We start from the raw sequence: 185,460 nt of genomic DNA, 5'->3' as shown, positions 1-185,460 counted from the left end.
TGAAAGCAACAGCTTCGCTCTAACCGCGCTCGCTGAACCAAATCCAAACTCCGAGCCATCGGTGTGGCTCTGTTTCTATGGGGTCGACCGCTTTTCTCGGTCGACTTCACCTAACACTGGGCGGCTCTCTATTTCTCCGCGGCGCTAATCTGCTTGCCCCAGACAGCAATGCCGCGGTCGCTCAGGCCAGTAACCACAAGTGCAGGCTGGCTTCGCTCCCAGTCCCAGGACGGGAGCAACTTCAGCTCTTCTGTGGAGGCTCCGCCCCACGGGCTTTCTTTCCACTCCAGCGTCAGTGTTTGTTTGCCGTCAAACGTCCATTTGCCTGAACCGTTTTCGCTTTTCAATTTGCCGTTGGCTTGCAAGGTGTAAGGCACTGCCTGTACCTGTCCGTCCACCGACGGATCAACAGCCAGACCTTCCCACTCCCCGGCAATCATCGACTTCGGTATGTCCTGTGCGTACTCCCCTGCATAACGTTCCGGTGATACAACAGGCCAGCCGTCCTTGGTCCACAGCATTTTACGTACATGCAAGTACGGCCAGTTTTTATCCGTCTCGCCTCTCGCATGATGCACGATATAATAATCGTCACCATCTTTAAGAACCGAGTTATGTCCTGGTGCAACCCAGCCCTCACCTTCGGTGAAGCGATAGCCACCCAGAATTTTGGTTCCTACTTCGTATTGAGGCAGATGCTCCGTATCCAGCATGTTCATGCCATTTACATCCGTATAGGGGCCTGTAATGGAATCAGCGCGGGCTACACGCACGTTATAATCTTCGAATAAAGAATCATATGAGACGAATAGATAATACTTTTTAAATTCCGGGTTATAGACAATATATGGCCCCTCCACCGCACCTTCTTCCGTAGCACGATCACGGGCAGCAATGCGGGTACCATACCCCTCTTCCTTGAACTTTCCGGTTTCCGGATCGAGAGGTGCAATGTATATCCCGTCAAAAAAGGAACCGTAAACCATCCATGAATTGCCTTCGGCATCCAAGACTGGATTGGCATCAATGGCATTCAACTTATCCTTTTCATTCTCGGATGTTTTAACAACCAATCCTTCATCTGTCCAAGGACCTTCCGGGGACGGGGATGTCTGCAAACCGATGGCCGACCGCGTGCTGCCAAAGGTCGAAGCCGAATAATACATTCGGTAGGTATCACCAACCTGAATCACATCCGGTGCCCACAGGTTAACTGCACCTGTCCAATCAAGCGCTTCCTTTGGGATACCTGGCAATGCTTGACCTACCCATTTCCAGTTAATTAAATCATCCGATTTGCGTACCATGACGCCCGGTTTCGCTTCCCCTGCTACACGAACGTCTGTGGAATAGACGTAATATCCCTGATCTGTTTTGATAATAGCCGGATCATGCGCATTGTTCACCGTCCAACGGGATTCGTCGTCCAGAATGGAGGTGTCATACAATTGAGTATCTTGGGGAGCATCCGGAAAGACTGGCGGGGAAACTGATTCCCCTGCTCCATCTCCAGAACAGCCTGTAGCCCCAACCAGCAGCATAAGCAACATGGAAGCAACAACTCCTTTTCCTGAATTCGTCCACCCGCGGAATATTCTCCGCTGATTCATCCTTTCACTCCAGAGATCGCTACCGATTCAATAATCTGTTTCTGGAAGATCAGGAAGATGATCAACACCGGCAGCAGCGCAACAATGGACGCCGCCATAATAAGCGGGTAATCCGTCTGGATCGCATACGTGGCATTGAAGTTCGCAATAACGAGCTGTAGTGTCTGCTTCTCTGGTGAATTCAGATAAATAATCGGTGCCAGATAATCATTCCAGATGCCCATGAACCAGAGAATCAGTTGAGCTGCAATCGCTGGTTTAATGAGCGGGAACGTAATGCTGGAGTACAGTCGGAAATAGGAGCTGCCATCAATTTTCGCTGCTTCAATAATGGCATCAGGTACACTAAGCAGGTATTGACGAAGGAAGAAGATCATAACGACGTTCCCAAATAATCCGGGAACGATAAGCGGCAAGAGCGTGTCCACCCAGCCCAGCTTGGAGAACATGATGAATTGCGGAATCATGACCGTCGGATACGGAATCATCATCGATGCGAGCAATGCAAGAAACAGTTTGTTTTTATGCGGAAATCTCAATTTGGCAAAAGCAAAGGCAGCGATACTCGACGTAAACGTCCCGACAACGGTAACACTGATCGCCACGATCAAGCTGTTTTTGATCCCGCTGAGTAACGGACCTGCTTCCCAGATTTCCTTATACTTTCCGAATTGGAACACTTCAGGTATCCACACGGGCGGAAGTGCGAACACATCCTGCTTCTCCTTCACAGAAGTGGACAACATCCAGATCAGTGGTGCAATCATCGCAATAGCACCAAGTGCCAAAACGATAAAAATGATAGAGTTCGTTAGTTTCCTCTTTTGACTGTAAGACATCTCCGGTTCACTCCTTTCCTAGACCATTAATCCCCATCATAGGCTGATTTTTCGTTCATTTTGAACTGCACCAAGGTAATGACAAAAATGAAAATACCAAGAATCATGGCCATCGCAGAGGCATAACCCATTTGCAGGTTACTGAATGCTTTCTGCCAGATGTAGAAGACAATCGATGCGGATGAATATTCAGGACCACCCGTAGGCGTCATAATGTTCATTTCAGTGAAGATTTGGGAACCACCAATAATATTCGTAACAACGAGGAAAAAGGTAACCGGCTTCACCATCGGCCAGGTGATGTTGCGGAAAATCTGGAACCCGTTCGCTCCATCAAGCTCAGCCGCTTCGTAATATGTACGTGATACACTTTGCAGTGCAGCCAGATACAATAACATCGTATAACCCAGACCTTTCCACACCGTCATAATAATCAGGGCCGGTTTAACCGTATCTTTGTTTGCGAGCCAGTTAGGGCCTTCAATACCGAACAGATCAAGGAATTGGTTCACTAATCCGTAATCCCCGTTGTACGCCCAGTTCCACATGATGGACACCGCTGCGAGGGAAGAAATGACCGGAATATAATAGATCACACGGAACGTTGTAGTGCCGGGAATTTTACGATTCAGACCCATCGCCAGCAGCAATGCAAGCAACAAACCAATCGGGATACCCAGCATCAGATAAAAGGTGTTGAACATTGCTTTGTAAAACAGATCATCCGTGAGCAAATCCTTAAAATTGGCTAAACCGATAAAGTTCATCTGTCCCAAGCCATCCCAATCCGTAAACGAACCGTACAAGGAATATAGGAAAGGGAACAGAACAAAGATCAGCAAACCAAGAACCGGAGGCAAAATAAACAAATATCCGTACAGCCTCTCTTTGCGATACAAACTAGATTTTGTAATCACTGCGCTCACCCCTGTTTCTAATATCAGCATGTTGCATGAATCGATACACGCCTGCTTGCTCGATCAATTCATGCAACATACCCGTATGGAATCCAAAATGATGCCAGCAGCGTGATAGCAGGCTGCTGGCACCGCCTTTTTTTGAACACGGAATCTATTACTCTATCCATTTGGTGGGCTGCTTCTCTCTAGAACCTACCCTTCAATCTTTTCAGTCACACTTCAGCATGTTGCAAAATGCTTATTTCTGAGATTTTTTCTCTTGCTCTACTGCTTTGTCCAACAGTTTCTGCATTTTTGGCTGCTGCTGCTTCACATATTCTGCGGCTGTAATCTTGCCATCCAGTACGGGCTGGATATCAGTGAAGAACAGGTCATACCATTCCGCATTGTACGTGTAGTTCCCTGGAAGCGCGCGGCCGTAATCTTCCACGATATCAATGAATTCCTGTTTGTTGGCCGGTTTCGTTGAAGTATCCTTGGCCCACTCGTCTGCCATATCAAGCAGATTCGGAATTTGTACTTTGGCATCAACCAACTGCTGCATGCCTTCTTTGGAAGCTGTGAGGTAATTAACCAATGCCGCAGCTTCTTCCGGATGTTTCGTTTTGGCCGATACACCGATACCGAGTGAACCGATCCACGTCGCTGATTTTCCGGTAGAGCCGGCAGGGAAAGGCAGCAGGTCATACTCGAAAGGCAGTTTCTCGAATGTACTCATATCCCACGGACCTACCGGGAAGAAAGCCATTTCCCCTTTCATCCAGCGTTGGTACGTATCCAATGTTTGCGCTTCCTCAATGGAAGGCGTGATTTTGTATTTGTTTTGCATGTCTGCAAAGAATTGCAGTGCTTCCGCAAATTTCGGATCATCAATGGTTACCTTTGTTTTGCTGTCATCCAACCAGTCTGCACCATTGCTCCATACAAAGGACTGCAGCGCCCATTGTACGTTGAAGCCTGTACCAAATACGTCCGGTTTACCGTCTCCATTCGTATCCTTGGTTGCTTGTTGGTTGACCTTGATGAATTCGTCCCATGTGTAAGGCTTGTCCTTATCAGGGAATGGGATGCCCTCTTTTTCAAATAATGTTTTGTTATAACCGAGTGCAAACGGACCCAGATCTTTCGGCATGCCGTAGAGATCGCCCTGACCTGCCATTTTGCCATCATAGCGATACAGATCCACACCATATTTCCAGATGTTATCCAGATCTACGTCCGCATTATTTTCAATGTAAGGTGTCAGGTTCATTAGCACATTGCTGTTCACATAGGCTTTCACATCACCAGGGTTAAAATAAAATACGTCCGGCAAGCTGTTGCCTGTAATGGCAGCTCTCAATTTTGTCGCATATTGATCTGCAGCTGTTACGATAATTTTGACTTTGACACCTGGATGCTCTTCTTCAAACTTTTTAACAACGGCTTGATATGCCTTTTGTTCATCTGTGCCACCACGGAACATGAATGTCAATTCCTTGTCCCCGCTTGATCCGCTGCTTCCTCCGCAGCCCGCAAACACGAGTGCACTTACCAGCATTAAAAGCATAAGTGTGACCAATCTTTTTTTCTTTACCATCTGAACCCCTCCTGATCTGGATTTGTAACCGTATTCAATTCAGTAAAATAAGATTTCTGTTGTTAAATTTATCAAATCCAGATCACTTTAGTCAATACTTTGTTAAAACATTTTATATTTATTTAAAACAAACTAGTAGGTTGGCCAGCCGCTGGAATCCCACAGCAGGTCGTTGATTAGCAGCTTCGGATTGCCATTATCATCAGCATCATAGGCGTGGCGCGCAATCACATTACCGTTATACACATCCTGACCGCCCGGTCCCTTCCATTTGACATTCCCCGAATCCAATAGGGTTCCGCCACCATTCAACATGTTCACACCGTTTTTGTCCACATACGGTCCTGTGATACTTGTCGAACGTCCATAGACCATTTTGTACGTGCTATTTACGCCCTGGCAGCAGGAATCAATGGAGGCAAACAAGTAATAATAACCGTTACGGTACACAATACTTGGTGCTTCGATGGCCCCGCCATTATTCGGACGCGCCGCAATGGAGGATATGCTTCCGGTCGGTTTCATTGTGTTTTTGTCCAGTTTCACAATCTTCAGACCGCTCCAGAAAGAACCGAAAGCCAGCCACGGGTTGCCTGAAGCATCGATGACCAGATTCGGATCAATAGCGTTATAATCGTTGGCGGTTGTGGTTTGAAGTACTAACCCCTCATCCTTCCACTGACCTGCTCCAATGCTGGTTGCAGACGCAAGCCCGATCGCAGATCTGTTGGAGCCAAAGGTAGAGATGGAATAATACAGCCACACTTTTCCGTTGTACTGCTCCACGTCAGGCGCCCATACTTCCAGACCGCTCTGTCCCGGAACGGCAGAGGCCCACCAGGAGGGCTTGCTCAGAAAAATCTGCGGAACACGATACCAGGAGGAGCCATTATCTGATTTCAGGACCTGAATGCCAGGACCTGTTGAGAAGGTATACCATGAGTTTCCTTCTTTGATGATGGATGGATCGTGGACGGCAATATCTCCGCTCAGATTCCAAAATGCCGCGAATGCCCGGGACTGACCCGCCAATAGCAAAACAAGTACAAGTAGTGCAGGTAATGCCCAACGTTTCTTCCTGAATCCTGTCATTCCTTTGAACTTTTCCAAATCGAATCCACCTCTCCTGATCAAATAGTTAATTTGGTTCATGAAGTATTAAATCAATTTAGGTATACTAGGATTATAAAAGCGGTTACATCACATTTCAATGGTATATTTCAAATATATATGAAATGATTTAAGTTATTTTCTAAAGTAAATATTCATCAATTTATGAATATTACGCCCATTTATGCTATGTATATAAGGGATTTGGCTTCCTTTACTCCGCCCTTCCCTTCCATCGGGTAATCATTTATAATTATCTAAAACAAACCATATAAATGTGCAAAAGCCTGGGTCAGCAGGGCTTTGTTCAGAACGTGGAAAGGAAAACCACCTATGATTTATATTAAAGATCTGATGTCTGGCGTTAATATTTTCAAGGCACTCAGTTCGGAAATTCGGATCCAGATCATTGAACTGCTTGCCAAGAACCAGAGTCTTAACCTCAATGATCTCGCAACCAAACTGGGGCTCAGCAATGGCGCCATTACAATGCATATTAAGAAATTGGAAGAAAGCGGTCTGATTGAGATCAATACTGCGGTTGGTAAACATGGAATTCAGAAGATATGTTATCTCAATGAGGAAAAATTAATGGTGGACCTGCGTTCACAGGAGATTTATAACCGATACGAGGTTGAAATTCAGGTAGGGCATTATAGCGATTATCAGGCAGCTCCTACATGTGGTCTCGCTACCCGGGACAGCATTGTCGGTGAGTTCGATGATCCACGTTACTTTGCTGATCCACTCCGTATTGATGCGGAGATGATTTGGCTAGCCGAAGGTTATCTCGAATATCGAATTCCCAACTACCTTAAGCCCAACCAAACGTTCAGCGAAATCCAGTTGTCCATGGAATTGGGTTCGGAGGCACCAGGTTTTTGCGACAACTACCCTTCGGATATTTATTTCTACGTTAACGGCATCGAGATTGGTTGTTGGACGAGCCCAGGAGATTTTGGTAATACCCGTGGTACGTTCAATCCGGACTGGTGGCCGCCGCATCTGAATCAATACGGGATGCTGAAACTGATCCGTATCACCCAAGAGGGCAGCTATATTGATGGATGCCGCATCTCCGATGTAACTCTGGACGAGATTGGCCTGGATTACAAAAGCGATATCCACTTTCGAATTGCTGTAACGGACGGACCAGTGAACAAACGCGGATTGACGATCTTTGGCAAAAATTTCGGCAATTATGGTCAGAATCTGCTTGCCCGTGTGCTCTATAATGTGCAAGAGGAATAATGACTTCATTACGAACACACCACGTTTATAACTTAAAAATTAATAAACAGCCGCCAAGCATTAATCTGGCGGCTATACTCCTTTCTATGACTTAACCTTCCCGAGACGCTCTGCATGTTCCCATAACCCCCTGCCACACCTCATATCCATGACCGTTTGGAGTGCCTCTAATGAACATACAAAACGACCGGTGGTACTTACCTTAAGGTAAGTACCTGTACTAAAAGTGCATACTTACATCCTGGCAATTCTCCCTTTATACTCAAGAAACATTATAGCTTAGAGAGGAAGAATTCATTTTGAAAACACTTGTCATCGTAGCACATCCCAACCCGGAAACGTCGGTCATCAACAAACGATGGATAGAAGAACTCCAACAATATCCAGAAAAATATACGGTACATGAACTTTATAAAGTTTACCCTGATGGACATATTGATGTGCAGCAAGAACAGCAGCTCATTGAAAGTCATGACCATCTTGTGTTGCAATTTCCGTTCTATTGGTTCAGCAGCCCACCTCTTCTTAAACAATGGCTGGATGAAGTTTTTACGTATGGCTGGGCTTACGGCTCCAAGGGGGACAAATTGCAGCAACGCAAAGTCGCTTTGGCCGTATCTGCCGGAATCAAAGAGGCGGATTACACGGAAGAGGGCAAATATCGCTATACCCTTGGACAACTGCTAACGCCTTTTGAGACGACTTTCTATTACTGCGATGCCGATTATCGGCCATTCTTTGCCTTCTACGGGGCAGAACATGAACCTACAGCAGATGAATTGGAACAAAGCGCACATAACTATTTACGTTTCATGGAGAACTTCTAAAGCCCACTCAGAGCAGATCAAAAAAGCAGTATCTCCAATTTTCAAGAGATACTGCATTTTGCTTTTTTAATCTCTCACAACCTGACCGTTAGCATTGTATTAACCCTGGGGCAGACGCCATATTGGCTTCTCCCCAATCACACATCATATCTAACAGTGGCATTATTGATTTTCCTCGTTCCGACAATGAATATTCAACTTTGGGCGGAATTTGGGGATATTCTTTGCGTAGAATCAGATCATGTTCCTCTAACTCCTTAAGCATGACGCTCAATGTTTTGTAAGAAATGGTACCAATGCTTCTCTTCAGCTCATTATGCCTCATCACTTTGTTTTCGGACAGCCAATATAGAATAACCATTTTATATTTACCGTTTACCAGGGACAGCGTATATCCAAAGCCGGTATCTTTTAGTGCCACTCCAGTTGGAACACAGGTTTCTCTCACACTCACCCCTCCTTCATTCGTTCATCACACCACAGCGGCATGTTATAGAGATTGCCTGTACGTTTTGGGAGAAATGCCATACATCTTTGTGAACTGCCGGGTAAAATAATTGCTATCGTTAAACCCGCATTCATAAGAAATTTCAGTAATGGACAGGTTCCCCTGTTTTAACAGATAACACGCCTTCTCCAGTCGCAGCTTCTGTAAATACGAGATGGGCGTCATCTGATAATAGGATCGAAAGATGCGATTCAGATGCCGTATAGAAACATTCGACTTCCCTGCAATCTCTTCCAAGGTCAGGGGTTCCAGATAATGATCCTCGATATAGGAAATGGCATTCGCCAGATGCATCAGATTAGTGCCCTCAATCCCCTTCTCCTGTGTCTCATAATGCCTCGACAGATAAACAACCATCTCCGTAAAACGGGAGATCAGCATCGTCTGATATCCTTGCTGTCTGCTTCTATACTCCTCAATCATGACAGAGATCAGTGATTCCACATACTCCAGATTGGAAATAGGCAAGGACATTTTACTCGGATAGGAGTGAATATTGCGATAAAACGGCTCCAATACAAACAAAGCCTGAAACCCCTTTGATTTTCTCAGATCCGGTCCGGCGGAAGCAAGCATTTCGGGTCTGAACATAATGTTGCATATCTGAAAATCATGAGGATCTCTGTAGGCATGCGGAGTGGAACCATTAATCACAAATACATTGCCTTTCTTAACAAAAAACTCCTCCGTATTAACAACATGTGTCGCATTGCCATTCAGGACAATAACAAGTTCCGAAAAGTCCACATGCTTATGAAGTTCGGTGTCTTCGTCATGTCCTCCATATTGAATGTAGAACGGAAATTCCAAATCAGCTGTAAACCAATTCAAATAGGCGTTGCTCAACAGTTCGCCTCCATGATTCATGTTGGAATGAATGTCTATATCATGCTACTCCATGACCGAAAAATCAAGGTTTGCCGATCATTGGTTCTCTATAATTCCTCATGTAGCGATGCAAATACAGCACAGATTGAGTGATTATTGTAAGCGAATTCAAGAAATTAACGAATAACATTAGGAGGTCATTATGGTTCATTCGATGAGAAAGATTGCAAAAGTTTCCGTTGCACTTACACTCTCATTAAGCTTGCTGACAGGGTGCAGTAGTGGCAATGAAAGCTCAGAAAACAAAGAAGGAAATGCCAGTGATACTTCGCCGATGACGTTGACTTTCTTTGGAGCAGATTCCAACGCGAACTGGAATAAGATGCAGGATGATGTCGGCAAGGAAATTACCAAGCAGACAGGCATCACACTGGATGCCGAATTCGCAGTATCGGACCCCGCACAGAGACTGGCACTGATCGCAGCAAGTGGTGATTACCCCGATCTGATCAGTCCCAAGGGGGATTTGGACAAATTGGTTGATGCAGGAGCAATGCTGGACCTTACTGATCTGATCGATCAACATGCCCCAAACATCAAAAAACTCTTCGGTGACCAAATCAAACGTCTGCGCTACAGTAACGACGATCCTTCCATCTATGTCATTCCTACCTACTCAGCCATAGACGGGGTCAACTTCGTGGCTGGTGCAGGTTTTGAGCTTCAGCATCGTGCTGTGCAGGAGGCCGGGTATCCTCAGATCAAGACACTGCAAGATTATGAAAATGTCATTCGATCTTATTTGGAGAAGCACCCTACCGATGAGAATGGTAACAAAAATATCGGCATGACATTAAACGCGGATGACTGGCACATTCAAATTACCGTGACAAATCCCGCGGCTGAGACTACTGGTAAATCCGGTGATGGAGAGTACTACATTGATCCGGAAACGCATGAAGCAACCTACCATTTCCGCACGGAAGGTGAGAAAGAGTACTTCCAATGGCTTAACCATATGTATAACACTGGGTTGCTTGATCAGGAGTCTTTTATTCAGAAAAACGATCAATATCTGGCCAAAGTCGCTTCTGGTCGTGTCATCGGTCTGATCGATGCAGACTGGGGCTACTCCGATGGGGAAAAGGCGCTGAAGGCTGCAGGAAAAAATGATCAAACCTATGGACATTATTCTGTCATGCTATCCGATCAATACAAGGATAACCGATACCAGTCCACTGGGTTCATGGCTGGCTGGGGTGTAGGCATAACTGAAAGTGCAGAAGATCCGGTCCGAGCCATTAAATTTCTGGATTTTCTCGCTTCCGAGGAAGGCCAAATCCTTAACTATTGGGGCATAGAAGGTAAGCAATATACGATGGAGGACGGTAAGCGAGTTGTACCCGCGGATGTGCAGCATCGCATTATTAATGACAATATCGCCTTCACCAGAGAATCCGGCGTAGGCCTTTACACCAATATAGGTGGTCATTACGGGGATGGCGCGAAAGACTCTACTGACAATTATTATACCAAGAACTTCCCGGAACAGATTATTGAGAATTATACAGATGTAGAGAAAGAGACCCTTCAAGCTTACGATGCAACGACCTGGATGGATCTGTTTCCGAACGAAAAGGATTTCCCGGTAAAACCATGGGGAGCGGTATGGAATATCTCTGTGCCAAGTGATGATGAAATCAACATTATAGCTAATAAAGTGAAGGATATTACATGGAAACAGATTCCGCTGGCCGTCATGGCGAAACCGGAAGAATTCGATGCCATCTGGAATGACTATCAGCAGAAGCTTGTTGATGCAGATGTCGAAAAAATGGAGCAGGGATTCACCAAATACGTCCAGGATCGCGTTAAACTCTGGAATGAATAGGAGCACTATATGATGTCGAACTACACCAATCCCGTGATTCCGGGCTTCTATCCAGATCCCAGCATCTGTCGGGTAGACGAAGATTATTACCTCGTAACCAGCACGTTTGAATATTTCCCGGGTGTACCCCTTTTTCATAGCAAAGATCTTGTGAATTGGCGACAGATTGGCCATGTACTCACTTCTGCCGAACAGCTTCCACTCTCCAAAGCGGGCAGTTCCGGAGGTATTTATGCGCCAACTCTACGCCACCATGATGGCTGGTTCTACATGACAACTACCAATGTAAGCGGAGGCGGCAACTTCTATGTACGAAGCATGAAACCTGAAGGACCTTGGTCCGATCCTATTTTTGTCGCCCAGGATGGCATAGACCCCTCCCTATTCTTTGATGATGATGGTCGTATTTACTTTCAATCCGCCTGTAATGGGAATGAAGGTGAGGGAATCTATCAATGCGAGATCGACATCTTGACGGGCAACAAGCTGACAGAGAGCCAGTTCATCTGGAAGGGAACTGGCGGTGCCGCACCTGAGGCCCCACACTTGTACAAAATAAATGGCCTCTACTATCTGATGATCGCCGAAGGGGGAACCGAATACGGGCATATGGAAACCATTGCACGAAGCACGGATCCATATGGGCCTTTCCATCCCTGCCCTCACAATCCGATCCTTTCGAACCGAAGCATGAAAAGCAGCATTCACGCCACTGGGCATGCCGATTTGGTGCAAGCACATGACGGAAGCTGGTGGGCGGTATGCCTTGGAATACGCCCAGCAGCCTACCCCTTGCGGCATCACTTGGGGCGTGAGACATTCCTCGCACCCGTGAACTGGACGAGTGAAGGATGGCCTATCATCGGTCATGACGGACATATTGAGCCTGTCATGATTGGCCCGCAGCTGCCTGAAGTCCAATGGCCCCACAAGGGAACCCGGGATGATTTCAATGTGTCCACACTTGGTCTGGACTGGATCTTCCTACGGAATCCAGCTCCAGATAGTTGGTCACTCACAGAACACCCGGGCCATCTTGTTCTGCGAGGAAACCCCGTATCTCTCAATGATAATGGAAATCCCGCCTTTGTAGGTCGTCGCTTGAGCCATTTCTTATGTAACTTGGCTGCCAAAATGAACTTTGATCCAACGCATGATGGCGACGAAGCGGGATTGACCGTCTATATGAATGAGAAATATCATTATGATCTGGCTATAACTCGGGTCAACGGTCACAAAAAAATGATATTCCGACGAACGGTTGGTACTTTAAGAACAGAGGTAATTCGGGACTGTGGAGCTGGACCTGCGATATTACAGATTCAGGCCCAGCGTGATATATTCACATTCTCCGTGCAGCAAGGTTCAACAACTGGCACTGTCCTCGGCTCGGGCGAAACCCATCTGCTCTCTACTGAAGTGGCGGGCGGCTTCACAGGAGTCATCATTGCCATGTATGCTCACAATCCATCAGGAGAAGATGCACCCAGTCTGTTCGATTGGTTTGATTATGAACCACTGGATTAAATAATCGTGTGACCTTCGAATATAAATGTACAAACTACAATATAACCTCTATTAAAATCATCCCCTTCAAGTTGATACTCTTTAAAAAGCCTTGTGTGGTAACATAAGGAAAGGAGTGAACTCGAAGGGGATTTTGCTATGGTTATCTACATCGATTCTCTCAAGAAACGTTCTGCATGACTCCCCTTAAATCTCAGAAAAGATTCATTGATTTATTAGAGAAGTTCTCCTAATATTTTTAGTAGGAACACCTAGTAGCTCGGCATCATGGTAATACTTCACTGTCTTTATGAGAGCGCTATCGCTGCAGCTCTAAAGAAAAACGGGAGGTTGCAGAGTATGAAATGGAATCACTTCAAGTCCAAGCTTCTGCTTAAGTACACACTATCCTATATCTCCATTTTCCTTATACCTCTTGTTATATTAACTATTATTATTTATCACAATGCTGTGGACACGCTCCGTTCAGAGATCGAGCAGACCAATGTCAATCAGTTGACCCAAGCAAAAACGGTCATTGATGACCGCATGAAGGAATTGCAGGACATCGCATTTCGTATCGCTTACGATGAGCAGCTGACCCGCTATTGGACTCACCATCCCTACTATAGCCGGGAATCGATTAGTGCTTTGGTCAAATACAAGGCGACCAGTTCCATTATCGATGAACTATTTCTGTTCTTCCGCGGAGATGATAACATCTACTCGTCTCAGGGCTCTGAGAACCTGGATGTATTCACGGGCCGCTACAAATTTAATACATGGAACAAAACGGACATGATCCGGGATTTGAATAACGTTCAGTTCCCCACGATACGACCAGCCGAGCAAGTCGTTCAAGGAACCAAAGTACCCAATTCCATGCTGGCCTACCTTGTACCGATTGCACCTAATAATACGCCTGCCCACGGCACTGTCATGTACTTGATTCACGAGTCCAATCTGACCGGATTGATTGATTCCATTCTCAGCGACTACCATGGGATGACTTATATTTTCGATAATTATGGGCAGGTGCTGGCCGCCAATTATAAAGGGGAAACCATTACCGAACAGGAAGTCAAATCTCTGTTTGAACTTGAGCCGGGAACCCACAGTCTCTCCTTAAATCAAGAACCGCATTCGGTTGTATCCGTCAAATCAGACGCGGGCTGGACTTATGTAACCGCTATGCCGAGCAATCAATTTTTTAGTCGAATCGTCCATATTCGTACCTTTGTTGTTCTTGTTTTCTCCTTCGTGGTCGTGATGGGCACCTTCCTTGCCATTATGTTGGCCCGAAGACAATACCATCCAATTTCAGACTTGATGGAGTTTATCCGTTTAAAAAATAATCCTGAACCTTCCACAACCAGCAACGAGCTGGAATGGATCAAGAAAACGCTGCATGATTACAGCCAGCGCGTGGACCTTCAGGAGCCCTACGCTCGTAATCATATTCTGCTCATGCTACTGAAGCATGGCCATACCGGAGAACTCCCTTCTGAGTTTACGGACAATCTCGGCATACGCTTTAACCGATCCCATTATTTTGTCATGACATTAGGATTGGAAATGTACGATTTTCCCAGCGGAGATCACCTCGAACAGCGTACTGTTATGCAGCTGATTAACGATATGGAACTGCCGGAGCTGTCTGCTTATGCTTACGGCGTGGAGCTTCCACAACCAGACCAAGTGGCCCTCATCGTCGGATTTGATGCCGAGGTAGGGTATGAATCCAGCTTGAATGCCCGTATGGAGTCTATTGTTGAATCACTGCAATCAATGATGGCAGATCACGTTGGAGTTGCTCCCGCAATCGGGATCGGCAACAACTACAGTTCTCCATTGCAGCTGAATCAATCCTACATTGAGGCATCAACCGCACTGGAAGCATCCATGCTCCACGGACAGGGCAGCAGCACCTTCTTCAACGCCCTTTCCGGCTCTAGTGAACAGGATTCTTCTTTCTGGGTACCTAAGGATGTGCTGCTTAAGCTGGATCAGAGCTTGAAACAGGGCAGTTACGATGTGGCGGTTCAGATGGTATCAACTGCGTTGAATACCTTGAAATCCGAAATGCCGTCTGTACCACTGCTACGATGCATCTGCTTTGATATTCTGAATACGATGCTCAAAACGGCCTCGGAGCTTGGCATTCATCATGTGGTTAATCAACTTCCAAGGATCACTTCCTACGATTCGTTGGAGGATTTGGAGAAAAAACTGAAAGGACTTGCCGCCGAAATCTGTGCTCATGTCGAGGCGAAGAGCGAGACGGAAGAAAGCTCCCTGATGGATGAAATCGTTGCTTATATTGATACCAATTACTCAGATTATGATCTCAGCCTGGGTACGATTTCATCGAAATTCACGATCTCTTCCTCGTATTTCAGCCGTTCCTTCAAAGAGAAGATCGGCATGAACTTTACCCAATATATCTGGCAGAAACGGATGGATGAAGTCATCCGGCTGCTGCTGCATACTAGCGATCCATTAAAAGATATCATCACACGCGTCGGTTATCTGGATACACCGAACTTCATCCGTAAATTCAAGAAAGAGACGGGTTATACCCCAGGGCAGTACCGCAAAATGCACCGTCCCAACGACTCCTCCGATTCCCCGGATGATGACGACGAGGAATGTCTTGGATAATGGATTCGTATAAAATAGAAACCTCCCCTGAACCTTTTGGTTAGAGGAGGTTTCTATTTATTTTCGGCCCGTATACACAATACGAATTGTCGAACCCGGCTCGCTTCTTCTATTTCTCTACCGGAACATCTTGAAGCCCTTGATGAATTGCACCCAGCAGACGATGGGTCGGATCACAGCCGTATTCCCAGAACATAATGCCGGCCAGGCCCTGATCCTTCACGTAATTGCATTTGCACTGAATTGATTCTTCATCATCATAAGAAATTAGGCTGGAACCGTTAAACAGGAACGGCGCGCAGGCTTCCTCATCCCAATAACGGATATAACCATTCTTATTGATGTACTTCGCTTGCAGCTCGGCAAATGCCGGACCGTAGCCGCCTGTACTACCGGCCATTTGGTGAAGGCCATGGTTTCGGTCAGGGACCTCAGTCCAGATCCGGGAGTAGAACGCAGCGCCGATTACGATCTTCTCTTTCGGAACGCCGGCGCGGATGAACAGGTTCACGGAAGCATCTGTACTAATTCGGAACAGATCCCCGGTTGGCGTATACAGATTCGTATGATGTCCGGTCAGAACCTGAAAACCGCCGCGCATATCATAGGTCATCAACTGCACAAAGTCCAGGTACTGCTGCACCTCAGCCATCTCTGTACCGTCTACGTAGTATTGATCAGCCCCTGCCGCAATGGTGAGCAGATAATGACGGCCATCCTCGGAGCCCTTGGCATCCAGCCTCTCCCGGATCGTCTTGAGAAGTAAGGTGAAATTCCGTTTGTCATCTGGACTGGATGCGATACCAGCTTCACCGTAAGAAGGATACTCCCAGTCCAGATCAATTCCGTCAAAAGGATAATCCTCCAGCACCCTAACCGCTGATGCAGCCATGCTGTCCCTCCCCGCATCGGTTGAGGCGGCCTCAGAGAAACCACCGGCGCTCCACCCGCCCACGGACAGCAGCACCGTTAGATTTGGATGCTTCTCCTTAATATTCCGGACAGCCTCTCCGTTTTTTAAATGCTCAATTGTGATTTCATCATTCTTGACATGACCGAAGGCTACATTCAGATGTGTTAACTTCAACAGATCCTCATCCGTCATGTCGGGAAGTACAGAATCAACGACATAACCAGCAGCAATATATTTCGTCATCCTCTTCACTCCGATCCATTCCATGATTGAGATATCGCAGCAGCAATCTGCAGAGCTTCCTTGCCTGTACCAATCTTGTACCCGGAGGCCGAATATCGAATTTGATCCTGATTATCCAGTACGAACAGATGCGGATAGCCCGCTTCCTGAGCGGCAGGTTTCGAAATAAAACTGGATAAGGACGCATAGCTGGAATCACGAACAAAAATCGTGCGTAGCGGCAGTTTCGGATAATTCACAGGGTCAAAGGAGGCGTTCCATTCCGTATCTCCGATCAGCAGCACGATTGGCACGCCCAGCTTATTAAGAGGCTCAGCGAGTTCACACAGCTCACGAATCAGATGTTTGGTCGGTTCCCGCTCCGGTTCAATCCAGGCAGCAATAGCTCCTTCTGATCCCAGAAGTTCCTCCAGTTGCACTTCAGAACCATCCAGATGAGTCAGCACACTGCCGGTTGTTAGTTTGCCCAGCACCGGGATGTCTACCTCCGTCTCGCGATAAGTCAGGACTACTTCAGCGGTGTCTCCAGCGCGAACAGTGCAGTAAATGAAGCGGACTCTTACCGTTCCATCTTTCAAACGGATGCCAGTCGTTAAACGATAAGCCCCCGGTTCAACCTCAAATGGATCGCTATAGACATCGGAATAACCATCCTGATAAATCAGCGTTTTGTACACCCCATCTTCCAGACGTGCCAATGTGAAATTCTCCGCATAGGATGCTGCCGGTGCATCCCCCTGAGCTTCTGAGTCCTTGAGGAGATGCAGCATTCCCCAGCTTGAGCTGTCCTCATTTCGAGAAGAGGTACGACCGAACACTGCATCCTCCCAACCTTGTTCACTCAGATACTGCGGTTTCTGCTCGCTCGGATGCAATCGGGCCGGAATACCCAAACTGCGGCACACGGCGACAAACAGAATATCCAGCGAAGGTGGGTCTCCCTTCATCAGACTATAAGTACCTACAGGGTTCCCCTTACCTTTCAGGTTAGGGAGATCCTCATAATACGAATAGTCCTGTTCCAGATTGCACGCAAGCATCGAAGGATCTTCCCTGAACGCCGCTGCTTCTTCCTCGGAATAAGCATTCTGGAATACAGATCGATAAGGCACCACCATTTCATAGGAGACCCGTGGGCACAGAATGTACTTCACAAATGTCTCCTCTGCCCATTGTCCACGCTGTGAAAGTGCACCAATAAGATGATCGTCCAATGTCAGCCGAAAAGTATCGATCAAGTCTTTTTCGTTCATCGACTCCAGCAACTGTAGTGGCCACTCACCAAATTCACCGGAACGTTCCTCTAGGAAAGCAGCGATTTCGCGGCTGTTGCCCCGTGCCTTCTGTAGAATATCCCGTACGCGCTCCGGAGGCAGTCCAGTTGTATGAGCCAATGCAAATGCATCTTCCTCACTCAGGAATGTATCCTCATATCCACTCCGAATCTTCGTACCTTCCTCCAGGCGGCGGTTGTGAGCCTGGATCTTCTCTTCCGGTAACGAAGCCACTACTTCTCCCTCCCCTTCTGGAGGAGGAACCATATCAAAATCCACGATCCCTGATGGCTGCTCTGATGAATCCAACACGATCTCAACATGATCGCTATCCTGAGCTTTGAATAGAATTTCACCCCACTTGCCACCACTAACCGCACGAATTAATAGGTCGCCATGACCCGTCTTAAAGGAAGCATCTCCCTGTGCATCAGTCTTGATTTCGGCGATGGGATAAAATTCAGCACTATTGTATAGCTCAAATCGGACACTCGCTTCAGGCACAGGCGCGCCCTGCTCATTTGTTACCTTCACGCGGATGGTATGCGCTGGCGCGTAGTTCTCCAGTAAATTGATCTCCGTATATCCCTTCTCGGAGAGTGTTATATCCTCCGGTCCCGGATAGTCGGCGAATATTCTCGTATTGATCAGCATGGCCCTACGGGCTGGTGGACTGAACCACCCTTGATTCAATCCGGCTTCCGGCTCACATGCCCCAATGTAATACCACTGGCCGTCCGCCCAGGCTTCTACCCAAGCATGATTGCTGTCACAGTGAGCCCAGCGTGGTGTGTAGACCTGACGGGCAGGTATGCCGATGCTACGAAGAGCGGCTACCGCCAGCGTGGATTCTTCTCCACAACGGCCGCGGGCATTTCGAATCATCGTCAGCGGCGATATCGTGCGCAGATCGCTGCCAATATAAGTCGCTTTCTCATGACACCAGTAATTGGTCTCCAGAATGGCATCCGCCATGGATAACTTCGCTGTCCGGTCAGCCAACTCGTCAAAGATAATGCCACGGAAATCTTCAATATTCTCTGTATTGATTCGATAGGGGAGTACAAAATGCAGAAACAGATGATCTGGTACACATCCCCCCCAAGGCACACGCTTGCGAATGTCCAGTGCCCGGCGCACATGACTGAGGAACAATTCCCCATCATAATCAGCCAAGTCGTTTACCGGCATGTAGGCATACACATATTTCAAAGCCCATTCCTCTTCTTCAGTTAAAGGCTGCTGAAACACATGAAACAGTTCATCTTTACGGGCATCCGCAAAGTTTAACTTCTCCTGGAACTTCTGCTCGATCCGCTCCAAGGACTGTGCATCCATCGAAAACACCAAGGTTTGGCTTGTCATAGGTGGCTCACTCCTTCCACAGCTTTCCGTCTTCCCGAATGCAGATTAAGGTAGTGCCGTCAGAGGAAGGCGTACTAATCTGGAATAGGCTACGGGTCGTTTCAATTACAGGCTGACAAATTAATGTTTCTTCACCCATGAGTAACTTCACATCCTGTGTAAATTCACCATGGGCTTCAAAATAATTGCGTTCACGGTAATAGAGTCTGCGAAGCTCCCATTTGATTCGTTCGTCTTCCGGCAGCTCAAAGGACTGATCCGTTCCGTCATCCGAAAATACGACATATCCCCATAGCTCCGGATAATGCATGTTAATAATACCCATGGGCGACCAGACCCAGTTGTCCTCCGGATAAGGTTTGCCTGTATCCGGATTCAGCACCTTGCGGTACTCCCCATCCTTCACTTCAGTCTGCCATTCCACTCGCGAGAAGTTGACACGCCAGAACTCGCCCGGTACAGGCGGACGATTGCCTTCGGCACATTCCTTCAGGCTGGTCCAGGGAATTGCCACCTCAACGCTCCATTTTCGGTTATCGGCGTCAGGTGTGTTCAGCTCCCCATCGATATGTACAGCTGTCTTAAGACCGCTGATATCCCAACCGTTGACCGGAGGCCCACCATCCCGATATGGCTTCACCAATAACAGGTCCCATACCGTATTGAGCGCATTGATCTCGAACTCATAATATTGGTGGGTATCCCCGTCGGGGTCGATAAAAATCTCAAAATCATTGTCATAGAAAATAACAGAATCCCGCTCGGTCAACGTAGCCCATATCTGATCTTCAATCAGTTCGGCAGCAAAGTAGAAATAGTCGTCGTCCCACAGCATTTTTACCCGAGTCTGTTTTCCGGGTTTCGGACGAAGATCCCCTTCGATATCAACGAAATCATCCGTCCAATCAGCTGCATCCCAGAATGCCTTATCTATGCGGCCGTCCAGCATCAGCGGTTCCTGCGCACGCTTGCATATATAATGTTTGGGAGCATACTCAATCTTCGGCTCAGGTACTCCACTTTGGTTCATATCGCTCTCTCTCCGCTTCATGAGGGAGGGCATGCATCTATAGGTGCATGCCCTCCCGTAATGTTAGTTATGAGTAACAACGGCTCCTGAACCGCCGTACATTTCCAGTTCCTCGTCGAATTCGAGCTTAAGAACCGTCACCTGCTCATGTGTGTCCTCAGGGGTCATTTGGATCCACGTTGTCCCCGGGATATTGAACCAAGGCACGCCCCCATGAATCTCATGGTTAAGTTCTTTGCCCGAATGCAGCACAGTAATCTTCTTGATCTTATTGCATAGTCCCTTGATGCATACATTCTCTTTTGGATCGTCATAAACAAACAGATACAATGCCTTTCTGTCCTCGGATACGGTGCTCCCCCCCAGATAATAGCGAGGCATAATACCTTCACCCGTTCCAAAAACGGCCTCTTCATGGGTTCGGATCCATGCTCCCAGTCCAAGCAGAATATCCTCCTGCCTCTTATCAATGGTGCCATCTTCGCGTGGACCGATATCCAGCAGCATGTTGCCCCCCATCGAAATACAATCACAGAACATCCGAATGATCTGATTTAACGATTTGTATTTATGGTCTGTTGGCACATAGCCCCATGATGTGTTGATCGTGGTGCAGAACTCCCATGGTCCCTCCGGTCTGGTAATCGGAATGCCTTGCTCCGGCGTTTTATAATCCCCATAACCTTGAAGGCGGGAGTTGATGATGACATCCGGGTTAAACGATTGCAGGTAATGCTTGAACTCCGGCAGATTCCACTGCTCGGCACTTCGCTCCCAGTCCCCATCGAACCACAGCAGGTCCACCTTACCGTAATTCGTCATGATCTCCCGAAGCTGGTGGTTATTGAACTCAAGGAATTTCTTCCACTTCTCCTGATCCTCAACACCATCCACAGGGCTTGAATGCCGATTGACACTGCTGAGATCCTCGGGTACTTTCCCACCTTCAAACACGCTAGGATAATCCGGGTGCGACCAATCAATCAGTGAAAAGTACATCCCCAGATGTATGCCCTTCTCCCGAATTGCTTCCGCATATTCCCTCACGAGATCCCGATTCGCTGGTGTCTGCTTAACGACATTGAGGTCACTATACTGCGTATCCCATAGAGCAACACCATCATGATGCTTCGTTGTCAGCACAGCATATCGGGCTCCGGATTTCTCAATCAAGTCCGCCCACTTCTCCGCATTAAACTTCGATGCCGTAAAGCCGTCCAGCTGCTTCATGTACTCTTCGTAGGAGATCCTTCCATTATAGAAGGACCACGATTCCGAAACCCCGTCCACAGCATAGATGCCATAGTGGATGAATATTCCCAGCTTGGCCTCTTCAAACCATTTCTGCATCCTTGTTCACACCTCTTTCTGGAGTCCTTGTTCTTATTGGCCTGTGTTCCAGCGATCGTACGCCCCTTGATACAGTTCAACGATACGGTCGCTGCCCATTTTTTTGATCTGTGCAATATACTTATCCCAATTCTCAAGCGGCTCTTGGCCTGTTACGAACTTCGCTTCCATCTGCTTGACGTACGTATCCAGATCAGATAATAAAGCGGTCGCTTCGCTTTGCTCTTCATTTGTTAAATAAACGTTAGGGAACGGTGATTTTCCGATAGGCACCAACTTCTCTTGATTCTGCTGGTCAAGCCATTCATCAAATTCGGTGCGAAGACCTTTTGCGATATCCGGATCATTAATACCGGGTGTCAAAATGCCATAGTTCGGTGTGATTTTACCGCGATATTCCTCACGATCCCCGCCACCAGGGACAGGCAGCCACTCTTTTACGAGATTTTCCTTGTCTTTGAATTTCCACAGCAGACCTTCAGGACCTTGATTGAACAGGGTCGCTCCATCATAGCTGTACATATAGTCGATCCAACGCATAGTTGCCTCAGGGGACGGGTTGCTGCTAGTAATAGCAAAGGTACCACGTGCCGATATGCCTGGGTGTTTACCGTATACAGGTGAGTCTGCGATCTCACTCTTCACCGGTGTCATTAGCGGATGCTTCGTGCTAGGCTCGCCGCCGAGTGTGAAGTATGGATGGTAGTCATTGAACAGCGCAAGCTTGTTGCTTTCGCCTTTTGCTTTTTTCTGATCGCCTGTTTGGGAGAAGGTCTCATGATCCAGCAAATCTTCTTTCCACAAGCGGTTCATGAACGTCAGATAACCTTTGTAGCCTTCTTCTTGATAAGGATAGTGAACTTTTCCGTCCTTATCCGCGTAGATTCCTTCGTTGTACATTCCCCAGAATCCGAAGAAATACATCCGAAGATCATCCAGTTTTACAGAAGTAAGCGGAATTTCATCTTGTTGTCCGTTGCCGTTAGGGTCTTCTTCCTTAACACGCTTCAGGTACGTATATAATTCTTCCGTAGTCTTAGGTTCCTCTACATTAAGCGCTTTTAGGAATTCCCCGTTATACCACATCGGGCCTCTGTACCACACGGCAGCCGTATCGATAAATGGCAGTGCATACATATGTCCGTCAGGCGTTGTAAATGATTTGCGAACATCCGGGTTTTCGTCGAGAATCTTCTTAATGTTCGGGGCATAGCCCTCATCAATGTATTTTTCCAGCGGGATCAGAATGCCTTGAGTCCCATAAGTAACCTGCTCAGCTGGCTTGAGATCCGCAGCATAGAACATATCCGGTAAATCGCCGCTCGCGAATACCAGGTTCTTCTTTGTTTCAAAGCTGTCGATCGGTGAAAGCTGGTACTCCAGCTTGATGCCTGACAATTTCTCCATCTCTTGCAGGACTGGCATCGTGTTCCAGTCGGCTACGCCCGCATCCTGGGACATGACCTTTAACGTAAGTGGTTTGTCCACAATCGGGAATCCTTCTTTTTTGACCCCTTCGACATTTGAAGTCGCAGAACCTCCATCTTCATTGGAACCACAAGCTGCAAGCAATGCTGCGGATAGGGTGAGGCAGAGTACAATGGATGAAGCCTTGCGAAGCTTTTTCATGACGACAACTCCCCTTTTTTAGTGTGGATTATGGTTTAAGATCATCCCTTAACGGAACCGATCATAACACCCTGCACAAAATAACGCTGAAGAAATGGATAAATCGCAATTACAGGTAAAGTTGAAACAATAATGACGGCATATTTGACCAGCGCAGCAATTTCCGCTTTGGAATTCATCGCCGTTGCGGAAGAGGTATCGATAGCTCCCCCGCCCTGTGCTGCCATCTCCTGAAGTACCAGGATTTGGCGCAGAAAGAGCTGCAGTGGATACTTCGAGGAATCATTTAAATAAATCATGGCACTGAAATAGCTGTTCCAGTGTCCTACGCCGTAGAAGAGCGCCATCACGGCAATGATCGGCATGGAGAGCGGAAGCACAATTCGGATAAACAACCGGGTGTTGGTACACCCGTCAATATGGGCCGCTTCCTGCAGCTCCTTGGGAATGGTTGATTGGAAAAACGTACGGCATACGATAATATTCCAGATGGATGCAGCTCCTGGCAGAATAAGCGCCCAAATGCTGTTCACCATCCCAAGATCCTTAACCAGCAAGTAGCTTGGGACAAGTCCTCCGCTGAAAAACATCGTTACCATAAACATTGCCATGAAGAATCCACGTCCAACAAAATCAGAACGGCTAAGCGCATAGGCTGCCGGAAGAGTGACCATCAGGTTGACGAGTGTACCTAAGACGGTATAAATGATCGTATTTTTGTACCCGATCCAGATGTTCGTGTTCTCAAACACACGGGCGTACCCTTCAAACGTAATTCCTTTGGGTAGCAACCACATCTCACCGGAGCTTACAAATTTGGGATCACTGATTGAGGCGCTAATGATGTATAACAGCGGGTAAAGCACAATGACGAGCGCTATCGTCAGATAGATGTAGTTGCACCATAAGAACACTTTATCGCTTCTGCTTTCCTTAACCGCGGTTGACATGTGTTTCCCCTCCTTTTACCACAAACTGTTTTCACTGGTGCGACGTGCAATTTGATTCACCGTAATCAGCAGAATCGCATTAACTACCGAGTTAAACAACCCTACAGCTGTGGAGAAACTGTACTGTGCATCGACCAGACCGGACCGATAGACAAATGTCGAGATGACATCGGATGAGCCCATGTTCAACGGATTTTGCAACAGCAAGATTTTCTCGAATCCGACGCCCAGAATACTGCCCATATTCAGAATTAACAAAATGGTGATCGTAGGGATAATCGCTGGAATGTTAATATGCAGAATCCGTTTAAACCGGCTCGCACCATCCACCACGGCAGCTTCATGCAGTTGAGGGTCCACACCCGAGAGGGCTGCGAGGTATATAATGGTACCCCAGCCTGCACTCTGCCAGACACCCGAGAGTACGTACACCGTCTTAAACCACGCAGGGTCCGTCAGAAATTGAGGGGCCTGAAATCCAAGAGCCTCCACCAAATTTACAATCATGCCTGACGAAGGCGACAAAAAGGTAATAATCATACCCGACATGACAACGACCGAAATGAAATGCGGTGCATAGGTGACCGTCTGAACGGTACGTTTGAAGAAGGAGTCCTTTACTTCATTGAAGGCTAACGCCAGAATGATGGGCAGCGGAAAACCTATAGCCAGCTCATACAGGCTGATGCTGAGAGTATTCCATAACAAATCCCAGAAATAATACGAATTGAAAAAGCGGATAAAATGATCGAAACCAACCCATGGACTTCCCGTAACGCCAAGCGTCGGGATAAAGTTTTTGAATGCGATTTGTATGCCGTACATCGGCCCGTAATGGAAAATCAGAAAGTATAGAAATGCTGGCGCGATAAACAGATACAACTCCCAGTTTCGAATCATCCTTCTCCCTAATTTATTTCTCTTGCGGTTCGGAATCGTGTGCACCGATAGGTTTTGCGACAAGGCGGACTTCCCTTCTGGCTGCATCAGTTGTTTCCTCCTTTTCTTAATGAAAATCCGTCCGTTTTGTAAGAAGAGCGAAACACTCCTGTTCAAATGTAAGGAATGAGTCCCGGACCACATTTCTATCATGCGAGGCCTTTATTTCTCTCGCGTTTTGGTAACGCTTACATACTGAGTTTATGAATCATTTCCGAATCCGTAAATATGCTATTTCGATCTTCACTCTTAAAAAACACGGAAAGTACTGTTACAACAGGGGTTTACGCTTTTATTTACAGCTTGTCATTGTCATTTTGGAGAAGTAAAACATGTGGAATTTGACCCATTTCTCTCTTGAAGTTGTCGTTTCGAGTAGCTTCGCATGAACTTGAGAGATGTCAGATCTGAATGAAAGTTGGGAAACAGACCTTAAAGTCAAAACCCACATATGTTTAGGAAAGAGATATTCCATGTGTGCAGGTCGTATTCTGAATTCACATCGGTCATACAGGTCGCAAGGTCTTAGCATGCTCTGCGCATCGCCATATTGAATGTAATAGAAGTTACTCTTCATTGCTACTGTGTTTCTCCCCCTTACTTATGCATTTGTCTTCCTTCTCTCTTGATGCTTAGAAAAAGTAATAAGGATAGATTTAATTCAATCACACAAATGTAATATTATCTACCATATATTTATCACCTGCATCAAGCTCGCTTATGGCTTGGCTTTATTCTATGAGTTTCTTCCCCACTCGGTAAATATGTCGTTTTTATCCTTGGCTGAAAGCACATAAGCACAGATAAACACTGGTTATATCCAGTCATATATGTTGATTTTGCACATGACATGAGGAGCTGGAGTGCATGATAATTTCCGGATCAGGCCAGAAAAAAAGCCGCTCCGTTAACACGAAGCAGCTTTATCGCCTATATAGATATTGATTTACATCTTAAAAACAACATTTTAATGTCATTAAATATTACACATTCTAACTTAATTCCATTTTTAAAATCACTTATAAGTCATCAAATGTGACATACAAAAATGGAATCAATACTTTTCAGTCGGACTAATCAAGATTCAGACTGAAAAACAGCCGCTCTCCCTAGGCAAGCTTTTTCATATCGATCGTCGTTTCCAGAAAAAAAGCGCGCTCCGATCAAGGATCGAGGCGCGCTGGCAAGGTTTGATTATTTTCCAGAAGGCTGTGCTTCTGCAGTGTATCCTGTTGGAATGTCTGTCTCTGCGGTTACATCGGTAATAACCATTGGATACATCATGTCCGGGTCAGGTTGGATAATGGTATACAGCACAATGGCACGTCCATCCTTCTCCAGCTTCACATCTTCAATCTTCAATCCATAACCAGGATGAGGCATTTGCGCGGTCAGTTTAACCTTTACCGTCTTGTCATCCACTTTGGTTGATGTCACGGTAGGCACAATCCCCTGTTGGCCTTCGCCTGGATTCGTTGGAGTCGGTTCCGTCGATCCGCCATTGCCGTGCTTATCTACAAATTCAAGTGCATTGAAGATCATGCTTGCAGCCTCCATACGGGTAAGTGACTGATCTGGACGGAAGTTACCGTCCTTATCCAGTTCAATGATGTCCATGTTCAGCAGATTCTGGACCGCAGATTTGGCGTCCTTACCGATTTTATTTTCGTCCTTAATATCATTATACAGCATGATCACCGGATATTCTCCGGTTGTATTAATGCCTTCAAGGAGCAAAATGGCAAACTGTTCACGCGTCATTTTGGCTTGTGGATTCAACTCCACCGGAATGGACAGACCATTCTGTGTTGCAGCCTGAACGGCATCGGCGTACCAGGCCGTGGGACTAATTTTATTTTGTGCCGCCGAGGCGGCAGCGTATTCATTTTTCAGACCAAAAGCGTTCACAATCAGTTGAACACCCTGTGGCTCGGACAATGCGAGATCTGGACGAAATAGATCCGCCGTTACTCCATTAACAACACCCTTGGCATGTAACGAGTCCACAATCGTTTTTTGTCCTTCATCTTTTACATCCGAAAATGCAAGTACCGATGCACCTCCTGCCGTCAAAGACACGCAGAGCGCAAGCGTTGCAGCCAATCCTTTTTTATGTTTCATTTCTTGGCACCTCCATATTTAGTAAACCCAATTTTTGACCTCTTCAATCCTACAGACGGGAGACTCTCCTGAAATGTTTCAGTAAAATCGACATCTGGTGAATAAATGACGGAAATACTGCATATATCCCTTACTCTGCGGGCGCTGATCTGCTTTCTTTCCATTATGCTTGCTTGCTTCGTTGACATCCTTACTGATTAGCGCAAAAATAAGAATAGAGATTTCTATCGAATGACGGATAAACAGCAAACCGGATCGCATAAAGTAAGAGGGCACGACGCGCTATTATCAGGTGTCGGCCCTTTTCTTGACTCCGATTCCAAACCAACTTTCACCCTGAACAAAGGAGAACAAATCTTATGTCCAAGAAAGGATTACTACGAGGCTATGTCATTGCTAACTGGCCCGTATATCTGTTCGCTGTACTACTGATTATTGCCTCCAATGTGGGTCAGGCGTCCTTGCCCCGAATTCTGGGCAGCTTCACGGATCAACTCATGCAGAACACACTTCAGATGAATACGGTCATCCGGTATAGCCTTTCGCTTTTGGCTATAGCCATCGCTTATAATCTGTTATTCGGTACTGGGCAATTCATGATCATGAAGCTTGGACGCCGCTTCGAATTCATGACACGTGAGCGCATTTTCGGCAAGTTTTCGGAGCTGAGTGAGCACTATTTCTCCAAACAGGGAAATGGGAAACTGCTCAGTTACGTCATGAATGATGTCACCTCTGTACGTGAAGCCATCTCCAACGGCGTCACCATGATGACCAATGCAACATTTCTATTATTATCTTGCATCGTGATGATGCTGCTCAGCGGAATCCCGATGAGACTTATTCTGATCAGTATTGTGCCGTTGCTGGCCATTCCCTTTCTGGTCGTTTTTTTCGGTCCGCGAATTCGCAAGCGCTCTCGTGATGTGCAGGATGCTCTTGCAACGATGACGGAATCCGCAGAGGAACAACTGGGTGGTATTCGTGTAACCAAAACATTTGCCATTGAAGACAGCGCCCGTGAACGTTTTGGATTCACAGTAGATGCAATCAAAAGCAAACAGCTGCGGCTTGTTCGTCTGTCCTCTCTATTTCAGGCCTTGCTACCGCTGCTGGGTGCCATTTCACTGGTTGTTTCCCTGCTTGTTGGCGGAATTTTGACGATGCAGAACTCCATTACACTCGGAAGTTTTGTTGCATTGACGTTATATTTGCGGATCATCATGGGACCGCTTCAACAAATCGGTAATGTGATCAATACCATGCAGCGTTCTGGAGCATCACTGGAGCGGGTAAATGATCTGTTGACGGAAGTGCCTGACGTGCGTGAGCTTCCCAATGCGACAAGTCTCAAAGCCGTGAACGACATTACGATAGAGAATCTGTCCTTTTCCTATCCCGGCAGTTTATCCCCTGCGCTCAAAAACATCAGTCTGAATATCCAGGCAGGCCGAACTGTGGGCATTGTGGGCAAAACAGGTTCTGGTAAAAGTACCTTTGTGAAGCTATTGCTGCGTACATATGAGCCGCCTGAAGGCACCATCCGTATTAACGGAACCGACATCCGGAAGCTGTCGCTGGAAAGTCTGCGATCCCGTATTGCCTATGTACCGCAGGATGGATTCCTGTTCAGTACAACCATTCGGGACAACATCGCTTTTAGCGACCGTGAGGTTCCGCTGGACACCATAGAGCACAGTGCACGACAAGCGATGATATACGAGAACATTATCCGGTTCCCTGATCGGTTCGATACCTTGCTGGGTGAACGCGGACTCACATTGTCTGGCGGTCAGCGTCAGCGCACCAGTCTGGCACGGGGGTTGATCAAAAAAGCGCAGGTACTCATTCTGGATGACAGTATGAGTGCTGTCGATGCCGTCACTGAAAGTGGCATTCTGCGCAGCCTGCGTGAGATTGGCAAAGGCAAAACAACGTTAATCATCTCCCACCGGATTAGCGCAGTCCGTCATGCCGACGAAATTATCGTTCTGGATGAAGGTCGAATTGCTGAACAAGGTACACATGCAGGGCTGATGGCCGCAAAAGGGTTATATGCTGCAACCTATCGTTTGCAGGAGGAGGGATTACATCATGACTGACCGTAACGCTGAAGTTCGTTCAGATGCAGGAGCACAAGCACCGTCAGGACATGGGTCCGGTTCCGATGCAGGCGCAGACCAGAGTAAGCGTACTTCCTTCAAAGCGATGATGTCCTACGCCAAACCCCATAAATGGGCCTTTGCAGGTATTTTTCTCTGTTCGCTGCTCGGCATCTCCGCCGATCTGCTTCAGCCTTACCTGGTGAAGATTGCGATCGATGATCATCTGGCCATTGGCCAAACCAGTGTAGGTTTCCTTGTCCAGTTGGCAGCCATCTTTTTGGGGCTGGCTGTAATCAGCTTTATTTTTACCTATGTACAAAACAATCTGCTGCAACATGTCGGTCAGAACATCGTCTCTCGCATTCGTAAAGACCTGTTCAAGCATATCTCCAAAATGTCGATGTCTTTCTTCGATCGCTTCCATATTGGCAGTCTGGTGACGAATGTATCCAGTGATACAGAAACGATCAGCAGTTTCTTCACTCAGGTACTGCTTAGTCTCATCCGGGATGGCATGATGCTGGTGCTCATTATCGTCTTTATGTTCCAGCTCGATCCGGTACTCGCAGGGTACTCTCTCATCGTATTGCCTGTGATCGCCATCGTTGCTGTGTTATTTCGGAGCCAACTGCGCAGGGCTTATCAGAATGCCCGAACTCGTCTCTCCCGTTTGATTGCATTTACGGCAGAGAACCTGTCCGGCATGTTTCTGATCCAGGCGTTCCATCAGGAAGAAGAGCAGAAGAAAAGATTCACGGAACAGAACCAACTTCACCTGAAGGCCAATATCACACAAGCCCGTTCCAATGTCATATTCAACCGGACGTTTGATATCCTTGGCAATGCGGCGCTCGTTATGATGGTTTGGCTTGGAGGACGTGCCGTGCTGGGTGAATCATTGCAGGTAGGTGTGCTCTATGCATTTATCAGTTACATCCGTCAGTTCTTCCAGCCGATTAACCAGATCACCATGCAGTGGAACACATTCCAGTCAACCACCGTATCCATGGATCGAATCTGGAACATTCTGAGTACCCGTCCGGAAGTCGCTGATCCCATACCCGGGACTGCCTCCACACTTGAACCACGGAACGTGATGGGACAGATTGATTTTAATGATGTTTCGTTCGGCTATCGGGCAGATCGCCCCCTGATTCAGCATATGAATCTGCATCTGTATCCAGGTGAAATGGTGGGCATCGTAGGCACTACAGGAGCTGGCAAAAGTACGTTGATCTCCCTGCTCAATCGCTTTTACGATGTGAATCAGGGCAGCATTGAGATCGATGGCGTAGACATTCGCCATTTCCCGCAAGCCAATCTTCATCGGATCGTTGGTCTGATCCAGCAGGAACCATTCCTATTCTCGGGCTCCATCATTGACAATGTACGAATGTTCCGCGAGGATATTACGAGAGAGCAGGCTATTCAGGCCTGTCGATTCGTCGGAGCACATGCGATGATTTCACGTTTGCCGCAAGGGTATGATACACGTCTTTCCGAACGCGGAAGCGGTCTGTCCGCCGGAGAGCGTCAACTGATATCGTTTGCCCGAATCGTGGTCTTTCAACCCCGAGTTCTTATCCTGGATGAAGCAACCGCGAATCTGGATTCGCATACCGAACAATTGGTACAACAGGCGCTGGAATCCGTCTCACAGGGAAGAACAACGATTGTCATTGCACATCGTTTATCTACAGTCATGCATGCAGATCGGATTCTCGTAATGGAGAATGGCGAGATTGTCGAGGAAGGCTCACATCAGAAGTTGATCGATGCTGAAGGGGTATATGCTGATCTTTACACCCATGCGCGTGAAGCCGGTAATGATTCAGCTATTTCCGGCTAGCTTATCGAACCAAATGGGTTAAATAAAGTTGAATGTGCCGCTCTGCGATGCAGGCGGCATGTTTGGTATATTTTCTGGGAAATGATGTTAAGGAGGCGTATTTATGAAACCTGAATTATATAAATCATCAGAGTCGAAGCTTGAGCATCGGCAGATTGCCTACCGCCGTTTCACGGCTATATGGAAAGGAGCACTTTGTCTTCTGTTCTTGCTGTTATGCGTTACCCTGTTATGGATCATCTATGACGATCATGCTGGACAACTGGAGACGTTGTATTATTCCATCGCAGCCATTCTTGGCATGTGGTTTATCGGGCCTTTATTTTTTATGTTTCTGTCCCGCGCAATCGCGAGTTCTTCTGTGTTGTTATCCTGGAATGATGAAGGGCTTCATCCCCTTAAACGGACCATTCCCTGGAATGAGATTCGTAAAATTGAGCTTGGCTCGCCCGCCTTCAGCAAATGGATATTATCTGCTTCCCCCATGATTGCCCTGTATTTGAAAGACGGCACCCGGCGTCACATCCAGACCGATCATTTGCTAACCAAAAAAGAGCTCAGTCAAGCAGTTGTCCTTCTGCAGAAGACGCTCCAAGAGAAACAGCACCAGGACATCTGAAATTCAGCTCACATCATTCCGACTTTTCGATACCAACAGACAGGTTCATTCTATAATTTCCATACGGCAAAATGGCTTCCAGCAAACTTCCAAGCTGCTCCATTGTTCCAGTGCGTACGATCATCAGATAACAGCCCTCTCCGCTGACACGGTGAACTTCCACGATGTCTTCACGCGCAGCCATAAATTCACGGAAGGCGGCATGTCGGTCGCCGGAATTCAGAAAAATCGTTACAAATGCCTGCAGGCCCAAGCCGAGGCGTTCCGGGTTCCATTTTACCGTATATCCTTCAATCACACCCAGATCATGCATCTTGCGTACTCTCGCACCTACAGCCTGTCCGGTCAAATGCACCTCTTCGCCGATCTCTTTGTGAGAGCGTTTGGCGTCCCGGATCAGGCTTTTCAGTATGCGTATATCTGTATCATCAATCGTCTCATTCATCTATTTTGCAATCCTTTCAACTTGAAATTAAAGTGGTCTGTTTTCTTTCAGCGTGTTATTTACGCCCATAAACGGGTTGTATAACATATAGGATAATAACATTAATTCCCGAAGGAGTGCAGGTTCAATGAAAATTCAATTGATTCGTAATGCTACATTATGGTTGGAATTTGGGGGTCTGAATATACTGGTTGATCCCATGTTGATGGATAAAGAAGTGATGCCCGCTTTTCCGAATACGCCCAATGAATTACGTAACCCAAGAGTCTCCTTACCCGAGACGGAAACGGATTATATGAATCCCGATCTGATGATCGTTACGCATACACACCCCGATCACTGGGATGAAGCAGCAGCGAAGCAGCTCCGTAAGGATGTACCTCTGTTGTGCCAGCCAGGAGATGAAGCCATGTTCACAGGAGCCGGATTTACTAACGTCACCGCCGTGGATGAGAAACACGAATATCATTCTGTCCGTTTTGCCCGTACTTCAGGACAACATGGAACCGGGGAAATCGGCGAACGTATGGGCAAGGTGTCTGGTTTTGTATTGGAAGCAGACGAAGAACCTGTCGCCTATATCGCCGGGGATACCATCTGGTGTGAAGAGCCAGCCGAAGCCATTCGTCAATATCAACCTGAGGTGATTGTGGTGAATGCTGGCGGTGCCCGCTTCCTGCAAGGAGACCCGATCACGATGGACGGACCTGATGTAGCTACCGTGAAACGCCATGCACCAGATGCGCATGTCATCGCTGTGCATATGGATGCCATTAACCATTGCATGATGTCCCGTGTGGACCTCGCCAGTTATCTGGCATCTGAACAATTGGACGGACAGGTGCTCATTCCACGCGATGGCGAGAGCTTTGTGTTTGGACCGGATACTGAATTGAAATAAAATTCATTGATGCGATGAGTGACTTTTAACAAACGGAGTCTTCTCTAGATCCTCTCCAAGGAACACGAAAAAAGCTGGATGCGATTCATGCGCATCCAGCTTTTATTTGCGTTTATAGTTGAGGAACACAGCAAGCCGAAGATAGTTCCGCCATCGGAGTGCTCAGTTAAACCTGAGTGATTCCCTCGACTCATTTCATCTACTATTGAACTTTCAATCGAATTACGTTCCACGAAGCTTTGGCCAAGCTTGCCGTGATCAATGTATCTGATACTTCTGCATCACCACGATTATGCGGAGCGACGCGATTCGGCTGTGCTGCGGTATTGGCTGCTTTTAGATCATCACTTTCCAGCACAATATGCTCAATCAACCGGCACTTCCCAAAGCTGCGCAGATCCACTTCAAGTGGAAGTGATTCTTCCAGATGACGGTTTACAGCGAAAACAGTTACTTCACCCTGCTCTTCGTTATGCACCGCAATACCCTCCAGATAAGGAACATCCGTAATTTGTTTAGTGTCATATTTCGGGGACTGGATCAATGGTACAAGTGCCGTTCCACGTCCAAACACGGAAGCATGCATAAACGGATAAAAGATTGTCTGTCTCCATGCAGCACCGCCATTATCCGTCATGATTGGAGCGATGACATTGACGAGTTGTGCCAGACAGGCCATCTTAACTCGGTCCGCATGTTTCAGCATGCTGATCAGCATACATCCCACAAGCAGTGCATCTTCATGGTTGTATACGTCCTCCAGCTGTGGCGGAGCAATCTGCCATGGGTCCAGCTTCTTGTCACTATCATTGGAGTGATACCAGACATTCCATTCATCAAAGGACAGGAACATCGTCTTCTTGCTGCGCTTCTTCGCTTTGATATAATCACAGGTCGCTTTTACCGTCTCAATAAAACGATCCATCTCAAGGGAACGCGCAAGGAATGTTGGCGTATCCTGCTCAGCATTACCGTAATACTGATGAAGGGACAGATATTCAACATGATCATACGTATGATCCAGTACCGTGGCTTCCCATTCCGGGAAGGATGGCATACCCAGGGATGAACTTCCGCAGGCGACCAGCTCAATCGTTGGATCTGTCCACTTCATCACTTTTGCCGCTTCAAGTGCAATCCGTCCATACTCTTCTGCTGTTTTGTGACCAATCTGCCACGGGCCGTCCATTTCGTTGCCTAGACACCAGGTTTTGATAGCATGAGGCTCCTTGTATCCATGTTTAATACGCAAATCACTATAGTAGGAACCTTCCGGATGATTGCTGTACTCCACGATGTTGCGGGCTGCATCTACACCCCGTGTTCCCAAGTTGACGGCCATCATGACTTCCGAATTCGCCTGTTTGGACCAATCCACGAATTCGTTGAACCCGAATTCATTGGTCTCGATTGTTCTCCAGGCGAGTTCCAGTCTGCGTTTGCGTTCTGACACAGGCCCAACCGAATCCTCCCAATTGTAACCGGATACAAAGTTGCCGCCAGGGTACCGCACAATCGGAACCTGCAACTCCTTAACCATCTCCAGCACATCTCCACGGAATCCCGCTTCATTCGCCGTAGGATGACCCGGCTCATATATTCCACCATATACGGCACGTCCCAGATGTTCAATAAATGAACCGTATAAACGTTTATCAACTACGCCAATTGTGAAATCCTTGTCTACCGTCATTTTTGCTTTTTCCATCGTGAAGTTCAGCCTCCTAAGATTAATATAAAAATTAATTGATAATCTATGGATCAATGTTCATATTTATATTAAAATCGATTATGGCACCAATTTCAACCTGAATTTTGCAAAATGTTATTCTTTTGACTGGATTTATGTTTAACTTAATTCTATAAATCAAAAATGGAGGAACAGATGTGATTAGAGCAAATACCGATACAGAATGGCTGCCTCTATACGAGGCACTTGCGAGTGAAGTCCGTCTGCAGATTATCAGGCTTGTCGCGGAGACCCCAATGAACGTGAAGGACATTGCCGCATCACTCGGCCTGAGCAGCGCAATTGTAACCATGCATGTTCGCAAGCTTCAGGATGTGGGCGTTATTCAGTCCAAAATGATTCGCAAGGATGGCGGCACGCACAAAATGAACAGCCTGGCCGTCGACTGGATTGGTATCTCCATGCCACAGGAAACGGGAGCTTCCCGCAAGCTTCATGAAGTGGCGATCCCTGTCGGACATTACACTCATTTTGATGTGTATCCAACTTGTGGTCTGGCTACATCCAGTCAGGTCATTGGACAATACGATGACCCACGCTATTTTCTGGATCCCGAACGCATGCATGCCCATATTCTCTGGTTTGGACGCGGATTCGTGGAATACAAAATTCCAAACTATATCTTGTCAGGCCAACAGATCAGTGCCATTGAATTATCACTTGAAATAGGTTCAGAGGCCCCTTCGGTCAACCCAAACTGGCCTTCGGATATTACCTTCATGCTCAATGGCATTCGACTAGGTGAATGGACAAGTCCTGGAGATTCCGGAAATGGACGAGGCATGTTCACCCCGGAATGGTGGAGCGACAGTGTGAATCAATACGGCATGCTCAAAGTGCTGCGGATTACCCATGAGGGCACTTTTATTGATGGACAGCTTATGTCCGAAGTTACGCTTGCCGATATTCCCGTGGAACGAAATCAGTGGACATTGCGCCTCTCCGTGGAGGAAGATGCGCAGCATGTGGGCGGGCTTACATTGTATGGTCAAGGATTCGGCAACTATGATCAGGATATTCTGTTCCGTCTGTACTATCAGGACTAATAAACAACAAAAAGAACCTTCCATCCCCCGTATAGGCAGAGATGAAAGGTTCTATATGTGTTCATTATTTAATAAGCATGCATGAACTTAAAGTGCACTTCCGCCAAACAGGAAACGGTACTCCCAATGTTTGCCGGAGATATCACTAATCGTTACACCGCCGCCGGCATTGGAATAGGTGTGCAGAATTTTGCCGTCACCCAGATAAATGCCCGTGTGGGTAATCGTAGCAGTAGATTTGTTCACACTGGAATATGATGAAGCCGAACTGCCTTTGTAGGACATAAAGTACATCAGGTCACCACGCTTCAGATTTTTCCAATTGGTCTGAACGGTACCGTTGGCTTTCACATAAGCACCTTGTTTACGTGAATCGGATGGAAGCTTGATTCCGAGCGCATCAATAAAGGCCTGGCGGACAAAGCTTGAACAATCGAACGTAGCCGTACTGTTACGACTTGCTCCAAACTCATAAGGCGTCCCCCAATATTTCATACCGGCAGCAATCACTTTCTCCACCGAAGCACTGCCTGTAACTGAACTTCCTGTTGTCGTGTTGCCTTTCACAGCTTGTGTATATTTTGAAGAAGAAGATATGTATCCTGTCCGGTTACCGGAGTCCGTAACTTTATACCAGCCTGATCCGGATTTTTGCAGTACCGTTACGGTCTCTCCTTTTGGCACCAAACGAACAATGCTTGCGGAAGAAGATGGCGATGTACGCAAATTAACTCCCCAGATGACTTTAACTTTTGAATTTTCAACTGCCGCTGCTGATGCAGGTGTCGTTAATGCTCCTGTGGTCAGACTTCCCATCAGCATCGTTGCTGTTACACTTGCAGTAATGATCTTGCTTTTCCAGTTCATGATGTCGTGTTCCCCCTGATGTTACAGAATTTTAACCTGGCCTCATTCGCCGGGCTTGCCCCATTGTAAAACGGGCTGTCCATAACGATCATCAGTCCAAAGTCCTGTATTCGATCAGGCAGGCTTGAGCACTAAGAATCAGGGAAACCTCTCACATCAGTTGGCTAAAACTGCCGTAAATCTCTTCTTTTCCAAAGGTTAAATTATTGTAACTATTTACTGCGCTTCGTTTTACGCAGAAAAGTGCCTTAAGCCAGGCATCACTTAGGACGTGAGTCAAATGACCTATATTTTAATATTTAAATTCTATATTTGGTAAACATTACTATGGTTCATTTCTCAGTTATGAGTACCTGTAATCCCAAAATCATCACAAAAAGCCGGAGATCTCTCCCCGGCTGTACTCTGTCTCCATATGAATTAATTATGGCTCAATACCCCAAGCGTTGACTCCGCCAATATAAGCGGTCACTTTGTCCCAGGCGCTAAAGGCTGTTTTGGAAACATCGAAAGAATAGTCATTAGTCTGATCAAAATTCGTCCAGTTGTTCTTCGAGAAGCGACCCTGGATAATTCCCGTCTCTGCTCCGGCAGCCAGGTTGCCTGCCCCGGATTTGAAACCAATCTCCAGATACGTATCCGCTGTCCCTTTAGCCGGATCTACCGTCACAAAGTGAGCTTCAACGTTGGCGCTGCCAATCTGAGCGTAATCACACCAGAAACTCAGATCGGATGCACTATCCTTCGTAAAGTAATACCGCAGCTTCACCTGGCTCAGATCCACTGCTGTCGTGCCTGTGTTCTTGATATTGAACTGCGGGGTCACCGCATTGCCTGACGTTCCTGAACCGCCATTGCGGTATTGCACTTCAAGTGCACCTGTTGTTACAGGAGGCGCTGTTGGTGTCACCGCCACTACATTGGACAAGGTCTGGCCGCTTGTATTCACTGCCACCACTCGGTAATTGTATGCGGTACCATTCACTGCCGTGGCATCCGTGTATGTCAGTGCCGTCAGACCTGTAGCCAGATCCGTATAGGTTCCACCTGCAACCGAGCGTTGTACCTTGTAACTTGCAGCTCCGGTCGATGCGGTCCATGTCAGTACAGCCTGATTATTGCCTGCCGTTCCTGTAAGGGTTAACACTCCCGGTATAGATATTCCAGCTTGCGGTGTTGCAGAGGCCTGAGCAGAAGGTGCAGATTCACCCGCCGTATTCACTGCGGTCACCACATAATAGTACGTTTTGCCATTGGCCAGTCCTGTATCTGTGAAGGTTGACCCGGTAACCCCCGTTGCTACTGAAGTATACGGGCCGCCGTTTACCTCCGCGCGTTTTACTGTGTAAGAAGCGGCACCAGTGGATGCAGTCCAGTTCAGAATAACCTGTTCACTGCCTGCTGCAGCTGTCAGACCAGCTGGAGCTCCCGGCACCTGAACTCCTGGGCTTCCGGCATCACCCAGGAGACGATCAAATTCACCATACGCGGTAGCCATATCCACCTGTGACCAGAAACGGTGGTACGTAAAGGTTGGTGCGCCATTTTCCCATTTTTTCGTTGTTGGATTATAAGACGTTTTGTACAGATTATCCAGATACGCCCATGCCGGATCTTGCTTGATGGCTGGACGCAGGTCAGAGTAACCAATGTATACGCCATTACCACCTTTGGCCGGGTCAGAAGGTACGCCGGCTGTACCCGGTAACGTGTTCCCCTGTCCGAAGGTTCCCGTCCAGTTCGCCGGAATGTAGATCTCTTTGGCGAAGAAGCGGAAGTAGTCTTTACGTACTTCTTCGGTGACAATCCCCACACCATCATTGTAATCCCAGGCTGTATTCAGCAGTTTCTCGGCCATGTCTTTGGCTTTCTGTCCTTTGGCACTGAGTACGCCGCCTTCCGCTTGAGTCCCTGCAGCAAAGAACGTCAGGGCTTTAATATAACTCCCCAGTACACCCGTATCCTGGGCAGGATCTTTGGTTACCACATGGAAATTAGGATTGTTCGTAAAGGAACTGAACCCGTTCCATTTATCCGGTTGCCCCTGCCATTCCTGGCTGCCTGGAATCCAAAATTCGCCAGGTGCAGGTGTTGTGGCAACCTGTGCATTGGTACCACCAAGAATACGCTGACCTGCCGCATTCAGATAATATCCTTCAGCATCCGTCACTGGACGCTCATCGACGAATACATAATCCTTGGCCCAGTCGACCCACTTGGTTATGACTTTTTTGGCCATTTCGAAGTTCTCGGAGCTGAGGTCCCCGCTCTCGGCAAGAATGTAATACATCTCGGCTACACGCTCCAGCGACCAAGCCTGGAAACCAAACCATGTGTTGGAGTCCGGGTCCCGGTATACCGGAGCTTCCTGATAAGCCATGTCGTAGAACGTACTTGTTCCGGCAGGATAAGCTTTGTAAGAGCCATCAAAACTGTTCGTCGCTCCACCACCAATTGCCCCTTCGTGAGACTGCAACCAGGTGTAGAACTCCAATTGGCGCTTCAGCGATGCATTCCAATCTGCTTTGGCTGTTGTCGATTTTGGAATCAGGCCGCCTGCCGGATCAGACAATGCATACGCTGCCACCGGATTCTGGTAAGCCTGATGCGTATGACTGGCTCCAATCCGCCATGCCCAGTTCCCACTCTCGCCAAGGCCGCCGCCCCATGAGGTATACCATGCCATCAGATACATATTAGAGTCTTTGCCTGTACCAGCAGTTGGTGTACCGTTCTTGGCACTTCCGATCTTCTGGAAGTACTTGTCATGCATCCCATAGCGCAGATAGTCACCCATCTTCTTCGCTTTGTCCAGATACGCTGTATTGGTGTAGCCCATCTCCTTCGCCCAATACAGTACCTGCACCGCACGCGCATCAGCATCCGTTGCGTTGGTATAACGCCACTGGGCTGCCGGAGCCTGGGTCTCCTTGGTGAACAGGCTCATGAAACCTTCGCCCGTTTTGCCAAACGTTTTATTGTCCTGGGATGGATGTGGGATGGCCTCCCACACAGACTCCTGCTCTCCACGTTGGAACGTATTCACGTAAGCCGCTGTATGATTCGGATTCAGCAGATTACCATAGCCGTACCAATTATCCACATCCAGCAGCCAATGCATCAGGTACGTCTGATTGTTGCCGTAGGAAGCTTTCAACTCAGCATCAAGCGGGTCTTTTCCTGCAGCATATTGACCGTTAATGGCAGATGGATATTGATCCGGAAAAGGTTTTTCTGCTGCATAGGTGGCCGGGCTGTTTGGATTGTAATAACTCATCGTAGGCTGCTCTTCCTTGCCGTCACCTTCATTGACAGGGATGATGTATTTCTCCATGCTGTCCCAAGCGGCTTCCAGTTTGGACCAATCACCCGTATAGTGACCGTACATCGTTTCCAGCCAGAGCCAGTAACTGTATGCCTCGGATGTCGTCATGTGCCCATAATCCGGTGCCTCGCTCATCAGCGTTTCAATGGAGTGATACGGAATGCCCTCTGGAGAAAAATAACCGTTCGTCGGGTCCTTCAGTTGATCATACAATTGCAAAAATCGAGCTTCGTTTATTCCGTCCGCCTGAGCATCAATGGTCTGCTCTTCGGCATAAACCGTTTGGGGACCCGCCCACAAGCCAGTGTACCCGGTTAACATAACGGTGCCTGCTAGCATGGCAGACAAACTTTTTTTCGCAGCTGATTTCAACATGTACATACCTCCCTGGAATGGTGAAATTCAATTAGAATTACTGTGGGTCTGCCCATGTTGTTGAACTCCCTTTTAGGTTACGGCTCCATGCCCCAGACTTTCGTATCTCCCTGAAACCCAGTTACCTGATTCCATGCGGTAAAAGCTGTCTTGGTTGCATCATAGGAATAGTCGTTGCTCTGATCGAAATTGCTCCAATTGTTCTTGGAAAAGCGCCCCTGGATCACGCCCGTCTCCGCTCCGGCAGCCAGGCTGCCAGCCCCGGATTCGAAGCTGATCTCCAGATACGTATCCGCTGTATCTTTTGCCGGAGCCAGCGTGACAAATTTGCCTTCAATATTGGCCGTGCCAATCTGGGCATAATCACACCAGAAGGTGAGATCCCCTGCACCATCCTTGGTAAAATAATATCGGAGCTTCACGGTACTCAGATCAATTGCCTGAGTGCCTGTGTTTTTCAGATTAAACTGCGGAGTCACCGCATTGCCGGAAGCACCTGACCCTCCGTTACGATATTGCACCTCAAGCGTGCCCGTCGTGGCCGGAGGCGCACTCGGTGTCACCGTCACGATGTTGGACAACGTCTGTCCGCTCACATTCACGGCGGCGATTCGATAACTGTACGCCGTTCCGTTTGCCGCTGTTGCATCAATATAATTCAAACCTGCCAATCCAGTTGCCACATCGGTATATGCACCGCCTACAATTGAGCGCTGTACCTTATAAGTCAAAGCTCCCGATGCTGCCGTCCAGGTCAGAATCGACTGGGCATTGCCTGCCGTACTGCTTAATGTCAGTGCGCCGGGCAGCGATGTTTCAGCCTGTGGCGTGGCAGAGACTTGTGCAGAACCGGGCGATTCCCCGGCTGAATTAACAGCCGTCACTACATAATAATAGGTCTTCCCGTTCGTGAGCCCCGTGTTCGTGTACGTCACCCCATGGACACCTGTCGCTATAGATGTATATGGCCCTCCATTCACCTCGGCACGCTTTACGGTGTACGATTCCGCCCCAGGAGATGTTACCCAGTTCAGGATGACCTGAGCATTTCCTGATACAGCCTGCACCCCCGAAGGTGTAACAGGAGTGACGACCGGTGTAACACCAGGTTCCTGACCGTATATTCGTATTCCCGCATCGTAGACTGGGAGATATACGCTCTTCGCCACATTGCCTGTGCCCAAGCCCTGGAATGAATGATCATTATTCGCATTCCAGGCGCCTTGCGGGCCGGTAATGCGGAACTGGACTTCTTTGCGATAATGTCCTTCCCCGCCTGGATATATCTTGGTTCCGGTAAAGTCCGCTGTAACAGCGTAGATTCGTTTCGTTGCATCAACCACAACTGGTTGGGATACGATAGCCCCCTCGGCGTATGCGGTTGTAACATGGACATCAGAAACGGTGTAACCTGCAGCGTATACTTCACTCAAATCCACGAAATAGCGAAATGACAACTTATCCCCCATCCGCGCAGGCCAGCCGGAACGATTGTTCAGTTGAGCCTTGATTTCCGTGTAATTGGAACCGGATGCCTTAACAGCAGCTTCGACAAAGAACTCATCCGTCTTTACTTCCGGAGACGGAAAATTCGCGATGGGCTGATCGTTCTGGCCGAATAACAGATTCATTTTGGCTAACGCGCCTGTAAAGCCTGCATTGTAATCGGTTGCCACCTCATTGCTGACATAGTCCCCAATGGAATCGGTATAGGCATCCGTTGCATCCGGTCCACCAACCATCGCGCCGTACAACGTGTGACGGTGCTCTGAAGGTACATTTTCATTGTTCGTCCATGAACTGTGGGAGGTCCGATGATGAGGGTGCTTAGGCGGATTCTGACCATAACCAACCACATAACTGCTTTGGCGAGGATTATCCCCCAGAATGTAGTTCATTTGAGAGACGGCAAAGTCCTGATACCTTGCTTTCTTCACCGGATCACTGACCCAGTCGGAATATACAAAAGCAATAAACGATGCATTCGCTGCATACCGGAGCGATCCCCAAGTATCAAGCCAGGCAAGCCCGCCCGGTGTATACTTGATCCTTTGTCCATTCGTGCCTACAGACCAATAATCCAGATTGCGCTCCGTGGATTGAATGAACCGCGTCGCTTCTGGCATGTTCAGACTCGACGTAATGCGGGCCAGCAGAATCTGGGCTCCGTAGTGTTTGTCATCCCAGCCTTGGGTCCAAGTATAGGCCCAGTTCCCGTTCTGCCCATCCGCCTGCCACAGATTCGCTGTAGCAATCGCCTTGGATAAGTAAGCGCTATCATTTGTCGCCATATATAACCATGTTGCTGCCCAGGCGAGCTCATCATAGTAACCTGTCCATGAATTGTAGAACGATTGGGCATCTGTAATGCAATCCGAATATTTGCCTCGATACGTATCCGCGAAGCTGTACAGTTCCTTGGCATGTTGGAGCAGTTTGTTGGCATAAGTCGGGTCACTGTCCCGGAACACAATGGATGAAGAAGCGAGTGCCGCTGCGGTTTCACCCGCCAGTTCGCTTCCCGGACAGGATGCGTCGATCTTATAAGCAGGACGGTTCATCTGCATCACTTCAGCCGGTCCCCACCAGGCATGGTCTGTATTGCCTGCTCCAACCTGTCCCCATAATTCATTTGGTTTCGTATGCGCTTTCACAAAATAGTCTGTGGCCCATCTCAAGTTATCCTTAATCTGCTCCAGTTGCCCTGCCTGCTCGTATCCCTCACGGTATTCCACAACAGACCAAGCTAACATCGTAGCCGAATAAGCCATAGGCAGACCAAATTTCACATGATCTCCAGCATCGTACCACCCTCCGGTCAAGTCAACCCCAACATCCGCTCCGTCATTTAATCCGGAATCACCACGCCATTCCACCCGATTGTCTTCCGGCAATTTCCCAGAACGCTGTGTTTCATAGAAATAAACTGCCTTCTGTAATGCCTCCGCATAGTTATGATTCCCGGCAGCCGCATCTGCCTTGCCATTCCATGCCTGTATGGATGTACTTCCTGCCAGTAGCCCTGCCGATAACGCGAGAATAGCGATTCGTCTCCACCAGCTTCCCTTCATCTTCAACCATTCATCTCCTTCTGCAATAATCGTCTCACATTTTTCAATTACACTGATGTAATGACCCGCTCCTTCCTATGGTGTGACTCCATGTATTTTCCACCATTAATTACCATTATAGCTTTTTACTTCAGTTGCAATATCAGCGCTGGTGACTTCTGAAATAACATTGTTGTGACATGTTTGGGTAGTGATATGACAAAAAAGACTGCCCCTCATATCGCATGAACGCAATATGAGAAACAGTCCTGGTATTTTGAATAAGTCGTGCTACAGGTTGCATTATGATCCATGGTACTATCCAGTCCGAACACCTGTCTTTTGGATCGTTTACACTCTGAATTTGTTGATTTGCTCCTGCAACTCTTCAGCCATTTTGGACAAAGAACCTGCGGATGAAGCAATCTCTTCCATTGAAGCCAGCTGCTGCTGGGTTGCGGCAGATACATTATGCACCCCACCTGCTGCTTCTCCAGCGATGTTAGAGATCTGATCCACATACCCTACAACTTCATTTGTACTTGCTGACATTTCCTCTGAACCTGCAGATACTTCCTGGATTTCACCAGCGACCTTGTTCACTGCATCCGAAATCTGCTCAAAGGCTTGTCCAGCCGCTGTTACAATCTCAATGCCGGCTTCCGTTTCATTGCTGTTCACTTTCACAGCCTGCACGGCATGATCTGTATCCTTCTGAATCAATTGGACTATATCCGTAATCCGTTGCGCGGATGTAGAAGACTCCTCTGCGAGCTTCCGTACTTCTCCGGCTACGACTGCGAAACCACGTCCGTGCTCACCTGCACGTGCCGCTTCAATTGCTGCATTCAATGCAAGCAGATTGGTCTGACGGGCAATATTGTTGATAACCTCGGTAATGGTACCAATCTCTGCGGAACGTTCTCCCAACCCTGTAACCAGTTCTGTCAGTGATGCAATGGAGTTGCGAACAGATCCCATCTGTTCAACAGCCTGCTGAATAATCATATTTCCTTCGGCTGACTGATTCGCTGCATCAACAGCAGATACGGATACACTTTGAGCAAGCTCAGCAATTTGTTCCGAACCAAGAGCCATCTCACTCATCGCCTGTGAAGAACGTTTCACCATATCTACTTGATCCGATGTACCTACAGCCAATTCCTCAACCGTCTCGGAGATCTGTTCCGACGCCCTTGTATTCTGCTCAGCACTCGCGAGAAGTTCTTCCGAGGAAGCAGCTACCTGTTCGGATGTCATCGATACGGATTGAATCATCTCCCGCAGGTTGCCAGTCATCACATTGAAGGAATCGGCCAACGTTCCCAGCTCATCCTTGTTCTTGAGAACAATCTTCTCACTGGTCAAATCCCCATCTGCAATCAACATCGCTGCTGCATTCATCTTCTGAATTGGACGTGAGATGATACTTGCAATGAAGAAGGCAATAAACATGGCGACCAGGAAAGCAACAATGGTTACCCCCAAAATAACATTAAATGCTTTTTCGGCCAGTTCAACCGATGCATTCGTTGCCGAATCAGAACCCTGATTCCCCATCACAATCAATTGGGCAATCGTATCGTTGGCGGTATACCACAAAGAATAAGCTGCCGTGTGCAGTCTGCTGGCCTCGTCATAATCATTTTTCAATCCCAGCTCAATGAATTCAGGCATTTTGGCCAAATAAGCGTCATAGTTCGTGCTAAATTCTTTGTAAAGCTTCATTGCTTCTTCATTGCTATCTATAAATGAGAGCAATTGTTTTCGTTCATCCTCAATTTTGGCAAGGAGCTGATCCAGCGCTTCATTCATTTTGGCAGTTTCATTTTCATCCTGCTCAACAATGACGGCAAGAGCGAGGCGCTCTACATCGGAAACATCACCATTCATTTGACCCAACAGAGATACACTTGGCATCCACGTTTTGTCAACATCATCCGCTTTGCTGGACATGCCATGAATTTGGGTCAACGCGTAAATGCTGACAAAAGCCAGAAGTGCCACCACAATCAGAAATCCGGTCAGTAATTTCATTCGAATTGTCAATCTTAATTTCCCCATCATGCTTCCCTGCGCGTCTTTCATGTTCCCCACTCCTCAACTAGTACATATTTATAATATATCGACACGTATCGCCATGAATTGTAGATATCAGAATTCGATTTTTGTAAATTTCAGTTAACTTCGAAATAAACACAAAAAAAGCCTTAAGTCTTTGGCTCACCAATGACTTAAGGCTTCCATATACGAAACTTCTCTTCCAATCCCTACTATATTCAACCGTTTCTAACGAAAAATTCGACGATGAATGTTAATGAAAAAATCGGGAATCGACTTGGTATAATTACGCGTAGCAATCAAGATTACACTAACCAGACTACCCAGAATGAATCCGCCCAGAATATCCCCAGGGTAATGTACACCAACATAGACACGCGAGACTCCTGTCAGCACAGCAAGCAACAGCATCCACATTCCGAAGCGACGTCCGATAAAAAATGAAGCTGCAGCCAGCGCAAATACGAAGGAGGCATGTTTACTTGGGAAAGATGGATCTGGCACATGCGGAACCAGTTGATTCACCGTGCCTTCCATGAACGGTCTGGGATGACCTACCACAGGTGAAATTCCCCATTTTGCCAGAACAAGTGCTACGATCGAAGCTACACATGCATAAAACACAATTCGTTGCTTCGACGGATTGCCAAGAAACCACACAATCACAAGAAGCCCTATCATAACCCAAACGGCATATTCAGATGATGTAATCATAAACCAGTCCAGAAACGGAATACGATCAGCAAACTGGTTGATCCAATTAAATACAGATTGATTCATAACAGTCGTTTAATACCTCCATTACACAAAACACGATTATTTTTTACATAATAAATATACACTAACTATTTGTCAAACATGTCGCCTAGTAACCGAACTTTCGAAATCAAAGAGGACATTTCTCTTACTTTTTGTTAAACTAGTTTGGGTTACATAATAGTTCATTCATAGAAAGGTGAAGATTATGCTTAAGAAATGGTTATGGGGAACATCCCTAACCCTGGCACTTGCCATAGCCGGTGTCATTGTATATTACGGATACTCGATCGTTCATTTTGCCAATAGCATCTCAACTGCTTCCGAGACTTCCACTTCTGACACAAACCAAAATACGGACACTCCAACCACTCCTGTTCCTAAATGGGAAGGGAAGGAACGAGTTAACATTTTGCTGCTTGGCGGTGACACCAGAGGGGATGATGCCGGCCGTTCAGATTCGGTCATGGTCGCTTCCATTGATCCGGTATCCAAGAAAGCCCATCTATTCTCTGTTCTGCGTGATACATATGTAGACATTCCGGGACATGGCAAAAGCAGGCTCAACGCAGCCTTCTCTTACGGAGGAGCGGAATTAACCAAACAAACGGTTGGTGACTTGCTTGGCATCCCTATTCAGCACTACGTGTATACCGATTTTATTGGATTCATGGCGCTGGTTGATGCTGTAGACGGAATCGATATTGATGTGGAGAAAGACATGTATTATACCAGCAAAGCAGATAAACATATGTACGATATCGATCTCAAAAAAGGACTTCAGCATATGGACGGTAAGACCGCCCTGCAATATGTCCGGTTCCGGCATGATGCCACATCAGACTTTACGCGTACCGAACGGCAGCGGATTTTCATGACTGAGCTAGCCAAGAAGATGCAAAGCACGACTTCACTCTTCAAGATTCCTGAAATATTGGAAGCTGTCGCTCCATATATCGAGACAGACCTCAGTCCAACACAGATGTTAAAATTAGCTTCGCTCGGATTCGATATTAATGTGAATGAAATCGATAAACAGCAGATCCCTCCTAACAAGTTGCTTACCAATGAGCTTGCAGGTTCTGCCCAGGTACTCGGTGTTAATAAACCGAAACTCCAAGCATACATTCAGAATTTATTTGAGGAAGATGCAAAATCTTCAGACGATGAATCAACAAAAGTACAAGACTTAAACTAAAAAGGAATGGAAACAAAATGAGGCAGGTATCGCAAAGATACTTCGACAAAAAGATGGCTGCTGCCATCTTTTTTTGTACCTATTTCCTCCATTTAATGCAGTCTTAATGTTCAACAGGTACCCTTAAATGATGAATTCCGGTTACACGAAGGAGGAATACACGTGAATAAACCGCGAATCGTGGAATGGACTCAACTGCGCGGCCTTGCATTTCTCGCCATTGTGATGCAGCATAACATTGCAGAATATATATATCGCGCTGACATTGAACAACCTGATTCCATCATGCTGACCATGATTTATCATCTGACTCGTTTTGGTACGCCGACATTCGTCTTTCTGTCCGGTGTAATGCTGTTCTATCATCATAGTCATACCAAGCCGGATTACCCCAAGTTTATCCGTAAGCGGTTTGGAGATATCTATGTGCCCTTTGTGGTATGGACGTTTATCTATTGGTTGTTTGTCCGGGTATTCACACCCGAGTTCTGGCTTTCGGGTATGCCAGACTTCCGCAGTCTTGTTCGTGAACTGTTCCTCCCCCAGACGGGATACCATCTGTGGTTTGTGATTATGGTGTTTCAGTTCTATATTCTGTTTCCCCTGTTTCTTGCGGGAGCCAAGTTCATTCGGAAACGTATTGAAAAAGTTACACGCTTCACCCCGATGCAATCCGTCGTCACGCTGATTCTCATTGGGATGGCATTATACACTTTACTTATGAAATGGTCCTACTACGATATGGGCGGGTGGACAGCTTCCTTACCCCAACCTTGGTTGGGTTTGCTGCAATATCGCTCTTATTCATGGGTTATGTACTGGTTTTACTTTTTGCTGGGCGCAGTCTGTGCCTGGTCAGTGGATAGTTGGAGAAGTTGGACCGCAAAAGTATTGCCCTGGATGGTCTGTCTGTTTATCGGCATGTACATCTGGCTTGGGTATGATGTGCTGCGAGGGTCCGGCGATGTCGTTAACCTGAATATATCAACCTATCTGAAGCCAACAACATTCATCATCATCATGGCCCAGATGTTCATGTTCTATGGGTTCCTTGTACTGCTGCGAGGCAAAGATACACCATTTCAGCGTCTCCTGACGTGGATTGGCCGATATTCCTTTGGTGGCTATCTGGTTCATGCACTGGTTATCTACTGCATCGCGTATATTACCCGGCCTCTTACATTAACTGATTGGCATCTTCCGGTTACATTGCTTTCGTTTCTGGTCACCGTGGCAACGTCTCTTGCAATCAGCTGGGGACTTTCCCAACTTCCTGGTTCTCGCTTCACCATAGGTTTACAACGAAAGAAACACCTAAGTCCCCGTTTACGTGATACTGTTTCGGCGGGCAGAACAAGTTCGCCCGAGCGTAGTCCGTCAACTAGCGCCAATCGCAGTCCGGAAACCAGCTAATCCTGATTGAATATAGAAAGAGCGTCTCCCTTCGTGGAAGACGCTCTTTTTCACTTCACTTCTGTGGAAGCGGATCGACCAGGTACAGGTTCGTGAGGACCAGGAGCTTGATGTGCATGGCCCTTCTGATTAACGAACCTTTTCAGGTCACCCGTCAACTGCTCCTTCAACTTGTCTACCAACTGCGTTTCACTGATGCCTTTTGCCTGAGCAATCTCAGCCAGTGATTTCCCGCTTTGAAGCTGCTGATGGAGCTGCTCTGGGGTGATGCCGAGAAAACGTGCAATAGCGCCCTTGTCCATCATTGGATGTCTGTTGCCGTGGTGAGCGAACTCACGTCTTAACTCCCGAAGTGGTGTGTTGATTACCTTCTTCAGCTTCGTATCCATACCTGCTTTGGCTGCTGCTGCCTGCTCTTTCGTGAGACAGCCTTCTTCGGCTGCTTTATCCAATCGCTGAGAGAGCGAAGGCTTCAGCTTCTCCAACAATTGATTTTCACTAAGTCCCTTACGTTCCTTGGCAATCTGAGTCAACGTCTTGCCAAGCTCCATTTGTTCCTTTAAATCACGGAGCCCAATACCGAGCAGATCTGCGGTTTCTCCAATCATAAACAGGCCATGACCTGCTTGCATGCAAGGCTTCGTCTGGTTTGTAGAGGAGGATGGTGTTGCCACATGATCTTCAACAGATCTATTCGGATCAGCGGATGCCGTATAGCCGGTTGATGCTGTTATAAATACGGCTGCCAATCCGGCTGCCATCCATTTTTTCCATTTGTATTTCATTTCTCTTCTTCCTTTCATATGTCAAAATCCTGTGCCCTCTTAGTTTGAGCCTAACTTCCGCTTTTTTATGCCATAAAAATACAAAATGTCATAGTTTTTTTCACAATTCATCACAAAACATCCTATTTTTTTCAATTCATTTCCGGTATACTGAGAGTAACTTCATGATCTAGTCGAAAAGTCCTTAATTACTTTATTATGGGAAGGGCGTAACCAAACGATGCGGAGAGAATGGTTTGATCCGTTTAGATCCGATGTGGAGGTGGTGTTCGCTGCAGCAGAGCAGCTGGTACAGAAATATCCTGAACCAATGTCAGAACATGCACTAGAACAACTTCATTTGGTCAATCCTTTGTTACGAGATTCGGGTCACAGCTACATCGGCTACATTATTCCTTTGTGGATGCAGCTCTCGGATGGTCTACCTCCAGAGAAGGCACACAAACTAAGTACTGCTTGTCTCCTGCATATGCTATATTTTCTGAATCAGGATGAAGTTATGGACGAGCAGCCAGAAGATGTGACACTGAAATTATCACTGGGTAATCTTTACTACGTGGATGCGATCTGTGTCTATTCAGAGCTATTCAGCCTTTCTTCCCCGTTCTGGACGTATTTCAGACAGTATGTGGAGGATTGGGCCATGAGCGTCACCGGTGAGAACTCCATAGACTATTTCAAGAGAAACCCGCTATTAATCGCCCAAAAAGCCGCCCCACTTCAACTTGGAGCTGCGGGCTCACTCCTTCTTTTGGAACAGGAGCATCGGATTACTCCGGTATGTTCTGCCGTCAACATTGCACTGATGACTCTCCAGATGACAGATGACTTCACAGACACGAAACAAGATGCTGTGCACGGAAATTACAACAGCTTCCTCTCCCACATATCCGCAGCACTGGAACATAACTACCCAGCTCATCCTGTAAGCGAACGTGTACATGATAATGTTTACAATACCCAATTGATGAACTCCTATGTAGACATTGCTCAACAATATAACATCAGACTGACATCTTCTAACTCGGGAATTTCGCATCTCGAAGCATTTAATTCCTACTTATGCGGCATTCTGGGACAAACTGTTCACGATATCGAACAACACAAAAAAATGCTTTTTCAAGGCGGGTTTCATTACTGGATCAGCGAGAAACAACATTTGTCCTAATCACCAAAGAAGAGCTGGTACAGTTGAATTTTAAATATGAAGGGAATGTTGACGATGATGGTATCAGAGAAAACGTTGCACGAGGATATTATTGAAAAGGCCTGGACTGATGAGCACTTCAGACAACAACTGCACTCCAACCCGAAGCAAGCGCTTCGCGAAGCATTTGGCATTGATATTCCTGAACATATTCAAGTCCGTACTGTTGAAGAACAACAGAACGATTACGTTCTCGTGATTCCTCCCAATCCATCCAAAGTGGATTATGACGTCAATTGCGGACCGTGGAGAAGCTAAACGGATTAAATTGAATATGTAATTGAACAACATCAGGGGTAGCGAACAAAAAAAGCCATCGTACACTTCTGCCGCTCGTCATTCGACGAACGCAGCAAAAGATACGACGGCTTCTGTTCCTACCCCTTTTGTGCTTGTAAAGCTGATCTGCCCATGCATGGCTTCAACGATTCGGAAAGTCACCATCATTCCAAGGCCTGTCCCCTTAATTTTATTCGAGAAATATGGCTCCCCAAGCCGGACCAGCGCTTCCTCATCCATGCCCTCTCCATTATCTCTAACATGTACCTTAACGATCCCATCCTGGGCATAAGCCCAAATATCGATCTGACCCTGTCCTTGCAGAGCTTCTATACTATTCTTAATAATATTAATAAAAGCCTGTTTGAACTTGGAGGAGTTCCCTCTAATCCATAGATTGGGCGGAATGTCAGTTGTTATTTTGCCGCCTTCCAGATTAGCCATCGGTACAAGAATACCCTCAATATGATTAAATTCGTCCGCGATATTCAAAGAGACAATATGATCGAACTCCGGTTTGGCAAACGTGAGGAAATCGGTAATAATGCCGGATGCCCGATCGAGCTCCTCCAGAGCTATCCGCACATACCCTTTGTTTTTGTTGTCTTCCTGCTCTGTCATGAGCTGAAGGAATCCTCGTGTCACCTGCAGTGGATTACGAACCTCATGAGCAACCGAGGCAGCCAATTCGCTTATAATCTCCATTTTCTCGGAACGCTGCAACTCATTATTAAACAATTCCAACTCTTTTGAGTATTCAAGCACTTTGGTATGTTTTTCAGCAAATCGGCTTCCCAGTATGGCAATAAGTGAGATAATAAAAGCAACCATGGACCATTTCCACCATATCAGATGATATGTTCCATTACGCTGGTAATACCACAGTAGTTCAGCAACACTGATTAATGCAAATGTGCCGAATCCCGTAGCCAGCAAAAGAGCTTCCCGGCTCCGTTGAAGCGCTTTGGCGATGGTGCCGATCATCAAGATGCTCAACAGGATAACGAGAACAAATCCAATTACATTCTGAACCAACAAAGTATAGAGCATGTCCCATTGACCGCCTGAAATAAAATCAATCATCAGGGCAGCCACAGCTACTACAGAATAGATGAATTGGAATTTTCTTAGTTTGGTAAAGATGCCATAACGACCTGGTCCGATAATTTGTTCAAAAAAATAACAGAGTGCAGGCATGCCCATCAGCATAGCCAGGTCAAACAATACGGAATACAGATTACCGTAAACCTGATAGAACGTATATAAAAACTGTGAATAGGTGATAATCATCGTTCCAATAGAACCCATCACGATACATAGCGAAATCCACAACCCTTTATGGAATTTCCCCAGGAAAAAAGTGCAACTCAGCATCGTTAGAGCCGTGAACACAAAGGTCGCTCCCAATATTACATCAAGCAGACCATTGTGAATGTATTTTTCCTGTAATGTAGCATAAGGCCCAACCTGAACTGTTCCATAAATGCCAAGTCTGCCTTTTTCATTCTCGGACCATACATACAGTCTGCTACCTGAATTCTCACTCGAAAGGGGCAACAACACAGCGTTGTTATCATAATTGTAATGATAATTCTCATAAACCCTACGATCGTCCAGATAGATTACAATGTGGTTCCCTTTAATATTCTCAAAACGGATTGCCGAGCTATCTTCGTTTATTTTAGGAATGGTCACGCGTGTCCACATGGAACCTGAAGGGGCTTCTACGCTGCTATATTCCAGCTTTTCTGCACCTTGCTTCTCCCAGATCTCCTCCGAACCTTGAACCTCACTGATGAATCCCTGATCGTGTACGTTCCCCCATTTTACTTCCCATCCCGTAATGGATACAGGTTTGTCAACTTCTCCTGCAGTCGCTGAGACGAAATCATGCGGCAAGCAAAGAATATTCAACATACTTATCCATAAGATGATGATAGCTTTGGGCACATTTTTCATTCACAGCACCTCAAAGTTTCTTATTTTCTCTATCCCCAAGTTCTCTCATTTATCATTCGCCACAGTTTGACGTGTCACCTTCTTGTAGGGAAATGAAAATTCACATTTTAGTAGATTTATAGTTTTATTTCCATTTTATTGATAGAATCCGTGTTTTTTCTCCATTATCCGCGCAGGTCTTCGTACTGGTTCTCAATCATTTCGCGCTCTTTCTGCTCAACCTTTGTTCGATATTCCAACCACTGCTCCGTTTCCTCATCTTCATAGATCGTCCATATATCCGAGAAAAGATAATCCCGCAACTGGACAATCTGTCCTGACCATATCCCGCCTACCCAGAACAGCCCGTCCGGACGACGTATAACGGTACGTGAAAACCCGGGGGTAGACGCTTTTTGCCCGACTCGGATTTGAGTAATCATATTGCCCAGCGTAAACCAATTCAATTGGAATCCCTCCCTCTTATATCCATGTTTCATCATATCATAGGCCAAAGATGAAAAGCTGTAAAACTGACCTGTGCGATTCAATCATCCCTATCGGGTGTAATGGTTCCTCAAAGCAAACACATACTATTGAGGAGTGATTCAAATGAATGAGCCACACAGAACGGTAGAGGTAGAACATAAGGATGTCCAACACAAATCGGATTCAAGTATGGTCGCTTCAACGTTTATCAAGTATGCGGCTTATATCATTATTTTCTTTGGATTTCTGTATTTTCTGGTCAAATATGTATTTCCTAAATTTTAAAGCGTATACGTTGAATCTGTAATCCGTACATTATTCACTTTCATCTTATATTCATATTTTGGGAACACAAGGGAATCATACTAGGCAAGATTACAACGTTAGCCCTTTGGGTAACTACCGAATAAGAACCTTTACTAGATAACTGCCCAATCAAACAAACAACCATTAAATATAATCCACTAAAAAGGAGTGCTACTTATGTCAGACAGACCGATTAGTAATGAAGAGAGCGAACGTTACTACGACCGTTATCAGAGGTCACGTGATATTCCACTGGAAACTGAAGTTCCTGAAGGTGACATAGATACCTTTGATGAAGTTACGGGAAAACGTATCGATACTGAAAATACAGTGAATCCCCCATTTGTAACGGCTACAGAAGAGCCGGTATTGGAGTCACGGACAGCGGAGCCTGCACTTGAATCCGTACCTGATGCTGATCTAATTCAACCGAATAGTCCGGTTGATCCTGCCGCACCCGACCCCAATGCTCTTCACGGGACGGACCTGCTAAACGGCGCTGGGGCAGATGCGAAACCAGAGAACGACATTCCACCACGGCGCTAATCCTCTTGTCACAGCATGAATTAGGAGGTGCAGTCACGATGAAGGATAATCACAAGCGACAAGTACATGAGCCCGAAAATTTGGTAACCGAGCGGGATATTGATCCGAATTTTGGATTATTCACGGAAGACTCCTTTCCGGAAGCACTGGCGGATGAGGATCAACTTGATGCTGTTGAACATGCCATTCCGAAAGAGAACGTTGAAGGGGTTGAAGTTCCCCGAAAAGATTCATCCTCGGATAAATAAGAACGCATTACAGATTCTTTAAGGGTATAAGAAACCTCTTTGGTTAGAGGTTTCTTTTTGCTTTAATTTCGCTAGCAACAAAGACTGTATCCAAAAAAAGAGATGGCTACCGTATCCGTACGGTGCCATCCCTCGCTCTGATATCCGATAAACCATTTAACGTTTTACGTTATTGATTACTTCGCCAAGGGTTTGCCCGATCCCGGCAACTTCTCCTCCAGTCGGGACCATTTCGCCACAATGGCGGTAATTAGCAGCGCCACTCCATTGATGATAAAAATCCAACGAATCGGAAACCAACCACCCAGAACACCACCGATTATCGGCCCCGCCATCGTACCGATTTGAGAAGCCGACTGATTCAGGCTGAATGCTCTTCCCCGGAAGCCAGGTTCAGTCACTTGCACAATCATTGCATTAATCGCCGGGAACACCGCAGCAAAGAATAATCCATACACAAAACGCAAGATGCCGAATCCAATATAGCCTGTAGTGAAAAACTGCAGCAGGTTACCGATCGCCCCACCAACGAGGCCAATGATCAGTACTTTGCCATATCCGATTCGTGAACCGATCTTGCCCCAACGCGGCGCCATAATAACCGTAGCTACACCAACTGCAGAGAAAATAATACCCGAGCTGAGAGAAGCACGATCGGGCTGAATGCCCATTTCCATCACGTATACGGTCAATAATGGCTCCAGAATCATCACGGAGAAGGTACATATGCCCATCATGCCAAGCACCGTAATAAACAATCGATTGGCCCTGGCTTCACGGATGTCATCCATCACATGAGAACGTGCCTTGTTCCGGTTGAAGTTCTCTTCTTTGACCCAGAAGGTTGCGATCAACGCCGAGACCAATACTACGATGCTGGAAAATAAAAACGCATTCCGGTTGCCATAATAGTGGCTTACGACCCCGCCAATTAACGGGCCGATTATACCTCCTGTTGCGCCGGCTGTTGACATGATACCAAGCGCATACCCTGTCTTCTCTTCCGGTGTATTGGTACCGACCAGTGCAATCGCCGCCGGAACAAACCCCGCAAGCAATCCCTGAAACAAACGAACCACGATTAGCGAATAGGGGTCCTGCACAAAATAATTGATCAAATACAAAACCGCAAGGCTGTATCCCGACCGGATCAGCATTGGCTTGCGCCCGTATTTGTCAGCCAGTGATCCCCAGAAGGGAGACACCAGCGCACTTGCCAGAAACGTGATGCCAAAGGCAAGCCCTGACCAGAACTCCAGGTGATCACGAACGCCCAGATCGCCACTCAGAAACAAAGGCAGAAATGGGATGGAGATTGAATAAGCGGTGCTGCAAAAAAACACACCAATCCACAAAATCACCAGATTACGCTTCCACGAGAAGTCCATATACCCGCACGCCCTTTCCGTTAATGACGTCGGGACTGCCGTGTATTGGAGCGGACGGAACAGACCCGTACGTCCCTGACTGCGGAAGCATTTTCCTTATTTTACACCTCTGTAAGCATTTACACCATCCCTTATCGCCCATAATATCCTGCCTTGCATTGCCATCTTGTCCGCAAAAACGGTATGATAGTTGAGGGATTATCCGAAAATAATTCTGACAAAAATATATTATGCAGAGATGCAAGGGGGAACGTTCTCATGTCTTTTCGGTGGAAAAAAACAACAGCTGTGTCGCTGGTTCTAGCGATGCTGCTTATCGTCATTAGTGGTTGTGGACGCCCTTCAAGCGGCGCAACGGAAGCCGTCCCAGCACCGCCTGAAGGGCCAAATCCAGTGGCCACAATTGAAATGCAAGATGGGCAGAAGATCGTCATTGAACTATATCCCGAAATTGCGCCAAATACCGTGTACAATTTCATCTCACTCGCCAATAAAGGTTTCTATGATGGCCTGAACTTTCACCGTGTTATCCCAGGCTTTATGATCCAGGGTGGCGATCCAAACGGTGATGGTTCGGGCGGCCCAGGATATACCATTAAAGGTGAGTTTACATCTAATGGTCACAAAAACCATCTGAACCATACTCGTGGAGTGATTTCAATGGCGCGTAAATCCGATAATCTGGACTCCGCAGGTTCCCAGTTTTTCATCATGTTAGCGGATGCTGATTATCTCGATAATGCCTATGCCACATTCGGTAAAGTTACAGAAGGTATGGAAGTCGTTGATGGAATCGCTGCTCAGGAAATAGGCGCACAAGACAAACCGGTTACCGATCAGGTGATGAAAAAAGTCACTGTTGACACCCACGGTCTGGAATATCCAGAACCGGTAAAAATGCCTTAACCTTTGGAACAGATCTTAGTTATCCATCTTGATTCATAACCTGTAAGACAAACAAAAGCTCTGTCCTGCGTATTCACGCAAGGCAGAGCTTTATTCAATGTTAGCGTTTACATAAATAACTTTATAAAAAATGCCCTATTCTGGCACAACTCTATATGCAGCAGCTCTGCAACCCGCTGGTCTCAATACATCCATCCCATCAAACGCAACCACCCGATGATCGCAATCCATAGCGGACAGCTGAAAGCAACACCCCATGCAAGCCCTTTCAGTAAACTACGGTTTACTTCCACGAACAACGACTCCTTTCTCCCGGGAATAGTCGCAGTATCGGTAATAATATATGAATTTATACCCGTTTTCATTCGTCACGCAACTCCCTAATTCCTGCTTTTGTCCCTCAGTTTCATGGAATGGGTTCGGTGAACCTGATATAATATGTTTACTGAACGATAATGGAAGCTGATTCATGTTTTTGAGAGGAGATTATTCTATGGCAAAATCCAAAAAACACACCCCTGCTCCCAAAGCAGCACAGGATAAACCGACCACACTTAAGGATCTGCTGAGCAGTGATGTGTTAGAGAAACTGAAGGCTCAGGCTGATGAAGCCAAGGCTGCCGAGGCAGACCGCAAAGAGCAGGAACGCCTGCAGGCCGAAGAAGCTCGTAAAGCGGAACAGAAGCGGAAAGATAATGATTTTGAGTACCTGTTGAACAATAGTTCGATGGATTGGAAGAAACATAAGTAATTTTACAAGCAATCAGATCAATATAATCATAAAGGATGCAAACTGAGGGCCGCGATGCGGTCCTTTTTTATATGGATTCAACTGATTCACCATGCGGGAGTGGGGTATGTAGAGATAGAGAGTATACCGACAATCCATACGATACGGAGGGATAAGGATGACTGAACAACGTTTGCAAGGAAAAGTTGCGATTGTAACCGGAGGTGGCTCGGGAATTGGTCAGGCAACAGCCATTCGTTTCGCTGAGCATGGGGCCAAAGTGTTCATGCTGGACCGGACCCCGGAGAATGCAGAGAAAACCAAACAGACGATCGAAAACGCAGGCGGAGAAGCACACGTCATTGAATGTGATATATCCAAACCGGACAACGTACAAAAAGCAATCAATCAGGTAGCGGAGCAAGCCGGACAGCTCGATATTGTGTTTGCCAATGCGGGAATTAATGGCACGATGGCTCCCATCGAAACGATGGAACCTGAAGACTGGGATCAGACGATGGGCATCAATATGCGCGGCACGTTCGCAACTGTGAAGTACGCCATCCCCCATTTGAAAGACCGCGGCGGCAGCATCATTATTACAAGTTCGATTAACGGTAACCGCGTATTCTCTGGCATTGGGTTCTCTGCATACGCTTCCAGTAAAGCTGGTCAGACGGCTTTTACGAAGATGGCTGCATTGGAACTGGCCCGTTACAAGATCCGTGTCAACGCCGTCTGCCCGGGAGCCATAGATACGAACATCGATGATAACACCTATCCTTCGGACGATCTAAAAGAATTACAGATCCCTGTTGAATTTCCGGAAGGTCATGAACATCCACTCAAAGGTGAACCTGGAACGTCGAAGCAAGTCGCCAATCTGGTGCTCTTCCTCGCCTCTGATGAATCTTCCCATGTGACCGGCACCCGGATCTACGTGGATGGAGCGGAATCTTTGCTTCGGGGATAAAAATTAGAAACATATCTCTGTGAAGTTAACAACCAAACATCCCGCAAACGATCTGGATATCAAGATCACTGCGGGATGTTTAGTTTGAAATATATCTTTAGAGAAGAACGAAGAACAGCCCCCGCTGCCTACCATCAGGACAAATGATTTTTAACTAGAGCGCTGAACTCTTTCCTCTCCTCACCCGATTATTCAGTCGCTCCGGAATCGCAAAGAGCAGGACGTACATTAGGGAGAACATGACTAACGCCAGTACCTCTTCCCCAAGAATGTACATGGGGTAGGGCCCCAACATGTCGAGTACTGAAGGCGTATTCGGTTTGTGTCTTAGAAACATATAATTGGCTTCAAGCAGGACATCCACACCGTATACGACCAACGCAGCCACGTTCACGAATATCATCGATCCCAGCACTGATCTCCAACTTGGACGAAGCTGTTCCACCCAAGTCATATAGAGCAAAGCCAGAATAATACAGGCGTGAGCAGTAAAAAATTGAATGAAACGAAAATGTGCATAATCATAACCGAGATTAGGGGTTACGATCGCCATCAAGGCTCCTGCTATTCCTGCGAACAGCAATGCAGAATGCAGCAGTCGGCTGCGTGTCAATAATAGCAGCGCAGATAACAATAGTGACAGACTGCATAGTTCCAGCGGCAATGAAGTCTGTAGACTCCATACATCCCCATATACATACCAGAGCTGAAGTACAATCTCACAGCCGAACATGACACAGGCCATCGTAATTCGAATAGTACGGCGTATGTTGGATGATAATGAGCGCAGCCGATTCCGAAACAGGAACATCAATATAATTAATGCAGCAATAAGGCTAATCGCCCATAGGTGCGAAGTGGAAAACAGCATAAACGGTTCTGCATCATAAGGGTCTAACCACTGAGGATAAGCCATGTGCCTCTTCTCTCCTTCTCATTACAGGAACACAATATATCTCTTTAATGTTAACTTTTTCATTTTGGCATTGAATGAGCAGACTGTCCAGATGGAATTCTAAATTAGGATTGTATTTTAAATATCTTTATGTTAAGATAAATTCAACAACAAAACAAACTAAAAGTTAGTAACTTTCTTAACGGAATATTATAAAATATATCTATGTTCTTCTATACATTTACACGATAACGGAGAGGACAGAAATAAACTGAAGAAGCTTTCGGATTGTTCTGTCATCGGAGTGCCTGTGTAAACACTCATTAGTTGAACATATATAACCAGGAGGAATTTATAATGCAAATCAAAGGACTTCACCATGTATCTGCACTGACTGCTCACGCCACTGAGAATTATCGGTTCTACACCAACGTCATGGGATTGCGATTGATCAAAAAAACAGTCAACCAGGATGATGTTTCAGTCTACCACCTCTTCTATGGAGATGAAAAAGGGAATCCCGGTACTGAACTTACTTTCTTTGAAATTCCAATGGCCGGACAGACACGTGAAGGCGTGAACAGCATCTCAGCAACGTCACTTCGTGTTCCTAGCGATGCAGCCCTTGCGTACTGGCAACAGCGTTTTGAAGAATTCGATGTTCCTCATGGAGAAATCACCGAACGTGGGGGGCGCGCCACTCTCTCGTTTACAGACTTTGAGGGACAACGTCTGATCCTTGTTTCTGATGAACACAATACAGGTGTTGCCGGGGGCAAACCTTGGGATCAAAGCCCTGTGCCTGTCGAGTATGGCATTGTCGGCTTAGGCCCAGTGCATCTTACCGTTAAAGATGCCTCTCTTACCACTCCAGTTCTTACCGAACTGCTCGGCTTCCGTCAAAAAGGAACCTATCCTGCTTTTGTCGCAGGCCAACCCGATGTACTCGTCTTCGAATCCGGTGAAGGTGGTAGCGGCTCCGAGGTGCATGTCGAAGAACGAAATGACCTTACCCAAGAACGCCCTGGTCGAGGCAGTGTGCACCATGTTGCCTTCCGGGTCGATAATGAAGAAGAACTGAAACAATGGGTGGAACGGGTTCATAATTTCCGATTCCCGAATTCCGGTTTCGTAGACCGTTTCTACTTCCGCTCCCTGTACTTCCGTGAAGCTAATGGCATTCTGTTCGAGCTGGCAACCGATGGTCCCGGGTTCGACACGGATGAAGAACTGGCTTATCTTGGAGAGTCCCTGGCATTGCCTCCATTCCTTGAAGGTCGCCGTGCAGAGATCGAAGCAAATCTCAAACCGCTCGATACCGTAATTCGCTAACCAGATCATACGTCCCAAAAGAACGAAAAAACGATTATCGCTATGCCAGTCCGGAATAACCGTCCGGCAATGCATAAGCGATAATCGTTTTTATTATCTCGTTTATTTTTTGGTTAAATATGAGGTCGTCAATGGAACAAACAGAGAGGAGCCCGGGGCCTCATCAACGATTTCAACAAAGATGAAATCTGTGTCTGCAACATCCACGTCTACCCCAATCAAACCGTCTTCAGGGGCAAGCGATACTGTCTTGAGCGTTGTATTGTTCTCGTCCATAATCTCAAGCTTCTGTGAACCGCCAAGAACAGCCAGATCGAGATGCAGCTTGGCATACTTTTTCTGGGTCATGACTTGGAAGCTCTTGCCTTGCTTGGCTGTGTCGGTATGCAGGTATACATCTTTGTAATCTTTGCCTTTGTACGCCGTTTCGGCCGGATCCTTGGTATGCCAGTCGGAGGTGCCCAAGGCTGCAGTTCCAAGCGAGCTTAATGTCAGCTTGCCAGTTTCGGATGGTGGTGCAGATTCATTACTGCTGCCAATGTTAACGGATGATGTTGCGCTGTCATACGTAATTTCCGTACCGAGCAGCGTGCCGACTGCACGCACTGGCAAATAGGTCGTTCCGTTGTAAGTAATCGGCAATACCGTTTTGCCATTAGCATCTTTGGCTGTTACCGTTGTCCCATTTAATTTCAGAGATATCTTGCTGTTCAAATACGCTTTGATCGGTTCCAGACCCGTTGCTGCAAGTGCTCCAGTGCCGATGCCGAGTGTTAGTGTACCCACCATTAAACCCAATACGACCTTCTTCTTCATTAATGATCCCTCCTGAAAGTGAAAGTATGAAATAGATGAGTTCCATCCTTTATACATTTAAACGACTAAAGTGTTTGTGTCAACCATTTCATGGAAAATTTCTGAAATAAAATTCGATTTTGGATAGCACAAAGCGAGGCTAAAGGTTCATCATTTTTTTCAGCCTCACCCGTTTCCCTCTGTCATTTCAGACCGTGGGGACATATTTTTTTATCATTGTTCTCAGCAATGCCGCTCTTTTCTGCTTACTTCCGTTCAATCAAAAGATTCATAGTACTCATCCTCATACTCTTCCGTGCTGTATTCCAAGTCCACAGCCTGCCACTCGCCATCTTTATAGTCATAGGCAAAGTTTAGATCACCGTCATATAAACCCATACCATATGCACCGGATGCCGACACAACCAACTTGCCATTCTCCACACTGTAGTAAACAACACCGCCGAACTTGAGTTCCTCGTTATAAACTCCCTCGCTCGTGTCTTCCTCCATCAGAGAAGGTTCTGCATGTACACCATCAACGGTAACGTTGATCGTCACCTGACCTGGTGCAACACTGACGTTCGAATTTACATGCTGCTTCACAATTTCATCCAGTGATTGCATCTTCATCTCTTCCAGCGTATCTGGATTGATAATATGCGCTTCTCCCAGATAGATGCCTGTTCCGTGACCGGCTGTAAACAACACAACAATCTCCTTCTTGCCATCTCCATTCAGATCCAGTTCGTGCACTTCGGGTTTGTAGGAGCCGCCTTCTCCTTGCCATTTACTGAATTCACGTTTCTTGCCGTTCACTTCTAACACCATTCCGTTGTATATATATCCTGAACCTTCAACTTTCATGGGGTACAGTCTTACATTCTCATTTTCCGGAGCAACCGAAACGTACTCTCCCTTAACAGGAATCGATTCCTTCGTTGTAAATGCTGCTTCATTCATTGTTTCTATATTGGAGGCCACGACCGCTGAGGTCTGGCTGGATTGATCATCTATGTTAAGCTGTTTTTGCGATTCATTCATGGTTCTGGCAGACGAAGTTGTACTAATCGTCGCTACCGCCAAAATAATCATCAGCAGGATACCTGTCCAAGTTTTCAATATGCTGGGCTCCTTAATCTGTAGTGGAATACTACCATTATATCTTCATTTATCGCCCAAGCGTTGCGAATTTGTTAATGTTTCATAAAAAAATCTTTACATATTTCAGTTTCTACGAAAGAACGTTCGGCTTTAACCATAATAAGCAAAAAAACACCCCGGAAACAGCTCAAGGCTGCATCCGAAATGCTTTCGTTTTGTCCATTAATCGATCTGTTAACTGTCTTAACTCTTCAGCCGAGGATGAAATCTCCTGCATGATTGCCGTCTCTTCATGTGCCGCATCCATGATCCGTCTCGCCTCATCCGAGAATGATCCAGCTTTCCCTTGAATCTTTTTCACATGACCGTGCGTTTGTTCCACGCGGCTGGTCTGTTCCCCAATTTTGGAGCCGATTTCATGAGCACCCTTCATAAATACCTCTACCGTACCTGTAAGCTCCTGCAACGTCTGATCAACAGAGATCGTGCGCTCAGATTCATTCACAACCAGGCCATGCTGTTCATGAATCAGTTGAGCTGTATCTTTAATCCGCTGTTGTACGCGGCTGATCAGCTCATTAATCCGATGCACCGATTGTTTACTCTCATCTGCCAGCTTACGAATCTGTTGAGCCACGACAGCAAATCCTGCACCTTCTTCTCCCGCACGCGCAGCCTCAATGGAAGCATTCAGAGCGAGCAGCCCTGTTTCCTCTGCAATGTTTTTGACGGACTGAGTAATGGCTTCAATATCCGATGCTTCCTTCTCGAGCAGCACCATGATGTCTCGGGAACGGTTGTGAGATTCCGTCAGCTCGTCCATTCCTTTCATCAAAGAAGAGAAGGTCTGTTTCGTATGATCTACCGAACGTTCCATTTGGCCGGACATCTCTGTCATCCCGATGGACTGACTGTGCATACGCTGAAAATCGTTCAACATCTCATCCGCTGTAATCAATGACTGATGTGATGTCGTCTTCTGCTCTTCCACACCCACAGCAATATGATCAACCGCATCAGACATCATTTCGATCTGCTCCGCTGCCTGGGCGATTGCTTCGCTAAGTGACTGTGCATTCTGTGAGGTAGTACGTGTACTATCTGTAATATCGTTTACAATACTTCTCAAATTAAAAACCATTACGCGAAAAGCATCATATAATACAGTAATTTCATCCTGTGTACGCCGCTCTGGGATCTCAGCTGTCAAATCCCCCGATGAGACTTGTTGTGCCGCACGGGACAAATGTACAATTGGACGAGTCAACCAACGAGAGGCAAACCAGCCCAGAATCGCATTCCAGCATACACCCATGATGAGTACGATAGATATATATAACCAGCTTGGCATGGAGAACGAGAGCCAGTCCTGAAGGAAAAATATAAAAAAGCCGCTAGTTCCGTACGTAATCAGTGAAATCAGTACCAAACCTGCGACGGTTTTTGCGCCTAAAGTCCATTTCATATTCACACCTCATAGTCCTTTTTTCCTATTTTACCAGTAGATAACCAAATAACATGTGATTTAGATCACTGAAAACGACAAATTCTCCCCCATCTAATTCATCATGCATGACTTCTCCTCTAAGTGGAGCATAATTGATAAGACGAGTTTTGACTGACTGAACCTTTGCAGTCTGCCAAGGTGATATCCTTAATTTAAATTATTTATCGGCAAGTTGGGTGAAATGATTTAGCTTGGCATCCATTTTGCTTAAATGATATACTGAGTGCGCTTCGGCATTGCCGGAGCAGACCTATTTTTGGATGCCACTGGAGGCGAACGAAATGTCTACATTGTCCACAAGGACGGAAAAAGATTTTATTGGAGAAAAAGAAATTCCTGCTTATGCTTATTACGGAATACAGACGATTCGGGCTGTAGAGAACTTCCCGATTACCGGCGTTCCTGTACACCGAGAGCTGGTTACAGCTCTGGCTGCGGTGAAAAAAGCTGCGGCAATCACGAATATGGAGCTGAAGATGCTGCCACGCAAAATTGGCGATGTTATCGTCATGGCTGCTGAAGAAATGATGAAAGGCCATCATTTAGATCATTTTATTGTTGACTCCATTCAGGGCGGTGCAGGCACCTCCATGAATATGAATATGAATGAAATTCTGGCCAATCGTGGACTGGAACTGCTATTGCAGAACAAGGGTGACTATTTCCACTGTAACCCGAATAACCATGTGAACATGTCCCAATCCACCAATGACGTGATCCCAACTGCACTGCGTATTGCTGCGTATCGGTTGTCTGAAACGCTGCTGGATACGATGAAACGTCTGCAGGATGCGTTCCGCAAAAAAGAACAGGAATTTAACGATGTAGTCAAGGTAGGTCGGACACATCTTCAGGATGCCGTGCCTATTCGTCTTGGACAAGAGTTCGGTGCCTATGCGCGCGTGATCGGACGTGATATCGAGCGCCTTGAATTCGCAAATCGTCGCCTGCTCACCATTAACTTGGGTGCGACCGCTGTAGGTACAGGTCTCAACGCCAAACCGGAATACATCATTAAGGTAACGGAGCATCTGTCCGATGTGACAGGATTGAATTTGCAAACGGCTGAAGATCTTGTGGATGCCACACAGAATACGGATGCCTATCTGGAATTGTCGGCTGCACTGAAAGTATGTGCTGTCAGTCTGTCCAAAATCTGTAACGATATTCGCATGATGGCTTCGGGTCCACGTGCAGGATTCAATGAGCTTCGTCTGCCACCGCGTCAGCCAGGTTCGTCCATTATGCCAGGCAAAGTGAATCCGGTTATGGCGGAAGTGATCAATCAGGTATCCTTCCAGGTAATGGGGAACGACCATACGATCTGCATGGCCTGTGAAGCCGGTCAATTCGAATTGAACGTCATGGGCCCTGTTATTGCGTTCAACTTGCTGCAATCACTGAAAATCATGAATAACGGCATCGACGTCTTCACTCGTTATGCCGTTGAAGAAATGGAAGCGAACCGTGAGCGTTGTGCATTGATCATGAAACAGAGCTTTAGTGTAATTACAGCGCTCAATCCACATCTGGGTTATGATGTGGCAGCCTCCATTGTGAAGGAAGCATTGAAGACTGGAAACACTTTGCAGGAGATTATTCTGGAACGGGGTCTGCTGACGCCGGAAGAACTGGAAGAAATTTTGCATCCGGAGCAAATGACTACTCCTGGTATTGCAGGTGAGCACTTCCTGCATAATATGGAACGCTAGTAAGCTGTTTAAAAGCTTTTAAGTTCAACTAATGAATATTTACACTGACACTCCGATGACAGAGCGGCCTTTTGATCTCTGTTAAACCGAGACGAACAACCCCCGCAGACCGTTACCACGGCTCGCGGGGGTTACTTGTTTAGGATATATAATAAGAGTAAACACCATTCATGCCCATCGCTTACGTTCAAGTGAAGGCAATATCTGAAGCTCTTCCCTGTATTTCGCAACCGTTCTGCGGGAGATAACGATGCCTTCATTCGCGAGTAATGATGCCAGTTGGCTATCGGAGTAGGGGCGTTCCGCCCGTTCAGAACGAATCAGTTCTTTTAGTCTGAGCTTCACCGCCGGTGCAGAGGTCATTTCTCCGTTCGTTGTTTCAAGTCCTGTTGCAAAAAAAGCCTTGAGCTCAAACACACCATGCGGTGTCTGAACGTATTTGCCATTGACTGCACGGCTCACCGTCGACTCATGCATACCGATGGCCTCGGCAATGATCGCCAGATTGAGCGGCTTCAATCCGGCAGGTCCTTCACGCAAAAAAGGTTCCTGTTCACTCATGATCGCCGCCAGGACACGCATCAGGGTTCGGCGACGCATGCCCACGCTGCGAATGATCGCTCTTGCCTCTGCTGCCCGACCTAACCAGACCTCGTCTGCATCATTCTTCCTTATCCAGCGGCAACAAGCTTCATTCAGGGATACCCGCGGCACACCCGCAGAATTTAAACGTAGAGAAAGCTCATCACCCTTTATCTGCACAACGGCATCCGGAATAATATAATGTGCACGTTCCGTACACCCGACGGATCGACAAGGTTTCGGGTCAAGACAAGCAATATAGTCATAGGCTGCCTGAGCCTGCTGCGACGTAATCCCCAGTCTTGTTCCCGCTCTTCCTGGATGGAAACGAACCAACTCTTCCAGCCCTTTCTCCACCATGTGCTCCGCATGCTGGTTAGCTACTGGATCACGCCTAATCTGAAGCAACAAGCATTCACGCAAATTTCGTGCGCCCACACCTGCGGGGTCCAGCGATTGTAGAATATGCAGAGCAGCTTCAGCTTCCGGCATCGATACACCTCTTGCCGATACAACATCCGTCAATTCCATCGTCAGATAGCCATCATCGTTGACACAACCAGCTAAATACATAGCTGTTGTCTCCATTGCTCGTGGAACATTCTGCAACCGAAGCTGAGATATCAACAGTTGTTCAAGTGTAGGTTCAGCCTCTTTCATCTGTAACAGTGGATCATAAGAGGAGAACCTCTCCTGACTCAATCGTCGGGGAAGACGGGTGCGCAGGGTAGAGGGCTCTTCTAGCTCAAGCACCGGATTTTCATCCGCAGCTTCCTGCAAATATCTAGCCAATTCCTGACCCGATAAGGTCAGCAGATGAATGGATTGCTTCATCTCCGGCGTAATGGATAATCGAATACGCCCCTCCTGCACCAACTGAAATCCTAACATCCGTCTCCCCCCTTAAGCGCTGCTCAAGCTACTACAGTATACTGACGAACAAAGACTATTTTCAGGAAATGATAGCATAAAAACCAAGTGATTGTCAGCGGGCCCAAACCCAATTTCTCAACTTAATATTTCTCCGATACCAACTTCGCTTGGGTGAACAGCAGCAAGTAGTCCCTTCCCCCTGCCTTGGAATCCGTTCCTGACATATTAAACCCTCCAAATGGATGTGTCCCCACCAGTGCACCTGTGCATTTACGGTTGAAATATAGATTACCCGCAAAAAATTCCCGTCTGGCTTGTTCCAGATGTTCGCGATTGCGAGAGATCACTGCACCTGTCAGTCCATAATCGGTATTATTGGCAATATCCAGTGCATCCCCGAAAGATTCTGCCTTGATAAAGGCCAACACCGGTCCGAAAATCTCCTCCTGTGAAATCCGTGCTTGCGGGTCCACATCAGCAATAATGGTCGGTTCAATGAAATAACCTGCCTCGTTCCCAGTACTACCCCCGAGTACAAGGCGTCCTTCACCCTTGCCTATTTCAATATATTCTGTGATCTTGGCATACGCCTTGTCATCGATAACCGGACCTACCTGATTTCCGACTTCAAGCGGACTACCCATGCTCAGCTGCTTGGTTCGTTCAATCACTTTTTGTAATACCTCGTCATATACATCTTTATGAATAATGGCACGGGAACACGCAGAGCACTTCTGTCCCGAGAAGCCAAACGCGGAAGCTGTGATGGATTCTGCGGCCAATTCCAGATCACTGTCGCTATCTACAACAATTGAGTCCTTGCCGCCCATTTCAGCAATCACCCGTTTAATCCATTTTTGTCCCGGCGCGGTGCGTGCTGCACGTTCATTGATCCGCAGACCGACATCCCGGGAGCCTGTGAAGCTGATGAAGCGGGTGAGTGCATGGTCCACCAGATAATCGCCAACTTCGCTTCCAGGTCCTGGCAAATAGTTCACTACGCCGTCCGGCACACCCACTTCGGCAAGTAGCTCCATGAATTTGGCGGCAATTACCGGTGTTGTACTGGCTGGCTTCAATACAACCGTGTTGCCCGATACCAAAGCAGCAGAAGTCATGCCCGCCATAATCGCGAGCGGGAAGTTCCATGGCGGAATTACAATCCCCACACCAAGCGGAATATAACTCAATTCATTATCTTCGCCTGCAATTCTTGTGAGCGGCTGCGGTTCACTCATACGCTGCATCTCACGGGCGTAAAACTCCATAAAATCAATAGCTTCCGCTGTATCCGCATCCGCTTCTGGCCATGTTTTGCCTGCTTCGTACACCATCCAAGCGGAGAATTCATGCTTACGACGCCGCATGAGCGCCGCTGCTTTGTACAAATAACGGGCACGTTCATTCGGGTCCGTATGTTTCCAGGTGCGGAATGTTTCCGCAGCCGTTTGGATGGCCTGCTCGGCAAGCTCTTGATCAGCCTGATAGATCTTTCCGACAATCTGATTTTTGTACGCAGGATTCACGGAGGATAACGTGCGGGCGCTTGTTATTTTTTGTCCACCAATAATAATGGAGTATTCTTGCCCAAGTTCAGCCTCCACCTTACGAAGTGCGTTCTCAAAAGCTTCCCGGTTGGCCGGGACTGCAAAGGATGTGAATGGTTCGTTAACAAAAGGGATATTCATGAATGATTTCCTCCTTCAGATGTGGGGGTTCGCTGACTGTTTGCCTGAGCTGCCATGCATTTTACTCATCACCAAATATATGTAGCAAGATCCATGCCAACTCCGGTTGAAGAGGAATATTTTTTATGCAGAATAACCTTGGCATGATTATTGCTTGATAACTTTGTTATAAAGAAACATGATCCATAAGGAGGAACCCCGATGAGTATCGGAACGGAAATGTACCGTAAAACGCTGCTGACCGTCGCAGGCAATAAAGCTGTGGAGAATCTCTCCATCAAATACGGCAAAAAGCTGGCTGGCAAGTTTATCGCAGGCAACACACTGGAAGAAGCTCTCGAAGAGATTCGGGTACTCAACAACAAAGGCATTATGGCTACACTGGATCATCTGGGCGAGGGCATTACCCATTTAAGAGAAGCTGGGCTGTATCGTGATGAGTATATACGTCTGGTGGAAGGCATTGCCCGTCAGGGTGCGGACTCCAATGTCTCGCTAAAACCAACCCAAATGGGACTCGCGCTGGACCCTGAGGAAGGTTATCGAAATATACGTGCCGTTGCCACCCAAGCGAAGCTGCATCATCTGTTTGTAAGGATCGATATGGAGGACAGCCCGTTTACCCAAGCGACTTTGGATATTGTGCGCCGTCTACACTCGGAAGGACTGGATAATACAGGTACGGTATTGCAGGCTTACTTGCATCGTACCGTGGAAGATACACGTGATATGATTCGGGAAGGAATCCGGCTGCGTCTGGTCAAAGGTGCTTACAAGGAACCTGCATCCGTAGCTTATCAGAACACTTCAGAAGTGATTGATCAATTCAAAACGATGATTCGCAATCATCTCGATCAGGGTGTATATACTGCGGTTGCCTCACATGATGACCATATTATTGCCTGGACCAAGCAATATGCGAAAGATCGTGGAATCTCCCCGGATGCATTTGAATTTCAAATGTTGTACGGCTTGCGTATGGGCGAACAGGAACGCCTGGCCAGAGAAGGATATCGCATTCGTTGTTACGTACCCTATGGAACCATGTGGTACCCGTACTACACCCGCCGTCTGGCCGAGAAACCAGCAAATCTCTGGATGGTGGTCAAAAACATGTTCAGATAATCCCATTGCTGAATCCATTGATCCAAAACACAATAATGAGAACACAAAAACCATGCTGCCACTTTCTTTCAGCACATGGTTTTTTTCTGTCGTGTATAACATCCCAGAGCATCCCACTTTTCTTCTCTTCGACCCATCTCTTAATGTCTAAAAAATGAGCATCCCCAATTTAAAATGTCTACTTTTCTGGACACAACCCTTTTGTGTTCTTGCGTAAACTTCGCTCATTCCGAGTCATATTGTTTGAAACCTGCCAGAAAAAAACCGTCTTCAATGTCAGTTATAATCACTCAAAACTCACTCTAAAAGCGAATCACTTCATGTAAATTAACAATTATTCCTAAACTTCAAAAATGAAAGCGCATAACAATAATAATAAATCCATAATCTTCTCTTCTACATCGACAACATGTATGCTTCATGTCAAAAAATATATACACACTGCATTTGGAAGGCTATAATATGGGTAACCATCATTCTCCCAATCATTTCATATGCAGACCACTTGTTAGCATTTCCTGGAACAGGTGTAGTTTCCGAAAGTTATGCTCTAGCTGAGGTGATATACCGATGAAACATTTACTTCCAGACTTGATGACCTTATTACGTACAGATATGAGAACCCTGGATGCAGGCCTCTCCATGACTGTCATCTCTTCCTCTACAACGTTGGCAGAAGCATTACCGCTATTCAACACAAGTCCTTATCTGTTAATTCAGGATGATGGACCTCTATTGGGCTATATCGCTGTATCCGATGTTTTACAAGAAATGATGCATGCTCATCGGCTTATGGAAGCTTATTTTGAGACCACACTGGAGACGGCAGGCTCAGCTCTGACATTGATTAATGAAGAAGCAAAGGTGACCTACTGGACATCGGGTGCGGAGCATGTTTTTTCCATTCACAAAAAAGATATCATTGGAAAACCGGCAGCGGATTTCTTCCCCCCGGATCGCCTTCAATCACTCAAAACGTTGTATACAGGAGAAACTGTATATCGAAAGCAGCACCAGCCAAGACCCGATTTGTTCGCACTCATTAATGCACGTCCGGTACATCTCGATGGACGTATTGTAGGCGCGGTTGCCGCCGAAGTGGATATAACAACCGAAATCCGTCTACATCAAGAGTTATTACATATGACATCCAAAGTCCAGCATCTGGAGAAAGCCGTTGCCCGTCTGCGCCCGGATTCCGATCCATTTGCCCGAATCAAGGGCAGCAGTCCTGTAATTAACCAGTGTCTGGAGACTATTCGCAAGATTAGTACCACCTCAGCTACTGTACTCATTCTTGGAGAAAGCGGAACGGGCAAGGAGCTATTCGCCAAAGCCATTCATGACCTGCGAGAACCGCAAACAGCGCCATTTATCGCCATTAACTGCGGAGCTATTCCTGGTTCATTATTTGAGAGTGAATTATTCGGGTACGAAAAGGGTGCATTTTCAGGGGCTGATCCCAAAGGAAAAAAAGGGAAAATTGAACTCGCTGAAGGCGGCACGCTCTTTTTGGATGAGATAGGAGAAATGCCGTTGGAGCTTCAGGTGAAGCTATTACGTGTATTGCAGGAGAAAAGTTACTTCCCTGTTGGTGGAACACGCATGAAACAGGCAAGCTGCCGGATTATCGCTGCAACCAATCAGAATCTGCTGGGCATGATTGCCCGCAATCAGTTCCGAGAAGATCTTTACTATCGACTGAATGTCATTAATCTCGTCATTCCTCCCCTGCGTATGCGCAAGGAAGATATTTACGAGTTGACACAGACCTTCCTGCAAGAGTTTTCCTTGCTCTATAATCGTCATATTGAACTGGTTCCTCCTGAGGTGTTCAAGCTGTTATTCCAGTATGACTGGCCGGGTAATGTACGGGAATTAAGAAATGTGATTGAACGAATCACCATTCTCACCACGGATGGCGAGGTTAAGCCTGAATATCTCCCTGACACCTTCATTTCATCCGTGGATCAGGCAGCATCCATTTGGCACGAGACGGTGCAGCTTCATACTCAGCCTCGTCTTGAATCGGGATCGTCTCCTTTCCCAGGTAGCACGGACCCACCTGTTCCAATACACGAAGGAAAAAGAGAGGAGTCGACGGATATGTCGACCCTATCGTATCAGGAACATTTGGACGCCTATGAGTCGAAACTTCTGCTCCAATATCTGCAAGCCGCCGGAGGCAACAAAAGAACGCTCGCCCGGCAGCTCGGCATCTCAAGAGCAACGCTCTATAACCGCATGAAGAGGCTCGGTCTATGACCAGCCTCTTCATGTCGTTATAATGAATGATACATAGAATGGTTAAGCCTCGATGAAGAAGGTTGGTTATAGCACATGGAGATACAGAATCACATGATGTTGTGGAATCACGCTTCCTTCAACATATTTGATATCCGCCGTGTGGTAGTCCGAGCAGGTCAGACTTCGCGTCCCTATGTCTTACCTGCCAGTGTCTTTATCATGTCTGTCCGCGGAAGCGCTCAGATTATACTCGATGAGACATCACACAATACACGACGTTTTCAGATATTCCATGCGGGTAAAGGAAGCATTCTGAACGTAGAAGCCGGACAAGAAGAGTTCGAATATTATTGCGTTTATTATAAAGCAAAACTTTCACTGCCAGCCCATAGCGAACTTGCAGCACTAGCTGATCGTCTGCGTCCTTTCCACGTTACCTACAGCCTAATCCCTGCGGAACCTGTTATACTCTATCGCTGTTTGACGGACATGCATAAGGAATGGGGCAAAGCCGAAGCGCTTGGACATTTGCGTGCCAAGAGCCTGCTTTTTCAATTCATCACTGAATTGATGAATCAGATGCAGACTCAAGGTGTACGTTCTCAGAAACGCGATCTGGCTGCGCAAATCATCACGATTATTCAGTCTCGATACGCCGAAGCCATTACGCTGGAATTACTATCAGAGAACCTGAATTATAGCGTTCCGCATCTCTCCTCCTATTTTAAAAGCCGGACCGGACTCAGCCCGATTGATTATCTCATTAAAGTACGGATCGAAAAGACGGCAGCATTGCTGCTGGAGACGGATGCCACCTTAAAAGAGATTGCATCCAGCGTTGGTTATCAGGACCCCTACTATCTGGGCAGGTTATTCAAAAAGTATAAAGGTGTCTCTCCCTCACATTTCAGAGCGGACCATAGAGCCACCCAACGAGAAGATAGTCCTTCTACAACCATGAGATTATCCATTGGCCCTCCAAAACCCCTCAGCTATACTGTTGTAGATGATAATGATTATCAACGAGCTAGGGATAGAGAGGACGAATTGAACATGTATAGAGGATCAAGACCACCAATTACGGCGGTATTATTGCTTAGCTTTATGCTGTTGGTCAGCGCTTGCGGGACGGAGGCTACAGGTAATAGCTCCTCGGGAGCAACAGAGAATGCGACAACTCCGACCAATACCAAACAAGGACAAACTGCTGGAACTACAACTGCCGAGCAACCACAGACCAAAACCGTGTCCACGGTTACAGGAGATATTGAAGTCCCATTGCAACCCAAACGAATTGTAGCGGGTGAATACTTGGGCAGTCTGATCGCTCTGGGTGTAACTCCTGTCGGAACATCAAGTCACCACATTGCGAACCCCTACCTGCATGATGCGCTGAAAGACGTGGAGGATCTGGGAGATGGCAACGGCAACCTGGAGAAGATTGCTGCCATGGAGCCGGATCTGATTATTATGGATGATATGTACGCTGAAATGAATGAGCAGTTAACTAAAATTGCTCCGACTGTAATCGTACCCTATGCCTCATTCAAAACCGTGCATGAAGAAGTCAGTTATTTCGGTGAGCTACTAGGTAAGCAAGAGGAAGCAAAGGCATGGCTTGCCGATTATGACCGCCGCACAGCCGCAGCGAAAGAACGAGTGCTCCAGGTTATCCCTGCCGATAGCACATTCTCCATTCTGGAATATATGGGGAAAGATATTTCAACCGTTGGCGCCAACTATGGCAAGGGCGGACCCGTAATATACAATGTGCTTGGTTTCAAACCTCCAGCTGAGGTAATCGCTGAGTTAGCCGATCCAGGCTGGGCAAGTCTCTCCACGGAAGTTTTGCCTAAATATGCTGGGGATTATATCGTTCTAACGACAGATAACCAGACGATAGAAGATTTAAAGGCTGACCCCATCTGGGGACGATTGGACGCCGTCAAAAATGATCATGTATATATCTGGGGTGCCGATCGCTCCTGGTATTGGGACCCCATTGCCATTCTCACCCAAACGGAAGAACTCGCCGCTTGGTTAGTAGGAACAACGCATTAACGCTTCAATTTCAATAACCAAAGCCTCACTGACCCTGTATCTCATGGTCATCTGCTTGAGATTTATTTCATTAAAAAAACACGCAGGACTGGCTCGATAGGCCGGTTACTGTGTGTTTTTTCTGTCACGCTACAGTACTCTTGCCAATCGGATCAAAGCGGATCGCAGATGCCGATAGAATGTCGCCCGGCTCATTGAACAAGCCTGTGCTGCGGCAGTTGGATTGCCAGCATGTGTCCAATAGGCGGTATATAACAGCAGCTGATCCTGTTGGGAGATACCATGAACCCGGCCCTCCAGCAAATCCAGAATATGCGACTGTAGATGAATGCCATCCGTTATGCCATTCACTCGCCCTGCATACTCATGCAATTCTCCGGGAGAGTGCAGATGAGTCAGCATTTTGCGCACATCCTGTTCGGACCAGGATACCAGACTCACACCAGACGTCCCCTGTTGTAACCCACTGCTCTTTGTATCCGGAACCAAGAGGGACATCATCCAATCACCAAATTGTCCACTGCGTAGATCCAGATCCAGCACTTCTGCTTGATCTTCATACAAGTCGCACAAACGAGTGCGTGTTCTTTTACTCCGAAACCCAATACTCTGCAAAAACAGCTTCAGATGCGGATTGGTTGCGATCAGTATGACCCTGGCCCCTTCTCCAAGTAGTGACAGGCGATCCAGCGACATATAACCCACAAGCTCTTCACGTTTGTAACCTGGCACATCATCTCGTGCTGCAGCGAGTACCGCAAAGTGAGTATCCGTCTGGTCCGGATCGCAATCCAGCTCGTCCGGTGTGAAACATTCTTGCATCTCGGCCGGAAAATAGCTGCACAACATCCCGCTGCTCTCCCGATGCACGAGCACCGTAATGAACATTGCGATTGGATCACCTTCCTTGTCACGCATCAATACAATCCCCTCAGGATAACGCTGTGCAAGTTCGTCTAAAAAAGCAGGATAAGACGGCGCCTGCCAGGGTTCTACACTATATTCACACCACTGTTGGAGCAATCTGTGCAACGCCGGCAAGTCTTCTGCTCGCATCACTTCCATGGGAGAAAATAGTGAATCCGCCGATACATCAGCATACTTCCGGTGCTGGAGCATGGATTCCTGGCACAACAGTAGCATTTTCCTCGTAATCTGGCGCCTCTCATGTGGACCAGCTTGTTCATGGAGCGGCTTCAGCAGCCTTGCAATTCGCACCCGCATGGCTTGCACACGCTGGGGCTCACGTTGGCGGAAATCGCGAAGCAGATGTAATCTGGCCATATCATGCAGCGCCAGACCATTAGGACCGGAACGGATAAACGACATACGTCTCAGGACGTTATATTCCTCAAGCGTCACCTCTGTTTGCAGCACGGATGATAGCAATTCCTGATTCGCTGTTTCTAGCAGCGTTAATACCTCGACCATCGGGTGCAGGCGGGGCAGCGTCAATTCAAGCAGCAGTCTGGCACTAATCATTTGTGACAATTCATTCCAATCGGAAATGGGTACATTCCTGCGCTGATCCGCAGCCTCCACAGCAAGCGCCAGCCCCAGCGGATGTCCATCTGTCATACGCGCAATTGTCCCCGCCATGCTCCTGTTCAATGATCCTGCCACCGCAATATATTCGGACACTTCTTCACCCGTAAAATGTTGAAGAGGCATCTGCACGAGGCGCTGCCGCAACCTTGGATGTGTCCGCCACGCTGAAGCAGGCTCCGGTCGTGAGGCCAGAATAATAAGTACTCCATATAACGGGAGCTTGGATACGAAGACTTCCATAAACCAGCTCTCCAGAAGAGCCAACTCTTCATAATTATCCACAGCAAGGACCAGCCGCCTCTTTACTGAAGTCTCACTTAGCAGGCTCAATGGCCGTGTGCTACCATCACTCCCCATCGTCTCTAGTCCCAATGTAGAGGAGAGATACTCCAAAAAGACCGACGGTGTAGAGCCGCAGGATCTGCCATCCATCCATATGGCGGTTGCTCCCTGATTTCGAGCAACAGACAACATCTCGGACAGTAAGGATGATTTACCGATCCCCCCCATGCCCGTAACTGAAAAAATGGTTAAAGGTGCTTCCGGATTACTAAGCCATCGGTCCAACATCATCAGTTCCTTGGCTCGACCCACAAAACGTTTTCCATGACCATAGTGGCTGTCGTATTGAACCTCACTACTGTTTTCCATCTGTGTCCTCCGTACTAGATACTGGTACTTTCCATACACCTTATTTTCTCACAAGTTGAGACTATATTGAGACGCACAGTTACATGTGGAGTGATAAAATCTAGATAAAAGCCAAATTATTCTAAAATATACAAAGCAGCTGTTTGCAAACGTTTAACACAGGGTACATACATCTTTCATGAGGATGTTTAACATATTCGCCATTCCGCTAATCGAGCACACCAATCAAGTGGGCATCCACCCATTTCGAACTTCATGCTTCCCTTTCAGAACCAATACAGCCCGATATTCCAGGAAAGGCGGATTTGTGTGAGAAAAAACCTCGATATCTGTAATCTGAGCGGACAACTGGGAATCAACCGCGAGCGACTTGATGAATGGTTGCGTCAAACCGGTGTTTCATCCAAAAGAATGGAGACGGAAACTCTTCCGGAGCGCAGCTCTTCGCCATATCGCTTGGCTGCTCCCACCTCGTTATCCCTTGCACCTTCCTCCGGCCAACCCAAACTGTTCCGTGGCCGCCGTCCGGCTTCTGGCAACTCTGTATTACCAAGAGCATTACGAAACGCTCGTCGCATCAGTAAAAATTGCTAGACTGTGCATGCTTTCAATAATGCACAGTCTGGACTGTCTTCCAGCCTGATTCATCAAGATGGAAAATCCTGTTCCTCCTCGATCATGGCATGAGCAAGCAGCGCCATCTCCAGGCAGATTCTTCTTTCCTGATCCATAAAATCTGGTCCCATTAATTCTTCTAACTTCTCCAATCTATTGTACAAGGTTTGCCGATGTATGAACAATTGAGCAGCCGCATCCCGTTTGGAACCAAAATTTTGCAGAAAGGCATCCAATGTCTCCACCAGCCTTAGATGATGTGCCCGATCATAGTCAATCAGAACGCCCAGATGGTCATTGACAAAAGGCTGCAGAAACGATTGGGGCAATGCTTTGAGCATTTGATATATACCCATACGTTCGTAAAAATGAATATGTTCCAGCCGATCCACGGATCGTGAAACTTCGATGACCTGATATGCTTCCCGCAGACTGTCCGGCAATCCTGTTAACCGGTTACGCACCTTGCCAAATCCGGCATGGATCGTAACCTGCTTCAGGTTGCGACTCGCAAATCTCTTCACATCACTAATAATGCCTTCAAGTGATTTTACCAGTTGATTTCGTGTGGATGTCTTGCTCTCTTCCTTGGCGCAGCATACATATACCTGATTATTTTTCAGCATGATGAGGCTGGCCAGGTTGTTCTTTTTGAGCAAGGAACGCAGCAGCACCAGAATATCCTGATGATTGGTTTCCATTCGCTCACGGCCTATGCCTTTCAGACGGTGCTCCATCTCAATAACGCCGCCGGCAAACCAGTACTGTCCCTTCACCAACAGACGGAGCCCCATTCGGGTCTGTGCCTGCTCCTCTTGAAGAATGTTACCGTTCATCAGATCCTGGATCAGCTCATTTTGGTTGCGTACCATTTTCTCCTCTAGAAACTGAGAGCGCAGCGTCAATGCGGCCGCAGCCTTCGCTGTATAATCGAGCAACAGCTTGAGATATTCGACGGGTGCCGAAGGATGTACAACCATGCCTACTGCGGAAAAAACCTGCCCAAAACATACGACCGGGTGACATAGCAACACCTGTTCCTCATCCAGATGGAACCATAACTCCGTGTCTGAATCATTGAGATCCAGATGCTCAACCTCCTGTTCGTACCATGTGTAGATCGCTTGTTGTGTCTCGGAGGGCAGCTCCGGCACAAAACTGCCCGGTTCCATGGACGAGATATACACAACCGGCTTGGCTGCATATTCATGCAGAAGATTGAGCACAGCCGACATGTCTGTACTCTGTAATGTTCGCTGCTGAAGCTGACGGGAATAGGTTTCCAGACTTTTCAGCAGTTGGTGTTGATGATTAATAAGCAAAGCGTGAATATCTTGCGTGATCTCAACAAAACGGACCGGTTGCTCAAACACGATAAGCGGGAATTGATGCCTGTCAGCGAGTTCTATCAATTCTTCGGGTATGCCATGAATGCTCGTACCAAACTCCACGCAGAGCCCCGCCGCTTCGCTCCGGATTAACTGGAGCAGATATTCTTCGCGCCCTTCTTCCGATTGAAGCCATAATCCAGTGGATAAAATAAGATCATGGGGGCTTACAAAGGGAGAAACATTGGTAATCTCCAGCACATGAACCCATCCAACTTGACGTGATGTTCCTTCTTTCCCCGCAGCAAGCCGGGCTTTGGCAAAGACAGGGCGAGCCAGAATATCCTTTATCGTAAACACGCGGTCATTTCTCAATATCGATCCCTCATAGTGTCATTTTTTCTTACATTATAAGCGATGGACAAATGTCCTGAATAGTCTTTTCTCGACATTATGTTGAATCAATTCTTCAAAACATAGACATGAGGTAAGGTGCAAAACGATGATCCAGGTCATAAACTTGTAGTATAAGCTAACAACCATTAAATGGACGAGGTGCATGGCGATGAGAATCGGAATTCCGAAAGAAATCAAAAACAATGAAAATCGTGTAGCAATGACCCCTGCTGGAGCTGCTGATTTTGTCAGAGCCGGACATCAAGTCATGATCGAACGTGGCGCAGGATTGGGCAGTGGATTCACAGACAACGAATATCAATCGGCCGGAGCGGAGCTTCGGGATACAGCTTCAACTGTGTGGGCAGAGGCAGATATGATCATCAAGGTCAAAGAACCCCTTGCCAGCGAATACCCCTATTTTCGTCCTGGCTTGATTCTTTTCACCTACCTGCACCTCGCAGCGGAACCTGCACTGGCAAAGGCACTGATTGAAAGCCGGGTGACTGCCATTGCGTACGAGACATTGGAAGTTAATGGTACACTGCCTCTGCTCACCCCGATGAGTGAAGTTGCCGGACGGATGTCTGCTCAGATTGGAGCGCAGCTGCTGGAGAAAACGGAAGGTGGCAAAGGCATTCTGTTATCAGGCGTACCCGGCGTAAGCCGTGGCAAGGTCGTCATTATTGGAGGTGGCACAGTAGGTACGAATGCCGCCAAAATCGCGATTGGTCTGGGTGCGGATGTGACCATCCTTGATTTGAATCTGAATCGTCTGCGCCAGCTGGATGATATTTTTGGCAATCAGATTCATACGCTGGTATCGAGTCCATCCAATATTGCGTCGGCTGTTGCGGCTGCCGACCTGCTGATCTGTGCGGTGCTGATTCCAGGCGCCAAAGCGCCGACCCTAGTCAGCGAGCAAATGGTCACCACCATGGCACCCGGCTCGGTCATTGTGGATGTCGCAATTGATCAGGGCGGAATTGTGGAGACCATTGATCATATCACGACCCACGATGAACCGACCTATGTGAAGCATGGTGTGGTGCATTACGCGGTAGCGAACATGCCTGGCGCGGTGCCGCGCACGTCTACGGTGGCGCTGACCAACGCCACCATGCCTTATGCGCTGCAGCTGGCGAACCACGGTGCAGCTGCCGCGATTCGCGGCAGTTCGTCCATTCGCAGCGCGGTAAACGTGCTGAATGGACATATCACGTATGAGGCGGTTGCCCGGGATCTCGGGCATGCCTATGTTCCCGCAGGACAGGCGCTGGAGAATACCGCCGCGGTCCAGTAATCTTGACATGACCGTTCCACCTGGCGCCTTGTCGCCGGCCTGTGGAACGTAATAGAAGCGCCAGTCCGGGCAGATCCTGTCCAGGCTGGCGCTTCTTGTTTTATTTTCACATGAATAGGAATTAGATCTGAAGATGCTTCGGGTGGCGCTCTATACTACACGTTCGCTGCATACCTCACGGAAATTACAGTCCCGGCAAGCACGGCGTGAAGGCATTGGCGTGAAATACGAAACGTCCTTGGGACGGTTGTAATACTCATCATCCACACAGGAGCGCATCTCCGCAATATACCGCCCCACGTTCTCCTCCACCTTCAGGATATCCTCTTCCGTTGCCGTAAACTCTCGGTGTGTCCCGGTTAACAGGTACTCCACCCGCAGCTCGATCTGCTCCAGTGGAAGCCGGTAATGCTCCCTCACATAGGATGCGTACAGCATCAACTGATCCGAGAAGTCATCCTCCTTGCCCGTTTTCCAATCTACAATGACGATGTTGCCGTTGCTGCGACGATATAACAAGTCCATCTTCACATACACACGCGTATCGTGCAGCATCATCGTATCCCATTTCTCAATCTCCAAAATATCCGTACTTGCACGGGACAAGTCCTCCCACGTGAGCGTCTGGTACAGATTGCCGACACAGGCCGAGGCTCGTTCTTTAATCGTCGCAATCCGGTCATTCAACGTGTCATCCCCGTAATACATCTCAGACAACATCACCCGGTTCTTGGGGTCGAGCCGCCACTGATCCTGATCCATCGATTCCACATACGCCTGATTGAGCAGCTTGCGCATAGTTTGTTCCAGAAAGTGTTCACGAGGTTTATCCTTGCCTTCTTCCCTGCTGCGAACCGCCGATTCACACATCCGATGCGCCAGGTCGCCGAATACGAGGTATAGATTACTAAGCTGCTTCAACCGATACAGACGCACCTGCATCTCATCAGCTGACTCTGCCTTCCAGCCGTTATGGGCTCCATAATAATGATAATAATATTTGCGCAGGCACTCATCGAACATACTCGCCCGCGACTGCGAATAAGACCACTGCGGGTATTGTGCCATAAGATATTCTGCCTTTCTGTATGCCGGATCTGCATGAGATCCCTTAATGCTCACAGTATATAGGAAAGGACAAAAACGCCGCAAGCATCCTTCCGTAATTTTCTTCTATCCGCAACCGTTTCCGATTCAATGCGTAACGTTTATATAGTAACATCACCAGAATATGAAATTACAGCGCAGAACGCATACTATACTAAAAGAGTACAGGATTTTGCAGTTAGACAGATAATTGTACAGGCATATCCTAAAAGGAGGCACCACCCATGAATCGACCGGATTGGTTCCAGGCGGAAGAAGCATTACAACAAATCCAAGTCATCGGAAGCGACCGGAATGAGCTCGTGAACATCATTGGCCATGTAGAAGGACTGAATTGTATTGGCACAGGAACGGATGCGGCGGTATTTACGTATGACGGATTGCCGCAGTACGCCTTCAAGATGTACTCAGATCATGCCCTGGACAAACTTGAAAATGAAAAACAGGTATATGAGCAGCTCAAAGGCCTGCCCTACTTCCCTACCTATTACGGCAGCGGCCGGAATATTCTTGTGATCAGTTTCGAAGCGGGAGATACCTTACTCGAATGTTTGGAAAAAGGTATCCCTGTCCCTGAGCAGGTCATGCTCGATGTGGACGAAGCGCGTGAGGCAGTACGCAGTCGTGGCCTGAATCCACGGGACATTCACCTGAAAAATGTAATTCTCCAGAACGGACGCGGGAAAGTCATCGACGTATCGGAGTATATTCAGGACGGTAACGATAATCGCTGGGAGCATCTCGTCTGGGCCTATCACAACATTTATCCACGGATCAAAGGTACGCCCATCTCCCCTCGCATGCTGCAAACGATCAAGTGGGGATACAATCAACTGGATCAGGCCAATATCAAGTTGGACGACCTCTCCAAGAAAGCTAATCGGTTATTCTCTAAATTCATGAAATAAGCATGTTTATAAACAGATCAAATGTTTGTTCTGATATCTGATATTCATAAAATAATCCGGATTACTCGCGCATCTCTGGCGGTGATCCGGATTTTTGTTTGTACCTGTTGACACAAGGTTTTCCTATTTTAACCGCCCCTGCGAGGGTGTCATCCCTTTGTATTGTTTATACAGCTTCGTAAAATAGTTGGCGTTATCACAGCCAACCTGGGCGGCAATTTCTGTAATGGTCAGGCTGCTCTCCTGCAGCAGCTGTTCGGCTTTGGTCATTCGGCACCCGTTCACATATTCCACAAAGGTGCGTCCGGTCAGTTTTTTGAACATTTTACAAAAATGATACGTATTCAGCCCTATCTTCCCGGCTGCCTCGGTAACGGACATTTTCCCTGTTGGCTCCGCTTCAATCTGCTCAATCAGATGCTTGAATCGTTCCCGATTTGGAAAATACGATCCCGTTGTTTTATCAGGAAGTTGATGTGGCATAAATGTACGGGCAAGCAGAGTGAACAAGGCATGCAGCTTGGACTTCACAACCAGTTGGTAGGCCAGCGGTTGTGAGGCCATCTCCTCGATGGCTTCATCCAACAGGGAGTAATAGCCTTGGCAAGCTGCGTCGTGCTCCGCCGGTTTCACCGGGAACCTTACCTTCCCCTCCAGATAGGGAGCAACATATTTCAAGTGAACGGGATCAAGGGTAAAATCATGAAATAATGCACTGTTGAGCACAACCGAATCATAGTGGATATCCCCTTCCTCCAAAGCATACCCGACATGCAGCGCCCCTCCGGGAATGATAATGACCTCACCTGCTTGAGCTACGTAGGGTCTGCTGTCGATATGAAACAAGGCACTGCCCTGCCGCATAAAAATCAGTTCAAAGTGTTCATGCCAGTGCAGGTACAGAATGCATTCTTCCGTTTTCATCCCCCAGCAACGATTCTGGAACAGCTGAAATGGATGAGATTTATGGTCAATGCGGGTATTTTCGTGAAGCGCTTTCAGGTCCAGCACGCTGTCTCCTCCTTTCCCCACAAGATCAGACTAATATTGCACAAGATTGTATAGAGCCATCCGGTAGATGCCCGGCTATAATGAGTGTGTCACGAAGTACTATAAGCCAATATTGGAGTGAAATACAACCATGAATAATCCGTTACGCATAGGTACCCTTGTAGGTGGACACGACGCAGTCCGCGTCATTCCACAGATCATGAAACATGGCTTCGAATCATTTAATCTGACCTTCTGGCAAACGACGGGTGATCTGGACCTCGCCGAAACTGCCAAACGTGTCCGTGAAATTGTGGACGAACAAGGAATTGTCATCTCTGCAGTAAGTGTGTTCGGCAATCCGCTCACCGGAGCCGGGGATAATGCCGATACACTCGCCAGTTGGGAACGGGTGATTGACCATGCCCAGCTCTTCGGAGCGGATATCGTCTCCGGGTTCACCGGACGACTGACCGACCAACCGATTGACCAGTCGATTCCGCGGTTCAAGGAAGTGTTTGGAGAACTGGCACGCCGGGCTGCAGACCGGGGTGTACGCATTGCTTTTGAAAACTGTGATATGGGCGGTACATGGCAGACTGGCGATTGGAACATTGCGCATAATCCAACGGCCTGGGAGATGATGTTCGATGCGGTTCCTGATGAAAACATCGGATTGGAATGGGAGCCATGCCATCAAATGTCCAGCCTGATCGACCCGATTCCTCAACTGCGCAAGTGGGCGCCTAAAGTGTTCCATGTGCACGGCAAAGATGCCACCATTGCCTGGGACATCGTCAAAGAATATGGCGTGCACGGCCCACGTGAATTCGTCTGGCACCGTACACCCGGCTTCGGGGATACCAACTGGTCCGACATTATTACAATTCTGCGCCAAAACGGGTATCAGGGAACGATTGATATTGAAGGCTGGCATGATCCTGTCTACAAAGATGAACTCGAAATGACCGGACAGGTGCACGCACTAAACTATTTGAAACAATGTCGCGGTGGAAACTTTGTTCCCAATCCGGTATAGAAACGGGATTAACATGAAGTGGCATGATGTCCATTATACGAACATAGAAAATGAAAAGCATAAGGAGATGATTGGATGAGTCATCCTTATCGGGTAGTTGTGGCAGGCTGTGGGGCCATGTCCAATACCTGGGTAGATTATGCCATGCAAAGGCCGGACACGGAAATTGTAGGGCTTGTCGATCTGTATGAACAGACCGCCGTTGCACTCGCTGCACGGCACGGCCTCTCCTGCCCCACGTTTACGGATATCAGTGAGGCCATTCGGGCAACAGATGCCAATATCGTATTTGATGTCACCATTCCAGCAAGCCATCACACCATTGCCATGACGGCGTTACAACAAGGATGTCATGTATTTGGTGAAAAACCTCTGGCGGAATCCTTCTCTGACTGTGAAGATATTGTTCAGACTGCACGCCGTACAGGTAATATTCAGGCTGTGATGCAAAATCGTCGTTTCGATCCACGTATTCGCGCCTATCGGCAGTTGATTTCCGACGGAACGATCGGCCAGGTCGGTTTTGCTGGGGCAGATTTCTTCCTGGGACCTCATTTTGGTGGATTCCGTGACCTGATGGACAGTCCACTGCTGCTGGATATGGCGATTCACACCTTCGACCAGGCACGATACATTCTTGGTGCCAACCCGGTCTCGGTGTACTGCCACGAATTCAATCCTCCGGGGTCATGGTATCAAGGCAATGCGATGGCGTTATGTATCTTCGAAATGTCCGATGGCTCCGTGTTTAACTATCGCGGGTCCTGGTGTACAGAGGGTGTGCCTACTTCATGGGAAGCATCCTGGCGTGTAACCGGAGAAAAAGGAACCGCGATCTGGGATGGACATGATGACATTTATGCTGAAGTTGTCTCGGCGCAGCAGCTGGATGCGGAAGGCAAACCGTCCTTTTTCCAACCGTGTGAGCGGATCGAGGGACAACTACCTGTCATGGAGAAAACCGGTCATCACGGGTGTCTCGAAGACATGTTCGCAGCGCTGGAATCCGGGCATCTGCCTGAGACCGATTGCAGTGACAACCAGTTCAGTATGGCCATGGTGCTTGCGTCCCTCGAAAGTGCCCGCACTGGTCAAAAGGTGTTCATCGCCGATCTGCTGAAAACTGTATAGCGAAGCGCCTACGTACTTGAATTAAATAAAGCCCAATCTGCAAAAGTTTAGCAGTTTGGGCTTTATTGTTTTTTACCTACTTCCTTTTCCTATACAAGGTACAAAAAAAGTTTCTGATAAAACGCGAAGTAGTGCAGGGAACGACATCGATCCTGGAGAAACGAAGTGTTCGCCTGAAAGCTTTCTGCAAGAAAGCTGCATCGGAAGCATACGCTATCACCGGATTTCGACTTTGAAAAAGGCGATCAGGAAATCCGGGGATAACAGCGATCGAAAGAACGATTCGTAACCGGAACGGCTGCTTTGCAGACAGTCATTTTTTGAACTTACATCATTTTATAGAATCCCTTTTTTCATTGCCTTGTACACAAGCTGCGAGAATAGGCTGTTGGACCAGGCAAACCACGGCCTTGTGAACGTGTTTGGATCATCCGAATGAAAACCTTCATGCATGTACCCGGTACCTGCATCCGTGTTCTCCAGCAGCTCTATCATCTCCAGCATTTCCTTATCATTGTCTGCGGTCAGACCCTGCATGGACAGCGCCATATGCCAGATGTAGCCAGGCGGAGTATGAGGGCTGCCGATGCCTTTGGCTGCTTGTCCTTCATAATAAAACGGATTTTCCTTGCTCAAAATAAAGCGCCGTGTATTCTGGTACACGATGTCCTCCGTGGAAGCATACTCCAAATACGGAATAGACATTAGTCCCGGGGTACCTGCATCATCCATTAGGCAAAAGTTGCCGTAACCATCTGTCTCATAGGCATAGATCTGCCCATACTCGGGGTGACGGTAAGTACCGTATAAGGAAATACCATGTCGTATTTCTTCTTCCAGATGAGCCATCTCACTGACAAGCTTCTCATCCCTGAATACCCACCTTGCAATCTCTCCCATTTGACGCAAAGTTACCGCCGCAAACATATTTGCCGGGATATTATAATGAAAATCACATGCATCATCACTGGGGCGGAAACCGGACCAGATCATCCCGGTATAGTTTACCGGCATCCCGAATCCTTCATTACGGAGCGTATCATGAGCTGGGCAATTCCGGCGCATGAATCGATATGAAGACTGCTCACCATGGCGCTGCTCCGTTTTCCACAGACTTAATATGCTCTCCATCACCCTCTTGAAACGCTCGTCAAATATATCCGTCAATTCCGTCTCACGCCAATACGCATAGGCGAGCCGCATAGAGAAACAAAGTGAATCCAGCTCAAACTTGCGTTCCCACACCCAAGGCGACATCTCTGTCTCATCATTCGCATCCCAATGCCATCCATTAGCCGTTTCGTTGAACGCATTGGCATAGATATCGATGTCCGCATAGAATGTATGCCGTTTGATCAGCCCCCCAATGATCCGCTGCAGCTGTTCGTCTTCCTTTGCCAGCGGAACGTAGTGCATCACCTGCTCCACTGAATCACGCAGCCACATTGCCGGGATATCCCCTGTAATAACAAAGGTTGTCCCATCATCCAATAGCTTTGTCGTCGTTTCCAGCGTGTTGGGAAAACAGTTACGAAACTGTGCCAATAATCTGGGTCTATGTTGCAGTCTTTCCTCAGCCTCGGTGAGAATGTTCTGTACAGCTTGCGGTAATTCCAGATGCGGCATGGGGATTTTCGGTAATCTGAACTGTTCCATGGATGTCGTCTCCTTTGAATTGAAGTTTCCATATTTGTTTGCATCGTTTCATTCAATGATTTGTGTCACATTGTTATTTTTGTTATGATAAATTATAATAACATTATTATTTGTAAGTGTACTGTGCAGGAAGATGATCGTCAATTCATAACGGATGGTTCATTAAAAAAATAAATTGGATCATATCTTGTATATATAAATTGAACTAAAGAATATTTACACCTGCCACTCCGATGACAGAACAACCTTCCGATCGCTGTTATCCCCAGATTTTTTTGGATTCCCTTTTTCGAAGGGGAAAATCCGGGGATAAAGGCGAACGCTCCGCTTCTTCAGGTTATTTCTGTCCTCTCCGTTATCGTGTAAATGTTTTGTTCAATTTATATAGATTGAAATGGCTTGTTGGATTTATGCAAATTGTTTACATATGAAGGAGTAATGAAATGTCACGTAAAGTATCCATCCAGTCGCTGGCTGACCAGCTTGGATTATCCAAATATGCCGTCTCCCGTGCACTCAGTGGCAAGACAGGTGTCAGCGAAGCGACACGCGCCCGTGTGTTGGAATTAGCTCGTGCCTTGGGATATCGCCAAAGCACCCCCGGAAGCAGCACTGTTCCAGCTGCAATCCATACGGAACAATCCGAGCCTCCATTTGCTCTCATCTGCATGAATCAGCTCAACCGGGGTGAGCCTCACTACTGGCAGCGCGTCCTCTCCGGCATGATCTCCGCCTGTAATGAAAGAGGATGGCATCATGCCATTGTATCTCCCTCACTGGGAGTCGCTGATGAACACACGCCGCCAGAACGGGCAATCGCTCCCCACTTGGACTGGGAAAGGTGTGCCGGGGTCATCGTCATGGGTGCTTTCCCCCATGCGGTCTTGCAACGACTGGCTCAGACAGGCCGCCCTATTGTGCTTGTGGATCATCAGGAGCCACTATTGAACTGTGATACCATCAGCCACGATAACCTGGAAGCAGGCATTACTGTGGCGAGATATTTAATGTCGATGCAGTGTCGCCGCATCGGTCTGATTACGGATGATGGCCGGGCTGCCAGCTTCGCACAGCGGAAGATCGGCATCGAACTGGCTTTGAACCATTTTCACGCAGACAGCAGTCGGTTGACCACGTTCAGAGAATGGAATATTCCTTATGAGAACGGCGAATGGATCGACCAATTGGCTGCCACAATCAAAAACATGCCCGCAGACGAACGGCCTGATGCGTGGATTGGCGTCAATGACGATATCGCCTTGCAGTGGATGAATAAGTTGCAGGAAATGGGATTCTCCACACCTGAGGATTGCCTTGTCATCGGTATCGACAATGTGCATGCCGCCGCTACATCATCCCCGCCTCTGACCACGGTCAACCTGTGCAAAGAGGAACTCGGGCAGCGTGCGATCGAAGCATTACAGCGCAGAATTGAACGCCCGGGAACACCAAAGGAAACGGTGATGTTATCCACGTCCCTTATTCCAAGGGAATCGGCGTAACTCAATGTGCACAACCTCTTTAGCATCAGCACAACTTAACTTAATTGAATATCAAAAAGGCCTCGCATGTTATTATGCGGGGCCTTTCATCCCTATCTAGTTAATCATCCAAGCTTTTCAATTCCGTCCTCGTCATTCATGACTGTTATTTCTGCCAAGGCAGACTGGTGTACGACGGAAGATCTACTTCCCAATTCACGTCACGGTACTCTCGATTAACCACGGTTCTTTTTAAGGTAAATTTCGTTCCATCTTCTTTGTAAAAACCACGGATGACCATTTTCAGTTTATCGGCAACGTATTCACCGTTACTATTGGGCTGGTCTGGATAACCAACCACTTCAACAGGATATTCTGTTCCTTCCGAATCTACTGCCACCCAGCGATCACCCACGAAAGCATTTCGGAACGTACCACTTCCCTCCAGTACAAGTGAATATCCTTTCGTCTCATCGATTTTCGGAGGGGTGTACGATTCCATCACAGGCTTGTAGTCAAAATCATATATAAATATTTTATCGCCAAGCTGTTCAAATTCTACAAATGTATAGAACTTGGTATCCTTACGCCTCTTTTCCAGATCGACTTCCACTGAATTCTCTTCCTTCACAGGTATTGTGTAACCATCCAGAACAAAGCGAATGTTCTTGGCATCCACCGTTACAAAGGAAGGATCCCACGTCTCCGACAACTTCAACGGCCCACCATTCATTAAGGCACTCTGATCTTGGAGCCGAAACTTGGCTTCACGGGCATCTGGTCTAAATCCATTGAAAATTCGATATTCATTGGTTTCAGGGATCTCAAGATGGTAGATGATGCTCATATAGCTCGCCCAATTCTCATCAACTTTGGCTTGAAGCTGATCATCCAGACTGATGTTCATGTCAAGGCGGGTTCCATTTGGTGTACGTACAAGCTGTGTCATATCCAGTTTTAAGCCCTCTGGAGTGGTGTAGGTGTTGTTCATGGGAGCCTCAACAGCCATTAATTTAGCTTTGGTCATATCGATTTTGAATTGGAAGCTCCAATCCACCGTAACCTCTTTATCTTCGTACGATTTTGTCTCGAAATTATAATAATCCATATTTAAGCGGCTCAGTTCACCACGCACGAACACCCGATCCGGAATTACATCATGCAACTGGAATACCAATCGTTCGGTTACGTAGCCCTTTGTTCTGGTATCTCTTGCAAGAGTGGCAACCTCCCGTCCCTCTTTATCCGTAACATGAATTCTACCCATTTCAGACACTAACCGTGATAATCCTGACCCATCAGGCATTGTTTGTTGCAAGGTCATTACAATCTGAGAGCGATCCACAAGCACATTTTCAATCTTAAGCGTGTAGCCCTGATCCTCAATGTTGATATTCGGATTAACCACTAGACCGAGTGGCTTCAAACGTTTGTAATCATCTGCAAAATAGGAATACTTGAGTTCTTCTGGAACAGGTATGTTAGGTAATGGCGGGTTATTTACAGCATTCACCGTGGGTTGCTTGGATTTTGCTGTGTGATCAAAAGCAAACCATGCCCCTCCCACAAGGATCACAACTGCCGCCGCTGCAATCCCAGTACGGCGCATCCAATGGGATTTGGAAGCCTTTTTCGTAAATGGATCCCCGTCTTCTGCGTTCTCCATAGATACCCCTTCCAGTTTCCGCATCACCTCAAGCGTAAAGTCCGCATCCGGTTCCTCACGGAACAAATGCTGTTCCCACAATCGATCCTCATCATTTGGAATAGGCTTCATACGTCGATAAACCTCCTTTGCGCTCCATTTGTTTCTTCAACGTTTTCTTCCCTCGATAAAGTGCATTACGCACTTGTGCGGGACTCATGTCCGTGATATCTGCAATCTCTTCGTAGCTCAGCTCATTCGTATATTTAAGCAGCAGCACAAGCCGATACGATTCTGGCAGTTGATCCATCTGGCGATAGATTTCACGCTGCATCTCCTTATGCAGCACATGTTTCTCTGGCGTTTCACCATTGGTTTGTTCCAAGCCTGTATGAACAGCGGTCATCACAGGTTTCTGTTGCCGCATAAAATCCCGCATCCGATTCACAGCAATGGTGTACACCCAGGAGGAGAAACTGCTTCCTTCCCTTCGCGTGGGAAGATAGCGGTAAATCCGAAGAAACGTATCCTGAGCGAGATCCTGTGCATCCTGATGACTCGCACCCATTCCGCGCAAAATGCAGAAGACTTTATTTTTATATCGATCCACGAGCACAGCAAACAGCTGTTTGTCCCCCGCGATAATACGCTGAATGAGCTCCTCCTCTGGTATCTGTTGAGTCATGTAATCCCCCTTCTCTACAGCTTCCATGCATGGTTCTGTACTATATAGACGGAATCACTTCCTGAAACCTCTCACTTTATCCAAAAAAAAGAATTCGCACCACCCCGTGTTAAACCGGATAGCCGAACTCTGCAACCAATGAAGGTTCTTTGTTACTGCTCCACTTGCTGCCATGTGGAGTTTCATTTTTGCTTCGTTTTTCAGTCCTCTCTGCTTTTCTCTGAGACAAAATCACTAAGCTGGGAATAGATCGCTACGATCTCGTCCATCGACATACGCACTAACCCACTGGATGACGGGGCTACAAATTCATGAATTTCCTTGACGACCGGGTCGTCCTGAAATCCCCATTCCGCTTTGGCACGCTGACTATACTGGGTGTATACCCCTTTCCCAACAAAACAGGCGATGTCTGGTCGGTATTCCTCCAGCTTTTGCCGCAAAATCTGCCGTCCCTCTGCATATTCTTCCTTTGTAATATCGTCCATACCTCTTGTTGGCCGGGCAACAATATTCGTAAATCCGTACCCCAGCTTCAGCAACTCTCCATCCTCTTGTGCATCATATAAACGAGGAGTCAATCCGGAACGCTCAAGAATGCGCCAGAAACGGTTTCCTTTATAAGCATAATGATGACCCGTCTCTCCAGACGTGATGCTGGGATTGAATCCAATAAATAATATCGATAAACCATAATCCAGATGATCTGGAATCATAATGAAAAGCCTCCTTATCTTTTTTAGTCATTTACATCTTTCATCTGTGTATAAAATGATATAATGGTTGAAGTATTTTCGAAATCGGACTGAAATTTTCATGAAAAAGGAAGCTGAACTGATGATTGCAGACATCATGCTTGAAGTCGTCCTGCCCGTCTTTCTCCTGATTGCCGTCGGGTCCTGGATGCAAAAGGTGTTCAAGTTGGACTTGTACACCCTCGCCAAAATCAATTTCTATTGTATTACCCCCGCAGCCGTCTTTATGAGCATGTATCACTCCGATATGTCGGGGGAATTGCTTGGTACCGTAACACTCTTTTACGCCTTATATGTACTTATTCTCTATATTGTGGGGTCTGTGTTCGCTCGCTCGCTTCGCATGAACAAAGGCATGAAGGCCGCCTTCAACAACAGCATCATGCTGGACAACGCAGGCAATTATGGTCTGCCCATCAACTCCCTGGTATTTCGTGGTGATCCGCTGGCCTCTTCCATTCAGGCACTGGTCATGTCTTTACAGGCATTGCTGACGTTTACCTATGGTGTGCTGTCCATTCAGGGCGCGAAGCTCAAAGGCAATTACCGTGCGGTGATCATTGGATTTCTAAAAATGCCCGTTCCTTATGCGCTGTTACTCGGCATTTTGTTTCATATGGGAAATATTCCACTGCCCACTTTCCTGTCCATGCCGCTGACTTACGCGCAACAAAGTATGGTCGCTGTAGCACTCCTGACACTCGGCGCCCAAATTGTAAAATATCCAATTCGCCTGTATCGTCTTGATGTGTATATTAGCACATTTCTGCGTTTGCTGATTGGCCCGGCCATCGGGATTTCCATTGTGCTGCTGCTCGGTTTGCAAGGTATTGCCGCTCAGGCCCTTATTATCGCATCCGGCATGCCTACCGGAGTCAATGCGTCCATTCTAGCCGAGGAATACGATAACGAGCCAGACTTTGCCGCCCAGACGGTACTAATCTCGACGTTGCTTAACATCATTACAATTACCGCACTGATTTCGTTTGCGAAGACGTTCTGACCTATAGGCAAAAATAACTAGTCCACTCTCCTCAACGGAGCTGTGGGCTTTATTTGGTCTGAGGAGAAGTCAGCACAAAGCCTGCACAACTAAAAAAGTCCAAACACAGCCGTCTCCGGATGAGCTTGAACTTCTTTTGTTACCTGCATATTCGATCTGATCGAGTCCATTATATGATTGACCAGCCCTAAGAAAACTAAGATTCACATGTCGTCCGTTCAGGGAACTTACCACCTTCTCTGAACAAACATCGAACCAGTCGCTGCGCGGCCCGATTAAAATAAAAACTCGGACTGACACCCTCCACCTGAACAGGCTCCAGTTCCTTCACACTTTCCTTGACCTTATTCATTTCAATGAGTCCCATCTTCCGCTCATTCGGTCCGAATCGATAAATAACCTTTTCATCATCTTCCGTCTGTTTCACCAGCAGAATCATTGACGCCATACAGGTTACCCCCTATCGTTACGTTGTGAGATTCCAATGACCACTTGCTTACTATTAATTATTACCCAGAATGGATTGGAAACATATAGGGCTTTAGTTATTTATATTAACGTTAAAACTCCTAATTTTAATTATCTTGAATGAAATATTTTGACGAAAAATAAACAAAAACAGGCTTGGATATACCAAACCTGTACTATTACCTTGACTCCAAAGGGATCAGAAGTCGCACACTTCTCCGATCCTGTTACAAACGTGGGCCCACCGGTTCAGACTTTTGATGTGCAAATACGCAGGACCTTATACTTTAATCGAAGGTTGCCGCCCACACCTCTTGCAGTGCAAAACGGAAGATACGGTCCAGTTCTTCATATTGAATAATCTGTTCATTCTCCAGCTGGGCGGCCAATTGTTCAAAATACGCAATCTTCTCCGCCAAAAAAGCCTGTATGGCGGGTAGCTGCGGTTCCAGGTCGAGTTCCTCGCCGGCCTTTTTCCGGCGCAGCAGTTCATGGATTTCCGTATAGAGCGGCGCGCTCTGAGGAACAAGCTCTTGCACCAGCTCTTCAAATGCCATCGGTGGCATCGCATCATAACGTTCGATCCATCCACAGGCGAGCAGTGGGCGCAGCACATAGAAATACTTTTTGATCTTCACCTGTTCACCCTGCAGATAATCCCTGAAGTTTCCCTTCGCCATATTCAGATAATGGTACATACAGGACTTTGGCGAGAAGGTCAAAGGCGATAGTGTACGAATATGCTCTGCCACGCTGTACGGTTCGTCATACTGAATCGGGGATTGCAGCCACTCCAGCAGCGGCGGATTCGACTTGCGAAACAGCTTCAAGGCTTTGCGTAAATCCCAACCATTTATATCAAGCTGATCACTGATCGGGCGTTCGATAACATCCCTTTTATCCTCAATGGACAAGTACCATTCCAGCGGTCTCACATACAGAAAACGAACATCATAATCGCTGTCCTGTGAAGGAAATCCCCATGCCCGGCTGCCCGATTCACAGGCATAGATGATCCGCACCTGCTCCTCCTGTTCAATCTGCTTCAGCTGCTGTCTAATCGTATCTCTCATTTCTTCATGAACATGAGTCATCTCTGTGCCCTCCACATTTTCCAATTTAAATCTCTATCTCTCTCACCCGGCTCGCAAGTGTATCATATCCCGCTACAGTCTCAGCAATATACGTCAGTACCGTTTCACTCCACCCATAGATATAAAAGGTTTTGCCATCCCGTGGCGGCACCATTGCCTGCTGATAAGGTGCAATATCCACGATAAATGCTTTCAGGTCCGGATTCATCATCCGGCGATAACGTTCAAGCTCAGCATATAACGGACTGCCTTCATTCTGCTGTTCATCGGTGATCATAATGATCTGATCCACTTTCTCTCCAATATCCCGCAGCTCTCGGACAGGCCGTCCCGTGTCAGTTCCACCTTGTGCGCGAATCCGATGAGCTTGGGAAAGGATGCTTTCATCCATCTTGGGACGAGCATCCTCAACTATGTGGTCGAATAACCAGAACAGCGAGTTGCCTCGTGTTTGTTTATAAAGTGCCAGTGCCAGCACCGATCCAATCCGTAAATAATCCCCTTGCATGGAACCGGAGCGATCCAGGAATATGGCGGTTCTTCCCGGCAGCGATGGCAGGTTGCCAATCGATAGCTCCACCGCTTCCCGCAAAGCAGAGCGCAGCTCTTCTCTGGCGATCATTTCATACGCACTGGCGAAGCGGAAAGGTAAAATGCGCGACTTACGCAGGGATTCTGCATCCGTAAGACGGCCCGTTACGTAATCGATATTTTTCGATTTTTCAAACACTCCCGCCCGATCCATCGCATTCAGATGACGTAACAATGCAAAGGTGGGCATCTGGGACATCAACGCCTCCCATACCGTACGTGTCGGCTGCATGATCGATGTGATCACCGAATACGGAAGTTTGCCTTTTTCGATCAGATGCATCCGACTTGCAGGGTTTGGGGTTGCCTTCAACTTTTCCAGCGCCTGCAACTGCGGCAGGTCCGTAAGATCCACCTCATGTCCTCGCAAATAACGAAACAAGGCTTGCTGCTTCATATCTGTCGGCTTGGGGTGTGCTGTAGCGATCATATCGCCCAGACTGTATCCACGTCCGCGCCCGTTGTATTTGATTGCCCAATATTCAGTAATACCGTTCAAAAATTGACTCACCTGTCGCTTCACCGCTCGACCACCCTGCCCCCGACCCGTTCCTCTAAGAATCGTCAGAAAATCGGCCAAGTCAGCCGGTGTCTGTACCACCTGGGAGAATACCTTTGCAAACTGATTCGGATCCACCTTGGACAAGAGTGCCAGCCCGTATAGTGGCTGTAACCGCATCAAGCCTTCATTACGAGCATAGACCAGCGCCCGCGCCATAAACCCTGCATCGACCTCAGCCATCTCCTGATGACTGACCATCGCATCGTCCATGAGCTGTTGTGTATCTGCATAAAACGTATTGTTCAATGTATTGGTCATCAACATCTGTATATATTGTTCCTCCACCAAACGTTCATAGGCTCCGTAGCCCCCATGATTACGTGTCGTTGGCTGAGGTTGATTAAATAATTGTTTTGCTCTGCTCATCACTCATGACCTCCCGGTGTGAGTCTATTTACTGATATATCCTAATAAAATGTTCCGAGGAAAAAGGTGGGAAGGTATAATACCCGCTCTACCGCTGAGCTACACCGCCATGAACGGCGGCGATTGGATTCGAACCAACGACCTGGTCGATTAACAGTCGAAGTAACCCTCCCTGGCGCCTCGGAACCTTGATCCGCAGAGTTTGTTGCTGCCCCGCTTCACACCCTTATTATGCCTCACGCATTTGCACGCGAACATGGCGAAAGTATGGCGACGAACCAATTTCATAACTCATAAAATATCGTTTTGTAACGATTGAAGCAGCTAAAGGTATTATGAAATTGATTCAACCGCCGTAAGTTTAAAATGAAACCAGCCACTCATCCTGATACAATGTAGGGATATAGTAAATGGGAAGATCACCAATGTTTCTATATAACGAAGAATTGTTCTGCCAACATAGTCATCCACTATATCCGCCTGACTCCAGGCCACCAAGGAGTGAATATTCATGGCTAAAGAGAGCTTTGACAAAGAAATTCAATTTCTGCGCATGTTGTCCCTGACAAGTGGTGCGTATAACCGTAAACAGTACGCCGAACGGCTCGGCATCTCCGTACATACATTTGATAAAACCCAGCGTAGATTAAAAGAAATCATGCAGACCGTCGCGGACCAACGCTCAGGCTCGGAACAAAACAAAGAAATGGCGGATCTAGTTCGTTTCCAGTATGGGGAATCTGCTGAGCCCATGCTGCTCTTCCTCTTTCGCGCCAAGTCGATGAAAGAGACTGAAGTGCAGCGACTTTCCGTTCTTTTGCACACCCTTCAAGATCAGGCTTTAACCGCTATGGAATTACTGGATGCCTGCTGTGCTGATCTTCCGGAAGATCTGGCATTACCAGACGAAAAGACCATTCGCTCAGATCTGAAGTATCTGGAAGAAGTCGGGGTGATCCGCAAGGAACCTGGCGGCAGGCCTTATCGTTACCTGTTGCAGCAGGACGTACTTACGGGGCTATCCGTGGAAGAACAGCTGGAGTTGTATGATTTTGTGGATATTATGGCCAACACCCAGGTTCCGTCCGTGCAGGGATATTTATTGCGTGACAGTCTCAAAAAAGCCATTGCTACAAGCTATCCACAGGAAGAAGCTACTGAGCCATTTATATACAAGTACCACTATTATTCACGCATTCTGGATGAAGCACATCTGTACACTCTGCTTAGTGCGATTCGCCAGCGAAAACATGTGCAGTTTTTGTATTATTCACCCAAAAAACCGTCCAGCTACAGTTCGCAGAATACAAACCCACGCTTTGAACGGGAAGCAGGCGGACGATCCAACCGGATCGTACCACTTGAAGTTGTCTATGACCATCAGTATGGCCGCTGGTATGTCATTGGATTTCAGGGACGCCGAGGATTTGTGAAGTTCCGAATGGAAGGCATTACACAGCTAGAGGAACAGGATTCAATTGAAGAAGAATATATGCTCAAATTAAAGCAACAGTGGGCTGAGATCAGCCGCTACAGCTGGCTCGTGGATACGGGGAACACTGTAACGGTTCAAGCACGATTCTTCCATCCTCAGGATGGCCAGCGTAACTTCATTCTGGATCGGGTTCGTTTGCAAGGCCAGTGGGGAACGATTACTCCCGAAACAGATCATACCTTTCTGTATGAAATCCAGGTCAACGGTATCACCGAGATTAAGCCATGGCTTCGAAGTTTTGGCTCAAGCTGTGAGGTGATTGCTCCACAGAGGCTGCGTCAGGAGATGATTAAGGAATGGAAGGAGATTGCGCAATATTATGAATCTGTTCGAGAAGATGTTCAACTACCAGATGATGACGAGATTGAATGAAACCGGACTGTTCACCTGGACTTCCCAGGAACGAGCCTGGCTGCGCATGATGCTGAATCACCCTGCTGCACCAGAAGCGCTGCACCCTAATACGTTGCACAAAATGCATGACATGCTGGATGCAGAGCAGGATCTGGACCTTCAGGATTACCTGACCGAAAAAGCCAAAAGTGAAGAAAACAGTGTCTTTCATCCGCTGCTCAAGCCATTACGGCAGATGATTTTGCATCATCAAGGGTTTCGTTTGACAGGGCGTGTCCGCAATGGACGAATCAGCCAGGATCAGTTTGGATACCCCTACAAGCTCGAATATTCCATGGTCAAAAAAGAATGGTACGTGCTCTGGTATGCTCCACTCTACAACAAACTGATGTCCACCAAGCTGCACAGCATCATTACAGCGGAAGCCCAGCCACTTCAACCGGAAACTGCTTCGCAATATGCTGCCAAAATCGCGATTTTAACGGAAAACCGGAAGACGACCGTAACGATCGAAGTGCTGCCGGAGTTCAATCAGGAGTTGTCGCGAATTCTGTATGCCTTTTCTTGCTTCGAGAAGCAGGTGGAATTTGTGGAAGCCCAACAGACGTACCGCATTGAACTGACCATTCCGCGGAATGAGATGGATTACGTACTTTCCAAAATGCGTTTTCTGGGCAAACGGGTACGGATTGCGGACAATGCTGCGCTTCGAGAGCGAATGTCCGAGACAGCCGCCAAAGTATTGGCACGCTATGCGGAAACCGAGCTTGAAGCACTGCCTGAACGGACTTCTGGAGGAGTGCGCAGCCACCCCATTGAAAAGCCTTTCGCCAATGCAGATGGCAGTGATTCTGCATAGCTCATGTTAGTTGTGATTCGTTAAACGTCCAACTTATGCAAATGGGGACAAATAGCGTGTGTTCGTTTCATTAGAATAAAATAAGACAACAAGAGCTGTCCCCGTTAATGCTAACGACCCAAGGGACAGCCTCTTTGTTCATATGTTCTGTCTACGCGCCACTGCCGGCAGCCGAATTTCTTCTTTTATTAATCGCATGTACGCCCATCACAACCGCAATCAATTCATCCGTATCCAGCTGTTCTGATTTGTTGTCTAACACAAACGCACCTGAACCAAACCAGCCACTTGTACGCCTGAAGCTTGCCACGATTTTGCCGCCCATCCCGGTGATATCATATTCCTGTGAAAACGCCGGAGCGGAGACATCATACACACCACGCGGTCCTGCATCATACTCATACTTTTTACTGAAGAGACTGATCCTCGCCCTTAAGACACCCCATTCCCTTCCATCGGCCGAGGTTACATCCCAACGGTTACTTAACATGCGGAATTTACCACTGCAGATGAGCCCCGAGTTATCGAATACATCAAGCGATGAACCAAAGGCACTTTTTAAATCGAGATGACCCGCCTGTTCCTGTTGATGGTTCATAATCTCGGTGTACCCTGCATTAAAGAAATTATCTCTGAAATAGAGTTCCATGGAATCCCTCCTCACAAGAAATAAACCTTCTACCTTATTGTAAAACAACATATATCCTATTTACGTATAAGAATTGGGAATTGCTTCAAATAAAAAAATCTGCCAGCTAAACTGCAGCTGACAGAATCTGATCTTAGACTTCAACTTTTTTATTATTCAGATACACTGCAACACCAACCAAAATCACAGCAACGATGATTTCAAAGATGATACTTGCCCACGTTCCATCTGACCACATGATTCGATTGGACGTAACGGAGATCCCTGTATTTCCTTCTGTGATTTGAAACAACTCATTCGGGTTAAAGCGGCCCGAGAAAATGATATTCTCCAGCCAGCTAATAAGGTTGGTTAACACGAAAAAAGCGACGATACTAATCCACGGTCCTGTTTTAAAGCGGAAGCTGCCTCCAATGGAGATGGAGAGGAAGATGATAATGGTCATGAACAAAGCCACCCACCAGGAAAACAGCAGCAAGGAAACAATCTCCGAAACATGAATACCCGAATCGTTAATGTAGTCGGCAAAGTTAATCCCTGTATGCGTTGCACTGAAAATAAAATAGTGAATGGTGGCAACAACCAGTAAACCCAGCCCGCAGAGCGTTCCGAATATGATCGGGGATAAGACATGAGACAGTCCTGTTACTGGCAAAAGTCGGCGATTGTACGAGCGGATATTGGACCAGTATGTTTTAATCATTTTCACATATATAGATACGCCTACTCCGACATATGCCATAATACCGATAACACTGCCTGATATATCGGACATGAACAATGCCAGCCCAATTTGCACAATAATCAATACGGCTAGCCCCGCCAACAATGTATTCCAATTCCTTCTAAAGTCATACTTCAGCAATGTCATCATTCCGCATAAACCTCCTTGAACATCTCATCCACACTTTTACCGTACTTGAGACGCAGAGTCTCGACCTCTTCCCGCATCACCATCTCACCTTCACGGATGAAGATGACTTCGTCAAAGATCCGTTCAATGTCTGTTACAAGATGCGTAGAAATGATCAGACTGCTGTCTTCGTCATAGAACTTCACAATCGCATCCAGAATTTTGCCACGTGCAACCGGGTCTACCCCGCCAATCGGTTCATCGAGCAGATAAAGACGAGCTTTACGGGAAAGAGCCAGTGTTAATTGCAGTCGTTCATTCATGCCTTTCGACAGATGTCTTACCTTATCTCCCTCTCCAAGCTTCATGAAATCAAGCATCTCTCTCGCTTTCTCTTGATCAAAATCAGCGTAGAAATCGCGGTAATACGCAATCGCATCCCGTACCTTCATCCAATTCTCAGTCAACGGGCGGTCCGGCATAAAGGATACCAGCGACTTCGTTTCCAAGCCAACCGCTTTTCCCGTGACACGAACATCTCCACTGCTGGGGTGCAGAAGCCCTGCAACCAGTTTCATCAAAGTGCTTTTACCGCTGCCGTTACTGCCCAGCAGACCTATAATTCGGCCTGGTGCGATATCAAGCGTGATGTCATGAAGGGCTTTCTTGCCGCCATACGTTTTGCTCACATGGTTCAGCTCAAGAATATTACTCATTCACTGTTCCTCCTCTTCCATCACGATGCGATGATTGCTTTCCTTCTGCAACGGCATCCGCCACGATATTTACAATATCCTGTTCTTCGATGCCCAGCTCCTGCATTCCTGTAAGAAAACGCTCCAGCAATTCACCAGCCATCTCTTTTTTGATCGTCATAATTTTCGACTCCTCACTTGTCACGTATCGGCCCAGACCTCGCTTGGTTTCAACCACTTCTTCCCGCTCCAACTCCTGAAATGTTCGCTGTACTGTATTGGGATTGATCTGTAATTCGGCCGCGAGCTCACGAACCGAAGGAATTTTATCGCCTGCCTTAAGTGTTCCGGTCACAATCTGTCTTTTGATGTACTGCATAATCTGCAGGTAGATTGGCAAGTTGTTGTCAAATTCGATGCTCACAATATCCTCGCTCCTCTCTGTATCTGTGTGTTAGTTACATAGTACACTAGTGATTTGTTGTTGTAAAGCCCATTTGTATAAAATAGCTTCAAATGCAAAAAAAAGAACAGATCCGCAGATCTGCTCTTATTACTTTTGATTCTCCCAACTACGTTCATTGTATGATGTAATCGGTCTGACAAGAAGTTTTCTATACGATATCCAAAGGCACTTTACCCTTAGGCGCAGGGAATGCCTCATTGATACGAACAATTTCATCTTCGGTCAAAATAACGTCCATCGCCGCAGCATTTTCTGCAACATGATTCAGCTGTACGGCTTTCGGGATCGCCAGTATGTCTCCATCCCTGATAACCCAGGATAACGCAATTTGCGAAGGACTGACTCCGTGATCTTTGGCAATCTCACGGATGACTGAATGCTCCAGCAATTCTTTACGAAGCCTGCCTCCCTGGGCCAGTGGACAATATGCCATCACAGGAATACGGCGTTCCCTCAACCAGGGAAGAAGCTCGTATTCTATACCACGAGAGGCAGCATGATACAGCACCTGATTCACTGCACAATGCTGGGCACTTGGAATGTTCCATAACTCCTGCATGTCCTCTGTATCCAGATTCGAGACACCCCAGCGCAGAATTTTGCCTGATTGTTTCAACTGTTCCAGAGCTTCAACCGTCTCTTCCAACGGCACATCTCCACGCCAGTGCAGCAAGTACAGATCCAAGCGATCTGTACCCAGACGCGAAAGGCTGCGCTCACAAGCGGTAATCATCTGCTTACGATCCGCATGATGAGGATAAACCTTGGATACCAGAAATACATCATCGCGACAGCCCTTTATCGCTTCACCAGTGACTTCTTCTGCCCCGCCTTCAGCATACATCTCAGCAGTATCTATCACTGTCATTCCACGTTCAATGCCATAACGCAGTGCCTGAACTTCTTCTCTTCGACTGGATTGTTTCTCACCCATGTACCATGTTCCCTGTCCGATTGCAGGCAGTGTTGTCCCATCGGGCAGCTGGATCGTACGCGTCTGATTTCCTTGTTGCATCTGTACTCCTCCAATCTGAGAATACTCTTCTGCCTATCTATTCATTATTAAACAGATCAAAGTTACTGCCTTCACTCGCCCCTTCATTCGATCGCTTCCAACGCTCCACCATCATGATATACAACTGATCCAGTGGTAACGTTAGGCTGTTCTGGGCAATGCTTACCGTAGCATCGACCATGCTACTGCTGTTTACCGTCATTAATTTGCGCTTCATCCCATTTTGACGATCCAGAAAGGCTTTCTCGTCCCACAATTTAACTCCAATCATCTTCTGTCCCATGAATTCATACATAAAAATATTCTCAACATCTTTCCAGGCAATTAGCCCTCCTGATGTGTAAGAAGATGAATCCACAAATCCATGCTCATCGACAACAAAGGAAGGTTCCTTCTTAATCATCTTCACCAGGCTGTAGCAGAGACAAAGCCCAAAAAATAAAATGGAGAACAAGCCTATAACGGAAGAAATGGCAGATCCCTTGGCTGAAGAATCATCAAACATCAAAAAAAATCCGGCTGCTACAAAAAGTGCAGCCCCCACTGTAAGCCATGCCATGCGTTTCCGGCTCGGGTATTCCACGTGCTGTTGATCATAGGATGTGGACAAAGTGATGATCCTCCTTCATGGTGACTGAGACAAAAATGATCTATATAAACGGGGTACAGCTCATTGAATGAGCTGGATTACCAAATATACCTAAAGAGCATTGTTCATTAAACAGATCCAACTGACATTAAACATCATTTTCAGACAGCTTTTCGTCTATTTCATGACTATTCAACATTAGGATTCGTCATGCTTCCAATAATTCCTTTCGGGCACAAGCGATATTGTTAAGAAATAGGAATACGTTCGTTAGAATCGTGTTGTCCTGCCTCATGCTTTCCGTTAATATAAATGGAAAGGTTAGGAAATTAAAACAATCTGAATCGTGGTGGGAGGACAAACAATGAAGAGTCTGCGCGGCATAACATCGGAAGATCTTTTTCAGATTACATGGGTTAATGATCCAACCCCGTCTCCTCAAGGCGGACAATTGGTATATGTAAGCCGGAAAACAAATGAAGCACGAGACGGTTATTCTTCTCACCTGAGACTCCTTAACCTGGAGAACCAGAAGGACAGAGCTTTCACATCCGGAGATAAGGATCACGCTCCTGCTTGGTCGCCGGATGGTTCACAGCTTGCTTTTTTACGAGAGCATGAAGGCAAAACACAAGTATGGCTGATCGCCTCAGACGGTGGTGAAGCACAGCAAATCAGTCATTTGAAGCATGGTGTCAGTTCCCTGCTCTGGTCACCAGATGGGCTCACTTTGCTTGCAAAGTCCTCTGTGGACATGAGTGAAAAAGACGAAGATGAAACTGAAGACATAGATAAAAAACTACTGCAAGAACTTGTCGTGGATCGAATTCGAATGAAATCTGACAGCGGTGGACTGTGGAACGGTCGACGAACCCATCTCTTCCGTGTTCCAATCGAAGGCGGAGAGGCGATCCCTGTAACTACAGGCCATTATGACGTTGGGGATTATGCGTGGTCGCCGGATGGAGAGTCCATTGCCTGGATCGCTCAGTTTCCGGAAGAGGGCGAGAAGCATAACGATTACACCCTGACGAACCATGTGTATCGTGCCAAGGCTGACGGATCTGACGTGCAGCAGTTGACCCCTGAAGGATACTCTTTCGGCCGGCTGACGTACGCACCTGATGGACAATCCCTTGCACTGCTTGCCAGCGACCGCTCCTATGGAAATGCAACTTTGGTCAAGCTCTATACCCTTCCGATCTCAGGCGGCCAACCCGTATGTCTGAGCAAGGATTGGGATGTACAGATCAATCACAGCCTCGTTGGTGATATGCGTTCACACCTGACTAATACGGGCCCGGTATTCAGTCGTGATGGTTCGTCCATTCTCTGTCTTGCTACTATTGAAGGCAGCGTTCGGATTGCCCGATTTGCACAAGATGGCAGTCATGCCGAATACATCTTGCCGGACGAAAAAGAGTTCTATCAGTTTGCTGAGCTGGAAAATGGACAGATTGTGGCAGGCGTAGCAGACGTACTTCGTCCTGGTGATCTCTTTCTATATACTCAACCTGATGAAGTTGGGGCCGAGCCTATACAACTGACCCATAGCAATCCTCAGCTGGATGAAGAAATCCAACTTAGCACACCCGAGACCTTCTGGTTCGATTCCTCTGATGGCCTGCGACTGCAAGGCTGGATGCTGAAACCGGCTGGCATGGTGGAAGGAGTTAAAGTCCCAACCATCCTTGAGATTCATGGCGGGCCACATATGATGTATGGCTTTACGTTTATGCATGAGTTCCAGATCCTCGCAGCACAGGGATACGCTGTTGTATATATTAATCCAAGAGGCGGGCTCGGATATGGACAGCAATTCGTGAATGCCTGCCGTGGTGATTATGGCGGCGGGGATTATCGTGATCTGATGGAAGCCATGGATTATGCGTTGTCCCGTTATCCGTTTATCGACGAGTCCCGTCTGGGCGTCACTGGCGGCAGCTATGGTGGCTTCATGACCAACTGGATTGTTGGACATACCGACCGTTTCAAGGCAGCCGTCACTCAACGTTCCATCTCTAACTGGCTCTCGTTCTACGGAGTCAGTGATATTGGATTCTTTTTCACGGAAGACCAGATTGGCGGTAATGCATGGGATGACACCGAGAAGTTATGGAAACACTCCCCGCTTGCATACGTGGGTAAAATCAACACGCCGCTGCTGATTTTGCATGGTGAGCAGGATCTACGATGTCCGATTGAACAGGCTGAACAATTGTATGTTGCTTTGAAGCGGCGCAGACAGACCACTCGGTTCGTTCGTTTCCCGGGGGCCAATCATGAGTTGTCTCGCGGAGGTCACCCGCACTTAAGGGTACGTCGTCTGGAGCATATTGCTGGATGGTTCAATGAGCACCTGTAACGCCATCATAAGATCACATTTATGAAATAAAGGATAAATATCCCTTCTCCTTCTACCTATGTCTGCCTGTGCGAGAAGAATTCAGGATCAGCAAAAAAACCACCAGTAGAATCGGTCATATCCTGACCTTCTCTGGTGGTTTTTACTGTTTGGAAACAGGGTAGATACTGCGTTCTACGTTACTATCACATGTTTATTTTTATCAAAGCATGGCTACGAGTACTTGTTGTCACGCTTTCTTATTCATCTTCCCATACAATAGTTATTTCGTTAACATCCTTGTCGGTTGTGGAAATGGAACCAGTAATGGATACAGCAAATTTCCCTTCTTTACGGGCAATAACGTTGAATCCTTCACCCTGTACGTCTTGGCTGTATTGAGTGAGGTTTTTGTTCTGGTAATAACCTTTGTATGAAGTGCATACCGTCAGCAGCGTTTCTTTTGTTGTATATGTAAAGATGATTTTGTTCTTGCCGCCGTCTACACTAGACTCTATCAGGCTAATTATCTTGGCATCCGTTGGTAAAGGTAAATCAGCTGGTAAATACTTGGCCTTCACAATTTCAGCCTGATTGTTTTTATCTGTTGATGCTGTTGAAGTCGAACCACTGTTGCTTGTGGAACCAATGCTTACTTTATTGGTTTTCGAATCATACGTTATTTCCGTGTTCAACGCATCTGCAATGGAACGAACCGGCAGATAAGTACTGCCTTGATACGTAATGGAGGCGAGATTCTTGCCCTTGTCACCTGTCGGTGTGAACTTCTGTCCATTCACTTCAATGCCTAGCCCATGGTTTAAATAAGCTTTGATGGTTTCCAACTGCGTTCCTGCATATACCCCTGCTGATCCCGTTAGCACCATGCCGAAGACACCAGCGGTTAACATCCATTTTTTATTTTTCATCCAAAATCCCTCCTGATTGTTTCTATTATCGAAAATATATGTACGGTTGCTGCTTCATTGCTAAACCAAAGGTTGGAATCATAATACCATCTGGCGAGAGCTTGTACATGATTTAAGAGGAAAACAGGACCAGCGGCGCACAAAATTAGTCGTTTCATTATTTTGCTTTACGCACGCTCGATTCATTGTTATTACATGAATATATTCCTGGATGCAGCCCTATATAAATTGGAATCCATCCGCTGTTACAAGTTGCGAAATCACCAAATTTATTAGATAATAATCTGTCGATTGTAGTCGAAGGAACGGATTTCAAGGGGGATTTAAGCAATGAGCAAGAACAATAATCATACATTTGACGAGCCTATTAATCGGCTCTCCACGGGATCAGAGAAATGGGATGCGCTTGAGGAGATTTTTGGCGTCTCAGATGCACTCCCCATGTGGGTTGCTGACATGGATTTCGCTGCTCCGCCGTCGGTCATTCAAGCGTTGAAGACTCGAATGGAGCATGGTATTTTTGGCTATACGGTGCGAACAGATGCGTATCACGCAGCGCTATCGGGATGGATGGAGCGACGTCATAACTGGAGCATTAACGATGAATGGGTTGTATTCACCCCAGGTATTGTGCCTGCACTCAGCATTGCTGTACAACGGTTCACCGAACCGGGAGATGCAGTAGTAATTCAGACTCCGGTGTATGCACCGTTCTATGATGTAATACGTGGTCAAGGCAGAGAACTGATGACCAATCCATTAGTGGAGAACGATGGACATTATTCTATGGATCTGGAGCATCTGGAATCCTGCCTGAAGACGGGTCGGGTCAAAATGTTAATTCTGTGCAGCCCTCACAACCCAGTTGGGCGGGTATGGACTCGTGAAGAGCTTCAAAGCCTTGCTGCACTCTGCATGCAATATAATGTAATTATCGTTTCGGATGAGATTCATGCCGATCTGGTCCACCAACGCGGTGCGCATACTCCGTTGGCCCTGATTTCTGAAGCTGTCGCTGATCTCAGCATCATCTGTACAGCACCAAGCAAAACGTTCAACATACCAGGTCTTTGCACCTCCAATATCATCATTCCAAATGCCAAGCTGCGTGAATCATTCATGCAGGGCGTGAAAACGATGGGACTTGCCAACATCAGCACGTTGGGAGCAGTTGCAGCCGAAGCGGCCTACAACGGTGCTGAAGAATGGCTGGATGACTGCCTTGCCTATATCCGCGGAAATATGGAATACGTGCAGGAGTATGTCGCAGAGCATATGCCGCAAATCGGAATCCAACTTCCAGAAGCGACTTACCTGCTGTGGGTGGATTTCCGAAAGTTGAATATTCCACATGCGCAGCTGTGTACGATGCTGCTCAAGGAAGCGGGACTCGCCTTCAATGATGGAAGTATCTTCGGAGCAGAAGGCACAGGATTCATGCGCATGAATGTGGCTTGCCCACGTTCAACAGTGGAAGAAGCCATGCGCAGATTGTCTGTGCTGGTGGGCAGGCTGTCGAACCAATAATCACGGTAGGTAAAGTAAACTAAAGACGCTACGAATCGATTACACCTTATTCGGAAGTTTAGCGTGAATCGGGAAGGCTAACAAACTTCAACCCCTTTATTATCGTATGCATAGCAAAATTCTGTGAAAATACAGACAATACGGGCATATAAGGTGTCTACAATTCGTTCCAACATCAAAACTGGAGAATTTCGTCTAATAGCGCGCGCTCGGTTCGTTAAAGCATTGGCTTCGTTAAAATTGCAAAGGGGCTGTCCCTGTAGTCAACATGATTAATGTTCATGATCAACTACTCGGACGCCCCTTTTATATTGTAAAACGGTTTATACGCCGTAAACTATGAAGTTGGCATCTGCACAATCCGATCGCTTAACCTGTGCAGCAACTCCCGATCATGGCTGATGATCAGCAATCCCAGGCTGCGCTGACGCGCGATATTCATCACCGTATGCCAGATCTGGGCTTGTGTGATCGCATCCAGCATGGTGGTCATCTCATCAGCGATCACGTAACGAGTTGCTGTGCCGAGTGCACGCGCAACGCAGAATCGTTGCAATTCTCCGCCTGACAACTCACCGGGCCTGCGATCCAGCCAATTCATCCGGATACCCAAGTCATTGAGCAGCTCCTGGTCCTCGATTGCCGCTTCCTTCAAGACACGGCGCATCCGCCACCGTGGATTCACCGCTTTCTCCGGATGCTGGAATACAAGCTGAACCGGACAGACTCCGGTTTTGGGAAGCGGCTTCCCATCCAGCAGCACTTGGCCTGCCAACGGTTCCACATACCCTGCAAGGATACGCCCAAGACTTGTTTTGCCACATCCACTGGGCCCCCACAAACCAACAACTTCCCCCTGCTGTACTTCCATACTTATATCCTGAAATACCCAAGCGTCCTTACCATAGCGATACCCTGTCTTTCTAGCCTCAAGTGGCATGAATGCACCTCACTTCCCCGTCGCGGAACTTGCGCAGCTCAGGACGTTCACTCGTGCAAACCATGGTCGCTCCAATGCAGCGTGGTGCAAATGAGCATCCGCCTACCTGCTGCCGACCTGTTTCAGGCTGGGTACCAGACAGAGGTTGAAATTCATTTTGCGGCAACGCATTCCAGAGCGCCTTCGTGTATGGATGTCTTAATTTTTCGCCCTTACCTGTAAAATCACATGCCTGTGCCGTCTCCACATTGGAGCCTGCATAAAATACGGATATGCGGTCTGCCGCTGTTAAGGCAGTCGTAATATCATGGGTAATCCAAAGGATGCCGACGCCTTCATTGGCCAGTTGTCTAAATTGCTTCATCGTTTCAGCCAGCACTTCGGGATGGATGCCAGGTGTGGGCTCATCTGCAATAATGACTTTCGGATCGCCCGAGGTGGCCGTTGCCATCAACACCCGCCGAGCCATACCACCTGACAGTTCAAACGGATATTTACCCGTCGTGCCATGTGGCAATCCATAACGTCCCGTCAGTTCCTGCTCTGCCTTGTGCATCGTGGATCGGAGCGTCGATCCGTGCTTGCGCCCTGTCTTTTGGCTTACAGGTTGGACCTGCCTGCCCACCTTCAACAACGGGTCCAAATAACTGACCGATTGCGGAATGTACACCAGTTCATTGCCGCGCAGATGAAGCTGCCGGTCCATGGTCAAGGGTTCGCCTGCATAGCTAATTCGACCTTCTATCGTCGCATTTGCAGGAAGAATGCCCATGATCGCCTGCGCCAGCACACTTTTGCCTGATCCACTTGCCCCTACGACGGCGACAATCTCCCCTTCATTCACAGACAGATTCAGATCCTGAATAGCATGGGTCTCCTCGTGCCCAAACCATCCTCGAGCACGCCGGAACGAAACCGACACTCCCTCTACTTCAAGAAGAGCCATGTCTACACCACCTCCCTTGAACTGCCAGTTCCCGTTAATGTCTTCAGACTACTGCCCAACACATCAAATGCACTAACAACCAACAACAATGCGAGACCTGGGAAAAAAGCCAACCACCACATTCCTGCAGATAAATATCTCATCGACTCTGATAAAATAATACCGATCGCTGGCTGCTGCGGCGACAGCCCCAGCCCCAGAAACGTAATCGCTGCCTCATGCAGAATGGCATGAGGGAAGATCAGCAGCACTCCCACGAACAGCTGCGGGATCAGATGGGGCAGCATGTGTCGCACCGCAATACGCATTCGTGAATGACCCAATCTGCGTGAGATGTGAATATACTCTGCTGATCTCAGCTGAATCATCTCTGCCCGTACAATGCGGGCCAGATTCGGCCAATGGGTCAGAGCAATCGCTAATGCCACCCCAGGCAAACCTCCACCGAACACAAAAGCCAACATTACCAGCGACACCAAGTGAGGAACACTCAGGAAGAGGTCAATAATCCATGAAATGACCCGGTCCGCAGCCTTCCCTGAAGCAGCAGCGAGCCCCAGCAATAGCGCGATAAGTCCGCCGCCACAAGCCGCCATTAACCCCACTTGAATGCTCGTTGCTAACCCTTTTAATGTGCGCATGAACATATCTCTTCCCAGCCAATCCGTACCGAAAGGATGTGCCCAGGCTGGAGCCAGATTCCGATCCATTAAGGAGGTCAGCGTCGATTCTGCCGGAAGCAGTCTGCCTGTCAGCCACACGATGGCAATCCACATCACAGCCAGGCCACCCCAGATCATCGCCCATTTGCGCGGATTACGGAAACGAGGATTACTGCCACCTGAATAACCTTTCCCACCATGAGTACGTGGATGTACTCGCCTCCAATTTCTCTTGTTCCCCGCTTCACTTTTGGGAGAGTTAACTTTCGGATGCTGTGCAGTCTGAACTGCAGGCCGGGAGGGACGTTCCAATGTCTGTTTCATCCTATAGCCTCCTCCTTCATGCGCGGATCAATGATACGGTATAGAATATCGGCCAACATATTGCCTGTAAACACAAATATCGCACTGCACAGCACAAGTCCCAGCAGCAGCGGCACATCACCGCGCAATCCCGCCTGGACCGTTGCTTGACCCAATCCGGGATAGGAAAACACTTGCTCCGCGAGCACAGCTCCACCGAACAATTCACTAAATGAAGCAAATTGCAGCGTCAAAGCTGGCAGTACCACATGCCTGAACCCATGGCGACGAAACAGTTGAACACCTCGCTCACCTCGTGCCCTCGCAAAAAGAATATAATCCGAGTCCAGCACATCCACGAGCTTCTGCCGGGTATGTAAGGCAATAGCGGCTACGCCCGTCAGACTCAACGTCAACGCAGGCAGAATCATGTGCATGGCCCGATCTCCCCATGTCACTTGATCTGCTGCCATACCCGCAGGTACACCAAGTCCGATTGGCAGCCAGCCAAGCCATACACCGAATACCATAAGCAGTAACAGCGCGATCCAGAATACCGGAGTGGAAGCCAGTGTGTAACAGTACCAACAGATCAGACGATCCAGTCGCGAGTCCCGTTTCATGCCAGCAACAACACCCAGACCGAATCCAATCAGACCGGATAACGCCCAAGCCACCGCCATAAGAGCGACAGAATTCATGAATCGTTCCTGGATGATGTCCGCAACCGGCTGCCTATAGATCATCGATGTTCCCAGATCGCCTTGGACTAGTGCCTGCCCCCAAGTAAGCAGCCGTTCTACGGGTGAATCATTGAGTCCCCAGCGATCCTCAATAAGACTGCGCTGTTCTGCGCTCACCCTGATCATATCTCCACCAATGTAGGCCTCCACCGGGTCCACCGGAGAGAACTGCATTAATATAAACGACACCACGCTGACTCCTGCCAGCAAAGATAACAGCCGCAGCATTTTAAATCCGACAAATCTGACCCATCTCATCCTGTCCTCCATCCAATCTCTCCCCAATTCAGGCTAAAGCTACCGCAGCGTTTCTATTTCGATTCTGCATCCCATGACCATTCTTCCAGATTGGATGTCACCGGCCACCCATGACCATGTGGATGGATCTGCTGTTCACCGATATTTAGACCATTCTTCACCAGATACAGATGATCAATGTTCACCAGCCATGCCCATGGCGCATCGCCCTGGTAGCTGAATCCTGTCGATCCGTCCCACTCCGCTTTCTGCCAGAAGGGCAGTGCCTCTTCTTCCGTTGTCGCTTGGAGAGCTTGTTGCATCCAGTGGTCCACAGCTGGATTGCTGTACAATCCAGTGTTGTAGTAACCTTCCCCTTTATGGGTACTACTGTAGAGGTTGTATGTCTCAAGCGGATCATGACTGCCCCACCCGAATAATACGGCATTAGTATAGGCCAGCTTTTTCGTCTCTTCCCGGCTCTTCCCCTCTACATTGACCTTGATCCCTGCCTGGGCCACCATATCCGCAGCAGCCAGTGCCAGAGATTGTCTAGTTAGATCCCCTGCAAAATAAAGCAGATTGAACTCGGCCTTCGTGCCGTTCTTTTCGACAATTCCATCACCATCTGTGTCCACCCAGCCGCCATCAGCCAGAATCTGCTTCGCTTCATCCGGATTCGCATCTGCAAATACAGAATCCGGATTACTCCACGGCAGATCGTCGCTGACCGAGTAGGCCGGACGACCATGCCCCTCCAGTACCCCCTCCACCAATGCAATGCGATTAATCGCGACATTTACCGCTTTACGAATGGAGATGTCGGATGTAACATCATTGCCTGCCGGCAGGCCGTCACCAGACTTCGCACCTGCGGGTTGCATCGGGAACATGATGCCCCGGTTATCCACTGTTTTCACTGATTCAAGCTTCATGCCACTTACCTGCTGCTTGCTGAATGCCGCCGGGATAGCTGCGATATCGACAGTACCCGCCTGCGCCGCCGCAAATGCTGCATCTTCATCCAGATAGAGAAATGTAAGTTTATGGAATGTGGATTTTTTCCCGTAATATTGTTCGTTAGCCTCGACGATCGCCTGCTGCCCCTTATCCCACTGCACCAGCTTGTATGGACCAGACCCAACCGGATGCTCGGCATAATCAGGACCATAGGCGTGCTCAGGCACAATACCGAGTGTCGTCAGAAGACTGATAAACGTGGACTGCGGCGACTTTAATGTAAAGACGACAGTAGTTGTATCCGGTGCTTCCACATCAGCCATATTGGTCAGATCGATGACCGAACCGCTCTTGGCAGCCGTTTCAAACGTAAACCTGACATCTTCAGCCGTCAGTGGCTCACCATCGGAGAACTTTACATCATCCCGAAGTGTGACGGTCCAAGTCAGCCCATCTTCACTGACGGAATGCTCTGTCGCCAGATCATTGACCAGTTGGAGCTTGGCATCCCTTTTCAACAAAGTGCTCTGAAAGAGCGGCGAGCCGTACTGTCCCCAGCCCGTAGTGGGATCAAATCCGCCTTCCGGTTCCGTGCCAACGGCCAGCACCAATTCGTCTTTTGGAAGAGAAGTCGCCGCCTGATGGACGCTCTCTGTTGAGGATGTCCCCTGTGTACATCCCGACAACCCAACTGTACATATAAGTAAAATGCCTAATCCCGCTCTAACCGATCGTTTCCTCCATGAAAATCCGCGCATTTACGTTGTTCCCCCTCTAATTTTTCGTTTCAATCCAAATCCGTGTTACTTTTTTTGAAAATTGTAGCACAAATCAGATTTGTTGTGTCAACAAACATAACTTCAAAATCCATTTATTTTCATTTACAGGGAATTTAAATAAGATTAATTGAGGAATCGATATACCACACAATGTTTGGAGTTAGGTATTATAACAAAACAAAAAGAACAACAGGGTTATCGGTAATCGACCAATAATCTGTTGTTCTTAATACGTGCTAAGGAAAAAGTCGGCTAAAGCCAATGAATCGGTTATTAACATTTTGACATTTAATCCATTGAAGAATCAGGAGAATGGTGAGGATGGTGGTGGCTTGCCATTTTGTTGAGCTCATCCACATACGTTACGGACAACTCTGCATACAGTACTCCTTTTTGAACCTGGATCTGCTGATGCAGATGACGCAATCGTCCTAGGTTGCCCCGTACCGCAATGACCTCCAGACACTGATCATGGTTCAGGTGCACATGCATATTGGAGATGATGTCATGGTGTGCCTCGTGCTGCAGCTCCATTAATCGAATGGGAAGATCACTGATATGGTGGTCATATACCATCACAATGGTTCCAGCTACATCCTGCTCGGAATGCAATGCAGAGGGCTCCAGCAATGTTTTACGGACCAAGTCACGGAAAGCTTCCGAACGATTTTTGTATCCCTGCTCTTCGATAAAGCTGTCAAACTGTTCGATCAGAGGCGTGGGAAATGCCACACCAAACCGGGTCAAATCTTCTTTGTCTGCCATTCATATCCTCCTGCCGCCTCATTTGCTTCGAGTGTACCACAGTCCTGTCTTCTCATCGACTATACTGTTGTTTCTCGGTAGTGGCAAAAGGGTTAATGTAGCCCACTTTTATTTAGGTCTCTTGGTCAATTCCTGTCTGACTGCGGCGTAGGTAGCACTTACCTTCTGTTCCAGTGTATAGATATGTTGTTTGGAACCTGCCCATTTCTCTGCTGCTGCGGATAAGGAGTTCAACGAGCTTAATACGCGTGATGACTGGCCTAGTTTTGTGCTCTGTTTGAACTGCTGCAACGCGTTTGAATATCGCTCTCTCGACAGGCTCGCCTGCTTTTTGCCCGTTTGAATCTGCTTCTTCACCGGATCAGCTCCAGCCAGTAAAGTACGCAACCGTTTCACTTCTGTACTCTTTCGTTTACGGGCTTCGGCAAGCTCCTTTTTCTTGAGACGAATGTCTTGTCGGGCAAGCTGAACAACTGGTTTCAACGTATCCGCTTGGGTTCGAATAGCCGCACTCCATTCCTTGTTTTTGATCGCTTTGGCGGCATCGAGCTGCTTATTCACTGAACTGTACAAGGCAAACAAAGACTCATACCGTGCCTCGGTTTGTTTTACCTTTTCATTTAGACCCCCGATCTTTGCATCATCGATTTGCCTTATACTTACACGTAGTTGTTCAAGCTCCTTGGTATTGGCGGCATGAATGGTCTTTGTCTTTTGTTCCCAAGCTTGTTCCTGCGTCGTCCAGTTACTAACGTTCTCGTACGCTCGTTGCAGGGACAACTTGGTCTGCGAATCGGCCTTGCTCAGCACGGTTTCCCACGCCTTCTGGGCTGTTACGCCAAGCTCAGGGCCCGCTGCTTCAGCAGTGGAGGAATAATACATCACACTCATACTGAATATGATGATGAGTCCCAGGCTCATACGGGTCCATACGTTAGCGCGAAGGTTAGGGCGCGCCCCGTATCGATTGCTCAGGTTGCTCATGAAACTATGATTCTTCATGCTCCTCATATGGTATGGGTTCATAATTTGTTGCTTGCCTTCATTTCCCTCATTTAAGTGGCTTTGCCTGGCTTGCACTGAACATGAACAAAGACCCGCCTGATTATTTTCCTTCCCCTCCAAAATTCCAGTTTGCATTCTCTTCTGCTCCCTTCAATATGAATTGATAGTTAGAACCTGCTGGAGTATCTGTGCGGTGATTCGATTACGATCCCTGAATGAATAAATCTTGACTAAAACAAAAAAAGCACCCGCAAGTCAGGCGTATTGCCTGCTCTTACGGGTGCTTCCCTCATAAGCCGTCCATATGGGATTCGCCGAAATGATCATTATTTCGAATCGAATCATTACCTTTTTCTAATATATTCCATACTTGTATTCTGGTCAAGTCAGATCGAGAAATCAGCATATTTACCGGGAGAACCCTTCCCGCTTGCAAATGATATTACTGTCCGGCCAGGATGGCTTTCATCTCTTCTGTAAGGTCTTCTTCTTTCAGCATCATGTAGATGTTCTCCCCGCGGGTGACATTCAATTTGATCTGATACAGGGTATCTTTCTCTGTCTGATAAGCGGACCTTTGACGCTTGAGCAGGTCGCTAATGATTTTTTTATTTTTAGTAGCGACTTGCTTGTTGCCGTTGACATTCCCGTCCACATATTCTGACTGAGGATATACAAACTGAGGATTTCCAGGACTGTTGATCTCCTGCTTCACAAACTGTGCAGAAGCCACTTCTTCCGTAGGAAAGTCCAGCTGTTCATAATATTTATTTTCTTTCAACCAGCCCAAAACCCGGTCGTAACTCGGTTTTATCTCAAAGTACGACATTTCCTTGGGCTGAGATGGATTCTCGAATGAGGAATCTTGGTTGATTTCCGCGTTCGCAAAGGACTGCCACGGAGAGCGTTGTTCCTCGTAAGTCTGATCCATGATGTCCTGACTCAGAAGTTCCTTGAATTCACGGACTTGCTCCGGGTTACTAATGTAAACCTTACGATACGAACTAATGGAGGAACGTATTCCGATACTCAGTGCATCCTCTTCCAGCTTATAGGTATCGTAAGTAAATTTTTTATAATCTCGAGACTGCTTCAAGGCTATTAAGTCCTCACGGAAATCGGCTTCCGGAATGTAATATTTGCGTTTCATCACCTTGCCGTTATCCAGCTTGTAATTAATAAACACATACTCGTCATTACGCATACCAGGATTGATGGGATCATTCAGCAAAGACAGATCAGAATCCACGATCTTCTGATGAAGAGCAATAACGGCTTTCATATATTCAGGATCACTTGAATAGAAAGGATCGTCATCCATTTTCGATGAGACACCGTTAGTATAAGTGTATCTCTCTCCACCAAGCTTGATACTGTTAACCTTCTTCAACTCAGGCACTCGTGCAGCATATCCATTCCAACTGGCAACAGGGACGTACAAAATCAACCCGGCCACGATACCATATAAAGCCATCTTGGGCAGCAGCTTGCCGCTCCAAATCAACCACGTCTTGCGAATAATCATCTCGGCTACAATATAACCGACAACTCCACCGAGGATATATCCGAAAATTCCCCACCCCGATGATCCTCTTGGAGCAATAATGGTGAAGTAGGCTCCGCTAATTAAAACCAGCGTAAACATCAAACCAAATCGGAATATGGGTTTAACAACAGTAAATGTCACCGCTTGGGTAGCAGATTCCACCTGTCTCTTCGCATAGAATACGTAAGACAACAGAATGAACATCAATGTCAATATGGTATAAATAATAAGTTCCCAACCGATCACAGGAGCTCCACTAATCGAACCCATGCGAAGCAGTAAAGATATATTTTGTGCATTTCGCCCAATATCATCGTAGGGATATCCAAGCAGGTAATGTTGAAGATGTAAGGAAAAAATGAACCATACAACAACAGGCAACAGTAGGAGCGCATAAACGGTGAGCCCCTGCAACACGGACTGTCCAATGCACATGCCTACCACCACGGTCAGCATGAACATAAACAGCGAGTAGATGCTCATACTGAGGCCCCACATCCAGATTGAACTAGCTTCGAATATAAATGCGGGCTGATCCAGTGCTGCCCATACCCAGCCTGTAATGGCAGTCGTTATCCAGATCGGAAGCAAGATCATCATGAATCCTGTCAACAAATTAACGGTTAACAGATGCTTGCGGCGCAACGGCAAACTGTGGAACAGATCTGAAGGTGCACCGGATTGCACATACCGGAACAGAAAAATGCCCGCAGCTACCGGGAACGTAATGGCAAACAGAATTTGTACTTCTCCATTCGCCTGAAACAAACTCGTAATTTGCTGTGGTAAATCCCGATACTCTGTACCGATATGGAGCGGTAGCGAAAACAACAACGTGATCAGGTACAAGATGCCGATCCATCCATGCTGCCTGAAATTTTGGAACAGGATGCCCCGGTTACAGAACAATCGGTTGAATATCATATCCTGCATCCTCCATTTCATAGATAAATATTTCTTCCAGCGTCAGCGGCAGCACATCCAGCAGATAGGGATCAAATGCACGGAACCGTTCCGTCACAGCCTCGCGATTACCTTTCACAATAAACAGGGATACACTTCCACGCTGCTCTTCATGCAAAATATTCACCTGTTCGTCCATAGCCTTGGCATGATCAGGATGACGGAAAGCGACCTGAATTTTATGTGTATCGGCCTTTAGATCATCCAGATCTTTCTCTACAATAATCCGGCCTTTGTGCATGATGGCAACATGGTCGCATAGGTCTTCAATCTCGCGCAAATTGTGAGACGAGATCAGAATCGTCACCTGACGCTCCGCTGCTTCCTGGAACAGCAGATTTTTGATCTGCTGCCGCATGACCGGATCAAGCCCATCAATTGGCTCATCCATGAGCAGCACTTCAGGCATGCAGCTAAGTCCAAGCCATACGGCTGCCTGACGGCGCATGCCTTTGGACATGCGATGCAGTTTACGTTTCACGTCCAGTTTAAATACACTGCCGAGCTGTACAAAACGCTCCTCATTCCAGCGCGGATACACCGAACGATAGAAGGCAGCCATCTGATGAATGGACGATTGAGGGAAAAAGTATGGCGCATCCGCCATAAAAATGGTACGTCCCTTGAGGTCCATATTTTCATATATCTCTTGCCCATCAATGCGAACCGTGCCGCTATCCTGACGATAGATGCCTGCGAGTATTTTGAGCAGCGACGTTTTGCCTGCCCCGTTGGAACCGAGCAAACCGTAGATCGATCCCTTATGTACTTGCATCGTGACGCCATCAACGGCTTTTTCCTGTTCAAATGCCTTAATGACCTGATTCAGCTCAATCATGCGGCTCCCCCTTCTCTATACGGGCCATCGCTTCCTCAAATAAAAGCGTCATATCGGCTTTGCTCAAACCGGAATATGAAGCTTCCGCAATCAGCTTCACCAGAGCGGCTCTGATTTCATCTCTCATGGCTGCATTCGGATGTTCCACGGACGATGATACGAAGCTCCCTTTTCCCTGCAATGAATAGATATAACCTTCACGTTCAAGTTCCCGGTACGCCTTCTGAATCGTATTCGGATTAACCGTGAGCTGCCCGGATAGTGTGCGAACGGAAGGCAGCTGCTCATCGGGTTGGAGAACACCGTACACGATCATTTCTTTGATTTTGTCTACTAGTTGCTCATAGATCGCCTTACGGCTGCGTACATCCAATTCGAACATCCCGCACCTCCTCTCTATAAAAGTTGTAATACCCTATTGATGAACGATGACTGTATTTTGAAGTGTATATATCCAATCCTAAGGTGTATTAACTGTATTACTATTATTAGTACAGTTAATACAGATTGTCAACCATTTACTTTGACTTCTCGTATGATTCGCGTTAGGTTTATATATATGATTAAAGTGACATATAGACGATTGAAAATAGATCACTCTGTTATATAAAACGCATAATTTCGGGTCTCAGTCTGGTTCGGGCGAGTTGCTACTGTTCGTTAAATCGCTTATCCGGCTAAATACGTTCAAAGCTTGTTCTGATCTTTCCCCTTCCGTTATGATGGAGAAGAACGTTGTGCTCATTCACTGGTTCACGTGCTCGCTTCGCTCGTTGTCAGTACAGTTGTCACTCCGTCTGGCCTATGCGTACATATTTTATAGATGGCTTTATAAAAACCTCATGAGGGAGAATTCGGGATGAATGAACAGAAACAGAATGATTCTATAGAACGTAATCGCCCAGAAACTACAAGCTTGTCAAGTAGCTTAGAAACAAACGCGACATCCACAGCTTCGACACAGCGTGTATTAATCGTAACCGCCGTTGATGCGGAAAAAGAGGCGGTACTGCGCGGCTTGGGTGACCAAGCTGCTCACTTTGATGTGATTGCTGCGGGCGTAGGCCCTGCCTCGGCCGCTGCAGGAACCGCTGCCGCGCTGGCCTTTGCCTCAGCAGCGGCTGGCGCAAATGCGCTGGCGCAAGGCTCCGCTGCGCCAAGCCAAACTGATGCGGCACAGGCATCTGCCGCATCTTCAAGGCCGGGGCCCCTTGCCGGGACCGGACTGACCCCAGCGTACACGCTGGTGGTCAGTGCCGGCATCGGCGGCGGGTTCCCCGGCCGGGCGGACGTCGGCTCCCTCGTGGTGGCCGACGCCATGGTTGCCGCCGATCTGGGCTCGCAGACGCCAGACGGCTTCCTCAGCGTGGACGAGCTCGGCTTCGGCTCGTCCCGTGTGGCGGCGGACGCGGTGCTTGCCGCGCGCCTTCGCCATGAGCTGCAGCGGGCAGGGCTCGCTGTCAGCGGAGGCACGGCGGTCACCGTATCCACGGCGACCGGAACTGCCGAGACGGCCGCGGAGCTGCTGCGCCGCGTGCCGGATGCCGCCGCCGAAGGCATGGAAGGCTTCGGCGTAGCAACTGCTGCCCAGCAGTTCGGCGTGCCTGCACTCGAACTGCGGGCTATATCCAACGCGGTCGGTCCACGCGACCGCGACGCCTGGCGCATCAAGGATGCCCTGGATGCGCTCCAGGCTGCAAGTTCCATTTTACGGGAGGTACTTACATCATGAAAATTGCATTTTCCCCTTGTCCTAACGATACATTTATCTTTCACGCATGGGTGCATGGACTTATTCCTGGTGCACCTGAGCTTGATGTCCGTTATGCGGACATCGATATTACCAACGGCCTTGCGGCTAATCCGGATGGACCAGATACACCTGAAGTCATGAAAATATCCTATGCAGCTCTGCCTTATGTGCTGAAAGATTATGCACTCTTGCCTGCGGGCGGCGCACTTGGCAGAGGATGTGGTCCACTGGTTCTGACCGCTAACGGCACAACCGATCCGGCCTATCTCTCGGGACGCCGAGTTGCCGTACCGAGCGAACGTTCAACAGCCTACCTGTTATTCCGTCTCTGGGCAGCACAAAATGTTCCCGGCGGTGTAGGCGAGATTGTCGTTATGCCATTCGACCAGATTATGCCTGCTGTCCGGGATGGAAAGATCGATGCCGGCTTGGTTATCCATGAAGCACGCTTCACGTACCAGAATTATGATCTCAAACTTATGACAGATCTCGGTAACTGGTGGGAAAGCGACACTGGTCTTCCAATCCCGCTGGGTGCGATCATCGCCCGTCGCAACCTGGATGCTCACGCTCTTGCAGGTTGGGCACGTGCCTCGGTGGAATACGCTTGGGCGCATCCGGATGAGTCCAAAGCATACGTCATGGAACATGCTCAAGAGATGGACCCTGATGTAACTGCGCAGCATATCGGCCTATACGTTAACGAGTTCAGTGCCAACCTGGGCGATGACGGTTACGGTGCAATTACAGCATTGCTTGGACGAGCGATGAAAGAAGGTCTTGTTCCCGAGTTCGATCTGGATTTGTTGCGGATCTAATTCGTCAGGTATTCATACAAAACATACATCACTGAGGCTGTGCCCAATCTCGTTTTCCTATTTCTGTTGGGTACGGTCTCAGTGATGTAATATTGACCTGCGGGCCCCAAAACCGCTAACGAACCGGTAACACCTTATTAAGCTGAACTCAGCGGAATGCCAATACTAACGAATCTCAGTCACGTTATTTCCGTAAAACTCGGCGAAAAGACAGAAAAATCGGGTATATCGCCCAAATAACGCTTCTGTGATTCGTTAGATTCCAGTAGTTGTGAATCTTCGCCCATCAGCGTTTCTCAAGTTCGTTAGACGTGACGAGGCTGCACACCTCTCACTGCCACCAATACCAATAATTAAAAGGCCGTCCTGTAAAGTCATGTTTATTGACTACAGGACAGCCTTTTTTAATTCACTTCAACAAAAATCGAAATCTTCACACCTTGTTGATCCCTCAAACTCCACATATTAACAAACTCTCAGCAGTCCAATATGTATACGCAGGTCGGGATACAAAACTGGTAATCGGGATGCGTATCACTCATTACATCGCACACTAGGAGATGCACATGGTGCCGACCATCATTCATTTACCTTCCATCATGTCACTACCCGTTACTCCGCTACTACCGTGCGAATCATAACCCGCAGAGCATCCAGCATCATGGGAATGGGCAGTGACGGCACGGAAGGTTGAAACACAGCCATCTCCGTTGAAGCTGGGAAATGTACAAATCCGGCACGAATCGGAAGCTGCTTCAATCGGATATGATCCAGCACCCGATACATCGTATTGTTACAAATATACGTGCCTGCCGTATTGGACACCGCAGCCGGGATGCCTGCTGCCCCCAGGTTATTTACCATCGCACGAATTGGCAATGTGGAGAACAGACCGTCTGGGCTGCCCTCGACGATGAGCTCGTCCACAGGTTGCTGGCCCTGGTTGTCCGCATAGGAGCCAGGAGGAATATCTTTGACATTAACAGCAATCCGTTCAACTGTAATGGCTGTCCTGCCTTTGGCCAGACCACAGGCGATGACAACATCCGGTCGCCAGGATTCCATCTCTGCGATCAGCAGATCCGCACATTCATCGAAGTGCACAGGCAGCAGCACTGTTTTCAGCTCCGCTCCCCCCATCACTTCCTGCGCAAATGCCTCCATCAGCTCTCCCGTTGGATTCACCGCATCCCCGCCAAAAGGTTCAAATCCAGAGATCAGAATTTTCACCATCGCTTTTCCACTCCTGTCTATTTACTCGGATTTGTAACGCAGGCCCCACTGCCCACGAATGGTGTCCATCAACTTCATGATTTCCAGGGATTCGTCCAGTTGTATCGTTCTGCTCTCGGTACGTCCTTCCAGAATGCAGCGCCCTGCTTCCTCGGCTTCAAATGCATATCCAATACACGTCCGGTCATCGGTGAATTTCTCCGGTTCGTCCTGGCCGTTCACATGCAGATAGGCTTCTTTGCCTGCCAGGAAAAGAGGTAAACGAATGTACCCTTCTGTGCCATATATGACCGCTTCGTTACTCAGGTTAAGCCGAATGGCCCCATTCAGCGAGGCAGAACGGCCTTCGGAATAAGACAACAGTACGGAGAACTGTTCATCCACACCCGTCTGTCCAATGTTCGCCGTACTCCACACATGCTGAGGCTGCTCACCAAAAATCATGGACGCGAAGGAGATCGGATATACCCCTGCATCAAGCAAAGCACCTCCACCCAGATCCGGGTTAAGTAACCTGCCTTCCGGCTCCCAGCCTACGCGGAAACCAAAGTCTGCTTTGACCAAACGTACCTCGCCGATTCGTCCTTCCGCAATCCATGCTCTCGCTTGGGTAATCGGTGGCAGAAAGCGTGTCCACATGCCTTCCATAAGAAACAGTTTGCGCTCACGCGCCTTCTCCACCAATTGCTCCAGCTGACGGGCATTCATCGTAAAGGGTTTCTCACAGAGAACTGCTTTGCCCGCTTCCAGACAAGCAAGCACATTTTCCTTATGTAACGGATGCGGTGTAGCCACATAAATAATATCCACTTCAGGGTCCTGCAGCATCTCATCATATGAACCGTAAGCGCGTGCAAAACCATATTCAGCTGCAAACTTCTCTGCACTTTCGGCTGTTCGTGAACCCACTGCCGCTTTTACAGCATTCCCGGCATGCTCCAGATCTCGCGCGAATTGGGATGCAATCCATCCCGTACCCATAATGCCCCAATTCACTTTGTCCCGTCCAACAACTTTCGTCATCGTAAAGCCTCCCCTGATATCAACATATTTTAAAAAGATCACGATCTCGATTAGGCCAACACGGAGTCTTCTTTATTTTACCAAAAAGAACCGCTTGCGTCAGACCAGTTTCATCTTTCACATTCGATGTTGTCATTTCAATGTTCTAATTGAGATTCACTCTCATTTCAATTTTTCCGTATTTTTGCTAAGATGATTGCAGATCACGGATGAAAGGACGGCCCGACTTTGTCCACACTTATAACCATTGATAAGCTAGTAAAACGTATCGGTTTAACCGAGCAGCGTATTTTATTTGAACATGTGAACGCAGTAGTGGATCAGGGAGAACGTATTGCCATACTTGGTGCATCCGGCCAAGGGAAGAGCACCTTGCTCCGCATTCTCGCCCTTCTGGATATTCCTGATGAAGGAGACCTGATCTGGAAAGGAATTTCTTATCGGGATTCGGACCCTCGTATCTGGCGCATGCGAATGACATATGTCGCACAGCAGGCTGTCATGCTGGCAGGCAGTGTGGAAGATAACCTGAAAACGGTGCACCTGCTTCACAGGCAGCCATACGATCAGGATCTGGCCCGCCGCCTGCTTGCAGGCATGGGATTGGAGAATCTTGATATTCATAAGCGGGCTATCGACCTCTCTGGAGGGGAGAAACAGCGTATAGCCCTGATTCGTTCCATGATGCTGCGTCCTGAGGTCCTGCTGCTGGATGAAGTGACTGCTTCCCTGGATCGGACCAACGCCCGAATGGTAGAAGAACAATTGACCCGCTGGAGTCAGCAGGAAGGTACTTCACTCGTCTGGGTTACCCATGATCAGGAACAGGCACGATCATTCAGTACAACCACCTGGTTTATGGGCAATCAGACACTATTGGAGCGCCAGTCTACAGCTCATTTTTTTGACAATCCGGCCACTGACCTGGCCAAACAATTCATTATGCGCCCTGCCCATGCGGCAGAATAAGGAGAAATCATGTCACTCATCGCTCTGAGTTTTACCATTATATTTGTGATGGTCACCATGCTCATCTCTGTCTGGCAGAAGCTTGATCTGGAAAAGGATATTGCTATAGGTACCGTTCGTTCCGCTGTACAGCTGCTGCTTGTCGGCTATGTACTTCAATTTATTTTTAACTCGGACCACCCGGCTCTCATCATTGCCATTGTCGGATTCATGATTACCGTAGCCTCCATTAATGCTGGCAAACGCGGAAAAGGACTTCGCTGGATTGCCTTTTATATTGCGGCTGCAATTACAGTCACGGAGCTGCTTATGATGGGGCTGTTGTTAGGACTGGGTATTGTAGCCCCTACTCCCCAATACATTATTCCATTGAGCGGGATGACCATCGGTAATGCCATGGTAGTATCCGGGCTGTTCCTGAATCAGATGAAACGCGAGGTCGAATCCTCCAAAGGAGAAATTGAATCGCTGCTTGCACTGGGTGCAACGCCCAGACGTGCTTTTCAGGATGTTTTGAAACGTTCCGTAAAATCCAGCATGATCCCCACGATCGATGGCATGAAAACAGTAGGACTCGTTCAGCTTCCTGGCATGATGACAGGCATGATTATTGCGGGTGCCGATCCGGTTGAGGCCGTTCGTTACCAGATTCTGATCGTATTTGCTTTTACCAGCTCAGCCGCTATTACCAGCATCCTGCTCAGCATGATGACGTACCGACAGTGGTTCACATCGGATATGCGGCTTCGCTCGCTATAACACATCACCCCCGCCAGGAAAGGAGGTCACACCATGTTAACCCGTCCGAGCATCAATAATAACCGCACTATCTCCCACACGTTGACCCAACCGGATCAGCCGAAACCAGCTGATGCATCCATCTCCCGAACGGAAATGCATGCTTTTCTGAATGATGCGCTGCTCGAACTGCGTCAGGCAGAGCTGGTTACCGTGAATACTCATTGGCAATGGAGTCAGACTGAGCTCCCTCACCATACCTTTGTCTACATGCACAAATTCACGGGCAAGCTGGTAGTGAACGGCATCGAATCCCTTGTCGCCCGCAAGTCTGCCTTCCTGTGCACTCCGGGAACATCCCTGGAGCTATACTCTGATGCGGACCATGAGATGGAATTGTATATCATTCAATTTGATCTGTTTCGGGTAGCTGAGAAAACGGAAGAACGGCGAATATATGAGCGAGAGCTTGGTTCACCTGTAACAGGATGGATTCAGGGACCTTACTATGGGATACAGCGAATTGCCGCACAATTAACAACCGAAGCTTCACAGACCAGCCTGAAAGTGCAGCTGCTTCTGACCGATCTGCTTCATACCCTCTGGCCACAGGATGATCAGTCGGATGCGGAAGGACAGGACGAGCCAGAGCATTGGCTCAGATCAACTTTGCAGTACATGCGGGAAAACTATATGAACGAGATCAAGCTGGAGAAGCTGGCCGAACTGGCAGGTATGCACCCTTCATATTATTCACAGCTTTTCAAGAGCCGGATGCAGAAAAATCCAATCGAATATATCACTCATTTACGAATGAATCGGGCCAAGGAATTGCTCATGACTTCAGATCTGCGAATTCGTGATGTGGCCCGCCACGTAGGCTATCGGGACGAATTCTATTTCAGCCGCCGCTTCAGGAACCATGCCGGTTATGCGCCAACTTCCTATGCCAAGCAGGTACATCGAAATATCGTCTCACTCTCCTATCCATACACCGATCACCTGATGACACTTGGCATCACACCATGTGCAGCTCAAATCCAAGGCCATCTGCCCCATGTTCCCAAATCGTTGACACTGCCATTCCATGCCTATGAACCATGGGAACAGGGACGTCAGGCATTTCTGGATGTGAATCCCGATTTGGTTCTGACCAAGGATAACGCAGCGGCTAAAGCGATGGAGCATATCGGAGATGTGGCTCCAATCATCACCATCCCATGGAATCAGACAGACATGTTCGGTCATCTGCAGAAAATCGCCTCTATTGTGGATCGTACTCAAGCGGCTAGGGAGTGGCTGGATCGGCATGAGCGTAAGGCAGAGCGGGCTCGTAAAAAAATCAGGGAAACAGCGGGGCAGGTCACCGTCGCGATCTGTACCTTAACTGCAAAAGGACCGCGCATGTACAGCAATCGCAACTTCGGTCATGTATTTTACCGCAGCCTGCAGCTGGCCGCTCCTGATCGAATTCAGAATGAACTGACAGGCAAACCTGCTGGTGTGGGATTCAACTGGATGCCTTTCACGCCTGGAGAATGGAATGGCCTCGAAGCAGATGTGCTGTTGATTGCGGTTACGTCCATGCACGAACGTACCACTCTGTTGCAGCAGATTACTGCTGATCCATTGTGGAAAAACTATCCCGCGGTTAAAGCTGGGCGCATTCATGTCATAGACTGGAATTCATGGGTGGTATACGCTCCGTATTCCATCAACATCCAGCTCGATGAAGCGCTCTCTATGTTGACGAACAAACCAGCATTTCTGTAATCTAAAAAATGTCCATCTCTAGAATCTTAATTTATGCCATGTACGGGCCTGAATTAAGATTTTATAATGTTCACTAATTGATAATGATAATCAATAACAACAGCAAAGCGTTGTTGGTACCAAAGGAGTGACCCGCATTCAACATCCGGGACTGTCACAACGTCCGTCCACATCAAGAAAATCCGCAGTGACGGTTGGCCTAATGTTTTTGGCGGCCATTTCCGCACTGCTGCTTAGTATGTTTGTCGCCATTTCTCTTGGTGCTAAGGGGCTGACACTGGAGACCGTATGGACTGCCATATTCCAGTACAATCCGGCTTTGACGCCGCATCAGATTATTCACGAGCTACGGCTGCCACGTGTCATTGCTGCTGCTGTAATTGGCGCAGCCTTTGCTGTGGCCGGAGCGCTCATGCAGGGAATAACACGTAATCCGCTGGCAGACACCGGCATTCTTGGGATTAATGCAGGAGCTACCTTTGTTGTGGCGCTCAGCTTTGCCTTTTGGCCAGGGCTGCCTTATGGCTGGATTATGTTCCTGTCATTTGCAGGGGCTGTGCTTGGCACTCTGCTCATTTTCCTGCTGGGTATGGCGGCCCCTGGAGGACTGACGTCCATCAGGCTTACCGTTGCGGGTGCCGTTATTGCAGCCATGCTGAGTTCGCTCAGCACCGGTGTCGCCATATATTTTGACTTGAGCCAGGATTTGGCCTTCTGGTATGCGGGTGGTTTCGGGGGAATTGAATGGCGGCATCTGAAGCTGATTCTGCCTGTTCTGCTCGTTACTCTCGTGCTCACTTTGCCTATGGCTCGTCGGATATCTCTCATGTCGCTAGGAGAAGAAGTTGCCATTAATCTCGGAATCAATCTACGCTGGACCAGGCTGTTTGCCTTGACGGCGGTTGTTGTGCTGGCTGGCGTATCCGTTTCTGCTGTAGGCTCGATCGGCTTTGTTGGACTGGTCATTCCACATATTTCTCGCAAATTGGTTGGCGTGGATTATCGACTCATCATTCCGATGTCCTCCCTGCTCGGAGCCGTCTTGCTGGTGCTCGCCGATCTGGGATCACGCATTGTGAACCCGCCGCAGGAACTGGCAGTAGGCATTATGGTCGCCTTTGTCGGTGTGCCCTTCTTCCTCTATCTGGCCCGTAAAGAAAGGAGGGCCCTATAGCGATGAACACCAATGCACCCTCACGAGGCAAACGTTCCATCGCGGTCAGCGTTACGCTGCTCTGCATCGCCTGTGCCGTTATTGTTATCAGTCTCAACTCGGGAACAATTCGCCTGTCACCAATAGCCGTGCTTCACACCCTGCTAGGCAATGGCACGCCGGATGATCAGATTGTATTGTTCGACTATCGACTGCCACGCATTCTGGTTACTGTGCTCGCCGGAGCGGGACTCGGTGTGGCTGGTGCTGCACTGCAAGGTATTACGCGCAATCCACTGGCCGATCCGGGCATTCTCGGCTTGCATGCAGGAGCGGCTTTTGGATTGATGGTATTTGTAAGCTTCTGCCATTCCATGAATGGTTCGGTGGCCTTGCTGATTCCGTTGTTTGCTTTTGCAGGTAGTGTCGCCGCGGCGCTAATTATCATGCTGCTATCCTATGACCGACATAACGGAGTATCCCCCATTAAACTAATTCTGGTGGGCATTGCCGTAGCAGCCGGTTTCCATGCCCTGACGCTCTATCTGTCCCTGCGTTTGGATGAAGAAACCTATTCCTTCGCCGCCCGCTGGCTGGCAGGTAGCGTGTGGGGCAGAGACTGGGTTCATGTTCAGGCGCTGCTTCCATGGATTGTGCTGTGCATCTCGTACATATGGAGCCGCTCCAAAACACTGGATGCCTTCAATCTGGGAGATGCTGCCGCAACCAGTATTGGTACACCCGTCAGATCCCAGCGTGTTATTTTGCTATTGTGCACGGTAGCATTATCTGCTGTCAGTGTGTCAATGGCTGGCGGAATCGGGTTCATTGGTCTGGCGGCACCACATCTGGCCCGCAGACTGGTTGGCCCGATGCATCGCCATCTGATCCCAGCCGCCGGACTCATCGGCATGGTGATCCTAGTTGCCGCCGATACGGTCGGGCGAACGATCTTTCAGCCCAATTCCATTCCGGCAGGTGTTGTGGTCGCAGCGATAGGCGCACCTTACTTTTTATACCTGCTGGTACGAACCAAGTAATGACTTTATCGGAACAATCCGAATAATTTCACCGTTATACCCAACATAAAAACGACATCCATGAGATGTTCAAGGAGATTGAGATTACCCATGTTAAAGAAAAACCTTATGCTCTTCATGAGCATCTGTCTGGTGCTTGTACTCGCAGCCTGCGGGAATGCCAATAAATCATCTTCTGCGTCGGAAGGTTCTACTACGGACACTTCGAACACTACGCAGGACACCAATTCCGCTTCCGGGGATCAACGCATCGCATCCATGTCGATCCATCTGACCAATGACCTGCTCTCTCTCGGCATTACACCGGTTGGTTCGGTGATCGGCGGGGAAGCCAAAGCCTTCTTGTCCCATGTTGCTGATCGTCTACAAAATACAACGCCGCTCGGTCCCGTTAAGGACCCGGACATGGAAGCTTTGCTTGCCCTGAAACCGGATGTCATCTATCTGGACGAAGAATTCTCCGGTGATGATATTGCCAAATTCGAGAAAATTGCTCCTGTACACGTCTTCAATCTGGATGATGGCACTTGGCGCGACCACCTGAAAGACATTGGTAAACTGGTCAACCGCGAGAAAGAAGCAGAGCAATACATTCAGGATTATGCAACTGAAACGGAAGAAGTGAAATCGCTGATTCACGATACAATCGGTGACGGCACCGTAATGGCAATCCGTGTTACCGCCAAAGAACTGCGTGTATTCAGTACACGCCGTCCAATGGGCCCGATTTTGTATGAAGATCTGGGGTTAACTCCAGCAAAAGGCATTGAGGAATTCGATTCGTCCAATCCGTATCAAGTTGTTTCACGTGAAATATTGCCGGACTTTGATGCAGATGCGATCTTCGTTGTTGTGAACTCGGATGATGAAGCTCAGAACATGTTCAAAGAACTGCAAAACAATCCAATCTGGCAAGGACTGAAGGCTGTCAAAGCAGGTCATGTCTACCCGATCGGCGCTCAACCTTGGCTGGACTACTCTTCAATCGGCAATAAAATGGCCATGGATGAAGCCAAAGAAATGTTTTCCAAGAAATAAAATGATCCTTACGCACAACATTTAAAAACACAAAAAACCTCTCTTTGTAGATCGGAACAGAGTCAGCTAACATGCTCTCTTCATCCACTCAAAGCAGAGGTTTTTTTGAATCCAAATTGGTATTCTTGTAGGTAAAAGTCCGTCGGCATGGCCTAATCACAAGGTACAAACGACGATCTCAACATCCGTTTCGGCAAAAGCATCCTGAATAATGCCCCTCACCTTATCCCATTTCAACCTATCCAGCCCGCAACCAATCTGCGGCATCGCCAGTTTGTTGAGCCCATCTCTAACGCATATGTCACGCATGGATTCCACGGCTCGGGTAAACGACTGATAAGTCGGTTTGTTCGAAAATTTGGCCTTGGTGACCAAATTCAGGGTACGCCCTACCGGATAACATTGTCCGATCTCAAGCGGCTCCTGCTGCGCCTGCTCCTGGAGAACCTCCAAGCCAAATCGCTGGCGAAACTGCACAGCAATTCCTGCACCCATCCGCGCATCCGCGGAAATGCAGTGTGCAAGCGTGTAATAATCTTCCATAGCAAATAGATCCTGCTGTATCTCACGAAACTCCATATCCGTTCTCTCCCTTACAACGTTTTACTTTTCAAACTTCTCCAATTCACTCTCCCGCCAAACGATTCTCAAATGCTTTGAACGTTTTCCGTCCTGCTGTCCGGTCGAATACGGCAAATACGATTCGTTCAAAGGAATGTCTAAAGTTCTCTTCCACCAACACATCATGGAAATACTTCGCTACGTTCGCCGGATCATTCCTGAATACTCCGCAGCCATATGCGCCCAGCACAATGGCTCGATGTCCATGCAGCAAAGCCAAGTCCAAAATATAGCGAATGCGCCCTTTCATGACAGACTCAATCTGCTGATCATCGGCATTTCCCCGCTCTCTCACCACTCCCGCATTTACAGCAGGCGCTGTAATAAATGCCGACAGATCATATTGGTCGAGCAGCCGATCCTCGTCATCACGGATCACCGGAACAGCATGCGAATAGATCATGTAATCCGAGTACATACAAGATCGCTGCTTGCGGTTGTAGTCATACATTTCGCTCATTTGGGCGATACATGGGTACAGTCCCGTAGCCCGGGCCAAGCTCTCCTCCTGTGCCTGACTGCCACCCAGGAAGCCGCCGCCGGGATTTTTCGCTGATGCAAAGTTCAGGCAAATGACATCTTCCCTTCCTTCATCCACAGAAAGACGTGAAGCGGCTGCGAGTGTGGTCTCGCCCGTAACCTCGATGCGAACGGCTGAAGCTTCGACGGAAGGTTGCAGCTGGACCATTTCTTTACTTCGCTTTTCTCGAAGAGCGATAAGTTCCGTGGGACGATATAAGACCGAATCTTGGATCGCTCGCTGTAAATCTGTACCGATCTGAACCCTGCGATCATATCCGTTCACGTATTCTCCTTCTTCCAGAATAGCCAGTGTCTGATGGGCGATCTGGGATCGTTTGGAACGTTGATTCGTGCTATTAATGCCAGTTGTTTTACTATGATTGTTGTTCTGAATATTGTTCCTATGTTGTTGATTGTTCATCTTCATCACTTCCTATATTTTCTCTAAGACGGGTGAGAATCTCTCCCAGCCAGTTCGTTCCCCGCCACGTTCTTCTATTACGAATGCGCGGGTCTTCCTCCGCCAGTCCAACCCCCCAGATGCGATCATCCGGGCTTGCCTCCACAAGGGTCGTTCCTCGGGTAGCGAGCAGCGAGGTCATCAGTTGCTCGTTTTGGGTGAATTTGGCTTCGTTACCTTCATAGACAATACGTTTGCACTCCGCTTCCCATACAGTCTGGTCGAACCCTGCGACCTGTCTGCCCAGCTTTTTTTGTACGGAAGCGGAGCTTGCTTTCAGGATCTTATCTGCACTAATCTGATCGCCGAACAGCAAAGCTTTCTGGTGCATCATATACTGCTCCGCACTGGTGTATTGAACACCATTCACGGTAAAATCCGCCGGGTGCCACTGTGAGAACGGAGACGCTGTGCGCCAGAAAAATGTAAACTTCTCCATTGATATTCCCTCCTAACTTTATGGGGCCAATCTTTCCGGATTCAATCTATATAAACGGGATGGGCGATGTCCGGCATTCCCTGTATACTCCCCCGTTTCGATGACCCAATCGGCGATTTTGCGCCGGAAGGCGGCAGCCAGCAGTTTTTTGCCACTGATGGTCTCGTATACTTTCTGAAGAGCGGTCAGAGTGAACGTCTCCGGCATCAGATTGAAAGCGATATCCGTATACTCCACCTTTGCCCGCAGACGTTCCAGCGCGTAGTAAATGATCTTCGCATGATCAAAAGCAATTCCTTGAACTTCGTTCATGGTAATATGGCTGCTGCGTACTCTGCCTTCCAACGTTTCTTTCGTCTCAATGACCGCCGACAATTCCTCTGTTCCATTGGTCAAAATCAGCTGCACCCTGCGCTCCGTCACGCGTCCACGCTCATGAATATGGCGTTTCTCCTCCAGAAGCCGCTGCTCCATTCGGAACCAGTCTGCTTCGCTGGCATCATCGCCAGCCTGAAGTTGCAGTTCGCTGCTGTCGACCAGCGCCATGTAGGAACAGCTGATTACACGCGTACGCGGATCACGATGCACATCTCCCCAGGTATACAGCTGCTCCAAATAGATATCATCCAGTCCCGTTTCCGTAAATAGTTCCCGCCTAGCCGCATCTTCCAGCGATTCCTGCATGGAGACAAACCCGCCCGGAAGAGCCCACTGCCCCATATAGGGATGGCCGCCACGCCGGATCAGCAGCAACTGGAGCTCAGGTTCCGCAAGTTTGCGATAGTTCTCCTGCGTTTCACTTCGTATGGTAAATACCAACATATCCACCGTGACGGAGGGACGTTCGAAATCGCCTGGGTCATAGGTTTCAAGAAACTGTTGTTCACTTATATTCACGTGATTCTGATGATCTAATGAATTTGGATCAGAATTACCTGTATGTGTCATTTCGAAAGACTCCATTCTGATATTAACAATTTGTTATTAACAATTAGATAATAACAATCTAACATACCCTCATGGCCTACGTCAATATTTCCCATCTCCTTGCAAAAGTTCATTATGGCATGCTCACACATGCTTTCTTTGCATGTCAAAAATCACTTGACGATATGTCAAATGAAACTTATCATTTAGTTAGTCGACTAATTAAAAGGATGGAAGCACTTATGAAATCAGCTCGAAATGAACGGTTGATGGGCCAATTATCAGAACTCGTCAAGCTACATCGTTACAAGGTTCATGAGAAGCTCGTCAACCACCCTGAGTTATATCCAGGACAACCGCCGCTGCTGTTCCAGCTTGAACGGGAAGATGGTCAGACCCAGAAACACCTGGCTGAACAGCTTCGCCGCGCCCCTGCAACGGTGACGGTAATGCTGAAACGTATGGAAAGCTCGGGGTTTATACGGCGTGAAGCCGACCCGAAGGACCTGCGCAGTCTGCGTGTCTATCTGACCGATCAGGGCCGTGCCGCACTTAAAGACCTGAGGGAAGTATTCCAAGAGCTTGATCGCCAAGCCCAGAAAGATTTTACACCCGAGGAATCGCAGCTGATGTCAGCTCTCGCTCAGCGCATGGTTCAGAATCTGCGAGAATATTAAGTGAGATTCATCTGTATGCATCCATATTTGCTACATGATGATTTCATATCAAATGAGGTGATTTTTCCCATTGTGGACGTTAAAACGATTTCTTACCCCGTATAAGTCAGCGGCCATTCTTGCACCGCTGCTCATGGTCCTTGAGGTTGCCATGGATCTGCTTCAACCCAAGCTGATGTCCAGCATTGTGGATGATGGTGTTCTTGCAGGGAACCTGTCCCACATTGTGACTACAGGTTTGTTTATGCTTCTTTTTGCGTTAATCGGATGGGTTGGCGGTGCAGGATGTACGCTGTTTTCAAGCAAAGCTGCTGTTGGATACGGCACCGATCTGCGCCAGGAATTATTTGATCATATCCAGAAGTTTTCGTTCCGTAATCTGGATACCTTCCAGGAGGGCTCGCTTATCACTCGTCTGACGAGTGATATCACCCAGATGCAGACCTTTGTACAGATGCTTCTGCGTATGTTTATCCGTTCGCCGATGCTGATTATCGGCAGTATTATTATGGCGTTTACGATCAGTGTCAAACTGGCGCTCATTCTCATTTTGTCCGTACCGATTCTGTTTATCATCTTATACATCCTCATATCCGCTTCCTATCCGCTGTTCGCCAGCGTTCAGAACAAGCTCGACAAGGTGAACGCGGTGCTTCAGGAAAATCTGGCCGGCATTCGTGTCGTCAAAGCTTTTGCACGCGCACGTCAGGAGAAGAAGCGTTTTCAGCAAGCCAATGAAGATTATACCCATACCGCAGTGAAAGCCTGGCGCATCGTATCGCTGAATGCACCGGTATTAAGCCTGATGCTGAATGCAACCATTGTAGCGGTGCTGTGGTTTGGAGGCTTTCAGGTGGTGGGAGGCGATATTGCCGCCGGGGATTTGATTGCTTTTATCAACTACGTAACCGTTGTACTCTCGTCGCTCACTTCAATCGGCATGATGATGATGAGCTTCTCCCGCGCGAAAGTATCTGCAACACGCATCAACGAGGTGCTTCACACCCAGCCTGATATTCAATCGGGAGATGATATGTCTCGTAAAGGAGCAGGTCAGGTGGAATTCAGGGATGTCTATTTCCGCTATGATGGAGAACATACACTCTCCGGAATTACACTGACGGCTCGGCCGGGAGAAAAAGTGGCTCTGCTCGGATCTACAGGATCAGGCAAAACATCACTTGTACAGCTGATCCCCCGCTTGTATGATGCCTCACAGGGTGAAGTGCTCGTGAATGGAGTGAACGTGCGTAACTGGGATCTACAGGATCTTCGCAGCCGTGTGTCCATCGTATTACAGGAATCCATCCTGTTCAGTGGCAGTATCCGGGATAACATCTGCTTTGGCAGACCTGATGCAACGGAAGCTGAACTGCGTGCCGCAGCTCAAGCGGCGGCGGCTGATGATTTTATTATGAATCTGAAAGATGGATATGACACGGAGCTGGGCCAGCGCGGGGTCAATCTCTCAGGTGGGCAGAAACAACGGATTTCTATCGCCCGTGCCCTGCTCATGCAACCGGAGGTTCTGATTCTGGACGACAGCACCAGTGCCGTCGATCTGCGTACCGAAGCAATCATTCAGAAGGCGCTGCATTCACTAATGAAAAATAGTACCACCTTCTTGATTGCACAACGGATCTCTTCTGTAAAGGATGCAGACTGTATTTACGTGCTTGATGAAGGAGAAATCGTGGCAAGTGGTACACATGAACATCTCATGGCCCATTCGTCACATTACCAAGCCATCTATTATTCGCAGCAGCGGAAGGAGGATGTTCAATTTGGCTAAAAACGCTTCTTCCTCCATCCATCAGACCGTTGTCCCACCGATGATCGGAAGACCTGGGCCACCCGGCCGAGGTCCGGTTCCCAAAGTAAGAGCAAAGAACGCCCGGCACGTCATCATCCGAGTGTGGTCATACATGGGACGTCATCGCAAAGGGGTTATCACCGCTCTGGTACTGACGGCTCTTGGAACGTTACTTAATCTGGCAGGACCTTATCTGCTCGGCCGTGCTGTCAATGAACATATCGTCCCAAAAATTACGGACGGTCTGCTGAAAGACTGCATGTTATTGCTGACCGTATACGTCCTCGGCTCGTTCATGATGTGGGCTCAATCCTATGTCATGATCGGTGTGTCCCAACTGACTGTGAAGGATTTGCGTCATGCTCTGTTTTCACGGCTGCAACAGCTGCCAATCAGTTTTTTTGACAAAAATCAGAGCGGTGATCTGATGAGCCGGGCTACCAATGATATCGATAACGTGTCCACGACGCTGAATCAAAGTGTAACTCAATTGATGTCCAGCGCCATCTTGCTCGTTGGCTCCCTGTCGATTATGTTAGCCCTGGATGTCCGTCTGACACTGCTCAGTCTGGTCACGGTTCCCCTGATTACGATCGCTACTCGGCTGATCGCTTCAAGAACACGCAAACATTTTACCGCCCAGCAAAAGTTGCTTGGTGAGCTTAATGGCTACGCTCAGGAAACGATTGCCGGACAAAAGGTGGTTGCAGCCTATAACCGCCAGGAGCAGGCACAAAACCATTTTCAGAATCTGAACGAGAAGCTTCGCACGTCCAGTACCCAAGCTCAAAGCGTATCGGGTCTGGTTGGGCCAACGATGAACGTTATGAACAATATCGGCTTTGCCATACTGGCAGCCGTAGGTGGATGGATGGCTTATCATGATCTGACGTCCATCGGGCTGATTGTTAGCTTCCTTGCTTACTCCCGCCAGATTGAGCGGCCCATCAATGATTTGGCGAACCAATATAACCTGATTCAGGCAGCTATCGCAGGTGCCGAGCGCGTATTCCACATTATTGATACACCCAGTGAATATGTGGAAGAACAGAAGAAACAACTGCAGCAGATCCAGGGTAACGTTGTATTTGAAGATGTATCCTTTGGGTATAACTCCGAGAGGGAAATCCTTAAAAAGGTCAGCTTCACCGCCAAGCCAGGCGAGATGATTGCACTTGTCGGTCCGACTGGAGCGGGTAAAACAACGATCATCAACCTGCTGCCCCGTTTTTACGAGATTACGGGCGGACGGATTACCATTGATGGCTGTGACATCTCCGAACTGGAGAAAGACCAGCTAAGGCGCGAACTTGGCATTGTGTTACAGGACGCCTATCTATTCTCCGGCACCATTCGTGACAATATTGCCTACGGCAAACCGGATGCAACGGACGAACAGATTCAGCAAGCAGCGAAGTTGGCCAATGCCCACTCCTTCATCCGCAAATTATCGCAGGGTTATGATACCCCGATCATTTCCGGTGGCAGCAATCTAAGTCAGGGACAGCGACAACTGTTAACCATCGCTCGTGCCATTCTCGCTGATCCTGCGATTCTTATTCTGGATGAAGCGACCAGCAGCATTGATACACGCACCGAAATGCAGATTCAGGAAGCGATGCGCACCTTGATGAAGGATCGCACCAGCTTCGTCATTGCCCACAGGCTGAGTACGATTCGTGAAGCCGATCAGATCCTGGTTATTGATGACGGCAAGATCGCCGAACGAGGCAGCCATGATGAGTTGTTGCAACACCAAGGTTTCTACTATCAGTTGCATCAGGGTCAACAAAATTAACGCCCCTTGCCCCTAAAGACAAGACGAAAACGCCGCATAAGTTCCGTTTTATTCCGGACCTTTGCGGCATTTCCATTTTATCGCTTCATTCGTACAATTCCGCGTGTAGATTTATTTAGAAAATTCAATGTGTGTTCTTTAAATTCAGAAGGAGGCAAGTTGTTTATTTCTTCAATAGATTGATCGAGCGTTCGCTTTTGGCGAAATAAAATGGTATTAATCTTTTTTATCGTGCTTATCTCTTCATTTGAGAATCCATTTCTTCTTAGACCAATGATATTAATACCATGTATGTACGAACGCGGACCATCTGCTAAAGAATATGGAACGATATCTTGTGAAACTTTACTTCCCGCTCCAATCATTGCAAACCTTCCAATGTTACATGATTGGTGTACACCAGAACCACAACCAAATGTGATATAGTCTTCAACAATAACATGTCCGCCAATTTGCACATTATTGACGATGACGTTATGGTCTCCCATCAATACATCATGTGCGATATGAGCATAATTCATAATAAAGTTGTTATTTCCTACTCTCGTGAAACAATCTCCTTTTGATGTGCCTTTACATATAGTGACATACTCTCTCACGGTATTATTATCTCCAATAATGAGATACGATTCTTCGCCTTGGTAACTTTTATCTTGTGGGTCTGAGCCGATAATGGCACCATGTGAAATATAGTTATTCTCCCCCAATACCGTGTTAGCCCCTATGATAACGTGACTTCCAATCCTACAACCGCTACCTATTTTTGAATTTTCTTCAATGATACTGAAAGGTCCGACTTCGACATTGTCCCCAATTACTGCTGTAGGATGAATAATGGCTGACTGATGTATCACTTAGCACCTTCCTTTGTTTTGCTAAGTTCATCAAGTTTTTTATTTAGTTTTTTTATCGTTTGGGGGAGTCTGGAAAGTGCAGCGGATTCTCGTAGTTGTCTCTTATGTGAGCGAGCTGTATACCCTGACACCATTGAGTTCTCGGGCATGTTTTTAGTAACCATGGTTTTAGCTAAAACAACGCAGCCGTCTCCAATGGTGATATTATTAATTACCGCACTTCCACCAGCCATTATGACGCGATTACCAATTTTTGATGAGCCCCCAATTGCACTTGTGCCTGCGATAATGCAGTGCTCACCAATTTGAACATTATGGCCAATTTGAATAAGGTTGTCCATTTTAGTTCCTTTACCAATGGTTGTTGAATCAATCGTTCCGCGATCAATAGTGGTATTTGCTCCAATCTCAACATCATCAAAAATAACGACATTTCCGATATGTGGGATCTTAACTTGTTTTTGACCATCCCATTCAAAACCAAAGCCGTCAGCGCCAATCACTGCGCCTGAGTGAATGATGGCATTATCTCCGATGAAAGTATCATGTAGAACAGTGACATTAGGGTGGATCAAGCAATTCGTTCCAATGGTCACATTCTTACCAATAAATGAATGCGCGGAAATAATAGTATGATCCCCAATAGATACATCTTCTTTGATTACCGCAAATTCGTCGATCTGCACATTACAGCCTAACGTTACCGAAGGATCAATTGCTTCTGATGATAATACACCACTGCTTTTGGTTTTCTCGCTAAACATTTCAATTAGGCGAATAAAATCGAGTCGGGGATTTTTCACCTTAATAACAGGTACTTTAAATTCTATTATTGTCGTTTCTGGCACAATGAAAGCTGAAGCCTTACATTGATCTAATTTATTTAGATTTTTATCCGTAACAAAAGCAATATCTCCCTCTTTAGCAGCATTAATTGAACCTACGCCTGTTATAACGACATTGCCATCACCTATTAGAATCCCATTTAACTGTTCAGAGATTTCATTCAAATTACATGGCATAATATGGTCTCCTTTTGTATTTAAATTAGATTATTTAATAATTCTTGAGCAAAAAGAGTGTTCAAATAATGAGACGTTCCCGATCCTATGATTTTTGCATGAAAAGGAGGATTCAGAGCTAAATCGCCAATAAGATCCAGCAGCTTGTGACGAGACAATTCATCAGAAAAACGTAAATCGGGATAAATTTCCTTTTCACCTATAACTATTCCATGGTCTAAAGAAGCTCCTTGAATTAAACCTTTGCTTTTTAAGTACATTATTTCTTCTTCAAAACAAAATGTCCTAGCTGGCGCAATTTCAGTTAAGTAATTGTTATCTATAAAATTAAAATTGATTGTTTGATCCGAGAGGTATGCAATTTTATGTTCATTTTTAAAACAGACGCAATAGGAGATCATAGAAGAGGGATGAGCTTCAAGAAAAGAATTACCGTGCTCAACTCTAATTTTTTGTTGTAAATGAAGGTACTTTATTTTGACTTCTTGCTGCAGATGGCCAACTTCTGAAATCTTGGTTGCAATATTGGTAGAGCTGCCATCAAAAATAGGTAATTCTTCACCATTAACATCAATAATCACGTTATCAATGCCCATCCCTCGAATTGCAGACAATGTATGTTCAACCATAGATACGGTGTATCCATGCATGTTTTTAAGCTGTGTGCAACGTTCCGTATTGGATACATTACCGATTCTAGCTTCAATAATTTCATATGGATCTACATCCACTCTTCTAAAAACAATACCTGTGTTTGGTTGTGCAGAATGCAGAGTTATCGCTGACAAATTCCCACTATGTACAGCAATGCCGTCTAATGTAAAACTATTACGAATCGTTTTTTGGTACATAGCATCGCCCCCCTTTGACATAATTCTCATATTCGGATCCTATTTACATGTATTATATCGATTACGATTAGCTGATGTTGTCGATATTTGGAGGCTCGTCAAATTCACATGGATATGTCGCTGAGAATAAGATGATCCGCAAGTACGCTGAAAAAGCTTCGCCAAAGATCAGCATAACAAGAAACCTTAGCATGTCATCCGAGCTAAGGTTTCTAAACGATCCATTTTTTGTTTATTAAACGGTCTACTTGACGGGGAGCAGTTCAGCGTTTTTATTTGTTGGTAAATGAAGGGTAAATGTAGAGCCAATCCCCATTTCACTATGAACGGTGATTTTGCCATGATGATCCTGAGCGATTTTCTGACAGAGTGCCAGTCCAAGTCCTGTACCTTCTTCCTTTGTCGTATAAAATGGATTAAAGATCGTCACCAGAGAGTTCTCAGGGATACCGCTGCCCGTATCGGTAATCGAGATAAGCGCCTTCTCACCATCATGATGCAAATCAATATGCACTTCACCCGGATCTTCCATCGCTTCAAAAGCATTACGAATCAGATTAATCAGAACCTGTACGATCTTGTCCCGATCCATATTGACCACGACCGACTCACCTGTCATCTCCAGTGTAATTCGATGCCCCCGTGATGCTGCATCCGATCCGGTTAACGACATGACCCGTTCAAGACACAGCTCTACTCGTTCAGGTTTCATGTGATTGGCATGCGGCTTGGAGAACTGTAAAAACTCAGCCGTCAGCTCTGTTACCCGTGTGATCTCACCCATAATGACCTCATACCATGGAGCGATATTGAAGGCCTGTCCCCGAGAAAGCTGCAGGAAACCACGAATGGCAGTCAGGGGGTTGCGAATTTCATGAGCCATGCCCGCGGCTAACTCACCAACAGCCCGAAGTCTTTCGGAACGGAAGACCTCCTCTCCGTTTTTTAACCATTTGCTGCGCTGCTGCTGCAACATCCTCTCCTCCGACACCGCGATAAAGTGTTGCAACGTCTCGGACATGCCAGGATATAGGGATATGCTGTAGTTTATTTGTAAGCCCCTTAACTCCCCGGACAGCAGTAACGCCATGCGTTCTTCGATATTTTGTATTTCAGGCAAAACGACAGCATAACGATCCCCCGCATACCGAGATATGCCATATGCATCTGCAAACTGTTTCAAAACACTCTCGCCTGTCGCTTTGATTACATGACTCCAGTTGTCTTCAACCTCTTTATCAAATCCATTGAAATTCTGAATGTTCATGATAATCAGCAAAAAAGATGGTTGCTCGTCCACTGTCTTCTTCAGTATGTTCATATATCCCTCGTAATTCAGCAATCCAGTGAGCGGATCATGAAGGGTTAGAAAATGATTTTCCTCCCGAAGTCTGCGCTTCTCTGCTTCGCTGTTAAGCAAGGTATGATACAAAAAAATAATGACAATTGCAGTTAACATGTCAAATATCGACACTAGCAAACTATATGTATCTATCGTCACATACGATAGCCGAATCACGGTATATTCAAATACAATCAACATTGAAATGGGTAACGTCTGCGTAATCCGCTGTTTATCCTGAATCATCGACATGATGAGCAGGTAATACAACATATTGCACCAGTTAAGTTCACTGAAATAATGGAATATGCCAAGAAAGATCCAATGAAAGTTACGCAATACCGGATACTGTTTTTCCTTATACACACTTGCCACAAATAACGCACCAGCACATATCATTAACACAAGGTGGGAAGTAAGCCCTAAAAAATAAGAGGACAGTATAACAAGCAGACATCCTAGCGGGAAAATAACCATTTTCATCGTGTAACTCAGCAAACAGCCTCGCCCCCTTTGACATAATTCTCATATCCAGATCCTATTTACATGTATTATATCGGTTATGATTAGCTGATGTTGTCGATTATTGGAGGCTTGTCAAATTCACATGAATGTATAAATTTATAATTAAAATAGGACAAACGGTTTATAGGAAAGTGCATATTACGAAATAATCCTCCTATCACATTGATCAACACTGTGTTAAAATACATTAATGGATTTATTTAGGATATCACCTTGGTTATGGAGGGATAAGCATGATAAAACAAAGAAAACCTTTGGGCATCGGGACACTTTCTCTGCTTGTGCTCGCTATGGGGTTTGCCTTTAATTATGGTTGGGGAGCAGAAAAGGTACAAATCAGCCACTATTTGTTTAATCTACTGAACTTGCCTATCTATAGCAATGGTCATCAAGGATTTCACATTCCCTTTATGGTAGCTATAATCTTTTGGTTATCTTCCGTTTTGATCGCACGCAAATATCATTCTCACTTTGGTACAAAAGTAGCCTACAAGGTCGGTGGTTTCATGCTGATCTTTAGCGTTATGATCTTTCCACTTTACGGTATAATATGGGTTACATTTCATTAAAAGAGCAAAAAGCCAGCTTCCCCTGTCACTTCAGGAAGCTGGCTTTTTGCTTCATTACTACATTTTTATTTTTTCGCCATATACTTGCGGATATCAAATGCCACCGCAGCCACAATAATCAACCCTTTAATAATCAGCTGCCAGTAAGGACTTACACCGATAAAGGTCAGACCATAGTTGATGACTCCAAAGATCAGCACCCCTGCCATGACTCCGGGCACCGTACCAATACCACCCGCAGTGGAGACGCCCCCCACGACACAGGCCGCAATCGCATCCAACTCATACATATTGCCGTAATTGTTCGTTGCCCCGCCCGTACGTGCGGCTTCCAGCACACCGCCCAGTCCATACAATGCACCTGCAATGGCATACAATGCAATCAGGTTGCGGGCTACATGAATACCGGACACATGCGCAGCCTGAATGTTGCCACCGATGGCATACATGTTCTTCCCGAGGCGGGTCTTGTTGAAGACGACCCAGCAGATCAGCGCAACCGCTACAGCAATTAATACGATATACGGAATGGAATAACCACCGCCAAGATCAATGTAACCGGAACCAATAACGGTAAAATCGGATCTCAGTCCTCCAATGGGTTGTGACTGATTGGGCTCCGTATCAAAATAAATCGAGTTCAGACCATATACCGCAACCATCGTGCCCAGTGTCGCGATAAAGGGTGGAACATGTAATTTGGCTACAATGATGCCGTTGACGAGACCCACTGCCAAGCCTGCAATGATCCCGACGATCATGGGCGCCCACACCCATAAATGTGGCAGATCAGGAAAGAACCGATTGGCATATTCGTCGATCTGCAGCATGGATGCCGATACAACAGCCGTTAGCCCAACAACCCGCCCTGCCGACAAATCGACCCCGCCCGTTACGAGGATAAACGCCGCCCCCAGCGCAATGATGGCCCGTGTGGAGGACTGTTGTAATATATCCCGAAGTGTAGAGAAAGCAAGAAAATGCGGATCGGCAATGGCAATGCCGATGACGAGCAGGATCAGCACAATAAAGATCGCGCGCTGCGCCACATACTGCTTCACCTGATTGATAACCTGTGTATTCATATGTTCCCTCCTGACTAAGCCATCCGCTGCTGTGCGGCCAGCCTCATGATATCCTGCTCTGTTGCCTCGGCTCCGTCCACAATTCCGGTGAGCCGTCCTTCGCTCATGACCATAATTCGATCCGACATGCCCAACAGTTCGGGCATCTCCGAGCTGATCATAATAATGCTTTTGCCCTGGCGGGCCAGTTCCGTAATAATGGTGTAGATTTCAAATTTGGCGCCTACATCAATCCCACGTGTTGGTTCATCCAGCAGTAGAATTTCCGGGTCAGTTAACAACCATCTCGCCAGAAGTACCTTCTGTTGATTACCACCGGAAAGGTTGCGAATCAGCGTGTTAACTGAAGGCGTTTTAGTTCTGAACTTCTGCGTTTGCTCGCGTGCCTCATCTCGGCCTTTCTTCTCATCTAACAGACCAATCCGATTTTGGTAACGTCCGAGACTCGCAATAATCGTATTTTCATATACAGACAGCACCGGAAAAATTCCCGTGACTCTTCGTTCTTCGGTCAGCAAGGCAATGTTATGACGCTTTGCTGCGGCAGGTGACTTGATCTTTACCTTGCGCCCATGAATCGAAATTGTCCCTGATGCAAGTCCGCGCAAGCCGAACAATGACTCGATTAATTCCGTCCGCTGTGCCCCAACAAGGCCGCCGATGCCAAGCACTTCGCCTTTCCTCAATTCAAACGTCACATCACGGAACGAATTCGGTTGGCTGGACGTTAAGCCTACAGCCTTCAAAATCACTTCTCCAGGTACGTTCGTCCGTTCCGGGAACCGTTCATCCAGATCACGTCCAACCATGCGGGTAATGATCAGATCGGTCGTTAAATCAGCAGCATCCCAGGTACCGACCACAAAACCATCCCGCATAATCGTGACCTCATCCGAGATTGTCAGAATTTCCTCCATCTTGTGCGAGATGTAGATAATAGAAACCCCGCGATTGCGAAGCTGATTAATAATGGCGAAGAGCTGGTCCACTTCCTTGCCCGTGAGCGAGGACGTTGGCTCATCCATCACAATAACTTTGGATTGAAAAGAGACCGCTTTGGCGATTTCCATCGACTGTATTTTGGAAACGGATAAAGTCCCCGCCTGAGCCTTCGGATCAATGTCCAGATTCAGATCATTGAACAGGGCCAGTGTATCGGCATACATTCGCTTCTCATCCACCAACAACCCCCTCATGGGAAACCGTCCCAGCCAGATGTTCTCCATCACTGGCCGATGCGGCACCGGGTTCAGCTCCTGATGAATCATCGATATGCCATGCTGAAGCGCCGCTTTCGAACTCGGAATGTCCACCTCATTGCCTTCAATCCGAATCGTCCCCTCATCCGGGCGATACATACCGAATAGACATTTCATCAGCGTGGATTTGCCCGCTCCGTTCTCTCCCATCAGCGCATGAACTGTACCCGGCTTTACCTTCAATGTGACCTGACTTAGTGCCTGCACACCTGGAAATGCTTTGGATATTCCGTCCATCTCCAGCAGGTAAGGTGATTCCATCTTTCATCCTCCCCTTCCGTAAACCCGGCAAAAAAAGGACGCCATCTCATGACGGACGTCCCTGTTTGCTGCTGTTATTGGGCGTCGGCAATGTTGTCTTTCGTAATTTTTTTGTAGGCAATCCAGACGTACTTGCCATCCGTAATGTCATAACCCGTGTTTTCCTTTGTTGGCGTCTCACCCTTCGCAAGTACGGAAGCGAGTGCAACCGTTGCTGCGCCCTGGTTCTTGGCATCATTCAACACCGTGCCCAGCATCGTTCCGTCCTGAAGGGCCTGAATGGCCGGAGCAGTTGCATCCACGCCGACAACAGGCATCATTTTGCCGTCCTTGAAGTATCCCGCTGCTTTTAACGCTTCAATGGCTCCAAGTGCCATGTCATCATTGTTAGCCAATACCGCTTCAATTTTGTCTCCGTGGGAGGCAAGGAACGCCTGCATTTTCTCCTGGCCTTTGACCCGATCCCACATCGCCGTGTCTTCCGCCAATGCTTCCACTTCAATACCGGCATCCTGAATTGCCTGTACGGAATATTTAGTCCGCAGCTCAGCATCCTGGTGGCCAGGCTCGCCTTTCAGCATGACGTATTGCAGTTTTCCATCCCCGTTTTTATCTGCTTCCGGGTGGGCCTTCCAGTAGTCCACAATGAGTTGACCGGAGATCGTGCCGGACTCTTCCGCCTTGGCTCCAACGTAATAAACTTTATCCCACTTGTTCATGTCCTCAGCAACTGGCTCACGGTTCAGGAAGACCACCGGAATGCTGGCCGCTTTGGCTTTGTCAATAATGACACCTGCTGCGGTCCGGTCAACCGGGTTCACGGCCATTGCGTTGTACTTCTTGGATACAAACAGATCGACTTTCTCATTCTGGGTCGGCTGTGCGTTCTGGCTATCCACGATATCGAGTGTGGCTTTGCCTTCCGCTGCTGCGGTCATCGCATTCCGTACACCCGTCATGAACGTGTCATCAAACTTGTAGATCGCCACGCCAATCTTCGGCGTTTCCGTTCCTGCGGCCGTCTGACCTCCAGTATCTGTTCCTGTACTTCCGCCTGCACTGTCTCCGCCACTGCTGCACCCCGCCGCCGCAACCATACACGCTGTAAGCAACAATGTCATCCACGTTTTCTTCATATCCTAATGACCTCCCCCAAGTTCATTCGGCTTTACCGATGTCTTTATTATGAAAGGGTTTACAATAAATTCGAATACAATATCTTCCTCTGTTTTATCGAAATCTTCCTCAATTGAATTTTCACTGTACAAAAGGAAACAGCAGCTTCTGATTATCCATCCAGAACATATTGTCCGTACTGACCAGCTTCGTTTCCAGTGTTACCCTGGCTTGCACCTGTTGGTTGTTCAATCGTGCAACAGCCTGATTCACACCAAGATAACCTGCGCTGAATCCGTTTTGCACGATCAAGTGTTGAATTCTGCCTTCCTGTAACTGCTCTAACTGCTGCTGTTCACTGCCAAATCCCACAATCTTCACCTTGTTCCCGTTGTTCTCGGACGTACGTCGATTCAGTTCATCCGCTGCCCCCAGAGAAGCAGGTTCCTGAAGGGCAATCAATCCGTCCACCTGCTGCTCATCAAGCAGTTGCTTCGCCGCCTGCCAGCAAGCATCCCGGGTACTGCATACCGATTGAGCCTCCACATGAATGTCAGGGTATTGAGCCAGTGATTCCTCTACCCCTTGTTCCCGGTTAATCAGAACAGGATTTACAGGATCAGGACCAAGCAATGCTACACGTCCTCGTCCTCCCATAAGCACAGCCATGGCCTGACCCGCCTGCCGTCCTGCCTCAACGTTATCTATTGAGATAACACTTGTTATACCTTTTACAGGAAACTCGTCGTTCAACAAAATGACGGGGATAATCACTCCGTTGGCATCCTTAGTCTGTGCCTTCTGAATGATGTCACTGAGTGCCTTCTCACTCAAGGGATCGATCAACAGGGCCGATGCTCCCTGCTCCATTGCCAACGATACCGCATCCACCTGAGCTTGTTCACGCTCGCTCAGTAGATAAGTCCCATTTTGCAAATGCTCTTGCTTGACCTTTCCCTGTCCTGCTGTAAAATCGGGGTTAGATGGCGCATAGGTTAACCCCTCTGAGGGAAAAGCCTCCACCGTAATAAGCTCCGCTCCCGCTTCTTTGGCAGCGGCTTCGGCCCCAAGACGTATCGCTTCTGCAAGTTCTCCGGTTCCTGCTGGCGTAATCAGCGCAATACGCGGCGGCGATCCCGCTGGCTCAGCATTCGACATGCCGCACGCCACACATAACAACAGGCAGCAAGTTGCTGCTATCATGGCCATATAACGAAGGAGAAGAACTCTCATCCGAATGATTCCCACGCGAGGACAGAGGTTTATTTTCATAACTAGATGCCCCATCCATTCCGTTCCATTGATCTTATTCGCTTTCATGTGCATCGTCCTCCTCTCGTTCCGATTGGATCGGAATCCGAATCCAGACGGTTGTGCCTTCCTCCAGCTCACTCTCGAATTCAAGACCGTAAAGTTCGCCATAATAGAGCTGAATCCGATCATGCACATTGCGCACAGCTACACCTGATCCTGCACCACTTTTCACGACAGGACTGCCCATCAAAAGTTTCGACAACTGCTCTTCTGTCATTCCGACCCCATTATCCGTAATGCGAAATACCAGCTTGTCGTCCTCCCGGTATACACGTATCTCAATACATCCCTCGTCCATATGATATTCAATGCCATGCACGATCGCATTTTCAATGAGTGGCTGAAGCACCAGCTTAAGTGTCAGGCAGTCCAGCGTATCTTCATCCGCCTTCATGCTAAAATTGAATTTGCGCTTGAACCGCATCTGCTGAATCGTCAGATAATGGTGGGCGTGCTCCAGTTCTTCCCTAACCGTAATAATCGTTTTGCCTTGACTGAGACTGATGCGAAACAATCGGGATAACGAAGTGATCATCGTAATAACTTCCTCATTCCGGCTCATGCCCACCATACGCACAACTGAATTCAACGTGTTATATAGGAAATGTGGATTGATCTGAGCCTGCAAAGCTTCCAGTTCGAGACGACGCTTTTGTTCCTGTTCATGAATGATTTCATTCATCAAAGTTCGGATTTTATAGACCATCAGGTTAAAACGACGGGATAAACGTTCCACTTCCAGCGGCCCTTCGATAGGTAGCTCCACGTTAAAATCCCCTCGCTCCACTGCCTTCATCTTTCGTTCCATACGCCGGATTGGACGTGTCAGACTGGAAGAGAGGAACAGCGAGACAAGGATGACCAGAACCAGCACAACCAGCAGTACCCGAATGAGATATCCATTGACCTCCTGGCGGGTTGTCATGATCTCATCCAGGTAAGCTACACCGACAATTTTCCATCCGATATTGGCGACAGACTTGACCGCATTCAACCTTTTCTGCCCATCCGCCTCATCTTCATAACTGCCGGTTGCAACCAGTGCCTGTTCGATATTTTCACTTTTGAGCCCCATATACATTAATTGCTGCTGCGGATGGTAGACGATATTTCCTGCACTTTCGTCGATAATGTAGACGTATCCCCGCTGCCCCAGACTAACACGGCGGCTCAGTTCGTCCATTTGTTTGAAGTTGATATCCACCAGCAAAATGACCTGCCGATCCTGACCATTTTGGCGTACGGTGATGCCTTTGCTCATGGAAACGACCCATTTGTATGGGCCTGTGTACATGTTCTGGATATGAGGTAGAGAGAAACTAAGGTGATCCGGCACTCGGAGTGCAGATTGAAGCCACCCTTGCTGTGTCACATGCGCACTCGGTTTTAATTCAGCTGAAGGTCTGTTCTTGAGCAAATGCCCTGTTGAATCCAACAACGTAATCGAGATGATATCTTCGCGGCTGCTGAGCAGCGTGTCGAGCTGTTTATCTACCTGATCCCCTTCCCACGTGCCGTCCCGCAGCATATGCTCTTCGATGGCTCGGTACAGATGCGACATGCTGCGGACATAATCCTCCAGATTGTAACTGACCTGATCCACGATCTGTCTCGTCGTCAGCTCCGCACTTCGCTCCGCGGCCTGCGTGAATTTGTCATGCAGCAGCAACGCCATGATGGTCAGCACCAGTACAATGAAGACAGAGAAGGACCACGTAATAATAAAGCGGATACTGCTGACTCTGGATGAACGCAGCCTTGAACGAAACTTAAGCCATAGGGATCTTATCCATCCGGCAAACGGTCTCATCGGCTTGTGCCTTCACTAGCTGTTAGTGCAATCTGTTTGCGATATTCTTTGGGCGAGACGCCGATGTGTTTTTTGAAGCAAAAACTGAAATAATTCGGTTCCGCGAAGCCTACCTGACCAGCAATCTCAAACGACTTCATCACTGTAGATCGAAGCAATTCCTTCGCCGCCTCCATCCGGATTTGCATCAAATATTGCAGGAAGGTAAGCTGTACTTCTTTTTTGAAAATGCCACAAAAATAACCCGAACTGATATGCAGATGCCCGCATACTTTCTGAATGGACAGATCCGGATCGGCGTAATGTTCTTTGGTAAACGACAATGCCTGTTCCACAATATCCTTGTACACATGCTGCCTTCCGCTGGCAATACGTTGTTGAACGAGCAGACAAACCTCCCGCACCTTACCCTGTGCCTCAGACAACCCAGGCAAACGGAATAAATCGGCATACAACTGGAACCCTGCTCCAAAAATGTCTTCCATGGCCTCACCCGATGCTTGGGCCGCTTTCCAAACGTTTGTTAAAACTTCAATCAGATACAATTGGATGTCACTTCGCCCATGCTCCACCGTAATTTCCCGGAAAATGATCGCAAGCGTCTCCTCCAGCTCCGCCTGCGTACCCGCTTTCAAACAACGTGTCAGCGTTTGCTGCTTCAACTCGTCAAAACGCAATTTGCCCGCCGTCTGACGCTCCACATCTGCAATATAAATAAGTGGATCAGTCCCCGGTACAAGCCGATAATCCAGTGCCAGTAGTGCATCCTCATAGGCATGCTTTACACCTGCCAGTGTGTTCACGATCGAGCCCGATCCAACAGTGGCAGGAACACGCAGATAGTGATTGATGCTGCGCATTACATTTTCCAGCGCCTGCTGCTGTCGTTTTTCCCCATCTCCTCCACCCCATCGATCTACATAGAGCAGCACAATCGTCTCCTGATGCATAAAAGCATGTCCGGCCCCGTGTTCTGCCCATACCTCTGCGGCAATGTTTAGCGCAGCGAACTGCTTCAACTCCACATCCTCGGATTGGTCTCCGTCCATATGCAGGGTCAATACGGATACACCATAACGTTCACCTTGCAGATCCAGTCCACATTGCTTTGCTTTGCCGTGAATATATTCAGGCGATTTTTGCCGATGCAGCAAAGTGGCCATCAGGTCCGCCTGTAACAGGGGCAGGCTTGTATAATAATGGTCGCGCAGCTGCTGTACATCCTCTCGCTCTGCCACTTCATCTGCCATCTGTGCACGCAACCTTGTAAGCAGATCTGTCAGATGTCCTGCCGAGAAAGGCTTTAGTAAATATTCATCCACACTCAGCGAGACCGCTTGTCGAGCGTAGTCGAATTCATCGTATCCGGTCAAAATCACCACTTTTACAAGCGGATTTCGTTCCCGCAACCTTTTGGCAAGTTCCAGTCCATCCATAAATGGCATGCTGATATCCGTTACCACAATATCCGGCTCCACTCGTTCTGCCATCTCCAGTGCTTCACGTCCATTCTCCGCCAGACCAACTATGCGCAGATCGAGTGCTTCCCAATCCACTTCTACAACCAACCCTTCGCGTACATCCTCTTCATCATCCACCAACAATACCCGGTACACGTCAGATTCCTCCTTTATTTAAGGGGCCATAAGCCCAAGCAATAATGTATATGTCGATATGATTCAAGGTTGCCATCATAATATACAATATAAATTTAATTGTGTAACCGCTTACTTTTATGGTGATAAGATTGATCTAATAAGTGCTCATACACAAATATATGGTAAAATATAGGAAGTAGTTGATTATGAAAAAGGATAGGAGTCTATTAACTGATGAATTATTTGAAATCCGGAATGATAACGACCGGTATTGCCGCAATATTAATTAGCAGCGGTGCAATCACGGAGACGATTCGAACTGATCGGTTAGAAGCATCCACAGAGTCTTCACGCTGGGAGAACCAACCTCGAGAACTTCAGGAGAAATTAACAAAATCATGGAGCAGAGGAATGGAGGCGATACGTAGCACGCTGAATGAGAACCGTGAGGAGGAAAATATAACTGAATGGAAACTGTTTTACAGCTTGGAGGATTCATTAAACACCCTTCCCCATCAAGAGCAATCTTCCTTCATCACTGCCTATTATAGTAATGAACGAAGAACCATGCTGGAAAACGGGGATATCATGCCTGCCTTGCTTTTACATCCCGATCATACAAAGGCAATACTTTATTGGGAAAAGCATGATGGAACCTATGCCATTATTACATTAGAATCGCAAATCAATGCAAACAACAAACCCGAATGGGATGTCAGTCATTCTTGGATAACCAAACAGCCCTGATCCACTTGAAGTGGGTTAGGGCATTGATCCTATATTCCTATATCCATTCTTAATTCCTCATAAAGAGTTCTTCACATACTTTAATGCGGTTCCGTTTCTCCATTCTCTTCTGCTGATGAAGATAGATTGGCATTTAACCCCTTAACATAAATCATAGTCGTATCCGGATTGATATGTCCCATCATTTCTGCCAAGCGATGTAGTGGTGTATGCTCGGCCATAGCGTATCCGAACCGATGACGCAGATCATGGGAACTTAGCCCCTCCAGACCGGCTGTAGTCATCACCTTTTTGATCAAATGGCGCAGCGCCCTCTCCGTTAAGCGATCACTGGTTTTCTCGGAAGGAAACAGGTAAGGACTATCCGGCGCGAGGCCAGCCATGTACATCTTCAACAAAGCAATACATGTCATGTTCAGTGGAATTTTCCGTTGACCGTTTCGTTTATCGGCACGCACGGTGAGCTGCCCGCTTCGTTTGCCCAATTCAATATCACCGGGAGCGAGATTGCATATCTCCATCGTTCGCATACCGGTATGAAACATGAGCGTAAGGATGGTCTGATCCCGAAGCGAGTTGCCGTTCTCGACCGCAGATATGAATGATTGTTCTTCCTCGGTGGTCATTCGGCGTGGGCTAACCTTGTCTTCCGGAATGAATTTCAAAGGTTTGGAAGGATCACTGTTGATCCTGGATTCCGATACGGCCCACTTGAAAAAACGCTTCAATGTAATCAGTCTGCGATTAATGGTAGATGGCTTCAATTGCATCACCTTTTGTGAATCCTCCCGGTAACGGACCAAAGTCGATGTATGCACATCTTCAATATGAAATGAAATCTCTTCACTCCGAGAATCATTCTCTTTATACCATTCAGTAAAATGCTTCAAATCACTCGCATATTCCTTCAAGGTTTTGGGAGTCAATTCTCCCTGGATTGTAAGCATATGTATGAATTCCTGAACAACCATTTCCCCTTGTATCGAAGTACCAGATATCTTATCCATTAGAAAAAACCTCCAAATCTTGACTTATATTAGCGGACATGGTATTATCATATTAATCGATACATTAGCGGACATCAAGTCTGTGGGTTTGAATATACCTGATTAGCGTTGATTGTTAAATTAGCCTTTTCAAAATGGTCGTTTAAAAACTTATTTTTTGGAGGAACTACATGCAAACAGGTACAGTGAAATGGTTTAACGCGGACAAAGGATTTGGCTTTATCGAAACTGAAGAAGGAACAGACGTATTCGTTCATTTCAGTGCAATTCAAGGCGACGGCTTCAAAACATTGGATGAAGGACAACGCGTCCAATTCGAAGTAACTCAAGGTAACCGTGGTCCACAGGCTGAGAACGTTACTAAAGTTTAATTATATTAAAGCTGCCTTGTACAAGGCAGCTTTTTGTTTTATTTCATCCAAAAACGAAAAGCGAGGTATGACAAATGGATAAAGAACAATTGATCACAGAAGTAGCCAAAAACGGCGGATTCTCCAAAAAGAACGCTGAAAAGGCCGTAACGGTTGTACTGGATTCGATTTTGGAAGCATTAAAAGAAGGCAAAGAGGTTCAACTGGTTGGATTCGGCAAATTCGAAGTGCGTAATCGTGAAGCACGTATGGGTAAAAGCCGTCGAACCGGTAAGGAAATTCAGCTTCCAGCAGGTAAAGTTCCCGTATTCACAGCAGGATTAACCATGAAAGAAGCTTTGAACTAAACAGCAACAACAGGATTGGAAAAGAGGTTTTTATTCAAACACACAACGAACATTTTGATGTAAATGTCGTGTTTTCTACGGTTGATGATATCATTAACTTTTATTCCGGCAAGCAGACAAACCAGAATAACGCGGAAGATCACACCCATTCAACACCCCCATCAACAGAGTCTGCACAGACGCCACAACCACCCACTCGCTAAAACGAACCTTTCATCTTGGACAATAAGAAGCCCTGTTCCGCTCAAAACGGTCCAGGGCTTGATTTGTGTCACTTGTGTCACTCGAGCACCCAGGGAGAATGAATTTTGGGTACGTCATTGATTAATTGTTTGGTATAAGGATGCTCCGCATGATGAATGACCTCCTCCGCTCTCCCTGCCTCCACCATTCGTCCATGCTCCATAATACAGATCGTGTCGCTCACATAATAAGCCAGACCCACATCGTGCGTAATAAATACAATGGTCATGCGGTTCTCGTCGCGCAGCTTGAGCAGCATATCCAGAATCGTTGAACGCGAGCATGCGTCCACCATGGACGTTGGTTCATCGGCAATCAATACCTTAGGATGCAGCATGAAAATGCGGGCAATCATAAGCCGTTGCATCTGTCCACCGGACAGTTCAAACGGATATTTGTTGTATAACTCTTCGAACTTCAGGTTGACGAAGGAACAGGCCTCCTTCATTTTGGCATATTCTTCGTCCTTGTTCAGCTTCAGCCCCTGAAGTTTGATACAGTCCACCAGCAGCTTTTCCACCCGGTGAAATACGTTGAACGAAGAAAACGGATCCTGGAAAATGGCCTGGATATCCTTCCAATAAGCTTTGCGCTCACGGTACCGTTTCAATTGTCTGGGCTTGCCATCGTATTCAATCGCTCCATCCGTTTCCTTGAGCAGGCCCATGATCATTTTTGCAAGCGTGGTTTTGCCACTGCCGCTCTCTCCGACAATGGATATAATCTCCCCTTCATGAAAATCAAAGCTCACATCGTCCACGGCTGCCTTTTTACGATTGCCTGTACCGTACACCTTGGTCAGATGGCGGCCGCTGATCAGCACCTTGCCTATCGCCATACTACCTCACTCCTTTCGGGGAGCCTTGATCCGAGCTCATTACGCCCAGAAAGAATCATTTCATTAGTCTGCTATATCGTCTGTGTCAGTTCCAATATCCTCGATTTCAATTTTATTTAAGCCCTTTTCCTCCTGATTTTGTTCCATCACCTGGGGCTGTTCGTTTATGCTCTTCTGCTCTAAATGACCGTCCTGCTCCTGCTCCCTGATCTGCTCCAAAATCTCTGGTGTCAGGAGACAGCGATATATGCGTCCATCGACATGAATGTTCTCGATTTTGCCCTGGCGGCACTCGTCGGTCACCAGTGTACAGCGCTCTGCGAAACGGCAGCCTTCCGGCACATTCTTCAGATTTGGTGGTGCACCAGGAATGGCAGCCAGTTTATGCTCCTTCATGCCCTCTTCGGGCACAATGATGGAACCCATCAGCTTGCGGGTGTACGGATGCAGCGGATTAAAAATCATCTGCTCTGCCGTACCTCGTTCCACAATCTCCCCGGCATACATCACCATAATTTCATCCGTCACATGGTACAACAGCGGCAGTTCATGCGTAATGAACACCAGTGATTTGATGACTTTACGCTTCAACAAATCCTTCAACAGACGAATGACTGCCTTCTGGGAAGTCACATCCAGTGCGGAAGTAGGTTCATCCGCAATAAGCACGTTGGGATTCAGAATCGTTGAGATGGCGATAACGGTTCGCTGCTTCATGCCGCCGGATAATTCATTTGGATACATATCCAGCACATCCGGCGACAGATTCAGTGATTGAAAGCGCTCCGTAGCCATCTTCCGTACATCCGACCGTTTCATCTCCGGACGATGCTCCTTCATGATATCTTCAATAAACCTGATAATCCGCAGCGTTGGGTTTAGTGCATTCATGGCAGCCTGCGGAATATAAGCAATTTCCTTGCCCAGAATGCGGGAACGAAGCTGCTCTTTGTTCAGCTGCATAATATCGGTACCATTAATGCGGATCGAACCACTGCCATAATGAAGCGGCGGGAAATAAAAGCCCATCAGGCTGAGCGCCAGCGTCGATTTGCCACAGCCCGATTCACCTGCAATGCCCAGCGTCTGCCCCTCTTTCAGCCCGAACTCCACCCCATCGACGGCAAAGACGTTCTCCTTGAGCCGGGTACGGTAATAGGTTTTCAGACCGCTGACCTGAAGTATAGGTTGGTTCATGGTCTTAGCTCCTTATTTTCGGATTGAAAATTTCGTCCATGCCCGTATTCATCAGATAAAGCGAAAAGGTAATGACGGCAATCGCCAGCGCTGCAGGAATGAAAGCCCACCACGCCCCTGCTACTGGCGCTTCAAACACAAGTGCCCAGTTCATCAGAATGCCAAGCGAGATCGTATTATACGGCCCCAGTCCCAGCATGGAGATGGAAGCTTCGGACAGAATGCCCGATGCCGTCTGGAGCACAAAAGCCATCACCACATAAGACGCGATATACGGCAAAATCTCATGGATAATGATACGCGGCGTACTGTGTCCCGAAATTTTCGCAATATGCACATGATCCCGGCTGCGTAGAGATGTCGTCTGAGCTCGCACAGCCCGGGCCGTCCAAGGCCAGCTGGTTATACCGATAATGATCGCCGTCACCAGGGAACTGCGTGAATCAATGCTGACGGAGATCAAGATCAGAATAATAAACGAAGGAATGACGATGAATATGTTGGTAATTGCCGTCAGAAAGTTATCCAGCATTCCCCCTATATATCCCGACACCAGCCCCATAACCAGACCGATAACGGTCGCAAACACACCTGCAATCAGCCCTACACGTATGGATGTCTGGATGCCATACATTAATTCAAGAAAAATGTCCCGTCCAAAATTGTCCGATCCTAATAGCAGGCCATCGCCAGGTGGCTGGAACGCCATCGCAATCATCTCAAGGGGATCACTGCGATTAATGAGCGGATAGATCGTTACCAAGAGCAGCATGCCGACAAAAGTCACCGCACCGATCATGAATTTGGGTGACTTCAGCAAAATAGAGATCGAATGCTTCATATCACTGTTCCTCCATTTGAGCGGCCTTGATGCGCGGGTCAATGAAGCCGTAGATGACATCAATGGTGAAATTCGCAAGCAATACAGCAATGGCAATCAGCAGCGTACATCCCGAGATTAGTGGGTAATCCAGCTGCCGTATAGCCGTGAACAGCCATGTGCCGATACCCGGATAACTGAAGACAATCTCACAGATGAGTGATCCGCCGACCATCGTACCAATGGAGAGCGCAAGTCCCGTAATTTGCGGCAGCATGGCGTTACGGAACACATAACGTGCAATTCGACCGTCGCGAATACCCAGCAGTTTGCTGTATAACACATAGTCTGAATTGAGCTCATAGATGGACATCTCCCGCATACCAATGGCCTGACCACCAATGGTCACAAGCACAATGGAGAGGAACGGCAAAGTATGGTGGCGAACCACCGACATGATGAAGTCGAAGCTCAGCTGCGGCACCATCTGGAAGTCATATCCCCCTGATAAAGGGAACCATTTCAGTGATAACGCAAAGACATACAGCATAATAATAGCCAGAGTAAAAAAAGGAATGGAATTGATAAACAATGCTACCGGAAACAGCACTTTATCAAAAACACCCTTCCGGTACGCTGCAATCGCACCGAGCAAATTGCCAATGATCCAGCCGACCAGGATGGCCGGAAGTTGAAGCCCCACCGTCCAAGGGACGGCGGAGGCCAGAATGTCCGTTACAGGCTTCGGATACAGTCCAAAGGACGTGCCCAAATTGCCTGTGAACAGATTTTTTAAATAGATGCCGAATTGGGTCCATAGCGGCTGATCAATGCCGAATTCAACCGTAAACGTCTCATACACCCGCTTGATGGAATCCGAGTCGGTCATCCCTGACGTCATTTTGGAAGCGATCATGCTCACCGGGTTACCTTCAATCAGTCTTGGCAAAATAAAATTCAGTCCGATGGCGATGACCAGGGTCAGGCCGTACCAGAATACTTTTTTGGCGACATATCTGGAATAGGCATTCATAGGATTTAGCACCCCCGAGTTTAGCGGATAAGGGCCTTATGTCTGAAGTGGCGTGTCACTTCATCATGTCCTGATTCAATATGAGTTCCTTAATTGTGGATCTGATACAATGCCTTAATACCTGCGCCGTCCATCGAGATTTGCGGCGGAATGTTGGTGCCATCTCCTTCGGTCGGGAAGCCTTTCCAGACTGATTCATTCACGGTGTCAAACACCCATGGTCTGTACATCAGCGGAATGGAAGGGATATCTTTCAGCCAGATGGTATTCAGTTCGGTATACAGTGATTTCAGCTTCGCCTCGTCAGACACAGATGGAATCTCTTCAATAATGGCGTCTGCGCGGTCATTCTGGTAACGTCCCCAGTTCCAGAATGCCATCTCACCCATTGGGGCAACCCCTTTGGAGTACATGATCGTCATCGCACGGTTCCATGGCTGGCTTGGGCTGACCCCGCCTGCAGGTGTATTCATGATGATATCGAATTTGCCGGTTTGCAGATCATTGGTCCATACCGGAGATTCCGGGAATTTGGTGCGAATCTCAATCCCTATGGCTTTGGCGCTCTGCGCTACGATCTCCAGGGCAGCGTTCCAGTCAGACCAGCCGTAAGGACATTCAACCTCGAAAGGTCCAAGGCGTGTGCCGTTAAGGACACGGATGCCATCTTTTCCTTTCTTCGCTCCAATCTTGTCGAGCAGGGCGTTGGCTCCTTCAATATCCATCGTCCATTGCAACGACTTGATGGCATCCTGGTCAATATATTTGGACTCGGCGTCCGAGTTCAAGGTCAGGGAAGGCTGCATTGGTGCGGAGTATCCGCTCATGGCCAGCTCCGAAATTTTTTCATAGTTGATGCTCATGGCTATTGCACGGCGAACGTCAGCATTATCGAGTCCGGCTTTGGACAGATTGAAGAAAATGCTTGGCATGGAACCGGGCAGATAATACGGCGCATCTTTCAGATACGTTTTGACAGCAGCCCCGCCTTCCCACATCTTCCACACTTGAGGGATAAACTGCTGGGAGACGTCCACTTGCCCACTCTTGAACGCCAGATCACCTGCGGCATTATCCTTGTAGATCACGTGGGTGATGTACTTCGGTGCGGGCAATTTGCCGAACAATTTCTGACCCCAGTAGTTGTCATCACGGACAATCGTAATTTTCTGATCGTTGTAGAAGTGAAGCTTATATGCTCCGGTGCCCACCGGATTATCATTAACCTCTTTGCGGATTGCGGTCAGATCATTGTTGTTTTTCTTCTCGATCTCTTCCCAGATATGCTTCGGCAGCATTGGAATCAGTTCGATGCTGTCCAGTACAGTCAGCTTGTTGGGGTTAGCAGGGTTCAGCTTAATTTCCACAGCCTGCGCTCCATCCGCTTTTACTTCACTGATGTAGGTCCAGAAGCTGCTCCAGTTGATATCGTATTTTTTGCCCAGTTCATAGGTGTACACAACATCATCTGCTGTAAAAGCCGTTCCGTCGCTCCACTTCGCATCCGCATTCAACTCAATGCGGAGCGTGGTTTCATCCGTCCATTCATACGAATTGCCCAAGAGCGGTTCAAGACCACCATCCAGCTGGTTTACCATAAACAGTGTTTCGTACACCAGTTCCCTAGAGTTGCCGTAATTCACTGGAAATGCGGGGTTTCCGCTCAACAGATTGAAATTGGTTGGTGGCCCCCATTGCAGCCCATTGATATACAAGGTCTCATTCCGTGGTGTCTCCTTGTTGGTCTGTGGTGCAGGTTCGTTCTGGGTTGTCGTGGTCGGTGTATCCACCGGCCCTTGTGGTTCACTTACTGATGGTGGCTGAACACTTTGGCATCCGGCAAACAATGTGACCGACATGAACAGAGCGACGAGCGGTGTGGCAGCTCTTTTAAATCGCATTCTGAACCCCTCCGTGAATTCATATTGATGTTATTGGAAGCGCTTACTTAAAGTTATTCTATGACTTATCTCACACCAAACATTCCATCTCTTTTCTCAATTTTGAGACATTGTTTATGCGGACACACGAAATAACCAGCACCGCATGGGAAAGCTGGTTATTTGCCGAATTATGATTATTACTATACAGAAGATCAAGAACGGTTTACTTGACGAATCCATTACGAATGGCAAAGACGACCGCCTGAGTGCGGTCTTCCACCTGAATCTTTTGCAAAATGCGATGTACATGAGTCTTGACCGTGCTCTCTCCGATAAAAAGCTTGCGAGCAATCTCCTCATTCCTTAACCCATATGCCATCTGTTGCAAAACCTCCAATTCCCGCCCGGTAAACGGTTCCGGCAAGGGTTCGTGTGCTACTGTCTCCTTCACCGAATCCGAATGACCAGGGGTTGAACGAATCGCAAGACTGATCACCTTGGCTGCCACCGCCGTGCGGTAAATCGCCTCCCCCCGGTATGCAGCACGAACCGCATCAACCAGTTCGTCCGGCGCCGCATCCTTGAGCAGATAACCGACTGCTCCGGCACGTATTCCTTTGTACACATAGTCCTCATGATCGAATGTGGTCAGGATGACCACTTTGCATTCAGGCAGCATCTTCATTAACTCCGCTGTCGCTTCCAGTCCGTCTCCTGCTTCCATCTGTACATCCATCAATACAACATGTGGACGAACCTCGGCTGCAAGATGGACTGCTTCATGTCCCCCGCCCGCTTCGCCTACCACTTCCATATCCTGCTGTGCATTAATAATAAAACGTAATCCATGCCGGACCAGATGCTGGTCATCCACGAGAAGTACACGTATTTCCTGTACGTCCTGTTCCATTACTGTTCATCACCTTCCATAATCTCCTTCACATCTTGAGGAATGGTAAGGGTTAACCTCATTCCATGTGGATCGACTGCATCTATGGATAAGGAACCGCCTGCTCTCTCGCATCTTGCTCTCATACTCGACAGCCCGAAACCGGGAGAGAACGGATTTTCATTTCGATATATTCCGTTATCTTCCACGATCATATGTAACTGGTGCTCTTTCTCCAAGATGTCCACCTTCACTTGCGAAGCCTGGGCATGACGAATGATATTCGTTAACGCTTCCTGAAGTACACGGTACAATAATTCGGATGTTTCTGGCGACCAATGACTCGTCTGCTCCTGGGGAGTGAGTTTGATTGTGAAGCCCGCCATCTCCCGTATCTCATTCACCAGACTCGTCAATGCAACCAACCCGAGACCTGCTTCATTGCTGCCCATCTGATGAGCAACGGTCCGAACCTCCTGGAGACATTGTCGGACTACTTCAAGCACCGTACCCATTGCTTTGTCCGCTTCCGCTGTGTCCATCTTCATCATATACGGCAATGCCTGGAGCTGAACAATAATGGAGGTCAATCGATTGCCAACACTGTCATGCAAGTCCATCGAAATTCGGCTTCGCTCTTCAAGTACGGCGTACTGCATCAGTCGCACGGTAGCCTGCTCCAACTCCTGATGTGTATCCTGAAGCTCCTCGTGGGCCTGTGTCAGTTCAGCGTGCACTTTCTGCAATTCCTCATAATGCCGTTTGCTGTCCTGTCTGCTTTCCCGCCTGATTCTCGCAGCCCAGCATAGAATATAGGTTACAGCGTGAGCCATTGAATACACCAGAATCTGATTGGGTTCGTATTCATCCATATAGAGCAGCGCCGCATTGCCGATGAGAATAATGATGCCGAGCAACGAAGAACGATGGACGGGCAGCTTCAATGCAGTATATCCGATGAGATAAAAGCTTAATTCAAATATACGATCCTCGGCCTGGAAGAACTGGGCATAGAGCAGTGTCACGATCCAAATCACCAATATCCCTAACGTCCGCATCCGCTCATTTCGAAGTGACTGTGGAACCCAAACCAACATCAGGTACGGCAGCCTAACGATGAGTCCTGCGCCCAACTCGACCCATGCCATTTCTTTGAAGGGCTCGATCAGACTGTAAAGCAGCAGCAACGTTAGAATAATATCTGCTGTATGATCAAGTACCACTTTCTGAATCTGCATCCATTTCGAATCGTTCTGCATAGCTATCCTTTCCAATTCTAAAGTTTGAAACGATTATACACCTCTGCCTTGAAAGCGCTGGACTTTGGCATACAGAAAATAACGCCGGGCAGCGATGCTTCCCAGAGGCAGAAACAACAGAGCACTACTCAGTGAAACCACCGCATGATGCACATCCCATTGGCTGGCGAGCTGTCTTAACACCATAACCGCGATCAGAAGCAAGCTGCTGGCCAGCGATCCCTTGGACATCATTTTGCCTGTCGTTGGATGGATTCGAAGCTGTTCCAGATGTACACGCCACGCTCCAATCCCGCAACCTATAATGAGAAAAACAATATATAACAGGATGTTGCCCACCGTTAATGGTGTATTTACTACACTCGAAAGCACCCAATACGCAAGGATCGCTGGCAATATCCATAAGCGGGATGTCTTCACTTCCTTCTCCCTTAGAGATAACAATAGAACAATGACCGCTACAATCACAATATTCATCATGTTTTTTTCCTCACCTTCTCCACATGTTCTCTGATCTACATTCAGTGTAGCCGAATTCAGCGCGAGTTAAGTCCACCTACAGATGGATTGGCTCTCTTAATTTATTCCACCCAGGGGATTAATGCGGATATGCAAGGTTCAATGAATTGTGATGTAGATGAGCATTTGTAGTCCAAAATGAAAAAGCCGGCTCCGTAAGGAACCAGCGATAGTCTCGTTTTTTTCGCAAATAAATCCAAGTAAACCAACTATTTGCTCTTCAATAGCTCACGCAATGCCTGCGGATCGTATGAAGAGACGAGTCGTTCCAAATGTGTGTCCAACCACACCTCATCCTGATCCCACCATTTCAGTTCCAGCAATAAAGCAATGATCTCGTCGTCGAAGCGCTTTTTGATTGGTTTGGCCGGGTTGCCACCCACAATGGTGTAAGGCTCGATGTCCCTGGTGACTGTCGCATTGGAAGCGACGATGGCACCGTCTCCAATCGTGACACCCGGCATGATGGTTACATTTTGCCCGATCCAGACGTCGTTCCCCAATACGGTGTCTCCCTTAAAAGGCAGTTGATCCAGCGTAGGCGTTACTCTCTCCCAACCACCACCAAAAATATTGAAGGGATAGGTTGTCATGCCCTCCATCCGATGATTGGCACCATTCATAATGAATGTCACCCCTTCGGCAATTGCACAAAACTTGCCGATCACCAGACGATCACCCAGGAAATCATAATGATGCTGAATGCGGTCATAAAATTGCTCGGGTGGACGACTGTTGTCACTATAATACGTATAATCACCAATCAGCACATTGGAGCGCGGCGGCAAATTTTGAATGTAACAAACGGTACGAATATGATCATTAGGGAAAAGCTTTGTTTTATCGGGAGCCATAGACGTTCCCTCCTTTTCCCTCATTGTACCAAAAAGGGATTCGATCTGATCATCGAATCCCTTTTCTCGTTCTCCATAGAACAACGCTACTCTACCGGAGAATTTTTTTATTTGGATGTAAGTGTTACTTGTGCAGCCGTTTGATCCCAATCCACGGTCAGTCCCAGTCCTTCAGAGATGAAGCGTACCGGCACAAGTGTGCGACTGTTTTTGATAATGGCTGGTGCATCAATTTCGAGCGTTTCACCATTCACCGTTGCCGTGCTGCTTCCGATCTGGAGTACGAGCGTCTGGTCATTCAGAACGGCTGTTACGGTTTTCGCTGCTTTGTCCCACGTCACTTCTGCACCCAAAGCTTCAAGGATAGCATTCACGGGTACCATAACCCGGCCACTTTGCTCTAGCGGGTCCTGATCCGGGAACGTAATCGCTTTTCCATCAAGGGATACAGTAATTGCTTTGTCTGTTGTTCCTGTTCCGTTATCCGCGCCTGTATCTTCTGAAGTCTCCGGCAGAGGTGTTACTTCACGTCCAAGCTGCTCTTGCAGATTGGCAAGTCGGTTCAGGGCAAACGTTGTCAGCGATCCCGCTGCCATCGAGCCCATACCTCCGCCTCCGCCAAAGTTACCGCCAGGACGTGTCTGAGTATTGCCTGTGCTGTCTGTTGTTCCTGTTCCCGTTGTGCCATCCGGTGGTGTCATACCATCGGGAGGTGTCATACCTTCAAAACCTTCTGGCGGTGTCATGCCTTCGAATCCTTCTGGTGGTGTACCACCCATGCCACCCATACCGCCTGTTGCATCAGCGTTGGCAGAGTATGCAATGTTGGATTCAAACTGCTCGGTTGTGTAGAACTTCGTTGGATCGGCTTCTACATATGGACGAATGATATCAGCCAGACCTGTGATGCGGTCCTGAATGCCTTCCAGATAATCCGTCAACTCATTGACGTAGCTCAAGTATTTTTCTTTATACTCAGGCACGGCCAGCAGGTTGTTGATCATCGGTACATTGTCCATGCTAATGCCCAGTACTGGCTCGTCCACGGATACGTTTGTCGCGTTGGTGTTGGTTGATCCGGTTGTCGTTGTTCCACGTCCGCCACCACCCGAGTATCCATTGAAGGACATGTTAAAGTCCCAAGGTACTACTGTGAATTTGCCATCCGCGTCGCTGTAAAGCATGTAGTTATGCCCTTTGTCGCCGTTATAGCTGTCATAGTTGCCAAAGACCATGTTGCCCGCGATATATTGCAGTGCCGAATCCACATCCAGCACACTCTCGATATCGCCTTTTTCACCTTCAGGCATGTCGTTCAGCGTTTTGATAAAATTTTTGAGTTTGGTTTTGTTCTCGTCCGTACCCAAATCTTCTGTGATCGTGCTGTAGTCACTGCCTTCTGAATATTGCAGGTAACTCTTCTCATCCGTATCGTAGAGGACACCGTCCTCATAATCTTCACCGTAATTGCGTTCCAGGTAGCTGTCATCAACTGCTTCGACCCCGGTATAGAAACCAACCAGTTCGCCGTTTACATACAGATTAACGTAGTTTGTCATCGGTACATCCATGCCAATGCTGCGCAGCGCTTCATAATGAAGAACTTCACGCATATACGACGGATCGGCATAGTTGTTGTTCAGGACCATTTTATCCAAACCGAGCAGGGTTTGTGTTTTGTCGTATTTATCAAACTTCAGTCTGAAGCTGTAACGGTCCGAATCTTGCATCGAGGCTACGGCTTTCAAAGTCAGATTACCCTTGGTGGAGAAACCAACGTTATCCAGCTTGTTGCCGTCCACTTCCACACTTACCTTCTTATAATCCTTATCCAGCGGGCTTTCGAGCATGCTCTTCCAGTCTGCATCATCAATCGTAACATTCACATCAATGACGTTGTCCGTTTGGAACAACGATTCATAGGCTTGCGTGACGCCTGTGCTGGTGCTTGTATCCTCTGCGGCAAACGCAGCGTTTGGACTTCCTATCAGGGCAAAAGAAGATGATGATACCATCGTCACGGACAAGGCCGTTACTGCAACTTTACGTAGTAAACTATTCAAATGATGAATCCTCCTTCTTGGTTTCTGTTAAGCAACTTAGGCTTATGAAACCATGGTAGAGGACAAACCTTTAATGAATCTTAAATCAATGATTCACAACAAAAAGTAGCCCATCAGGCTACATAAGTTAAACTATAAATGTTACACCTTATCACTCCGATTGCAGTATGGTGTACAATTGAGCCTCAACTTATATAGACGCCTGCCAGGCTACTTGTTCTGATCCTTTTATAACTCGGTAACGGTAACACCTGCTGCTTTGTAGTAGTCCTCATTCACATTGTTTAGAATGTTGGCCTTCAGCAGAATGCCGACTCCGGCAAAGAGTCCGATTCCGTTTGTGTTACCTTCGATTCGGTTATTTTCAATCAACACATTCTCGGGGTTTCCTTCGCCAATATTGCCGGCTCCGGCATCGCCTTTGTCGCGTTCAAGCCGCACGCCCCAGTATCCGCTGGCGGTATTGTTACAGATCACATTGCCGCGTATTACTGTGCCCGGTCCGTTCAGTACTTTAATTCCTGCCGCATCGGCAATCGTGGTTGTATTCTCGATGAGATTATTCTCGATTAATGTATCCGGGGTGCCCATGGTTACCGAAATGCCGATTTGGCTGTTCGTGATCGTGTTGTCATGAATGTAGTTTCCTTTGCCCGACTTGCTGTGGTTGCTGGGTGCTGAACCCCCTGTATTGCCAAGTCCGATCCCTGCGCCTGTCAGCACATCCGTAATGACATTGCCGGAGATTTCATTCAAATACTCCAGTTCACCATGAAGATCAATAGCATCCAGCTTTGTTCCGCTAAATGTATTGCCACGCAGCACGTTGTTATGGGCGACAAACTGAATCAACGCTCCATGTCTGAGATAAGGGCCCTCAAACGTACTATCCTCCACCACATTCCATAGCGTATCATTGTCAAAGCCGAGCCGATCGGTCTTGGCCGTTCCCTGAATGGAAATTCCATAACCTGAACCTCCAGGGCCCAGATCTGTTGCATTACGGAATGTTGCATGTTTCACAACGACATCTCGGCTGTGTTCGATACGGATAGCCATCCGTTTGAATTTTTCCACAATTACGCCATCGATTGTAATGTCATACGATGGAGCCTCACCATAGTTAGCGATGTGGATCATGCTATCCGGCCCCCCTGCGGAGGGGTTATTGGATTTGTGATCGGTCGTGTAAGTGCCGGACCAGGATGAAGTTATGGTCATATTGGATACAAGAATGCTTTGCTGAGCTGATGCTTTCAGAACAGCGCTGCCCGTCACTTGATCCAGTGATGTCTTGAGCACAGTTCCTTCACCGCTCTCCCCTCTCAGGTTCACCCCGGATTTGAGCATCAGGTTGGTGGTTCCATCCGGCCCGGACAACAAATTGTACACTCCATTAGGCAAAAACACTTCATCACCAACGTTAGCCTCATCAATGGCGGCCTGTATTGCAGGTCGATCATCACTCGTATTATCAGCCAGATCTGCTCCATAATCCCGTACATCAATCGTACGTCCAGTTACAGCATGAGGAGAATGGATAGTATGCGGTGTTCCATCTGTCTCCGTCAGACCTGGATCGATAAAAGGTACCGTTCCCTCCGGTGGTTGCGGCTCAATGTATGGAATCAGGGCAACGGGCGTTCCTCCCCCTGCATAAGGGGCATACAGATGCACATCGGTCAGACTTGTATAAATACTGGAATCAGAATTGCCATGCCCGGTGATCCGTACATAACGTGCAGAAGTGTCCGGGATATCAAATGCCTGCATTTCTGTTGTATCCCCACTGCTTTCGCCGTCATATACCTGGGTCCAATGATTACCGTCAACAGACGTTTCTATCTCAAAAAAGGTCTTCCTGACATCCCCTTTGTAAAAACCAATCCCAACATAGCCCACTTGCTGAGCCTGACCCAGATCAAACGTGATCCATTGCCCCTCTCCGGCAACAGACCAGCGTGTATAACTGTTATTGTCGATGGTATTGGTCGCCAGGTTACCGTCACTGCCGCTTGCCGAGACGGAAGCAACAGACAAGGACGAAACCGGAACGGCAAGGGTGGTCATATCGGTTGATAATGCAGTGCTGACGTTACCTGCCTCATCAATCGCCCTCACTTGAAACGTGTACGATGTTCCAGCTGCAAGTCCGCTGTCACGAAATGACTGTTTACCTTGTTCTGCCAGCATAACTCCATCCCGATACATTCGGTAGGCAGATACAGCCGTATCATCGCTGGCAGCGGGCCATCTCAGTTCCGCAAAATCCGTTCCCCAGTTGCGAATTTTCAGTTCGGCTCCCTGCTCCCATTCTGGCGACTGCGTGTCACTACCTTCTTCAATTAAAGCAATGACCGATAACTGTGGACGCGGATTGCTTGTTCCGTTGGCTTCCTTGGTGTATACGTTCACGGAAACACCAGTTGATCCCGCATCCGCGAGCAAAAATGCAACCTGCCCCGCATCTGGACGACTCTTCACAACATCGGTTACATCCACTTCATAGACTGCTGGGCTTCCATTACGATCTGCCGTAACCTGGAATGTGCCAACGAGCGAAGCTTCGCTGAGACTTTGAACCGGAGCATTCGACCAGGTTAACGATGATTCGCTCCAGTCCGTTGCATTCAAACCATATAGAGACAACTCTGTATCGATATTCGATGTGCCTTTCTTGGCGGCAATCCGAAGTCGATACCGATCTCCTTCAGGCTCATTTCCGGTCATATCAAATTTGAAATACACATATTTCTTGGTCGATGAAGTGGAAGAGATGCTTAGTAATCCGGTGCTGGAGCCCGTTGCCTGATTGAAATTCAGATCAGGCTTTCCGCTGTCAATCGCCGCATCGTCGCTTGGCAGTTTACTGGCGATGACCTTCTCAATCAAAGGTTTTTCTTCTCCCTCTTCTTCATTTCCAGGCGAAGGGTGTTCGGGATTACTTTTGAAAATAATGGGCTCCGTAACGATCCGGTTCTTCACATGTTCATCAAGGAAGGCCCACGCCTCCGCATTAGCAATCTCGGAAGCCGTCCCTGTAAATCCATGGCCCTGACCTGGTACGACTTTCATATCCACAATCGGGACACCCGCAGATTGAAGCTGTCCCGCGAAAGTAACACTGTCGGTATAGGGAATGGTGGCATCAGCATCACCGTGCCGAATCCAGAACGGTGGATCATCCGGTGAAGCATACGTGCCAGGCATGGCAAGTCTGGCCTGCTCCGGAACATCGAACGCACGATGCCCACCAAGCAGAGCCGTAACCGAGCTATAGTTATTGGCAAATGCCGTCGTAAAATCAGCGGGTCCGTACCAGTCGGCGACGGCCTGCACTTTATCGGAATACTCAGGCCATCCGCCAGAACCTTCAAGATCAGGTACATCTACCGTCACCCCTGTATCGAGCTCTACAGTGTCACCAGCGACCATGTCCCCTGTTGTGCCGAGTAATGCAGCCAGATGGCCGCCCGCAGATGATCCCCAGACGCCGATACGACTCGGGTCCAGATTGTACTGCGCCGCATGAGCTCGCAAGTATCGGATAGCGAGCTTTACATCCTGAATCTGGGCAGGGAAGGGCGCCTCAGGTGTCAGCCGGTAGTCCAGAGATACACCGATATAACCACGTTTGAGTACATAATTGCATATGGAGTTTAATGCCTGCTTTCGATCCCCGTGATTCCATCCACCTCCATGGATATAGACCATGACCGGCATCGGTTCAGCTGCCGCTGTCTCGGGAACAGCAATGGATGAATAGATTGCTCGCCCACCAGCCGTGCCAATCTCCACATCTTCGTATAAAGTCACTCCTTGTGGTGGCGTAAACTCAGTATTCTCCTCTCCAGGCGGCACTGGGGATGGGGCAGGCGTTATACCGGGAATAGCCTGACCGTAAATGGCAACATTGTCGATATACATGTTGGCCTGCATGGCATCTCCTGTTCGAAAACGAATTTTCACCGTGCTGTTATTGTTCGCTTCCGAGCCCAGCGTCCAGCTTTTTAGCGTATTTCCTTGCTTGTTCTTCACGTCAGGAGTACCCGGAGGAAGTTCAAATGTCTCCAGCGTAGCCCAGGAAATGCCTCCGTCCTTCGACCATTCGATAATAATGCTACCGCTGATATAGGATGAGGCGCGCGTGTAGTAGCTCAGCCGGATATTTCCGTATCCAGTCAGATCAAGCGGCAGAGCGAGTGCATCGGTTCCGTCAATCTTGATCATGTTGGGCAGCGAAGGTGCGGTTGTGGAAGATGACGTTTTGGCCTTGCTTCCACCTTCTCCTTCCTGCAGCCAGGGAGCTCTCAATGCAATTCCGCCAGTAGAGCCAAAATTGTCCGGATCATCAAAGTTTTCCGCGTAAATCTCCAGCTCTGGGCCCTCCGGATCTGGGATATTTTCTTCCTGTGTAATATTGAAAATAGAGCTAGGAATAGCGTCTTCCATCGCCCGAACTTCATGCACGGGAACGGTAATACCGCTAATGAGTATGACAGACATGGCAACAAGTACAACCCGCCTCTTCCACGTTATGAACACGTCACTCACTTGTATCCCCTCCATATTCAGCTGACTTGTCACTCCGATAACAGAACAACCTTCCGATCGCTGTTATCGTGTAAAATGTATAGTTCAACTTAAATCGTTAGCGACGCGGTGCCGACACTCCCTCACCCTTATTGAATTTCTCGGTGGCTTCTTTGATTGCCTGATCGCCACCTTTGGATTTCCATTCCTCTACCACTTTCGGCCAATCAGAAATCGGCTCCTTACCATAAACCATCTTGATCATGTGTGTGAGCAATACCTGAGGAGGTGTATCCGAATTGGGAGCAATATCAGGATTCTGTACAAAGGCTTCCAAACGCGGATCAAAGTTGATGCCATCCCGACCTTCTTTGGCTAAAATGGTATCGTAAATATTCATCAGCTTTCTGCCTTCTTCTGTCAGCGACAACGAGCCTTTATTGTACGTCGTGTCCTGTACGAACCATAAGAACGACTGACGATAACGCTCTTCGTCCACACCAGCAGAGTCTGTTGGCGCTGTGTATGAAATCACGCCATTATCCTCTGTGTAGGTCTCTCCTTCTGTGCCGTATGTGAAAAACTTCTCGGCTTCGTCTGACACCATCCAGTTGAAGAAACGGATAATGGAAGCCGGATCAGCCGCATCCTTATTAATAAAGTAGGCACGTGTCACCGGACCGTACAAATAATAACCGCCCTTTCCGTCGGGGCCGACTGGGGAAGGGATAATCTCGATTTTGGCATCGGGAACCGACGCTTTAATCTGCTTCTCCCATTGGATCAGTTCGTTAGCGTTCATGGACCACATGCCCGCCTTGCCAGAGAGAATCGTATTTTTGAATACGGTGGAATTGATGGTCGCGAACTCTTTGTTGATCAGCCCTTCCTCGTACATCGTCTTATAGACCGTTAGGGCTTGCTGCATATTCTCGTTATCCATGAACTTCGGTACAACCTGGTCACCCTGCTGCTCCATCATGGACAGGAATTGCTGTACGTCATAGGCACCGAAAAAGGTATCCGCATATTTGAAATCCTCACGCCCCATATACGGATTCTCCACGCCGAGTTTCTTAAAGGCGCGCAAAACGTCCATGGTCTCCTCAACCGTAGTAGGCACCGGCAGTCCCGTTTGATCCAGCAGATCCTTGCGAATCCAGGTTGCCCGGCGGGATGGATTGGATAAATATTCGGGAATGGCATAGATATGTCCGTCATGAGTTACCTGGTCCCAGGCTTCCTTCGGCACGGCTTTCAGCAAATCTTGCCCGTACTGCTGCAGCAGTTCATCCAGCGGCTGAAATACTCCTGCTTCGACCGATCCGGCCATCTCTTTGCCGTTGACGCCGCCGTCACCCTGCACCACATCAGGAATATCATTGGTGGCAAACATCTGGACCATTTTCTGTTCATATTCCTTATGGGGCACCAGGATAATTTTCAGATCGGTATTGGTCAGATCCTCCAGTTTCTTCACCCATTGATCCTTGTTAATGTCCGGTGACTTCTCCACATAGGTATACGCCAGCGTACGTAGTGAAATGGAGAATTTTGTTTTGCCGTCTCCCCCGCCCTCACCGGATGCCGCTCCGCTGCCTTTGTTGCATCCTGTCATGACAGCTGCTGCCAGCAATAACGCCATGCCTGAGACCATCCACTTTTTCATGCTACCCCTCTTTTCATCCTGATTTAGGTACCACTCATTGGTGAAGCGCTTTCAAATAGATGTTAAAACATCCCCACCGCCTGCCACAATGGGGATGTTTTAGATGAGATTGCGTTTTCTTTAGGTCAGCACTCCCTAGTACGTCTTGGATACCTCGATCTTCTTCGTAACACCGTTGTCGGTAAAATAGAGATGGATGCCGTGATCCTGGTCATCGATGAAATAGGGGACATACTTCGGCTCCTCGATCTTATACGGCACAAGCAGTGTTACAATTCTATGGCTTGAAGCAGGGCGCGTTTCTGCGCTCAGATGATAATGTCTTTCCAGTCCTTCGTACTCTGCCGGGTCCACCTCTGCGAATTGATCCGTCTGGCTGAGCGCCAGCTCACCGGAGGAAGCATATACAAACGTGCCCTCAAGCCCAGCCTTATTACCGTCCAGACGGAAGCTCTGCCCTTTCAGCTGTAGCGGGTGCAGTGCATGAAACAGCCATTGAACGCTGTCCGGCTTCTCCAGGTCAATGTGGTCCACAATGACGAAATAGGATGATTGCAGAAAATGAATCTCCCGTACAACACGCTTCACATGGGGTACGGTGCTGGCATAGGCATCGGTCGCTACCGCGCGCACATAACCATCGCCATCCCGCCAATAGGCCTCCTCGATCTGCCCGGTGGCGGCCATGTTCAGCACCTTGTTGTTCTCCGCATACTGACCTGCTCCACCGATCAGCAGGTTGTTTTTGGAGCGTGTCTGCCTGCGCCATTCCCGGTGAAAAGAGCTGCCGTGCGCGATATAATAGCCTGTATCCGCTGCAAGTGGCTCACCAAATGCATGCAAAGTGAAGCTGTTCTGATCCGCATGACTGTGGCTGATCGAGCCGTAACGGCTCGACTTGAGAAGCAGCATGATATGCTCATCCGGATTATCCATCCGATGATGCATCGCTACCCACCCCACATCACGGAACCACTTAAGTGGCTCAATGTCCACAGGCGACTCTTCCTCCACCTGCGGATAATCGTGGCGGTATACCAAGTCGTCAAAGTTAAAGTCCCACCAACCGTAGTTATAAAAAGCTCCCTCTGTCCCCGGATCGGATTGGCGTACACGCTCAAAGTACCACTGGTACCAGCGGTTTCCTGTAACACCTGCCAGTTGGCGGACAAGATAGCCTGTTTTCAAGTTTACGGGGTCACCCAGCGTAGACTGATCTCCAAAGCTGGCGCGCCGAGCATCGGGCGGGTACACGTAGAGTGGAAAATCCCCAGTACGCTGGAAGAACGGCCGACAGAAGAAATCGATGCCCGCATAGTTTCGCAACAAATTCATCGCTTCGGTCACGTAGGCCATACCTGTTGTCCAGTACATTGGACCTTCGGCCCAACCTCCATCACTTCCTCCCCAAGGGGAGTACAGACAGGCATAATAATCGATCGCATAATCCAGCCACTCTGCAGCCTGCTGCTCCTCATGCAACATGGCCATGCAGCAGGGCACAAGCACGGAAGACAATGAACGCACAGCATGGCTGTCATAAGGCACATGATGGATTTTCGAGCGGACCATCACATGCTGGGCCACCTGTTCTGTCCGCCGCAGCAAACTGCGCCTCACCACATCTTGCTCTTCACTGTTCAACTCATCATGCAGCCAATCATAGCCCCAAGCGAGCGCGGCTGCGACCCGAAAGGCCGCTTCATCGTTGTAATCACGGGAGGTCGTTCCTTCCGTATCCCAAGCCGCTACATGCAACAGCCAGGTTTTCGCTGCACCAAGCAACCGTTCGTCACGAAGCACCCGCCCCGCGATGCTGAGATGACGAATCGCATATAACGTTTCCTGACAGTCAATGTACATTTGCCTCCACAGCGCAGCGACACGTTTGTTATCCGGGTAAGGCAGCGGTTCACTGATCGGCTCTCTGTTGGCCCATGGCTCCACGGATTTTGCCATAAACATATCCCAGCCGCAATATGTAGCATCTGACGCAATGGCATCCGCAAGTGCCCTTAGCCCGCTATCTCCGAGCCATAGCCGAGGGTGAGACGTTTCCGTGGCAACATACCGCTGTGCCCGAGAAGGTATCGGTGTCTCGGGCAATCCCGCTGGTACCGTAAACCGCCTCACCTCACTCCATGTCGACATTTCCTGCTGCTTACCCAGCACGACATCCACTTCGGCTTCGCTACCTTGCTGCACTGGATGATCTACAAGCAGTGCATATCGCCAATAATAATCTCCAGGTTCAAACACTTTATCCGGCGTGAAAAAGTTATACGGGAGCGGCGCAAAGGTCATCGTCCCTTCTTCCTGAAAAGAAGGCCCCACCGACACCTGCAGCATATAGGCGTTCTCATCCTCCTGCTGCGCCGCCATCCAGGTAAATCTTGGCGGATTCTCTGCCAGAACGGTATGTTCATCAGGTGCATAGTCCACATGGAATGGCCCGCTGATTGGTTGGTACAACGGTCTTTCTGCAAGCTTCCGCTTCACTTCCATCGTATCGTCCCCTCCTTATCGCAATGGTGTAGCATCAACGCATGTACATTCCGCCATTGATTTCAATCGTTTCTCCGGTTATAAAAGAACCCAGCTCGGAACACAGGTACAGCGCCGCTCCTGCGACATCATCGGGAGTCCCTTCTCGTCCAAGCGGAATGCTGCTTACCGCAGAAGATCGGCCTTCCGCCGAGGTGAACGTTGCATGGAATGCCGTTTGCCCGATGAAGCCCGGTGAAAGGGCATTGACCGTAATCCCGCCAGGCGCCAGTTCTTTGGCAAGTCCTTTGGTTAACGCAATGACAGATGCCTTGGAGGCTGCGTAAATAGCTGCACCCGGACCGCCCCCGTTATGAGCCGCTACCGAGGTCAGATTGATAATTCGGCCGCCTCCAGCCGCTTTCATACCAGGAATGACCGCTTTGGAGACAAAAACAGCGCTCTTCAGATTGACATCCATAATCCGGCTGTAAAGCTCCTCGCTCATCGTTTCAATCGGACTCCGTTCAACCAGATGCCCTGCATTATTAATCAACAGATCAATCGGACCGCCAAAGCGGAGCGTAATATCCCCAACCATCGATTCTATGGCATTCGTATCGGTCACATCTGCCTGAAATGCCGCTGCTTCACCGCCAGCATCCCGGATGGCGGCCACGACCTCCTCCGCCCGATCCATATTATGCAAGCCATTCACAGCTACCTTTGCTCCGCAACGTGCCAATGCCCCAGCAATGGCAGCACCAATTCCTCCGCTGGAGCCGGTAACCAGCGCAATTTTGTTCTGCAAGTTAATATTCATGTTCGATCTTCCTCCCTGTTATAGGTTCAATTAAATCCGTTTGCTATGCTGATCTGCGGGAAGCGCCATCGTAATGGTCGTTCCCAAGCCTTGCTCACTCTCAATCATCAAGCCATACATTTCTCCAAATACCAGCTGTATCCGGCGATGAACATTCATGAGTCCGATGCCTCCGCGATGGTAGACATCATCGGAATCTTCGCCTGCCAGACGATTCAATTCCAGACGGTCACGCAGCTTCTTCAGGCGTTCCTCGCTCATGCCCATGCCGTTATCCTGGACGATGACAAGAAAGCGATCTTCCAGGCGCCGAGCATCGATACGGATAAAGTGACCGGGCTCCATGCCTCGCGGAAATGCGTGTTGTAGCACATTTTCCACCAGTGGCTGAAGAGTGAGTCGAACCATTTTTTCCAACAACAGATCCGGTGCAATGATGACCTCCACTTCAAGCTCCCGATCCATGCGATGTTTCATGATGGAAAGGTAGGCCAGCACGTGCTTCAGTTCATTGGCAACCGTAATTTCCTCCAGATTGGTCTGAATGGAATAACGGAGCATATGAGCCATGGATTCCACCATCTGTGCGATTTCTTCGGAGTCCTGTACGACGGCATAACATTTGATCGTTTCCAGGGTGTTGTAGAGAAAATGCGGATTGATCTGCAACTGAAGCGCCTGAAATTCCGCACGGTGCCGTTCCAGCGCCTCCTGCTGAAGCTCGATTTCCGACTTCTGGCGGCGCAGCTCCGACTCGTATACACTCTCAATCATGTCCGACAGGCGGCTGACCATCAGATTATAGCTGCGAATCAGCACACCAATTTCATCGCGCCTTTCCTTCATCTCCACCTTGTTCCAGATTCCCTTCTCCGTCTGTCTCATTCCGATCATCAGCACACGAATGGGTTCCACTTGAGATGCTCCAATCCGGTAGGCCACGACAAGTGCAGCGAGCAAGGTCCCTGCACCAACCCATAAGGTGGCCGAACGAATCGTTGCAATCGGTCTTTGCAGCTCCGACAGCGGCACGGAAGCGACAAAGCGCCATCCCGAATATGCCGAAAGTTCCGATATGAGCAGCCGCTTGGTGCCATCCGTGTTCTGTTCCAGTAACCCTGCCTCCATGTGCATAAGCCTGTTCACAGTGTTGGACGGCATAGCCGTCTGCGCCTCTTCGTCCCCGGGTGTGTAGATTACCGTTCCGTTCTGATCCATCACATACTGATACCCACCTTGACCGAGATCGAGTTCTCCCCATATTTTGTCAAGTTCCAGCACATTCACTTCCATCGCCAGTACTCCATTGGGCGTATAGGAGGACACCCCTCTGATCCGTCGCGCGATCGTAATCACATTGGCACTCTGTCCACCGCGAATACTGCGGGTCAGCAACGTCGATTCGCCATTTGCAGGGGTTGCAGCCAGCAACTCCTTATATTGCTGTACCGCGTCGATATCCGGTATGCCGGCTGAATTCTGGTTGTCATCAATCACAACACGCCCGTTATCCCCGATAACATACAGGAACTTGATCTGTGGGTATAACATAAAAACAGGCGGGAACACATTCGTCTTAATCTGACGGCTGTACTCGTAATAGGCATAACTGTCCTCCGAATTCATATCGAGAAAGTGCTTCACACTTCCGTTCGAGAGGATGGAGTAGGTCGCACGATCATAATTTTGCAAATACAGATCGGTCTGGTATGCCGTATTGCGCATCGTTTGGGCGATATTGTCCGCAAGCTGGTCGTTCATTTCAGTCGAGGCATAGGTATAGGTGAACAGGCCGATGGCGGACAGGGACAACGTAATCACGACGGCAAAATGAAAGAACAGGCGGATGGACAGGCTGCGCTTCATCATTCAATGCCCAACTTGCTGCGGTATTCGGACGGTGTCAGTCCGGTAATTTTCTTGAATGTCTTCGTGAAATGGGGATGATCTGCATACCCCACTTCGTAGGAAATATCCGTAATCCGGTTGCCCGGCTGTTCCAGCATGCGTTTGGCCAGTTCCATTTTGCTGCGTATCCGGTATTGGATAAAGGTCTGGCCTGTTGTCTGCTTAAATAGTTGGCTGAAGTAGGACGGGTTAAGGCCCAGCTTGGCGGCAATCTCATCCAGCGAAACTTCGCGGCGCAAATGCTTCTCCAGATAGGCTTTTGCTTCTTCCACCGGGTGCTTGCGCTTGCCACTACGCTTTTCCTTGATCGTCTTCATTAACGTGTGGATCTCGTTGCCCAAAGCCTCGAAGCACTCTTTTGAGGAAGCGCTTTCATTTATCTCGCAGGATGTACTCATCGTTCCGTTGCCACGTGCGTTCATGCGGGCCACAATCAATTCCAGCAATTCCTGAAAAAGCTCCGCTGTCTGCTCAGGCATCAAGGAATATGCCGGATACCGACCAGACCATGCTGCGAGCAGCTCCGTCACATCGGACTGTCTCAGCTCCCATATGGCCTCTTCCAGACGCATCGCCCAATCATTCAGCTCCCTCACGGGTACAAGGGACACCGTAGGTTTATCCTCTTCGGTGGCCAGCAATTTGAGCAGCAGTTCATGCAGCTCCTGCCTTCCCACAGGCTTCAGCAGATATCGCTTTACCCCATAATCCATACAGGCTCTTGCATATTCAAAGTCCGAATAACCGGAAACCACAATAATGCGCATCGTACTGCCTTGCTCGGATAAACGTCGACACAGCTCAATACCATCCATCGTCGGCATGCGGATATCCGTAAACAGGATGTGCGGCCGAAAGGCCTCTACCACCTGAAGGGCCTCTTCCCCATGCGCTGCCTGACGTATCTCACAGTCAAACAGTCCCGCTTGCTTGATCATCTTCGCCAGACCCATCCGAATCATCGGCTCATCGTCCGTAATCAAGATTCTGAACATCGCCATTCCCCCGTTTCCGTCAGATCTGTATGCTTCTTGTACTTAAGATTTGACGGAGCCGACCATGATTCCTTTTACAAAATGCTTTTGCAGGAAAGGGTAAATGATAATGATTGGCAAGGTGGCGATGATGATGGTTGCCATTTTGATGCCTTCCGGCGATGTATGCGCAAGGGTGCTGTAGACGGCAGAACCTGGATCGACGGAAATATCGTCACTCTCAAACAACTTCTTGAGTGTTACCTGGATCGGCCACCAGGCCGGATCATTCAGATAATAAAGCGCGGTAGAATAGGCATTCCAGTGGCCTACCGCATAGAAAATGCCGAGTGATGCCATAGCCGGTTTGGACAATGGAATGACGATACGCCAGATGATGCCAAATTCCCCACAGCCATCGATACGGGCAGCGTCGATCAGTTCACCCGGCAGCTGTGCGAAGAACGAGCGCATAACGAAAAAGTTAAAGGCATTAATCGCTCCTGGCACAATCAGCACCAGCGGATTGTTGACCAGATGCAGTTCCTTCATCAGGATAAAGTTTGGAATGAGCGGCGCCGAGAATACAACGGTCACCAGGACAAACATGACGACCAGGGAGCGCCCCTTGTACTCTGGACGGGAAACGGGATACGCCAACGATGCCGTTGCAGCAAGATTGACCAGCGTCCCGAACAGCGTCACCCCAACCGATACCGCAAATGCCCGCCAGAACGAAGCATCGCCGAATACATATTCATAATTGATCCAGGTAAAAGCGACAGGCCAGAAGCTGACCTTTCCGCCCATAATCGCTTCCGAGCTGCTGAGAGATTGAGCCAGCACATTAATGAAAGGCAGAATCATCGTCAACGAGAGCAGCGTAAGAAAAACGAGATTTCCAATGCGGAATATACGGTAACGGACACTGGGGGTACGCATCTATCTCGCCTCCTAATACAGGCTTTCGCCGGTTGTTTTTTTGCTGAAGAAATTACCGAGTAGAACAAGCATCAAACCCACGACCGACTTGAACAATCCGATAGCCGTTGTATAGCTGTACTGCTGTGAGAGCAGGCCGGCTTTGTAAATATACGTATCGAGAATTTCACCCGATTCCAGATTGAGCGGATTCAGGAATACGAACACACGCTCAAAGCCCAGATCAAGGAACTTCCCGATGTGCAGCAGCAGCAGGATCATAATCGTCGGCAGTAAGGATGGCAGGGTAATCGACCATATTTGCTTCAAACGTCCGGCTCCATCTACCTCTGCCGCCTCATACAGATCGGGATTAATGCCCGCAATGGCAGCCAGGAAAATAATCGTTCCGTAACCGGAGTCGCGCCAGATCCCCGAACCGATCAGAATGGAACGAATGTACGAGTCTTCTCCAAGAAAGTAGATCGGCTGCATGCCCAGAAATCCAAGTGCCTTGTTCACCACCCCGGCATCCATCGAGAAAATCCCCATGAATATACCACTAATGACAACCCAGGACAGAAAGTGAGGCATGTATACAATCGTTTGCAGCAAACGCTTAAACACAATCATCCGTACTTCATTCAGCAGAATGGCCAGTAAGATCGGTACCGGGAATGCAATCACCAGATCATATAGTCCGAGCAGAAGTGTATTATTGAGAATTCGCAAAAAGTCATAATGGCTGAACATCTTCTGGAAATGCTCCAGGCCTACCCAATCACTTCCGGTGATGCCTTTGAAAATGTTGTAGTTCTGAAAAGCAATGATCGAACCGAACAGAGGCACATATTTGAAAAGGAAAAAATACAGAATGCCCGGTACGGAGAGCAGATATAGTATCCGGTATCGCCAAAGATAACGTCCCGCATCTCCGAGCCGAGTGCCCAGACCAGACGAGTGAAGTCTCGCTGTCCCCCGGCTTGGCGGCGCAAAGTCCGCCGGCTTCACGTCTTCTTCCCTCCTTGCTTCTGTGATTGCATGGCTTTCAAATTATCAGGAACGTTCTCGTCCCATGGGATTTCATTGAATTCAACGGAAATATAATCCGGTTCACGGTCGATAATACGCGAGAGCTCGCGTGTGAACACCTCCACTATCTCCTGCTTTTGCTCATCCGTCCTGCCTTCATACAGCCTGATCGTAATTTCTGGCATCCGAGTTAAGCTCCCTTCACCATATAATGTAAACGCTTCAACAACTTCATCTTAGCGCTCCTGAGATAGAGCAACAATGGACTGTCTTTTCGTTCACTTGTGTTTTCTTTAGGTGGGGATGATGGTGGGAAGCTAATATTCCAGATGGGCTTATGACAAACATCACTTCTTCTCTCCGCATTCAATGATACATTTGTTTACGACCAATTGACCAAATAAGTAATCCGGTCAAATCTGAGTTACTTTTATCATTGCATACGACTAGGAGGTGTATATGCCATGAAAACCATCGATCGAAGACAGCAAGTCATGGACTCTGCTGAGAAATCGTTCGCGTTGTTTGGATACAAAGCCACCACAATGGAACAAGTTGCGAGACTGGCCAACGTGGGGAAAGGTACGATCTATACTTTTTTCGAGAACAAGGAAGAATTGTTCGGAGAGATCCTCCACTCGATCATTACTGATATGAAGCGGATTACGGAACAAACTGTTCAAGACGACAAACCGTTTCTTGAGAACGTACACGAGAGCATGGACGCTTTGCTGGAGTATAGAGAGGAACATGAGCTGTTAATCAAGCTATTTCAGGAAGTAAATGAGTTTGGCACACCTCAGGCGAAGGAAGGTTTGCAGAAAGTAGAGACAGCGATTCTCGAATATTTGGAACGCCAAGTTCAGCGCGCCATGGAACTAGAGCAGATTCGTGAAGACGATCCAAAGCTGGTCTCTTTTGTCCTGCTGAAGCTGTATGTCACTTTAACTTCCGATTGGAACAAAGCGCATCCTTCGCTTCATAAGGATCAGATCAAGGATTTCGTGGGCCTCTTTCTCAAAAGTGGATTATCCCCTACATAAAGAAAGATGCGCGGCTGAATCCTTTATGGATTAGAGATAGATATAGCAACAGAGTAGCGTAATGATAGGGAGAGAACATGATGAAATCATTCACTGTATTTGGGCAGGATTTGAAATCCGCCTTCAAGAAACCGAAAGTATTTATTCCGATTCTCGTGGTACTGTTCATTCCGGTACTGTATAGCGGCCTGTTCCTCAATGCGTTCTGGGACCCTTACGGCAAAATGAATGAACTGCCTGTTGCCGTGGTCAACACGGATCAGGGGGCAACCTACAACGACAAATCGCTGGAAGTCGGCCAGAACCTGGTCGATGAATTGAAAAAAAGTGACGACTTCAACTGGAAATTTGTGACACGAGAAGAAGCCGAAAAAGGCATGGAAGACAACACGTATTATATGACGATTGTTATTCCAGAGGATTTTTCCGCCAAAGCAACCACTCTGATGGATGACCATCCCCAGCCGGCTGAGCTGATCTATGAACCCAATGAAGGATACAACTTCCTTGCGGGTCAGATTGGCGGGACAGCGGTCAAACAGATCAAATCCAAAGTCTCGGCCAAAGTGACGGAATCGTATACCGAAACGTTACTCGATCAGGTGGAGAAGATCTCTAGCGGTCTGGCGGATGCTGGAGATGGCGCAGGTCAAATCAACGAGGGTGCGGTTAAGCTGGATGAAGGTGCCTCCAAGCTGAAAGAAAACCTGTCCGAGCTGGCCGATGGAACCGATCAACTCGAAACAGGCATTGCCCCGTTAAAAGAAGGCACGAACACCTTGGCTCAGGGTATTGATGAGCTTCATACGGGAGCCAACTCCCTTTCCAATGGTTTGTCCCAATTGGCGGCGGCAGGTACGAAGCTTGGTGACGGAGCAGCACAGGCTGAAGCTGGCGGCAAAACGTTACAGGCTGGGATTCAATCTGCTCAGGAAGGAGCAGCCCAATTGGATGCTGGACTGGCAGCAACCGAGGAAGGCAGCGCCAAGCTGAACGCTGGATTGCAAACTTCAGTCGGAGGCAGCGGCAAAGTAAGTGAAGGTGCCAAGGCCGTCGCGCAAGGACTTGCGCAACTGGCTGAGGCAAGTCCGGAGCTCGCAGCCAATCCGGCTGTACAGCAGCTGCTGGCAGCAAGCCAGGCTGTTGCCGCTGGTAGCGAACAGGTATATCAAGGTGGACAGCAATTGCTCGAAGGCAGCCAGAACCTGCAAGCTGCGCAGCAGCAGCTGCACCAAGGCAGCAGCCAGTTAGTGCAGGGTGAGCAGCAGCTTTTGGAAGGAGCAACGCAATTGTCCGCCGGGCAGGTACAGCTTGCGACTGGCCTCCAGCAGTTCAACGCCAAGCTGTCTGAGGCTGCCGCTGGCGGAGCCAAACTTTCAGAGGGTTCGAGTCAATTAAACGCAGGTGCAGGGAAACTGGTTGACGGGTTGAGCCAACTTTCAGACGGAATCACCACCATTGCCGATGGTTCCCGCAAGCTGGATAACGGCGCAGGAGATTTAAAAGAAGGTACCGCCAAGTTGACCGACGGCTCTGGTGAACTTGCAACCAAACTGAATGATGCCGCCGATCAAACGGGCAGTGTGAAAAAGACGGATGAACTCGTAACAATGTTCGCAGAGCCCGTTCAGGTGGATGAACATAAACATAATGAAGTGCCCAACTATGGTACAGGATTCTCGCCATACTTCCTGTCTTTGGGGCTATTTGTGGGGGCATTGATTGCAACGCTGGTTGTACCAACACGCAGCAGCTCGGTTACCGATGCGAGTGGCTGGAATCGTTTTGTGAGCAGAACGCTGGCGTTCACAATCATGAGTGCCGTGCAGTCCCTGCTCGCTTCCTGGCTTGTCTTGTCCGGCTTGGGCCTGGAAGTTCAAAGCGTGCCTTTGTTCCTTTTATTCAGTTTCGTTACCAGCCTGACCTTCATGTACATCATTCAGGCTCTGGTTACTTGGTTAGAGAATCCCGGCCGCTTCCTGGCGATCCTCATGTTAATCTTCCAATTGACCACCAGTGCAGGTACGTTCCCGTTGGAGCTCATTCCGAATTGGCTGAAAGGTTTCAATCCATGGCTGCCAATGACCTATTCGGTAACCGGGTATAAAGCTGTTATTTCGAGTGGACAGTTCGGTGTGGCGTGGGATCAGATCGGAATTCTGTGCATCTTTGCGGTGATTGGTCTGGTAGCTACCTTTGCCTATTTCATGATGCATCGCACGAATGAGGTAGAAGAAGTTAATAGTGAGGCAGTGCTTCACGTGTAGAATTCAAAAAAATAAAAAGCAAGGCGTGTTACAAGCATATCCTCGTCCGGAACACAGCGAGTGTTTGCTTATAAACGGCCTTGCTTTTTTTGAGCGAAGAGCAAAAGTAGCTCGCCCTTCTTCAGTTTTCATCATCCTAATATGTAGAAAACTAATATGTAGAAGAAATCTCCCCATTAGTGTAAACGGCGAATACTACCAGCAGGAATAACAGGATAATCGCATAAATGGCTGTGCCGATGATGCCACAGACGAGACCGGCTATCGCAAGTCCTTTTCCCTGTTCCATGCGAAGCCTGATTTCCTTAAGAGAAATAGAGGCAAATACGATAGCAACAATCCCAATCAGAAATCCCAAATATGGAATCATGATTGACAAAATTCCCAAGACAAGAGCTGCAATAGACTTGCTATTGGTTTTGGGTACTACATAAGGTGGTGGTGGAAGTGGATCGATATAATAACGATCCACATCATTCTGACGTTGATCCAAAGGTAAATCCTCCCTGTTTGTTAAGTAGTCTCATTATACTTGATTAGCTGGAAAATTATGCTCCATTATTTGTAAATATTCCGATTTTATTAAATATATTCACTTATTTGTCCAGAAACGCGGAGCACCTAAGAACATAGGAATTATAATATTTTATTTGAAGATAAAGAGATTTATTGTGTATAAATTCACATTTTTACAATTGTCGATTTTTTTAATGAAAGGCTGTAGTACATCGGATAAATAGAGCTTTGAAATTGGAGAGCCTCATGAGGAAAATATTTAGTAATTAGAAATAATTTAAGAGAAACTCTGAAACTGACGTTTTAAACTGGTGGCTACAATGGGTTGACCCGCGTACTGAGCGTTTCGCGAAAAAAGAAAGACCTGGAATCACAATGGATTCCAGGTCTCTTTTTTTTGCGTGGATATTAAATCAGATCCGATTTTTGAAGCAGTCGTTGGATAACTGCAGCAACCTCGGCTCTAGTGATATATTCTTTCGGTGCAAGCTTAGTTTCGCTTCTTCCCATGATAATACCTGCTTGAATGTTAGTCGCAATACTGCTCTGCGCCCAATCAGATGAAGTGTACGCGTCTGCAAACGGACGTAGTAATAATTCATCCGATTGCACAACAAGCTTGTCTTTTAGACCTGTAATTTTCATGGCCTTAGTAACAATAACCATCGCCTGTTCCCGCGTGATCTTTTCGTTCGGAAGGAACGTACCGTCCCCCATACCGTCAATCAATCCGTATGCTGAGGCCGTACTGATCGAGCTATTGTACCAATCCGTTCGCTTGACATCCGAGAAAGGAGCAGCTTCATTTATAGGTTTCAACCCCAATCCCCGAACCATAATTGCAACAAACTCGGCACGGGTAATGTCGCGATTTGGATTATAATTTCCATTTCCAACACCTTCTACAACCTTGCGGGACCCCATGTCGTTCACCGCATCTTTCGCCCAATGTTTCTCAACATCGCTAAATTCGAGAGGATGCCATACGACTGAATACGTGCTGTTGGTCAAGCTGTTGATGACAGCGTAATACTTGCCATCAATAACCGAAATTTTGGTCGGAACATGACGAGAAGTGCCATCAGGATCGACGACAACACCAGTCGTAATCTTGTTCCGATCTACGCCATCGGGAATTGCAATAGCACGTTCAATATATACACTGAAGGTTGATATTTCTACAGTCTTGTCACCATAGATGCCCTTGACCATAAAGTCCATCGCTGGTATCACAGGCGTAAAACGTCCTTCTTTTGCCGCTTGCTCAACGATCCTTGCCATATCGGCCGTCGTTGTGCCAAATTGAAGCTCTACCTTGATGTCCTGTAGTGAAACGTTCGGTCCGAATTGCTTCGATAACTCATTCATGTTGATCTGAACTGATGGAATGGTGTATATTGCGCGTTCGGTATTTACAACAAGAGTAGCTTGTAGATCCTCCATTTCCTGAATGGACTGACCGTTAAGCTGAGCTACAACCAGATCAGAATTGGTTTTCACCGGAACCGTTACAACCGCACCAAATCCCTCAGTTACAAGCTTCTCCTTAAGCTTTTTTTGATCAACTATGATCATTGTCGCCGATTGACCATTTATTTCAGTCTCTTTTGCTATGCCTGCCATTTCGACTTTTCCATTAACCAAAACAATCACGCCTGTTTCGCTGACAATGTTGCTCTCCGTATTCGCTTCCGTTGAATTCGTCGAATCTGTCGGATTCGTTGGATTTGTTGGATTTGTTGGATTTGTTGGATTTGTCGGGTTCGTTGGATTTGTTGAATCATTCACCGTCACCATTGTCGTCTTTGTATCAGATATCCCGGAAACCCACGTCGTACCATTCCAAGTTTGCTTCTGGAATATCGCCGTTACCGTATAACTTCCAGCAGCCGAAGGTCTGTAAACAGCCGTGTAGCTACCGTTATTGTTTTTTATGAACGTTCCTGACTTACCAGTCTCTGTCGAGATCCAGCTTACCGGCACGTAACGCTTGTCACCAACAAAAGCACCGTCTTCTGATTGACGATCGCCCTCTGCCTTCAGTGTGACTGTTCCGCCTATTGTTACACTGTTTGGACTTGCGCTAACACTGTTGCTGTCGGCGTTCGCTTCCGTTGGATCTGTTGGATTTGTTGGATCTGTCGGGTTCGTCGGATCCGTTGGGTCCGTTGGATTTGTTGGATCTGTCGGGTTCGTCGGGTTCGTCACTGTCACC

Annotated in this window: 151 protein-coding genes; 53 read left to right on the top strand and 98 right to left on the bottom strand. The window is 47.8% G+C overall.

Going from position 1 to position 185,460, the window contains the following annotated elements:
- Nucleotides 1-128: 128 nt before the first annotated feature.
- From DC345_RS17740 to DC345_RS17720, 5 genes are all read right to left on the bottom strand, one after another.
- Complete coding sequence (locus tag DC345_RS17740) at nucleotides 129-1,550, bottom strand: arabinan endo-1,5-alpha-L-arabinosidase (RefSeq protein ID WP_113054200.1); 1,422 nt, start codon at nucleotides 1,548-1,550, stop codon at nucleotides 129-131.
- Between the two features lie 56 nt (nucleotides 1,551-1,606).
- Nucleotides 1,607-2,449 (bottom strand): carbohydrate ABC transporter permease, encoded by an 843-nt coding sequence (locus DC345_RS17735; RefSeq protein WP_090894108.1) that lies wholly within the window; start codon nucleotides 2,447-2,449, stop codon nucleotides 1,607-1,609.
- A 26-nt stretch (nucleotides 2,450-2,475) separates the two neighbouring features.
- Nucleotides 2,476-3,366: a carbohydrate ABC transporter permease gene (locus DC345_RS17730; RefSeq protein WP_062324023.1), complete on the bottom strand. Its 891-nt coding sequence runs from the start codon at nucleotides 3,364-3,366 to the stop codon at nucleotides 2,476-2,478.
- A gap of 241 nt (nucleotides 3,367-3,607) precedes the next feature.
- Nucleotides 3,608-4,948, bottom strand: a complete 1,341-nt coding sequence (locus tag DC345_RS17725; RefSeq protein ID WP_113054189.1) for an ABC transporter substrate-binding protein — start codon at nucleotides 4,946-4,948, stop codon at nucleotides 3,608-3,610.
- 132 nt (nucleotides 4,949-5,080) lie between these two features.
- Nucleotides 5,081-6,040, bottom strand: coding sequence for an arabinan endo-1,5-alpha-L-arabinosidase AbnA (locus DC345_RS17720; protein WP_113054199.1), 960 nt, complete (start codon nucleotides 6,038-6,040; stop codon nucleotides 5,081-5,083).
- A 351-nt stretch (nucleotides 6,041-6,391) separates the two neighbouring features.
- On the opposite strand from DC345_RS17720, the gene DC345_RS17715 reads away from it, so the two are divergent.
- On the top strand, nucleotides 6,392-7,309 hold the full coding sequence (locus DC345_RS17715; RefSeq protein WP_076290172.1) for an ArsR/SmtB family transcription factor: 918 nt from the start codon (nucleotides 6,392-6,394) through the stop codon (nucleotides 7,307-7,309).
- A 299-nt stretch (nucleotides 7,310-7,608) separates the two neighbouring features.
- Nucleotides 7,609-8,136 (top strand): NAD(P)H-dependent oxidoreductase, encoded by a 528-nt coding sequence (locus DC345_RS17710; protein WP_181586631.1) that lies wholly within the window; start codon nucleotides 7,609-7,611, stop codon nucleotides 8,134-8,136.
- An 88-nt stretch (nucleotides 8,137-8,224) separates the two neighbouring features.
- Here the strand turns inward: DC345_RS17710 and DC345_RS17705 are convergent, their stop codons facing one another.
- Both DC345_RS17705 and DC345_RS17700 read right to left on the bottom strand, forming a co-directional pair.
- On the bottom strand, nucleotides 8,225-8,584 hold the full coding sequence (locus DC345_RS17705) for a winged helix-turn-helix transcriptional regulator (RefSeq protein ID WP_113054187.1): 360 nt from the start codon (nucleotides 8,582-8,584) through the stop codon (nucleotides 8,225-8,227).
- A 42-nt stretch (nucleotides 8,585-8,626) separates the two neighbouring features.
- Nucleotides 8,627-9,511, bottom strand: coding sequence for a helix-turn-helix domain-containing protein (locus DC345_RS17700; protein WP_397333677.1), 885 nt, complete (start codon nucleotides 9,509-9,511; stop codon nucleotides 8,627-8,629).
- A 163-nt stretch (nucleotides 9,512-9,674) separates the two neighbouring features.
- Here DC345_RS17700 and DC345_RS17695 point away from each other — a divergent pair, with 163 nt between their 5' ends.
- The 3 genes from DC345_RS17695 (at nucleotide 9,675) to DC345_RS17685 (ending at nucleotide 15,530) form a co-directional block, all read left to right on the top strand.
- Nucleotides 9,675-11,363 carry an ABC transporter substrate-binding protein gene (locus DC345_RS17695; RefSeq protein ID WP_113054185.1) on the top strand — a complete coding sequence of 563 codons (1,689 nt, stop codon included), beginning with the start codon at nucleotides 9,675-9,677 and terminating at the stop codon, nucleotides 11,361-11,363.
- A 9-nt stretch (nucleotides 11,364-11,372) separates the two neighbouring features.
- Nucleotides 11,373-12,890, top strand: coding sequence for a glycoside hydrolase family 43 protein (locus DC345_RS17690; RefSeq protein WP_113054184.1), 1,518 nt, complete (start codon nucleotides 11,373-11,375; stop codon nucleotides 12,888-12,890).
- A 339-nt stretch (nucleotides 12,891-13,229) separates the two neighbouring features.
- Complete coding sequence (locus tag DC345_RS17685; RefSeq protein WP_113054183.1) at nucleotides 13,230-15,530, top strand: helix-turn-helix domain-containing protein; 2,301 nt, start codon at nucleotides 13,230-13,232, stop codon at nucleotides 15,528-15,530.
- 109 nt (nucleotides 15,531-15,639) lie between these two features.
- Here DC345_RS17685 and DC345_RS17680 read toward each other — a convergent pair whose 3' ends face one another.
- The 8 genes from DC345_RS17680 to DC345_RS17645 all read right to left on the bottom strand — a co-directional run bounded on the left by DC345_RS17680 (nucleotide 15,640) and on the right by DC345_RS17645 (nucleotide 27,344).
- Nucleotides 15,640-16,686, bottom strand: a complete 1,047-nt coding sequence (locus tag DC345_RS17680) for a glycoside hydrolase family 18 protein (RefSeq protein ID WP_113054182.1) — start codon at nucleotides 16,684-16,686, stop codon at nucleotides 15,640-15,642.
- Nucleotides 16,687-16,691: 5 nt separating this feature from the next.
- Nucleotides 16,692-19,325, bottom strand: a complete 2,634-nt coding sequence (locus DC345_RS17675) for a transglutaminase domain-containing protein (RefSeq protein WP_113054181.1) — start codon at nucleotides 19,323-19,325, stop codon at nucleotides 16,692-16,694.
- A 7-nt stretch (nucleotides 19,326-19,332) separates the two neighbouring features.
- Nucleotides 19,333-20,355 carry a carbohydrate-binding family 9-like protein gene (locus tag DC345_RS17670; protein WP_113054180.1) on the bottom strand — a complete coding sequence of 341 codons (1,023 nt, stop codon included), beginning with the start codon at nucleotides 20,353-20,355 and terminating at the stop codon, nucleotides 19,333-19,335.
- 63 nt (nucleotides 20,356-20,418) lie between these two features.
- Nucleotides 20,419-21,705: an alpha-L-fucosidase gene (locus tag DC345_RS17665; RefSeq protein WP_113054179.1), complete on the bottom strand. Its 1,287-nt coding sequence runs from the start codon at nucleotides 21,703-21,705 to the stop codon at nucleotides 20,419-20,421.
- A 33-nt stretch (nucleotides 21,706-21,738) separates the two neighbouring features.
- Complete coding sequence (locus tag DC345_RS17660) at nucleotides 21,739-23,334, bottom strand: extracellular solute-binding protein (protein ID WP_064640230.1); 1,596 nt, start codon at nucleotides 23,332-23,334, stop codon at nucleotides 21,739-21,741.
- A 41-nt stretch (nucleotides 23,335-23,375) separates the two neighbouring features.
- The gene (locus DC345_RS17655) at nucleotides 23,376-24,284 is read right to left on the bottom strand and encodes a carbohydrate ABC transporter permease (RefSeq protein WP_113054178.1); all 909 of its coding nucleotides are present in this window, start codon (nucleotides 24,282-24,284) and stop codon (nucleotides 23,376-23,378) included.
- A 15-nt stretch (nucleotides 24,285-24,299) separates the two neighbouring features.
- Entirely contained in the window at nucleotides 24,300-25,271 is a 972-nt protein-coding gene (locus tag DC345_RS17650; RefSeq protein WP_113054177.1) for an ABC transporter permease, read from the bottom strand.
- Between the two features lie 1,146 nt (nucleotides 25,272-26,417).
- Nucleotides 26,418-27,344 carry an S-layer homology domain-containing protein gene (locus tag DC345_RS17645; RefSeq protein WP_113054176.1) on the bottom strand — a complete coding sequence of 309 codons (927 nt, stop codon included), beginning with the start codon at nucleotides 27,342-27,344 and terminating at the stop codon, nucleotides 26,418-26,420.
- Nucleotides 27,345-27,703: 359 nt separating this feature from the next.
- On the opposite strand from DC345_RS17645, the gene DC345_RS17640 reads away from it, so the two are divergent.
- From DC345_RS17640 to DC345_RS17630, 3 genes are all read left to right on the top strand, one after another.
- A complete protein-coding gene (locus tag DC345_RS17640) occupies nucleotides 27,704-29,446 on the top strand; it encodes an ABC transporter ATP-binding protein (RefSeq protein ID WP_113054175.1) in 1,743 nt (580 codons plus the stop codon).
- Between the two features lie 106 nt (nucleotides 29,447-29,552).
- The gene (locus DC345_RS17635) at nucleotides 29,553-31,298 is read left to right on the top strand and encodes an ABC transporter ATP-binding protein (protein WP_113054198.1); all 1,746 of its coding nucleotides are present in this window, start codon (nucleotides 29,553-29,555) and stop codon (nucleotides 31,296-31,298) included.
- 103 nt (nucleotides 31,299-31,401) lie between these two features.
- Complete coding sequence (locus tag DC345_RS17630; RefSeq protein WP_113054174.1) at nucleotides 31,402-31,917, top strand: hypothetical protein; 516 nt, start codon at nucleotides 31,402-31,404, stop codon at nucleotides 31,915-31,917.
- A gap of 13 nt (nucleotides 31,918-31,930) precedes the next feature.
- On the opposite strand, the gene DC345_RS17625 is transcribed toward DC345_RS17630, so the two are convergent.
- Nucleotides 31,931-32,362 carry an Lrp/AsnC family transcriptional regulator gene (locus DC345_RS17625; protein ID WP_113054173.1) on the bottom strand — a complete coding sequence of 144 codons (432 nt, stop codon included), beginning with the start codon at nucleotides 32,360-32,362 and terminating at the stop codon, nucleotides 31,931-31,933.
- Between the two features lie 127 nt (nucleotides 32,363-32,489).
- On the opposite strand from DC345_RS17625, the gene DC345_RS17620 reads away from it, so the two are divergent.
- Nucleotides 32,490-33,263: an MBL fold metallo-hydrolase gene (locus DC345_RS17620; protein ID WP_113054172.1), complete on the top strand. Its 774-nt coding sequence runs from the start codon at nucleotides 32,490-32,492 to the stop codon at nucleotides 33,261-33,263.
- Nucleotides 33,264-33,465: 202 nt separating this feature from the next.
- Here the strand turns inward: DC345_RS17620 and arfA are convergent, their stop codons facing one another.
- Nucleotides 33,466-34,971, bottom strand: coding sequence for an arabinosylfuranosidase ArfA (gene arfA, locus DC345_RS17615; protein WP_113054171.1), 1,506 nt, complete (start codon nucleotides 34,969-34,971; stop codon nucleotides 33,466-33,468).
- A 179-nt stretch (nucleotides 34,972-35,150) separates the two neighbouring features.
- Between arfA and DC345_RS17610 the strand changes: the two genes are divergently transcribed.
- Nucleotides 35,151-36,059 carry an ArsR/SmtB family transcription factor gene (locus tag DC345_RS17610; protein WP_113054170.1) on the top strand — a complete coding sequence of 303 codons (909 nt, stop codon included), beginning with the start codon at nucleotides 35,151-35,153 and terminating at the stop codon, nucleotides 36,057-36,059.
- 87 nt (nucleotides 36,060-36,146) lie between these two features.
- Here the strand turns inward: DC345_RS17610 and DC345_RS17605 are convergent, their stop codons facing one another.
- From DC345_RS17605 to DC345_RS17585, 5 genes are all read right to left on the bottom strand, one after another.
- On the bottom strand, nucleotides 36,147-36,926 hold the full coding sequence (locus tag DC345_RS17605) for a C40 family peptidase (protein WP_113054169.1): 780 nt from the start codon (nucleotides 36,924-36,926) through the stop codon (nucleotides 36,147-36,149).
- Between the two features lie 424 nt (nucleotides 36,927-37,350).
- On the bottom strand, nucleotides 37,351-40,626 hold the full coding sequence (locus tag DC345_RS17600; protein ID WP_113054168.1) for a glycoside hydrolase family 48 protein: 3,276 nt from the start codon (nucleotides 40,624-40,626) through the stop codon (nucleotides 37,351-37,353).
- A 77-nt stretch (nucleotides 40,627-40,703) separates the two neighbouring features.
- Nucleotides 40,704-43,697, bottom strand: coding sequence for a glycoside hydrolase family 9 protein (locus DC345_RS17595; protein ID WP_113054197.1), 2,994 nt, complete (start codon nucleotides 43,695-43,697; stop codon nucleotides 40,704-40,706).
- Nucleotides 43,698-44,027: 330 nt separating this feature from the next.
- Nucleotides 44,028-45,764 (bottom strand): methyl-accepting chemotaxis protein, encoded by a 1,737-nt coding sequence (locus DC345_RS17590; RefSeq protein ID WP_113054167.1) that lies wholly within the window; start codon nucleotides 45,762-45,764, stop codon nucleotides 44,028-44,030.
- A gap of 201 nt (nucleotides 45,765-45,965) precedes the next feature.
- Entirely contained in the window at nucleotides 45,966-46,517 is a 552-nt protein-coding gene (locus tag DC345_RS17585; protein WP_113054166.1) for an undecaprenyl-diphosphatase, read from the bottom strand.
- A gap of 184 nt (nucleotides 46,518-46,701) precedes the next feature.
- Here DC345_RS17585 and DC345_RS17580 point away from each other — a divergent pair, with 184 nt between their 5' ends.
- On the top strand, nucleotides 46,702-47,691 hold the full coding sequence (locus tag DC345_RS17580; protein WP_113054165.1) for an LCP family protein: 990 nt from the start codon (nucleotides 46,702-46,704) through the stop codon (nucleotides 47,689-47,691).
- A gap of 162 nt (nucleotides 47,692-47,853) precedes the next feature.
- Entirely contained in the window at nucleotides 47,854-49,104 is a 1,251-nt protein-coding gene (locus DC345_RS17575) for an acyltransferase (protein ID WP_113054164.1), read from the top strand.
- Nucleotides 49,105-49,154: 50 nt separating this feature from the next.
- On the opposite strand, the gene DC345_RS17570 is transcribed toward DC345_RS17575, so the two are convergent.
- A complete protein-coding gene (locus tag DC345_RS17570) occupies nucleotides 49,155-49,889 on the bottom strand; it encodes a hypothetical protein (RefSeq protein ID WP_113054163.1) in 735 nt (244 codons plus the stop codon).
- Between the two features lie 220 nt (nucleotides 49,890-50,109).
- On the opposite strand from DC345_RS17570, the gene DC345_RS17565 reads away from it, so the two are divergent.
- The gene (locus DC345_RS17565) at nucleotides 50,110-51,057 is read left to right on the top strand and encodes a hypothetical protein (protein WP_113054162.1); all 948 of its coding nucleotides are present in this window, start codon (nucleotides 50,110-50,112) and stop codon (nucleotides 51,055-51,057) included.
- A 36-nt stretch (nucleotides 51,058-51,093) separates the two neighbouring features.
- Entirely contained in the window at nucleotides 51,094-51,354 is a 261-nt protein-coding gene (locus tag DC345_RS17560) for an NHLP leader peptide family RiPP precursor (RefSeq protein ID WP_240343015.1), read from the top strand.
- Between the two features lie 78 nt (nucleotides 51,355-51,432).
- On the opposite strand, the gene DC345_RS17555 is transcribed toward DC345_RS17560, so the two are convergent.
- Together DC345_RS17555 and DC345_RS17550 are read right to left on the bottom strand one after the other, a co-directional pair.
- On the bottom strand, nucleotides 51,433-53,292 hold the full coding sequence (locus tag DC345_RS17555; RefSeq protein ID WP_258530703.1) for a sensor histidine kinase: 1,860 nt from the start codon (nucleotides 53,290-53,292) through the stop codon (nucleotides 51,433-51,435).
- Between the two features lie 206 nt (nucleotides 53,293-53,498).
- A complete protein-coding gene (locus tag DC345_RS17550) occupies nucleotides 53,499-53,780 on the bottom strand; it encodes a hypothetical protein (protein ID WP_113054160.1) in 282 nt (93 codons plus the stop codon).
- A 145-nt stretch (nucleotides 53,781-53,925) separates the two neighbouring features.
- Here DC345_RS17550 and DC345_RS31770 point away from each other — a divergent pair, with 145 nt between their 5' ends.
- The 3 genes from DC345_RS31770 (at nucleotide 53,926) to DC345_RS17540 (ending at nucleotide 54,902) form a co-directional block, all read left to right on the top strand.
- Nucleotides 53,926-54,087, top strand: coding sequence for a hypothetical protein (locus DC345_RS31770; protein ID WP_017690239.1), 162 nt, complete (start codon nucleotides 53,926-53,928; stop codon nucleotides 54,085-54,087).
- Between the two features lie 198 nt (nucleotides 54,088-54,285).
- The gene (locus tag DC345_RS17545; protein ID WP_113054159.1) at nucleotides 54,286-54,654 is read left to right on the top strand and encodes a hypothetical protein; all 369 of its coding nucleotides are present in this window, start codon (nucleotides 54,286-54,288) and stop codon (nucleotides 54,652-54,654) included.
- 38 nt (nucleotides 54,655-54,692) lie between these two features.
- On the top strand, nucleotides 54,693-54,902 hold the full coding sequence (locus DC345_RS17540; protein ID WP_113054158.1) for a hypothetical protein: 210 nt from the start codon (nucleotides 54,693-54,695) through the stop codon (nucleotides 54,900-54,902).
- A 176-nt stretch (nucleotides 54,903-55,078) separates the two neighbouring features.
- Here the strand turns inward: DC345_RS17540 and DC345_RS17535 are convergent, their stop codons facing one another.
- Nucleotides 55,079-56,290 carry an MFS transporter gene (locus DC345_RS17535; protein ID WP_113054157.1) on the bottom strand — a complete coding sequence of 404 codons (1,212 nt, stop codon included), beginning with the start codon at nucleotides 56,288-56,290 and terminating at the stop codon, nucleotides 55,079-55,081.
- 258 nt (nucleotides 56,291-56,548) lie between these two features.
- Here DC345_RS17535 and DC345_RS17530 point away from each other — a divergent pair, with 258 nt between their 5' ends.
- The 3 genes from DC345_RS17530 to DC345_RS17515 all read left to right on the top strand — a co-directional run bounded on the left by DC345_RS17530 (nucleotide 56,549) and on the right by DC345_RS17515 (nucleotide 58,899).
- Nucleotides 56,549-57,196 (top strand): peptidylprolyl isomerase, encoded by a 648-nt coding sequence (locus DC345_RS17530; RefSeq protein WP_113054156.1) that lies wholly within the window; start codon nucleotides 56,549-56,551, stop codon nucleotides 57,194-57,196.
- A 493-nt stretch (nucleotides 57,197-57,689) separates the two neighbouring features.
- A complete protein-coding gene (locus DC345_RS17520) occupies nucleotides 57,690-57,947 on the top strand; it encodes a YqkE family protein (protein WP_024632484.1) in 258 nt (85 codons plus the stop codon).
- 157 nt (nucleotides 57,948-58,104) lie between these two features.
- A complete protein-coding gene (locus DC345_RS17515; protein WP_113054154.1) occupies nucleotides 58,105-58,899 on the top strand; it encodes an SDR family oxidoreductase in 795 nt (264 codons plus the stop codon).
- Nucleotides 58,900-59,053: 154 nt separating this feature from the next.
- Here the strand turns inward: DC345_RS17515 and DC345_RS17510 are convergent, their stop codons facing one another.
- Complete coding sequence (locus DC345_RS17510) at nucleotides 59,054-59,815, bottom strand: YwaF family protein (RefSeq protein ID WP_113054153.1); 762 nt, start codon at nucleotides 59,813-59,815, stop codon at nucleotides 59,054-59,056.
- A 336-nt stretch (nucleotides 59,816-60,151) separates the two neighbouring features.
- On the opposite strand from DC345_RS17510, the gene DC345_RS17505 reads away from it, so the two are divergent.
- On the top strand, nucleotides 60,152-61,126 hold the full coding sequence (locus DC345_RS17505; RefSeq protein ID WP_113054152.1) for a ring-cleaving dioxygenase: 975 nt from the start codon (nucleotides 60,152-60,154) through the stop codon (nucleotides 61,124-61,126).
- 102 nt (nucleotides 61,127-61,228) lie between these two features.
- On the opposite strand, the gene DC345_RS17500 is transcribed toward DC345_RS17505, so the two are convergent.
- The 3 genes from DC345_RS17500 to DC345_RS17490 form a co-directional block, all read right to left on the bottom strand.
- Nucleotides 61,229-61,942, bottom strand: a complete 714-nt coding sequence (locus tag DC345_RS17500) for a stalk domain-containing protein (protein WP_113054151.1) — start codon at nucleotides 61,940-61,942, stop codon at nucleotides 61,229-61,231.
- 255 nt (nucleotides 61,943-62,197) lie between these two features.
- On the bottom strand, nucleotides 62,198-63,043 hold the full coding sequence (locus tag DC345_RS17495) for a hypothetical protein (protein WP_113054150.1): 846 nt from the start codon (nucleotides 63,041-63,043) through the stop codon (nucleotides 62,198-62,200).
- Nucleotides 63,044-63,212: 169 nt separating this feature from the next.
- Nucleotides 63,213-64,490 (bottom strand): methyl-accepting chemotaxis protein, encoded by a 1,278-nt coding sequence (locus tag DC345_RS17490; RefSeq protein ID WP_113054149.1) that lies wholly within the window; start codon nucleotides 64,488-64,490, stop codon nucleotides 63,213-63,215.
- Nucleotides 64,491-64,813: 323 nt separating this feature from the next.
- On the opposite strand from DC345_RS17490, the gene DC345_RS17485 reads away from it, so the two are divergent.
- On the top strand, nucleotides 64,814-66,244 hold the full coding sequence (locus DC345_RS17485; protein ID WP_113054148.1) for an aspartate ammonia-lyase: 1,431 nt from the start codon (nucleotides 64,814-64,816) through the stop codon (nucleotides 66,242-66,244).
- Between the two features lie 168 nt (nucleotides 66,245-66,412).
- Here DC345_RS17485 and rpoN read toward each other — a convergent pair whose 3' ends face one another.
- Nucleotides 66,413-67,717: an RNA polymerase factor sigma-54 gene (rpoN, locus tag DC345_RS17480; protein ID WP_113054147.1), complete on the bottom strand. Its 1,305-nt coding sequence runs from the start codon at nucleotides 67,715-67,717 to the stop codon at nucleotides 66,413-66,415.
- Between the two features lie 122 nt (nucleotides 67,718-67,839).
- Nucleotides 67,840-69,387 carry an L-glutamate gamma-semialdehyde dehydrogenase gene (gene pruA, locus DC345_RS17475; RefSeq protein ID WP_113054146.1) on the bottom strand — a complete coding sequence of 516 codons (1,548 nt, stop codon included), beginning with the start codon at nucleotides 69,385-69,387 and terminating at the stop codon, nucleotides 67,840-67,842.
- Nucleotides 69,388-69,588: 201 nt separating this feature from the next.
- On the opposite strand from pruA, the gene DC345_RS17470 reads away from it, so the two are divergent.
- From DC345_RS17470 to DC345_RS17460, 3 genes are all read left to right on the top strand, one after another.
- Nucleotides 69,589-70,512: a proline dehydrogenase family protein gene (locus DC345_RS17470; RefSeq protein WP_113054145.1), complete on the top strand. Its 924-nt coding sequence runs from the start codon at nucleotides 69,589-69,591 to the stop codon at nucleotides 70,510-70,512.
- Between the two features lie 570 nt (nucleotides 70,513-71,082).
- Nucleotides 71,083-72,777: a sigma-54 interaction domain-containing protein gene (locus tag DC345_RS17465; protein WP_113054144.1), complete on the top strand. Its 1,695-nt coding sequence runs from the start codon at nucleotides 71,083-71,085 to the stop codon at nucleotides 72,775-72,777.
- Nucleotides 72,778-72,870: 93 nt separating this feature from the next.
- A complete protein-coding gene (locus DC345_RS17460) occupies nucleotides 72,871-74,820 on the top strand; it encodes an AraC family transcriptional regulator (protein WP_258530702.1) in 1,950 nt (649 codons plus the stop codon).
- Between the two features lie 129 nt (nucleotides 74,821-74,949).
- Here DC345_RS17460 and DC345_RS17455 read toward each other — a convergent pair whose 3' ends face one another.
- A complete protein-coding gene (locus DC345_RS17455) occupies nucleotides 74,950-77,019 on the bottom strand; it encodes an nSTAND1 domain-containing NTPase (protein ID WP_113054142.1) in 2,070 nt (689 codons plus the stop codon).
- A gap of 309 nt (nucleotides 77,020-77,328) precedes the next feature.
- On the opposite strand from DC345_RS17455, the gene DC345_RS31515 reads away from it, so the two are divergent.
- A complete protein-coding gene (locus DC345_RS31515; protein ID WP_146752142.1) occupies nucleotides 77,329-77,613 on the top strand; it encodes a hypothetical protein in 285 nt (94 codons plus the stop codon).
- Nucleotides 77,614-77,666: 53 nt separating this feature from the next.
- Here the strand turns inward: DC345_RS31515 and DC345_RS17445 are convergent, their stop codons facing one another.
- Nucleotides 77,667-79,337: a PucR family transcriptional regulator gene (locus DC345_RS17445; RefSeq protein WP_113054140.1), complete on the bottom strand. Its 1,671-nt coding sequence runs from the start codon at nucleotides 79,335-79,337 to the stop codon at nucleotides 77,667-77,669.
- Nucleotides 79,338-79,527: 190 nt separating this feature from the next.
- Between DC345_RS17445 and ald the strand changes: the two genes are divergently transcribed.
- Nucleotides 79,528-80,661 (top strand): alanine dehydrogenase, encoded by a 1,134-nt coding sequence (ald, locus tag DC345_RS17440; RefSeq protein ID WP_113054139.1) that lies wholly within the window; start codon nucleotides 79,528-79,530, stop codon nucleotides 80,659-80,661.
- 150 nt (nucleotides 80,662-80,811) lie between these two features.
- Here ald and DC345_RS17435 read toward each other — a convergent pair whose 3' ends face one another.
- On the bottom strand, nucleotides 80,812-81,729 hold the full coding sequence (locus DC345_RS17435; protein WP_113054196.1) for a PD-(D/E)XK nuclease family protein: 918 nt from the start codon (nucleotides 81,727-81,729) through the stop codon (nucleotides 80,812-80,814).
- 263 nt (nucleotides 81,730-81,992) lie between these two features.
- On the opposite strand from DC345_RS17435, the gene DC345_RS17430 reads away from it, so the two are divergent.
- Nucleotides 81,993-82,676, top strand: coding sequence for a serine/threonine protein kinase (locus tag DC345_RS17430; RefSeq protein ID WP_076290223.1), 684 nt, complete (start codon nucleotides 81,993-81,995; stop codon nucleotides 82,674-82,676).
- Nucleotides 82,677-82,799: 123 nt separating this feature from the next.
- Here DC345_RS17430 and DC345_RS17425 read toward each other — a convergent pair whose 3' ends face one another.
- The gene (locus DC345_RS17425) at nucleotides 82,800-83,687 is read right to left on the bottom strand and encodes a helix-turn-helix transcriptional regulator (protein WP_113054138.1); all 888 of its coding nucleotides are present in this window, start codon (nucleotides 83,685-83,687) and stop codon (nucleotides 82,800-82,802) included.
- Nucleotides 83,688-83,817: 130 nt separating this feature from the next.
- Between DC345_RS17425 and DC345_RS17420 the strand changes: the two genes are divergently transcribed.
- Nucleotides 83,818-84,705, top strand: coding sequence for a sugar phosphate isomerase/epimerase family protein (locus DC345_RS17420; protein ID WP_113054137.1), 888 nt, complete (start codon nucleotides 83,818-83,820; stop codon nucleotides 84,703-84,705).
- A gap of 75 nt (nucleotides 84,706-84,780) precedes the next feature.
- Nucleotides 84,781-85,836 (top strand): Gfo/Idh/MocA family protein, encoded by a 1,056-nt coding sequence (locus tag DC345_RS17415; protein WP_113054136.1) that lies wholly within the window; start codon nucleotides 84,781-84,783, stop codon nucleotides 85,834-85,836.
- 336 nt (nucleotides 85,837-86,172) lie between these two features.
- Here the strand turns inward: DC345_RS17415 and DC345_RS17410 are convergent, their stop codons facing one another.
- A complete protein-coding gene (locus DC345_RS17410) occupies nucleotides 86,173-87,492 on the bottom strand; it encodes a glycoside hydrolase family 125 protein (protein WP_113054135.1) in 1,320 nt (439 codons plus the stop codon).
- 443 nt (nucleotides 87,493-87,935) lie between these two features.
- Between DC345_RS17410 and DC345_RS17405 the strand changes: the two genes are divergently transcribed.
- Nucleotides 87,936-88,994 (top strand): LacI family DNA-binding transcriptional regulator, encoded by a 1,059-nt coding sequence (locus tag DC345_RS17405; protein ID WP_113054134.1) that lies wholly within the window; start codon nucleotides 87,936-87,938, stop codon nucleotides 88,992-88,994.
- A 145-nt stretch (nucleotides 88,995-89,139) separates the two neighbouring features.
- On the opposite strand, the gene DC345_RS17400 is transcribed toward DC345_RS17405, so the two are convergent.
- The 3 genes from DC345_RS17400 to DC345_RS17390 all read right to left on the bottom strand — a co-directional run bounded on the left by DC345_RS17400 (nucleotide 89,140) and on the right by DC345_RS17390 (nucleotide 92,019).
- Nucleotides 89,140-90,750, bottom strand: coding sequence for a DUF4179 domain-containing protein (locus DC345_RS17400; RefSeq protein ID WP_113054133.1), 1,611 nt, complete (start codon nucleotides 90,748-90,750; stop codon nucleotides 89,140-89,142).
- Complete coding sequence (locus DC345_RS17395) at nucleotides 90,731-91,303, bottom strand: RNA polymerase sigma factor (protein ID WP_113054132.1); 573 nt, start codon at nucleotides 91,301-91,303, stop codon at nucleotides 90,731-90,733. Before DC345_RS17395 ends, DC345_RS17400 begins: the two co-directional genes overlap by 20 nt.
- A 200-nt stretch (nucleotides 91,304-91,503) precedes the next feature.
- Complete coding sequence (locus tag DC345_RS17390; protein ID WP_072735185.1) at nucleotides 91,504-92,019, bottom strand: mismatch-specific DNA-glycosylase; 516 nt, start codon at nucleotides 92,017-92,019, stop codon at nucleotides 91,504-91,506.
- A gap of 121 nt (nucleotides 92,020-92,140) precedes the next feature.
- Here DC345_RS17390 and DC345_RS17385 point away from each other — a divergent pair, with 121 nt between their 5' ends.
- Nucleotides 92,141-93,061, top strand: a complete 921-nt coding sequence (locus DC345_RS17385; protein WP_063567676.1) for an AEC family transporter — start codon at nucleotides 92,141-92,143, stop codon at nucleotides 93,059-93,061.
- A gap of 196 nt (nucleotides 93,062-93,257) precedes the next feature.
- On the opposite strand, the gene DC345_RS17380 is transcribed toward DC345_RS17385, so the two are convergent.
- The 3 genes from DC345_RS17380 to DC345_RS17370 all read right to left on the bottom strand — a co-directional run bounded on the left by DC345_RS17380 (nucleotide 93,258) and on the right by DC345_RS17370 (nucleotide 96,142).
- Nucleotides 93,258-93,509 carry an RNA-binding protein gene (locus tag DC345_RS17380; RefSeq protein ID WP_063567677.1) on the bottom strand — a complete coding sequence of 84 codons (252 nt, stop codon included), beginning with the start codon at nucleotides 93,507-93,509 and terminating at the stop codon, nucleotides 93,258-93,260.
- Between the two features lie 307 nt (nucleotides 93,510-93,816).
- Nucleotides 93,817-94,623 (bottom strand): nucleotidyltransferase domain-containing protein, encoded by an 807-nt coding sequence (locus tag DC345_RS17375; RefSeq protein WP_113054131.1) that lies wholly within the window; start codon nucleotides 94,621-94,623, stop codon nucleotides 93,817-93,819.
- 25 nt (nucleotides 94,624-94,648) lie between these two features.
- A complete protein-coding gene (locus DC345_RS17370; RefSeq protein ID WP_113054130.1) occupies nucleotides 94,649-96,142 on the bottom strand; it encodes a TROVE domain-containing protein in 1,494 nt (497 codons plus the stop codon).
- A 511-nt stretch (nucleotides 96,143-96,653) separates the two neighbouring features.
- Between DC345_RS17370 and DC345_RS17365 the strand changes: the two genes are divergently transcribed.
- Entirely contained in the window at nucleotides 96,654-98,009 is a 1,356-nt protein-coding gene (locus tag DC345_RS17365; RefSeq protein ID WP_113054129.1) for a helix-turn-helix transcriptional regulator, read from the top strand.
- The gene (locus DC345_RS17360; protein ID WP_113054128.1) at nucleotides 97,957-98,850 is read left to right on the top strand and encodes a WYL domain-containing protein; all 894 of its coding nucleotides are present in this window, start codon (nucleotides 97,957-97,959) and stop codon (nucleotides 98,848-98,850) included. The genes DC345_RS17365 and DC345_RS17360 overlap by 53 nt, the downstream gene beginning before the upstream one ends.
- A 151-nt stretch (nucleotides 98,851-99,001) precedes the next feature.
- On the opposite strand, the gene DC345_RS17355 is transcribed toward DC345_RS17360, so the two are convergent.
- The 6 genes from DC345_RS17355 to DC345_RS17330 all read right to left on the bottom strand — a co-directional run bounded on the left by DC345_RS17355 (nucleotide 99,002) and on the right by DC345_RS17330 (nucleotide 103,138).
- On the bottom strand, nucleotides 99,002-99,499 hold the full coding sequence (locus DC345_RS17355; RefSeq protein ID WP_113054127.1) for an LURP-one-related/scramblase family protein: 498 nt from the start codon (nucleotides 99,497-99,499) through the stop codon (nucleotides 99,002-99,004).
- 133 nt (nucleotides 99,500-99,632) lie between these two features.
- Nucleotides 99,633-100,373: a hypothetical protein gene (locus DC345_RS17350; protein ID WP_113054126.1), complete on the bottom strand. Its 741-nt coding sequence runs from the start codon at nucleotides 100,371-100,373 to the stop codon at nucleotides 99,633-99,635.
- The gene (locus tag DC345_RS17345) at nucleotides 100,370-101,068 is read right to left on the bottom strand and encodes an ABC transporter ATP-binding protein (protein WP_113054125.1); all 699 of its coding nucleotides are present in this window, start codon (nucleotides 101,066-101,068) and stop codon (nucleotides 100,370-100,372) included. Before DC345_RS17345 ends, DC345_RS17350 begins: the two co-directional genes overlap by 4 nt.
- Nucleotides 101,061-101,471, bottom strand: a complete 411-nt coding sequence (locus DC345_RS17340) for a GntR family transcriptional regulator (RefSeq protein ID WP_113054124.1) — start codon at nucleotides 101,469-101,471, stop codon at nucleotides 101,061-101,063. Before DC345_RS17340 ends, DC345_RS17345 begins: the two co-directional genes overlap by 8 nt.
- 190 nt (nucleotides 101,472-101,661) lie before the next feature.
- On the bottom strand, nucleotides 101,662-102,528 hold the full coding sequence (locus DC345_RS17335) for an aldo/keto reductase (protein ID WP_113054123.1): 867 nt from the start codon (nucleotides 102,526-102,528) through the stop codon (nucleotides 101,662-101,664).
- 37 nt (nucleotides 102,529-102,565) lie between these two features.
- Nucleotides 102,566-103,138: an STM3941 family protein gene (locus DC345_RS17330; protein WP_113054122.1), complete on the bottom strand. Its 573-nt coding sequence runs from the start codon at nucleotides 103,136-103,138 to the stop codon at nucleotides 102,566-102,568.
- 343 nt (nucleotides 103,139-103,481) lie between these two features.
- On the opposite strand from DC345_RS17330, the gene DC345_RS17325 reads away from it, so the two are divergent.
- Complete coding sequence (locus DC345_RS17325; protein WP_113054121.1) at nucleotides 103,482-105,482, top strand: S9 family peptidase; 2,001 nt, start codon at nucleotides 103,482-103,484, stop codon at nucleotides 105,480-105,482.
- A gap of 239 nt (nucleotides 105,483-105,721) precedes the next feature.
- On the opposite strand, the gene DC345_RS17320 is transcribed toward DC345_RS17325, so the two are convergent.
- A complete protein-coding gene (locus DC345_RS17320) occupies nucleotides 105,722-106,390 on the bottom strand; it encodes a stalk domain-containing protein (protein WP_113054120.1) in 669 nt (222 codons plus the stop codon).
- 330 nt (nucleotides 106,391-106,720) lie between these two features.
- Between DC345_RS17320 and DC345_RS17315 the strand changes: the two genes are divergently transcribed.
- On the top strand, nucleotides 106,721-107,917 hold the full coding sequence (locus DC345_RS17315) for a MalY/PatB family protein (RefSeq protein WP_113054119.1): 1,197 nt from the start codon (nucleotides 106,721-106,723) through the stop codon (nucleotides 107,915-107,917).
- Between the two features lie 337 nt (nucleotides 107,918-108,254).
- Here DC345_RS17315 and DC345_RS17310 read toward each other — a convergent pair whose 3' ends face one another.
- From DC345_RS17310 to DC345_RS17265, 10 genes are all read right to left on the bottom strand, one after another.
- Complete coding sequence (locus DC345_RS17310; RefSeq protein ID WP_113054118.1) at nucleotides 108,255-108,857, bottom strand: ABC transporter ATP-binding protein; 603 nt, start codon at nucleotides 108,855-108,857, stop codon at nucleotides 108,255-108,257.
- Nucleotides 108,847-109,803: an oligopeptide/dipeptide ABC transporter ATP-binding protein gene (locus DC345_RS17305; RefSeq protein ID WP_113054117.1), complete on the bottom strand. Its 957-nt coding sequence runs from the start codon at nucleotides 109,801-109,803 to the stop codon at nucleotides 108,847-108,849. The genes DC345_RS17310 and DC345_RS17305 overlap by 11 nt, the downstream gene beginning before the upstream one ends.
- Nucleotides 109,804-109,805: 2 nt before the next feature.
- Nucleotides 109,806-110,603: an ABC transporter permease gene (locus DC345_RS17300; RefSeq protein ID WP_113054195.1), complete on the bottom strand. Its 798-nt coding sequence runs from the start codon at nucleotides 110,601-110,603 to the stop codon at nucleotides 109,806-109,808.
- Nucleotides 110,604-110,785: 182 nt separating this feature from the next.
- A complete protein-coding gene (locus DC345_RS17295; RefSeq protein ID WP_181586630.1) occupies nucleotides 110,786-111,769 on the bottom strand; it encodes an ABC transporter permease in 984 nt (327 codons plus the stop codon).
- A 53-nt stretch (nucleotides 111,770-111,822) separates the two neighbouring features.
- Nucleotides 111,823-113,466, bottom strand: a complete 1,644-nt coding sequence (locus tag DC345_RS17290; RefSeq protein WP_113054115.1) for an ABC transporter substrate-binding protein — start codon at nucleotides 113,464-113,466, stop codon at nucleotides 111,823-111,825.
- Between the two features lie 309 nt (nucleotides 113,467-113,775).
- Nucleotides 113,776-114,252, bottom strand: coding sequence for a nickel-responsive transcriptional regulator NikR (gene nikR / locus DC345_RS17285; RefSeq protein WP_113054114.1), 477 nt, complete (start codon nucleotides 114,250-114,252; stop codon nucleotides 113,776-113,778).
- A 108-nt stretch (nucleotides 114,253-114,360) separates the two neighbouring features.
- Nucleotides 114,361-115,254, bottom strand: a complete 894-nt coding sequence (locus DC345_RS17280) for a hypothetical protein (protein WP_181586629.1) — start codon at nucleotides 115,252-115,254, stop codon at nucleotides 114,361-114,363.
- Between the two features lie 445 nt (nucleotides 115,255-115,699).
- Nucleotides 115,700-117,748, bottom strand: a complete 2,049-nt coding sequence (locus tag DC345_RS17275) for a hypothetical protein (RefSeq protein ID WP_181586628.1) — start codon at nucleotides 117,746-117,748, stop codon at nucleotides 115,700-115,702.
- Nucleotides 117,702-118,604: an ABC transporter ATP-binding protein gene (locus DC345_RS17270; RefSeq protein WP_113054111.1), complete on the bottom strand. Its 903-nt coding sequence runs from the start codon at nucleotides 118,602-118,604 to the stop codon at nucleotides 117,702-117,704. Before DC345_RS17270 ends, DC345_RS17275 begins: the two co-directional genes overlap by 47 nt.
- Nucleotides 118,597-118,986 (bottom strand): GntR family transcriptional regulator, encoded by a 390-nt coding sequence (locus DC345_RS17265; RefSeq protein WP_053783970.1) that lies wholly within the window; start codon nucleotides 118,984-118,986, stop codon nucleotides 118,597-118,599. Before DC345_RS17265 ends, DC345_RS17270 begins: the two co-directional genes overlap by 8 nt.
- A 477-nt stretch (nucleotides 118,987-119,463) precedes the next feature.
- Here DC345_RS17265 and DC345_RS17260 point away from each other — a divergent pair, with 477 nt between their 5' ends.
- Together DC345_RS17260 and DC345_RS17255 are read left to right on the top strand one after the other, a co-directional pair.
- The gene (locus DC345_RS17260; RefSeq protein WP_181586627.1) at nucleotides 119,464-120,336 is read left to right on the top strand and encodes a futalosine hydrolase; all 873 of its coding nucleotides are present in this window, start codon (nucleotides 119,464-119,466) and stop codon (nucleotides 120,334-120,336) included.
- The gene (locus tag DC345_RS17255; RefSeq protein ID WP_113054110.1) at nucleotides 120,333-121,175 is read left to right on the top strand and encodes a 1,4-dihydroxy-6-naphtoate synthase; all 843 of its coding nucleotides are present in this window, start codon (nucleotides 120,333-120,335) and stop codon (nucleotides 121,173-121,175) included. Before DC345_RS17260 ends, DC345_RS17255 begins: the two co-directional genes overlap by 4 nt.
- A gap of 612 nt (nucleotides 121,176-121,787) precedes the next feature.
- Here DC345_RS17255 and DC345_RS17250 read toward each other — a convergent pair.
- Both DC345_RS17250 and DC345_RS17245 read right to left on the bottom strand, forming a co-directional pair.
- Nucleotides 121,788-122,408, bottom strand: a complete 621-nt coding sequence (locus tag DC345_RS17250) for a pyroglutamyl-peptidase I (protein ID WP_181586626.1) — start codon at nucleotides 122,406-122,408, stop codon at nucleotides 121,788-121,790.
- A gap of 21 nt (nucleotides 122,409-122,429) precedes the next feature.
- Nucleotides 122,430-123,431 carry a Gfo/Idh/MocA family protein gene (locus DC345_RS17245; protein ID WP_113054109.1) on the bottom strand — a complete coding sequence of 334 codons (1,002 nt, stop codon included), beginning with the start codon at nucleotides 123,429-123,431 and terminating at the stop codon, nucleotides 122,430-122,432.
- Between the two features lie 228 nt (nucleotides 123,432-123,659).
- On the opposite strand from DC345_RS17245, the gene DC345_RS17240 reads away from it, so the two are divergent.
- The 6 genes from DC345_RS17240 to DC345_RS17215 all read left to right on the top strand — a co-directional run bounded on the left by DC345_RS17240 (nucleotide 123,660) and on the right by DC345_RS17215 (nucleotide 130,142).
- The gene (locus tag DC345_RS17240) at nucleotides 123,660-124,400 is read left to right on the top strand and encodes an ABC transporter ATP-binding protein (protein WP_113054108.1); all 741 of its coding nucleotides are present in this window, start codon (nucleotides 123,660-123,662) and stop codon (nucleotides 124,398-124,400) included.
- A 9-nt stretch (nucleotides 124,401-124,409) separates the two neighbouring features.
- Nucleotides 124,410-125,159 (top strand): ABC transporter permease, encoded by a 750-nt coding sequence (locus DC345_RS17235; RefSeq protein ID WP_113054107.1) that lies wholly within the window; start codon nucleotides 124,410-124,412, stop codon nucleotides 125,157-125,159.
- A 33-nt stretch (nucleotides 125,160-125,192) separates the two neighbouring features.
- Nucleotides 125,193-126,911, top strand: a complete 1,719-nt coding sequence (locus DC345_RS17230) for a helix-turn-helix domain-containing protein (RefSeq protein ID WP_113054106.1) — start codon at nucleotides 125,193-125,195, stop codon at nucleotides 126,909-126,911.
- A gap of 202 nt (nucleotides 126,912-127,113) precedes the next feature.
- On the top strand, nucleotides 127,114-128,085 hold the full coding sequence (locus DC345_RS17225; protein ID WP_181586633.1) for a FecCD family ABC transporter permease: 972 nt from the start codon (nucleotides 127,114-127,116) through the stop codon (nucleotides 128,083-128,085).
- A 2-nt stretch (nucleotides 128,086-128,087) separates the two neighbouring features.
- Nucleotides 128,088-129,104 carry a FecCD family ABC transporter permease gene (locus DC345_RS17220; RefSeq protein WP_113054104.1) on the top strand — a complete coding sequence of 339 codons (1,017 nt, stop codon included), beginning with the start codon at nucleotides 128,088-128,090 and terminating at the stop codon, nucleotides 129,102-129,104.
- A gap of 90 nt (nucleotides 129,105-129,194) precedes the next feature.
- Entirely contained in the window at nucleotides 129,195-130,142 is a 948-nt protein-coding gene (locus DC345_RS17215) for an iron-hydroxamate ABC transporter substrate-binding protein (RefSeq protein ID WP_113054103.1), read from the top strand.
- Nucleotides 130,143-130,298: 156 nt separating this feature from the next.
- On the opposite strand, the gene DC345_RS17210 is transcribed toward DC345_RS17215, so the two are convergent.
- Genes DC345_RS17210 through DC345_RS17195 form a run of 4 tightly spaced genes read right to left on the bottom strand, consistent with a single transcriptional unit; the run spans nucleotide 130,299 to nucleotide 133,132 of the window.
- On the bottom strand, nucleotides 130,299-130,721 hold the full coding sequence (locus DC345_RS17210) for a macro domain-containing protein (RefSeq protein ID WP_113054102.1): 423 nt from the start codon (nucleotides 130,719-130,721) through the stop codon (nucleotides 130,299-130,301).
- A 46-nt stretch (nucleotides 130,722-130,767) separates the two neighbouring features.
- Entirely contained in the window at nucleotides 130,768-131,706 is a 939-nt protein-coding gene (locus tag DC345_RS17205; RefSeq protein WP_113054101.1) for a TIGR02452 family protein, read from the bottom strand.
- Nucleotides 131,687-132,184, bottom strand: a complete 498-nt coding sequence (locus tag DC345_RS17200; RefSeq protein ID WP_113054100.1) for an NADAR family protein — start codon at nucleotides 132,182-132,184, stop codon at nucleotides 131,687-131,689. The genes DC345_RS17205 and DC345_RS17200 overlap by 20 nt, the downstream gene beginning before the upstream one ends.
- Nucleotides 132,185-132,202: 18 nt before the next feature.
- A complete protein-coding gene (locus DC345_RS17195) occupies nucleotides 132,203-133,132 on the bottom strand; it encodes an NUDIX hydrolase (protein WP_113054099.1) in 930 nt (309 codons plus the stop codon).
- A 221-nt stretch (nucleotides 133,133-133,353) separates the two neighbouring features.
- Here DC345_RS17195 and DC345_RS17190 point away from each other — a divergent pair, with 221 nt between their 5' ends.
- The 3 genes from DC345_RS17190 to DC345_RS17180 all read left to right on the top strand — a co-directional run bounded on the left by DC345_RS17190 (nucleotide 133,354) and on the right by DC345_RS17180 (nucleotide 137,399).
- Complete coding sequence (locus DC345_RS17190; protein ID WP_181586625.1) at nucleotides 133,354-133,788, top strand: MarR family winged helix-turn-helix transcriptional regulator; 435 nt, start codon at nucleotides 133,354-133,356, stop codon at nucleotides 133,786-133,788.
- Between the two features lie 70 nt (nucleotides 133,789-133,858).
- Nucleotides 133,859-135,580: an ABC transporter ATP-binding protein gene (locus DC345_RS17185; RefSeq protein ID WP_113054097.1), complete on the top strand. Its 1,722-nt coding sequence runs from the start codon at nucleotides 133,859-133,861 to the stop codon at nucleotides 135,578-135,580.
- Nucleotides 135,564-137,399 carry an ABC transporter ATP-binding protein gene (locus DC345_RS17180; protein WP_181586632.1) on the top strand — a complete coding sequence of 612 codons (1,836 nt, stop codon included), beginning with the start codon at nucleotides 135,564-135,566 and terminating at the stop codon, nucleotides 137,397-137,399. The genes DC345_RS17185 and DC345_RS17180 overlap by 17 nt, the downstream gene beginning before the upstream one ends.
- Before the next feature lie 77 nt (nucleotides 137,400-137,476).
- Here the strand turns inward: DC345_RS17180 and lpxA are convergent, their stop codons facing one another.
- The 4 genes from lpxA to DC345_RS17160 form a co-directional block, all read right to left on the bottom strand.
- On the bottom strand, nucleotides 137,477-138,253 hold the full coding sequence (lpxA, locus tag DC345_RS17175; RefSeq protein ID WP_113054095.1) for an acyl-ACP--UDP-N-acetylglucosamine O-acyltransferase: 777 nt from the start codon (nucleotides 138,251-138,253) through the stop codon (nucleotides 137,477-137,479).
- Nucleotides 138,250-139,275, bottom strand: coding sequence for a UDP-3-O-(3-hydroxymyristoyl)glucosamine N-acyltransferase (gene lpxD / locus DC345_RS17170; protein ID WP_113054094.1), 1,026 nt, complete (start codon nucleotides 139,273-139,275; stop codon nucleotides 138,250-138,252). The genes lpxA and lpxD overlap by 4 nt, the downstream gene beginning before the upstream one ends.
- A gap of 20 nt (nucleotides 139,276-139,295) precedes the next feature.
- Nucleotides 139,296-140,126 carry a UDP-3-O-acyl-N-acetylglucosamine deacetylase gene (gene lpxC, locus DC345_RS17165; protein ID WP_181586624.1) on the bottom strand — a complete coding sequence of 277 codons (831 nt, stop codon included), beginning with the start codon at nucleotides 140,124-140,126 and terminating at the stop codon, nucleotides 139,296-139,298.
- A 244-nt stretch (nucleotides 140,127-140,370) separates the two neighbouring features.
- The gene (locus DC345_RS17160) at nucleotides 140,371-141,966 is read right to left on the bottom strand and encodes an ATP-binding protein (protein ID WP_258530699.1); all 1,596 of its coding nucleotides are present in this window, start codon (nucleotides 141,964-141,966) and stop codon (nucleotides 140,371-140,373) included.
- A gap of 260 nt (nucleotides 141,967-142,226) precedes the next feature.
- Between DC345_RS17160 and DC345_RS17155 the strand changes: the two genes are divergently transcribed.
- Nucleotides 142,227-142,562 (top strand): hypothetical protein, encoded by a 336-nt coding sequence (locus DC345_RS17155; protein WP_113054092.1) that lies wholly within the window; start codon nucleotides 142,227-142,229, stop codon nucleotides 142,560-142,562.
- Nucleotides 142,563-142,627: 65 nt separating this feature from the next.
- Here DC345_RS17155 and mglC read toward each other — a convergent pair whose 3' ends face one another.
- From mglC to DC345_RS17125, 6 genes are all read right to left on the bottom strand, one after another.
- Complete coding sequence (gene mglC / locus DC345_RS17150) at nucleotides 142,628-143,647, bottom strand: galactose/methyl galactoside ABC transporter permease MglC (protein WP_113054091.1); 1,020 nt, start codon at nucleotides 143,645-143,647, stop codon at nucleotides 142,628-142,630.
- A 14-nt stretch (nucleotides 143,648-143,661) separates the two neighbouring features.
- Nucleotides 143,662-145,167: a sugar ABC transporter ATP-binding protein gene (locus DC345_RS17145; RefSeq protein WP_113054090.1), complete on the bottom strand. Its 1,506-nt coding sequence runs from the start codon at nucleotides 145,165-145,167 to the stop codon at nucleotides 143,662-143,664.
- A 74-nt stretch (nucleotides 145,168-145,241) separates the two neighbouring features.
- Entirely contained in the window at nucleotides 145,242-146,303 is a 1,062-nt protein-coding gene (locus tag DC345_RS17140; RefSeq protein WP_113054089.1) for a galactose ABC transporter substrate-binding protein, read from the bottom strand.
- A 121-nt stretch (nucleotides 146,304-146,424) separates the two neighbouring features.
- Nucleotides 146,425-147,603, bottom strand: a complete 1,179-nt coding sequence (locus DC345_RS17135; RefSeq protein WP_181586623.1) for a sugar ABC transporter substrate-binding protein — start codon at nucleotides 147,601-147,603, stop codon at nucleotides 146,425-146,427.
- Nucleotides 147,590-149,407 (bottom strand): cache domain-containing sensor histidine kinase, encoded by a 1,818-nt coding sequence (locus DC345_RS17130; RefSeq protein ID WP_113054087.1) that lies wholly within the window; start codon nucleotides 149,405-149,407, stop codon nucleotides 147,590-147,592. The genes DC345_RS17135 and DC345_RS17130 overlap by 14 nt, the downstream gene beginning before the upstream one ends.
- Nucleotides 149,404-151,023, bottom strand: a complete 1,620-nt coding sequence (locus tag DC345_RS17125; protein WP_113054086.1) for a response regulator — start codon at nucleotides 151,021-151,023, stop codon at nucleotides 149,404-149,406. Before DC345_RS17125 ends, DC345_RS17130 begins: the two co-directional genes overlap by 4 nt.
- A 216-nt stretch (nucleotides 151,024-151,239) precedes the next feature.
- Between DC345_RS17125 and DC345_RS17120 the strand changes: the two genes are divergently transcribed.
- Nucleotides 151,240-151,752, top strand: a complete 513-nt coding sequence (locus tag DC345_RS17120) for a hypothetical protein (protein WP_113054085.1) — start codon at nucleotides 151,240-151,242, stop codon at nucleotides 151,750-151,752.
- Between the two features lie 80 nt (nucleotides 151,753-151,832).
- Here DC345_RS17120 and DC345_RS17115 read toward each other — a convergent pair whose 3' ends face one another.
- Nucleotides 151,833-152,759, bottom strand: coding sequence for a tyrosine-type recombinase/integrase (locus DC345_RS17115; RefSeq protein ID WP_113054084.1), 927 nt, complete (start codon nucleotides 152,757-152,759; stop codon nucleotides 151,833-151,835).
- A gap of 170 nt (nucleotides 152,760-152,929) precedes the next feature.
- Here DC345_RS17115 and DC345_RS17110 point away from each other — a divergent pair, with 170 nt between their 5' ends.
- Together DC345_RS17110 and DC345_RS17105 are read left to right on the top strand one after the other, a co-directional pair.
- A complete protein-coding gene (locus DC345_RS17110) occupies nucleotides 152,930-153,130 on the top strand; it encodes a cold-shock protein (RefSeq protein WP_062320808.1) in 201 nt (66 codons plus the stop codon).
- 74 nt (nucleotides 153,131-153,204) lie between these two features.
- The gene (locus DC345_RS17105; protein ID WP_053783990.1) at nucleotides 153,205-153,477 is read left to right on the top strand and encodes an HU family DNA-binding protein; all 273 of its coding nucleotides are present in this window, start codon (nucleotides 153,205-153,207) and stop codon (nucleotides 153,475-153,477) included.
- A 280-nt stretch (nucleotides 153,478-153,757) separates the two neighbouring features.
- Here the strand turns inward: DC345_RS17105 and DC345_RS17100 are convergent, their stop codons facing one another.
- The 19 genes from DC345_RS17100 to DC345_RS17010 all read right to left on the bottom strand — a co-directional run bounded on the left by DC345_RS17100 (nucleotide 153,758) and on the right by DC345_RS17010 (nucleotide 179,604).
- Nucleotides 153,758-154,558: an ABC transporter ATP-binding protein gene (locus DC345_RS17100; RefSeq protein ID WP_113054083.1), complete on the bottom strand. Its 801-nt coding sequence runs from the start codon at nucleotides 154,556-154,558 to the stop codon at nucleotides 153,758-153,760.
- A gap of 63 nt (nucleotides 154,559-154,621) precedes the next feature.
- Nucleotides 154,622-155,755, bottom strand: coding sequence for an ABC transporter ATP-binding protein (locus tag DC345_RS17095; protein ID WP_113054082.1), 1,134 nt, complete (start codon nucleotides 155,753-155,755; stop codon nucleotides 154,622-154,624).
- A gap of 4 nt (nucleotides 155,756-155,759) precedes the next feature.
- The gene (locus tag DC345_RS17090) at nucleotides 155,760-156,596 is read right to left on the bottom strand and encodes an ABC transporter permease (protein WP_090893845.1); all 837 of its coding nucleotides are present in this window, start codon (nucleotides 156,594-156,596) and stop codon (nucleotides 155,760-155,762) included.
- Between the two features lies 1 nt (nucleotide 156,597).
- Nucleotides 156,598-157,608, bottom strand: a complete 1,011-nt coding sequence (locus DC345_RS17085; RefSeq protein WP_063567843.1) for an ABC transporter permease — start codon at nucleotides 157,606-157,608, stop codon at nucleotides 156,598-156,600.
- 89 nt (nucleotides 157,609-157,697) lie between these two features.
- The gene (locus tag DC345_RS17080; protein ID WP_113054081.1) at nucleotides 157,698-159,509 is read right to left on the bottom strand and encodes an ABC transporter substrate-binding protein; all 1,812 of its coding nucleotides are present in this window, start codon (nucleotides 159,507-159,509) and stop codon (nucleotides 157,698-157,700) included.
- Nucleotides 159,510-159,714: 205 nt separating this feature from the next.
- Nucleotides 159,715-160,401 (bottom strand): response regulator transcription factor, encoded by a 687-nt coding sequence (locus DC345_RS17075; protein ID WP_113054080.1) that lies wholly within the window; start codon nucleotides 160,399-160,401, stop codon nucleotides 159,715-159,717.
- Nucleotides 160,401-161,639, bottom strand: a complete 1,239-nt coding sequence (locus tag DC345_RS17070; RefSeq protein ID WP_113054079.1) for a sensor histidine kinase — start codon at nucleotides 161,637-161,639, stop codon at nucleotides 160,401-160,403. Before DC345_RS17070 ends, DC345_RS17075 begins: the two co-directional genes overlap by 1 nt.
- A 33-nt stretch (nucleotides 161,640-161,672) precedes the next feature.
- A complete protein-coding gene (locus tag DC345_RS17065) occupies nucleotides 161,673-162,116 on the bottom strand; it encodes a DUF1453 family protein (protein WP_181586622.1) in 444 nt (147 codons plus the stop codon).
- Between the two features lie 251 nt (nucleotides 162,117-162,367).
- Nucleotides 162,368-163,012 carry a Vat family streptogramin A O-acetyltransferase gene (locus DC345_RS17060; protein WP_113054077.1) on the bottom strand — a complete coding sequence of 215 codons (645 nt, stop codon included), beginning with the start codon at nucleotides 163,010-163,012 and terminating at the stop codon, nucleotides 162,368-162,370.
- A gap of 107 nt (nucleotides 163,013-163,119) precedes the next feature.
- Entirely contained in the window at nucleotides 163,120-165,075 is a 1,956-nt protein-coding gene (locus tag DC345_RS17055) for a CotH kinase family protein (RefSeq protein WP_113054076.1), read from the bottom strand.
- Nucleotides 165,076-165,303: 228 nt separating this feature from the next.
- Complete coding sequence (locus DC345_RS17050; RefSeq protein ID WP_113054075.1) at nucleotides 165,304-169,629, bottom strand: alpha/beta hydrolase fold domain-containing protein; 4,326 nt, start codon at nucleotides 169,627-169,629, stop codon at nucleotides 165,304-165,306.
- 97 nt (nucleotides 169,630-169,726) lie between these two features.
- Nucleotides 169,727-171,277, bottom strand: a complete 1,551-nt coding sequence (locus DC345_RS17045) for an extracellular solute-binding protein (protein WP_181586621.1) — start codon at nucleotides 171,275-171,277, stop codon at nucleotides 169,727-169,729.
- Between the two features lie 135 nt (nucleotides 171,278-171,412).
- A complete protein-coding gene (locus DC345_RS17040) occupies nucleotides 171,413-173,782 on the bottom strand; it encodes a DUF4962 domain-containing protein (protein WP_113054074.1) in 2,370 nt (789 codons plus the stop codon).
- 34 nt (nucleotides 173,783-173,816) lie between these two features.
- A complete protein-coding gene (locus tag DC345_RS17035) occupies nucleotides 173,817-174,584 on the bottom strand; it encodes an SDR family NAD(P)-dependent oxidoreductase (protein ID WP_113054073.1) in 768 nt (255 codons plus the stop codon).
- 30 nt (nucleotides 174,585-174,614) lie between these two features.
- On the bottom strand, nucleotides 174,615-176,453 hold the full coding sequence (locus DC345_RS17030; protein ID WP_113054072.1) for a cache domain-containing sensor histidine kinase: 1,839 nt from the start codon (nucleotides 176,451-176,453) through the stop codon (nucleotides 174,615-174,617).
- Nucleotides 176,450-177,487, bottom strand: a complete 1,038-nt coding sequence (locus DC345_RS17025; protein ID WP_076290285.1) for a response regulator transcription factor — start codon at nucleotides 177,485-177,487, stop codon at nucleotides 176,450-176,452. Before DC345_RS17025 ends, DC345_RS17030 begins: the two co-directional genes overlap by 4 nt.
- 42 nt (nucleotides 177,488-177,529) lie before the next feature.
- The gene (locus DC345_RS17020) at nucleotides 177,530-178,408 is read right to left on the bottom strand and encodes a carbohydrate ABC transporter permease (protein WP_063567831.1); all 879 of its coding nucleotides are present in this window, start codon (nucleotides 178,406-178,408) and stop codon (nucleotides 177,530-177,532) included.
- Nucleotides 178,409-178,420: 12 nt separating this feature from the next.
- Nucleotides 178,421-179,338 carry an ABC transporter permease gene (locus DC345_RS17015; protein ID WP_063567852.1) on the bottom strand — a complete coding sequence of 306 codons (918 nt, stop codon included), beginning with the start codon at nucleotides 179,336-179,338 and terminating at the stop codon, nucleotides 178,421-178,423.
- 56 nt (nucleotides 179,339-179,394) lie between these two features.
- Nucleotides 179,395-179,604 carry a tautomerase family protein gene (locus DC345_RS17010; RefSeq protein ID WP_113054070.1) on the bottom strand — a complete coding sequence of 70 codons (210 nt, stop codon included), beginning with the start codon at nucleotides 179,602-179,604 and terminating at the stop codon, nucleotides 179,395-179,397.
- Nucleotides 179,605-179,883: 279 nt separating this feature from the next.
- Here DC345_RS17010 and DC345_RS17005 point away from each other — a divergent pair, with 279 nt between their 5' ends.
- Both DC345_RS17005 and DC345_RS17000 read left to right on the top strand, forming a co-directional pair.
- Nucleotides 179,884-180,462, top strand: coding sequence for a TetR/AcrR family transcriptional regulator (locus DC345_RS17005; RefSeq protein ID WP_113054069.1), 579 nt, complete (start codon nucleotides 179,884-179,886; stop codon nucleotides 180,460-180,462).
- Between the two features lie 80 nt (nucleotides 180,463-180,542).
- Nucleotides 180,543-182,729, top strand: a complete 2,187-nt coding sequence (locus DC345_RS17000) for a YhgE/Pip domain-containing protein (RefSeq protein ID WP_113054068.1) — start codon at nucleotides 180,543-180,545, stop codon at nucleotides 182,727-182,729.
- Nucleotides 182,730-182,880: 151 nt separating this feature from the next.
- Here DC345_RS17000 and DC345_RS16995 read toward each other — a convergent pair whose 3' ends face one another.
- Together DC345_RS16995 and DC345_RS16990 are read right to left on the bottom strand one after the other, a co-directional pair.
- Nucleotides 182,881-183,222 (bottom strand): DUF4190 domain-containing protein, encoded by a 342-nt coding sequence (locus tag DC345_RS16995; protein WP_113054067.1) that lies wholly within the window; start codon nucleotides 183,220-183,222, stop codon nucleotides 182,881-182,883.
- Between the two features lie 431 nt (nucleotides 183,223-183,653).
- Nucleotides 183,654-185,460, bottom strand: a 1,807-nt coding sequence (locus DC345_RS16990) for an S-layer homology domain-containing protein (protein WP_181586620.1), incomplete at its 5' end; no start/stop codon positions are given.

The sequence above is a fragment of the Paenibacillus taichungensis genome (assembly GCF_003287275.1).
In the GTDB taxonomy this organism is placed as follows: Bacteria; Bacillota; Bacilli; order Paenibacillales; family Paenibacillaceae; genus Paenibacillus; species Paenibacillus taichungensis_A.
This window is presented reverse-complemented; position numbering and strand designations above follow the sequence as displayed.

Excerpts from the sequence above, each read along its gene's own strand:
- DC345_RS17355 (WP_113054127.1), bottom strand. The coding sequence starts at position 99,499 with ATGGAACTCTATTTCAGAGATAATTTCTTTAATGCAGGGTACACCGAG.
- DC345_RS17420 (WP_113054137.1), top strand. The coding sequence starts at position 83,818 with ATGAATAATCCGTTACGCATAGGTACCCTTGTAGGTGGACACGACGCA.
- DC345_RS17280 (WP_181586629.1), bottom strand. The coding sequence starts at position 115,254 with ATGAAGAATCATAGTTTCATGAGCAACCTGAGCAATCGATACGGGGCG.
- DC345_RS17390 (WP_072735185.1), bottom strand. The coding sequence starts at position 92,019 with ATGATTCCAGATCATCTGGATTATGGTTTATCGATATTATTTATTGGA.
- DC345_RS17395 (WP_113054132.1), bottom strand. The coding sequence starts at position 91,303 with ATGACTCAACAGATACCAGAGGAGGAGCTCATTCAGCGTATTATCGCG.
- DC345_RS17520 (WP_024632484.1), top strand. The coding sequence starts at position 57,690 with ATGGCAAAATCCAAAAAACACACCCCTGCTCCCAAAGCAGCACAGGAT.
- DC345_RS17620 (WP_113054172.1), top strand. The coding sequence starts at position 32,490 with ATGAAAATTCAATTGATTCGTAATGCTACATTATGGTTGGAATTTGGG.
- DC345_RS17200 (WP_113054100.1), bottom strand. The coding sequence starts at position 132,184 with ATGGAGAAGTTTACATTTTTCTGGCGCACAGCGTCTCCGTTCTCACAG.
- DC345_RS17080 (WP_113054081.1), bottom strand. The coding sequence starts at position 159,509 with ATGCGATTTAAAAGAGCTGCCACACCGCTCGTCGCTCTGTTCATGTCG.
- DC345_RS17400 (WP_113054133.1), bottom strand. The coding sequence starts at position 90,750 with ATGAAGCCTATTCCAAATGATGAGGATCGATTGTGGGAACAGCATTTG.
- DC345_RS17570 (WP_113054163.1), bottom strand. The coding sequence starts at position 49,889 with ATGAAATACAAATGGAAAAAATGGATGGCAGCCGGATTGGCAGCCGTA.
- DC345_RS17045 (WP_181586621.1), bottom strand. The coding sequence starts at position 171,277 with ATGAAAAAGTGGATGGTCTCAGGCATGGCGTTATTGCTGGCAGCAGCT.
- DC345_RS17660 (WP_064640230.1), bottom strand. The coding sequence starts at position 23,334 with ATGAAAAAGCTTCGCAAGGCTTCATCCATTGTACTCTGCCTCACCCTA.
- DC345_RS17040 (WP_113054074.1), bottom strand. The coding sequence starts at position 173,782 with ATGGAAGTGAAGCGGAAGCTTGCAGAAAGACCGTTGTACCAACCAATC.
- DC345_RS17380 (WP_063567677.1), bottom strand. The coding sequence starts at position 93,509 with ATGGCGTCAATGATTCTGCTGGTGAAACAGACGGAAGATGATGAAAAG.
- DC345_RS17335 (WP_113054123.1), bottom strand. The coding sequence starts at position 102,528 with ATGCAACAAGGAAATCAGACGCGTACGATCCAGCTGCCCGATGGGACA.
- DC345_RS17120 (WP_113054085.1), top strand. The coding sequence starts at position 151,240 with ATGAATTATTTGAAATCCGGAATGATAACGACCGGTATTGCCGCAATA.
- DC345_RS17725 (WP_113054189.1), bottom strand. The coding sequence starts at position 4,948 with ATGGTAAAGAAAAAAAGATTGGTCACACTTATGCTTTTAATGCTGGTA.
- DC345_RS17225 (WP_181586633.1), top strand. The coding sequence starts at position 127,114 with ATGTTTTTGGCGGCCATTTCCGCACTGCTGCTTAGTATGTTTGTCGCC.
- DC345_RS17195 (WP_113054099.1), bottom strand. The coding sequence starts at position 133,132 with ATGACACATACAGGTAATTCTGATCCAAATTCATTAGATCATCAGAAT.
- DC345_RS17670 (WP_113054180.1), bottom strand. The coding sequence starts at position 20,355 with ATGAACCAAAGTGGAGTACCTGAGCCGAAGATTGAGTATGCTCCCAAA.
- DC345_RS17565 (WP_113054162.1), top strand. The coding sequence starts at position 50,110 with ATGCGGAGAGAATGGTTTGATCCGTTTAGATCCGATGTGGAGGTGGTG.
- DC345_RS17595 (WP_113054197.1), bottom strand. The coding sequence starts at position 43,697 with ATGAAGGGAAGCTGGTGGAGACGAATCGCTATTCTCGCGTTATCGGCA.
- DC345_RS17295 (WP_181586630.1), bottom strand. The coding sequence starts at position 111,769 with ATGAGATGGGTCAGATTTGTCGGATTTAAAATGCTGCGGCTGTTATCT.
- lpxC (WP_181586624.1), bottom strand. The coding sequence starts at position 140,126 with ATGTACCAAAAAACGATTCGTAATAGTTTTACATTAGACGGCATTGCT.
- DC345_RS17385 (WP_063567676.1), top strand. The coding sequence starts at position 92,141 with ATGATTGCAGACATCATGCTTGAAGTCGTCCTGCCCGTCTTTCTCCTG.
- DC345_RS17115 (WP_113054084.1), bottom strand. The coding sequence starts at position 152,759 with ATGGATAAGATATCTGGTACTTCGATACAAGGGGAAATGGTTGTTCAG.
- DC345_RS17065 (WP_181586622.1), bottom strand. The coding sequence starts at position 162,116 with ATGAATATTGTGATTGTAGCGGTCATTGTTCTATTGTTATCTCTAAGG.
- DC345_RS17500 (WP_113054151.1), bottom strand. The coding sequence starts at position 61,942 with ATGAAGAAGAAGGTCGTATTGGGTTTAATGGTGGGTACACTAACACTC.
- DC345_RS17625 (WP_113054173.1), bottom strand. The coding sequence starts at position 32,362 with ATGAATGAGACGATTGATGATACAGATATACGCATACTGAAAAGCCTG.
- DC345_RS17680 (WP_113054182.1), bottom strand. The coding sequence starts at position 16,686 with ATGACGAAATATATTGCTGCTGGTTATGTCGTTGATTCTGTACTTCCC.
- DC345_RS17635 (WP_113054198.1), top strand. The coding sequence starts at position 29,553 with ATGATGTCCTACGCCAAACCCCATAAATGGGCCTTTGCAGGTATTTTT.
- DC345_RS17060 (WP_113054077.1), bottom strand. The coding sequence starts at position 163,012 with ATGGCTCCCGATAAAACAAAGCTTTTCCCTAATGATCATATTCGTACC.
- DC345_RS17070 (WP_113054079.1), bottom strand. The coding sequence starts at position 161,639 with ATGCAGAACGATTCGAAATGGATGCAGATTCAGAAAGTGGTACTTGAT.
- DC345_RS17005 (WP_113054069.1), top strand. The coding sequence starts at position 179,884 with ATGAAAACCATCGATCGAAGACAGCAAGTCATGGACTCTGCTGAGAAA.
- DC345_RS17155 (WP_113054092.1), top strand. The coding sequence starts at position 142,227 with ATGATAAAACAAAGAAAACCTTTGGGCATCGGGACACTTTCTCTGCTT.
- DC345_RS17315 (WP_113054119.1), top strand. The coding sequence starts at position 106,721 with ATGAGCAAGAACAATAATCATACATTTGACGAGCCTATTAATCGGCTC.
- DC345_RS17145 (WP_113054090.1), bottom strand. The coding sequence starts at position 145,167 with ATGGAATCACCTTACCTGCTGGAGATGGACGGAATATCCAAAGCATTT.
- DC345_RS17645 (WP_113054176.1), bottom strand. The coding sequence starts at position 27,344 with ATGAAACATAAAAAAGGATTGGCTGCAACGCTTGCGCTCTGCGTGTCT.
- DC345_RS17130 (WP_113054087.1), bottom strand. The coding sequence starts at position 149,407 with ATGAGACCGTTTGCCGGATGGATAAGATCCCTATGGCTTAAGTTTCGT.
- DC345_RS17095 (WP_113054082.1), bottom strand. The coding sequence starts at position 155,755 with ATGAACCAACCTATACTTCAGGTCAGCGGTCTGAAAACCTATTACCGT.
- DC345_RS17675 (WP_113054181.1), bottom strand. The coding sequence starts at position 19,325 with ATGACAAGCCAAACCTTGGTGTTTTCGATGGATGCACAGTCCTTGGAG.
- DC345_RS17085 (WP_063567843.1), bottom strand. The coding sequence starts at position 157,608 with ATGAATGCCTATTCCAGATATGTCGCCAAAAAAGTATTCTGGTACGGC.
- DC345_RS17715 (WP_076290172.1), top strand. The coding sequence starts at position 6,392 with ATGATTTATATTAAAGATCTGATGTCTGGCGTTAATATTTTCAAGGCA.
- DC345_RS17410 (WP_113054135.1), bottom strand. The coding sequence starts at position 87,492 with ATGGAACAGTTCAGATTACCGAAAATCCCCATGCCGCATCTGGAATTA.
- DC345_RS17685 (WP_113054183.1), top strand. The coding sequence starts at position 13,230 with ATGAAATGGAATCACTTCAAGTCCAAGCTTCTGCTTAAGTACACACTA.
- DC345_RS17210 (WP_113054102.1), bottom strand. The coding sequence starts at position 130,721 with ATGGAGTTTCGTGAGATACAGCAGGATCTATTTGCTATGGAAGATTAT.
- DC345_RS17320 (WP_113054120.1), bottom strand. The coding sequence starts at position 106,390 with ATGAAAAATAAAAAATGGATGTTAACCGCTGGTGTCTTCGGCATGGTG.
- DC345_RS17300 (WP_113054195.1), bottom strand. The coding sequence starts at position 110,603 with ATGATCTGGGGTGGCCTGGCTGTGATGTGGATTGCCATCGTGTGGCTG.
- DC345_RS17000 (WP_113054068.1), top strand. The coding sequence starts at position 180,543 with ATGAAATCATTCACTGTATTTGGGCAGGATTTGAAATCCGCCTTCAAG.
- DC345_RS17190 (WP_181586625.1), top strand. The coding sequence starts at position 133,354 with ATGAAATCAGCTCGAAATGAACGGTTGATGGGCCAATTATCAGAACTC.
- DC345_RS17630 (WP_113054174.1), top strand. The coding sequence starts at position 31,402 with ATGAAACCTGAATTATATAAATCATCAGAGTCGAAGCTTGAGCATCGG.
- DC345_RS17110 (WP_062320808.1), top strand. The coding sequence starts at position 152,930 with ATGCAAACAGGTACAGTGAAATGGTTTAACGCGGACAAAGGATTTGGC.
- DC345_RS17275 (WP_181586628.1), bottom strand. The coding sequence starts at position 117,748 with ATGAAATGGAGGATGCAGGATATGATATTCAACCGATTGTTCTGTAAC.
- lpxD (WP_113054094.1), bottom strand. The coding sequence starts at position 139,275 with ATGCCATGTAATTTGAATGAAATCTCTGAACAGTTAAATGGGATTCTA.
- DC345_RS17695 (WP_113054185.1), top strand. The coding sequence starts at position 9,675 with ATGGTTCATTCGATGAGAAAGATTGCAAAAGTTTCCGTTGCACTTACA.
- DC345_RS17545 (WP_113054159.1), top strand. The coding sequence starts at position 54,286 with ATGTCAGACAGACCGATTAGTAATGAAGAGAGCGAACGTTACTACGAC.
- nikR (WP_113054114.1), bottom strand. The coding sequence starts at position 114,252 with ATGGCAGACAAAGAAGATTTGACCCGGTTTGGTGTGGCATTTCCCACG.
- DC345_RS17555 (WP_258530703.1), bottom strand. The coding sequence starts at position 53,292 with ATGTTGAATATTCTTTGCTTGCCGCATGATTTCGTCTCAGCGACTGCA.
- DC345_RS17665 (WP_113054179.1), bottom strand. The coding sequence starts at position 21,705 with ATGCAGAAATGGTTTGAAGAGGCCAAGCTGGGAATATTCATCCACTAT.
- DC345_RS17370 (WP_113054130.1), bottom strand. The coding sequence starts at position 96,142 with ATGAGCAGAGCAAAACAATTATTTAATCAACCTCAGCCAACGACACGT.
- DC345_RS17735 (WP_090894108.1), bottom strand. The coding sequence starts at position 2,449 with ATGTCTTACAGTCAAAAGAGGAAACTAACGAACTCTATCATTTTTATC.
- DC345_RS17690 (WP_113054184.1), top strand. The coding sequence starts at position 11,373 with ATGATGTCGAACTACACCAATCCCGTGATTCCGGGCTTCTATCCAGAT.
- DC345_RS17350 (WP_113054126.1), bottom strand. The coding sequence starts at position 100,373 with ATGATGACATTGCTGAAGTATGACTTTAGAAGGAATTGGAATACATTG.
- DC345_RS17580 (WP_113054165.1), top strand. The coding sequence starts at position 46,702 with ATGCTTAAGAAATGGTTATGGGGAACATCCCTAACCCTGGCACTTGCC.
- DC345_RS17105 (WP_053783990.1), top strand. The coding sequence starts at position 153,205 with ATGGATAAAGAACAATTGATCACAGAAGTAGCCAAAAACGGCGGATTC.
- DC345_RS17245 (WP_113054109.1), bottom strand. The coding sequence starts at position 123,431 with ATGACGAAAGTTGTTGGACGGGACAAAGTGAATTGGGGCATTATGGGT.
- mglC (WP_113054091.1), bottom strand. The coding sequence starts at position 143,647 with ATGAATACACAGGTTATCAATCAGGTGAAGCAGTATGTGGCGCAGCGC.
- DC345_RS17030 (WP_113054072.1), bottom strand. The coding sequence starts at position 176,453 with ATGATGAAGCGCAGCCTGTCCATCCGCCTGTTCTTTCATTTTGCCGTC.
- DC345_RS17100 (WP_113054083.1), bottom strand. The coding sequence starts at position 154,558 with ATGGCGATAGGCAAGGTGCTGATCAGCGGCCGCCATCTGACCAAGGTG.
- DC345_RS17010 (WP_113054070.1), bottom strand. The coding sequence starts at position 179,604 with ATGCCAGAAATTACGATCAGGCTGTATGAAGGCAGGACGGATGAGCAA.
- DC345_RS17460 (WP_258530702.1), top strand. The coding sequence starts at position 72,871 with ATGATGTTGTGGAATCACGCTTCCTTCAACATATTTGATATCCGCCGT.
- pruA (WP_113054146.1), bottom strand. The coding sequence starts at position 69,387 with ATGAATATCCCTTTTGTTAACGAACCATTCACATCCTTTGCAGTCCCG.
- DC345_RS17540 (WP_113054158.1), top strand. The coding sequence starts at position 54,693 with ATGAAGGATAATCACAAGCGACAAGTACATGAGCCCGAAAATTTGGTA.
- DC345_RS17140 (WP_113054089.1), bottom strand. The coding sequence starts at position 146,303 with ATGAAGAAAACGTGGATGACATTGTTGCTTACAGCGTGTATGGTTGCG.
- DC345_RS17135 (WP_181586623.1), bottom strand. The coding sequence starts at position 147,603 with ATGAAAGCGAATAAGATCAATGGAACGGAATGGATGGGGCATCTAGTT.
- DC345_RS17640 (WP_113054175.1), top strand. The coding sequence starts at position 27,704 with ATGTCCAAGAAAGGATTACTACGAGGCTATGTCATTGCTAACTGGCCC.
- DC345_RS17090 (WP_090893845.1), bottom strand. The coding sequence starts at position 156,596 with ATGAAGCATTCGATCTCTATTTTGCTGAAGTCACCCAAATTCATGATC.
- rpoN (WP_113054147.1), bottom strand. The coding sequence starts at position 67,717 with ATGTTAGGATTTCAGTTGGTGCAGGAGGGGCGTATTCGATTATCCATT.
- DC345_RS17515 (WP_113054154.1), top strand. The coding sequence starts at position 58,105 with ATGACTGAACAACGTTTGCAAGGAAAAGTTGCGATTGTAACCGGAGGT.
- DC345_RS17560 (WP_240343015.1), top strand. The coding sequence starts at position 51,094 with ATGAAGGGAATGTTGACGATGATGGTATCAGAGAAAACGTTGCACGAG.
- ald (WP_113054139.1), top strand. The coding sequence starts at position 79,528 with ATGAGAATCGGAATTCCGAAAGAAATCAAAAACAATGAAAATCGTGTA.
- DC345_RS31770 (WP_017690239.1), top strand. The coding sequence starts at position 53,926 with ATGAATGAGCCACACAGAACGGTAGAGGTAGAACATAAGGATGTCCAA.
- DC345_RS17435 (WP_113054196.1), bottom strand. The coding sequence starts at position 81,729 with ATGGCACAATACCCGCAGTGGTCTTATTCGCAGTCGCGGGCGAGTATG.
- DC345_RS17325 (WP_113054121.1), top strand. The coding sequence starts at position 103,482 with ATGAAGAGTCTGCGCGGCATAACATCGGAAGATCTTTTTCAGATTACA.
- DC345_RS17260 (WP_181586627.1), top strand. The coding sequence starts at position 119,464 with ATGAATGAACAGAAACAGAATGATTCTATAGAACGTAATCGCCCAGAA.
- DC345_RS17235 (WP_113054107.1), top strand. The coding sequence starts at position 124,410 with ATGTCACTCATCGCTCTGAGTTTTACCATTATATTTGTGATGGTCACC.
- DC345_RS17310 (WP_113054118.1), bottom strand. The coding sequence starts at position 108,857 with ATGCCACTTGAGGCTAGAAAGACAGGGTATCGCTATGGTAAGGACGCT.
- DC345_RS17365 (WP_113054129.1), top strand. The coding sequence starts at position 96,654 with ATGGCTAAAGAGAGCTTTGACAAAGAAATTCAATTTCTGCGCATGTTG.
- DC345_RS17585 (WP_113054166.1), bottom strand. The coding sequence starts at position 46,517 with ATGAATCAATCTGTATTTAATTGGATCAACCAGTTTGCTGATCGTATT.
- DC345_RS17270 (WP_113054111.1), bottom strand. The coding sequence starts at position 118,604 with ATGATTGAGCTGAATCAGGTCATTAAGGCATTTGAACAGGAAAAAGCC.
- arfA (WP_113054171.1), bottom strand. The coding sequence starts at position 34,971 with ATGGAAAAAGCAAAAATGACGGTAGACAAGGATTTCACAATTGGCGTA.
- DC345_RS17605 (WP_113054169.1), bottom strand. The coding sequence starts at position 36,926 with ATGAACTGGAAAAGCAAGATCATTACTGCAAGTGTAACAGCAACGATG.
- DC345_RS17485 (WP_113054148.1), top strand. The coding sequence starts at position 64,814 with ATGTCTACATTGTCCACAAGGACGGAAAAAGATTTTATTGGAGAAAAA.
- DC345_RS17360 (WP_113054128.1), top strand. The coding sequence starts at position 97,957 with ATGAATCTGTTCGAGAAGATGTTCAACTACCAGATGATGACGAGATTG.
- DC345_RS17180 (WP_181586632.1), top strand. The coding sequence starts at position 135,564 with ATGTTCAATTTGGCTAAAAACGCTTCTTCCTCCATCCATCAGACCGTT.
- DC345_RS17505 (WP_113054152.1), top strand. The coding sequence starts at position 60,152 with ATGCAAATCAAAGGACTTCACCATGTATCTGCACTGACTGCTCACGCC.
- DC345_RS17655 (WP_113054178.1), bottom strand. The coding sequence starts at position 24,284 with ATGTCAACCGCGGTTAAGGAAAGCAGAAGCGATAAAGTGTTCTTATGG.
- DC345_RS17720 (WP_113054199.1), bottom strand. The coding sequence starts at position 6,040 with ATGACAGGATTCAGGAAGAAACGTTGGGCATTACCTGCACTACTTGTA.
- DC345_RS17430 (WP_076290223.1), top strand. The coding sequence starts at position 81,993 with ATGAATCGACCGGATTGGTTCCAGGCGGAAGAAGCATTACAACAAATC.
- DC345_RS17025 (WP_076290285.1), bottom strand. The coding sequence starts at position 177,487 with ATGTTCAGAATCTTGATTACGGACGATGAGCCGATGATTCGGATGGGT.
- DC345_RS17590 (WP_113054167.1), bottom strand. The coding sequence starts at position 45,764 with ATGAAAGACGCGCAGGGAAGCATGATGGGGAAATTAAGATTGACAATT.
- DC345_RS17020 (WP_063567831.1), bottom strand. The coding sequence starts at position 178,408 with ATGCGTACCCCCAGTGTCCGTTACCGTATATTCCGCATTGGAAATCTC.
- DC345_RS17405 (WP_113054134.1), top strand. The coding sequence starts at position 87,936 with ATGTCACGTAAAGTATCCATCCAGTCGCTGGCTGACCAGCTTGGATTA.
- DC345_RS17265 (WP_053783970.1), bottom strand. The coding sequence starts at position 118,986 with ATGTTCGAATTGGATGTACGCAGCCGTAAGGCGATCTATGAGCAACTA.
- DC345_RS17465 (WP_113054144.1), top strand. The coding sequence starts at position 71,083 with ATGAAACATTTACTTCCAGACTTGATGACCTTATTACGTACAGATATG.
- DC345_RS17215 (WP_113054103.1), top strand. The coding sequence starts at position 129,195 with ATGTTAAAGAAAAACCTTATGCTCTTCATGAGCATCTGTCTGGTGCTT.
- DC345_RS17250 (WP_181586626.1), bottom strand. The coding sequence starts at position 122,408 with ATGGTGAAAATTCTGATCTCTGGATTTGAACCTTTTGGCGGGGATGCG.
- DC345_RS17035 (WP_113054073.1), bottom strand. The coding sequence starts at position 174,584 with ATGAATATTAACTTGCAGAACAAAATTGCGCTGGTTACCGGCTCCAGC.
- DC345_RS17375 (WP_113054131.1), bottom strand. The coding sequence starts at position 94,623 with ATGACTCATGTTCATGAAGAAATGAGAGATACGATTAGACAGCAGCTG.
- DC345_RS17290 (WP_113054115.1), bottom strand. The coding sequence starts at position 113,466 with ATGCGCGGATTTTCATGGAGGAAACGATCGGTTAGAGCGGGATTAGGC.
- DC345_RS17510 (WP_113054153.1), bottom strand. The coding sequence starts at position 59,815 with ATGGCTTATCCTCAGTGGTTAGACCCTTATGATGCAGAACCGTTTATG.
- DC345_RS17530 (WP_113054156.1), top strand. The coding sequence starts at position 56,549 with ATGTCTTTTCGGTGGAAAAAAACAACAGCTGTGTCGCTGGTTCTAGCG.
- DC345_RS17415 (WP_113054136.1), top strand. The coding sequence starts at position 84,781 with ATGAGTCATCCTTATCGGGTAGTTGTGGCAGGCTGTGGGGCCATGTCC.
- DC345_RS17345 (WP_113054125.1), bottom strand. The coding sequence starts at position 101,068 with ATGAGTAATATTCTTGAGCTGAACCATGTGAGCAAAACGTATGGCGGC.
- DC345_RS17455 (WP_113054142.1), bottom strand. The coding sequence starts at position 77,019 with ATGGAAAACAGTAGTGAGGTTCAATACGACAGCCACTATGGTCATGGA.
- DC345_RS17700 (WP_397333677.1), bottom strand. The coding sequence starts at position 9,511 with ATGAATCATGGAGGCGAACTGTTGAGCAACGCCTATTTGAATTGGTTT.
- DC345_RS17075 (WP_113054080.1), bottom strand. The coding sequence starts at position 160,401 with ATGGAACAGGACGTACAGGAAATACGTGTACTTCTCGTGGATGACCAG.
- DC345_RS17255 (WP_113054110.1), top strand. The coding sequence starts at position 120,333 with ATGAAAATTGCATTTTCCCCTTGTCCTAACGATACATTTATCTTTCAC.
- DC345_RS17535 (WP_113054157.1), bottom strand. The coding sequence starts at position 56,290 with ATGGACTTCTCGTGGAAGCGTAATCTGGTGATTTTGTGGATTGGTGTG.
- DC345_RS17205 (WP_113054101.1), bottom strand. The coding sequence starts at position 131,706 with ATGAACAATCAACAACATAGGAACAATATTCAGAACAACAATCATAGT.
- DC345_RS17600 (WP_113054168.1), bottom strand. The coding sequence starts at position 40,626 with ATGTTGAAATCAGCTGCGAAAAAAAGTTTGTCTGCCATGCTAGCAGGC.
- DC345_RS17490 (WP_113054149.1), bottom strand. The coding sequence starts at position 64,490 with ATGAAATGGACTTTAGGCGCAAAAACCGTCGCAGGTTTGGTACTGATT.
- DC345_RS17305 (WP_113054117.1), bottom strand. The coding sequence starts at position 109,803 with ATGGCTCTTCTTGAAGTAGAGGGAGTGTCGGTTTCGTTCCGGCGTGCT.
- DC345_RS17740 (WP_113054200.1), bottom strand. The coding sequence starts at position 1,550 with ATGTTGCTTATGCTGCTGGTTGGGGCTACAGGCTGTTCTGGAGATGGA.
- DC345_RS17650 (WP_113054177.1), bottom strand. The coding sequence starts at position 25,271 with ATGCAGCCAGAAGGGAAGTCCGCCTTGTCGCAAAACCTATCGGTGCAC.
- DC345_RS17230 (WP_113054106.1), top strand. The coding sequence starts at position 125,193 with ATGTTAACCCGTCCGAGCATCAATAATAACCGCACTATCTCCCACACG.
- DC345_RS17220 (WP_113054104.1), top strand. The coding sequence starts at position 128,088 with ATGAACACCAATGCACCCTCACGAGGCAAACGTTCCATCGCGGTCAGC.
- DC345_RS17470 (WP_113054145.1), top strand. The coding sequence starts at position 69,589 with ATGAGTATCGGAACGGAAATGTACCGTAAAACGCTGCTGACCGTCGCA.